The following is a 209,542-nucleotide window of genomic DNA, read 5'->3' as shown; positions in this document are numbered from 1 at the left end:
TACGACAGGCTTCTTGCAAGGCTATTGCATCAAAGTCCTTAAGCCAGCTGTATTTTCGGCTTCGCTTTGCAATAGCCAATAGTGGCTTAATATCCTTTGATGCGCGTAAAGAATCACCGTGAACTTTGTATCGGTGGCTGATTATGGCGAGTGCCTTGTTATAAACAAAACGCACAGCGCCAAACTGCCGATCCAATTCGGCTTTTGCCTGATCGTTCGGATACAGCCTGACTTTCATTGCGCGTAACATGAAGGAAAATATACTGTATGTATACCCAGCTATCAAGGTTTTCGCACGTATGAAGATGCGATCTTATTTTGCCTGCTCTGCCGGTGGAGCGCCTATAGAAGTGCTTCGGCAGTACATCGAGCAACAAGAAACCCCACCAGGCTAGCGCCTGGACGCCTTATATCCCCGCCCTAATAGGGGCGAGGGTTTACGGCGTAACTGCTAAACTCGTTATTTACGGTATAGCAGCCCGAATCAATTTCAGTATGTGTTCTTCAATTTAAGGAACAAGCAATGAGTAACATTTTAATCAGCAATATCGAAGTGATTCCCGGAAAACGTGTTAGCCAGCACCTTGGTCTCGTTATGGGTAGCACGGTACGCGCCAAACATGCAGGCAAAGACATTATGGCGGGCTTAAAAAATATCTTTGGCGGGGAGCTCGGCGGTTACACTGAGCTTTTATCCGAAGCCCGCCAAGAAGCCACTGACCGCATGATCGAACAAACCAAAGCCATTGGCGGCAACGCCGTGATCAATGTGCGCTTCTCAACGTCGTCGATCACCGCCGGTGCCTCAGAGATTCTCGCCTACGGCACCGCGGTTGTGCTCGAGGACAAATAATGGAAGCCCTATTTCAATTTGGCATCTTCGTTCTACTGCTCGGGCTCGGTTATTTCTTTGGCCGCCGCGCGGAAGCAAAACACTACAAGAGCATACTGGCCCGCGAAGACAGCCTGCGCAGCTTGGTGATTTCTACCGACCGCTTTCCACCGCCAGAATTTATGAGCCACCACAGCGGTTTAGTAAGCGGCAACGTGGTGATCTCGGTAGACTATTTCAAACAAGTTTCTGCAGGTCTGCGGAGCATTGTCGGTGGTCGTATTCGCGCTTACGAATCACTGCTAGACCGGGCCCGACGGGAAGCCTTATTACGCATGCAAGAGCAGGCACACGCCGCTGGCGCCGAGGCAATTATCAATACCAAACTGGAAACCAGCCGTATTTCCGGCAATGGCAACAAAGGCATTGGCTCTGTAGAAGTGCTCGCCTACGGCACGGCCTTAATTCCCCGACCTGTCAAAACAAGCTGACGCTGAAATGTCCTTTGCGAAGCAAAACCCGAAAATTCCCGAGGGCATTAACGCCTCTAGCGAAAATCCCTTAAAAGAGTTCGTTATTTTACTCTGCGGGATACTGCTGGCCATTTGCACGGTCATCGCCTTGCTTTTGATATTTTCTCAACAACTGGTACCGCTAATTCCCTTTCGTTACGAGCAAGCCTTAGCGAATAAATTTGATCAACTCGCAAGCAAAAACACCGGCGCCGAACAAGTAATGCTCGACGCCGAGACCGCCCTCCAAGAACTCGGCCAGCAGATTGCAGGTAAATCTGGACTCCAGCCAGACATCGAACTGCACTTCCATTTTTTAGACGAACCCGATGTACCCAACGCCTTTGCCACCCTCGGCGGCCACATTTTCGTCACCACCGGTTTGCTCCGCGAAGTGTCTTCAGAGAATGCACTGGCAATGGTGCTGGCCCATGAAATTGCCCACATCAAACTTCGTCACCCCGCCCAATCCATCAGCGGCGGCTTATTAGTGCAGTTATTTTTAAGCATGCTGACGGGTCAAAATGCGGTGGCGCTGCAAAGCACCGCTCAGCAAGCGGGTATCATGACCGTGCTTGGCTTTAGCCGAAAAATGGAAACCGCCGCTGACCAAGCTGCTCTCGACGCCCTAGAACAGCACTATGGCCATTTGGCAGGAGCAGAAGCTTTTTTTGAGAAAATACTCGCTCAGCACCGACAAGCCAGCTGGCAGGCCATATTTGCCAGCCACCCTGATATGCAACAACGCATTAAACAGATTAAAAGCCGGACTCAAAACAAAACAACAAGCACTAAAGCATTAGATCCAAGACTCAACTACCAAAACTTATAAGATTGCGGCGGCAGGCTGCTTTTTCCTTGTGATATACACCAAAAAAATCAAACCCAATAACCAAAAAATTGAAATACTAAACGCCGTTTTTAACACCCCTTCCCACTGATAATTAAACAGAATCCAGCCAGCAGAAAATGCCGCAATCGCCTGCGCGCTAATCACACTAAATTCGTTCACCGCTTGCGCCTTAAAGCGTTCATTGCCTTGATAGGTCTCGGGTAGTAAAGCCGTGGCGGTCATAAACAATAGATTCCAACCAAGGCCAAGAAGTACGAGCGCCCACCAGTAATGCATCACCTCATGACCACTAAAGGCCACCGCAATCACCGCCAAATAGCAGCTCAAACCCGCAAAAATAAGACTCACCCTCAGCCCTTTTTTGAGCAATTTACCGGTGAGTAGCGAAGGTAAAAACATCGCTACGATATGCGACTGAATAACAATCGTCGCGTGATTAAAACTGTGACCGCTCATCTCAACCATACTGAGCGGTGTTGCTGTCATCACCAGCGACATTACCGCATAGCCTGTAGCCGCCGTGCCCGCGGCCAGAATAAAGCTAGGCTGCTTAATAATACTCAGTAGTGAGCGCTCAGCTGCCCCCTTCTCCGCCTCAGCGACACCCCGCTCTTGATAAACACACATAATAGCGAAGGCAATCACTAGCAATATCGCCAACAACAAAAACGAACCTGCATAGCCCTGCGGCGAGGCAATAATATCCCGCCCCAAGGCGCCAAATTGTGGCCCAATGAAGCCCCCTAATAAACTCGCCAGTAGCGCTAAGGTAAGGCCATCGGCTTGTTGTTTTTGGCTCTCCGCGTTCTCAATAATGATAAACCGGCCCTGCTGGGTAAACGCCAAATTAAAACCAAAGCAAAGGGTAGCAAAAATAAACAACAAAAAATTCGCCTGCAGAGTTGCCACCAGCGCACAAAGCGCGCCGCACAAAGCGACGACGATACTGATTAAAAAACCATTTTTGCGGCCAACTTTACGCATAATCATAGCGGCGGGAACCGTCGACAGCGCCGTAGCAATAATAAAACTCGCCATCGGCAAGGTTGCCAAAGATGTGCTTGGCGCCAAACTACTACCCAGCAAACCACTGACCAGTACCATTAACGACGAGGTCGCCAGACACAGGGAACTCACAATCGCCATTAGATAAATGTTTTTGGGTAACTCAAACATGCCCCACACCTTGATCTAAATTATTAAGTGGGCGAATAGTATCGGCTGATACGCCCAGCCGTCTCTCGGTTTATCCGCTTTCTACTGCGATTTACCAAAAAAAACCCAGCAACTGTCTCTTCTTAATGAATTCTTAAGTTTTGCCTACTAGCCTTGCTAGTCACTACAGAATCTTACACCGCAAGCCTACGACGCCCTGGGACGCTAGGCTTAGAACAAGGCCCAATACATGAAAGTAATGATCAAACGACTATGCTCTGGCCTGCTATTTATCGCCAGCACCTGGGCACAAGCCGCGCCTGAGTTTGCAATTGATGACTACCGAGGCAAAGTCGTTTACGTCGACTTTTGGGCGTCCTGGTGCGGGCCCTGCCGCGCATCCTTCCCGTTTATGAACGACTTAGTTAAAGAATACGGTGACAGTCTGGCCGTGGTCACCATCAACCTCGACGAGAGCCGTGACGATGCTGATCAATTCTTAACTGAGTTCCCCGCCAATTTCGCGGTGATATACGACCCCGATGGCGGCCTTGCCAAGCAATATGGCGTACGCGGCATGCCCAATTCCTTTTTGTTTAATCAAAGTGGTCAACTAGTGCATCGCCACGACGGTTTTACCGCCAAAGACCCACAAACCATTCGCGAACAAATCAACAACACGCTGGGGAAAGCAAAATGATCATACACAAACTTGGGATTGCAATCGCGATTAGCGGGCTGCTCAGTGCTTGTAGCTCGATAGGCGTAGACCCTTGGCAACGCCAAAATTTAGCCAAACCAGAAATGGCCTTGGACAGCTCACCGCTCACCAGCGCACTCGATGATCATATTTACTTCAGCAAAGAGGCCTCTAGCGGTGGACGTAGTTTTGGTGGCGGCGGTTGCGGCTGCAACTAAGAGCCTAGAGCTAAAGGACAGAAGGAAAACACATGAAAAAGAATATACGTTTATCATTAGCTGCAGCTAGCTGCGCACTTCTAGGCAGTCAGGTCGCAATGGCCGAAGACAAGCACGATATTGGCGAATGGGATGTTAGCGCCGCTCTGCTGTTTTACAGCGAGTCGGATCGCGTCAACGCCACAGAGCCGGTTATTTCGGCCAAAAAGCAAATTGATTCCGATGAAACCCTCAGCCTTAAATTAACCCTAGACACCCTAACCGGCGCTTCGGCCAGTGGCGCTTTACCAAGCGATCAGCCGCAAACTTTTACCAGTCCCTCTGGTGGTTCAATTGGCACCACTAGCGCAGGCGACACGCCCTTAGATGATTCATTCAAAGACACTCGCGTAGCCGTTAACGCTGCTTGGGAAAAACCAATATCCAAAGACCTCACCATGGTGCTGGGCGGCAATTTCTCCACTGAATACGACTACACCTCTTTCGCGGTCAATTCCAGCTTTGCCAAAGACATTAACAAAGGCAATACGACCTTGATGGCGGGCTTATCGCTGGGCATGGATATGATAAAACCGGTCGACGGCAAACCTATCCCCTTTGCCACCATGCAAGCTGGCCGAGATTACGGCGGCGATAGTGATAGCGTTAAAGACGGCAGCGACGACACCAAGAGTTTGGTCGACGTCATTATTGGCGTCACCCAAGTGATTGACCAGAACAGTCTGTTCCAGCTGAACTACTCACTTAGCTCATCCAGCGGTTACTTAACCGACCCCTACAAAATCATCAGTGTAGTCGACCCTGTTACCGGCGCAACACTATTCCAAAACGGTGCGCAATCCGACCTACCCACCGCCGTGTACGAAAATCGGCCAGACAGCCGCTTAAAACACAGTATGTTTGGCCAGTACAAACGCTATATTGGCGGCGATGTGCTCGATACTTCCTACCGGTTCATGGTCGACGACTGGGGCCTTACCTCTCACACCGTAGACGTGCACTACCGCTGGAAATTTGCTGACACCCAATACCTCCAACCCCATGTGCGGGTCTATCAGCAAAGCGCCGCCGACTTTTACACACCGTTTTTTGTTGATGGTCAGCAGCCTCTTGCCGGTGACATGAGTAGCGAGGCCTCAGCAGATTATCGCCTCGGCGAATTCATGGCCTACACCTTTGGCCTGGAATACGGTCAGGACAATCCAAGCAATTCGTGGAGCATAGCACTGGAATACTATCTACAGACCGGCGACGAACCCGCGCAAGCCTTTGGCGAACTGAAAAACCTAGAGATCTACCCCGACGTTGACGCCATGATGTTACGAGTTGTTTACGACTTTTAAACATAGCCAGTAAGGCGTTAAACGATTGGGAGAAAGGCAGCAATGTTTTTCTCCCCTTTTTTAGAAAACGCAGGGAGTGTTTGCGTGAAAAATCTTATTGCTCAGCTAGCGCTCATCACAAGTTTAGTAATGACGAGCTTTGCCGCTCAGAGTGCTGACGTCAGTAGCACAGCAGAAAGCCAATTTTTACCCGTAGAACAAGCCTACCAACTCACCCTAAAAACTAACCAACAACAACTCAGTCTGCATTGGCAGATTCATGACGGTTATTATCTCTACCGCGAACGGATAGGCATTAAACAATTTAACAACGGCGAATTGCAAAAATTTGACCTCGCAATGCCCAAGGGCAAGTTAAAACACGATCCCAATATTGGTGATACTCAGGTTTTTTACCATCAGCTGATCGCCCAAACCACATTGAGCAATACCCAGCCGCTCACGGTAAAAGTAAGCTCACAAGGTTGTGCCGATGCTGGCCTGTGCTATCCGCCGCATCATCAGTGGTTTAGCATTGAACCAAGCACTGGACAGATCACTGCCATTGATAAGCCAAAACCAGAAGGCCAGGCCAGCCCAAACACATCAAGCAATGAAACAAAAGGAATGCTCACCCCACCAACATGGTCGGCGCTTAAATTACTGAGCATGGCGACATTTGCCTTTGTTGGCGGCCTGATCCTTAACCTAATGCCCTGCGTATTTCCTGTCTTAGCATTAAAAGGCCTGAGCTTGGTGGAGTCCGCCGACATCTCCGTTAAGCAGCGCCGAATCCACGGTCTTGTTTATACCGCTGGGGTTGTCACCAGCTTTGTCGCAGTCGCGGGTTTGCTACTCATCTTACGTGCCGCAGGTCAGCAATTAGGTTGGGGCTATCAACTGCAATCCCCGTGGTTTGTCGCGGCCATGGTCTATCTGTTTTTTGTGGTGGGCCTAAGCTTTTCTGGCGTCATTGAACTTGGCGCGCAGTTTGCCGGTGCTGGCCAATCTCTAACCGAAAAAAGCGGCATGACAGGTTCGTTTTTTACCGGCGTATTAGCGGTATTAGTCGCCAGCCCCTGCACTGCGCCGTTTATGGGCGCATCCTTGGGCTTCGCGCTAAGCCAGCCAATGATCGTGGCACTTACCGTGTTCGTCGCCCTCGGTCTTGGCATGGCCACACCGTTTTTACTCTTGTCTTGGCTACCCGGAATTGCCCGCTTATTACCCCGCCCCGGCCGTTGGATGGTAACCATGAAGGAGGTCTTGGCCTTTCCAATGTACCTCACCGCCATCTGGTTGCTATGGGTACTCGGCAGACAAAGCGGCGTAAACGCCGCGATGTTAGTGCTTATCGGCTGCTTACTTATTGTAATAGCCCTGTACTTCTGGCCCCGTGAGCGCTGGCAGCGCGGTATCTCGGTAATGTCGGCCCTTCTAGCAGCGGTCATTCTCAGCTCAGCCATGCTAAATGCCACGGCAAGCACAACTGTCGACACCAGTGACGTAACAACGTACCGACAAGGCTTGCTAGAAGAATTACAGCAAGATCAGCAACCCATATTCCTCAACGTAACAGCCGACTGGTGTATTACCTGCCTCGCAAATGAACGGGTAGCGCTGTCTAGCGCAACAGTAAAGCAGCGCTTCGACGAGCTTGGCGTGCGCTACGTAAAGGCCGACTGGACTAACCAAGACGATAAGATTACGCAACTGCTGGCGGACTATCAGCGCAGTGGCGTTCCGCTGTATGTTTACTTTCCCGGTGGCAGCGCCAAGCCAATCGTGTTGCCACAACTCTTAAGTGTCGACACCCTACTCGCCATTTTCAGCAAATCGTCGTAGGCTATTTTATCTCAACATCGAAAAGCAGCGCGTATGCCTGAGCCAAAACGAGAAGTCACATTTAAAAAGAGCGCCACCGGTTTGGTGGCGCATTTTCGCGCCATGGCCAGCCCCTGCGAGGTGCTCGTCGACAGCACCGACGAGCACCTCATCAAATCCTTGGCACAGCACGTTGCCGATGAAGCCTGGCGAATCGAAAGTAAATTTAGCCGTTACCGCACCGACAATATTGTTTTTCAAATTAATAATGCCCAAGGCAAACCCGTCATCGTCGATGAGGAAACCGCCGAACTTTTAGATTTTGCCGCTCAGGCCTACCAACTCAGCGACGGCATGTTCGATCTAACATCAGGGCTATTACGGCAACTCTGGCGCTTCGACGGCAGCGATCAAATACCCACGCCCGAAGCTGCTGCCGCGCTATGCCAGAACATTGGCTGGCACCACGTAAACTGGCAGCGTCCGCAACTGCGCCTGCACGCCGGAATGGAAATAGATTTTGGCGGCATCGGCAAGGAATACGCCGTCGATCGCGCTGCCGCCATCGTCCACCAGCAAAGCGACTGCGCAGTGCTAATTAACTTTGGCGGCGATCTCTACGCCACCGCCCCGCCCCGCCATTCCCCGCACTGGCTCGTAGGCATAGAACAAATCGGCGGCGGCAAATCTGCCCTTATTCAACTCAGCAAAGGCGGCCTCGCCACTAGCGGCGACGCAAACCGCTTTTTACTAAAAGATGGCGTACGCTACCCCCACGTAATCAACCCCAAAACCGGTTGGCCGATAATGGACGCACCGCGCTCGGTCACCGTCGCGGCACCAAGCTGCGTAGAAGCCGGGCTTATTGCCACCTTTGCGATGTTGGCGGGGTCAGGTGCTGACGACTTTTTAGCGGAACAAGCAATACTGCATTGGATTCAACATTAGTTGGCTTGTTAAATCTGCTGAGAAGCCACTTTTAGAACACCGCCATCCCGATCACTTTGGTGCTACTTTCACCACTCACGCTAAGCCCTATATAAATTGTATTAAGGCGCAGGCGCGGTGTAATTTTATCGCAATGCTGAAAAAAATTAAGCCAAGTATTAACTAACGCTCGCCAAGATACAGATTCACTTTGGAGAACTCGTCGGATTCCGCCAGATCCGGCACAGTGGTGGCGCGCTGATAAGCCAGCCAAGCGTAGCCCTCAAACTGAAAATTTCGTACCCGCGAGTCGGCGATAAGCACTTTCGGCGCCCGCGCTAAAAACGCAGATAATAGCGGGAAATTGCTCCTATCGTATAAAACGTCGGCCACCAAGATCAGATCGTATTGTTCATTGCTGGCGAAGAAATCGTCGCTGTATTCCAGCGTTACGCCATTCAAGTCGGCATTGGCGCGACTGGCCAAAATGGCATCGGGGTCGAGGTCACAGGCAATCACCGAGGCCGCACCAGCCAACTTTGCCGCAATACCTGCCACCCCCGAGCCGCTGCCAAAATCCAATATACGCTTACCCTGCACAAGGTGTGGATTATCAAAAATATAACGCGCCAACACTTGGCCGCTGGCCCAGCAAAAAACCCAATAGGCGGGATAATTCATAATGCGCTGGGTTTGCTCTGGACTAAGATCCTGCTGGGGATAATCGGCGCTGAGCAGCCACAACTTCATCTCCGGCACTTCGGGCAAGGAGGTTCTCGCCAGCTGCGCATTTGGGATGTATTCCTGTAATCGCAGGGTGAGGGGCTGGCAATCTGTTGCCAAAGAAGCTTGCCGCAAAGCGCATTTCCTTCTATGTTAGAGGTGTGTGTGATGGCGATATTTTAGCGGAGTGTGCTATGAGTGGCCTACCTTTAAAGCAATTAGTTCATGATGTTCTGCTGCAAGTTCACGAAGCGGATCAGCACCAACTTATTTATTGTCAGGACTGCCAGCGGCCAGTAACAGCCGAGAATTATCGGGTACAGGTCCAAGGCGAACATCGACATCACTTTGTAAATCCCGAAGGCGTGGTATTCGAACTAAGCTGTTTTCAGGCTGCGCCAGGCTTAATTATTGCCGGTAAAGCCACCGACCACTACTGCTGGTTTCAAGGTTTTGAATGGCAGTACGCCCACTGCGAGTACTGCACTACCCAGCTGGGCTGGTATTACGAAAATGCCTTGAACGAATCCTTTTTTGCATTGATATCGGGCTATTTACGCGCCGGAAAATAAGCGGCGTTTTCCGGTATACTGTCCGCCAATTCTCTGTAACTAGTTAGTCTGATGAGTGCCAGCCCGGAAAACCCCAATGCCGATTTTATTGTGCCCCATTGCGAAGAGGCCATCGGCTACCTGCATAGCGATGATGACTTGCTCATCATCAATAAACCCGCTGGTCTATTGTCGGTACCTGGCCGCCACCCTGATAACAAAGACTGTTTAATCAGGCGCGTTGCCGAGATCTACCCCAGTGCGACTATTGTTCACCGCTTAGATATGTCGACCTCGGGTTTAATGATTATTGCCCTGCACAAAGACAGTCACCGCGCCCTCAGCCGTTTATTCCAAGACCGTGAAATCGAGAAAGAATATCAAGCGGTGGTCTACGGCAAGCTTGCCAGCATTGAAGGTTTTATCGACCTGCCGCTGGCCTGCGACTGGCCCAATCGCCCCCGCCAAGAACTGAATTTTGATTACGGTAAAAAAGCCCAAACCCACTACCATCACCAAGGCATGACCGACGACGGCCACAGTAAAATATTACTAACGCCAATTACCGGCCGCTCCCATCAATTGCGGGTGCACACTGCCAGTATAGGCCACCCCATTTTAGGCTGTGAATTTTACGCCCACCCTGCTGCTAAGGCTGCCGCAGGTCGGCTGTTGTTACACGCATCTCGTCTGCGTTTTACTCACCCCTACACCGGCGAAATGCTGGACATTCAACATGACGCCGAGTTTGTCGATTAACCCATATAATTCTGATGAACGTCAGTAGCTTTATCTAAAGCCTCGACGCCGCGAGTATTCGCTGGCTAACCTAACAGGCCTTATTTATTTCCATGCTTCACTAAAGTATTCACTATACAAAGCGACAGCAACGGGCACCACTTCTCGCAGGTGATCTATCCATACTTTTTGCGAAGCTATGGAAAAACCAGACAATACGTTAGATCTCGCAGGGCAGCTTACTCGTTAGTTGAGTAAGACATGAGGGTGAAGTTTTGGTATATGCGGTTACTGCAGAGGAGGTCTTTTTTACCTACCCCGGTGCAGCGACAAGTCGCTGTACCGGGGTGAGTCAGGGTTACCAGCGATAGCTAGCTTGCAGCGCTAACGTACGCGGGTTATTAACCAAGCCGTGATGGGTCGTCGCCCCAGTAATGGTTTTCGCGGTCGGCGCATCAACGCCGTAGAGTATTACCAACTCATCGCTAAGATTTTTACCCAGTAATGCCACTTCCCACTCACCGTCTATTGACGACAGAGCAAGTCGACCATTAAAGGTTTGGTAGGCATCCTGCTTGATGCGATCATCCAAGTTTGGCGAGGGGTGGTAGTCGTCCGTAAAGATTACATCAATATTGGCGCGCAGCATTAGTGAGTCACCTAAGGGGCGCTCGTAGGCCAACATCAAATTACCTGAGTAATCAGCAACGTATTGATTCGTCTTGCCACTGTAGTCACAGTTAATGCCATTGGCATTATCTGGCACCTGATCCTGAATACAGGTACCAAACTGGTGGTCCTGAAACTCAAAATCGAGGAACGCCAAGCCGCCGGCCAATATCAGGTTTTCGGTCAGGGCCATCCGGCCGTCCAGCTCAATACCCTGAGAAACGGCACCTGCCGCATTACCCACATTAAAACCTAGGGTGCCGTCAAAGACACTGACCTGAAGGTTATCGAATTCGGTGCGGAACAGCGCTGCATTCAGTTCAGCAGCGCCTTCGAGAAGGCTAGTTTTCATACCCAACTCAAAGCTAAGCGCTTCTTCTTCCTCAAACTCAAAGCTACCAATCAACACTTGTTGATTAGTGCCTGCAGGCGCATTGGGGTTAATCGGCGTAGGGTCTGCGCTAGGCGACGCATTGGAGCGCGCGTCAAAACCGCCTGACTTGTAACCACGGCTTGCGGAGAAGTAGGCCATTAAGTCATCAGTGGCATCCCACTGTAAATTTACCAGCGGTGCGAACTGCACTTCTTCACGCTCACCTTTTAGGTCGTGACGCTCGGCGGCAAAACTGACCGCAGCGGCGGTATCGACTTCACCCAGCGGCTGAATTGTCCCGTCGTCGAAGCCAAATTCGAGTTTGCGCGCTCCTTCTTTATTTTCCCATGTTAGGCGACCACCGAGGGTCAGCCGGAAGGAATCCGCCATATTCCAGGTTGCTTGCATAAAGGTTGAGGCGATGCTTGATTCGCTGTTGAAGTAACGCGGTGTACGGATGCCACGAAGCGCGTTACCCGCGTCACCGAAGCCTAGCAGCTCAAAACCACTGGAGCCGTCTGCACCTGGATCAGCATCACCACGGGCGCCACCTTCGAGGAGGTCAGAAGCGTTAACCAGTTGCGGAATAATGTCGGAGGGCAGATATAGCGAGTCGAAAAAGTCCAGTTCGCTGTATTGGAAATAGGCGCCCGCAATATACTCAAAGTTTTCGCCGGCGGGGGAAATCCAGCGGAATTCTTGGCTGAACTGTTGATACTCTTCTTGGAATTCAACTTGAAACAGCGGTGCACCGGTGAAGTCGCAGTCACAGTCTTCGTCGTACTCATAACCCATAATGCCGGTGATCGAAGTAAATTGGTGATCGTCCCGATACCAGTCAACATTGGCTGTAAAGTTATAGGTGTCGTTATTGCTATAGTCGCCGTTACTGTGGCGCTTGCGATCAGCTGTATTGTTCAGCACACCCTCATCGGAGTCGATATCGATAATCGAACCATTGGGCTGAAGTTGTAGAAAATTTAACACCGGCGCCGGCAGCAAGCCAGTCAATGCTGCCAAGTCGCCAGTGTCTGGGAATACTGTGCGATCCATGATCTCGCCGTAGGTGCGACCTTGGAACAAGAATACATCGGAGTCAGACGCGTAATTGGTAATAATTTCAGAGTTGCGACCGACTACATCAAAGCTACCCGCCTCAATTTTAAACTTGGCCGAGACATTGTCACTGACATCCCAGCTGAGCTTAATGCGAAAGGTTTCTTCGCTGCGCTGAGCTTCGTCGCGATCCAACACTAGGTTTTCCATAAACCCGTCTAGCTCGCGCTTGCGCACCGCAAAACGATAGCCCAAGCGATCATTGATCGGCCCGCTGACCACCATATCGATAATACGCTCGTTCTGTTCAGGCTCATAGGTAACCTGTACGTTGCCTTCAGCGTATTCGCTTGGGTTAGCCGTTTGGATACTGATCGCGCCAGCAATACTATTTTTACCCAACAGGATGTTCTGCGGGCCGCGCAGTACCTCTACTCGAGACAAATCGAGGAAGGGCGCACGCGCCAACTGAGCGCGACCGTAAGCAATACCATCAACGTACATACCCACCGATTGCTCAAAGCCTTGGTTTTCACCTGAACCGATGCCGCGAATATAAATATCGGTGCCAATACCGGATTCCGACATGGTAAAGTTGGGTACATAGGCCTGCAGGTCTTCGATCTTGGCAATCCCCGCCTCCATCATTTTTTCCCCACCGATGGCGCTAACGGAAACTGGCACATCCTGCAGGCTTTGCGCTCGCAACTGCGCGGTAACGACAACTTCTTCCAGCATTGGAGCAGCATGTGCAAGGCTGCCAAGTAGGCTCAATGGCAGTAGGGAAGAAAAGACACTAAATCTCTTTTTCATTGTAATCCTCATTTATCTAGAAGTAAGAGCGTTACCCTAGGCATAACTTCGGGCAGATTTATTGTTATGTAAGTTAAGCCACTATTCACGGTGGCTACTCAGCTCTGGTGACAACGATATCTTTCTAAAAATTATTCATTGCATATTACTCACACCATATTATGTGAGCAATAGATTAATGAGACATTGGCCACGACGTACTTTTAGCAAGTTTTTCGGTCAATGAGACGACGTTCCCGGCAATTCATAGTCACAAGCCGCCGGCATCCGCCCCTAGCATCTGTGCTGCGAATGGTGACCGGGCAACTCTCAAATAGTAGAGGCATATGGCATATAATCAAATTTTTGACCGATATATGATTTTAATGCCTAGCAAGTTTATGGATTAATCAACAAAACTTGAGCTGCGTAATTGCCCAACAACGTAGGCTAAATCTTGACTCCCCACCCCCAGCGCGTATCCTTGGCGCCAAAGTTTCAGGTGCTTGCGTCGCATAATCACTGCGTGCAACTTAAACGGGAAACAGGTGCGTTGCGTTCAAATTTTAAACCAGCAATGCCTGTACTGCCCCCGCAACGGTAAACAGAGAACACTATTCCGTCAGGCCACCTAGGTCCTGACAGCCACTGCGTAAATCGTGGGAAGGCGAATAGTTGCTATAAATAGCTACTGCGTGAGTTTTATCGCGCACTCTGTGAGTCCGGAGACCGGCCAGAAACCCAAGAATAGAACGTGGCGGGGTGTCACACCGGATTCGCTTTTTGGTCCATAGCCATAGCTAAAACCATAGTCTGCCAAGCACCCTGTCCGCGTTTTATTCCCACCTTGTTCAACAGCCGTATGCGGGCGAGCTACGGCGGGAAAATACTATGTCTGGCCGTATTCAAAATCTAGTCCGAAATCTGTTTGCCTTGCTCCTACTGCTTAACGCCACCAGTGCAATCGCATTGAATATCACCGCCATTGTCTCTGACCGCTCAGCACCTACCCTGATAGCAGGTGCCCACCAGCTGCTAGAACAGCGCCAAGATTTAACGATTCAAATTCGCACCGTTCAGCAAATAAGCAAGCTAAGCGACAATGAGCTACAAGCTCTGATCAGCCATAGCGACCGGCTTTTATTAGTGGCTATATTTGGCGAAGACGTGCCGCGTTTATTGGCCATGAATTACCCCGACCAGCAGCTGCGTACGGTGTTGCACAGCGACCGCGCGCTCATGCCCCTGCAAAAAGGTCGCCACGGCGAGATATTTGGCAGAAGCCTGCCAGAGGATATTCTCGCTGACAAAGCAGGTGTACAGAACGCTGCTGCTTTGGCAAAAAGTCAAAAGCAAGCGCCGCGCTACGCTGACTGGTTACAAGCCCGCGCCTATTGGCTAAACCGCTCGGTGAACAATGCCGCCAGCCTCTTGCAAATGCTGACCAACAGCAGCGCAGAATACCCCCGCCTAGAAGAGGTCGCGCCCCTGCGCTTTGCCCTGCACCACGGCGGTGGCGCCGACTGGCTCAGTGCCGCCGAATTGAATGCCCATCTCAAGCCCGCACAGCGCACAATGTGGATTATCGACCACGATACCGCCGACTTAAGCGGCGACTGGACCTTGCACCAGCAGCTTTGCGCAGCGCAAACATGGCAGTGTATTTCGGTGTTGGCGGCTTGGGGCGAGCCCAGTGTCGCGGCGTTAGAAACCATTCAAACCGCCATGCGTGGCCCGCTTAAAAATAGCCCTGCGGCCATTATTGCCCTGCAAGATTTTGTGATTGGCGGCGGCGAGGGTCGCGAAGCGGTAACCACGATTTTAGAAGAACTCAAGCTGCCAATATTAAAAGGCATTCGCATCAGCGAGTGGTCTAGCGCCCAGTGGCAGCTCTCCGCCGAGGGTATTCCCCGTGACTCAGTACACTACCGCGTGGCCATGCCCGAGTTGCAAGGGGTGTCCCAACCCCAAGTGTTAGCACTGGCCGCCACCGCCAAAATCGACCCGCGCACCGGCGCCAGCGTTTACCGCAGCGAACCCCTTACCGATGAAATCCAGCGCCAAACACGGCGGCTAGCCCGCTGGCTAATCCTGCAAGAGAAACCCAATGCCGACAAACGCGTTGCGGTGGTGTATTACAACCACCCCCCGGGTCGTCACAATATTGGCGCCGACAATCTCAATGTGCCAGAGAGCCTGCTCGAAATACTCCGCGCCCTCCGCACGGCTGGCTATAACACTGGCGAACTGCCCGCCGATGCCGACGCGCTACTCGACCTACTCCAAGCCAAAGGCGTGAATTTACCCGAAGACGCTGCGGCGCTTGCAGCCATGTCTGGGCAAATCAATTCCGTCTCCAGCCACGCCTACCAGCAGTGGTTTAACACCCTGCCGCCAGCGATACGTGCAGAAATGGTCAACGGCCCGCTCGGGGAATTACAGCAAAGTTTACAGACCCAATTGGCCGCACTGGCCGAACTCAGTTCGGTTACTGAGCGCCAAGATCAGTTAGCGCTAATTCGCGCCCGCATGGAAAACACCCTCACGGATTTACACCACGCCTTAGATGGTGTGCGCCACTCCGGCCGCAGCCGCGCCTTAGATTTACTCGCCCAGCTGGGCGGCGAATATCAGAATTTATTAGTACAGGCGGCCAGCGGCCAAAGCCTAGACTGGCAAGCCAGCCAAGAACTCAACCGCGCCTTAATCGACATTGGTATTGAAGGTATTCGCGGCTGGGGCAAAGCGCCCGGCAAGGTGATGGTGTGGGACAACAAGGTACTTATTCCCGGCGTGCAGTTTGGCAATGTTTTTCTTGGCCCCCAGCCACCGCGCGGCTGGGAGTTAAACGAAGAACTGCTGCACGCCAATATGTCCTTCCCACCACCGCACCAATATTTGGCTTTTTACCATTATTTGCAGGACGTGTTTAAAGCCGACGCCCTTGTTCACCTTGGTCGTCACTCTACCTATGAATTTTTGCCCAAACGCAGCGTGGGGCTTTCATCCAGTGACTACCCCAGTATTGCGGCTGGCGACTTACCGGGTATCTACCCCTATATTGTCGATGGCGTTGGCGAGGGCATTCAGGCCAAGCGCCGGGGCTTGGCGGTGATGGTCGATCATCTCACGCCGCCACTTGCCGCCACCGAGCTATACGACAAACTGCTGGAACTGCGGCAGCTAATTGAAAGCGCAGAAGCCGCCAGCGATGGCAGCACCAAAGCCCGCGCCATAGAAACCCTTCGCCGCAAGGTGGATGAGTTCAATTTACGCGACGAGCTTATCGCCAGCATGGACGAAGAACTGCAAGTGCGCGGCGTCGGTTTTGACGAAATTGACGACGATTTCTTACTCCACGAAATTGGCCACTACCTTACCAAGCTCCAAGAGCAATTCATGCCCTTGGGCCTGCACGTGTTTGGCCGCGACTGGCAGCCCAAGGCCATCGACACCATGCTCAATTCCATGCTGCAGGGTGAAACCGCCGACAGCAGTAAGCGCAGCGACTGGCTGAGTAAACTCAGCGCCTCACCCGCCGCTGAAATGCGCGCCCTGCTCAACGGCCTTAACGGCCAGTTTGTGGCGCCAGGTAAAGGCAATGACCCCATTCGCACCCCAGAGGCCCTGCCCACCGGCCGCAATTTTTATGCACTGGACGGCAGCCTCTTACCCACCCGCGTTGGAGTCGAAGTAGGCACGGCACTGGCCGCCAAAGTACTGGCTGGCGAGTCTGGGGTCGCCCTTGCCAATACCGATATTGCGAATAATAAGCAGGGCATTATTTTATGGGCCTCCGACGCCGTGCGCGACGAGGGCGCGATGATTGCCTTTGGCATGAAGCTGCTCGGCGTGCGGCCCATTTGGAATAGTCGCGGCATTATTAAAGGATTAGAACGCCTGCCCCTTGGCCCCGAGCAGCCCCGCCGTTTCGATGTGGTCTTTACCACCTCGGGCTTGTTCCGCGATCTCTACGGCCAGCATTTATTGCTGCTTGACAAGGCCGGATTACTCGCACTGGATGCCAGCAGCGACTTAATTCGTCGCGACTACCCCGCATTGAGTTTGGCCCTAAACGCTGCGCTAACGCCCCTAGACGAACCTCACGAAAGCGGCAGCGAACCGCTGGACAAAAACCAAGTCGCCAATAACTGGGTGAACGAGGCGCGGGAATTACTCGCCGCCAGCCCCGCAATCTCGGCCGCCGACCTAGGCCGTCAAGCCAGTGTGCGGGTATTTGGCATTGCGCCAGGTGCCTACGGCGCAGGGGTTAATCGCATGGTTGAACGCAGCGGCTCGTGGCAGGACCGCAGCGAATTGGCCGAGGTCTTTGTTAAGCGCATGGGCCACGCCTACGGAGTGGGTTTACACGGCGAATCTGCGCAAACTTTATTCCGTCGCCAGCTTACGGGGGTATCGCAAACCTATCTGGGCCGCGCCAGCCATCTTTACGGTTTAATCGACAATAACGACGCCTTTGACTACCTCGGCGGTTTTAATTTGGCGGTGGAAACCGTGAGCGGCAAAGTACCTGCCAGCGCGGTGATCAACCATGCCGACAACCGCAATCTGCATATCGACGCCCTGCCCGAGGCCCTACTGTCGGAATTGCGCGGCCGCTTTTTTAATCCCCAATGGATTAAACCCCTTATGGCCGAAGGCTATTCCGGCGCCCGCACCATGGGTAGCGAATTTATTGAATACCTCTGGGGCTGGCAGGTGACTAGCCCCGACATAATCAATGACCGCGTATGGGAAGAAGTGAAAGCCATTTATGTGGACGATGCCATGCATCTCGGGCTGGCGGAATTTTTGGCCCAAGACAATAACCGCTATGTGCAGAGCAATATTCTGGCGGTGATGCTGGTCGCCATCGACAAAGGCTTTTGGCAAGCCGACGCTGCCACCGTTAAACAATTGGCCGCGCAATTTAGCGACAATATTATTGACCACGGCAACCCTGGCAGTGGCCACACCCACGCCAATCACCCCATGTATGCGCTGGTGAAAAAGCAGCTCAGCCCCGAGCGTGCGCAGCAACTAGAGGCGGTGTTGGCAAAAAGCCGACTGACACCGGAAGCGCAAGCAAGCAGCTCGCCAAGCCATATTCAGGAAGTGCAGCTAGACGCGAATACTACTGCGCAAATTAGCCAGCAGGCGACCGCGTCTAAGCAGCAGTCAGAAGCAGCGTCAGCTGAACAACAAACATCAGCCAGCGCCATTAGTCCCTATCTGCCATGGCTATTTGCAGCGGCAATATTACTGCTCGTCAGCGGCCTGTGGCGCGGTCGTCAGCTTAAATTCTAAATGGAGTTCACTATGGTTACTGGATTGTCTCAAGGGCTTATGCACCAGATCACTTCACTGCTCTTAGAGCCGGTGATTTGGGCATTATTATTTTTTGTCGCACTGGCCATTTACGAAGTGGGCATTAGCATTGGCGAGCGCTGGGGTGGCATTCGCAAACTCCGCGACGCTGGTAACCGCGATGCCCTAGTGCTCGCCGGTAAACGCCGCATTGAGCGCGCTGACTTTATTACCCGCCTCGCGCCCATGCTGGGTTTGATGGGTACCTTAATTCCGTTAGGACCAGGCCTAGCGGCGCTTGGCGAAGGTGAGTTGCGCATTCTCACCACTGCCATGACCGTGGCCTTCGACACCACCGTGATCGGCCTGTTTGCTGGTATGATCGGCTTTGTACTCGCCCGCCTGCGCCGCCGCTGGTACGACCAAGCCCTACATCAGCTTGCCGCCTCGGGAACTAAGCAACATGGATAAGTGGCGCGACAGTGAATTTCTCGACAATAACGACGATCCCCTCGGCCCCATGGCCAATCTGGTCGATATTATTTTGGTATTTGCCTGCGGCTTAATTGCCGCCTTAGTATCGATGAGCCCCGACCTACAGCAACATTTTAAGACCGAGCCACAACAGCAGGATATTTCCCTAGGCAAAGAACTGCCCAGTGTGCCAACGACTGTTCAACAGCAAATTCAAAATGGTGACGGCTACGAGGCGCTGGGGCAGGTCTACCGCGACCCCAAAACCGGAAAATTGATCTTGATTGGAAGCTAAGTTCACACCACCCAGCGGCCTATTGCCACGCAAATAGGCTGCTCAATAGAAGCTGTATTATTTGCCTTGATTAAAGAATGATTCGCCCCAATAATCCGCGAACTGCAGACACTGTATTTAAACACCATGCCCAGCCCATCACTTAGTACAAAACCAGACAAGCGCGCCGCACCGCCAATGCTTGCCTGGCTTTTTGCACTTATTGGGATGCTCGCCACTGGCGTCAACTTACAAGCCGCGGCGCTGGATACCGACAAAAATTTTAATAAGCATGACTCGGCTCAGGTTTTTGTTTTTTCCAATGGCAGCAATGCCCCGCTTTTACCTGGGCGTGATGACAATGATCATCACTTTCATACACCAAGCGCGAATATTTTTACTACTAGCCAACTAAATTGGCGCTTTATTGGCCTTGTACAATCAGCGGCTAACTGGGCTCCCGCCCTACAAGCGCTAGTTCATCTAAGACCGCCGCTGCGCGCACCCCCCGTTTAAATAATCCTCCTTAGCTTTTGTACTTCGATTTTTATTTCATTAAATTGAAAGGATTATTCATGCGATTCTTTAATACACGGGCGGTGATTTATTTACTGCTCATACTGCTTGGTTTGTGCAGCGCGGCTCCTAACTTTTTGAATGCCAAGGCGCAAGAAAACTTACCAGCGTGGTTCACGCACAACACCTTAAAACTGGGCTTAGACTTGCAGGGCGGCTCACACCTGCTTATGAGCGCTGATACCACCCCACTCATTAACGGCGCGGTAGAGCGCGCTGCGGAGCAGTTATTGGCGCAGCTGCGAGAGAACAAGATCGCCTACGCAAAGCCGCAGAGCGACGGCACACACTGGCAGCTAAGTTTGCGCAACGCTGCAAACTTAGAAAAAGCTAAGGCACTGGCCACTGAGCATAATAGAACCGCTGCCGGCGTGCGAATGTTTAAAGTCGCTGGCCAAGAAAACACCCTGAGCATCACACTGACGGAAGAATATATTGCGCAAATCAGAAAAGACGCCCTAGACCGCAGCCTAGAAGTAGTTCGACGGCGGCTCAATGAAACCGGCTTGGTTGAGCCAAGTATTAGCAAGCAAGGCGACGATGGCGTACTCATTCAAATGCCAGGCGTCAGCGACCCCGCTTATATTCGCCAACTATTGGGCACAACGGCGCAAATGTCTTTTCACTGGGTAGCGCGCCCGCAAAGCACAATACCGACAATGACGGTGCTAAGCAGTCAAGACCAGCAAACCTATACCTTAGAAAAACAGATTGCCATGAAAGGCGAGCATATTAGTGACGCAAATTTAGGCTTTCACCAAAATACCGGCGAACCGGTAGTCACCTTTGCACTCGACAATGTCGGCGCCAAACTCTTTGGCGACATGACCCGCAAAAATATTGGTAGAGCACTGGCAATCGTCCTTGATAATGAGGTGATTACGGCACCGATAATACAAGGTGTTATTGGCAGCGGTCGCGGTGAAATAACAGGCAATTTTACATCGAGTGAAGCGAGTGACCTCGCCCTGCTACTCCGCGCAGGCGCTTTACCTGCGCCCTTGGCGGTTGTTGAAGAGCGTACCGTTGGCCCAGACCTTGGCCGCGATGCCATTCAAATGGGTTTGCTTACCGGCGTGTTCGGTGCCGCTTTAGTCTTACTATTTATGACGGCCATCTATCGAGGCTGGGGCTTAATTGCCTGTTCGAGCCTGACCATTAATATTGGCCTGATCGTCGGCATATTAAGCCTGCTAAACGCCACGCTCACCCTGCCAGGCATTGCCGGTATTATTCTAACCATCGGCATGGCCGTTGATGCCAATATTCTGATCAACGAGCGCATCCGCGAGGAATCGGCACGCGGCAAGCGCGCAATGGCCGCCATCAACGCCGGTTTTGATAAAGCCTATGCAACGATTATCGACGCCAATGTCACCACCCTTATCGCGGTTAGCCTGTTATTTATGTTCGGCAATGGCCCTGTTCGCGGTTTTGCGGTGACAATTGCCATTGGCCTAGTCACATCGATGTTTACCTCTATTGCGGTGACTCGCGCATTGATTAAATGGCATATACGCAAGCGCCAAAGAGATGTGCTTACTTTCTCTGGCTTTGCCATGCTGGATCGGCTTAGCAAGCGCAATACAAACTTCCTCGGCGGGCGGTTTATGGGCTTGGCGCTGTCTACAATATTGTCGCTGGGCTCGGTGGCGCTATTTTTTGGCGCAGGCCTAAATTATGGCGTCGACTTCACCGGCGGAACCTTAGTGAATGTGAAAACTGAGCAGCTCTCGGTGCAGGGTTTGCGCAGTAATCTGCTGGCCCACGACTTTGATCGGGCAAGCATTCAGGAGTTTGGTGAGGACAAGCAGTTTCTGGTTCGGCTACCCGCACATAGCGGCGACAAGCAATTAAGCGCCAACGAAATTGACTCACTGAAAGCCGCCATCCTCAGTGAAGACCCTGGGGCAACCTTTCCCCGCGTTGATATGGTTGGCCCTAAAATCAGCGGCGGCTTTGCCGACGCCTCCATACTTGCCTTGTTATTGGCCGCCGCTGGCATGCTAGTGTATTTGTGGATTCGATACGAGTCGCATTTCGCCACCGCGGCCATCGCCACCATTGGGTTAGACATCACCAAAACCATTGGTTTTTTTGCCTTAACTGGGCTGGAGTTCAACTTAACCGCTGTCGCGGCGCTACTCGCACTTATTGGCTATTCCATTAACGACAAAGTGGTTGTATTTGACCGCGTGCGCGAGGGACTGCGTGCAGATCCTAATGCGCCGCTGCTACGCATACTAAACGAAAGTATCTCCTCAACATTGACGCGTACAATCTTCACATCGGCAACCACTATATTGGCGATACTGCCAATGGCCGTGGCCGGCGGCGATGCAGTGTCGAGCTTTGCCAAGCCCATGCTATTCGGCATTATTGTTGGCACTAGCTCGTCAATTTTCATTGCCTCGCCGATCCTATATTTTCTTGGCGTGTGGCGCGAGCAAAAAGGCCTTAAACAGCTCAGACCTAGCCCCGAGGAACTCCAAGAATCCTTAGCACTTATCCCTTAAAACTTTGTAAGCCGCGTGGCAAATTTCCGCGCGGCACCTTAATGCTTGTTAAGGTTTAGAATGAAAAAATACCGCTTGAATAAAGTTCACAATATAGGTGGATTTCAACTCAAGCGGCATGAGAAGCTGTCGGCACTTCTATGCAGACATTCTTAAGTTCACCCACTGCCACAATCACGCCAATTAAGCCAACCGTAATTCATCCTCAGGTAGTACGTAGACATGACTCTCGCATTAATCGCCATCCTCGGAGGATTCGCACTGCTAATTTGGAGCGCGGACCGTTTTGTTGACGGCGCCGCCGCTACCGCGAAACATCTGGGTATGCCAAGTTTACTGATTGGTATGGTGGTTGTCGGTTTTGGTACATCGGCTCCCGAGATGGTGGTCTCGGCAATGGCCTCGCTAGACGGCAACCCAGACCTCGCTCTAGGCAATGCGATTGGATCAAATATCGTGAACATCGGCTTGATCCTCGGCATTACCGCATTAATATCGCCGATCAGCGTTCATTCAAATATCGTGCGCAAGGAGCTGCCGCTACTCACACTGATTGGCGGATTAGTCGGTTTCATTTTGCTTGATGGCGCACTCACTCGGTTCGAATCTCTTTTGTTGCTGACAGGGTTTATTGGACTTGTCAGCTGGACCATATTTGTGGCGCTGCGCACGCGAGGTGATAACTTAGAAACCGAAACAGATCAATTGCTATTAGCGCAAGCGATGCCAATACAAAAAGCCCTTTTCTGGCTAGTGGTAGGCTTAGTCGCACTGATCATCAGTTCGCGAATATTGGTGTGGGGTGCGGTGACTGTCGCCCATTCTCTGGGGGTAAGTGATCTAATTATTGGCTTAACGATTGTTGCCTTTGGCACCTCCCTCCCCGAGCTAGCCGCCTCGGTTATCGCGGCGCGGCGCGGTGAGCACGATATCGCCATTGGCAATGTGGTGGGGTCGAATATGTTTAACCTGCTCGCGGTCATCGGCATTGCCGGTGTTATCAAACCAATGGGCTCATTTCCAGCCGACATTGTTCACCGCGACTGGGCAACGATGATGCTGATGACCGTCGGTTTGCTTGTGATGACCTTCGGTTTTCGTAAAACAGGACAACTAAACCGCATCAAAGGCTGCGTACTGCTCTTTTTCTTTGTCGCCTACAACACTTACTTACTGCTAGATGTCATGGCTAAGTGATCAACGCCAAAGGGCTATTCAATCGACATACCCACGCCCTTTGGCGGACACAGCGCCGCATTTCATATTCTCGCTATTAATAATCAAATATATGTTCAAGCTCTAACTGCGTATTAGCCTGATTGCCAGAAAGGTCCTCTAGGAAATGCGTTAAGTCTGCTACGCCAACTAGCACAAATATTCGCTCCCGCTCGTCATCTGAAACCAATGGGGATCTAAACAATTCGCTGCCGGCGAGCGCTGAAGTTTCTACGCCCGCTTGACCTAATAGCGAAACGACTATTTGGTGGTTGCCGGAAATATCCATAATGGCCCATTCGTCGCTGGCAAAGCGCGGCATGGTTTTGGTAAAGCCACCCCAGCGCGGCAGTGCCATCAAGAAATCGTCGCCACCCCCGGCGAGCATTTCGACGCCATCAGGCTCCTTCGGCAATCGAATGCTATTGCTCATCACTCGCTGAGCGGTGAGGTAAATTCGCTTATCAGTTTCGCCATAGGTCGATTCGGCAGCATATTTAATCGCTTTCGCGTAAAGCGACTTCAGTCCAAACTCAGCGCTAAAGAATAATTTACGCTCCCATTTGCGCAAGGGATGATCCCCCCACAAACTGGTTTCTGCCCAAATGCGATCACGCCAAGCGGCAAAGTCGAATTCATACCACGCTTCATCGAATATCAATTCACTGTATGCCCGGTGCGCCTGCTGAATAAATTTATCTTCTTCTGTGTCTTCGCCACTTGCCGTCCAGCGAGTAAATCGCCCTATGCTCGCCTCGTAAGCGCCCTTAGCCAAATACTCCAGGGTGGTGCTAATACCAATAACCTGCAACATCGTTTGATACTCGGCATTGGCTGGATAGTTCTGGCGGCTAATCGCGATGGCTCGGTCATAAAGCGCCCAATATTCATCGATGCTTTCGTAAAACGGGAAATTGCTCGGGTTGCGCCCTTCGGCTAAATAATCAGCGTACTCCTTGGGCTGAAACACCAAATACCATTCCGGAATGGTGAGAAAACTTTGCTCTTCACCCCGATAGTAGTTACCTAAGTTTGCTTTGGTTTCTGCTAATAAATCGCGATTTTGCGGATAGTATTTTTCCCAAAGTAAATTGGCAAAGCGGTTTTCTGGATCAAGACGGCGCTTAAGTGCGAAGTATTCTTGTGCCTTTGGATACGCTGCGGCGAACTGTTCGGAGCTCGCCTGTAGTTGGTAAGGCAGGTAATAGGCGCCGCCCATAGCAATAGCAGCGTCGATCATCTCACTGCTCCACACCTTCACCGCCGCTTTTGCCTCGGCATCGGTGCCCTGACGGTAGTAAACCACAAAGGCAAAAACTTCCGACTTCGCCCAATTAAGCAGCGTATTCGGGTCAGCCTTAGCGTGGCGTACGCTAACATTAATGATATTGGCCTTGTTGCGCTGAAAGATATCCCGCATCAAGACATGAAATTCATCAAAGCGCTCAACAGGTACAAAATACTCTCGCAATCCGTAGCTGTATTCCGAACGATCCGCTGGCTCTAACTCTGCTACGTCATAACTGGCCTCGTAATTACGCCACTCCACGCGCTCAGGAAAATACACTATCGGATCAATAAAGTACTCACGCGTCCACTTGCCAAAATTGGAGGCCGCAACAAATTCCGCCGCTTTTACCTGCCAGTAGTAATCTTTGTCTTCGGGAATCAATCGCTCAGTAACTGTTGGTGTTTTGTCGCTGGCAAACCAGCTAACGTCCCGCAAGCGATTGTAGTGGGGTGGATAAATATCCGCGTTGTGAAAAACCACATTTTGCTTATCGCGGACATTGCTCCGAAAATGTTGGGCGTATTCCTCAATTGGCATTACCTTTACGCGACGCTCTACAGCAATATTGTCTTCAAGCTGTAAACTGACCTCAACGATAACCCCCAAGCCACCGTAACCACCAATCGCGCCATAAAATATATCCGCATTCATATCGGGCGAGGCCACGATGACACTTCCGTCGGCAAGCATTAGTTTTAACGCCAAAACCGACCCCACCAACGGCCCCTCACCGATATAGCGGCCATGAACATTCACACTTAGGGAACCACCAACGGTGAAGTTAGCGTAGGTCTGCATTATTTTGATCGACAAATTATGCGGGTCGATGGCGGTTTGTAGATCACGCCAGCGAATACCGGGCTCCACCGTCACCGTTTTGTGGTCAACGTCGATCGCCAGTACCTTATTGAAGCTTCGCATGTCGATATGCAGGCTATCTGGGTAGGCCGTTTGACCACCCTGACTAAAGCGTCCGCCGCCAATAGAAACACGGCCTGCCGTCGAACTCAGCGCCGTTTGAACATCGGCAATGGACTCAGGCCGAACAACTTGCCCAACTCGTACCGCATTCAATTTGCTCACGTCATTTACGGTCAACGGCAACGCTGGTGGCTGGAAATCGGGGTCTCCACTGCCCAGCACAGTGACTGTTGTAGCAATAAGTAAAGCGACGGTAGCCACAATCAGAATACTTGCCAGAATACGAATTAAACGCCAAAGTACACGTGCGGGCTGAAAGCGGCTGGTATTATTCAGTTTGAACACGGTAGATCAAGTCCCATTTGGTTTGGGCCAAGCCCAAATTTGAATATGAGTTAAGCATCATGAACAATAAAAGCAAAACCACACTCTTATCACGACGCCAATTAATAAAATATATCGCCCTGCTCAGTGCATCGATAAGCGCCCCGACATTTGGCGAAATCGAAAGATTAACACCAGCACCTGCACTGCCCGGAGGCAAAGATCTTGGCACCGGTAATTTTGCATTTATCTACCGCAATCCTCAGCTTCGCGAGGAGTTCTTAAATTTCTTAATCAATGTATTTCATCTTTACCCTGAACAGCAACTGCAAACGCTAATACAGGAAGCCGCAGAGACTTATAATACTGACCAAAATATCTACCGACATGTGCAGACCAAGCTCGCTGATATTAAGCCCTTTCTGGCTGAATTAACATTTGCCCTACCCGCATTAAACAAACAAAAAAGCACAATGGCGACACAAACAGTGCAATTATTGGACCCTGATCGTCGTTATGAAGGGTATTTAGAACTTGGTTCAACTGGTCGTTATATTGACGCACTGGAAGAGGAATTCAATATTGTTGGCGAGCGCTATTTTATTGCCGAAAAAGCGCCGAGCTATTCATTAAGCGACATGATAGATCGCAATCAAATTTGGCAAGCTGGGCCCTTTATTCCGCTGGCAAACTACCGCCCAGCCATCGCTAAGACCATTGCAAATAATTCGCTGGATTTAGTTTCAATATTTATTGGCCTGCACCACTGCCCAATTCCATTGCGTGAGGAATTTCTGAGTTCAATTCGCGACACCATGAAACCCGGTGCCTATCTGCTAATAAGAGACCACGACGCAAAGAACACCAAGATGCGCGCGGTAGTCGGCCTCGCCCACGATGTGTTCAATATGGGCACGCAGGAAAGCTGGGACTATAACGAGCGGGAATTACGTCACTTCTACAGTTTGAGTTTTTTGGATAACTGGTTAAGTAACTCGGGGTTTGTCGGCGACGGCCGCAGATTGTTTCAAAGTGGCGACCCAACCCACAATGCGCTAATGGTGTATCGGAAAGCCTAGCGCCAGACTGCCGCGTAAAGCAGCTATTTTTTCGATATACGATTTCCCCAAATCTGCTGCTAGACTCAAGGTAGCACAAGGGAGACTTGGCTATGATTGATATTCGCAAGATAGAACAGCGTTCAGAAATTATCCTGCGGCCAAATTGCTCGGCAGACTGGCCTGAAAACCGTCGTATAATTCAAACCATTTCATTATTTCTCGGCGTGCTTGGCGTGTGCTTTGCTGCCAATGGCGCTTGGCTGGTACTGCCATTTATCGGTTTTGAGCTTAGCATGCTATGGCTGGTGTTGAGCGCAACCTTTCGCAAGCTGCAGGTGCAGCACACTGTCTGTATCGACCCGCAAAACCTCAGCATTGACCTTGGCCATCGCAACTGCGAACACCACTGGCAATGGCCAAAAAACACCAGCAACGTCTTAGTAACGGTTCTCCCCCACCCTTGGGACCCGTTGCAAATTAGCATTAGTCACTGCGGTGAATGCGTCATTGTTGGCGATTTTTTGAATAAAGACGATAGCCGTGAATTGCTTCGCGCACTGCGTAAGTGCGGGCTTGCGATCCGTCATTACTGCGGCTTAAGCACACTGGAGGTGTAGTAAAATCAGGGTAGAACATTTATCGCCAGCTCCCCTAAACCATCAACCTTCGCCTCGTAGCGTCCAGTGTCTAAGGGCAACATTTTGCCAATAGCGCCCGTTAACAACCACTGCTCTGGCTCAATAACCCAGCCGTGGGCAATCCGGTCATTAATTAGATTCATTAAATTCTGCCACTGACCACCGTGCATATCACCACTACTTGCAACAAGGACTAAGTCTCCATTGCTGTGCAGCTTAACCGCCATCTCGTCGATGTCGGCCATTGGCTTGCCGAGCAACTCGTTTAATGCAACGGCATCGCCCACCACAAAACTATGCGCCGCCACATTTGCCCGAACAATACCCAAAATGCCATCGCTTGGCTGAGTTAGCAATGCAAGGTCAGGAAATTCAAAAGCGGGCGCAATTTCAGCGACAACTGACTTCAGTGTAGCAATATCCGCGATGGCTTCCGTAACGCGACGCTTCAAGCGGAAGGCGACTTCCAGTTCGATCATACCGCGACCGAAGTGTGAAATTTGTACTGGATTGCCACTCGCCTGCTGTGAACCAGCAAGTAGGACGCCATACACCGCGCGATCGCTATTAAATTTCTGCTGTGCTGCACCAGAGGTTAAGCCCGCCTTAAATCCAGCAGGGGTTCTGCCGTTTAGGCGTTTAAGCAGTGTCTCGTGCTGATCGGAATAAGCTTGTTGCCACTGAGCTTCACTAAGCGACTGCGCTGCTTGTATTAGCGGCGACACGCCGAATACAGCAAGGAACAAGGCAAGCAATTGAAGAGACCGCAAGAGCGGCGCCACTAAAAAGCACGGGTACGGCATTGCACGACCTCATTATTGTTATCTGTCACGGTTTAGTCAGACAAATAATACTCCACCGTGGAGACGACCCGCACCTTTTTAACATGGGGATTGTTTTTATCGCGATCGCCAATGGTGAACTGCCCTTGCGAGGCCCGCTTAATTTTCCCTAATACGCTGTCTGAGTCTGCCGCAAATTTTTCAGCGACGGCCCGCGCTTCACGGGTCGCCTCCTCAATCATTGCCGGTTTTACCTCATTCAAGCGGGTAAACAAATACTCTGTTTGCGCCTGATAATTATTGCCGGTAAAGGCAATGCCCTGCTTACCCAATACCGATAACTGCCGGCTAACCTCCCTCACACGATCAATCTGCACCGAATAGACGGTTATGCTTTGCTCCGCGGTGTAGCGAAACTGAGCGCCATTATTACCGCCGTATTGTTGTGCCGATTTATCAGTAATAGCGGGCGCAGACACGGTAATTTCTTCGGTTTTAAAGCCTTTTTCCTCTAAAAAGCTTTGGATTGTGGCAATTCGCTGGTCCAGCAGGGTATACAGCTTGGGGAGGTCATTACTGGCCTCGGTAAAAAGAATTGGCCAAATCACCACATCCGCAGGGTATTCGCGTTCAGACAGGCCCTTAACCGCGACGCTGCGCTCAAATTGCCGGTAATCCACCCCAGCCTTGCCGATTAATAGACCTAATGCAGATAGGCCGATCACCAGCGCTAAGCCTAAAATCACTGCGCTCTTGTTGCTCAAAACAGGCTTATTCATAACTATCTCCTTATAAATACTGATCAATCCAACTGCGCTATCGGCGCCAAAAGCCCCGCAGTCAAATCCAATAGATTTTGCGCTGCCAACTCAATTTCCAAGCCCCTACGCCCCGCGCTAACAAATATCGTCGCAAATTCAGACGCCGATGCATCAACCACAGTAGGTAATAAGCGCTTCTGTCCCAGCGGGCTGACCCCGCCCAGCACGTAGCCACTAGAGCGCTCCACATCAGCAGGGGCCGCCATCGCAACCTTCTTCACTTTAAGCGCCTTGGCCATGGCTTTTAAATTTAACTGCCCCGCCACCGGCACCACGGCCACCGCTAAGCCCTTAGGCTCCTGGGCCACCACCAAGGTTTTAAACACCTGAGCAGAATTCAAGCCCAGCTTTTCAACCGCCTCAAGGCCGTAGGAGTGACTCGCCGGGTCATGGCTATACTCATGCACGGTATGCGCTATTTTATGTTTTTTGGCGAGATTAATGGCTGGTGTCATGTAACTGCTCCGTGCTGTGAGAAATTGACTGCTGCGCTATTACGGAGTTCCCATCAGACGTCTGACTCCTGACGTCTGATGACCTCCAACCATGATTCCGCGTCACTAATCACAGAAACATAGGCGCCAGCCCCCCATTCCGGTAAAATGCGCCGCTTAAAGCATTTCAGAGGTTTCTATGACCAATCCCAAAGTCGGTTTCGTGAGTTTAGGCTGCCCCAAGGCACTGGTAGACTCCGAACGTATTCTCACCCAACTGCGCATGGAGGGCTACGATATTGTGCCCAGCTATGACGACGCCGACGTGGTGGTGGTCAATACCTGTGGTTTTATCGACAGCGCCAAGCAAGAGTCGCTAGACGCCATTGGTGAAGCCCTAAAGGCAAACGGCAAGGTGATTGTTACCGGCTGCATGGGCGACGACGCCAAAATTCGCGCTGTGCACCCCAATGTATTGGCTGTGAGTGGCCCGGCCGCCTACGAAGAAGTGGTTGGCGCAGTGCACGAATGGGCGCCGGCAGTACAAAATCACGACCCCTTTGTCGACCTAGTTCCTCCGCAGGGCATTAAGCTCACCCCCCGTCACTATGCCTATTTGAAAATTTCCGAAGGCTGCAACCACCGTTGCAGTTTCTGCATTATCCCATCTATGCGCGGTGATCTCGTGAGCCGCCCCATTGGCAGCGTGTTGGAAGAAGCAAAGCGCTTGGTTGACGCCGGTGTGCGCGAGATTCTGGTGGTATCCCAAGACACCAGCGCCTATGGCCTAGACACCAAGTACAAGCTCGACTTCTGGAATGGCCAGCCCATTAAAACCCGCATGTTAGAGTTGTGCGAGGCCCTAGGCGAAATGGGCGTTTGGGTACGCTTACACTATGTTTACCCCTACCCTCACGTCGACAATGTCATTCCGCTAATGGCTGAAGGCAAAATATTGCCCTATTTAGACATTCCTTTTCAGCACGCCAGCCCAAAAGTGCTAAAGGCCATGAAACGCCCAGCGCATCAGGAAAAAACCCTCGACCGAATTAAAAAATGGCGTGAAATTTGTCCCGATTTAGTTATTCGCTCTACCTTTATTGTCGGTTTTCCCGGCGAGACCGAAGAAGACTTTCAGATTCTGCTCGATTGGCTACAAGAAGCGCAGCTCGACCGCGTCGGTTGCTTTGAGTATTCACCGGTCGAAGGCGCTACTGCCAATGACTTAGAAGACCACGTTCCCGACGACATTAAAAAAGACCGCTGGCAGCGCTTTATGGTGGTCGCGCAAGAAATCTCAGCAGAGCGCCTACGCGCCAAAATTGGCACGCAGCAAGAAATACTCATCGACACCGTAGATGAAGAAGGCGCAATTGGCCGCAGTGTGGCCGACGCCCCTGAGATTGATGGCAAGGTTTACCTCGATGGCTTTACCGACGTCAAACCCGGCGACGCACTGGTCGTGAATATCATCGACTCAGACGACTACGACTTGTGGGCTGAACCCGCTTAATGAATCTGCTGCTATTGCAGCCTGAAGACTTAGGCGCCAACACCACAACAAAGCAAATAACCCTCAATGACGAGCGCGCAAAACACATTCGCCATGTTTTGCGCGCATCGGCTGGCGACACCCTCAAGATCGGCTTACTAAATGGTCTTACTGGCAAGGCAATTATCACCGCCATAACAGGTACCGGCGTCAGCCTTGAATTTGAACTACGTAACCCGCCACCGGCAAAGCTACCACTAACACTAATCCTTGCCTTACCTCGGCCCAAAATGGCACGGCGAATCATTCGCGCGGCAACCGAACTCGGCGCGGCAGAAATCATTCTGCTTAATAGCTACCGCGTTGACAAAAGTTACTGGCAAAGCCCGCTTGTCAGTGACGCGGCATTGCACAAAGCGATGTTAGAAGGTTTAGAGCAAGCTGGTGACACGATGCTACCCACACTGCGTCGGGCAACTCGTTTCAAACCTTTTGTTGAAGATGAATTGCCGAGGCTCCTAGCAAATAAAATCGGGCTGCTCGCCCACCCCTACTCTGATCAAGGTCCACCTCAGGCTATTCAGCAAGAATGCGTACTCGCCATTGGTCCAGAAGGTGGGTTCATTCCCTATGAGTGCGAAAAACTTATCGCGACTGGAATGCAGAGTTTTAGCCTAGGCCCGCGGATTCTAAAAACAGAAACCGCTGTTTCTACCTTAATAGGCCGCTTATTTCTGTAAGCTATCGTCCACTGCAAATTACTGTAAAGCGCGCTCCAAATAGTCCAGGCGATCTTGGCCAAAAAACATCTCATCACCAACGAAGAACGTGGGTGCACCAAAAACATGGCGCTCAATCGCGTCGTTGGTAATGTCCTTCAGTCGAGTTTTGACTTCATCCCGCTCACACAGCGTTAGCACTTCAGCGGGGTCGAAACCGGCAGCGTTTAAAACCTCGCTCACGCCGTCTAGCGTTGTCATGTCTTTTGCATTTACCCACAGCGCTGTAAAAATAGCGTTTAAATAATCGTGAAATCGCGGGCTATCGATATAGGCAACGGCGCCCCGCATTAACATTAAGGTGTTGACTGGAAAATGCGGATTAAATTTGAAGGGCGTATTGTAATAATCTGCGGCGCGCTGCAGATCCACCATCATATAGCGCGCTTTAGTTGGAATCATTGCAGGTGATTGATTGCCTGTCGCTTTAAATACACCGCCTAGCAACATTGGCTTATAAATAATTTCGGCGCCACTGCGCTCAGCAAGGGCCGCCATTTGTGCCCACGCAACATAACTTGCCGGACTACCCACGTCAAAAAAGAACTCTACTGCTTTAGTCATGATTACCATTCCTGCTAAAAGGTTTCTTGCCACGGGCGCAGATCAAATTCATGCGTCCAACAATCTTTGGCTTGCCGATGTATTTGCCAATACTGCTCTGCAATATGCTCAGGATCAAGAATCCCAGCTTGTGCTTTGCTTGCATATTTATCGGGGAAATTGTCTTTAATAAACGCAGTATCAATTGCGCCATCAATAATAGAGTGTGCTACGTGGATACCCTGCGGGCCGAGCTCTCGAGCCATACTTTGCGCTAAAGCACGCAGCGCAAACTTGGCACTGGCAAAGGCGCTAAAACCACTAGCCCCACGCAAAGAAGCCGTGGCCCCAGTGAAAATGATCGTACCCTTGCTCCTTGGCAGCATCACTTTTGCCGCCTCGCGACCAGTGAGAAAACCCGCAAACGCCGCCATTTCCCACACTTTTTGATATACCCGCGCCGTAGTTTCCGTAATCGAAAACATAACATTCGCGCCAATATTGAACACCACTACCGCTACCGGGCCAATATCGCGTTCGATAAATTCAAACAGGCCCACCATCGCCCCTTCTTTTCGTGCGTCACAGCCTAGCGCATGCATAATACCGCCTTCCGCCTCGATCTCCGCTCGCAAGGGCTGCAAAGCCTCGGCATTTCGGCGTGTTGCCACAACCGCAAAGCCCTCACGCGCGAAACGCTTGGCGATAGCGCCGCCGGTCGCATCGCCCGCACCAATCACCACCGTCACTGGCCGCCTGTTCTCTTTCCTTGCCATATCTCACCTTAAGTTCTAAAAAGGAACCAATAAAATATAGGTTCCTTTTTAGAACTTGTCAATTTATTCTAGCGATACCCAACACAGAGGATTGCGCAATGCGCTGGGAAGACTTAGACCAACAACCATGTTCTCTCGCCCGCACACTCGCCGTTGTCGGCGACCGCTGGACCTTACTCATACTTCGCGACAGCTTCCTTGGAATAAGGCGATTCGACGTCTTCGAACAACGCCTAGGTATTACTCGCCATGTGCTCACTGATCGGCTTAAAAAGCTTGTTAGCTACGGCGTTCTCTATAAGTCGCCTTACCAAGAGCGTCCTTTACGTGAAGAATACCGACTGAGTGATAAAGGACTAGAACTCTATCCCGTGATACTTGGCTTAGTCAGCTGGGGCGACAAACACATGAGTGACGAACGCGGTGCGCCTATCGTGCACACCCACAAAACCTGCGGCCTGCATATGCACCCAAGCACCCACTGCTCCGAATGCGGCGACGCCATTACCGCCAAAGATGTAAAACTGAGTGTTGGGGTAAATTGGCAAGGTCATTTAGATGAATTTTTGCCCAAGAAACCTGCTACACAAACGTAAGCGATGACCTAAGGCACGTAAAATCGACGAAATTACTATTCCCCTGCTGCTCTGCTAAAATGCCCGGACGCCCAAGCCTTGAGCAGGATCACTACATGGCATTTACGGATAAAAACACAGAACCCTATAGCGGCGAAGACCTCAATCGCTACATTGATAAAGCGCTACAGGTTTCCCCTCCTGACTCAAAAATCAGGAATCTAAGCTATAAAATCATCAAGCGGATGTTCCAACCGCAATTGATTAATACAAACAAAATTCCGGCCAAGCCCTGCCTATTTGTAGCCAATCACGCCATGTATGCGGTAGACGGCCCAATTATTGGTTTACCGATGTTAGCCGAGCAGGGTCGGTTTTTACGGGCGCTAAGCGACAAGTTTATGTGGAATTCCATCAACGAATCCGCGCTCTTGAATCAGGGAGCGGTTATTGGCCACCCCGATGTTTGCTCGGCGCTAATGGAAAATGGCAGTGACCTGTTGGTTTTCCCCGGCGGCGCCCACGAAGCTACCAAATCAACGAAAGAGAAATACACGCTTCTTTGGAAGGAACGCTACGGTTTTGTGAAACTCGCCGCGAAGCACGGCTACACGATTGTTCCGACTGCTATTGTTGGTCCCGAAGACTTCTACCGGCATTTAGTAGAGGGCGCGGACCTACCCAACAGCCTGATTGGCCGTGCCCTGACCCGGGTCGGTCTTATCAATGAAAACACACGTAGTGACTTAATGGGCCCCATCCCAATCGGCTTATTTGGCACACTTATCCCCAAACCACAGAAATGTTATCTGCAATTTGGCGAGCCGCTGGACCTCAGTAAATATAAAGGTAAACGCCTTGCTAAAAAGACCATGGTGAACCTGCGTCAACAAGTCGCCGATGAAATTATCAGCATGATTCAGCCGCTGATTGACAAGCGCGACGCAGAGCAGTTACAAAGCGGACGCATTCGACGCTTCCTCACAAAGTAAAATACTTACGCGCGCTAGCAAACTCAGTTAAAAACTGACGTAGCTAGCGCCAACTCTCGTTTAGCTTATCCAATACGTTCTGCCCCGGACAAAGTTCGGCCGCCGCCAAATCACGCAAGGGCGTTTTACTGGTGCCAAGTATTTCATGCAGGTCTTGTGAGTCTTCGTCCATGTACAACAAGCCGGTAAGTATCTGATCCTTGGCCTTGTAATCTTTAATCAAGCGTAGTGCGGAACGGCGACTGGTAATATCCAATTGCGGGTCTGCTTTGTGCAAATGCACGACAGAGCCATCGTGCAGAGTGACCTCCTTCGACTGCCCCTGTTCATAGTCAGTGGAGATCTCGTCTTTAAAGGGCACAAAATCGACCGTTCCTGTCGCGGCCAAATGCTCTCGCACATGCTCATAGCCTTTGGTCGATTTAGGGTTATTATTAAAGGTGACGCAGGGTGAAATGACATCGATAAAAGCGAAACCCCGATGACTAATTGCCGCTTTAATCAGAGGCACCAATTGCGCGCGATCGCCCGAGAAGCTGCGCGCGACAAAGGTGGCACCGAGCTGCAAGGCCACACTGGCTAAGTCGATTGGCTCAAAGTGATTAGGCTCGCCCTTCTTGCTGGCCGAGCCGATGTCGGCGGTGGCGGAATCTTGTCCCTTGGTTAAACCATAACAGCCATTGTTCTCGACCACGTACATCATATTCAAATTGCGGCGTACCACGTGGGTGAATTGGCCCATACCAATAGACGCAGTATCGCCATCGCCGGACACACCAATATAAATCAATTCCCGGTTCGCTAAATTGGCGCCGGTAGCCACCGAGGGCATACGACCATGCACCGAATTAAAACCATGGGAGTTACCCAAAAAATAAGTCGGCGTTTTAGACGAGCAACCAATACCCGACAATTTGGCGACCTTATGTGGCGGAAGCGACAGCTCAAAACAGGCTTGCACAATGGCTGCACTAATCGAATCGTGGCCACAACCAGCACACAGCGTTGAGATCGCACCTTCATAATCTTTGCGGGTAAAACCCAGAGTATTGCGAGGTAAATCCGGGTGACGAAAAGCAGGACGAATATAAGTCATTACACAGACTCCTTAACTGGGTGCTGTTTACGCAGGGAACGAATATTATCGCCACGCACCACCTGCAAAATTGCTTCGCGAATTTGCTTCGCAGTAATAGGGGTTCCGTTGTAATTCAAAATTGGAATGAGTTGCCGAGGTGAAATCAGGCACTCATTAACAAGCAGCGTACGCATTTGGGCATCTCGGTTTTGCTCTACCAAGAACACCGTGTCGTGGTCTTCAATGAACGCGTCGACCGTTTTATTAAACGGAAAGCCTCGCAAGCGCAGGGTATCAATTGCCACACCCTCGGCTTTAAGACTATCAACCGCCTCGAGGGTAGCGTCCCGGCTGGTGCCAAAATGAATCACCCCGATGGCACTGCCTTTGCTGGCCTTAATCAGCTCCGGCGCGGGTACGCATTGTTTGGCGGTATCCCACTTTTTAAGCAGGCGCTGCATGTTCTTCTCATAGGCTTCACCGTCTTCAGTGTATACCGCGTATTCGTCACGGGAGGTTCCTCGGGTAAAAAACGCGCCTTTGCTGGGATGGGCACCAGGGTAGGTGCGGTAAGGAATTCCGTCGCCATCGATGTCCAAATAACGGCCGAAACGCCCATTCATTGCCTCTAATTGTGCTTCGTTAAACACCTTGCCACGCTGGTATTCACGCTTGTCGTCCCAAATCAGCGGCGACGACATGGTGTCGTTCATACCCAAATCTAAATCAGTGAGCATAATCACCGGGGTTTGCAGCGTCTCGGCCAGATCAAAGGCCTGCGCCGTCATTTCAAAACATTCACGGGGCGTCGATGGAAATAATAGTACGTGTTTGGTATCGCCGTGAGAGGCATAGGCACAAGCCAAAATATCCGATTGCTGAGTGCGAGTCGGCATACCGGTTGATGGCCCAGCACGCTGCACATCAATCAGCACGGTTGGAATCTCAGCAAAATACGCCAATCCCAAAAATTCGCTCATAAGCGAGATACCCGGACCACTGGTAGCGGTAAACGCGCGCGCACCATTCCAGCTCGCACCGATAACCATACCGATGGCAGCCAGCTCATCTTCGGCCTGCACAATGGCGTAATTTTTATTACCACTGCCAGGGTCGATACGCAGGCGTTTACAGTATTTATCAAAGCCATCAACCACCGAAGTTGATGGCGTGATGGGGTACCACGCCGCTACCGTAGCGCCGCCGTATATCGCGCCAAGACCCGCAGCAGTATTACCATCAATCAGAATTTGATCACCGACGGCATCACGGCGTTCTAGGCGAATACCCAGTGGGCAGGCATAGTGTTCGCTAGCGTAGTAATAACCCAGCTCCAAGGCCCGCACATTAGGAGTAATTAACTTTTCTTTGCCGCGAAACTGATCCGATACCAGCCCAGTGAGCACATCGAATTCAATATCTAATAATGCAGCCAATGCGCCGACATAAATCACATTGCGAAATAGTTGTTGCTGGCGGGCATCAGTGAATTCCCGCTGGCACAGGTCTTTTAGGGGCACGCCAATAAAGTGGATATCATTGCGTATCAAACGTAAATCGAGAGGTTTGCTTGAGTCATAAAAAAAATAGCCGCCGCTATCCACTTCCTGTATATCTTTGGCCATGCTTTGGGCATTCATGCCCACCATCATATCAATGCCACCACGGCGGCCAAGATAGCCCTTCTCGCTTACGCGCACCTCGTACCAGGTTGGCAGGCCTTGAATATTAGAAGGAAAAATATTCTTTGGGCTAACCGGTAGGCCCATGCGGAATACCGCCTTGGCAAACATATTGTTAGCGCTGGCGGAGCCGGTTCCGTTTACATTGGCGAATTTAATAACAAAGTCGTTTACTGCTTCGATTCGTTTCATCTCAGACGCCCTGCCCTGCTTTGCTCACCGTGTAGTAAAACTTTTGCATGTCCCAGGCCGCGGTCGGGCAGCGCTCGGCACACAGACCGCAGTGCAAACACATATCCTCATCTTTAATCATAGCGCGACCGGTGGCCAAATCTGCCGATACATAAATATCCTGTTCAGTATTTTTGGCCGGCATTTTTAGCTTGTTGCGCAGCTCCGCCTCGTCCACATCGTTAACGATAATACTGAGGCAATCAGTGGGGCAAATATCCACGCAGGCATCGCATTCTATGCAAAGTTTTTCAGTGAACACCGTTTGCGCATCGCAATTCAGGCAGCGCTGGGCCTCATGAAATGCCGTGGCAGCATCAAAGCCCAATTCAACTTCTAACTTGCGGTTACTAAGCGACTTTTCCAGTTCTGCTTGTGGTACGTGGTAGCGAACATCATTGGCCACTTCACTGTCGTAACTCCACTCGTGAATGCCCATTTTTTGGCTTACTAGCGTTACTCCAGGCGGCGGTCGCTTGGCCACGGATTCGCCCTGACAAAATAGATCTATCGATATCGCCGCCTGATGACCATGGGCCACGGCGGTGATAACATTTTGCGGACCGAACGCAGCATCGCCACCAAAAAACACCGTAGGATTAGTGGATTGAAAGGTGACGTCATCGACTACCGGCATATCCCATTTGCCGAAATCAATATCGATGGTGCGTTCAATCCAGGGAAAGGAATTCTCTTGGCCAATAGCAATAAGCACATCGTCGCAGGGCACAATCACCGGCTCCTCACCGGTGGACACCAAACTACGGCGGCCTTTGGCATCGTACACGGCTTTAACTTTATCAAAAGCCATTGCGGCCAAACGGCCATTATTAAGAATAAATTCCATGGGAACGTGATTATCTAAAATCGGAATACCTTCGTGTTGGGCATCTTCTTTCTCCCAGGGTGAGGCTTTCATTTCCGCAAAGGGACTCCGCACCACCACCTTAACTTCATCACCGCCCAAGCGTCTCGCGGTGCGGCAGCAGTCCATGGCAGTATTGCCGCCACCGAGAACAATAACTCGCTTACCTATCGCCTCGATATGTTCAAAGGCGACACTCGATAGCCAGTCAATGCCGATATAAATATTGGCCGCGGCCTCTTGCCGACCGGGAATTTCAAGATCCCGGCCACGAGGCGCACCACTACCAACAAAAACAGCGTCATAGTCTTTATCTAACACCGCTTTTAGACTGTCGACGTAGTGATTAAAGTGAGTCATCACGCCCATATCAAGAATACGATCGACTTCCTCGTTCAGCACTTCTTCCGGCAACCGAAATGCCGGAATTTGGCTGCGCATAAAGCCGCCGCCAGCGCGCTGATCATCGTATAAATCAATACTGTAGCCCAATGGCATTAAGTCTCTGGCCACCGTGAGCGCAGCCGGGCCAGCGCCAATCAGCGCAATGCGCCGACCATTCTTTTTCTTGGGAATGATCGGCATCAATGCGCTGATATCGCCCTTATTGTCGGCAGCGACACGCTTGAGCCGGCAGATAGCAACCGGCTCATCCTCGACTCTACCGCGCCGACACGCTGGCTCGCAGGGCCGGTCACAGGTCCGGCCAAGCACACCGGGAAAGACATTGGATTCCCAGTTAATCATATAAGCGTCGGTGTAGCGCTGGGCGGCAATTAAACGGATATATTCCGGCACTGGGGTATGGGCCGGGCAGGCATACTGACAATCGACAACCTTGTGAAAATACTCGGCGTCGCGGACATTAGTGACTTTCAATTCGCCCCCTTAATTTATATTTATTTGGGTAGCGAGGCGCCGGACGGCAAGGAGGCCGACACCCCTAATCGAATCCGATTACAGCACAGCGCAGACAATAATTCACCAGAAAAATAGCGCCATTTCAAAACTATCAACTAAGTCCCGCCGCAAGCGCCCCGCCACGAATACCAATTGCACCTTTTAGATGAGGAGAAACCTGCATTTCTTGCTGTCTGTGCTAGGGTAAGCGATGCACATACGACTACGGTCAAAGGAGTTTCACCATGCAGTCCACAAAACACCTGCTATCAGAGCTGATTTGCGGAGAGCAGAGCTATCAGTATTACGACTTACAAAAATTGGGCGATGAGCGTTTAGCGCAGTTACCCAAGTCACTTAAAATTTTGCTGGAAAACCAGCTGCGCCATTTCGACGGCGAAACGGTAAATGCCGACATTATTGTTGCGTTCTCGCGCTGGCTTGATCAACCCAGCGGTGGTGAAGATTTAAACTTCTCGCCAGCGCGGGTGCTGATGCAAGACTTCACTGGCGTACCGGCCATCGTAGATTTGGCGGCCATGCGCGACGCTGTTGCCAAACGCGGCGGTGACGTTTCCGCCATCAATCCGCAAATTCCAGTACACCTCATAATCGACCACTCGGTGACCGTCGACCAATATGGTTCGCCCCAAGCCTTTGGCGAGAATGTTGCCAAAGAAATGGAGCGAAATGCTGAGCGCTATCGTTTTTTAAAATGGGGCCAATCCGCCTTCCGCAACTTTAATGTTGTGCCGCCCGGCACCGGTATTTGCCACCAGGTAAATTTAGAGTACCTAGCGCAGGTCGTGTGGGTCAGTGAAGACGGCGCAATGGCCTACCCCGACACGGTATTGGGAACAGACAGTCACACCCCAATGGTGAATGGCTTGGGCGTACTCGGCTGGGGAGTTGGCGGCATAGAAGCCGAAGCAGCGCTGCTAGGCCAGCCCTACTCAATGATTCTTCCTGAAGTTGTCGGCTTTGAATTAAGCGGTAAACTAACCGAAGGGGTGACTGCGACCGATGTGGTATTAACCGTGGTCGAACTTCTGCGCCGCGAAGGCGTAGTTGGCAAATTCGTCGAATTTTTTGGCGACGGCCTCGCCGAGCTCAGCGTTGCGGATCGCGCAACCATCGCCAATATGGCCCCGGAATATGGCGCCACCTGTGGCTATTTCCCAGTAGACGACGCCACCCTCGCCTATTTAAAACTTACGGGTAGACCAAGCCAAACCATCGCGCTTACCGAGCAATATTGTAAAGCGCAGGGCCTATGGCGAAACCCCGGCGACACACCGCAGTTTAGCCATAGCGTGACACTGGATTTAAGCAAGGTTGAACCTTGTTTAGCCGGTCCTAGTCGCCCCCAAGATCGCGTTGCATTAGGCGATCTCGGCAATGCCATGCGTGACTATCTAAGCGACAATAATCGCGACCAAAATGAATTCGTCAAGATCGACGAAATGAACATCAAACTGCACCACGGCGATGTTGTGGTGGCTGCTATCACAAGCTGCACAAACACATCCAACCCCGATGTAATGATCGCTGCCGGCCTGCTTGCCCGCAAAGCGCGTGAGCGTGGCCTTAGGGTAAAACCCTGGGTCAAAACCTCGCTGGCACCCGGTTCAAAAGTCGTCAGCAAGTATTTAAATGACAGCGGCCTGCAAGACGACCTCAATTCACTGGGCTTTGACCTCGTTGGCTATGGCTGCACCACCTGTATTGGTAATTCCGGGCCGCTGCGGGAGCCTATTGCCCAAGCGATTGACAGCAAAGATATGGTCGTTGCCGCACTATTGTCTGGCAACCGTAATTTTGACGGCCGCATCCACCCTCAGGTTAAGGCCAGCTGGCTGGCATCGCCTCCGCTAGTGGTTGCCTTTGCACTGGCCGGCAGCACCCTGCGCGACCTGAATAAAGACCCCATTGCTACCGACAATAAAGGCGCCAAGGTTTACCTAAAGGATTTGTGGCCCAGCGCTGCCGAAATTCTTGAGGTGCGTAAAATTGTTAGCGGCGCCATGTACCGCGACGCCTATCAAGATCTCTATCTTGGCACCCCCGAATGGCAGGCAATCGAAGTCGAATTAAGCGATACCTACCCTTGGCAGGTCGATTCGAGCTATATCCGCTGCCCGAGCTTTTTCGACAACGCTAGCGTCGCCGACGAGTCATTCCCGACATTGCGCAGTGCACGCATACTCGGCGTTTTTGGCGATTTTATCACCACTGACCACATCTCACCGGCGGGTAAGATCGCGCCAGACAGTCCAGCCAGTCACTACCTGCAAAGCCTCGGCGTTGCCCCAGCAGACTTTAACTCCTACGGCTCGCGTCGCGGGAATCACGAAGTGATGAGCCGAGGCACCTTTGCCAATACCCGGCTTCAAAATAAACTGGTCGAGCGCGAAGGCGGTTACACCCTTTCCCCCGATGGTGCGTCGGTACTGCCCATTTACAAAGCAGCGATGAAATATATTGAAGCGGAGAAATCACTCGTTATTATTGCCGGCAAACAATATGGTACTGGCTCTAGTCGTGACTGGGCAGCTAAGGGGACCTTATTACTGGGCGTTAAAGCAGTTATCGCGGAGAGCTTTGAACGTATTCATCGCTCGAATCTTGTCGGTATGGGCGTCATGCCAATTGAATTCGACAAAGAAATTCCGAGAGAAATGCTCGACCTGCAAGGCGACGAAAACGTAGATATTGTCGCCTGCGAGAGCGAACTAAAACCCAAACAAATGGTAAGGGTAGTGTTGTCACGCAGCGACGGTAGCCGGCATGAAGTGCTTGGTAGATTACGCATTGATACCCAGGAGGAGCTAGCCTACTTCCGGCATGGCGGCATATTGCAGTACGTGCTCAGCCAATTAAATAGCTAAACTCAGCCATCCCCTATTTTTCGCTAATCATTGACGCGGCAACTGCGGATGGCATACTCAAGACTTGTCGTACGGGATAGAGGAATACCATGAAAATTCATCTCGAAGTTGAAATTAGTCCAGAAGAAGTGCGCCGACTTGTTGGCTTGCCAGACGCTCAACCACTTTGGGACGCGGTCTACAAACGAATTGGTGAAGGCGACACCGAAATGATTCAGCAAATGGCGAAAACCGCCTTTACGGAAGGAATGAAAACCCTCGATCTTTCCGCACGCGTGCTTAAATCACTCAGCGGCTTAGCCACGAACCGAAAAGCCAGCGACAAAGCCAGCGCCGATGCAAATAGTGATAAAAGTACCGCAAAAACTACTACCTCTAGGGCTACCTCAAGCAAAGCGGAAGGCGTAAAGTCCGCCACTGTTAGGCGCAGCGCCAGCAGTAAAAGTAAGGCCTAGATTTCCAGCCCCATTACGAGTTAATTATCATGGTTAGAAACACCACTGGTGGTAAAAAAATAGCGTCCACAGGTAAAGTCCTGCGGGTTAGAAACGCAATGATTAAAGATATTCCCGCCATTGCTGATTTATCCAAGCGTGTTTATGAGGGCACAGGAATCGACCCCTATACCCGCGCAGAACTGCGAGGCCAACTGAATAATTTTGGCGAGGGTAAATTCGTTGTCACCCTCGAAGACGATATTGTTGGCTATTGCGCCACATTTAGAATTAGTGGCGAGGTATGTTTAAAGCCCCATAGCTGGGCGGCAATAACAGCAAATGGCTACGGCACCCGCCATGATCCTGAAGGTGAATGGATGTATGGCATGGAGGTTTGCGTAGACAGCAGTGTGCGTGGTTATCGCATCGGACAGCGCCTGTATAATGCTCGTAAGAAACTCTGTGAATCACTAGGGCTAAAAGGCATCGTCTTTGTTGGCCGCCTGCCCAGCCTGTCTAAACGCATGAAAAAATATGGCAGCGCACAAAATTACTTAGATGCCGTGGTCAGCCAAAAAACCCGCGACCCAGTATTGTCATTCCAACTTCACAATGACTTTGAAGTGCTCGACTTAGTCCCTAATTACCTCAATGCCGACAAGGACTCTCTTGGCTACGGCGTTCATCTGGTTTGGCATAACCCCAAAGTTGAAACCGCCGCCGCTGCGGCCCACACCAAGCGCCATGGTGGCCGCCAGCCCGATACCGTTAGAGTTGGCACTGTGCAGTATATGCAGCGCCGAGTGCAGTCCTTCACTGAGTTCATGTCGTTTATTGAATACTTTGTTGACGTGGTTGCCGACTACAAAGGTGACTTTGTGGTTTTCCCTGAATTGATCACCTTGCAGCTTTTGTCGATTGAAGACCAAGAGTTAACACCGATTCAATCGATTGAAGCACTGACCAAGTACACACCACGCTATATTGAAGCCATGCAAGACTTAGCCGTACGCTATAACATCAATATTATTGGTGGCTCGCATCCAACCCGCGTAGCAAATGGTCGAGTTGAGAACATTTCTTATGTTTTCCATCGCGACGGCCGCGTTGATGAACAAGCAAAAATACACCCCACCCCCAACGAGGTGTATTGGTGGAATATTGAAGGTGGTAACGAACTACAAGTCATCGATACCGACTGCGGTCCCATCGGCGTGCTGATTTGCTACGACTCAGAATTTCCTGAGCTTGGTCGACACTTAGTCGATCAAGGCGCAGAAATTCTTTTTGTGCCCTTTTGTACCGACGAGCGCCAAAGCTATATGCGAGTGCGCTACAGCTGCCAAGCGCGGGCCGTTGAAAATCAAGTTTATGTGGTTATGTCTGGCAATGTCGGCAACCTACCTAACGTTGCCAATATGGATATTCAATACGCCCAGAGCTGTATTCTGACGCCTTGTGACTTCCACTTTGCAAGAGACGGTATCGCCGCCGACACCACACCAAACGTGGAAACCGTGGCCATTGCCGACTTACGCCCAGAAGCACTGAGGGTTGCCCGGAATAGCGGCACAGTGCAGAACTTGCGGGACCGTCGTCACGATCTGTATCAAATGAAATGGCGGGGTAACTGATCGTCCGACGTCCGGCGCCTGACGTCGGACAATTTTCCCTACAACGGGCAAGTCACTCCGGTACCACCCAAGCCGCAATAGCCTCCGGGATTTTTGTCCAAATACTGCTGGTGATAGCCTTCGGCATAGTAAAACTCACCGGCTATAACTATTTCAGTGCTTATTTCTGGCAAGCCCGCTTTGCATAAGGCCTGTTGATATTGCTCGGCGGAGACTTTTGCCAATGTCAGCTGTGCTTCGTCTGAACAGTAAATACCCGAACGGTATTGGGTGCCAATATCATTGCCTTGACGCATGCCTTGAGTCGGGTTGTGACTTTCCCAAAACAGCGCAAGCAGCTTTTGCGTATCAACTTGCTCCGGATCGAACACGACTAACACCACTTCATTGTGGCCGGTCATACCCGAGCACACTTCTTCGTATGTTGGATTTGGCGTATGGCCACCGCAATAGCCAACCGCCGTAGTGTAAACCCCGGCCTGTTGCCAAAATTTGCGTTCAGCGCCCCAAAAGCAACCCAGACCAAATATCAGCTGCTGCATATTTGCAGGAAACGGCCCCTCCATCGGCGTTTTTAATACAGTATGCGCCGGCGGGACCTGCATTTTCTCACTGCGGCCGGGCAACGCCTGGTCCGCACTTGGTATAACGGCTGGCTTACGGTAGCGGTCAAAAATACTCATGGCGGGCGCTCCTTATATACTTATTTAAACAAGCCACTACTATGCCCTGATTTGCCACCCCCAGGCCAGCGTCGCAAAGTCATAAAACCTTAAGTTCTTCAACGACTTTGGCATATCGCCAGCAAGGGGATTTTTACAGGATTTTTTATTGCTATTTGAGGGGAAACACGTTTAAATCGCCCGCTCTTTCACCTATGCGGGGGATTTATGCTAAATGAAAAGCCTAGATCATATGCCTTCTTTGGAGGCCGGCGCTGCCACGTGTAACCCGATTACACAATCCGACGAAAATCTCGACCACCTTATAATTCGTGACGGCGTTGCTTACGCTGGTACGCATTTAATTATCGATCTGTGGGGCGCATCCCACCTCGACGAACTCCCCCGCATGGAAAAAGCCTTTATTGACTGCGTCAATGAATGTGGTGCAACGCTGTTGCATATTCACATGCATCATTTCACCCCAAATGGTGGAATTTCAGGGGTTGCGGTATTAGCCGAGTCACACATCAGTGTGCACACTTGGCCAGAGCGCGATTACGCTGCATTTGATGTATTCATGTGTGGCGACGCAAAACCAGAATTGGCAGTCGAGATCCTGCAAAAGGCCTTTTCACCCTCTCGTATTGAGGTGGGAGAAAACCTGCGCGGGAGAATGGACGATGTCTGAGTGGTTCAACGAAACACTTCATGGCGACTACCACCAAGGTTTTAATGTTCGCGAGGTTTTGTTTGAGAGCAAGACCGACCATCAGCATTTAGTGATCTTTGAATCCGGCAGTTTTGGCCGCGTAATGGCGCTAGACGGTATTATTCAAACCACGGAGCGTGATGAATTTATTTATCACGAAATGCTGGCCCACACGCCACTATTCGCCCATGGCAATGCCAAAAATGTGCTTATCATTGGCGGCGGTGACGGCGGTCTGCTTCGCGAAGTGCTAAAACACCCCGAAGTAGAGAGCGCCGTACAGGTCGAAATTGACCAAGCTGTTATTGATATGTGCGTTAAGTACCTGCCTAATCACTCAGCCGGCGCCTATGAAAACCCCCGCGCTGAAATTGTGATTGGCGACGGCATCGATTTTGTTAAACAATGCGATCGCCAGTTTGATGTCATTTTATCTGACAGTACCGATCCTATTGGTCCCGGTGAAGTTTTGTTTACGTCACCATTTTACGAGGGCATCAAGCGCTGCTTAAAGCCCGGCGGTATTTTCGCTGCCCAGAATGGCGTGGCATTTATGCAGCCAGATGAAGTCAGTACCAGCCATAAGCGCCTGTCACCTCTATTTAGTGACACAGCTTTTTATGCTGCTGCAGTACCGACTTACATTGGTGGCATTATGACATTTGCTTGGGCCAGTAATGACCCCAGCGTTCGCGCCCTGGACTTAAGCACCCTGCAAGCTCGATTTACAGCCAGCGGCATCAAAACCCGCTACTACAATCCAGCACTGCATATCGGCGCTTTTGCTCTACCTCAGTACCTAGTAGACAGCCTAAACTGAGACATTGCCCGCAGCGATCGCGGCGGGCAAACTTTCGGCGTTTAGCCATAAACTCCAGCTATAATCTTTTCGTGCGTCTGTCCGTCTTATCCGGCAAAATAGCGCCAATTTGACTGACAGCCGTCATGGATTATTGTTAGGGTAGTATGCGGAAAGCTAATATTATTTGCTGCACCAAGCTAACACCAAAACCCGCGCTGTTGTCCTGAGTAATACATACCGCGCTAAAGGGCCTGGAGATATTCCGGGAAAAGCCAAAACCAACCATGGCCGTATAAATGAAATTTCGTTTCCCCGTCGTCATCATTGACGAAGACTTTCGCTCTGAAAACATCTCTGGCTCTGGCATTCGTGACCTCGCCGACGCCATTAGCAAAGAGGGCATGGAAGTCATCGGTTTAACCAGCTACGGCGACCTCACCGCCTTTGCACAGCAGGCGAGCCGGGCCTCCTGCTTTATATTGTCGATAGACGACGAAGAGTTTGGCGACGGCAGCGATGAGACCGTGAGCCAGGCCTTAGAGTCGATCGGGCAGTTCATGACGGCTGTGCGTCAGCGCAATACCGATATCCCGGTGTTTCTCTATGGCGAAACCCGCACCTCGCGCCATATTCCCAATGAAATACTGCGAGAATTGCACGGTTTCATTCACATGTTTGAAGACACACCGGATTTTGTGGCAAGACACATTATTCGCGAAGCCAATAAATATCTCTCAGCCTTGGCGCCGCCGTTCTTCCATGCGCTAATGAACTACGCTAGCGACAGCTCGTATTCTTGGCACTGCCCCGGTCACTCCGGCGGCGTAGCCTTTCTAAAAAGCCCAGTTGGCCAAATGTTTCACCAGTTCTTTGGCGAAAACTTACTCCGAGCCGACGTGTGCAACGCCGTAGAAGAACTAGGCCAACTGTTAGACCACACTGGCCCGGTCAGCGCCAGCGAGAACAACGCCGCACGTATATTCGGCTGCGACCACCTATTCTTTGTCACCAATGGCACGTCGACCTCCAATAAAGTCGTCTGGCACTCCACTGTCGCACCAGGTGATATCGTCGTCGTCGACCGCAACTGCCACAAGTCGATCTTACACAGCATTATAATGACCGGTGCGATTCCGGTGTTCCTAATGCCTACCCGTAACCACTACGGCATTATCGGGCCAATTCCAAAGAGTGAATTTGAGCCCGCGGCGATCCGCAAAAAAATTGAAGACCACCCCTTTGCACGCCACGCCGAAGACAAAAAGCCGCGCATTCTAACCATCACGCAGAGTACCTACGACGGCATTGTGTACAACGTCGAAGAAATCAAAGATATTCTGGACTCTACCATCGACACCCTGCATTTTGACGAAGCGTGGTTGCCACACGCTGCCTTCCACAGTTTCTACCACAATATGCACGCCATCGGCGCTGGTCGTCCGCGCTCAGATGACACCTTGGTATTTGCCACACAGTCTACCCACAAACTCTTGGCCGGCCTGTCGCAAGCTTCGCAGATTTTGGTTCAAGACGGCACCCAGAGAAAACTCGACACCCACCGCTTTAATGAGTCATATTTAATGCACTCGTCGACCAGTCCTCAGTACGCGATAATAGCGTCCTGCGACGTGGCGGCGGCAATGATGGAAGCGCCTGGCGGTACCGCATTAGTCGACGAGTCTATTATGGAAGCCCTCGATTTCCGCCGCGCTATGCGCAAAGTGGATGCAGATTACGGTGACGACTGGTGGTTCCGCGTTTGGGGACCCGAAGCGCTTGCCGAAGAAGGCATTGGTGATCGCGACGACTGGGTTATTCACTCCGACGACCGCTGGCACGGCTTTGGTAACATCGAGTCTGGCTTTAATATGCTAGACCCGATCAAGGCAACCATTATCACCCCCGGCCTGGACGTTGACGGCAACTTCGACGAGATTGGTATTCCAGCCTCGATCGTCAGCAAGTACTTAGCTGAACACGGTATTATCATCGAAAAAACCGGCATGTACTCTTTCTTCATTATGTTCACTATCGGCATCACTAAGGGCCGCTGGAACTCCATGGTGACCGAGCTACAGCAGTTTAAAGATGACTACGACCAGAACCTTCCCCTGTGGCGAGTAATGCCCCAGTTCGCTGCCAAATACCCAAAATACGAAAAAGTGGGTCTACGCGACCTGTGCAGCGATATTCACAACGTTTACAAAGAATACGACTTGGCCCGGATCACTACCGAGATGTACTTGTCCGAAATGGAAGCAGCCATGATTCCGGCAGACGCGTGGGCCAGAATGTCCCATCGCAAGGTCGAGCGCGTCCCTATCGATGAGTTAGAAGGCCGAATTACGGCCATGCTGGTAACCCCTTATCCACCAGGTATTCCGCTGCTGATTCCCGGCGAGCGCTTCAATAATATTATTGTGCGTTACCTGCAATTTGTCCGCGACTTTAATTCCCGCTTCCCTGGTTTTGAAACAGATTGCCACGGTTTGGTTAAAGAGAAGGTCAACGGCGTTGATCACTACTTTGTAGACGCGGTTATCGACGAGTAGGCAGCTCCCCCAAAGGGGTTCACAAATATGCGATTCACTAAGTGTATTGCCCTAGCCGGCCCGACAGCGCTCGGCTTACCGGCCCTACTACTGATCGCCTGCACCTCGCTTAGCGTCGCTCTCGATCCAGAGTTCAGCGACCACGCTGAGCTCTGTGCCGTAAGCGGAAAACAAGGTCTACTTCTGCGCCAACAACTCCGCTTTGGCCGCAATAGAAACAATCGGCCAGGGCAAGGTATGGTTGCGCAAAGGCATTAGCAAGCCCGAAGCCCAGCGCCTTGCGGCTACCGCCAGCGCCCTACTGCTTTACGAACCGCCGCAGAACGAGCTTTAACACCCGATAAATGGTGTCACCGAATCGCTTAAAGTGAAATATCGCATTAAAATAGTGCCTTAAATGGGTGCGAATGCCGCACTATTAACCTTTGCAACCAAGTAAACCCGTAACGCCTGCCCGCCCCGCGCCCTCCCGTTAACTCCGCGTTTTTTATACCTTTTACAGACAATATCTCGAAAAATGGGATTTTAACGCAGGGATGCAAACATATTATTTGCTTACTGGCGTGAACTTTGCTAGCTTCAAGGGGTCCGATCAATAGTTGAGATAAGTCGTATAGAATTAGCTTTTACCGCGTAGTAAACACCCACGTACGGAAAAGCAGTTAGCAGCCAAGCACTTGCTGCATACTGACACCATATCAATGACCAGCAACTTTTGGTCAAATCGGCAAAACCAAGCAAAATTCACGCGCAAATAATACGAAGTGTCATTTGCTGTCGCTGTAACACTTAAGCGGCACAATTTCACGACGACATAGATCGCAGAAAATTTTGTTTAAAACCAAATGCTGTCATACCGGTGTCACATCAAACAGAGATAGTGACCAACAGCAAAATAATAGATGAAACCATATTGGCAATGGAAGAAGGCGCAGAAGCGCAATGGAGAACGACAATGAATAAACAAAATCAGGAAGTGAACGTTAAAAACTTATGCAGCCGCAAATTGTGGGAGCTATTGAAAAACGCTGAATGGCACAATAAGTCAGAACGCTTTGCAATTGAGCGCGAACTGTCAGGTCGCCGCCACTATATTAAAGAACTGGAACAGCTTAGCGCCCGAGAAACAATGCATTAAGCACCACAATATAAGGCAGCAAACCTAGTAGTAACCAGGGCAGCCAGCCCGCCCAAAACACTAATTGTTCCTCACATGACCGATGAATCGCCAGGCCCAATAGGGCCGGCACTTGTTTTGCGTCACGCATTTCTGATGCCGGCGGCATAACAACCCCGTTCAGAATACCACTTCTCAGCAAAGCACTTGAAAAGCGTTCTCCTGACTCGACGTCACTTGCCAATTTATAATAACGGTTATTGACTGGCGCATCAGGTAAACGCCGTGCCGATTGTTTTAATGCTTGCGGCAATGAAAAATCCGCACTTATACAGTCGGCCAAGTGATTCATATAATGGTAGCTTTGGTACTGGGCCAACGCAGAGCCAAGCGCCGGCAAACGGTAAGCTACCGCAAGACAGCGACGCCGAAATCCAGAAGAATATTGCGCTACAAGCAACATCCCATAGACAACACCGAGCGGCAACAAGCCAGCTATAGCAAGCGTAATTGCCTGAGGCATTGTTGCGAAATCCCGACTCAGCAACAGCAGCGGCAAGCCCAGCGCGCATATTACTATTACTAGTACTGGTGCCCAAAGGTGGCGCCGCACACTGCGCCGAAACTCTGACTGCAAACGGTAGTGCTCGGCAAGGCGTAAATAAATTTTCGCCAAATTCCCCACCGCCAACCCCAACTGCATAAACTGCAGCTCCCAAGACGTGAACATGCCGCCTTCACGCAACTCATCAAGCACAATGCGCTGACCGCTGGCGAATTGTTCTGCGAGTTCATCCAACTGCGCGCGTTGGGCGGTGCGCTGTCCCTTGCTTAATAATGCCACGACCTGATCCCAATTGTTTTCACCAGACTGACTCGCCCGATATAAGGCTTGAAACAAAACAAAACGCTGCGCGGGGGAAGATCCTGAAGCCATGAACAAATCCATTGAATACATTTAGTGGGTCTAAGGCCCACAAGGCTTTATACTTTAGCACAGCTTAAATCGTGGGTAGTGATTGCACACGCAAATGCCCCCAGCAAGGACTTAGCATGATAATTAGAATTCTTTTTGCAGCGCTGATTCTCTACGGCCTGTACCGATTTGTAAAAACCGTACAAGCCAAACCCGCGGATGCGCGCCGCGGCTATTACATCAGCCTGATCATTGGTTTAGGCGCTGCAGCACTGGTATTACTGTCGGTAACCGGTCGAGTGCACTGGATCGCAGGCCTCATTGGCGGCGCCCTACCCTTTGTGCGCCAGTACGTTCTCAAGCATATTTATCATCGGATCAGCGGTTCAAGCAAAGGTAACGCTGAAAACGAGCAAGCCGCTCCCCAGCGGCCAAGCAGCAACATGAACCAACAGCAAGCCTTGTCGGTGCTCGGCCTCAAACCCGGCGCTAGCGACGACGAGATTATTGCCGCCCATCGTCAACTAATGCAAAGATTTCATCCAGACCGAGGTGGCAACGACTTTCTCGCCAGCCAAATTAATGATGCCAAAGATGTACTGCTGGGTAAGCGCGGCGGCTAGCCCACAGTTCACCTGCTTAGGCAAACGCGCTAAAATTTGCGCCGTCTCCATAACCGCTTATCCAGAAAAGGGATTCAATGGCTACTATTTTTGTCATCCAAAACCAACACGGCCACTACCTCGGTAAACAACAGCAATGGCTGGACGGCCGCGACAAACGACTGTTATTTCGCACCGCCCATAGCGACGAAGTGGCGAATATGATCTTTGAGCAAAGCAGCAAAGATATTCACCTGCGCGCACAAGCATTAGCTTGCGAGCTCGATGAAAGCAACCAACCCATCGTCAAAGCGGGACCGCCAATATTGAGTGCCGAGCAATCCCTGTTTGACGAAGAAACCGATGAACAGGCAACGTTGACAGACGACATCACAGCAAGCGAAGACGATATTTCTGCTCCATGACTTGAAACTCATGCATCTCGCCACCATCTAAGCAATGTCATATAACATCGGAAATCCTAAGTCATGATGCGAATTCTGTTATTTCTTGCCACTAATTTGGCTGTCGTTTTCGTTGCCAGCATTACCTTGAGCCTACTTGGCGTCGAAAGCATCATGGCCAACAATGGCGTCGATCTCAATTTATCCTCGCTTCTCATCTTTTGCGCTGTGTTCGGCATGAGTGGCTCACTTATCTCGCTACTTATTTCTAAATGGATGGCAAAGCGCGCTACCCGCGCACAGGTCATTACCCAAGCGAATACCAGCGAAGAGCGTTGGTTACTAGACACCGTTGCTGAACTCGCCCAGAAAGCCGGCATCGGCATGCCCGAGGTGGCAATATTCCCCTCGCCCTCGCCCAATGCCTTTGCCACCGGTTGGAACCGCAATGCCGCTTTAGTCGCGGTGTCCGAAGGTTTGCTACGCCAAATGCGCCGCAACGAAGTACGCGCAGTACTCGCCCACGAAATCGGTCATGTCGCCAATGGCGATATGATTACCCTGACGTTGATTCAAGGTGTGGTGAACACCTTTGTCATGTTCTTTGCCCGAATCATTGGTCACACTGTTGATCGTGCCGTATTTAAAACCGAGCGGGGCCATGGCATCGCGTTTTATATCACAACGTTTATCGCTGAAATGGTCTTGGGCATACTGGCATCGACTATCGTAATGTGGTTTTCACGGTGGCGAGAATTTCGCGCCGACGCCGCAGGCGCAAGTCTAGCTGGACGTGAGGATATGATCGCCGCCCTGCAGCGACTGCAAGCCCAGCAGGGGATACCCTCTGACCTCCCTGGTGAAATGAGCGCTTTTGGCATTAGCAGTCAGACCAAATCTGATTTAGCCGCCCTATTTAGTTCACACCCACCACTCGAAAAGCGGATTCAAGCCCTGCGGAATAGCCAGTAATGGCCTTCACCGTAGAACGCTCCCAGCTGGTTGCGGCCCTCCACGGCATGAGCAATAGCGGGCTTAGCCCCGGCGCCAGCGGCAATGTTTCCGTACGCACCGCCGATGGCGGCATGTTGATTTCAGCGAGCGGCCAGTCAGCTGGTGATATTCGGCCAGGCGACCTCGTTTACATCGACAGCGATGGCGATCTCAGCAAGGGCCAACGCAAGCCTTCTAGCGAATGGCGTATGCACTGGCAGGTGTATTGCGACCATCCAAACGCCGGTGGAATTGTGCACTGCCATTCGCGCTACGCGACAGTATTAGCTTGCCAGCGCAAAGCCATTCCCGCCTTTCACTATATGGTTGCCATTGCCGGAGGTGACTCTATTCCCTGCGCCGAATACGCAGGCTACGGCACCCAAGCATTGTCTGACTATGTCAGCGCCGCGCTGCAAGAGCGCCGCGCCTGCCTAATGGCCAACCACGGCCAAATTGCCTATGCCGCAGACCCATTGCGGGCTTTGGCCTTGGCAAAAGACATCGAAGAATTGGCAGCCAATTACTATTTAAGCCTTCAAGGTGGTAAGCCTATCATCCTAAGTCAGACCGAAATGGACGATGTTTTGAGCCGCTACGCAGGCTATGGCAATCAGGATTAATACAGTTCAGATGCATACTAGCTACTTAGAATAGCCGGTAGAATCCAATAGGTAAAATTCCCATTCCCTCGCGCATTTGTCTCCAAAATAGTGTGTTAAGCTCGAGTTGCCTGCGCACCATTTTGGCGCAATATATATTTGCGACAAAGTGATACGCAGTAGGCAATTAGAAACATCACATAATCATAATGATCTTGTCACACCCTCTAGATAGGGTAGTCGACAGTAAACAACGGGGATCCACACAATGAAAAGAACACTTTTAGCCAGTGCAATCGCGCTTATAGCAACGGGCCATGCCTACGCTGATTATCAATTCGAACTCGGCGCCGTATACACCCAAGGCGAAACAGCCAATACCGACTACGACGGTTTCGGCATCGGTGGCGAATTCCATTTTGATAAAGTAGATACCAGCAAGGGTCCGTTAGCTGAAGCAAGCTTCCTTGATAAGTCTTCTTTTGTTGACTTTGCCTTTCTCAGTGTTGAGCCAGACGTTGCTGGCGCAGACGATGTAGACACGACGAATATCGGTGGCCGGTTTGTTACTGCAACCAACCTCATCATCGAAGCCAATTGGTCTACAGTCGACACCGGTAACTCCGATTCAGACTCAATTCGCGTGGGCGTAGGTACTTATTTAAATGACAACACTGATGTCGTTGTAAGCTATACCAGTGAAGATGACAATAACGCCGATGTAGATTACCTCGACGTCGCTTTCCACGGCGTAAACCCGCTAAACCAAGGTACCTCCGTTGCCTATGACGTAGCAGTAGGTTACATAGACACCGATAACGATAGCGGCTACCAAATCGCTGTTGGCGGCACTTACTACTTCAATACCATGTTCGGTCTCGGCTTAAACGCTGGCATCGTCGATGTGGGTGACAGTTCTAGCGACACCATCAGTCTTGACGCTAGCTTCTTCCCCAACCCGCAAGTCGAAATATTCGCGTCGATTTTTGATTCAAGTATCGAGGTCAACAATAATGACGCTGATGCAGACGGCATTTTACTTGGCGCTGCTTTCCGCTTCTAATTTAACGTATTTCTGAGTGACTCATACAACCGCCGTTAACCCGGCGGTTTTTTTATTTCAGGTCCCTCGGGGTTTCAAACGCGCTGTTGGTAAACTTTCTAACGGGTTTTCCGGCCATGGGTGCTTTGGGTATCGCCCTTTCATCTCTTTTTTAACATCGTGATAACTGCCCTGCCAAAACCCTGCCAAATCTTGAGTGACTTGCAAAGGGCGCCGCGCTGGCGAAAGTAGGTGCAGTAGCAAAGGTTGACGGCCGTTGCCAACTGCAGGGTTCGTTGTACAACCAAACATCTCTTGAAGCTTTACTGCTAGCACCGGCACCGGTTGACAGTAATCAATTTTAATATATGAACCCGACGGCACTGTAAAGCGCTCAGGAAACAATGCATCCAAGGCTTGGCGCTGCGACCAATCAAGGCATGTAGCTAATATCTCAGCAATATTCAAACGCCTAAAATCATTCAAGGAATTAACGCCGGATAAATACGGCGTTAACCAATCAGATACATTGCTCAGTAGTGTGTCTTCACGCAAGTCCGGCCAAGCACTTGGCGCACAATTCAATTTAGCCGCCAACAATACTCGTGCTCGCCACTGCTGAGCGTGCTCGGGCCAATCAAATACCGCTAAACCCCGACGCTGCACAAAGGCCAATAAAGCCGATGATTTTTGCTCATCAGAAATTTCATTTAGCATTTTCCGCTGCCAAACCAAGCCACCAATCAAATGCGTACGCTCTGCAACAAAGCGCCCTTTTTCATCGTTCCAGTCGGCTAGATCAAGTACTTTTACCCGACTCGATAACAAACCCTCAAAATGCGCTGGGTTCAACTCCGCCGCTAATTGAATAAAGTCGTTACGGCTACCTGCTGTTCCACCCAAACTGGCTACCACCAACCACTGTGCACCATTTAAAGGGTCGGCGTCATTCAGGCTGGCCGCTCGGCCGTTACTTAAAACGTAATCGCGGCCACGCTCACGACGTTGTTTTGCTATGCGATCTGGGTAGGCATAAGCTAACAGTAACGCCGCATCGACTTCCTTTGCTCCACCCTCATCACGCCCGCTCTGACCCAAGATTCGGAGGTATTGCGCTAGCTGCTTTTTCAAGCGCGCGACCACCCCTTGTTGCTGGCGATCTACGTGCCGCTCGCCCTGCAATACTGCCAAGCGCATTTGAATATCTGCACTGTTACGAGAGCCAAAATCCCGTTCACTGAGCAATGCCGCAATTGCGCAGGCCAAAGGCGCAGCGGCCAATTCACGCCCCTTCAGTAGCATATGCGCTAAGCGTGGATGAACCGGCAGGGCCGCCATGGCTTCGCCGTGGGGCGTAATACTTAAGCGCGCATTATCGGAATCTTCATTTACATCAAGCGCCCTCAAATCCACCAATAGGTCTAGGGCCTGTTGAAATGCTGCTGCGGGCGGGGGATCCAACCAACTTAATTGGCCGGGATCAGTAATGCCCCAACGCACAAGTTGCAGGGCAAAAGCGCTTAGATCTGCCTGCAGAATTTCTGGCTCGTTATAGGCCGCCAACTCTTTTTGCTGCGACTCGCTCCACAAGCGATAACATGCCCCTTCGCTCAAGCGTCCCGCACGCCCAGCGCGCTGCTGAGAAGATGCCTTGGATAATCGCTTGGTACTGAGTCTCGTCATGCCGGTACGCGGATCGAAGGCCGGTAGCCGCGCCAGACCGCTATCAACCACTACACGAATACCATCGATGGTCAAACTGCTTTCCGCAATACTGGTGGCCAATACCACTTTACGTTGCCCTGCAGCTACCGGTGCTATGGCTAAGCGCTGCTCTGCCAAGCTAAGATCGCCGTAAAACGGCGCGATAATAATATCGCCGTCCACCCGCGCTGCCAAATTGCTCGCACAGCGGCGGATTTCGCCCTGTCCTGGCAGAAAAACCAAAATACTGCCCTGTTCATTCGCCAAGGCGTCGCGCACAGCAGTGCAGACGCGCTCCACGGTATTTTGATCGTGACGATAGGGCTCGCCGTAATGAAGACTGACTGGATACTGACGCCCCTCGCTACGCAGCACCTCGGCGCTATCGCTATCCTCATTATAGAAAAGATCAGCAATTCGCTGACCGTCCAAAGTCGCCGACATCAACAATACTTTTAACGGTCTATCCCGGAGATCTCCAAACAGACTGCGACCTTCCAAGGTCAGCGCCAAGCCCAAATCAGCATCGAGACTACGTTCGTGGAATTCGTCAAAGATAAGCAAACCGATGCCCGCAAGTGAAGGATCATCTTGAAGCATGCGGGTTAGGATGCCTTCAGTTACCACTTCGATTCGGGTCTGCTTGCTCACCGCGCTATCCATACGCATGCGGTAGCCAACCGTTTGGCCTACCCTTTCGCCTAGGACCTCTGCCATTCGTTCTGCGGCGGCCCGCGTCGCAATTCGCCGCGGTTCCAGCATTAAAATTCGCTGGCCGCTAAGCCACGATTCATCTAACAACGCCAATGGCACCCGCGTGGTTTTACCCGCACCTGGTGGCGCCTCGAGTACTAATTGATCAGCACTGGCCAGCACACGGCGAATATCGGGGATCAAGGATTCAATCGGTAAGTCAGCCATACACGGACTACACTCCAAGTGACAATTGCTGATTTTGAGGCCCGTAGTATAAAGTAATTTTTCGGACACTTGATGAGAGAAGGACGGTGTGCAAGTACGCTAACTCACGGCTAAAGCGGCAACTTCATCGCGCGTTAAATCTCGGCTCTCGCCTGGCGCTAAAGTCGCATCCAAATCGACGGCGCCAATTCGGTAACGATGCAGGGCCATAACCTCATTTTGAAAACGGCCAAACATGCGTTTTATTTGGTGGTAGCGACCTTCCTGAATGCTCACTTCCGCCACATAGTCAGACAGGATTTTCAATTGCGCTGGACGGGTGGTGATATTCTCGTATTCAAAATACATACCCGCCGCGAAAGCGTCGACATAGTCGTGAGTAAGCGGTTTTGCGACAGTAACGGTATACACTTTTTCAATTTTCCGGTCTGGCAAACTCAATTGCCGCGACCAATAACCATCGTTGGTAAGCAGTAACAAGCCAGTGGAATTAAAATCCAATCGACCGGAAATATGCAATTGATCGCGGTCATCACGATGGAGTAAGTCGATGACCGTCTTATGATCTTTGTCTTTAGTGGCACTCACCACACCCGCAGGCTTATTTAGCATCACATACAATGGTGTTTGCCCCTGCAGAACCACACCATCGAAGTAGACTTGGGAGAATTGATGAATTAGCTGGGCGATATCATTTGCGACTTGTCCGTCAACATATACCCGACCCTGAGCAAGAACCGCGCGTACGTCACCGCGTTTCATTCCAGTCTTGCGGCTGACAAAGCGGTCTAGCCGTGATCTAGAAGAGGACAAAATATTAAGCCATTCGCTGTTTGCATTCTAAGATCTTTGCTCTGCGTTATACGTCGTTAGTTTAATATTCAGAAATTGGCTTTGGGTGCTTCACATAGAGGAGGCTCCCAGTATCAAAACCTAATGATCTCGCCTTATTCACAAAGCGACTAATCAGCTCATCGCTAACCACAGGGGTCCGTGCCAATAACCAAAGATAGGATTTGTTATAACCACTGACAAAGGCGTACTGATACTTTTCCGGACTACCTTTCAGCTCATTGGATTTATCGGCGTCAAAACCGAGGCCGAACACTATGTAAGCCGAATAAAACGGGCCGAAAAATGACACTTTTAAGTGGGCCGTGGACTCATCGCCCATAAAATAGGCACGCCCTTCTTTTACCTGCCATTCACCGGCAGCAGCGGAATAGCCGCGATTCACAACCCGAATCCCACCGTCATCACGCAGACTGTATTCGGCGGTAACCTGGCTCAAGCCGGCTTCAAAGCGCTGATCTAGACGCGCAATCTCATACCATTTACCCAGGTATTTGTTTTTATCAAAGTCATCCACCGCCTGTACGCCGGTGGGCGCTTTCGTGCAGGACACCAGAAAAACGATCAACGCGAGGCCAAAAAGCTTGGGCATGTTCTTTCCTAGTAAACTTGTGTATTAGGAAAGAATACCACAGACAAAAAAATCGGGCTGCGCTTTAAGTAATGAGTCACCTAAAACGCAGCCCGGATTTAACGAAGCAATACCTTGCTCCGCGGTGTGAACCAATATTTTATTCAGTGCTATGGTCGTCTATTTCGTCTTTAACCTCTTCGACACCTTCCTGATAGGCATCCTTGGTATTTTCGACACCTTGGTCAATACGCTCACCTGCTTTCTCTGCGGGCCCTTTTTCGCACGCACTGACCGCAAAAACAGCACTGGCGACAATAAAAAACGCGACCAAAATTTTACTATTCTGGGTCGATTTTAGATTTTCAAATAATGATTTCATATTCAATACTCTCCATGCATAGATTCAGTTTTTAGGGATTTATACGCTGAAAAACTTACTTCCACTGAAATACAATTACAGAAAAAAATGTCATTTCAGTCTTGGCGTTCAACACACCAAGTCCCGATAAAGTAAGCTTGAAATACAAAGTGCGATATCATCAACGGCCGCATCTAAATGTTTGCATTCAGATGTTCTGACCTGTCGACCCACGCGGATGTTCCTGAGATAAGTTATATTCCTCGGTAATCTGCAATAGTACCAATTACCCCTACCTCAGAAACATCGAACTAATTTTTAGTTTTTATTCAAAACGTATCTGCAGTGCCAGCTCAATACCTCGGCCGGATTCAGGCGCGTAATCGCGAATAAATGAACTTGCACTTCTGATCTCTTCATCACCCAAATTGCGGCCTTTAAGCATCACTGAATACTCAACTTTGGCCAATTCAAATATTCGAGAAACAGTCATGTCAATCCGCTGATAACTTGCTGTAGGCAACTCGTTAGTGCCTGGTTGGTTTTGCGCTTTGCCATAAACCACGCTCAAATCGGCTCGCCAATCCTGTGCTTGCCAGTTTAAACGAACACCGTCATGACCAGGAGGAAGTCGCGGCGCATCGTCACCGTTATCAAGCTCACCACTTATGCGATCACCAAACACGCTCAAGCTATAGCGCTGATTGCCCGCACTATAAAATGGCCACTCCAGCTCATATTCCAGCCCCTGAAATGTTGCGTCTTGCTGCCGATAAGCCAACACTTCAACGTCATCAAGTTCAGCTCCCGTATTTTCAAGATAGATGAAATTCTGAAAATGATTCGAAAACGCCGTAATTTTCCCAATTAGCACGTCCATATCAGCGCGCAAGCTCAAATCAATATTCTGAGCTACTTCACTGTCCAAATTCTCATCGCCAAGTTCGATGGCACCGGTTGCACCGTGAACAACATAACTGCCAATGGTATTGCCAATATTAGAAAAACGTTCCTCCGCTGTCGGTGCACGCCGTGAACTAGAAAACGACAGTGACGTTGTCCAGTTATCGGTAAAATCATATATGGCAGCTATTGATGCACTCATGCTATCGGTATCGTAATCAGCAATACTTTCGTCTTTCGCCGAGAGACGGTCCAGATCAGCGCGCATGCCAGCCTCAATAGACCAGTTATTTGCATGGTAATCTTCAAGCCAAAACAGGCCGAACTGACGAGTAGTATTTGCCGGCACAAAGGACTCTTCACCTAATGCTGAAAAATCCGCGTCGGACCACTGCAGGCCCAACACGCCATGCCATTCACCACCCAGCTGGCTAAATGGCCGATGAGCTAGCTCTAAACGTCCGGTCCAAGCTTCCTTATTGAAAGTGGTACCAATTTCACCGCCGGCCTCGATTTCTTGATGTTGATAATCGCTATAAGCCAAACGCCAACGCAATAGTTCTAAGAAACCATCAAAATGTTGGTCACCGGCGAGATCCCAGCGTTTTTGGCTCACTGCCAGGCTAACACCTTCTTCAGCTTCCTCGTCCTCATGGTCCTCATGCTCAACCTCGTCTTCATCGTGGTGATGATGAACTCCCGCAGGAATGCCATAAACATTGTCTAGCTCGCTATAGCTTAAACCTACGTAGCCGCTGTCATAGTGGTAGGCACTACCAAAGGTGCTACGACGGGTGTGGCCATCCGCATTGGCAATATAACCATCACTGCTTTCATCGGTGTCATCAATATTGCGGGGATTGAGCGCTAAGCCCGGAATATCAGGATTGCCCCAGTCCCGATACAAACTATCAATATGCAGCGCCCAATTGCCATCACCGGCATCAATTCGAAACACGCCACTGCGGCCGTCATCGACACTGGTATGACGAATTTCACCAACACCGCTAATACCGTTTATTGCCTTGTTCGGCACCCGACTATCAATAACATTTATGACTCCGCCGATGGCGCCGCCACCATAAAGCAAGGTCGCCGGTCCGCGAAGAATTTCAATACTGTCAGCCAAGATCGGCTCCACCGAAACCGCGTGGTCAGCACTATTTGACGATACATCCAAGCTCGACAGACTATTTTGCAGAACTTGGACCCGTGGGCCCTGCTGGCCTCGGATTACCGCTTGGCCAACCCCTGGGCCAAAACTGGCATTGCTCAATCCGGGAGAATGATTGAGGGTTTCGCCAATCGTCGACGCCGCTTGCCGGCGTAATTCCTCACCACTTAAAACGGTTAAGGGCAAGGCGGTTTGCGCTTCATTTTTATGAATTGAGGTCGTCACTAAAACATGTTCCAAGTGCGAATTTTCTTCCGCCACAAGGTATAAAGGCTGAGCACAGCTGCCCGCCAGAACAAATAGGGTTTTCCAGTTCATTGCTTTTTTCCTGAGTATCAAATGTCACCCAACGCTGTGCTAATTCACGTCAGAACTGCGTGGGCTGTAAATTAATTTACAGATAACACCAAGCCTAGTGCCGTCCTTAAACGCAGGTACACATTACTAACTGGCACGCACGCGCAGGTCAGTTCAGCAAGCAGCTTAATGTTTCGCAAAATACGATTTAGACAAGAAATACCGGAGGTGCCCGTGCGGGCGGATGGAGCACATCACTAGCGCGCAAAACCTTGGGTAAGGCCAGTTCATGACGGCTAGGTAAAAATGCGGGAATATAAGGACTGAAGGAATCGCTGGTTACCGCTGGGCCACTGTAATGACAGACCGCACACTCACTAAGCGGCGTGTGCTCGGCAATGTGGATATGGTGACCCTGCAGCCATAGCGACCAACTGAGGCAAAGTAATAACAATGCCGCCAGCGAGAAGCGCTTATACAGTGGGCTAAAATTCATGAGAGTTCATGCGGTGCTGCGTTAACAAGCGAGTGGCTATGCTAACGCAGTGTAATGATATCCGGCAATAGTACTGCCGAATAGAATTTACGCGTCAAAGTCGATTCCTAAGCGGCGGCCAACGAGTTCGTATGACTCAACTACATTACCAAGCCCTTGACGAAAGCGGTCTTTATCGAGTTTCTCGCGGGTGTCTTTATCCCACAAACGGCAGCCATCTGGTGAAAATTCGTCGCCAAGATGGATTTCACCGTCGCTAAACACACCAAATTCCAATTTGTAATCCACCAGCAACATGCCGGCATCTGAAAACATCTTTTGCAGCACGTCGTTAACTTTGAAAGTCAGCACTTTCATACGATCAAGCTGTACATCGTTTGCCCAACCAAATGAGCGAATATGGTATTCGTTAATCATTGGGTCGTGCAGAGCGTCGTTTTTCAGGAACATTTCAAAGGTCGGTGGATTGAGCTCTAAGCCCTCTTCCACGCCTAAACGCTTCACAATAGATCCCGCGGCAATATTGCGAACTACACATTCAATTGGCAACATGTCCAATTTTTTAACAAGCGCGTCATTATCAGACAGCAGCTTTTCAAAATGCGTCGGAATACCAGCTGCCTGCAAGGCGTTCATAATGAAGGCATTGAACTTATTGTTCACCATGCCTTTGCGATCCAGCTGCTCTACCCGTAAACCATCAAAGGCCGAGGTATCATTTCTGAAATTGAGGATATAACGGTCTGGGTCATCAGTCTTGAATACTGACTTTGCCTTACCGGAATACAACTCTTCGCGTTTTTCCATGGTTTGCCTCATTAGCACAATAAGCTCACGCTATATCCAGCCAGTCGAAACCAGCCTCTTGGTCGGCAGACAGCAGCGCGTCACTGTTCACCAACATAGGTTCTATCGCCATTCTCGCCAGCGCGGGCGTGTTGTTCTTTTCACTCAGGTGGGCAATGACCACATGTTGAAGCCGGGCAACCTCGGCATCTTCCAGCAAGCTTGCCGCCTGCTGATTATTTAAGTGTCCCCAGTCCCCGCCAACTCGCTGTTTCAATGAGTAGGGATAGGGACCATTGGCTAGCATGGTCACGTCGTGATTACATTCCAGCAGTAAGGCATCACAGCACCGGTAGTGCTCCCGAACGACGGGCGTAATACTACCTAAATCCGTGAGCAGCCCAAACGTTTTTTTTTGGTAACTGAACACAAATTGGCAGGGTTCGCGGGCATCGTGAGGAACGGCGACTGGCATCACAGAAATTCCGCCAATATCGATGCTGACGCCCAGTTCCAAATGCCGCCAGTGATGGGATAGTCGCAACTGACCATGTTCCCCGGTACCGTAGCTGCAATAAACCGGCATCTTGTATTTCCGCGCCAGCGGCAACACACCTTTTATATGATCGCTGTGTTCGTGGGTAACAAGAATAGCCGTTAAATCACTCGGCGTCCGGCCAAGTCTTGCCATGCGCCGCTCAGTTTCCTTGATGCTGAAACCGCAGTCGATCAAAATACAGCTTTGCTCAGTTTCGAGCAGGGTAGCGTTTCCTTTACTGCCGCTACCCAAGGATGCAAAACGCACTAATACATATACCCCATAATGCGCTTAAGCAGGTTTTCGCGCTCAGTTTCTTCCAATCGGCGCCCTTTTTGATAATTAAGCAGAATCAGCGACTCTGCACCACTGTCACCCACAGGGCGCAATTCAACCACATACCGGCTCAGGTTCTGGCGGCGGGCACTAAAAAGCTTGGTGAACCAACCCATTTCGTCAGCTTCGGTATCCCGGTAGGTCAGCCAATATTTATTGACTTCGCGGCTGTCGTCTTCAATCTCAAAGCCAGCCTTGGTAAGCGCTAAACCCAGTGCAGCCCACGCGCGGTCTTCCTGTAACTGCAGGCGTAAATAGCGGCCATCGGCGCCGTCTTCAGTGCCTTCTAAGAAAATCTTGCCCTTGCCATCGCTGCGCTGCGCCAGCATTGAAACAGAAGCTTCGCCTTCACTATCTGCTAAATACTGTGCGACAACCCGGACCATCTGCGATTCACGCTCCAAGGAGTCCGACACCGCCGGCCATTCTTCACTGCCATTGATCTGGGTTAGCATATGAATTTCGCTGGTACCCTTCTGCACACCTTGGTCTAAACGGAAACGGAAACGCTCGCGCGTTGTACCTTCACCGTTCGGGTCCCGCCACTCGGTTTCAATAGTAGAGGTTGCGGCATTGGCAGAGGCAACTTTTAAACCGGCGCGTGCAAGAAAGACTCGCATCCGTGGCCAAACTTGGTTTGGATCACCATCAAGCAAAATCCAGCTTTTGCCTTCCAAGGTTTGAATCTTAACTTCCGCTGTACCCACATTTTTAGCCAATGGCTCGGGGCGCTGCAGCTCAAAAGTACCGGGCAGTACCGTGTGGGTCTGCAAACCAGGCACCACATATTTGTCATCCAGTGCCGCGGAACTCACGCCGGGTGGCAATTCCAGTGGCGCCGTTAATTTGGCTTTGCGGTAGTCGTCACCGCGATCCCGGAATGAACCAGTGTCACCAAACATACAGCCCGACAAAACCGCCAGCCCCAGACTCACTGTCATTAATCGAAATACGGTGCTGTGCATATTTTCGCTCATTTAGTCTAATAATCCCGTTTGCTTCAAGGCTTCGGTCACTTGCGGTTGCGCTGTATCGCTGAGCGGAGTTAGCGGCAATCGAATACCGTCTTCCATCAAGCCCATAGCAAACATTGCCCATTTCACCGGTATGGGGTTTGACTCCACAAACAGGCGTTCATGTAAAATACGCAGCGGCGCGTCAGCCAATTCAGTGGCGGCTCTATCGCCGGCCATAGCGGCAACACAAACTGCTTTCATCGCGGCTGGTGCAATATTTGCGGTAACCGAAATATTGCCTTTACCACCAAGCAGCATCAATTCCGCTGCAGTCGCGTCATCGCCAGACAAGACATCTAATTTGCCGCCAACGGCGTCAATAAGCTCTTTGCCTCTGGCCATGTCGCCGGTGGCATCTTTTATAGCAATAATATTCGGGTGTTCAGCTAAGCGAATAGTGGTGGCATTTAACATATCGCAGGCAGTGCGGCCCGGCACATTATATAAAATTTGCGGAATCGCCACGGCGTTAGCAATCGCCATATAATGTTGGTATAGGCCCTCTTGCGTGGGCTTATTGTAATAAGGTGTGACTAAGAGACAGGCATCTGCGCCAACTTCACGCGCAACCTCAGTCAACTCAATGGCCTCAGCGGTCGAGTTTGCACCAGTGCCGGCAATCACCTTCATTCGCCCCGCCACTTGATCCACACAGGCTTTGATCACCATTTTGTGCTCGTCCATGGCCAAGGTTGCGGACTCACCGGTGGTTCCCACCGCCACGATACCGTCAGTGCCTTGCTCGACATGCCAGTCGATTAAACGTGACAAAGCCTGCCAGTCAATACTGCCATCGCTGTGCATCGGTGTTACCAGGGCGACAATGCTACCCGAAATCATGCCTGTATCTCCAGAAATAGTGCAAGCCGCCAATGGTACTGGCCTGCGCCACGCAGCTCAAGGGACAAATCAAGCTAAAGCAACTCTAGACTCAGGAATATCGAAACGATTCACCCTATACGTGGTCAATAACTTATGTCTCGGCTGCGTTAAGACCTATAATGCACCACGTTTAGCCATTATGAGACAGGAGAAAACACAATGCGTTTCCTAGCGATAGTAATTCTGTTTGTTTTGGCGCCAATGAGTATTGCCGATACCTGGCGCACCGACCCAATAACGCCAATGGACGAGCGTTATATGGAGAATAGTCGCAAGGCCTTAAATGACCTCGCACGAATCGAACTGGGTCGCAGCTTTGGCGAGAGCCGTGAGAATGATCTGCGGCTTATTCAAACCCTGCTTGATCGCAAGCTCGTTAAAGGCAATGAAACCGCGCTCCTGCAGGGTATGGGAATTATCATTGGCGACCACCTGCGTAAAGACCATAATTTAAAATGGGTTATTTATATTGACCGCGTAGGCCGCAGCCGCGCTTTAGAGGTGCCCCTTAAAGACGAGGCAATCTTCCCGGTCACACAAATATCGAGCCGCGCAGCTGTAGGCGGCGAGATCGACGTCACCGCTATTTATACTCGCCTTGAAGCAGAAATAGCCCGCGCCAAGAAAAAGATCATTGTTCGTTAATTCGATCAGCGCACACCAAGAAAGTAGAGTAAGACGGGAATGCTGACAAAGCTGATGACAGTGGAGCTTACCACCATACCAGCCACCGCTTCCGGCGCCCGTCGATACTGTATAGCCAATAGGTAATTGAAAACCGCAGCGGGGGTAGCCGATTGCAGAAGTACCACGTTGCGGACCATGCCCTCGAGTTCCAAAACATAGACCGCCGCAAACCCACCACCTAAGCCGACGATCAGACGCAAACACCCTAAACCCAATGACTGCCCAACCCCACGCAGTTTCAAGCTACTTAGCGAAACGCCAAGGGTAATTAACATCAAGGGAATCGACATGCCGCCCAGCAAGCTTAAGGTGTTTTGCAGGGTCAACGGCAATTGCCATTCATTGAAAACGAGTAAACCAGCGCAAAGCCCCGCGTAAATGATCGGCGAGCTAAGTATGCCTTTTACCACCGCCTTGCCACTGAGCACCGCAATGCCAATGGAAAAATGCGAAACAGTCGTTATCAAAAAAATACCTAGGCCAATTGCCAAACCCTCTTCGCCAAAAGCAAACAAACACAGCGGCAGCCCCATATTGCCAAAATTGCCAAATATTAGTGGGTTTAAAAAGTCGCGTAAATTAAGGCGCAACAATAAACACGCCACTACCGCGAACGCGGCGGTAAAGCCCAACATGCATATACTGGCCAGCAATACGTGTTGGAGAAGCGCCGGCGAGATCACTGCTTTGCTTAAGGTGCCAACAATCAGCGCCGGAGCGCCAATCCAAAGTACTATTCGACGTACAAATTCATTGTCGAAGGGCTGCTTAAAACACACCCAAAACACGCCAATAGCGGCGCACAGTAGAACGGGGAGGATGACTGGCATGAGCGGGGTAATTAACGACATCGGGTTCCGACTAAAGAAGGAAGTTTATTGAGCTAGGAACAGCCATTATCAGGGCTGAACACCCAACTTCCAAGACGCGACATCGAATCTATTCGCTACATTTATACGTAAACAGCAATATCCCTCGCTCACCTAGGACAACAGGATGAATGCCGTTAACCCCAAAAAGCTACTCAACAGCAAATGGACCGCAATCAGTCCGCAAAATAAGGAAAAGCATTTTATTATCACCGAGGTCGAATTCGATGAATTCCAAACCCTATACCACTGCGTGATTGAGGCAGTGATGAGCAAGCGCAGCTTCACCCTGCAGTGGCGTGAATTGCGCGATGCCAACAAATGGACCAGTGGCTGGAAATAGAAGGCGAGTTAGCTCGTCAAAATTGATCTGGACGTAACATTGCGTCGTGACCACCGTCGACAAATACCAGTGAGCCTGCCATAAAGCTGGCTTTCTCACTTAGCAAAAAACACACTACCTCCGCTATTTGCTCCGGCTGGCCGATGGCCCCTAGCGGTACGCTATCGCCAAAATCCCGCATTACTTGGCCCAGGTCTTTATCGGCAAGCACCTTATCACTCAGCGGCGTATTGACGATTCCTGGTGCCACTGCATTAATCCGCACGCCCTGCCGCGCATAATCTGGGGCATTACGACGCAGCCAGCAGCTCAGCGCATGTTTGGCGCCCGCATAGGCAGTATGGGCGTCTTTAGTTTCAATGAGCTCGCATGCAGCAGTCTCATCATCTGCCAACAAAAGTTCCACATATTCGTCGTGGGCCGTCATGGCCGCAGAGTTTGATGAAATCATCACAATACTGCCTTTACGCCGCACCAGCAGATCAAGCACACCTTCCGTCACCGCCACCGCCGCAAAGTAGTTTACCCTCGTAATCAGCGACAGTGGTCGCACCGAGGGACCAAGGCCAGCACAGGGAATAAACCCATCCAAGCCGGCAGGGGCCAGTGCGCGAATTCCATCAATCGCCTTTTGCCGACCCGACGCATCGGCGAGGTCAGCGCACACATCGCCTTCACGCAGATCAACCACAATGACCTCGTGTCCCAATGCCCGCAATTGTGTTTTGATCGCGGCGCCAATACCTGTGGCGCCACCAGTTAGTGCATAGATACCCATTATTTTTATTATCCTTGTGTCGCTTATGTCGCTGAACTATTCAGCTTGGTATAAAAGCTCAGTTTGCCACTATCACGTCATCCACGTTAATTTGCTTACTGCGCTCATATTTATGTGCTGGGGTATTGATCACGTCAACAAGTGGCGCCGCGCTTCGCGAACGCTGATTTTGCAGCGGGTCAGCCGGGCCATACAAGGTATTCCGTTGAAAAGCCTGGCGACCAGCACGACGAATACGTGCTTCCATCAGTTCCGGCGCTGCCTCCTGACCGTGCACCGCACCGGCAGCCCTCGTGATGGTTTCATTCATCAGCGTGCCGCCGAGGTCATTCACCCCAGCATTGAGCAATGCTTCTACTCCTTGCTCACCCATTTTGACCCAAGACGCCTGAATATTGTCAATTAAACCATTTAAAACGAGGCGTGCTACCGCGTGCATTAATATAGCCTCACGGAAACTAGGACCACGTCGCGCACGACCTTTAAGATAAATCGGCGCTTCTGGCGGCACAAAAGGCAGCGGCACGAACTCAGTGAAACCGCCGCTTCCACTTTGTAGACTCGCAGCCTGCAGGCCGCGAACTCGCATTAAGTGTCTGGCCCACGATTGATAATTATCAACATGACCGTACATGATTGTCGCGGTGGAGCGCAGGCCAACTTTATGGGCCGCGGCCATTACTGCAAGCCACTGCTCGGTATTAATTTTATCGGGGCACAACACCGCCCTAACTTCATCATCCAAAACTTCAGCGGCTGTGCCCGGCAAGGTATGCAAGCCCGCTGCTTTAAGCTGGCCAAGATAGGTTTCTAGATCCAATCCCAAAGTTTCCGCGCCCTGCCAAACTTCTAGTGGCGAGAAGGCGTGGATATGCATATCGGGCGTTGCTCCGCGCAAGGTGGCAACAATATCTAAATAAGTTTGGCCGGTGTATTCAGGATGAATACCGCCCTGCATACACACCTCTGAGGCACCGCGTTCCCATGCTTCGGTGGCGCGTCGGGCGATTTCCTCTCCCGACAAATCATATGGGCGGCCACGCAAATTTTCACTTAGCTTGCCTTTAGAGAATGCGCAGAACTGGCACTTAAAATAACAGACATTGGTGTAATTAATATTGCGCGTAACGACATAGCTAACGCGGTCACCACAGCGCTGCTCACGTAGAGTATTGGCGGCGCGGCACACCGCGGCAAAGTCACTACCCCTCGCCGAAAAAAGGCGAGAAATTTCGCCTTCGGCCAAGCTCTCCGCGCGCATCGCCCGCGTAATTATCTGCTGGATATCCGCTGATATCGGCGCACTGCTGGTGCCACCATTCAATAAATCCAGCTCAGCGGTCGGCGCATCAAAATCCTGACCGGCCACCCAATTATCTTCCTTGGGCAAACCTTGGCCGTCGCTATAGTGCAAAACTTTTGTGTGCAGCGCGGCATCGAGCCAGCGTGGATAATCCAACACGTAGCGCGGGTATATGGTCAAACGCTCGTGCAGGTGCTTACCTGCCGCCGCCGTTTCTCGCGCCAAGGTTTCTAAGTGCGGCCACGGCGCCTCTGGGTTTACAAAGTCTGGTGTCAAGGGCGATACCCCACCCCAATCGTTTAAGCCAGCAGCCACCAATTGCGGCAACACCCCTGGGCTGAGATTAGGCGGCGCCTGAATACTCATCTGGGCGCCAAATATTAATCGGGCTACAGCAATAGTCCACAGCAACTCATTCAAATCAGGTTCTGGGGCAGTCGCCATTTTGGTATTGGGTTTAGCACGAAAGTTCTGAACGATAACTTCCTGCAAATGCCCGTAGCGCAGATGCAGAGCGCGCAACGCCAACAGTGATTCAATGCGTTCTAAACGTGTCTCCCCAATCCCGATAAGAATACCCGAGGTAAATGGCACCGACGCGTGCCCAGCCCGCTCAATTGTCGCCAAACGCAGTGCGGGATCTTTATCTGGCGAACCGTAGTGCGGCATGCCTTTTTCACACAACCGAGTAGATGCAGACTCCAGCATAATACCCATGGAGGCCGACACCGGGCGTAACATGGCTATTTCGTCATCAGTCATACAACCGGCATTAATGTGCGGTAGCACATTGGTTTCGGCAAGCACACGGCCGGCAACGTGGGCGAGGTATTCTAGCGTCGTCGCAAACCCCATCGCGGCCAGCGCATCACGCGCCGCGCGATAGCGCAGTTCAGGCTTTTCGCCCAAGGTAAACAAAGCCTCTTTACAACCCATGCTTTCTGCAACTTTAACCTGCGCCAGCACCTGATCCACCGGCAAGAAAGCTTGTTCAATTTTCTTCGGCGTTTTCGCAAAGGTACAGTAGTGGCAAACATCTCGACACAAATACGTTAATGGAATAAAGACCTTACGAGAATAACTAACGCCATTATGAAAACCGAGATCACGCAGCCGCGCCGCCGCGTCCATCAGCGCCGGACTATCGTCGATATCGGCTAGTGCCAGTGCATCAGCCTCATTTAAACCGGTCGTATCAACCGCTGTTAACAAGCGCGCCGCTGTTTTCATCATAGGGTATTCCACTCGGACATTGCCGATTCAGTATGGGCAATCAAAGCCTCAGCGTTGGCTTCGACTCCCATGGTTTGAAGGCGTGCAGCAATACCGGTTTCCCTCAAAAAGGTAAGCGTATTCGCCGCCGCAGCCGAAGCCGGTAGAGCTAATAAACGCAGCAGGTCTGTTCGCGTATCAATATCTTGAGCAATACCGGGAAGGTGCAATACTTGCGAGGGAATACCAATACGCCGCGCCTCTTCAGAATGCAGCGTGCAGCTATCTGGGCCGTAGGCCAGATTCAGCGGTCGCGCGGGATCGCAAACCAAGATATTACTGCCGCGCTCATGACGATCAGTCACAATGCTCACGCCAGAATTTCCCGCGCTAAGCAGCGCGCGATGCTGGGCAATCACAGAATCAAGTTCCTGTGCACAGAGCAGCGGGAGATCGCCGTGCACAACCATCGCCGTATTTTGCGTGGCGCCAGCAATAGACTGTATTTTCGCCAGTGCCGCGGTAACCACAGCATTTAAACCTTTAACCGCAAAACTGCGCTCTGACCAGCACTCTACTCGATAATGCTCGGCCAATAATTGCGCGGCTGGATCGTCAGAGACCAGCACAATACGCGTAAAACCAGGATGAACAGCCATAACAGTTAATACGTCTTCAACCATCGCGTGAAATAAGCCCCGCCGTTCAGATACGGTTAGGCTACCCGACAGTCGCTGCTTGGCCTGAACAAAGTCCTTTAACGGCAAGAGTGCCCACATACTATTTTTCACTTCAGTTATGATTTTGTTATTGTCGAGTCGTGATTCCGGCGGCAAAATCCAGCACGATCTCGGCCAATCGTACTTTACTATCTACGTCGGTCATCATCGTTGGTGCGATACAAACCTCAATACCCAATGCCGCCACATCGCTAGCATAGTCTGCGTCTAATTCGTCCAAAACATAACCGTCCAATAAATCACCGTAGTAGCTGGCAACCGCCAATGCCGACGCCGGCATCGCTAATTCGCGCATCATTTTAGCGGCCGGCCCCTTGACCGCGCGGCCAGCAATAATCGGTGAAACAGCAATGATTGGTGCCGTGGCCGCTTCAAGCAGCGCACGACAACCCTGCAGCGACAAAATCGGGTCAACACTAACAAAGGGATTAGACGGACAAATAATAATGGCGTCGAGATCGTCAGCCTCTAATATTTCGACAATCGCTGGATGCAAGTCAGCCGATTCTATTCCCTCAAAGGCCAAACCACGCACTTCCGGCTCGCATTGGTCGCGAACAAAATACTCTTGAAAGTCGAGCCAGCCTAGATCGGTATTGACCTTGGTGGCGACTTTATCTTCGCTCATTGGTACCAAGCTCGGCGCAATACCTAAACCAGCGCACAACTTTTCAGTCACGTCGAGCAAACTCGCGCCACGAGCAAGCATTTGGCTTCGAAATATATGCGTCGCTACGTCCTGATCACCTATTTGAAACCATTCATCGCCACCAAGGCGGCGCATAGCAATTCCAGCCCGCCAGCTTTCATCTTTTAAACCCCAGCCCCGCACATCATCATTGAGATCAGCCAAGGCATACATCACGGAGTCTAAATCTGGGCAAATGCGCAGCCCCCAATAATCGAAATCATCCGCGGTATTTGCTGCAATAGTAAGTTGACTACCCGACAGTACACCCGCCAAGCCCCGCGCCAACTTAGCCCCTCCAACACCGCCAGTTAAAGCCAAAACCCGCCCACCAGTATTTTTATTAGGCTCCACGACATCGCTCATTAGCGGAACATATCCTTTTCACGATCACGAATTAATGCGGCCGAGCCCGCATCAGATGGACGCAATTTTGCGCCACGGATCAATACCAGTGGAATTGCTTCGTTGCCCTGCCCCATTAAAAACGATGCCGCGGCGGCGAGCTCATCGGCAACTGCGACTTCCGTTACTTCAAGCGCTCGACCAAATAGATCTTGTTCGCCAATGCGATTCTCCACCGCTTCGAAACCCGCTGTGCCAATAGCAAAACCGAGGGTGCCATTGCGCCAAGCGCGGCCAGCACTGTCGTTGATAATAATGTTGAGCCGAGCGCCAGTCTTCTTCTGCAGTGCTTCACGCAAATTTTGAGCGCTGGCATCTGGGTCTTCTGGCAATAAAAGCAAGCGTGGATTATCGTCTGCACTGGCGATATTCGAGCGATCAATCCCCGCGTTAGCGTGAACATAGCCGAGCTTATGCTCAACAATCACCACTCCCGGTCGTTGACGCAAAACCGAGTGCGACTCACCTAACAAAACTTCCATATGGCGGGGGTCTTTGTCGCAGTTACGTGCTAGCTCAATTGCCTCTGGCCCCGGCTCTACCTCATTTAAATAAGCATAGCGACCCTCAGCCTTAGACACTATTTTTTGGGCCAAGACTAATACATCACCATCTTGCAGGCTGAGCTCAGCTTGGGCTAAGGCGTTCGTTAGTAAGGCGCAGAGATCATCGCCGGGCTCGACCATGGGAATGCCCGGCACTGCTTGTAATATTAAGGTTTCAGGCAGCATTACTATTAGTGATCCAAGCCTGTTAACTTAATTCCTGCATGGCATTTGTACTGCTTATTAATGAAAATCAGCAGCGAAGTCATCGCTTCAACCGCTGCGGCATTGGCGATGCTACCGGCGTGAAAACCACGCAACCCAGCCGCTTCAACCAATTCAATAACCTTACCGCGCGCCTCTTTATTGTCGCCACAGACCAATACATCGCACTCCATACCCTGGCCGTCTTGCAAATGCACCGCGGCGACATTTTGAAATGCCGATACGACGTTAACGCCCTCGCCGAGTATATTTTGCGCTATCTGACCCGCAGAACCCTCTTCCGGCAATTGCACCCGAGCAACCTTTGGCGGCACTAGTGGCACGGTCACATCAATGAGAATTTTGCCTTGCAGAGCGTCTTTAACACTCAACAAAGTACTCGCATGGTGAGCAAAAGGAACGGTAAGCGCGGCGATATCGGCAGTTTGAGCCGCAGCAATATTATCCATAGCCAAAACTTGGACAACACCCGCACCGCGCGCTTGCATAAGCGCCCGCAAGTCTGCCGCCGCTTCCTCTGCCTTATCCTGACTCCGAGAGCCAATAATAATCTGGTAGCCCGCCTCGGCCCATCGCCGCGCCAAACCTGTTCCTAAACCACCGGTTCCACCTAAAATTGCGACGACTGGTTTGCTCTCACTCATTATCGATACCTTTATCTGTTTTATTCGCGACTGAAATGTATTACCGAGTGGCTATGTCACTGCAACACAGGCTTAAACTAACAGCATATAAGTCAGGACAACAATACCGAAAGCGCTATCACTTTCTTACAATGCGTTAATGGCAAAATTTAATTCTACGTCACGCCGTTGCGCACTGCAGTGTATATCGCCTGTTTAGGTGCGAACATTGTCAAAACAGCCTATATTCTGACAAAAACGGTCACTGCCCAGCCACTGCAGTTGGCCGCCAACTAGTCAGTTTAGTGTATAAAAATATACAGCCAGGCACGCTACAATGCTCCCCTTGCTAATAATTAAACAATGTATTTATTGGAGTTTGAATGCAAACATCACTCGACTACAACGCGAAGATTGTCATCGTAACTGGTGGTGGCAAAGGCGTTGGCCGCGGTATAAGTGAGCGCTTTTTAAGTCGCGGCGCGACGGTTGTCATTTGTGGACGTAACCAGCCCGAACAACTGCCCCACGCAGGCGAAAATCAAGCCATTTTTCACAGCGTAGACGTGCGTGATGCCGATGCTATCTTTGCATTTGTCGACCATGTGGCAACAACCTACGGGCGCATCGATGTCTTGGTCAATAATGCAGGCGGCGCACCTGCGGCTGACGCAGCAACTGTATCGCCGCGTTTTTCGGAGTCTATTATTCGCCTAAACTTACTCGCGCCACTCAATTTTTCGCAGGCTTGCAACACAGTGATGCAAAAACAAGCCAGTGGCGGCGCCATCGTTAATATCGCCTCAGTCAGTGCAGTTCGCCCTTCACCGGGCACGGCGGCCTACGGCGCCGCCAAAGCAGGCCTCGTCAATCTCACTTCCTCTCTAGCAGTAGAATGGGCGCCCAAGGTCAGAACCAATGCCATCATTGCGGGTCTAATTCGCACCGAGCAAGCCCACTTACACTACGGCGATGAAGCCGGTATCCGGGCTGTAGCAGACACTATCCCGCTTGGCCGATTGGCACTACCCGAAGACATTGGCGATGCCTGCGTATTTCTGGCCAGCGACGCCGCCAGCTATATCAGCGGCTCGACCCTAACACTGCACGGCGGCGGCGAAAAACCCGCCTATTTATCCGCAGCAAATACCGAATAGAACGCATTATGCGCCTGAGTCGCTGAATCGACAGTGGGCGCTTCGCCACAAATTCAACTGCTTGCACGAATTGCGGTAACTAGCTATACCACCCTCGGTTAGCTCTAATAATCTTCCCGCACCAAATACTCTAGATTAAAACCTACGATGAAATACCGACCGATATTTCTCTCGTGCAAAGACATTTTTGGCATCGACACGCGACCGCGAGGCGCTGACCATGACACCACAACAAATTAGCTGCATTCAGACAAGTTTTCAGACCGCTGCCGCCATCAGCAGGCCATTTTCACAGATTTTCTACCTACGGTTAACGCAGCGATCACCGGAACTTACTTCACAGCTTAATTGCTCAGCTGATCACAAAGGCCGGAAACTTCTGGCCCTACTCGGCACCGCAGTTCGCTCACTTCACAACCTTGACGGCTTAGACGTAGTGATTAGTAGCCTAGGCCGTCGCTATACAAAGCAAGGCCTTAACCAGCAGCATTATACTGACATTAGCAGAGCACTACTGGATACACTGGAAGCCGCCTTGGGTGATGAGTTCACTGGCGATATTGCGGCGGCATGGACCGCATTAAGCGTGCGACTATTAGAAACCCTGCGCGACTCTGCCGCACAAAACCGCCTTGAACACTGCGCATGGGGAAAAGAAGTTCCCATGGCACTCGCGGTGACACACTAGTAAATTGGGTAAAGAAAAAGGCGCCGAAGCGACGCCCTCTTAAGGTCTTAGGCTACTCTAACGATCTTTAAGGTATTGGTATGTCCGTCTACCCCAACGGTATCACCGGTTGTACCCAGAATAAGATCACCGGAATCCACATAGCCTTGAGCCTGAATTTTCTCGACACAGCTACTAATTTCAATACCCTCCGCCGGGCTGGGAACCGCGTAAACACCGCGATACAAGCTAACCCGATTACATGTCTCCGGATTTCGACTGAAGGCAAAAATGGGAATACCCGAGGTTAATCGCGACATCAGTAGCACGGTGCGCCCGGTCTCCGTCATCGAAACAATCGCTTTTACCCCCAGCTGGTGATTCGCCGCATAGACAGCACTCATGGCGAGGGTTTCTTCCACTGACTCAAAGGTGCGCTCAATCCGGTAACTGGATTTTCGCGCTGAAGGGTATAACTCCGCCCCCTCGCAATTGCGCGCCATTGCCAACACTGTTTCTACTGGATACATACCCGACGCAGTCTCGGCCGACAACATCACCGCATCAGTGCCGTCCAATACCGCATTGGCAACGTCAAATACCTCGGCACGAGTCGGTACGGGACAGCTGATCATCGATTCCATCATCTGGGTAGCGGTAATAACTGGCCGGTTCAATACACGCGCACGTTTAATAATGTGCTTTTGCAAGCCGATCAAACTGGCGTCGCCAATCTCAACACCTAAATCGCCCCTTGCGACCATCACACCATCGCAAGCGCGAATCAGATTGTCCAAGTGCTCATCGTTCGCCACCGCTTCAGCACGCTCAATTTTACCGATAATGTGGGCAAAACAGCCCGCTGCCTCCAGCTTTTTACGCGCGTCAATAATATCTTCTGCACTGCTAGGAAAGGACACCGCAATAAAATCCAGACCGATATCAGCCGCAAGCTTAATATCGTCCATGTCTTTCTCGGTTAGCGCCGGCGCAGACAAACCACCGCCAAGGCGATTAATACCTTTCCGAGAATGCAACTTACCCACGCTCTCAGAATGGCAATATACTTTCTCGCCAACCACACGACCCACCTTCAAGCGCAATCGTCCATCATCTAGTAACAAGGTATCACCTGCACTTACCGAGCGTGCGAGTGGCTCGTAATCTACGCCAAGGTGATATTCACTACCCTCGCCATCGGCCAGCTCGGTATCCAGAATCACTTCGCTACCTTTTTTAAGCTCAACTGGATCGACTGCTAATTTGCGCAGGCGGATCTTGGGCCCCTGTAAATCACCCAGTATCCCTACGAAACAATTTGCCTCGGCAGCCAGCTCCCGAATAATCGTCGCTCGGGCACGATGCTCGTCGCCTGTACCATGAGAAAAATTCAATCGAAATACATTTACCCCGGCGCCAATCATTTCGGCGAGTACTTCGCGAGAATGACAGGCGGGTCCAACCGTGGCCACAATTTTAGTACGACGCATGAATACCGCTATCCTTTAAATAAATAGTGAGTTGTGGCCCTATCTTACACGCCTGATCACGGAACGGCGACACATCGCCGCTGAGTTTATGCTCACCGACTTCACTGCCACTATGCAGGTATAAAAAAACCCGGCAATGCCGGGTTTCCGAAATAAATCAGCACTGGGTCAAACGAAGAAATCACCATTATCCATGCCCAGGCCAACGCCGCCTAAATTGCGCGCAAAACTGGTTGGGTTATTCGCAACATGCGCTCTCGCAGTGTGTATATCCAAGAAACGCTGCTGAATTTCGCTGCCCAGAAAAACCGATTGGCCACCGGCCACTTCAAACAAGGAATCAACAATGGCAATACTTTTACTAATGACCAAGGATGCGTGATAACGATAGCGCACGCGATCTTCAACAGGGACTGGCTGCCCTGCCTCTACCAAGGCCATCATTGCATCGAAATTACGGAACAGCAGCGCCTCCATCTCGTCGATACCATTCACTGCCGCCGCTATGCGCTCCTGCACTTGGGTATCTCCGGCGAGCTTAGTCGGGTCGCCACTGGCCTTATTCAGTACAGCGTGTTTATACAGATCAACGGCCGCTTTACAGGCACCAATTGCCGGAGTACACACCACGCGGATAAAAGTTTGTGCCCAAGGAAGCTGATACAGCGGCGCGGTATTAACTGCCTGGCCGGGGTTTGTACATGCAAAGCCGTCAGTTTGTTTGTGGGTCATATAGTCAGGAACAAAAGCATCCTTAACCTCAATATCATTACTACCGGTGCCCTCCAATCCCATCGACTGCCATGTATCAATAATTTGGTAATCACCCTTGGGAACAAGGAAGGTGCGGTAACCGTCACCAGGAATAATTGCGCCGAGCAAAGCCCACGTACAATGATCGCTACCACTAGACCAACCCCAGCGGCCACTGAGTTTAAAGCCACCGTCTACAACAGTGACTTTACCCATTGGCGCATACGACGATGAAACTCGCGTGTGAATATTGTCGCCCCAAATTGCTTGCTGGGCTCGGTCGTCCATCACCGCTATTTGAAACGCATGCACTGCAATAATGCCACTTGCCCATGCGGTGGACATGCACCCTTCAGCCAAGGCAATTTGCATACGGAAAAAATCTTGAGGATTTAACTCCAAGCCACCGTAACGCTTTGGCTGTAAAGCCAAGAAAAAGCCAATATCCTGTAATTCGTCAATCGATGCTTGCGGCACCTTGCGCTGAGACTTAGTCTCTGCCGCACGCTCTCGCAGACGTGGCTGCATGGCGGTAATCGCCGCCATCATTTCAGTAACGGATGCAACCTTGGCCTCATTTTTGGCTTGCGCTACGCTCATCTTTACTCTCCTGTCATTATCATTATCGCACGCCAATTAGCGCCGCATTTATTGTGCATTAAGCCTAAAGCTCAAGCATCTGGCATGGCGAATTTGTGGCCCCACAAACTGGGTAAGCTCGTGACGGTGGGCGTAAAACCCTCCCAATTCATTTGCAAACCATCGGTGCCAAATTCCATAGCAAACCCTGTTGGGGTCGCCATGTAAAACGACAGCATATTGTCATTGGTATGCCGACCTAAGGTGGACACAATTGGAATTTCTGCCGCTTGGACGCGATCTAAACAATAGCCCACTTCATCAACATCAGTTACTTCCAACATTAAATGCACACAACCAACGGGGTTCGCCGCGTCTTCATACAGGGCCAAACTGTGATGCCGGGGATTATTTACATGCATGAAATTCAAACCCTGACCTGGGTCATCTGGGTCTGGAGAAAAATGGAAATGCATATAATCACTATCGCCAAAGCCCAACACATCTTTGTAAAAAGCATGGGTTTCCGCAAGTTTAGACGCAGGCAAAACCGCGTGACCAAAGCCCATATCGCCATTAAAGCCCGTTTCGAAACTAGAAATACCCAGTGGCGATATAAACTTGCCGTAGTCCAACTCACCGCCCCAGTACAATTCAAGCCCATTGCCGGAGGGGTCTTGCAGCTGAATTAAACCGCGCACGCGACGTGACTTAGCGTGCTCTGCAGATGCTTCGGTAAACTCGACCCCGGCCGCCCGTAATTCTTCTTTCGCTTGGTTAAAACCCGCCTCATCAGCCAACTCCCAACCGCAGCAACTCAGACGATTTTGCTCGCCTTTCACGATCGCAAAGCGGTAAGGCCGTTGATCCATCTTTAAATACACATCACCGTTATTTGACGCCGCGGGCACAAGCATCAAACCCAGTATATTTGTGCCGTAATCAGCCCACTCTGCGGGGTTTGTTGACTCAATGACGACATAACCCAAACTGCGAACATCCATTTTTTATTCCTTTATTATCATTAGCGGGGCAACTGCGCTCACTCAGGTATTGCGTAGCGCGTAATCCACCACATATTCACGGCGTTCAGCATAGACTGCTGGCACGTCCGCAGCATTGACGTAAAACTGTTGGTACCATTGGCGCAATCGGTTTATCGGGCCATCGCCATCACATAGCACGGGATTATCGACCCGCGTCTTAGTATGCCAAATATGCACGTCTTGAAAAAATGCCGCGCGATTCTGCTCAGTATACTGCCGCGCCATTTCGTTATTCTGCTCCTCAGTCATACCCGGAATTTTCCGAACAGCGACGCCGAAGCGCAAATCAAAGCTATTAACATCGATCGGCACGTGGGTCACTAGCAAGCGCGAAGCGACCTCCATACCCTCAACCTGACCGGTCATAAAGGTGTTCATGTACGCCGGACCGTAATAGGTAGCTTCCGATTTTAGCTCGCCATCTTCTGCCAGCAATTCCGAACCACCCGTTAACTCCTGGCGGTAGGTGTGCTTGTGCACAATATTTTTAAATTCTTTAATCGGCGCGCCATGAATAGGGCCAAAATGGGCAACATCAGCCATATTATCGATAAGCTCACGCGCATTGGTATTTATGCTCATCAGGTCCATTTGCCAAATAGTCCAGTCGTCGCTAAATACATCGTCGATGCGCGGTGGCCGCTGCTCGTCTATTGGCGGATTGCCTTCTGGATCAAACCACATGAACAACAAATGATTCTCTTCCAACGTAGGGTATGAGCGAATCACCGCCTTAGCCGGTATACGCTTAGCATAAGGAATATCGTCACACACACCATCGGCTCCCCAGCGCCAAGCGTGGAACGGACAGCGGATCGAATTTCCTTCGACACAGCCTTCGCTTAAGTCCGCACCCATATGTGGGCAGTAACCATCGAGCACATGAATTTCACCGTCTTCGCCACGATAAGCGACTAGGCGCGTGCCAAAGTAATTAAGCTTAACCGGCGCACTGGTATATTCGCTTGCCAGCCCCAGACAATACCAACCGCGCGCATAGCGATCAGGTAATTCCGCCGCTTCAATAATATGCGGCTGACGCGGCGCTGACGCTGGCTGACTCATGGGTATTCTCCTGATTAGATACGGATCGCAATGGACTTAGCATGGTGAAAAATTCTCACACATGGCCTAGCGGCGCACCATCCTCCGTTTAGACGACCTGAAAAATTGCTGTAATCGATTGTTTTTTATTATTATTTTTCATTTCTGACGATCAAAAAATATTACTACTTACCGCATAAGACTATAGCTTCGTGGCTATTTCCACGGCCTCGCATTGGAGCGCTGCGCTAGCGTATCTTGCACACATAAAAAAAGCCCTCCGAAGAGAGCCTTTTTATTCAGTAACAAATCGCCTCATTTCGAGGCGCCGATTGCTTATCTGATAAACAACATTTCTGAGTACTTAGGCAGCGCCCACAAATCGTCAGCGACTAAGCCTTCAAGCGCATCAGCGTGACCACGAACTTCAAGCATTAAGCTACGCAGCGTTCCAGCGGCATACTGCATGTGCTCTTCGGTCGAAGCAAAATCGTGAACGGCCAAGGCCTCGCTTAATTTCGCGACCGCGGCCATCATCGCGTTTGCTTCACTCGCCACAGCAGTAGCAACACTGCTATCAAGAGAAATACCCATTGCCGTCAATGAAGAGCTAGTGCTACCCAACTGCGACAAATATTCAACTGCCGCTGGGTAAATGCTCGTGCTAGCCATATCAACCACCAACTTGGCTTCAACCTCAATCGCCAGCAAATATTGCTCTGAATAGACCTCAAAGCGACTTTCAAGCTCAACCGGCGTCAATACACCCGTGCTAGAGAATAACTTAACGATCGCCTCGTCACGCAGGTATGGAAGTGCATCTGCCGTAGTTGGCAAGTTCTTCAAACCGCGATCTTCAACCGCTGCACGGTGCCACTCTTCAGAGTAACCGTCACCGCCAAACACCACATTACTGTGCTGCTCCATGAGTTTTTTCAGTACTTTAATCGCCGCCTCGGCCGCGTTGGCGCTAGAAGGCAACTCAACTTCCAACTGATCTGCAATCCAATTCAATGAATCAGCCAGCATGGTATTCATCGCAACCAAAGGACCAGAAACAGAGGCGGAAGAACCTACCGCACGAAACTCGAAACGGTTACCAGTGAAGGCAAAAGGCGAAGTCCGGTTGCGGTCGCCAGGATCGCGCTCGAACTTAAGAATCTGATTAAGACCCAAGTCCATCAAGCCACCCAGTTCAGACTTCAGCAACTTACCTTCTTTAATGTCATTAAAAACACCCTCAAGCTGGTCACCCAAGTAAACTGACAAGATTGCTGGAGGCGCTTCGTTCGCACCCAAACGATGGTCATTTGACGCCGAAGCAATAACTGCACGCAAAAGAGGCCCATAAAGGTGCACACCGCGAATTACTGCACCACAGAAGAGCAAAAAGTTAATATTGTCGTGTGGGGTACTACCCGGATCAAGCAAATTGCCCTGAGTACCGTTACCAACAGACCAGTTTACGTGTTTACCTGAGCCATTTACGCCAGCGAATGGCTTTTCATGCAACAAACACACGAAGCCATGACGCTTCGCAGTCAGCTTTAACAAGGTCATCATCATCTGCTGGTGGTCAGACGCGATATTCGCTGCTTCATAATAGGGCGCGATTTCAAACTGGCCTGGGGCCACTTCGTTATGGTGAGTTTTAGCAGGAATACCGAGCTTATAAAGCTTGTCTTCCAGGTCTTGCATAAAGACTTGGACCCGCTCAGGGATGGCAGCAAAATAATGGTCGTCAAACTGCTGACCTTTCGCTGGCGCGGCACCAAACAAAGTACGACCCGCCAGAGTAAGATCTGGTCGACTAGCAGCAAAGTTAGCGTCAACAAGGAAGTATTCCTGCTCAGCACCACAGCTAGAGTTCAACGTGGCAATTTCAGTCTCGCCCATCAGCGATAATACCCGCTGACCCGCCTTATCCATCGCTGAATTAGAACGCAACAGCGGGATTTTCTTATCCAGCGCCTCACCTGTCCAGCTCATAAAGACGCTTGGGATCATTAGCGTTGAGCCATTCTCGGTGTGCATAATATAGGCTGGGCTCGTTGGATCCCACGCCGTGTAACCACGTGCGGCATTGGTCATCCGCAGGCTGCCATTCGGGAAAGAAGAACCGTCTGGCTCACCTTTAATTAACAGACTGCCAGTGAATTCAGTAATCGCATGGCCGTCAGAATTGGTAATGATAAAACCATCATGCTTCTCTGCCGTGGCGTTAGTCATTGGGTAGAAAATATGCGAGAAAAACTTAACGCCTTTACTTGTGGCCCAGTCTTTCATTGCTGCGGCAACCACATCTGCGGTTGCTGCATCAAGCGGCGCGCCGGTTTGTACGGTCTTTTTCACTGCCTTAAAAGCATTTTTAGAGAGGCATTGCTCCATCTTGGCAATATTAAAAACATCGCTTGCCCAAATTTTACTGAGTGGCTCAGGCATCGTGACGGCCATGGGCGTACGATTAGTAATCCGGGAAATAGCTTGAACGCGCGCTTGATTGCGACTCATTAAGGTGACCTCGCCTTATAGAATGTTAGGTAATGGGTATCACTTGAGCTGACTGAAAGCCAGAAACTAAAATGACTACCGTAGTGCTAGCAATAATTGCACCAGCTTAGCGCAAACAACACTAAAACCAATGAAATTTTACTCAGCAGTAATGCAGCTGGCGCAGTATAGCGCTAGTTCGCGCAAATACTAGCGCATCATTCCCACCCCACTTAATGTGCTACAGGCCTTATTTGGCGGTATACTCCGCGCCAAATACCCTTAGTAAAAGTGACTATTCTACCGTGCAAGCCGCCCCAAACCACTTCGACGTGATCATTCTTGGTGCAGGCGCATCGGGCTTAATGTGTGCCCTGACTGCAGCTCAACGCGGACGGCGGGTCCTAGTTATAGAAAAAGCGAATAAGGTCGGCAAAAAAATATTGATGTCGGGCGGTGGGCGCTGCAATTTCACCAATCATTTTGTCGAAGCCGACAACTTCATCTCTGGCAACCCTCACTTCTGCAAAGCCGCACTAACCCGATATACCCAATGGGACTTTATTTCGCTGGTCGAGCGCTATGGCATTCCATATGAAGAGCGCAAGCACAGCCAGCTATTTTGCCTAGACTCCGCCAAAGACATACTCAATATGCTATTGGATGAGTGCGCACAGGCTGGCGCAGAAATTCGCACCCACTGCAGCATCGACAAAATTTCTACATTGCCTGAGCAACCCCACTCAGACAAACATCAAGACGACAACCAGCGCCAACGCTACCAAGTTACATTACGCCAAGGCCAAACACCGCTATCATTAGAGTGCCACTCGCTAATCGTTGCCACTGGCGCGCTATCTATCCCCAGCCTTGGTGGCAGCGGACTAGGCTACGATATTGCCGATCACTTCGGCATTGCCCTAACCGAGCGGCAGGCCGGCCTCGTACCTTTTATGTTTAGCGATGCAATGAAGCCGCTCTGTGAGCGACTAGCTGGCCTCGCCCTCGAAGTCGACGTCAGCTGCAATCGCCGCCAATTCACCGAGAATCTACTTTTCACTCATCGAGGCATCAGCGGCCCGGCGATACTACAAATATCCAATTACTGGAATCCCGGCGACGAGATCACTATCGACCTTCTGCCTAACCTCGACGGCCACAAATGGTTGCGCACCGCTAAACACCAGCAAAGCAAGAGCCTACTGCGCACGGTGCTAGCCCAGAAGCTATCAAAAGGGCTCGTCAATGAATTGCAAACACTGTGGTGGCAGAATAGCGCCGAGCAGCCGCTAGCGACCTACAGCGACAAACAACTGAGCGTAATTGCCGATAAACTGCACTGCTGGCGACTTAAACCGTCGGCAACAGAAGGCTATCGTACCGCCGAAGTGACTCGTGGCGGTGTCGACACCGCCGCCATCAGCTCCAAAACCATGGAAGTTAAGTCCCAGCCCGGCCTGTACTTTATTGGCGAGGTATTAGACGTAACCGGCCATTTAGGCGGCTTTAATTTTCAGTGGGCCTGGTCCTCTGGCTATAGCGCAGGCCTAGTCTGTTAATCACGTGTATTTGAAAGCCTCAACCACGACCACAAACATGATAAAATCCCCCGCCTAAGCGACGACTAACCGGAACCACATTGCCTTCATGCTCAGACTCAACGACATCAAGCTCCCCCTCAACCACAACGACCTTGATCTGCGCAGCGCCGTACTGAGTAAACTGGCCTTGGCGGAACATGAGCTACTGAACATAACGATTTTTAAACGCAGCTACGACGCACGGAAAAAGCACAACATCCTGCTTATCTATTTATTAGATCTAGAGCTTAGCAGCGACGCTGAACAGCGCGTTTTAGGGCAATTTTCTGGAAAATCATTCGTCGGCCCCAGCCCAAACACCCAATACAACTTTGTTGGCCATGCACCCGCCAACTTCCCGACAGGCAACCAGCAGCGGCCCATCGTCATTGGTTTTGGCCCCTGCGGTATATTAGCCGCTCTAGTATTAGCGCAAATGGGGCTAAAGCCGATTGTACTCGATCGCGGTCAGGACGTGCGCCAACGCACCAAAGACACCTGGGGCCTATGGCGCGAACGCAAACTCAACACCGAATCAAATGTGCAATACGGCGAAGGCGGCGCAGGCACCTTCTCAGACGGCAAGCTTTATAGCCAGGTCAAAGATCGGCGTTTTCTCGGCCGCAAAGTCATGACTGAATTTGTAAAGGCCGGCGCACCCGACGAAATCCTCATGGTGAGTAAACCCCATATAGGGACGTTCAAACTGGTTAAAATGGTTGAGAACATTCGCGCCGAAATAACCCGCCTCGGCGGCGAGATTCGCTTCAATAGCAAAGTGGAAACCTTACACCGCGAAGCGAGCGATGGTGAGAGCGGCCAAGTCACCGGCGTAAGCTTAAGCGATGGCAACCATCTCGCCAGCCGCCACATTATATTGGCGGTGGGCCACAGCGCTCGCGACACCTTTGCTATGCTTTTGGAGCAAGGCGTTTACCTTGAAGCCAAGCCATTTTCCATTGGCTTTCGTATTGAACACCCGCAATCCGTGATCGACGCCGCCCGATTTGGCGACAATGCAGGCAATCCCATCCTCGGCGCCGCCGACTACAAACTCGTTCATCACTGCAAAAATGGCCGCAGCGTCTACAGCTTCTGCATGTGCCCAGGCGGCACCGTAGTCGCCGCCACCTCTGAAGAAGGCCGCGTGGTCACCAATGGCATGTCGCAATACTCCCGCAACGAACGCAACGCCAATGCTGCCATCGTGGTTGGCATAGAACCTGAAAAAGATTATCCCGAGCATGTTCTGGCGGGGGTCGACTTACAGCGACAACTCGAAAGCCTCGCCTATCGACTAGGGGGCGAAAACTACAATGCGCCAGCACAGCTCGTTGGCGATTATTTGCGTAATAAGGCCTCTACCGAACTTGGCAGCGTCATCCCCTCATACAAACCCGGCGTTAGCCTAGGCGATCTAAGCTTAGCCCTGCCCGATTTTGCCAACGCGGCAATTCGCGAGGCCATCCCCGCATTTAATAAGCAAATTAAAGGCTTTTCGATGAACGATGCCATTCTCACTGGCATTGAAACTCGCACCTCGTCACCAATCTGCATCAAGCGTGGACGCGACTACCAAAATCTCAACACCAACGGGCTCTACCCGGCGGGAGAAGGCGCGGGCTATGCAGGCGGAATTCTATCTGCAGGTATCGACGGCATTAAAGTCGCCGAAGCCGTAGCGATTGACTTACTAGGCTTAGACGTAGCGATACCAGATGGGCGCTGACTTGAGTTTTTAGATCGGTACTGCTCGCGTCCAATAACGTAGGAAAGACGCTTTTTCGTATCAGTACCGCAGCTCGTCAACTATAGGTCAAGATTGCGAGTCAGCACTTCGGCTGATTTGATGATACGGCTCACACGATAAAGCTCGTCATGCTTTTCTTCTGCAGAGTAACCCGCTGGCTCACCGGTGCTAGCATTCACTAACCACGAGGTTTCAGGCCTACGTTTACCTAACATTTTTTTCAATTCAGGAGCGGTAATACCTAATGCTTTGGCTGCTGCATTATTGCTGCAGCGAGTCTGATTCTCGTTCAGGTAATCAAGTATTAGGGTGATTTTATCTTGCATTACTATAGGATCCTTACAAAGTTAAGCATGCGACTTAATTAACTCTGTTATCAATAAACCGGAGTTGGATCGACCATTATACCGTATTTATTAGGCAATTATCTTGTTTGCTCCGCCCAGTCCCTAATATCTATGGTGGCATGAAATTCGCGTCACATAGCAGCGCGATTTCTACCACTCAGATCGAGGCGCGAAAATACCCGAAAACTCCACTTTATGCCGCCTACAGCGCGCAATCCATCAAAAACAAATAATGGCATTCGCTATTTAATGGTCCAGCCGCCATCCAACACCAGCTCTTGCCCCGTCATGTTTCGCGCGGCGTCGCTTATCAAATAATTTACGGCACCGCTAAGCTCGTCCATTTCAATAAAGCTCTTTTTCGGCATGGGCTCAAGCATGATTTTATTAACCACATCTTCTTCCGAAATACCGTGGACCTTTGCCTGACTGGCAATTTGTTGCTCTACCAATGGCGTTTTCACGTAGGAAGGACAAATGGTATTAATCGTAATATTCTGCTCGGCTGTTTCCAGCGCCACGACCTTAGAAAAACCTAACAGGCCGTGTTTTGCAGCCACATAAGCGCTTTTATGTGGCGAGGCCACCAAGGAATGGATCGAGCCAATGTTAATTATGCGACCAAAATTATGGCGACGCATCATCGGCAGCAACGCACGACTCAGCATCGCAGGGCCAATCAACAATATTTCAGTGAGCAATCGCCAACGATCAACCGGAAAGTCTTCCAACTTAGCAACATGTTGAATTCCGGCATTATTTATCAGCACATCTGCGTAGCCACCCGCGGCCTCAAGGGTGGCAACGACATTATCAATATCGGTTTGGCTGCTCACGTCGAGTTTCACCGCATGCACATCGAAGCCCTGCTCACGTAAATTTAGCGCCGCACGCTCAGCGGATTCAAACTGACTATCACTAATCCAAACGGTATAATTCAGCCTCGCCAAGGCATCACCAATCGCTAATCCGATACCACTGGCCGCGCCAGTGACTAAGGCAGTTTTATTTCTCATTTCCTACACCTGTTTTAATTATTTTCTACTTTTCACATACAGCCCTAAATCCAGCGGCCATAAAAGGAATCATGCGCTGATAAGCAGCGTCAAAATCAGAAGAATGGCATTTGCCGCCAGACAAGCGATCAATACGACCAGTTTGCGCTAGGGTTAGCGCCAATGCGCCAGACACATAGTGATAACACCAATGCAGGTCTTCCTCTTTAGCCGTGGGAAAGATTATTTTCAGCGCCTCAATAAATTCACTGACATGTTTGTCAAAATTATTTTTCATTAAGGTCTTACTCCACACCGGTGAAGTCATGACATAGGCCAATAACGCCATGTAATTTTTCCAGCCGGGGTCGCCGCTTTCTTGCGCAAATTTTAAGGGCAGCAAAAAGGCCTCAATAATCTGTTCCAAGGTTTGCGGTTGACCACTCGCCACTTCCAAACTGTTACGTAATACTTCGCGACGGGTATTTCCTAGCAGCTCCGCACGGCGATGGAAAACCGCATAAAATAAATCGAGCTTCTTACCAAAATGGTAATTTGCCAAGGCCACATCGACCTGCGCGCCGGTCGATATCTGTCGCATGGTCACGCCGTCGTAGCCGTGCAGAGCAAACAGCTCCTCTGCAACATCCAAAATGCGCTCGCTTTTGAGCCCACTGTCTTTTTTATTCATTGTAATACTCCAAGCACCAGCAAACCCGTTCGTCCGTGAAAGCGGAACCGCCTTACACCGCTAGCTTGTCAATATGGTTGTTTTTAAAGCCTTACTTGTTTTTTCAACAAGCGTTGAATATAGTGGCTCACGAATAATTAAAATACAAGGCAGATAGTACATGATATCGGCAGAAGTCTTTAAATATGTGCTCACCGGCACATACGTAATATTGGTCTATGGGCTTTCTTGGGTGGGCATGCGTCGCACCAAAGACATTAGTGGCTTCGCTATTGGCAATAAGGACATGAGTCCCTACCTCATTGGCATTACGCTCGCAGCCTCTATCGCGTCAACCGCGACGTTTGTCATTAACCCCGGCTTTGTATACGTGCACGGTTTATCCGCCTACTTGCACTACGGTGTGGCTGGCTCGGCAGGTATTCTCACTGCGTTTCTGGTGCTGTCACGCGGTTTTTTACGACTAGGGGAAGAGAGCAAAGCACTGACCATCCCCCAGTGGATATACAACCGCTACCACCATCGGGGCTTTAGTCTATTCTTTGCGTTCATTAATTTGTTATCTATTAGTTTTGTGGTGCTGATACTGGTTGGCTGCAGCCTTTTGATGACCGGAATATTTCCTATCGACCAGAAGCCAGCGCTACTCGTCGTACTGGTATTTGTGTTTTCGTATGTACTCATGGGCGGCACCTATGCCCACGCTTATACTAATACCTTACAAGGTATTATGATGATCATCGTTACCCTGCTCTTATTTGTGCAGGGTTTTCATTATTTTGACGGCGACATCCTAGGATCGCTACGCAATATAAGCCCGGGTTATGGCGCAGCGCTAAACCCCGACAGCAATCTTTACTACGATTTTTTCTCTGTGTTTGGCGGCGGCTTTATTGTCACTTTTGCGCTGATGCTGCAACCGCATATTTTGACTAAAGTGTTGTATTTGCGCAGCGAAGCAGACATTGGAAAATTTATTGGCACCACCGTGGTTGTCGGCACTTTGTTCACTTTGATCTTGATGGTTGGCTTTTATGCCCGCCTCGCCGGATTAGAAATTGAGAGCCAAGACACCGTCGTGAGGGAATACTTACTTCATGAATTTAGCGGCAGCCCACTTGGCCAGCTAACCTTGACGTTTATTTTCATCACCTTACTCGCCGCAGGTATGAGCACCTTAGACGGCATACTTGTTTCGTTGTCGGCAATGGTGGTCAACGATATTGTTACACCACTCAGCAAAGGTAAAACCAAAGGCCTCGCGTGGTCACGCTGGACCTTAATCGCGGTAGGTATAATTGGCCTGCTGCTAGCTTGGAATCCACCACCGTTAATTGGTCTATTCGCGCAAAAAGGTGTCTATGGTTTGGCCGCTGCGTCTTTGGTGCCAATGTTATTCGGGGTCTTAGTACGCAAACCGCTACCCCTACCACTGATCGCCAGTGCCTCCTTGATCGCCTTATTCAGTCATTACTATTTTAATTTGTTTGGTGGTGTCGCGAATCCGGCCGTGTCCGCCAGCTACGCCATAATCGGCTCTTGTGCATACACCCTCGCCGGACTAGCCTTGATTCACTTCATTCAACGTAAAAAATAATTTCTCTTTAAGCATATTGACATTTCAACACTTGTTGAATAATCTCGAATACAAATTCAACATGTGTTGAATTTGTATTCGAGATAGCACTGACACATAAATCAATAAACTCAACGCAGGTGCCCCATGATAAATATAAAAGCAGACAAAAAACGATTTGCCATGTTACTCGCCGTCAGCAGCGCGACAGGCCTATGCCACAACCTTGCGTGGGCACAACAGGGTACCGCCGTGGCACTAGAAGAAGTTCTCGTTACCGCACAAAAACGTGAACAAAATTTGCAGGAAGTACCGGTATCCATCACAGCATTTACCGCAACAGAATTAGCGGACAAGGGAATTAGCACCATTACCGAACTGGAAAAAAGTGTACCCAACACCCAGTTCCGTGCCAGCCGCGCCACCAATTCCACGCTCACCGCGTATATCCGCGGTGTCGGTCAGCAAGACCCTCTTTGGGGCTTTGAACCTGGTGTTGGCGTTTATGTTGATGACGTTTACTACGCCCGCCCCCAGGCCGCGGTGATGGATGTATTTGATGTGGAACGCATCGAAGTTCTGCGTGGCCCACAAGGCACCCTCTACGGCAAAAATACCGTTGGCGGGGCCATTAAATACATTACTCGGAAAATGAGCGGCGAAGCCGAAGGCAAAATCAGTCTCGCCGCTGGTGCCTATGACCAGCAAGACGTCAACATCTCTGCGCAACTGCCAGTGATCGACAATGAACTGTATATTGGCGCCGCCATCGCTAGAATGCAGCGTGATGGTTTTGGCGACGTCGACACTGGCTACGACATCAATACCGGTACCTACAGCGCGACCGAAGACAACTACAACAAAGACGTGTTAGTCGCGCGGGTCAGTATTGAATACAGTCCAACGGATGAGCTTTTCATCCGCTTGGCTGGCGATCGGACCGACGACAACTCAAACCAACCCTGTGGCTCACAGTCTAGCCCTACCGCGCTAACTCATCCAGCCAATGGCCAAACCTTCGCCGCGTCAAACAATCCCTACGATGGCGCTTGCGGCACCAGTCATATTTCAAATGTCGAAAACAACGGCTACTCGCTAACCGCACAATACCAAGTCACCGACAGTACCACCGTTAAATATGTGTTCGCCAAACGCGAGGGTGAAACTCAGCAGTTTATTGATTTTGATGGCACGCCGCTGGACTCCTTTGACGTACCAGCCAAATACACGGACGACCAAACCTCCCACGAACTGCAATTAAACTTCAACATAGACCGCATGGCGATCGTTGCCGGCCTGTACTACTTTACGGGTAACTCTGCCGGCGCGTTTGACGTCGTGTTAAATGGCTTAGGTGGCACACCTTATATGGATGGCGAACATTATGACCTCGCTATTGGTGGCGACGTCGACACAGAGAGCAGCTCTGCGTATTTTAATATTAGCTACGATATTCTCGACGATCTCACCTTAACCGGGGGCATGCGCTTAACCAAGGACGACAAGAACTCCAATATCAAACGCTATGCCTACAACACCACCGACTCCTATCCCTATAGCCAAAGCCAAGGTACTGGATTCACCTTTGGTGACCCCAGTAACGACACCTTACTTGCCATAGCTACCGACATTAGCGACAGCGAAGCAGATAAGGACTGGAGCGAACTCAGCCCCTCAATCAAACTTGATTGGCGTATGAGCGACGACATTATGCTCTACATCAGCTATGCCGAAGGCTTTAAGTCTGGTGGTTTCGACATGCGCGGCAACGCTGCCACCAACCCCAACGTAGCCCAAGGTTATGACCCAGAAACCGTTGAAACGCTGGAAGCCGGAATAAAATCGCAACTGTGGAATGATCGCCTGCGTCTCAATTTCACGGTATTTAACATGGATTACACCGACATGCAGCTAACGGTGCAAACCGCACAGCCCGCACCGGTATTCTTTTCATCTGACGTGGTCAACGCGGGTACAGCTGAAATCCAGGGTGCGGAATTAGAAGCCCTGTTCCAGGTCACTAGCGACATCAGCACTTCGCTTTCTGTTGGCCATATGAATGCGGAACTAACCGAAGTTATCTCCGGCGGCGCTGATGTCTCCGCCAGCTGGGAAATGCTCAACGCGCCAGATTGGACAGGCCAATTCGCGATCAATTATCAGCGCGATTTAGGTAAAGCCGGCAACCTTGCGCTCAACACCGCAGCCTCCTATCGCGACGCATCCAGAAACTTTAATAATGTGATTTGCAGCTGCGATCAAGACGAGTCTTACACTTTGCTTGATGCCGGTGCCAACTGGTATTCCGCCGATGAGCACTGGACCGTCGGCCTGCATATCAAAAACATAGAAGACAAAGAATACAAAACAGGTGGTTACAACCTTGGCTCTGGTGAACTGGCCTTCTACGGTGCGCCAAGAACCTGGACTGCTAGTGTCGCTTACGCCTTTTAAAGGCAAGCTAATCGGGTCGTGACGCAAGCTCACCACGACCCGATACCTCGCAGCGTCCATTACACTCCCAACCACTACTCATGAGCCTACAGTCCATGCAAAACCACAGAGACTACTGGTATACAAGCAGCGACGGCCTGCGCCTATACGCCCGCCAATATGGGCCAAGTGACGCCGAACGCACCATTATCTGCATTCCAGGCCTAACTCGAAACTCCGCCGACTTCGCCCCCTTGTGTGAACACCTCGCCGGTGACTTTCGGATCTTTGCAGTCGACCTACGCGGACGCGGAAATTCCGACTACGACAGCAAACCTGAAAACTACCACCCCGGCACCTATGCCCTCGACATCATCGCCCTTCTTGACCAACTCGACTTGAACACCGCCATTCTCATTGGCACCTCCCTCGGCGGTTTAGTGTCTATTGTGTTGGCCGCTACCGCCGCCGATCGCGTCACCGCCGCCGTCATCAATGACATCGGGCCCGAGGCAAATCAAACTGGTCTCGAGCGCATTAAAGCCTATGTTTGCAATGCAAAACCAGTTGAGAGCTGGCCTGAAGCTATCGCCAAAACCAAATTAAGCCTCAGCCAGGAATACCCCGAATTTAGTTACGACGACTGGCTGCAATTCAGTAAAAATTTGTATCGCGAAAATTCCCAAGGCAAGCCTATATTAGCCTATGACCCAGAGATCGCCGTGCTGCTACAAACCCCGAGCACCCCCGAGGCAAGCGATCTTTGGCCGCTATTTAATCACATTAGCGACCTGCCGCTATTGCTGCTGCGCGGTGAACTCTCAGACATTTTAAGCCGCGAATGCGTTACCAAAATGCAGCAGCAAATGCCCACTATGCAGTTTATAGAGATCCCCAATTGCGGCCACGCGCCATTGCTTAGTGAAGCAAGCGCACTTGCCGCTATTGACCATTTTCTATCGGACCCTCGCTTGGCCAGACCACAGAAATTAAGTTGACGTTAACGTAAACTAGAAGTAAGGTATTCGCCACCCTGAATTTTAGGCAAGCAGCCCATGCCACAAGCAAGCTACAGCATCTCCGAGTTAGCATCGGACTTCGACGTAAGCACTCGCACTATTCGCTTCTATGAGGAAAAAGGCTTACTCGACCCCGAACGCAAAGGCCAAACCCGCATATACAGCGCCGCTGATCGCATAAAGCTCAAGCTGATCGTGCGTGGTAAGCGCCTGGGATTGTCGCTGGAAGAAAGCAAAGACATTATCGAAATGTACCAGCCGGAACACGACAACAGCCCTCAGTTGATCAAACTGATCGACAAAATTCGCGAGCGCCAGCGCCTACTTAAAGAGCAATTACGAGACATCAAGGCCATGCTCGGCGAGCTCGACGAAGCCGAAGCTCGTTGCGCACAAGCGCTGGCAGAAATGAAGGGCGAGTAAGCTATAGCCAGCTGAATGAGCTATAAATTAATCCTCTAGGCAAATACTTTTTACATCTATTAAGGCAACGTAACCATGAGCACAACTTACCCCACACTCAACTTTGGCCTTGGCGAAGACATCGACATGTTGCGCGACGCCACCTACCAATTTGCCCAGGCCGAAATCACCCCGCGCGCCGAAAGCATCGACAAAGACAACGCCTTTCCCATGGACTTGTGGCGCAAGATGGGCGACATGGGCTTACTCGGTATTACCGTGAGTGAAGAGTTTGGCGGCAGCGATATGGGCTACCTCGCCCATGTTATCGCCATGGAAGAAATCAGCCGGGCATCAGCCTCAGTGGGTCTGTCATATGGCGCCCACTCCAATCTCTGCGTAAATCAAATCTACAAAAATGGCAATCAAGCCCAAAAAGAAAAATACCTTCCCAAGCTCTGTTCGGGCGAACATGTCGGCGCCTTGGCAATGTCAGAACCCAATGCGGGTTCCGATGTGGTAAGTATGAAGCTCAAGGCAGAGAAACAAGGCGACCACTACGTACTCAATGGCAATAAAATGTGGATCACCAATGGCCCTGATGCAAACACCTATGTCATTTACGCCAAAACCGATATGGAAGCGGGCCCTCGCGGCATGACAGCCTTTATCGTCGAGCGCGACTATCCTGGTTTTAGTCGCTCGCCCAAACTCGACAAACTCGGCATGCGCGGTTCAAACACCTGCGAATTGGTCTTTGAAGACTGTAAAGTTCCCGCCGAAAATATCCTCGGCAAAGAAGGCGACGGCGTAAAAGTGCTAATGAGCGGCCTCGACTTTGAGCGCACTGTTTTATCTGGCGGCCCGACCGGCATCATGCAAGCCTGCATGGACGTCGTTGTTCCTTATTTGCACGACCGCAAGCAATTCGGCCAAAGCATTGGTGAGTTTCAGTTAATGCAGGGCAAGCTCGCCGATATGTATACCGAACTCAACGCCAGTCGCGCCTATTTATACGCAGTCGCCCGCGCCTGCGATCGCGGCGAATCCAGCCGCAAAGACGCCGCCGGCGTCATTCTTTACGCCGCCGAAAAAGCGACGCAAATGGCGCTGCAAGCGATTCAGACGTTAGGTGGAAACGGCTATACGAATGAATTCCCTACTGGCCGCCTGCTTCGCGACGCCAAGCTCTATGAAATTGGCGCAGGCACATCAGAAATTCGCCGCATGCTGATCGGCCGCGAGCTATTTAAAGAGACCATGTAATCGCGATTTAGAAACCAATACCAAGACAAACGCCCAGCGAACCAAAAGGCACAAGGGAAATGACAGTACTCAAATCCATTATTAATACTCGCGACCCAGGCTTTGCCGAGAATGTGGCGCATATGCAAGCACAGGTCGACGACCTGCATAAAATTGTTGCGGCCACAAGTTTAGGTGGCGGCGAAAAATCGCAACGCCGCCATACCGAGCGAGGCAAATTACTGCCCCGTGACCGCATTAGCGCGTTGATAGACGTCGGTGCGCCATTCTTAGAGTTATCGCAATTAGCCGCCTATAAAGTCTATGACGACGATATTGCGGCAGCAGGTATCATCACAGGTATTGGCCGCGTCTGCGGCCAAGAGTGCATGATTATTGCCAATGATGCGACGGTGAAAGGTGGCAGTTATTTCCCGCTGACGGTCAAAAAACATTTGCGCGCACAAACCATTGCCCAAGAAAACCATTTGCCCTGTATTTACCTGGTTGATTCCGGCGGCGCCAATTTGCCCCAGCAAGACGAGGTATTTCCAGATCGCGAGCACTTCGGGCGAATTTTTTTCAATCAAGCCAATATGTCTGCGATGGGCATACCGCAAATTGCAGTGGTCATGGGCAGCTGTACCGCCGGTGGTGCCTATGTGCCCGCAATGGCAGATGAATCCATCATCGTGCGCGAGCAAGGCACTATCTTTTTGGCGGGTCCACCACTTGTCAAAGCCGCAACCGGCGAAGTGGTCAGCGCCGAAGATCTCGGAGGCGCCGACGTTCACTGCCGCACATCCGGCGTCGCTGACCACTACGCGCAAAACGACCACCATGCACTGCAATTAGCGCGCAATGCGGTTAAGCGCTTGAACCGGCGCAAGCCAGTGGATTTAGACGTTTGCGCCAGCGAAGAACCCGCCTACCCCGCCGACGAAATTTACGGCATTGTGCCCAAAGACAGCCGCAAACCCTACGATGTACGCGAAGTCATTGCGCGTGTTGTCGACGCTTCCGACTTTGACGAATTCAAAGCCCTGTTTGGCACCACTTTAATCTGTGGCTTTGCCCGCATATTTGGTTACCCGGTCGGCATCGTCGCCAATAACGGCATCTTGTTTTCTGAGTCGGCGCAAAAAGGCGCGCACTTTGTTGAACTCTGCGCCCAGCGCAAAATTCCATTGATTTTTTTACAGAACATCACCGGTTTTATGGTTGGCCAGCAGTATGAGGCTGGCGGCATAGCCAAACACGGCGCAAAAATGGTGATGGCAGTAGCGTGCGCGCAAGTGCCCAAGCTCACCGTTTTGATTGGCGGGTCGTTTGGCGCAGGTAATTACGGTATGTGTGGCCGCGCCTATGATCCTCGCTTTTTGTTCATGTGGCCCAATGCCCGCATTTCGGTTATGGGCGGGGAACAAGCAGCTGGCGTCATGGCGCAAATAAAACGCGACCAATATGAACGCGAAAATAAAGAATGGCCAGCCGAGGAAGAAAAAGCATTTAAACAGCCAATTCTCGATACCTATGAACAACAAGGCCACCCTTATTTTGCCTCTGCGCGACTTTGGGATGACGGCGTTATCGATCCTGCGCATACCAGAATGGTGCTCGGTCTAAGCTTGTCAGCTAGTCTCAATAAGCCAATCGAGGAAACCAAGTTTGGCGTATTTAGAATGTAAACACCTAAAAAATTGCACAACTACACAACCGTATTTTCCGTATTCCAAAAAGTGGAAACGCAAACATGTTCGATAAAATATTAATAGCGAATCGCGGCGAAATCGCTTGCCGCGTCATTAAAACTGCTCGCCGCATGGGCGTGCGCACCGTTGCAGTATACAGCGACGCCGACCGCACGGCTCTGCACGTGAGCATGGCCGACGAAGCCATATACATCGGCGCCGCACCCGCACGAGAATCGTATCTCGACATAGAGAAGATCATCGCCGCGGCGCTGAAAACCGGCGCCCAAGCGATTCATCCAGGCTACGGTTTTTTGTCGGAAAACGCCGTATTCTGCCGTCGCTGCGCCGCAGAGAATATCGTTTTTATCGGGCCGCCAACCTCCGCAATTGAGGCAATGGGCTCGAAATCGGCAGCCAAACAGATTATGGAAAAAGCGGGCGTGCCACTGGTACCCGGTTACCACGGCGACGACCAAAACCCCGAGATCATTCGCGCAGCGGCCAATGAGATGGGCTACCCCGTGCTACTCAAGGCCACCGCCGGCGGTGGCGGCAAAGGTATGCGCCAAGTGTGGAGCGCAGAGGAATTTGACAGCGCACTGGAAGCCGCCAAGCGTGAAGCCATGAACGGTTTTGGCGACGAAACCATGTTAGTTGAAAAATACCTCACCCAACCGCGCCACATTGAAATCCAAGTATTTTGCGACAGTCATGGCAATGCGGTGTATTTGTTTGAGCGCGACTGTTCTATTCAACGTCGCCACCAAAAAGTAGTAGAAGAAGCCCCCGCGCCAGGAATGAGCGAAACGCTGCGTGCCGAAATGGGTAACGCAGCCGTGCGTGCGGCCCAGGCGATCGATTATGTCGGCGCAGGTACCGTTGAGTTTCTCCTCGACGCCGACGGCAGCTTTTACTTTATGGAAATGAATACCCGTTTGCAGGTCGAACACCCCGTAACCGAAATGATTACCGGACTAGACTTGGTGGAATGGCAGCTGCGCGTTGCGGCAGGCGACTTTCTGCCGCTAAAGCAAAACGAACTACAGATTAATGGCCACGCGATTGAAGTGCGGATTTACGCCGAAGACCCCGATAACGAGTTTTTGCCGCAAACAGGCACACTCCACCTTTTAGAGACACCAGCAGAATCGGCGCATGTGCGTATCGACACCGGCGTGATTGAAGGCGACGAAGTCAGCGTATTTTATGACCCCATGATCGCCAAACTTATTGTTTGGGACAGCAACCGCCAACAAGCTCTACGTCGCCTCAGTAGCGCGCTTAGCGAATATCGCCTAAATGGCGTAACAACCAATATCGACTTCCTCTACACCTTAACGCGGCACCCATCGTTTTGCAGTGCCGACTTCGACACTGGTTTTATCGGCAAGCACGAAGCCAGCTTATTTACTAAAACAGCGAGCCAACTCGGCGACAATATCGCGCTAGCCGCACTGTATTTAATACTGCGCCAAAAGCAGCTAATCGCAGGCCGCGCAGCGAATAATAACGATGCCAACTCACCGTGGAATAACGCCCATAGCTGGCGTATGAATCAGCCTGCGCAGCACAAGTTTGACCTGCAATTTGGCGAAAAACTCGTCGCTATTACCGCCATTGCCCAGTCATCATCCTCAGACGCCAGTTTTGTTATTCACAGCGACGACAGCGAGTTCACCGTGAGCGGGGAACTCAAGGACCGAGTTCTATTAGCTGACATTAACGGCCATCGTCAGAGCGCCAGCGTTGCCGAACACGGTGGCGGCTACAGCCTCTATAGTGCTGAACGAGCTGTTCACTTCAACATCAAATATCCAGATTTGGGAGACGCCAGTGACGATGCCGCCGACAACCAGCTTATCGCACCAATGAATGGCACCGTCGTAAGCCATTTAGTTGCAGCGGGAAGTTTGGTAAGCAAAGGCGACCCTCTGCTGATTATGGAAGCCATGAAAATGGAGCACACTATCCGCGCTCCCGCTGATGGCATTGTTAGCGCGTTTTTCTATCAGCCCGGCGAACTAGTCAGTGGCGGCGCTGAATTAATCCAACTAGAGAAAAGCGAATGATGAATACCCTGATTCCAAGCAGCGTCCGCATTGTTGAAGTTGGCCCACGTGACGGTCTGCAAAACGAAAAGCAAGCAATCGATATTGCCACTCGGGTGCAATTGGTGAATATGCTCGGCGCCGCAGGCCTAAAGTCAATTGAAGCAGGCAGCTTTGTGAACCCTGCTTGGGTGCCACAAATGGCTGGTAGCGAAGAGGTATTCACGCAGATTAAGCGCGACGACAAGGTACGTTATGTCGCGCTTGTCCCTAATTTAAAAGGCTTTGAACGCGCAATTAGCGTTACCGCCAATGAAGTAGCCATTTTTGGCGCGGCGTCTGAAGCCTTTAGTAAAAAGAATATTAACTGCAGTATTGAAGAGAGTCTTGACCGTTTTAAACCCGTTATGGACGCCGCTAAAGAACGCGGCATTCCGGTACGCGGTTATGTTTCTTGCGTCATCAGCTGTCCCTACGAGGGCGAGATCGCGCCGCAAAAAGTTGCACAGGTTAGCGAGCGCCTATTAGCGATGGGCTGCTATGAAGTATCTTTGGGCGATACCGTGGGCACCGGAACGCCTGCGGGCGTTAATCGAATGCTGGAAGCCGTATTAAGCGTCATCCCCGCAGAAAAGCTGGGCGTGCATTTTCACGACACCTACGGCCAAGCACTCGCCAATATTTACGCCTCACTGCAAATGGGTATCGCTGTCGTGGACAGTTCCATTGCCGGTCTTGGCGGTTGTCCGTACGCCAAAGGTGCGGCAGGGAACGTAGCAACCGAAGATCTCGTGTACATGCTCAACGGACTCGGTATTCAACACGGCGTCGACCTCAACAAGCTAATAGCAGCCGGTCAATTTATCAGCGACAAACTAGGGCGGCAAAGCGGATCGAAAGTCGCCATAGCCACAAATAATCAATAAGACAATCGCCACTACGCCGTTTATAACGGCACACCAAGGAGATACGTATGCCTGGATTTGACAAAGTTGTAAGCAGCTACGAAGAAGCACTGGACGGCCTCGAAGACGGCATGACTATTGTCGCCGGCGGCTTTGGCTTATGTGGCATTCCAGAAAACTTAATTAAAGAAATACAGCGCAAAGGCACTAAGGGCCTCACCGTCGCCTCAAACAACTGTGGTACCACCACCAAGGGCTTGGGGCTCCTACTTCCTAATCGCCAGATTAAAAAGATGATTGCATCTTACGTCGGTGAAAACGCCCACTTTGAAGCCCAAATGATGAGTGGCGAATTGGAAGTTGTACTCACACCACAAGGTACCTTAGCCGAAAAAATGCGCGCTGGTGGGGCCGGAATACCCGCATTCTTCACTGCTACCGGCTACGGAACGGCCGTGGGCGAAGGCAAAGAAGTAAGAGTTTTTAATGGCCGACACTACATTTTAGAAGAGGCTATTCAAGGCGACTTTTCTATCGCCAAGGCGTGGAAGGCCGACCGCTACGGTAATTTAGTTTTCCGCAAAGCGGCCCGTAATTTCAATCCCATGGCCGTCACAGCCGGAAAAATTGCCGTCGTTGAAGTAGAAGAAATAGTTGAAGTGGGCGAGCTAGATCCGGATGAAATTCATTTGCCAGGTATCTATGTTAACCGTCTGATTCAAGGCAACTTTGAAAAAGCAATCGAGCAACGTACCGTTCGCCAAGCATAATAGGAGAGATAATAATGGCTTTATCGCGTGAGCAATTGGCGCAGCGGGTTGCGCAAGAATTTAAAGACGGCTACTACATCAACTTAGGTATTGGCATTCCCACCTTAGCGGCCAATTATATTCCCGATGACATGGAGGTGATTCTGCAATCAGAGAACGGTATCCTTGGTTTAGGGCCATTCCCTCTTGAGGAAGAAGTGGACGCCGACTTGATTAATGCTGGCAAACAAACCGTTACCCTCGCCTCAGGTGCGGCCATATTTTCTTCGGCAGAGTCCTTTGCCATGATTCGTGGTGGCCATGTAGACCTCACGGTGCTCGGCGCTTTTGAAGTCGATTGTCAGGGCAACATCGCCTCCTACATGATTCCCGGAAAACTTATTAAGGGCATGGGTGGCGCGATGGACTTAGTGGCAGGCGCAGACAATATTATCGTCACGATGACTCACGCCTCCAAGCATGGCGAGTCTAAGTTACTCCCGGAATGCACCCTACCCCTTACCGGTAAAGGCTGTATCAAAAGGGTACTAACCGACCTCGCGCTGCTCGACATAGAAGACGGCTCCTTCATTCTGCGCGAGCGCGCCCCTGGTGTCAGTGTGGAAGAAATCAAAGCTAAAACAGCTGGCACCTTAATCGTTCCCGATCACGTACCAGAAATGCAGTTTTAAACTGAATCCTCGCCAGACATCCAACATCATGGACGTCTGGCTCAATAAACTGCATCGCTATGCATTGCCCACAAATGTGCCGCCACCAAAGCCCGCCACGGTGAAAATTCGGTCAACCACTGCTGGGCTTGCCGCTCAGAAATTTCCTCTTCCCTGCCCAGTAATATTTTAAGGCTGCGGCGCACTGCCACATCGCCGTGCAGCGAGCCATCTAAATAAGCAAACCCCCTGAGTAGTACGTAATTAACCGTCCACGGGCCAATTCCCCTAATGCTCAACAATTGCGCGCGCAATGCGTCGGCGCTTGCGTGGTTCAATGGTTGGTCGCTATTAGCTGGCAACGCCAGCTCACCTGATTCAATGGCCTGCGCCAGTAAAATAAGGGTCTGCGCCTTGGTTTTAGATAAACCAATACCCCGTAGTAGTGCCACTTCACACGCCGCTACTTGGGGTGGCGATGGATGGCAGCACAAACCACCGGAATGCACCGTGCCGAGCAGTTGAATAAATCGCCGCCGAATAGACACTGCAGCAGATACGCTAATTTGCTGGCCAGTCACCGCCCAACACAGTGCCTCAAAGGGACTAGCTGATAGCGGCACTCGCAGATTCGCGCGGCGTAGGATCAACGCACCTATGTCTGGGTGAGCCGAAAATAGCTGTAAAAATGCTGCTACATCCTGATTTAAGCCCAGCATTCGCTGGACGATTATTTGCAATTCATGCCGCCACGACTCAAATTTCTTGGCGCAAATATCCTCCTCAAGCGATACGTCCACGGCTAAAACCACTGCCGCAGTGTCGCCACTAAATTGAATCCCCAAGCAAGCCGGGTAGCCGCCCCAAAGCATGGCTTTCTCAAAGCTACTCTGCGACGTTTGGCTTGATTGAGCTTTCAGCTCAGAAGCCACAAATGCACAACGCTCAGAGACCTGTTCACTATCGCGGCCATGAAAGGCGAGGATATCCGCTACGCCGTAGTTTTCTGGCAGCGCTAATTCTAGTGGTATTCGCATTTATTGGAGAAACTCCCTAATAAGCTGTCCGGTCTTACACCCAATTAAATGGATAGGTTCCTTACCAGCGACGACGCGGAAATAGGTATAAAGCGACATGATTTGCAACGCCACAAGGATTTCCGCTCACCAATACGAAATAGACAAAACAACAACGAGATTTTAAGGAATACCGACGGGAAATACAGCCCGAATCTTGCGCAAGCAGGGACTCATATAAATTAGAGGGCCGGAGCCCCCTAAAAGGCAGAAAACTTAACGGTGTAATGAAGAAAGATATAATTCAGCAAATTTTGGTGGCTGCTGAATCGAAATATCCATTTTGAGTTTACGCGCTATATCACTCGCGGAGATTACACCGCGAATCTGATGAAACTCACGTTCAACCACTAAACAATGCTGATGGCCGTATTGTCGCAACACCTCAAGCACGTCAAACACAGTCATTATTTCCAACTCGTGAAAGTCAAAAACCTTAAGATCCTGACGTTTGCGCATTAAATCGACAACTTGCAGTTCTTCGCGATTGTAACCTTCGGCAACCTTTTTAATTATCTCACTATTGCTTAAGTCCTCTAGGGCAATGACGCCAAGAAAGCTACCGCGTTCATCGATGACTAATTTCAATCGAACATGCGAGCGCTTCATCATATTCTCAGCTTCGACTGCAGTCGTTATGCCATCAATTACCATCGGTTCATAGACTCGAAAATCCGTGAACACCGTCATTGCAGGCGAGTCACCACTGAGCTTTTCAAAATTTTCCGGGTGCACTAAATGATCGACGCGATCAGCATCGTATAAACTAAACTGTTTCATTTTTTTACTCTCATTGATTAAATGCCAAAAAAATATGACTAGATCAACGAGATCTTGGTGGCGCTCGAATGGGGGCAGAACGAAAATTGCGTTGCGGGCCATAGACATGCTGCTGATTAGCAATGGTCGTGGCAATAAAGTATGGCGGACTTATAAACGCAGACTTAGTGGCTAGACCTAGCGGCTTTTCCTTGTCGTCTGCAAAGTTATTAGGGCACTCTGCTGCGTCGCTGGCAGTCGTAGCTAGCCAACTTTTTTCCAGCTGATGTCGATCTGCGAGCACATCAGCGCACAGTAGAAAAACAACAATAGCAAACAGACTACGTAGCATTTCAATCCAGAAAATAAAAAGGATTCCGCATCATAGCACGACCGAAATTCCTGTCCATCAACGTCAATGTAATCTCCCGGCTATTATTAAATGCAACTTTGTGTGGCAAAACCGTGGCCAAACACATTTTATTTGCACCATTTTAGACCGAAAATACATAGTTATAGCTTAGTTTCACCTCATGGTCGCACATACATTCCAAAAGAAATCAGTCAGTTGTAGAATACAAAACGACTGTACAATAACTAGCCATAAACTGCCTGAATTCGTCTCTGTAATTCAGCTTTCGCTATACGACCGAGGAGTTCACCTATGATCAACGGCAGTATCGTCGATTTGATTACACCCATTTGTAAAGACGGCTCACCCGACTACGACGTTCTCGAAACACTGGTTGATTGGCACGTAGAAAACGGCAGTGCCGCACTCCTTATTGGTAGTGCGACAGGCCAGTCCACACAATTCGATATCGACGAACGCAGCGAACTTCTTAAACGCGCAATCTGGCAGTCGGACGGGCGAATCCCTATTATCGCGGACCTCAGTGCTGGCGACCCCGAACAGATCTTTGAATTCGCCCGTACCGCAGACGAATTCGGTAGCAGCGCTATGCTACTTACGCTCACTGGCGAGAATTATTCATCTCTAGCAGAACTCATCGACTACTTACGCGAACTAAGCGCACTGGTCAAATTGCCGCTAATTGCCCGCGATGATTTCGCAAACCCAGGCGTTCTGTCGCCGGCTACACTTACTAAACTCACCCAGATCGACGGGCTATTAGGCTTTGTAAATAATTCAAGCCTAGCAACAAGCGAACACGCCGTGCAGGTACAAGACCTTCCCGCAAACTTTGCACTTTATTCTGGTCACGATAGCGACGCCTGCCAACTATGCTTATCTGGATACCGAGGCGGTATTTCAATAGTCGCCAATATTGCGCCTAACCTTGTTCAAAATATGTTTACCAGTGCACTGATCGGTGATCGGGATAACGCAGAGTCAATCAATAATAATTTACAGCCACTCGCCGAGGGCCTGCTGGAGGATCCCAACTCCATCCCCGTAATGTGGGCCTTAGTGGAGATGGGTTGCATTCCTGAGGGTGAAGAACCGCCGACACTGCCGCAATCCAGCGACTATGCAAATTTACGTCGCGCGCTGCGCACCGCCAAAATCGCAATTTAAATTCATTGAGAGCACACTAACTTGGAATCGTTATTTCGACTTAGTGTGCTTTACTCTAAACATAGTTTATGCAATTATTATTTTATAATAGAAGTAAAGCTTTCGGCTAGTATTGATACCATCAGGAGAATTTACAATCCATCCTCAACCCACCAAAACCGTCAATAGCTTAATCTCAGCATCTAATATTTTTAACTCAAGCTTGCGGTTTTTTCGGATTTCGCTTCCAAAACCTCCTGTTTAGCTTGCGCACCGTTAAGACATTCCTATATTGAAGCAGCAACCTTTTACCAAGTAACCGTGCTGTGGATTTAGAGTAAAAAAGAAAATTAATTTCTGAAACGAATTTTCTTTTTAAAGACCGCTAAACAAAAAAACTATTCTCACAAACGAACGATCAGCCCAGCATCAGCTGCGATCTTTCCGTTGCACACATCGGCAAATATCTCCCGTAAGCCAGCTAGACCTTCAATGTTAGATATTTTCAACCATGAGCGACTTTTCGCGACAGTATCCTGCATATAGTCCGTGCTACGACGCTCAAATTCATCAACGCCAATATCTTTACTACGACCTTGAATATAACCCGGCGCAAAGAACATCTCGCTACGCTCTTCTATAAAGCCTGGAAGTTTTGCGCCCTGCTCCCAATGGGTAAAACCAACACTAATCGTCTGGCGCATATTGTCACCCAAGTGCCGGTGCAAAGCCGCCATTAGCTCGCCATTGCCTGACATATCGACAATAGCCGTAGCCTTACTGCTATCTATAGCGGTGATAGCATCATAGGTAAGCACGCCGTCATAGCAGCCTAGCGCCGTCACTAAGTCCTGATTGCGGGCTGAGGTAAGACCAATAAGCTCGGGTGCCGCTACATCGCCCCGTACGCCATAAGCCAAACCGATGCTAGTCTTGCTCGACGCGCTGACAATGATAATCTGCTCTGCCGAGAAATATTCTGCAGTCTGCAATCGATCAAAAAGACAGTATGAGGTGATATGCAAAGGAAATAAAAGCATACGTTCATCTTCGCTCCGCGGGTCGTTCACTACCGCGGCGTCAATACGACGATACTGGTTATAGCCAGCAGGCAAAGCCTGACGATGCACTACATTATCGACCCAACGCAACGCATTGATATGCGCCGGCGCCATAACGAGTTCTGTCGCAGGCGGGAAATAGCCAAAAATGCGTTCGCCGACTGCTACCTTGCTACAACGCGACTCAGTAACGCAAGCAAAGCCCCACACTGGCAATACGCCCCAGATATTGCCATCGGCACTGATTGGCGGAAAGAACTTCCAGTAACCGAACATATCGGCGACCAAGGCATAGGTTATATTGTTTGCTGTAAACGAGAAGGCCTCGACCTTTACTCTCACTTCGCCATCATCTAAGGGCGTAGACAGGCAATCAACGATTCGGGTCTTACTGAATTGATCTTTAGCGATTTGAAATTGCTGCATGAGAATCCTCCGTTACATTAAATACTAGTAGACGCGTTAATTTCTGCGAGGTAAGTCGTCAATTTTTCCATCGCGGGCATCGCATTTGATCTCAATCTCGCTAAGACCGCTTTCTTATCCGTTTCATTATCCTGAACATTCGCCATTAGGCTCGTAAAACCGTCGAGCCGATTTTCAAGCAACCACGCTCGAATCTCTGGGTTTTGGCCCCAAATATATTGGTTAGTCATAAACGCTACCATTAAACGGATCCAGTCGTCCGTGCTGTTGGGCAGCGGTACGACGCCGCACAAGGCATTCTTTTCGTCCTCGGGATATGTCGCCTCTACATGGGCAATAAATGCAGCACTAAACGCCGGCTGATACGAGCGCACCGTTTGCGGCGTTATAACATTACCGCTAAATACTGGTTTAATCTCTAGATTCGTCAAAGCACTCGCCGAGCAGTCTATATGCAAATAACCGCTACCTGTTGGAATGCTGCCCCGCTCCAACACAATCTGCTCTGGCTCTATACTTGTGACACGCCCCATGCGAATCACCTGTTTAATCCGCTGTAACTCTGCAAGCTCTAAATGGCTAATCGTTGCGCCATGAAACATTTCCGGCCAAACATTCTGGTCTAGTCTTAGAAAAACACCGGTATCTTCTAAGCGTTTAAACATATCGTCTTTTGAGGTCGATTTAGCAATAGACTCCATTTGATTCGCTTGGGCACCAACGGTCGCTTCAAAAAAATCCTCAGAGGGCTGGGTGTTTTTTCGGTCAAGGAACCATGCATCGCGCGGCATAATCCAGCAAATATTATCGGGATTGACATTATTCTCGAGCAACCACAAACAAGCATCTATGCCGGTTTTACCGCCGCCAATCACCACAAACCCTTTTGGTGGCGCAGCGACCTTAGGTAGGTCGTTCAAAGGCATAAAGCGGATGCCCTCGGCAATACTAAAATTAGGCGTATGGGTTGCAGGTACCGTGGTATTTAAATAAGTGGCGTCAACCATCTTGCGCGTCACCTCAACATGGTATTCCGCACCCGTCAACATCGAAGTAAAGTAGCCGTTGCCCATATACTCACACATTGGAAAATAGCGAACTCGGCCACTTGGCAAGAACTGTTCGCGCATCACCTTTTCAAAATACGCACTGACCTCTGCCCCGCTAGCCAGCTCGTTCAAGCCTTTATTCAGGCCTATCTCATCAATAGTACCTTTACTCAACTCCCGAGAACTAACCCCATAAAACGCCGAAGGCTGATGCAAAGTAACAAATGGATAGGCCACGTTCCAATGACCACCCGGCTTGGGATATTTATCAACAATAACGACATCGGCATCAGTTTCACTGAGAAGGACGTCTGCGAAAGCCATTCCCACCGCACCGCTGCCCACTACCAAATAATCCGTTTTAAGCGAGCCCAATACCATGAGTGTAGCCTCCAAATACTTTTCACAGGTTCAAAAGCCTAGGCACTAGCAATAAGCGCTTGAACATAACAGTGTTATATATCACCATAACACTGTTATTGCAGTCAAGCCGAATTTACCTTGAGCACCGCTACCCATGAGTACAGCCAAGCAGGATATTTTGGCCGCCGCATCCAAACTCTTCCTCGCTGGCGGTATTGCCGCACTGAGCGTACGAGCTATCGCCAAAGAAGCTGGCGTGTCGACCATCGGTATTTACAGCCACTTCAGCGGCAAACAAGGGATTCTCGATATGTTATACATCGAGGGTTTTGAGCTAGTCGCCGCCGCGATGAACGTTGATGCCAGCGACTTATCACCCCGCGATGCAGTAATCAAAGGCGTGGAAGGTTATTTACACATGGCAGTAACGCACGAGGCACACTACCGCCTAATTTTTGGCGAAAACGAAGAGCGCTACACACCCTCAGAAGACGCCAGTGCTGCTGCAAAAAGCACCTTCCAGCACCTAGTCGACAGGTGCTCCCGCCTCCTGCCGGCGAACGCCCGCGCAGAGCTTGCACAAAGTACTGCACTAGAAATTTGGGCCTTTGTACACGGCTATGTCAGCTTACGACATCACGCTATAGCCGCTACGATGAGCACGGAGAAGTGGAATGCCATGGCCACGAAAGCGCTCACGACCCACATAGATGCTATTATCGCCAGCCACTCAAAGTGACGAGTATAGGAATTTCAGGAACGAATACTGCAGGGAATTTCCGCTTTGAATATCGCTAGGAATACTTGCGCCCTCGGCGCGGGGATTCGCCAACTGCGCAATTGACCATCGCCACCGAGGTGTTTTGGCGATGTATAGTCCACGATTAAACCGGGGCCTTGATAGGCTAGCTGCGAATACGTACGGTGGTAGGGCAAATTTTTATACGCAGGCGGGGTATTATCTTCCGTCCATGAGACGTACTCGCAAAGCGCTACACTGTCTATATAATCAAAAGGCACGTAGACATTTGCCCTCGATGCATTATCGCGCATACACAACATGTATTTGCCGGCGCCATCAACGCTAATCCAACTCCGGATACCCATCGTGCCACGAGCTAGCATATACGCAACTAAACATAGCCCCGAAAACCAAAGCGGTAAAAAATCATGAGCAAAGGGAAATAACATCACCGAAAATGCGGAAACGAAAGTAGCAATAAGGAAGCTGAGCCATCGTGGACTTTGAGCTCGCTGTTTTTCTACCGTACGACTGCCGAACATCTCTATTCCCGCCATTCCAATCGCTTTCACTTTGCACAAAAAAACGACTAAATAAGCAAAGCGAAGCCCAGTAAAATTACTTATTATTGGGGAAGAACTTATCTGCGATTACTTTATTACTATGCGAGCGCGCACTCACCCGCTTTACTCAACCCCCTTTTTTAAGGCTTCTACACAGCCTTTTAAACCAGGCTGCTCCGCTAGCACAATGGCCAAGGGAATATTCTGGCAAATACCACTAAACCGCCCTTTACTATTGAACCGTTTTCGGAAAATGTCTTCATCCAACAAGTCTAATATGCGCGGCAAAATACCGCCAGAGAGATAAACCCCATCATTGGCGCCCGTCATTAAGGCAACGTCACCGGCAACCGAGCCTAATATGGCGCAAAAATCATTCACTGTACGTACGCAATATTCATCGCCCGCGCGTGCCCCAGCAGTAATATCCGGCGCAGTTAACTCACGTTCTACACCATCCAATTGGCAATTAGCCCAATACAAATTGGCCAACCCCATACCCGACAATATTCGTTCTACAGACACGCGTTCATAGCGTTGCCATAGTGTTTTTAATAAATTGAGTTCGTGGTTATTAACAGGTGCAAAGGCCACATGGCCGGCTTCAGAAGGCAAAATAAACCCCGAGGGCATCATTGCGGAGACACCCAAGCCGGTACCGGGGCCAAGTACCGCCATGACCTGCCCCCCTTTCGGCCTTGGGGCGCCCAGCCACTTTAACTCAGACTCACAAAGTTGGTTTATTGATAAAACCTGAGCGCCAAAATCATTGATAATTGACACCGACGCCGCCAACGACGTTTGCAGTTCAGTACGGCTAAAGGCCCAGTGGTTATTTGGGAGATCGATCCAATCAGACTCTACTGGCCCCGCCACAGCCAAACAAATTTTGTCGACAAACTCAAAATCACTTTGATCCGTATAAGCGCGAATGGCGTCAATAAATAAGGGAAAGTCAGCACAAGGAAAAATCTTAATCCCTAATAATTCGTCGCTACCAGGTATAACGTAGGCAAATCTAGCGTTAGTACCCCCAATGTCCGCAACTAGATGCACAGATTTATTCATAGTATTTACTGTCGTTATATTATTGTCGCAATATTTACCAATCACGCTCGCAGCGACGCCAATTCAAATGAAATTACGTCGGTACACAGCGATTGAAACTTATTAAAACTGCAATTTACTGGCTCTATTACGCAGGCCGATAAACATATCATATGAAAAGCCTAAATTCGCGCCTTTAGGCTTTTCATCAGTACACTTCCCCCAAACCACCTTATGGCTCTGGAGGATTTTTAAGCTTGGGAAAAAACTGAAAAGCTGATGAAGCGAACACCGGATTCTGTGCGAGCCGACACTTATGCCTAGCCCAAGAAAAAATGCCCTCCTATTACAGAAGGGCTTTCCGAAATTCCGGATAAATAGAGGACGACAGGGGAGTCCCCTAATACGCTTTGCCACTACCTAAATAAATACTCGTATTTAATTAAGTTACACCATTATCCATGACACGGGAGGTAATTCAAGGCTTTTTAGTAATTAAACTACAAGCAGTTACTTAACTACCCTTCCAACGCCGCAAGCACTAAATCACAGGCGCGAACAGCTATTCAGTAGCCGCAGTGCCCTGCCAACGACGACTAACACTCTGCACTGCCGGTTCAATTTGACGAAGGGGGAAAACTCGCGAAGCTATACAACACCGGCTGTGCTTTATCCGTGTTAATAAAGGTAGTGGCAATGACTTTTTTGCCCGCCACCGTCCAGTACATATGACCGTGGTTATTAATGGTGACACTGATTTGATTCACGCCATCGTTAAATAGCGTCGCCGGAAGGTGGACGTACTTACCATAAACCCGTTGAATTTTTTTACCATTAACATAAAGGTGAGCATGCCCTGTCAGCATGCCACTCGCCGAATCGATTTCAACACCCATTAACTCGGCCATGGTTGCCGAATCTGGCGGCGGCGACAGCAAATAGTTATCCAGCTGCACCGCTAAATTAAAACCGGACACCGCATCAACAGAAACACTTAAGGCCATCGCCGGCGCTGCCACATCATCAGGTACTTCAATAGGTATATGAGAATGATCCATTGCTGGCACAGCATTGATTGCGAACACATGCCCACTGGCAAAAACGAATGCGCAAATAACGATATTGAGGCTCATATTCATCTCGGTGCACACTCCCGTTTAACTGATACGCGGTAATGCGTGCGGAGTTTAGTGCCCGCTCGCAACAATGACATTACAGAAATGAAGGTGGTCCGCCAGCGCCCGGCGGTGGCCCCATTGTGCCCTCGCCGGTATCGCAGCTGCTTGCGGCATTCGCCGGCAATTCACCGTAGAACCGTGGCCCAATGGTATACGGAAACGATGGTGTCAGTTTTCCAGATACCTCTTGCAGGGTTATATGATAGTGATAGCCACGACCATCACTATTATCATGGCCATTGTATTGATCGAGCTGACTGCCAGAGGCGGCTATGCCGGCATAGTAATAATCTTGATAAAAGTAACCATCGCTTGCGAGCAGGGGATTTCCAGACATCGTGGTCACACTCTGATCGACATCCGGCCCAGCGCTAACCGTCGAGTCCACCCCTTGGCTGATATCGTATTCATCGATCAATACACAGCTGCGTTCACCTGGGGTGCCGCACCCACCCTCGCTAACTGTCGCACCATAATCTCGGGTTTTCCAGCCGCTAACTGCAAGCTCACCCGCGCCTTCATAAGGGCCGTAAATCGGGTAGCCATCTGCAGCGTAGCCATAGAGCGGTGAATGCGCACTGCCGTCATCACCCACAAAATCCGCTAAACAGCTAGTGTAAAAGTGGTGATGGTACTCATTGTTGGCCGCGTGGCCGCCGCAAAAATCAACGTCGTACTGTTCGGCAACAGGCGCGAGATTATACCAAACACCTTGGTTGTTATAGCTCATACCGTCACCCCAACCAAACACGCTGGTACCATTGACTAGCAAGCCGGTAATACCCAACCCGTTGTCACACTCACCACTATTTGGCTGCGGATTTTTTGTAATATACACCTGCTTAGCCGTATCAGTAGGACACACCGGCCCCGGCGGCCAGTAGCCGGCGCCACCGGTTGAATCGCAGTTGTCTGTACTGCTGATATAGCCGATGTCCTCGCCAAACTCGACCAACTGCCCAGCAGTCGCGGTGGTGGAACCGCTGTAAAAATCGCTACTAGCGCGGGGCCGACTATTTAATTCGTCAACCATATCCTGAGTCATGGTAATGTCGTACTTGGGAATACCGGTGGCCTGGACATAAACATAATCGCTACCGTCAACGGATTCGATCGACACCGACTGCACATCTTGCAAAACACCAAGGCTGCTCGAGGATTCAAATATTTGCGTTGAGCGCTCAGTCGTATTCACCATCCACTCGCTTAAATCGCCGGCATCGGTTTCTGTCTCCGTGTCAGTGCCTGCTATTAAGGAGCCGCTGGAGCTGGAACCACCACAAGCCGCTAGCTGAGCAATGCACAGTGTAAGCATACTAATCTTCACGAGTTTACGAGACATTTCTAGCACCTGTTTCAAATAATCACCGGGACATGCTAGTGATAAAATGTGCAGTAAATGTGCAAGAATCGCAGAAACACTAGGGTATTGAGCTGCAACGCTACCACCGCCCGTTAGAAAGCACTACATTACGGCTATGAACTTACGCATCTCCCAAAAACTCATGCTGGCATTTGTCGGCCTAACCGTCGTTGTCTTACTCGCAACATTAAGCCTTGCCCGCTGGAGTTTTGAACGTGGTTTTTACGACTACGTAAATGCAGTTGAGAAAGTGCGCTTAGAAACATTAGCCTTAGAGCTCGCCAAAATTTATCAGCAAGGTGACAATAGCTGGCGGACTTTATCGCAACGCCGCTTTGACAGTTTGATTCAAAGTTTCGCTCCACCTACTCGGCCGCGTCTACCACCGACTGAACACCCTATGGAGAACCATCGCCCACCGCCCTCACATCTAGGCGGACCACCCCCGCCGGGACTGCCAAGCCGAACGCTGCTGTTAGACAAGCAACAAAATCGTATTGTCGGCCAAGGACCATATGAGCGCGACAGCGAGCTAAGCGAGATGGTTGAACTCCCCATCCTTATCGACGGCGCAATTGTCGGCGTACTGTATAGCGACCCTCGGCGCGAGCTGAATGATGTGCCCGAAACCGCATTTTCAAGCCAGCAATGGCAGGCCGGTTTGCTTATCGGCAGCTTGGCACTGCTTATTGCCAGCGCAATGTCCTACCTATTAGCAAAGGCCTTGTCGCGACCCGTAAACACCATGCTCGCGACGGTTCACCAACTGGCGTCAGGTAATTACACTTTAGACTCAACTACGCCGACCGCCGATAAGCACAAGTCAATAAATAGCAATGACGAGCTCAGTTTGCTGAATGCCCGCCTACACCGACTCGCTCAAGTTTTGGCGGAAAGCCAAACCGCGCGCAAACGACTCATCGCCGAAATTTCCCATGAGCTAAGGACACCGTTAACCATTCTAAAGGGCGAAATTGAAGCTATTAAAGACGGTATTCGTCCCTTTGGTCCAGAGCAGCTCGCGTCCCTAGACGAGGAGACCGACCGCCTTCACCATTTAATTGAAGACCTATACGAAGTGTCGCTATCCGACGTTGGCGGCCTGCGCTACCAATTCGAGAATATCGATATCCGTGCCATACTCGACGCCACTGTGCACCGCGCGCAGGCTCGTGCCGCCAGTACTAATATCGCCATAAACCTGCAGGCGTCAAATGAGGCATTGCTGGTGTATGGCGATGAACAGCGTATCGATCAACTTTTCCGAAATTTACTGGAAAACGCACTCGCCTACACTGATGGCCCCGGAGAAATCCAAATCACAGCACATAACCGCAACGGCCATTGTATCATCACAATTGAAGACACCCCGCCGGGGGTAAGCCAGGAAGAATGCGCGCAGTTATTCGACGCATTGTATCGACCGGATGCCTCGCGCAGTCGCCGCCGTTCAGGCGCAGGCCTAGGGCTTACCATCTGCAGCAATATCGTCGGCGCTCATCGGGGCCGAATTACTGCTCAACCGTCGGCGCTTGGCGGTCTTTCCGTCACCGTTGAATTACCTGCACACGAAGGATAAACCCGTGCCAGAAAAACACATTTTTATTGTTGAAGACGAGGCAAAAATCGCTGAGCTACTTGCCGATTATTTTCGACAAGAAGGTTTTGCGGTTAGTATCCATCACGACGGCAATCAGGCAGTGGAGTTTATCCGAACAAACACGCTAAGCGGTGTGATTCTGGATCGCATGCTGCCGGGCGTCGACGGCCTTAGTATTTGTCAGGCCGTAAGGCAGTTTTCAACTGTGCCCATCATTATGGCAACCGCGCGCATTGATGAAATCGACCGCCTGATCGGTTTAGAATGCGGCGCCGACGATTATGTTTGCAAACCCTTCAGCCCCCGCGAAATCGTCGCGCGCATGAAAGGCATATTGCGCCGTGTCGACGCGATCGAAGCACAAGCAGTCTCCCCCAGTGCCAATAAATTGGTATACCGCAATATTAGCCTCGACAAAACTCGCTTTGAATGCATGGTCGACCAACAAGCCATCCCCCTCACTGCCGTCGAATTCCGCCTCTTAGAATGCCTGATTGGCCAAGCCGGCCGTGTCTTCTCCCGAGATGAATTGATGTCAGCAAGCTATTTAGACCAGCGTATTGTCAGCGACCGCACCGTCGACAGCCACGTTAAAAAACTGAGGAAAAAGTTGCAAAACGTAGCTTCCAAACCCGGTGCTAGCGGCGCGGAAGTCGTCTCGCTTTATGGCGTGGGCTATAAAATAGAGTAAAACCTCACATCTCCCCAAAACCATAGAAAACAGCCCCGCCACCCCAAATTTTGTGATTATGGCGCGCACTGCGCCATGGCTAAACACCCCCGTAAAAATTAAATACCGGCAATGTCAGCGCCAGCTATTGCACAATAAATACACTTAAGTGTAATAATAGACCCGCGTTTATAAATAATAAGAGGCTGCTGCGCCGCAGCCGACAGAAGGGGAATTACCACCGTGACTAGCCGACCAGTATTACCCGGCAAGGGGCTCACCGCATTCGTTTTGCTCAGCGCTTTAGCCTGTAACGACATACACGCCGCCAGCGGCACCCTAGAAGAAGTACTCGTTACAGCGCGTAAACGCAGTGAAAGCATGCAGGACATCCCCATTGCGGTAAGCGCGATCAGCGCTGACGACCTTCGCGACCGGGGTATTAGCAACACCAGCGAACTCACCAAATCTGTGCCTAGTTTAGAGATCCGTAAGGGCCAAGCGAATCAAATTTACATTCGTGGTATTGGCGAGCGTACCGGCTTTGCCAGGGTCGATCCCACCGTGGGCGTGTACCTCGACGACCTATTTTTACCGCGTTCCGACGGCCAGCTACTCGACACCGTCGATATCCGCAGCATTCAGGTACTACGTGGCCCACAGGGCACACTTTTCGGCAAAAATACCACTGGCGGCGCCATGGTGGTAAGCCTACTCAAACCCGATGACAGTGACGATGCCTATGTCGAACTCGGGCTGGGCAACTACGCCATGAACCGCCTAAAAGCAGGGATCAACATCCCGATCAGCGATCACTTTTATAGCCGCGCGGCAATCAATATCACCAAAGACGACGGCTATCTAGAAGACATCGGTCCGAGCGGCAATACCGCAAGTAACGATCGCCAGTCCTTACTACTGCAAACTCGTTGGGAACCCAGCGAAAACTTCACGCTCGACACCCAGGCATTTCTGGGCAAAATTCGCGAGATGATGACCGGCACCACGTGTACCGTACCCAATAAAAACGCACTTTATTATCAAGGCCTCTGGGTCGCTCATAGCGGCGATACTGATCCGTCGAATCCGCGAGCATTTCAAGAGAATTGCGACGCCAACTCCCGCGCGCGCCTTGGCGATTTAAAAACCAATCTTGGCGAAAAACCCCGACTAGGCAAAGATCTAGATACCCTATTACTTGCCGCAACCGCCGAATGGCAACTAAGCGAATCCCTAAATCTTAAAACGGTAATTGGACTGCGTGGTGAAAAAGAAGGCCCAATTCACGCCAGTGACCCCGACGGCGGTCCAGCACTTTGGACCAGTTACATCAATACCGAAGACAGCGATCGTCGCTCCTACAGTTTTGAAGTTCAGCTCAACGGCGACGCAATAGGTCAGCGACTGCGCTACACCGTCGGCTTCTTTGCGATGCAAGAAACCAATACCGAGAATTTCTCCACGTCCAATGCTTTCCGCGGTATCGACGCCCAAACCTTGGCTGAAATCGCCGCCAGCAGTAACCCAACACAACCATTACCGGGGGGCACCGTTCCGCTCGTTGGCTTTATCGGCGCGCCCTTGGTGGTATCTGACTTCGATTTAGAAAATAGCACTGGCGCACTATTCGCACAGGCCTCTTTCGACATTAGCGAGCAATTAGAACTCACCCTCGGCTACCGCATTACAGCCGAGCAGCGCCACTCAGAGCTCAGCACCACTGAAGCAGACATGGACGCCATAGGTCAGCAACTCACCCTCGGCGGCCTATTTGGACCCGGCGCATCAGGCTTCTATCCCTATCTCGGTCCCTTGCGTTGGCTTGACGATCCCGTTGGCCTCGCCAATCAGATTTTCACTGACGCAGATGGCGACGCACTGATCGACTACCCACTTGACCCCGACTCCACACGCAGCGAAATGCGCGAAGAAACCTTCCGGCAAAGCACGCCGATGGTGTCGCTGGCTTATAATTTGCCAGATCACTGGCTGGCCGACGCCCCGATCAACAGCGCGATGTTTTACGCCACCTGGAGTCGCGGCTTTAAATCCGGTTTCTTTGAACCTCGAGGTGTTGACGGTCTGCAGCGTATCGAGCCCGAAGTGGTGACCAATCACGAGTTAGGCTTCAAGATCGACGCCTTTGATCGCAGTGTCCGCCTGAATGGTGCCGTGTATGCCATGGATTTTGAAGATCAGCAGCTCATCTCTGTCGGCGCCGACTCCGCACAAAATGTAGTCGTGGTATTTGGCAATGCGGGCCAGTCAGAAATTCGCGGCAGCGAACTAGAATTACTTTGGTTACCCACCATTCAGCTACAAATTAATGCCAGTCTGAGCATTAACAACTATCGCTATACCGAATTCAGCGAACTGGATTTACAATCGGCAGTCCTCGGACGTGAAGAAATCGTTGATCGTAGTAAGGAGACCTTTCCAGTCTCTCCCGATAAATCGGCCGCCATTGGCGCACAATACACTTGGTCAGGTGATTATGGTCTGATCATCTCGCGCCTTGACCTCAGCTACAAAAGCGAAATCTTTTACGGCTTCGATCCCGGCTCATACGCCGCTTTCAAAAACGATCCAGCAATGGCCGGCCAACCCGCCTACCACCTGCTAGACGCCCGCCTGAGCTGGCAAAATTCAGAAGGTGACCTCAGCTTATCAGCCTGGGTAAAAAACCTTAGCGATGAGCGCTACCGTATTGGCGTCGTTGCTGTGGCGGACTCATCCGGGGTTTACAACGAGGGCTGGGGAGAGCCCCGAATGTTTGGTATTGATTTGCGGCAAGAATTCTAAAGCGGCAAAGATTAACACGAATGGGTCGCCCGCCATGGCGGCCCTCACCGCCCCCAGCAAAGCCCAATTTAAAATATTAAATGTTAACTCGGAAATTTTGCAAAACACGCGACATCGTGTAAACCGGCGTCCCAGTTTGCCTTGTTCGCCATAAAAATATGGCCTTGCGGAACTAGCCCAACGTCAGTATCTAAACTCCCCGCAGGTACAACAAATTGATCCCCCTCGTTTAAGACATAGGGCAAAGCTGATCCACATTGTTTGCAAAAACTGCGTTGATGTCGAGTGCGCGGCAGAGTGAAAACAGAGACCTTATCGCGGCCACGCAGCCATACCAGCTCCCCGCCCTTGCCAAACAAATTAGCTGTATGAGCAGACCCAGAATCTTTACGGCAATATTTGCAATGACAAAGGAAAAATTTTTCAAAACATCCGCTGTATTCATAAGCGACTTCGCCGCATAGGCAAGAACCTGTTGCTACCATAGTTTGCACTCTCCATTTTCACCTTAACCGACAGTACCGCGCGCACTTACTTTTTAAGGCCAAGCACGCCGTTCAACATCCATTCCATCTCTTTTGCATCAGTGTCTGCTCTAGGCAGGTGGCGTAGCATCGGCTCCGCTATACCAATTGCCATCATCAGCCTTCCACGGCGATAAGCCTCTTCATCACTAAAACCCAGAGTCTTAATATTATTTTTCAAAAAGCCGAGCAACAATTTATCAGCGCGGCATACCGCGTCATATACCCTCGCATCGTGCTGCGCCCAGTGGCGTATAACTTGGTCAAGTTTTGACATATTACTGCTGAGCCAATAATAACTAATTTCTTCAATAACCGTCCGTCCGTTATCCACCGTCTGCGCCTCAATCCCCGCGTGAATGGCAAGATGAAAATTCCCTGACCAAGCGTCTATCAAGGCATCAATTAACACGTCACGGCTTTTAAAATGCCAGTAGAAACTACCCTTGGACACACCTAATCGAACGCAAAGGCTATCTATGGTGAGTGCCTCAGCCGTTCCTGCGTCTGCGATAAGCTTAAAGGCCTCATCGATATAATCCTGTTTGGATTTCCGCCCGCTTGCCTGCCCAACACCAGCCACTGCCATACTCCCCAAAGATAACGTCAATAGTATTGACTATATTACATACCATACCGTATGGTATTGTCGTAAACATCGACGCACATTACCACAACAATAACAGCGATAAGAAAAAGGTCGTTTCAGTATGAGTATTGATGCACTCAGCCAATGGCTTAGTAGCCACTACCTGCAAATCAAATTTATCCATATCAGCTTTGCCACGCTCTGGCTATGGAGTACGTCGGTCGCCTATCTCAATTATTTAGTACCAGTATTTCGAGCGTGGCAGGCCAATCCCGACGATATTGAACAAATCAAAAAACGCAATTGGGTTATGGAGCGCTTTGACGAAGGGGTAATCCTTGAGCACATAGCCTTTCCCGCAGTCTTAATTTCTGGTTTAAGCCTACTGTTCATTACCGGCTGGGGTCCTCAATCCTATTGGCTGGCAATGAAGTTAACCATTGTCGTTCTGGTCTTTTTGCCAATCGAGTTTTGTGATTATTGGTTATCTCATTTTGGTGGTAACAAAGCCAAAATACGACGCGACATTCCCGGTGGCGACAGCTTCGCATCACCCCGCTATGAAAATGCCGTCCACCTCCACTGGTGGTTTTTAATTGTGACAACCCCAGTTATTGCCGCTGGCGGAATGACGGTGCTATACCTTGCCGTTGCTAAACCAATGTAAATGAGGAATTTCATGACAACCAACATCACATCGCGACGATTCTCTGCGAATCCGAGCAAAATACGCCTTATCGCCATCACCATGGGCTTGTATATTGTGCTTGTAATGTGGCCGGCCTTCGATTTGTGCCGCATGCTATTTGCTGCGGACCCCCTCGCATTTTCAATACAGCGTGGTACATATGCAGTCACCGTAGCACTTATTTTTTCGCTCTACTCTTACTGGCAAATGGCAAGGCTATGCCTGCAAAAGACTGAGTAAACTGATCGCGCAGAAATATTCTTAGAGATAATAATAATGAATAAAATTCTATTGCTAAGCATTCTTATCGCGTCTAACCATATCTGGGCGGCAGACGTGAAAGAAAAAAAACGTCGAGACTATATTGAAGAAGTGATTGTGACGGCGCAAAAACGCGCGGAATCCGCTCAAGACGTACCCCTGTCTGTCTCGGTTATGAGCGCAGATCGCATGCAGGCGTCGGCAATAAAATCCTTTGAAGATGTTGCACTGGCCAGCCCCAACACCGATATCAATATGACCCCCGGCTACGTTCAAGTGGGCATGCGTGGGCTAAATTCGCCAATCAACGATGGCATGGAACAATCGGTTGGCTTTTATGTGGACGGCATTTATTACGGCAAACTCGCCTTTCTACAAGATGCTTTTCTCGACCTATCTCGCGTTGAGCTATTAAAGGGACCGCAGGGAACCCTATTTGGCAAAAACACGGTGGCCGGCGCCATTAATGTCAGCAGTGTAAATCCAGTACATGAATGGCAGGCGGCAACTACCCTAACCACCGGAAACTTCAGTGACCAAGAAGTCAGCGCGACAGTAAATGCACCGCTAATCGACGATAAACTTGCCTTACGGATTGCCGCCACCGCACATACCAAGGACGGCTATGTATACAATTCCCAGCGTAGGGTCGACGAAAAGCAGGTTGATAAAAAAGGCATTCGCAGCAAATTGCTGCTCGACGCCAATGACGAACTGAATTTTGTATTAACCCTGTATCGCAGTGAAGCCAGAGACAATGGCCAAGGTTGGGAGCCTTTTGTATTGCAGGACGATGCCGCTACAGTACACAGTTTATTCGATGCCGATTTAGAGGACAGCTTCGACTATGTCGGGCACAGCAATAGCGACAATTACAGCGCGAGTGATTCTACTGTCGTCAACCTCGACACCAATTGGACCTTTGGCGAAAAACTACTCACCATTATTGCCAGTCACGCTGAAATGGATGAATCACTCTACCTCGACGCCGACACAGGACCTGCCCCCATCGCCGACTGGGACCGCCAAACGCAATACAATCAGCAGATGCTGGAAATTCGTTTCACCTCCGCGCCCGGCAAAATAGAATATATTCTCGGCGCCTTCGGCTTCCGTTCCGACAACCACCTCGACGGTGATCTGCGTATGCTACCCGAGCCAGCGGTGAGCGGCATGCTGCTAAATGCGCTTTCTTCAGCACTGGCGGAGCAATTAGGGCCGGTCACTGGCCCCCTGGGTAATATTATTGACCCATTGCTCTACAGCGCTACAACCGACTCGCTTCATCAAATATTTCAGCAGGACACCAGCACGCTTGCTGTGTTTTCCCAGCTAAGCTGGAATATAAGCGATCACCTTACCGCTATCGCCGGACTGCGCGCATCGACGGAATCAAAGAGCGTCAATTTAGTCCAAGACTACGAACAAACCGGCATTTTGTTACAAAGCGCTTTTGGCGTCACAGAATACAAACTGCGCGAGGAGCGCAAAGAATCCAATGTTGCGCCCAAACTCTCGTTAAAATACGGATGGGACGATAAAATGATTTACGCGTCCTACTCAGAAGGTTTTAAGGCCGGGGGCTATAACCCCTTAGCGCGCACGGCCGACGAGTCGGTCTTTGACCAAGAAACCGCCAAGGCTTACGAGCTAGGCTACAAACTCACCGCCTTTGATGGCGCGCTAACCGCCAATGCCGCCGCGTTTCACACCCAGTTCAGCGATATGCAAATTCAAGCCTTTATCGGTAATGGTTTTATTGTCAGCAACGCAGCCCAAGCCACTACAGAAGGCCTAGAATTCGACCTCAACTATCAACCTTGGCGTGGCACGATGATTTACGCCAGCGCCGGTTACACCAATCCCGTATTTGATGAATATCCCGATGGTCCCTGCCCCGCGGGCTCACAAACTGAAACCTGCGACCTCACGGGCAGACAATTACCGAGAGCACCAAAATACAGTGCAAATTTAGGCTTTCACACCGCGCTACCACTCATTGAAAATAAACTCGCGTTGGTGTTGGGCGCGGACTATAGCTGGCGCGACGACATTTACTTCGACTTGGACCTCGATCCCGTCGACAGCCAAACCGCGTATTCCTTGGTGAACTTACATCTCGGCTTAGTCGACCCCCAAGAGCGCTGGCACTTTATCGTTCACATCAAAAACCTAGAGGATAAACTCATACGGCAATTCACCGCTGACCTGCCGATCTTCGAAGGCTCGCACATGGGCTTTGTAATGCCGCCACGCATGATCAGTGCTGAATTTAATGTAAGCCTGTAGTGAGTTAGGAAAAAACAAATTAAAGCCCAACATAATCACCCCCGAGTACTCGTGAATGAACATAGCAATAGCCATATTTCAGATTGTATTCATCGTCTTTTTTAGTATCACCGGTGCATTTAAGCTGCTAGCGCACCATCACATGGTTGAAGAATTTGACAAATTTACCTACCCACACTGGCTAATGCGCCTTGCCGGTGCTTTAGAGCTAGTCGCCGCAGCATTTTTGATTTTAGGTTTTTGGAATCCAAGCTATGCGGCACTAGGCTCAAGCCTACTCACGACGGTAATGATTGGCGCATGCTACACCAACTTCGTAAAGCGCCCCGCCGCCTATGGCTGGGGGACAATGGTAATCCTGCTGCTCTGCGCCGCGCTCGCCGCGCACTTCAGTATGCTCATAGAATTTAATGAGCGCGTATTTCACTTAAACCCCTAAGCGGGGTAAAAAACCACCACGGGAATCTCGCGATCCGTTGCCGCTTTGTAACGGGCGTAGGGGGCAAAATAATTTTCCATCAGCGTCCACAGCCTCTCACGCTCGTCGCCGCTGGCAATCTTCGCAACGGCTTTGAACTCGTCATTGGCTACTTTCAAATGAATATCTTGATTCGCCTGCAGATTCAAGAACCAGGCGGGGTGCGCCGGCGCACCGCCTTTGGAGGCAATTACGCAGTATCCGCCATCACCGCTAGGCCGATATATTAATGGCAGTATTAGTGTCTTGCCCGATTTCCGACCTTTAGTGGTCAATAGCAACGTTGTTAACATCCCCTCTCCGCCACCCAAGGTGGCGTCCCAAAGATGACCGGCCTCACCATCGGCAAGATAGGTATTAACATGATCGCTCATCCACGCAGGAAGATAATCTGGGAGTTTTATACCGGTCATGTTTTCACCTCTATCAGTTTACACGTCGCAGTTTAATTTGTGCTACTAGCGGTACTGGGCGCAGTAGCCGTAAAGGACTGACTAGTGCCGCAAAAACAGCGATTCAAGCCTAAGTAAACCAGCGATGACTTATGTTAGTTGTTTAACGAGCGCTTCGCCAACCGCTTGGGCGCTTGCCGGATTTTGACCGGTAATTAAACGCTCATCTTCAATTACAAACACACCCCAAGGTTGCACTTTGCTGTAAAGCGCAGCGCTGCGTGCTAGCGACTCTTCCAACAAGAAAGGAACATGAGCAAGCGTTCCGTAATCGATTTCCTCTTCCCGAGTAAAACCGGTGACCGATTTAGTGGCGAGTAATTTTTCGCCAGTACTTAAGGTAATGGGCAGTAATGCACCGGGACCGTGGCACACCGCGGCCAAAATTCCACCGTTTTCATAAAGCGTGGCACTCAATTTAGCAAAGTCTTCATTCGTCGCTAAATCAGACAGCAGACCAAATCCACCCGGATAGAATACCGCAGCATAATCGTCGATGTTTATCTGCGAGACTGGCAGCGTATTGTTAATCCGATTTTGGAACTCATCGTTGTTCAAAATCGCCGCATTGACCGCATCGCCGTCAATGTCAGTGCCATACAACGGCGCCTTGCCACCTTTTATTGAGGCAATGTCATAGTCGAGTCCGGCGTCTAAAATCACATGCAGGGCGTGGGTAAGCTCTGGTGCGTAGGTCCCGTTCACTTGATCGGTCTCTCCTAAGTTCGCGTGGTTAGTTACCGGAATCAATATTTTCTTCATAGCAATGTACCTATCTTCAGAATGTTTTGTTCGCATTAATACAGCGTGACACCATCCTAGTAGACTGCAGTATTGACAACAATATGGTAATTTAGCAAACCACTATTGCTAATTAACAACAATTAGGTCGCAATGGATAATTTTGAAGGTATTATTGAATTTGTCGCGGTGGCAGAAAGCCACGGCTTCTCTGCTGCCGCGAAGCAAATGGCCTGCAGTACTAGCCATGTTAGCCGCCAAGTCTCACGTCTTGAGGCCCGGCTCGGTAGCGCCTTGCTCGCGCGCACCACTCGTAGCGTAAGCCTCACCGAGGCAGGACAAATATACTACCGCCAATGTCGAGACTTGGTTGACGGCCTGCAACAAGCCAATGAACAAATCAACGCCCAGCAAGTGCAACTCAATGGCACACTGCGCGTCAGCGCAGCGGGACCCTTTGCTGAACAGCAAGTCGTCCCCGCGCTGATCGCCTTCGCCAAAGGACACCCCGAGCTCACTGTTGATATTGACTTCAATAGCCACAAAGTCAATTTTGTTGAAGACGGAATCGATTTCGCGATCCGCTACGGAAAACTCGATGACTCCGGCCTCATCGCCCGCAAATTACTGCCCCGCCCACTAATGGCGGTTGCCAGCAAGAATTACCTTGCCCGCCACGGCACGCCAACACACCCCAGCCAACTGAAAAATCACAGCTGTATTGTGTCGAATAATAACCACTGGCAATTTGATGACGCCGGTACCGCACTTTACGTAAAGGTACACGGACGCTGGAAAAGTAATAATGCCTCCGCGGTGCTGAAAGCCTGCGAGCTAGATCTCGGGATTGCATATGCGCCAAAAATTAATTTCTCGCCGGCGGTTAACGCCGGTAGGCTGCGCCCGATACTTGAACCGTATTGGAGCCAAGGTGCAGGCAGTTGGATCGTGTATCAGAATCGACGTTTTCTGCCGATGCGAGCGCGGCTAGCGATCGACTATCTATTGCAGCACTTTAAAGATTGGGAGGAATAAGACATAGCTCAGCGGCTAAATGCCTGGAGCATTCAGCCATAGGGTTTTACCGGACCGGCTACTCTCTTCAGCCAGCTCCAGAATATGAATAACGTTGACCGCGTCAGCCGGATTTACAGGATTTTGACCACCAAGCCGAATAGCCGCCGCGATCTCTTCGTAATATTTTTGATAACATCCAATTTCGGTCTCAACAAGTTCGCTAGCAAACTCCGAATACACCCGCCCAAAGTCCGCTTTGTGTTCCACGCCGTACGCCAGTTCCTTAGGCGTCATTCCACTTTTTAACTGCTCTTCCTGCGGATCTAGGCCAAACTTGACATAACTGCCCGTGGTTCCTTCTAAACGAAATCGGTGACTCGGCGCCGCTGCAAAGGCACTTGCATGAAGAATGCATTCAAGATTGTCGTAATGCAGTAAGACGTGAAAATAGTCCGTAGTTTCAGAACCCTCGCGCAGTGGCAAGCAGCGCGCCGTTACCGCAGTTGGCAAACCAAACAGAGTAATGGCCTGATCAACTAAGTGTGAGCCCAAATCAAACCAAACCCCAGAGCCCGGGCCGGGTTGCTCCCGCCAGCGCTGTCGAACAGCCGGTCGAAAGCGGTCAAAATGCGACTCAAAGACCCGAACCTCACCGAGCGAATCATTGCCCAGGAGCTTTTTAAGGGTTAAAAAGTCGCCGTCCCAACGACGGTTATGGTAAACCGACAATAACAGTGAGCGCTCGTTCGCGAGCGTTAACAAAGCCTCCGCCTGCCAGCGTTTAGTTACCATGGGTTTTTCGAGAACAACATGGATACCGCGGTCCAAGCATTGTTTCGCCAATGAATAATGTGCCTCATTGGGCGCGGTAATAATTGCCAGCTCTACGCCGCTTTGCTCAATCAAATCCTGTGCTGTGTCGTAAATCGCCACCCCAGGATATTGCGTCGCAACCGATCCCCGCCGCGAGCTGCTTATTGCAGATAGCGTCAGTGAGTCTGACGCCGCAATCAAAGGAATATGAAATGTATTCGCTGAAAAGCCACAACCAATTACACCAAGCTTTATCATTTATGGACCGATTCTTAGGGTTTTAAAGGCTCTATTACACACCCCACGAAGCAACTATGCCAGCCACTAAAGAATTCCGAGTCGTATTAGCCCTCCGCTAGCGGTCATTCATATTTCCGTGAACCACTTCTGTTGACCCGATTGGCAGGCTTATGGTCAAGCCATCAACGCCCAGCAACACGCCATTCGCCCTTACTGCGTTTACACCACGCATAAAAACCCATTCTGCAATACGGTTAGGCGGTGTAGGCACAAGGTGATACAGCACCAATTCTTTCACATTGGCCTTGTTGGCAATTTCAGCCGCTTCAATTGGGGAGCTGTGGTAATCCTGAATATCAAACATGATTTTTTCTAGCTGACCATTTTTTGTTGCATGGGCAGTGGCTTCCATTTGCTTCACCATATGCGGCGCCAAGCTTTCATGAAACAGAACATCAGCATCTTTTGAAAATCTCATCACAGGGGCAGTCTTGATCGTATCACCACTCACCACTACCGATCGCCCCTTGTAGTCAAAACGATACCCTACTGCCGGCGATATCGGTGCGTGATCGACTGCAAACATAGTTATTTTCAGTGAGCCGTCGTCCAACACCGTTGCCGAACTGCCGTTCAAAGCAACTTCCTTGGCAATCATTCGCCCCTTGTCGGGGTTCAAATAAGCGTCACCGTGATGGGCTGTGCGGTAGCTACTATCCAGGGCGTAGGCTTTGCTAAAGCCGTCGACAACTTGCTGCACGCCTTTAGGGCCATACACCAGCAATGGACTAGGGCGACCTTGCGCCCAGGTCATCATATTAAACTCGCCTAAATCGCCAATATGATCGGAATGAAAATGCGTTAGTAACACCGCCCCCACATTTTTTGCAGGGATTCGCCACAGCGCAAGGTTATTGTTACTGCGATTGCCAGTATCAACGATATAAAACTTACCACCGGCAATAACCATGACACAGGCTGCCGCACGTCCCGCAACCGGCATAGGTGCCGCGCTACCGCACAACACCGCCCGCAAGGCATCATCAACGAATAAATCATTGGAAATACTCGACATGCGCCGAGCTATTTCCCGACTCGTCATCATATCCTGCACGGCAGGGACCCTAAGCAAAACACTAGTAGCAATGAGCAAAGTGATAATTACGACGCCTAAACGCAGAATTATTTTCATTTATTATCCCTGTACATTCAGCCTGGTGAATTAAGGTAGACGTATATAATCACGACGATGCACAGGCAATAGCCTGTGGCACTGCCACATTAGGCTTAACGATTTCGTTTATTCTTATGATTTTGTGAATCCAGCCTGAGTTTAAGCTTTGTTCCCGGTAAAACTCAATGGAATAGCGAGCGTATGAAGAGAATTTAACGCAGACACAAGTTGGCAAAAGATCTTAGCGAGATCATAGTTCAATGCGGGGCTTTATCTCGGTGCACTGTTTTTGGATAGCGCTATATTCGGGTAATCTGCAATAGCTTAACGGCGATTGAACGAACGAAATTTGAGCTAAGCAAAAACCTTATATCACGTTTAATAACGCCGGTTCGAGGCGTTCAAATTGAAAACTAAAACCCAGACTTTCTAGCTTCGCTGGCCGCACCTGCTTTCCCGCCAATAATAGCTCACTTCCCATTTCACCGAGCAACAGCTTTACAAGGAATGATGGCATCGGCAATCGGCTGGGCCGCTTTAGGCATTGCCCTAAAACGTGGGTAAATTCTCTGTTGGTCACCGGATTGGGTGCAGTGCAGTTAATTGGGCCTTGGAAGCACATATCCGTGATACAAAGATCAATAATTGAAATTAAATCGCGCAAATGAATCCATGACATCCACTGTTTCCCGCTGCCAATTCGACCTCCAAGGCCAAGTTTAAACGGCGGAATCATCTTAGCCAACGCACCCCCGCCTGGCCCAATAACAATGCCGATACGCAGAATGCAAGTCCGAATGCCTAAGCCCTCCGCTCGCATCGCGCACGCTTCCCATTGCGCACAAAGGCAACTGGAAAAACTCGCGTCGCCAGTACAAGATTCATCTATCGAATCATCTGTTACACCAACGCCGTAGACACCGATAGCCGAGGCGCTGATTAACACCGAGGGCTTGGATTCCAGACCCTCGAGAAAACGAATTAGCTCCTCTGTCGTCTTAATACGGCTCGCAACTATCTTCTGCTTTTGCGCGGCTGACCAACGCTTACCCGCAATCGACTCACCGGCCAGATTAATTACCGCATCAATCGAGTCCTTGGCGGGTAGCTCACTCAGGTCGCTAACTGCTGTCATTCTTGAATCGACTAATTCAGGATGCCGCGTTTTAACTATTAAGCGATGGCCTTCTTGATGCAAGTGATTACACAAAGCACTGCCAATAAAGCCTGTACCACCCGTGATTAGAACATTCATATGCAGCCCCCTAGCGATTCATGGCTATTTTACGGCGAACGAAATACGCGACCGTACTAAGCATACGAAACGTATCCCAAAATAGATGAAGGGATTTCCCTGATAACACTGAATCGCGATAACAATTGAATTATAGCGCGAGGGCCGCAGGCCAAAGGCTAAAGCGCCCCAAAAGCCGAGCGGCTGTTGGGGCTAGGATCAGCGCGCTATTAAGCTTTATCTAACGCTTGGCTGACGTCAGCAATAATATCGTCGATATGCTCGATACCTACCGATATTCTGATCAAATCAGCGCTAACACCCGCTGACGCCAACTCTTTTTCATTCAACTGGCGATGGGTAGTCGATGCCGGATGACAGGCCAGCGATTTGGCATCACCGATATTCACCAAACGTAAAATCATCTGCAGCGAGTCAATAAACCGAGTGCAAGCTTCTATGCCGCCAGCAACACCAAAACTTAATATACCGGAGGCTTTTGAATTGGTAATTTTCTGGCAGCTAGCGTAGTACGGGCTATCGGGCAATGCCGCGTAATTCACCCACTCAACTTTTTCATGCTGCTGCAAATAGGCGGCAAGTTTTTCGGCATTCTCGCAATGGCGTTCCATACGCAAACCCAGTGTTTCTAAGCCTTGTAAAAGCTGAAATGCATTCATTGGAGACAGCGCGGCACCGGTGTTTCTGAGCGGTACCACGCGGCAACGACCAATGTACGCGGCCGGCCCCAATGCCTCGGTATACACCACGCCGTGATATGAAGGATCAGGCTCATTCAAAATCGGAAAGCGCTTCCTATTCGCAACCCAATCAAACTTACCTGAATCGACTATCGCACCACCAATCGACGTACCATGGCCACCGATGTATTTGGTTAGCGAATGAACAACAATGTCGGCGCCCAACTCAAATGGCCGGCAGAGGTAGGGTGTTGCGACGGTGTTATCGACGATCAGCGGCACACCATGTTTGTGCGCGATTTCGGCCAAACGAACAATATCAACAACATTGCCCGCTGGATTACCAATTGATTCGCAAAAAACAGCCTTGGTCTTGTCGTCAATCGCGTTCTCAAAGCCCTCATAATCGTCATGTGAAATCATTCGCGCTTCAACACCTTGACGAGGTAATGAATGCGCAAAGAAGTTGTAGGTTCCACCGTATAACTGGCTGGTACTCACGATATTATCGCCAACCTCACAAATGCATTGAATTGCATAAGTAATGGCAGCCATACCTGAGGCGACGCACAAAGCGCCAACGCCACCTTCCATTGCAGCAATTCGCTGTTCCAAAACAGCGGTTGTCGGATTCATAATACGGGTATAAATGTTACCCGGTACTTTAAGATCGAATAAATCAGCGCCGTGCTGAGTATCATCGAAGGTATAAGACGTTGTTTGATAAATTGGCACTGCGGCGGCCTTGGTGGTCGCTTCAGAGTCATAACCTTCGTGCAGGGCAATAGATTCTAATTTCATATTATTTCTCTCCTTAGTAATAATTTTTATTAAATGACAAACATACTGCGCTAAGCAGTTTTCCTGATCATTATTGGATTTTGCGTTGCCACCCCAAGGCAGCAACGCCCCCCTAAACTTTAGGCGCCTTACTCAACACCATAAACACACCCAAAGCCATTAACAGTAAGCCTATACCGCGTTGCGTGCCAAAGGCATATTTCTGAACACCGAGTAGGCCAAAGTGATCGATAACACTCATGGCAAGGAGCTGTCCAAGCAACACAAAGGAAACTGCATTGGATACGCCAAAGCGCGGCGCAACCCAAGTTATACTCAGTATATAGAACACGACAAAAAAACCACCAAAGTATAAATACGGCGGAGCGCCTGTACTAAACAATGAGGAAGGCAAACCTTCAGTCGCAATCAAATAGGCCGTTGCTAAAACCAAACCTATAGAAAACAGTATGGCGGCGGCAAGCGCGGTACTCTGCAGCCTCGCACCCAGGCCGCCATTGAGCGCTGCCATAACGGGAATTCCAAGCCCAGCAACCAACATTAGCGATGAGTAAATCAGAGTGTTACTCATATACCTCCTATCACAGATGCCGTGTCATATTACGTTCTCAGTTCTTCGGCTTACCCTACTGCATCCCTATAAGACAACTAAATAACCGCCACTATCACGCCGTAAAACAACACAAGAAAACCGAGTACCTCTGCCGCGATAAGCATCCACATATGCACTGAAATAAGTTTTGAGGATATTTTAGTTTTTCCGACATGAAAAGGCGGCTTTAACTGATTATCAGTATCTTGTAGAAGTCCATGTATGAAGTAGGTGAATATAGCGCTGGCGAAATACAGCAATACCGCACTAACTGCCACAATCTCTACCGTACTGGGCAGCTGACTCGTTTCGACAAACTTAGCAAGCAGGATCGCAGCAAATGCATATAGCAATGACGAGCGATGACAGATATCGACATAGGGGTGCGCCTCACCATTTTCAGAGGCCATAATTTGCTGGTATTTCCAAATGCCGGATAATAAGCCAACTAGAAAAAACACCCCTGCGGCGATCACTGCCAAGCTTTCTGCTGTTTCCATAAACTCTATTCTCGATGTCGATATCAAATACTAACTAGGCGACTAGGCCTTACCCAAAGAGGCAAATATTCAGATAAGTGCAATAGCGATAAAGCGGTACCTAGTGTGAATAACTGCGCGGTACTGTAACAGATTGTTTTGAACTGGCGGTAAAAAGCATGTGAAGTTTTGGGCTTACTAACCCCCAAAAACAAATTCAAAAAGGATGATAAGGAAATCAGGAATCGTTCATACATCGATATTTTGAACACAACATGCCACGGAGATTAACGGGGCCGTCCTTGGCCAGACTACGCGTTTCGCCTATTGCGCTCAGGACTTACTTCTTTCGACCGGGCAAAATTCCCATTGTCTTACAAATAATGCTGAGCATAACTTCATCGGCGCCGCCACCAATTGAGGTTAGGCGGCTGTCACGATAGGCGCGGGCAACTGGGTTGTCCCACATATAGCCCATACCACCCCAGTATTGCATGCAACTGTCACTAACTTCGCGCAATAACCGACCGACCTTGAGCTTAGCCATAGAGGCTTTGCGGGTAACGTCTTCGCCATCGATATAGCCTTCCACCGCATTGTAAACCAAGGCCCGCAGCGCTTCGACTTCGGTTTGCAGTTCTGCCATACGGAAATGCACCACCTGATTATCTAACACCGACTGACCAAAGATTTGACGATCGCGGGTGTACTCAATGGTTTTGTTGATACAATCTTCCATGCCTTTTAAGCCACCAGCGGCGGCAAACAAACGCTCTTCCTGAAACTGCAGCATTTGGTAGATAAAGCCGTGGCCCTCCTCGCCAATTAAATTACGCTGCGGTACTCGCACGTCGTCGAAGAATACCTGTGCAGTATCTGAGGACCGCATACCCAGTTTATTTAGGCGCTCCGAAAAAGAAACACCCGGCGTATTGGTTGGCACGATGATCAGCGATTTATTCAGGTGCGGCTTACCTTCACTGGTATTTGCCAATAAGCATAAGTAGTCAGCCTGAGTGGAATTGGTGATCCACATTTTGGTCCCGTTAATAACGTAATCATCGCCATCTTTTTTCGCGGTAGTTTTTATCGCGGCCACATCGGATCCGGCGTGAGGCTCACTTACGGCGATCGAAAACACCGCGTCGCCGGCAATAGCCGGTGCCAAGAATTCCCGACGCAACTCGTCGCTACCAAAGCGGGCCAAAGCGGGTGTGGCCATATCGGTTTGCACACCAATGCCCATTGACACCCCGCCGCTAGCAATACGCCCCAATTCTTCTGAAAAAACGATTTGGTAGCTATAGTCCAAGCCCATGCCGCCGTACTCAACTGGTTTAGCGATGCCTAGCAAACCAAGATTACCCATTTTTTTAAACAACTCATGGGCTGGAAAAATTCCGTCGGCTTCCCATTGGTCAGCATAGGGATTAATTTCGGTATCAATAAATCGTGCAATGGTTTCACGAATAGCATTATGTTCTTCAGTAAATTTCATGTTTGCTCCGTACTTATCATTAAGGGCTGCGATCAACCAAACAAATTAGGGACGTTTTCAAATGGATACGGTGTGGGCGAAAACAAGGATGTGTCCTTGCCAATAGCCTCGGTTTTTTGAAAGGCTGGCCGCGCAGTCATACGCTTAAAATAGTCGAGTACTTGGGGCTCGTAAAACTGAGAAAGCCCCAGTCCGTCCCCGAGGTATAGCGCATAGGCCACCGCGATATCTGCCACGGTAAAACGCTCATCGCATAGAAACTCACGTCCAACAATATGACTATTCAGACGCTTAAGCCGCGCTAAAAACCATTTGTAGTAATCGTCAACCACTTGGGGCTGACGGCGCTCAGGTGGCTCTAACTGCGAATACCGCAAGACTAAGGTTTGTGGAAAGGTAAGCGTAGCATCGCTGTGAAACAACCAATTAAGGTAGTCACCATACTCGGCATGATCTGCTTTTAAACCAAAATCATAGCGCTGATATCGCTCTACCAAATACAAGCCGATAGCTGATGACTCCGTCATATGGGTATCACCGTCGACAAAATACGGTACCGTGCCCAAGGCATTAACCTCCAGGTAGTCGCGCTGAAACATACGGGGCGGGAACGGCATGACCTCTAAATCGTGATCAATACCCATTTCTTCCAGCGCCCACAATGCACGCAGGGAGCGCGAGGTATAGCAGTGCCACAGTTTTGGTTTAGCTAAGTTTGATGTGCTCAATTTGGTGTCCTCATAACTGGTATTGGCGCGCAGCGAGATCGCGCATAATTTCTTCAGAACCGCCGCCAATGGCGTTAACCCTAACTTCACGGTAAAAACGCTCTACCCGATTGCCGCGCAAATAACTCGCGCCACCTAATATCTGGCTAGCCTCTCGGGCGCAATATTCCATGGTTTCGCTCGCTTGCACCTTCGCCATGGCTAAATCACCGGGATCGCAGCGGCCTTCCATTGAGGCTTGCGTAAGGTATTGCAGATAGGTTTGCGTGGCATTGATTTTTTGCTTCATGGTCGCAATTTTATGACGAATCACTTGGTGGTCAGCAAGGCGCTTTCCAAAGGTTTTACGTTGCTGCGCCCAATTAACGGCGTCTTCTAAACAGGCGCGGGCGGCAGCCTCCATGGTCACCGCCAACGCGAGCCGCTCGGGATTAAAGTTGGTCATAATCACCCAAAAGCCCTGCCCCTCTTCGCCCAGCAAGTTTTCGGCGGGCACACACACATTATCAAAATAAATTGTACCTGTGTCCGCGCACCACCAGCCCTGCTTGCGATTTAGTGGCGTTCTTGCCACCCCTGGCAGATCAGTGGGGATCAACAACATCGACACACCGCGCCCCCCCTCGCCGCCGGTACGCACCGCCGTAGATACCCAATCAGCGCCCATTACCCCAGAGATAAACGTTTTACTGCCATTAACAATATAGTGATCGCCATCGCGCACGGCCGTTGTGGTGATATTAGCCACATCGGAGCCACCCGACGGTTCGGTAATACCCAGCGATATACGCTTTTCACCGGCCAATACTGGCGGTGCAACCAATTGTTTTAGTGCATCACTGCCGTAGTTCATAACCGGCGGTAGACCAATACCGTGAACAAGTAAATTACTGACTAGGCCACCCGCAGAGCCCGCGCGAGTGAACTCCTCATTGGTGATATTAACGTGCCATTGGTCGATACCTTCTGAAACTCCGCCAAAGGCTTCTGGGTAGCCCAGTTGTAACACACCAATATCCGCCGCTTTTTGCCAGAGACTGTCTGGCACCTTGCCGGCCTCTTCCCAATCGTCAAGATAAGGGACGACCTCTTTTTCTAACCACTTGCGGAGTTGGGTGCGCCACTCTTCATGCTCGGGGCGTAAATAAGGGTTGTACAGGCGTGCGCTGTCAAAATTCAGAGACATATTTGCTACTCACTGCTGTTATTAGTCTCTTAGTCTATAGCGTCATGGAATTTCGGCTTGAGGATAAGTGCCAGCACCCTAGGGAATTGGTGCCAGAGGGCAATTCAACACTTATAAAACTGGGCAGCGCTCGTGCCTCGCCTGTTAAGTCCGCTCCGTTAAGGAGCAATAGGATGTTGATTTTGTGTGAAAATTAACCAATGTGTTCATTGAGTACACTATTTAATGTCTCTAAAATTCCTTCCAGAAAATCAGATCATTTGGGAGGTAGCCGGCCCAGTTTAACCACATGGACGCGACCTATGCCCTTTTTCACTATTTTCGCATTCAAACTTGCAAGAGCGTCACTCGTTCTACCTTTTGTGGGTGGGTTTCTCACTGTAATAGCCGGAATAACGGCGGTAGCCGGAGCGATACAGGCTCCCACTACTTTACGCGTAGCGCAAAAGGTAATCCTATGTAATATCGCAAACCTACTACTGATGTCACCCTACTTATTTTCTATGGGTGCCAAGAGCGGTATCGGCCCTTTCCCATTGATAGTTACAATGCTGCTGGCGGTACAGCTAAGTTTGTTAGCGGGTCTCATCGCCATAGCGAAAACAACGCTATTTATAAATAAAATCAAACTGGAAGTGTTCCTAAATTTCAATGAGGCAACCCGACCCATTGCTCCCGCTGCCGTGGCTAACACATTGCAAAATAGCGCGTCACCAAGTATTGAGCCTCATGCGATACGAGCACCTCAACGACCCAAAGGCCGTAAGCCGATTTCACATCAACAGTGTATGCCAGTGCATAAAGCCGCATAGCAAGGGCCACACCGCCAGCGTCGTCAACACCTCAACGAATGCCAGTAACGACTCAGGCGCCCCTAATCGCCTATCGAAACTCTCTAGGCGACTTACCATGCCAGATGCGAAACGCCGAGGAAAATGAGCTGTGATCGCCATACCCCAACAAAAATGCGATATCCGTTATACTGAGGCGCTCATCACTCAAATATTGCAGCGCCAACTCAGCACGCAATTCCTGCAAAACCTGTAAAAACTGGGTGCCCTGTTCCGCCAAACGGCGTTGCAAGGTACGGCGGGATATATTCAGCGCCTCTGCAGCCTTATCGATATTCATGTCACCGCTAGGCAACAAGCGCAAAAGGGTTTTACGCACCGCAACGATAAAGTCACTACTGTTGTTATTGTCTTCAAACAAATAGCGTATTGGCTGTGCTAAGGCCTGCACCCAATTGGCATCCAGCCGTATCAAGGCATAGTCGAGACTCGCTCGGTCGAGGTACAAGCAACTTGTGGGCTGGTCAAACAGCAAATTGTCGCCAAAATGCTGCTGCAGCAAATTGAGGTCTGCTGGCTGACTATAGCTAAAATGCGCCGCCCGTACCGGTATCGGCCGCACACACACCGAATCCACAATAGCGGCCGCCACGGCGAGCGAAGAATCAGTTAAATAGCGCTGGCTTGCGCTGTCAGGGGCGAGGGGCTGCCAATCGAGTCGGATGAACTCGCCTTCGCGCCGCACCTTAACCTCGCCAATATCCCCCACAATTCGCAGTACACTCGGCATTACATTGAGGTATTCGCGAAAGGTAGTGCAGGCGGAGCAGGCATAAAGCTGTAAATTCAATCGGTTGATGTAATCGATGCGGCCAATATACAGGCCAATATCAGGTGTTGACGTTTTACCCTCTACCAGCTCATACAAAGCAAACAAGGCATCAACGGGGTAGCGGCGGTCAGCGTCTTCTATGTCACTCAGAGTAATACCCGCCTCCCTAAACAGCACGCCAAGATCCGCGCCCAATGATTCAGCGGCCTGAAACAGCGCTTTAAAAGCGGAGCTATTAACGGTTCGTTCTGGCAACAAGGCCGTTGTTGGCGGTAAATCGAGCACAGGCATTAGTATGAACACGGCTTAAATAAGCTAGTGTATGCGAGCCGAATGCCGCTGGGTAGGTTTAATCCGGCCATCGCGGCACCGCGATCTCGCCGCTCAGCACGTATTGGAAACATAGACCTGAACAGTCACTGGGCTATAATGTTTGTCTTGCTAACATTGCTGTTTACTACGCCGGAGGTTCCTTGCGTCGCTCACCCTCTTCCAACCCGACCCACACCGCCTTAGCTACCGCGAAATTACTGGGTTTAAGCTTACTGTTATTCAGTGTCGCTAGCAGTTTAAAGGCCGAAGTCAGTGTCTCTGCTCACCTCGCTACCGTTGGCCCAGGCATAGAGCTCGGCTATAAGTTCAAACCGTCCTTTGGCCTGCGCGCCGGCTGGCAGCAATTTGAAACCGACTTTGACTTTAAACCAGAGGATGAAAATGGTATTCCCGGCGACGAACTTAACTACGCTGGCGATTTAGACCTTGCCAATGGCAGCCTGCTGGTCGATTGGTATCCCAATCAAGCTACCTTTCGGCTCACTGCAGGTATATTACTCAATAATAGCAGCACCAAACTCACTACCAATTGCCAGACCAATACCGGCGGCCTTGCAGCCGCGAATAACTGTGAGATTGGCGGTGACAGCGCACCCGGCAGCGATATTGGCGAGCTACGTATCGCGATTAATTTCGAAGAGAATATTGCACCCTATGTCGGCATTGGCTGGGCGTTTCAGCCGGACAATAACTGGCATTTTAATGCCGATCTAGGCCTCGCGTATTTAGGCAGGGCCGATGTCGACATTCAGTCGTCGGGGTCTTGCAACGACTCCAGCGCCTGCAGAGCACAACTCGATGATGAAGAACGCGAACTGGAAAAAGACATGGAATCCCTTGAATTTTTCCCCGTTGCAAAACTGGGTATTGGCTATCGCTTCTAACCAACACGCACTGGCTTAATACCGCCATAGAATAAAAATGCATCACTCAGCAGGGAGTTTGGGCATGAGCACGTTTGAGTTCCACACGACGAAATCCATTGTAGTCGAACGTGGCGCCGCCGCGAATATCGCCACGCGCGTCGTCGACCTGCACTGCCGATCGGTATTGATTGTGACCGACCCCGGCGTGCTAGCCGCCAATTTACTGGACTCAGCGCTGACGAGTTTCAAAGAGCGCAATATCCCGGTTAACGTTTTTTCCGATGTACTGGCAGACCCGCCAGAGTCAGTCATTATTGCAGGTATTGCCGCCGCCCAAGCGGTAAGCGCTGATTGCATAATCGGCTTTGGCGGCGGCAGCTCCATGGACGTAGCCAAATTAATTGCCCTGCTGGCTACGGGGGGGCAAAACCTCGCTGACGTCTACGGCGTTAATCAAGCCAAAGGGCCACGCCTGCCGTTAATTCTGCTACCCACTACGGCGGGCACCGGCTCAGAAGTTACCGCCATTGCGATTGTCACCACCGGCGAAAATGAAAAGAAAGGGGTGGTATCACCACTGCTACTCCCAGACATCGCACTGCTCGACGCGTGCCTAACGTTGGACTTACCGTCAGCCGTTACCGCCGCCACTGGTATCGATGCCATGGTACATGCGATAGAGGCCTATACTAGTAAACGCCTTAAAAACCCGATCTCCGACGCCCTCGCCAAAGATGCATTGCGGTTGTTGTCGGCGAATATTCTCACTGCCTGCGAGCATGGCAAAAACATCCAGGCTCGAGAAAACATGTTGCTTGGTGCCTGCTTAGCAGGTATGGCATTTGCCAATGCGCCGGTCGGAGGCGTTCATGCCCTAGCGTACCCAGTGGGTGCGCGTTTTCACGTCCCTCATGGTTTGTCCAACTCCTTAATGCTGGGGTCTGTAATGCGCTTTAATATGGGCGAAGCCGAAGCGCTGTACGCTGAACTCGCCGACATTGTTTACCCCGCAGCCAGTGGCAGCAGCTTTCGCCGCGCCACTATGCTGATTGAATATTTACAAAACCTTCCCGCACAGCTGGGCATCGCCACTCGCCTGCGCGACGTAGGTATTAGCGAGCACGACATCAACGACCTCGCCGAAGACGCCATGAAGCAAACCCGCTTGCTTATTAACAACCCGCGGGAGATTGCCCTAGCTGACGCCATTACCCTGTACAAGGAGGCCTTGTGAGCGAAAAACAACCCGTTCCAAGCCGCGCAGATTACTCACATTTTTGTGATATTCAAACGCGCTGGCATGACAACGACGTATACCAACATGTAAATAATGTTATTTACTATTCCTTTTTCGACACCGCCGTCAACGAACATTTAATTAGTAGCGGCGTCCTAGACATCGCGAATAGCCAGGCTATTGGCCTCGTGATAGAAACCCAGTGCCAATACTTTTCTTCGGTGAGTTTTCCTGACAAAGTGAGTGTCGGCTTAAAAGTTGTGCATTTAGGCAACAGCAGTGTCCGTTATGAAACCGCCTTGTTTCGCAATGACGAAAAAAATGCCGCCGCACTGGGCCGCTTCGTTCATGTTTATGTGGATCGCCAAACCAATCGCCCAGTGCCAATACCCAAACCAGTACGCGCGGTTTTACAAAGTATATGCGCTAATTAAGGCCACTCAGGAGACCCCTTTAAATGTCAGACCCACTCCAGCAGCTTATCGCTCTCCTAAGCTTAGAAAAAATCGACGAGAACCTGTATCGCGGTCAATCTGAAGCCACCGACTGGGGTCGTGTGTACGGCGGCCAAGTCATTGCACAAGCACTATCTGCCGCCGCGCAGCAGGTTTCGCCCGACCGACATATCCACTCCTTTCACTCGTATTTTTTGCGACCAGGAAACCCCGATCACCCAATAATTTTTGAAGTCGAGAGCAACCTTGACGCCGGCACCATTTCCAACCGTCGAGTAAAAGCGGTACAGCGCGGAAAAACTATATTTTTTATGACCAGTTCTTTTCAGCTTAATATCGACAGCTATGATCATCAAAGCGATATGCCCGACGTACCGCCACCGGACTTCTTGCCCCAAGAATTAGAACTACGTGAAGAAGACCTTCGTTATGCACCAGAAGAATGGCTGCCAAAATTTAACGCGGTGCGGGCTATCGATTTTCGCTCAGTGAATTACTACGACTTAAAAAATCCTGGCCACGGCCAACCCACAAAACAAACCTGGATGCGTCCCAATGGCCGCCTGCCAGACAACCCCTGCATTCACAATTACTTACTCGCTTACGCCTCTGACTTCTTCTTTCTGGCAACAGCCAGTCAGCCCCACGCCGTGTCATTTTTAACAGAAGACATGCGCATGGCAACCATCGACCACAGTATGTGGTTTCACCGTCCCTTCGACTTTAACGACTGGTTACTCTACGACATGGAAAGCCCTAGTGCCTCTAACGGCAGAGGCTTTGTGCGTGGCAAGATTTATGATCGATCCGGCCGATTGGTCGCCAGCAGCACCCAAGAAGGCATAATGAGGAAAAAACGCGGGAGTTAAATCTGACAATTATGTTTTAGCCGCAGTTCTCCCCGAGTAAATATAAAATTTTATTTTGGCCAGGACATGAGCAATGAAATTCCCTATTTCCTAAACTGCTTAAAATCCGGTTTACGTTTTTCCAAAATGGCCATCACGGCTTCGATATTTTCCGGGCTGCCGGCAAGCCGTGCCATGCCTTCAGTTTCGCCACCCATGGCAGAATGAATAGCAGCGCGGTGAACATTGCGCATTAGTTTTTTAGTTTCCACAAGGGAGTTAACCGGCCACTGCGCAATTTCGCGCGCTTTTTCCATGGCCTTGGCCAATACCTCCTCGTCACTAAACTTGGCGGTCGCAATACCTAAATCAAGGGCACGCTCTGCGCTTATCCACTCCGAGGTATACATCAGTTCTGCCGCTTTACGGGCACCGATAATCGCCTGTAACTGATAGCTGCTGCCCCACTCCGGCACCAAACCCAGCGCCGTAAATGGAAACCGCAAACGCAAGCTCTCACCAACATAGACTACGTCGGTGTGCAGCAATAACGTTGCCCCCCCGCCGACAGCGACGCCACATGCCGCGCTAACCACCGGTTTGTCAAAATCGACCAGTGCTTTTGCCGATATCGCAAAAGGATGCTCTTCGCCAGAGTCGGCAAAGTCATTTAGATCAACCCCAGACGAAAAATCCGTTCCCGCACCGGTGATGACCACACAGGCCACGGCGGGATTGTCGCCAGCGGCGACGAGGGAATCGCGAAATGCCAGCCATTGTTCATTGCTAAAGGCGTTCTTTTTCTTGGGCCGATTCAGCGTCAACAGTAACACGCCATCATCGTCAAGTTGTTGTAGTACGGTGTCGCTCATGGCATTTCTCTAATCATGTAATATCGTCAATAACGGGAGACCTTACACGGAAGACAAGAAATGCAAAAATCTTTGCAATTTCCGTCTTCCGAATAGCATCTTACTTAATCATAAAACTGCACACAGTCGGCCAAAGCCGCCCGCTCAGTCCTGCTGTTATTCACCAAATCGGCGTTGTCTTCATAGCCAAATGAAATGCCAAATAGCAGCCTATTGCTGGGGTCAATGCCCAACTCTTCTCGCACTACATCACAGTTAAAGCTCAATGCCGTTTGTGGACAGCTGGCAAGACCATGGGCGGTAAGGCTAAGCATTAATGTTTGTGCATACATACCTAAATCGGCTGCTTCGCGCAGACCAAAGCCTTCAGGTAGAAATAGAAACGCGACGTGGGGTGCGCCAAAGAAAGTGAAGTTAGTTGAAAACTGTTCGCTGCGGGCCGTTTTGTCATCTCGACTGATCCCCATGGCACCATACAGTGCAGCAGCCGCAGCGTACTGGCGATCTTTATAAACACCGTGATATTTCCCGTCGTAGGGAAAATCCATGGTCCACTGCCCACTATTGAAGGCCTCTGGGATCTTGCCGCGCAGTTTCTCGATTCGTTCGCCGCTGACCACCGCAGTCTGCCAAGGCTGAGTATTGCAATTTGACGGCGCGCGTTGCGCCGTGGTGAAGACCGCCTCCAGTATCGCCCGTTCTACCGGCGTGGCCAAAAAGCGACGCACTGAGCGACGCTGGTTTACTATTTCTGAGAATACCGCTGCTGTACCTGTCATATTATTCTGCCTGTTTTACGGCGCCTGTTGCCAGTAGTACTGAAATTCCAGCGGCATCAAAACCAAGGCCTTCCAACAAGGCTCGTGAGTCTTCACCTTCAGCAATGGGGCCGTTGCTGAGTTCACCGGGTGTGCGAGAAAATCTTGGGGCTGGCGCCGATTGTAAAACACCGTCGCGGCGCACAAGATTCTGTCGATGCTGATTATGCGAATAGGTCTCTGCCTCGTCCAGATCTAAAACAGGTGCAAAGCAGGCATCGCTACCGGCAAAGACCTCACACCATTCTTCACGGGTTTTCTCTAAGAAGCGCGTTGCCATAGCGGCGCGGCGACGCGGCCACGCGCTTTTATCGAGCTGATTTAGGTAATCGGCGCCGCCAAAATCCAGATCGAGCTTTTCTAACAGTTGCGCATAAAAGTGTGGCTCTATTGCACCGACTGACACTGAACGTCCGTCTTTACATAGGTAGTTTCGATAGAACGGTGCACCGCCATCAAGTAAATTTTGTTCGCGCTGACCATCCCAAAAACCAATACCTTTGAGACCGTGAATGGTACTGAGCAATGAAATTGTACCGTCACAAATTGCCGCATCAACTACTTGGCCTCGACCAGACTGCTGCCTCTCTAAGAGTGCCGATAAAACACCCAACAATAAAAACATTGAGCCACCACCAAGATCACCAATAACATTCAGTGGCACTGGCGGCGCCTCGCCCCGATTGCCAAAGCTATCCAATACACCGGTAATAGCTATGTAATTAAGATCGTGCGCAGCGGTTTTTGCCAGCGGGCCATCTTGTCCCCAGCCGGTCATACGGCCATACACCAAACGCGAATTACGCTGAGTGCAAACTTCCGGCCCCAGACCAAGCTTTTCCATAACGCCAGGGCGAAAACACTCAATAAGTACATCGGCGTCATCTATCAAACGCAAAACAACGTCAACGGCCTCAGTTTTCTTTAGATCTAATGCGATGGATTTACGACCCCGTGCAGTCACGTCGCCAGGATTCGCCCCCATACCGCCGCCACTAGCACGATCGATACGAATAACCTCCGCACCAAGATCAGCCAATAACATGCAGGCATAAGGCGCGGGGCCGATGCCTGCCATTTCAAGAACACGAATGCCGTTTAAGGGGCCGGACATGAAAGGTCCTCAATAATTTTGGGGGACGCTAGATGGGAGATGTAGAACGCTAAAAAGAAGCGAGCAGCACTTGTAGCTCCCCACCCCCTATTAGCGCTAAGCTTTTTTATTCGCCGGTAAAGACCGCTGGGCGTTTTTCTTTGAATGCACGCATTCCTTCCTTCGCATCTTTTGACGCGAATACTGGACCCGCCAGTTCGTCGGATTTTTGCATGGCTTCGTCTTCGCTAAGGTGTTCGGTGTGCTCGCGCAGTGAGCGCACGACCGCTTTAACTGCCAACGGGCCATTGGCGCAAATTTTAGCGGCAAACTTCTTGGCTTCGTTGAGGGTTTCACCTTTAGGAACTACACGATTGATGAGACCAAAATCCAGTGCCTGTTGGGCGCTAACTCGGTCACCTGTCAGCAGTATTTCGGCCGCTATGCAGTAAGGAATTTGCTTGCGCAATCGAATTGTTGAGCCCGACATAGGGTAAAGCCCCCGCGCCACTTCAGTCACACCAAAAATCGCATCTTCGGCGGCGATGCGAATGTCAGTGCCTTGCAGTATTTCCGTGCCACCTGCTAGGGCAAAACCCTCTACAGCGAGAATCAAAGGCTTGCATGGCCGGTTTTCCCGCAGCAGTGCCTGCCAGTGAACATTTGGGACAGTGGCCATGATAGTCATAAATTCTTCAGCGGTTGCTTGATCGCCGTCGGGGCCAACTTTTAAATCCATACCAGCACTAAACGTATCGCCGTTCGCTGTTAAAATAGCGCAGTGTAAATTGTCGTCTTCGTCTAATAACCGCCAAGCCTTGTACATGCCAAGCAGCATTTCTGAGCTAAAGGCATTTTTTGCCTCTGGGCGGTTTAAGGTCACAATTAAGACATTGCCTTCTTGTTCAACGAGGCAGTGCTTGGTACTGATGTTTAATTCTGTTGGCATATTCGCTCCGTTTAAATTACTCGATGCCGGACGGGAGACGCAAAACCCAAGTAACATGTGGGCCTTTTTCTGAGCTTAGCGTCTTCCGTCTCCAGTCAAGCGTCTTCCCCTTAGGCCACTGCACCAGCGCCGCTTTCAGCAAAGGCTTTAGCAGTTTTGTAATCCGGTTTGCCACTTGGGGCACGAGGAAGCTCATCAATAAGATGAATTTCGCGGGGTACTTTGTAACCAGCAATGTGCTTACGGCAATGCTCTTGCACGTTATTTAGGTCGAGTTTTATGCCCTTGCGTGCCTGAATAATTGCGCTAACGCGGTTGCCCCAGCGGTCATCGGCCACGCCGACGACCAGTGCATCAAAAATACCCTCGTGCGCTTTGAGTGCGTCTTCCACTTCTTCTGGAAAGATTTTTTCACCACCGCTATTAATACAATTAGAGCCACGGCCAAATACAGTTATTGAGCCATCGTCCTCAATTTTCGCGGCGTCACCCGTCAACAGCCAGCGCTTGCCATCGACTTCGATAAAGGTCTTTGCAGTTTTTACCGGGTCGTTGTAATAGCCCATTGGGATGTAGCCAGAGCGTGCAAATATACCGGTTTCACCGATTTCTGCGTGGCGCCGAGGCTGACCTTCTTCGTCGATGATAACGTCCATTTCGTCATTTCGACTTACATTACCAAGACCCGATGCCGTCTTTTTACTGCCGTTGTCCATCCCCATTTGGCCACCTTCAGAAGAGCCAAAGCTATTGGTGATAAACACATTAGGAAAATATTTTTTAAAGGCTTCTTGCTTAGCATCAGAGAATATCGCGCCGCCAGAACCCACGTTGAATACGTTTGATAAATCCCAACGATCTGGATTTTCAGCCAGCGCATCCAGCAGTGGAATAGCCATCGCGTCGCCAACAATTTGTATGGCGTGGATTTTTTCGTCGGCAACAATTTGCCACACCGCAGCGCCGTCAAAGGAACGATGATGATTTAGAATCAAGGTGTTACCGGCCAACAATTGGATACAGGCATACCACCATGAGGCACCGTGCATGAGCGGTGCGAGTGCGATACCGCGCAGTGGATTCTCGGAAACGCGGCTAGCCATGTCTTCTGGTACAACACAGGCGCCCAGTGGCGAAAAATGGCCACCCCCGCCCATCGCAGCAAAAAATACATTTTCATGGGGCCACATTACGCCCTTGGGCATACCCGTGGTGCCACCGGTATAGAGAATAAAATAATCGCTGCCGCAGCGTTCAGTAAAATCGCGCGCTTTATTTTGACCTTCTTTCGCCGCGTGATAATCCACCGCGCCGACCGCGCTTAAATCTTCGTCGCTCTGATCCGGCACTGAAATAAACACCTTCAGCTTTTTAGCTGCTTCGCGCACCTCAGCAATAGCCGGTATAAATTCCCGGTGGTGAATACACGCCACCATATCCGCATTGTCGAAGATGTAGAGCAACTCGTCTTTAACATAGCGGTAATTGACGTTAATTGGCACGGCGCGAATTTTAAAACAGGCCAGCATTGCTTCTAGGTATTCGCTGCAGTTATACATATACAAGCCAACATGATCGCCAGCTTTTACACCCTGCGCTGCCAAATAGTGGGCCATTTGGTTGGCGCCAGCATCTAACTCGGCAAAACTACTCCGATTGCTACCGCAAACCAGCGCTTCGCGCTCGGGTACTTTGTCGGCAACAGCCTCGAATAAATCGGCAAGATTAAAGTGCATTCCCATAAGCCAGTCCTTTCTTATTTTGAAGGCGGTAATTAGCTTCGCCCTGCGGTGTTGTGTGATTGCTAGCGCGGTCACGGCTACACCCAATACGACAGATGTTGCGCAGCGACCACGTTAATTTGTACGATAAAGCCCAATGTAGCAATCGCAGCCCGCCGTGGCCATCCTCCCAAGAGACGATGCCACCGACGCCGCTGCTACTGCGTATATTTAAGGCTTGTCAGCACTCACTACCCACATTGAAAAGAACTGAGCACCACCACCGTAAGCATGGCCTAGGGCTGTTTTAGCACCCTCAACCTGATGTCCATGGGCTTCACCACGCACCTGTTGTGCCGCTTCAGCAAAACGAATCATACCGGAGGCGCCAATCGGGTTTGATGACAAAACACCACCAGAGCAGTTCCACGGGATGTCGCCACCCTCATCAAGCGAAGTAGCGCCGCTCATGGTTAACTCCCAGCCCTTGCCAACGTCAGCAAAGCCGAGGTTCTCGAGCCACATTGGCTCATACCATGAGAACGGTACATAGACTTCGGCACAATCAAGATCTTTACGGGGATTATGAATACCAGCCTGCGCGTAAACATCTTTGGCGCAGTCAATCCCTGCCTGAGGGTTTACTTGTTCGCGACCAGCATACATCGTTGGCTCAGAGCGCATAGCCGTTCCGCGAATCCAGGCTGGCTTGCGCGGAGATTTAGTCGCTAATTCCTCATTGGCGATAATCATGGCACAGGCGCCATCGGATGATGGGCAGGCTTCCAAAAAACGCAGCGGCTCCCACAGCATTGGACTGTCTTCCACTTCTTTCATGGTGATATTAGGCAGCTGCAAATGCGCCAGTGGGTTTCTTGCGCCGTGCAGGCGATCCTTAACGGCCACTTTGATACCGGCGTCGTAAGGTGCATTTGAGCGGCGCATATACTCACGAATAATCGGCGCAAAATAGCCGCCAGCGCCCGCATTCAAATGTGGAGAAAACGGCTGGGGATTGGAGAGCGCCCACATTGCGTTGGACTCCGACTGTTTCTCAAACGACACAGTTAAAATGCGTTTGAAAACACCGCTTTGAATATACGACGCCGCCACCACTGCGGTTGAGCCGCCCACGGAACCCGCCGTGTGAACTCGTAGCATAGGCTTACCGTTACAACCCAATGCATCCGTAAGATACAGCTCAGGCATGATGACACCTTCAAACATATCTGGGGCTTTACCGAGGATAACGGCGTCAATATCATTCCAATCTAGACCCGCGTCTTCTAGCGCGGCCACTGCCGCCTCGCGCACTAATCCAGCAATGGAAACGTCTTTGCGTTTAGTTTTATATTTGGTCTGGCCTACGCCAACAACCGCTGCTAACTGGGCCATTATTTCGCCTCCAATACGGTAACCAGATTTTGTTGCAGACACGGACCAGAGGTAGCGTGTGCAACACCGCGCTTGGCTTCACCACGAATAATACGCATCGCCACTTCGCCGATACGGGACAAGCCCGATGCCATCATTACATTGCCAGCCAAAACACCACCAGACGGATTAATGACAGTATCGTCGCTTAGTCCCAAGGCCCGCTTGAGAATAATTTCTTGGTGACTAAAGGGTGCGTATAACTCGGCGACATCAACAGCGCCGTTATTTACGCCAGCCGCTTCACCTGCAATTTCGGTAGAGACAGAACGGCTTAAATCTCGCGAGCCGATATGGTGAGTTTCAATACGGTGATCAATACCTTTGATTACGGCATAGGGCTTACCCCATTCCTCTGCTTTTTCTACCGTACAAATAATCATTGCACAGGCACCGTCGGAAATTGGGCAGCAATCGTGACGACGAAGTGGCGACATATACATTGGTTCAGCCAACAGGCTGGCAGCATCACCGTCGCCCTTGAGCTGGGCGTGGGGGTTACTCAAGGCATTATTACGCGAGCGCGAGACAACTTCCGCCATATCTAACTCACTGATGATGCCCGAGTCCAGCATCGTGCGAGCTTGCATCGCGGCAAAGGCGATCGTATCTACCCAAAGCGGTGCCAAATAGTAAGGATCAAGCTGCTGGGACAACACAATAGGTAATTCGCCGGGTGACGATTTACCAAAGCCATAGAGCAGTGCCGACTCCGCGTGGCCCATTTGTATTTTTAACCAGCCTTCATAAAGCGCCCAAGCTGCATCCATTTCAACGTGAGATTCTTTGATCGGCGGTACCGCACCAAGAGCGTCAACACCCGCAACAAAGGCAAACGCGGCGCCTTGCTGGTAATCGCAGCTGCCCGAGCAGGTAAAATCTACGTCTTGCGCATTTTTAATACCCGCCTGCTTATATACATCCTGCAATACTGGCATGATCAGTTCTACTTCGTTTTGCGCTCCAGCATCGCGCTGGCAATTCGATTGCGCAAAGGCAACTATCGCAACATCCCGCATCTTATTTGCCCTCATCGATTAGTTTTCCGATTTCATTGACCGCCATATCAGGCTCGTCGATCGGTTTGAAATATTGAATATTCTCCATGGCGTAGCCCCATTCAGCCTCGGGCTTCCAGACTGCTTCAACCCGCATACCAATGCGCACGTCTTCGTTTTTACATTCGCTGAGCAGGTGTAGAAAGCTTAGGTTCGCGCCATCTAAAACCAGATTGGCAATAACATAGGGCGGTTTAATGGGATTCCCGGGAATAGGAATATAGACAATAGTGAAGGACTCCACGGTGGCCTTATTGCCCAGCACCACTTCTTCGACCGTCGGCACACCGCATGCAGCACAAGAGCCCCGCGGCGGAATATAAACATTGCGGCAATTCGGGCAGCGCTGACCAACCAACTGGCCTTTTTTAACGGAGCGCAAGTACAGTGCTGTCGCTTTTCCCGCGGTGAAGTTATAGGTTAAATAAATCGGCGCTTCCATGCCCGTAATCGTTTCTGTTGCTTCATTGACCTTTAATTCGCCCAACAAGGCTACCGCTTCAGGGACAAAGCCGTTTACATCAGACATCAATCCCTTCGTTTCTTCGGCCCAGCGTACTTTTACGCGCATTCCGGTGCTCATTGCCGCCTCGTCACCGGCGTCGACCCAGTGCAACATAGGTGTGTCCGCGCCATCGAGCTGAATCATTGCCCACGCAAATGGCTTGTCGCTGGGGTGAGCCTTTCGAGGGTGACTGACCCAGCACCAAGTTTTAACGACACCACTGTCGGCTAGCTCGACAAATTCCGTTAGGGCCGCAGCGCTGACGGGATCAAATTCGACCGGCGGCATCAATACCTTGCCATCACTGGCTTTAATACCGACCATTTTACGGTCGCGCAATGAGGTCAGGAACTGACCGACAATCGGGCCTGTCGAACGGGTATAGGTATACCCGAGGGTAAAGGCCTGGCTTAGCACTTCAGCCGATGCAGCCATCTGTTTTCTCCTTCACAGTTAAGTACAGTAAATTCCAACGCGGCCTGTAATATTGATTTACAACTATTGGCACGACAGCTTCGCGTAGAATGAGATATTCTTGAATTGAGTATCTCTGGGCGACCAAAAACAGACAATGTCGCAGCTGATCAAGTCGCTGACAAAAACGATCATGTCTAGCCAACACGATGAATAGGATGAACAATGGTGGCGAAAACCCCATACCAACATCGCAACCCCATAATTCGCTATGCGCTATTCATATTAGGGTGGATTTCATTTGCGCTCGGGATGATCGGACTGCTTTTACCTGTGGTGCCGACATCGCCATTTTTGATACTCAGCGCAGCATGTTTCTTACGTAGCTCGCCACGCTTCTACACCTGGCTTACGGAGCACCGCTGGTGGGGACGTTATATTCGCTATTTTTTAGACGGCCAAGGCATTCCGCGCCGGATTAAGGCGCTCATTCTGGGAATGTTGTGGATTATGATTCTGAGCAGCGCACTGCTCATAGTAAAGATTATCTGGGTGTCCATAACAATGGTTATCATCGCGATGGCAGTTTCCATTTATATTATTAGGCTGCCGAATCCCGAGCAAACAAAACACGAAGAACGTTAAACTACTGAACGAGAATAATATCTAGGCAGGAAATCATACGTTCAATTGGTAACCAAGATCAGCTGCTTCGTCACCAGTAATCCCGCGAAAGCCCCAACAATGTGCTGGTTGCTCCTTGATCGTAATTTCGATGTCGGCATTAGCGATAAATAGCTCCGCAGATATCCGTTCATAGAGCGCTTTTATCAACGCTTTTTTGGTTTCCACTGTACGACCTAGCATCATATTAATTTCAATAACGGTATACGCCTCAGAACGATCAGTCGGATAGAAGAAGTTTTCCAATTCCAGCGGGATAAAACGATGAGCACGCTTGCCTTCAGGCATTCCAAGCACCGCGACTACGCAGCCATGAATCACTTCGGACAGTTTTGTTTTTATCGGGTTAAGCTGTTCCCTAACGCCATAGACTACAATCATATATATTCCCTTAAGTAGACTGCTCAGTCGTCGCTCCCTAGCAACGCCCTAATAATAGTATATTACTGAACCGCCGCAACTACCCTCACTCATCAACTCTCAATGATGTTGACATATTTCCCGCAATGGTTCTTGCAATACGTTTGGCACGCTCTGTTTTTGCACCACTAAAATGTTCGTCCGCCGTCTCGATAAAATAGGCTAACCAAAGCTTAAAATCACTAAGCTGTAGATTCTGCTTAGCGTGTAATTGACGATGAATATTCATGGTGTGACGCTGATAGCCACTATCGCCTAATAGCAGTTTTTGCCAGTAAGCTTGAATTCGAGGAAAGTGTTCACGAACGTCGATATTGGCAACATCGATAAAAATAGGCGCTAAATGGGGATCAGCGAGCAAGCGCTCATAAAAAGCCTCGACAAAAACCGCGATATTTTCTGGGCTGTCGAGGTCTGGCTTATTAGCTGTATTCATCATAATTAAGTTAAATTTTAGCGAGAGTTTGATGCAAGCAATTCAAACCCTCGTTGCAATGGTAAGCCAATGGCATGAAGACTTATTTTTTCTTCTTGCTGGATTTTTTTGCGGTAAATTTTTTCAAGCGCTGCTTGTGTTCAATCTGCCGTTTCGTCAGCACATTTTTTTTGCCTTCGAAGGGGTTTTCTGAAGTTTTAAATTCAATTTTAATCGGCGTACCCATCATTTTTAATTCACGACGGAATACTTTCTCAAGGTAACGGGTATAACTACCAGGGACTTTCTCAGTCTGGTTACCGTGTATAACGATGATCGGTGGATTCTGGCCACCAGGGTGCGCATAGCGCAATTTTATGCGGCGGCCATTTATCATAGGCGGCGAGTGATCGTGCACCGCGCCTTCAAGAATTGTCGTTAACATACGAGTCTGCAATTGACGGGTAGCCGACTCATAAGCCTTCTCAACCGACTCGTATAGGTGACCAACTCCCGTGCCATGCAGCGCCGAGATAAAGTGAATCTCTGCAAAATCAATAAACTGCAATCGGCGGTCTAATTCGCTTTTGATGTGATTTTTCTGATCCGCAGTCAGGCCATCCCATTTATTAATGGCGACCACCACTGCCCGGCCGGAATCCACTACTTGACCAAGAAGGTGTAAGTCTTGATCAACAATGCTCTCGCGGCCATCCATAACGAGGATAACAACGTTGGCATCATCAATTGCTTTCAGTGTTTTAACTATCGAGAATTTTTCAACGGCCTCAGAAATGTGTTTGCGCTTACGAATACCCGCGGTATCAATCAGAGTGTAATCTTCGCCTTCACGCTGATAGTTAATATACACGCTGTCACGGGTCGTGCCCGGTTGGTCGTACACCACTACACGATCTTCTCCGAGCATGCGGTTAACCAGGGTTGATTTACCGACATTCGGGCGCCCAACTATCGCAATTTTCTTACCTGTCGCTAGCGCAGCTTGTTTGTCCTCAGCCTCCTGGGGAAACTTGGCCAGCACATCGTCCATTAAGGCCCGTACGCCTTTGCCTTGGGTCGCAGTTAGCGGGTAAATATGTTCGGCGCCAGTTTTATAAAATTCCGCTTTGGCGACCTCAGCATCAACACCGTCGACTTTATTGGCAACAAAGAAAACCGGTTTAGAACAGCTGCGCAGATGTTTTATTAAGCCTTCATCAGCTGGCATTAACCCCGCGCGCGAGTCCAGCATTAGCAGCACGACATCGGCTTCATCAATAGCCTGCATCGACTGCTGAGCCATCGGCCCATCTATGCCTTCTTCGTCGCCATTAATGCCGCCAGTATCAATAACGATATAACGACGACTACCATGATTGGCCTCACCGTATTTGCGGTCTCGGGTGAGACCGGGAAAATTAGCCACCAATGCGTCACGGCTTTTAGTCAGCCTGTTAAACAGAGTTGATTTGCCAACATTGGGTCGGCCTACCAAGGCGATTACTGGAACCATAATATTTTTACAACTCTGCTCGGCGCAATGCCGGTATATAACGTTTTAAATCAATTAACGATCTTTCAGTTTATAGGCGACCAATTCGCCGCTATTACCGTAGACATATAATAAATCACCATCGGCCGTCATTGGCGCGCGCAGACCGTCACTGTCAACACGAGTACGCGCCAACAAACGTCCATCGACTTGGGCTAACATGTGCAAATAACCTTCAAAATCACCAACGCCAATTGCGCCTTCAAAGGCAACGGGCTCGGTTAATTCACGACGGGCTAACACGGTTTGCGTCCAGCGCGCACCCTGACCGTTACCGTCTAGGGCATTAACACTACCATCGGCAGCGACTACATAGATATTACCCAGCGCGCTGGTAGCACCCACATAGCTTGAGGTTTCTTTCGCCCAAAGGGGGCGACCACTGCCAATATCAATAGCCATTACTTGGCCCTGATACCCTGTGGCGATCACAGTTTGGCCATCTTCCATGACTAATAGACGACCGTCGACATCAACTAAACGCTCAATTTCGGTGCTGCCCTTAGGAACAGCAACACGTTGCTCCCAGCGCACTGCGCCATTTTCAATATCAAAAGCAACAACACGGCCATTGGCAAATCCAACCATCACCACGCCACTTACAATTTTGGGCGTACTCGTGCCACGCAAGGTTAAACGCGGTAATTGTGAGGTGTAGCGCCACAATTCTTTGCCGTCGGTAGCACTAAAGCCGTGAACCTCACCGCTATACGTTTGCGCAACAACCACATCGCCATCACTTTGCGGCGCGCTAAGCACTTCGCTATTGACTGGTGTAGTCCAAATAATTCCACCCGTTAGGCGATCTAGGCCCACGACTTCACCGTCGGAGGTACCAACAAACAGCATAGTGCCAGACACGCCAATGCCGCCAGAGATGCGCAAATCAAGGGATTTTTTCCAGATCGCTTTGCCACTGGACTTGTTCAGCGCAGCCATTTTCCCATTAGACGAGGCGACAAATATCTCGTCACCATCGATCACCGGAGTTAGGCGGTGGAAAGCTTCCGCCTGACCGTCTCCCAGCGAAAAGGACCAGGCTTCTTTTAATTTTTTCTCAGCATCAAAATCCGTGAGATTTGCAGGCTCGCGACTCGTCGGATCAGAGGCGCAGGCCACTACCATCAGCGTAGCCAGTACGAGACTGAGCTTGCGAAATAAAACCATTAGTTAGTTCCTTTTTCAGTAGTAACGGCAGCGTTGAGATCATTTATCTTCAGATCCAGCAAAGCGTTATTGCTCGGCACCTCCTGCTCACGCGCCAACACTTTTGCTTGCTGGTATGCGCTCAATGCAGCCGCGCTATCACCTTGGGAAAACAATATATCACCGCGCAACTCCGCCGCTTGCGCTGCATAACCGCTACTGGCAGCCGCATCTAATAAAGCCAGTGCCGCAGGAAAATCATCGAGTGCGAAACGCACTTGCGCGAGGCGAACTTGAGTTTGCGCCTTTATTACTGGATCTGGGCCTTGATCTAATACCCACTCCAGTTCACTGGCAGCTATATCGTATTCACCGTCTTGTACGGCGTATTTCGCTTTATACAAACCAGCAAACTGACCGTAACTCAAATTGGCGTACTGGTCTTTTAGGGTACTGGCCAAGTGCTCCGCCGTGCTGCGACTAGTGCCGTCACGCTGCACTGCGGCATCGGCAACCATTAAATTATCAAAAATAGCTGAGGCTTGGGCTGCTTGGTCTTTTGTGTGGCCCTGCCAACCTTTCCAACCAAAAACGATTGCCAGCGCGAGGCCAATGCCAAAAACCGTCGATTTACCGTTTTCCTGCCACCATCTTTTAATGGCTTCGACTTGTTCTTCTTCTGTACGAAACGTTTCCACTTAACTTCCTCTCCGACGTAGGCAGTGCCCTAAGATTGTGTAATAAAATGCGTTAATAACTCACCCTAAGGGTGCTTAAAAAAATGTTTTGCCAATATAGCCAGGTATTTCGACCAGCGCGATAAGCTGCTGTTCACTCTGGCTATCACGCAGCGACTTAACCGCTGCCACTGACCGCGCCAATTCATCTTCACCTAACACGATCGCAACCGTAGCGCCGCTTTTATCTGCTTTCTTAAACTGACTTTTAAAGCTTCCGCCACCGCAGTTGATAAGCACTCTCGCCCCCGGTATCGCGGTCCGCAGTGTTTCCGCTAAAGTAAGCGCGGCAATCTCGGCTTTTTCACCAAGCGATACTATAAACACATCTGCCAAAGCGGGCATTTTCGGCGCCACAGCGAGGGTTTCTAGCAATAGACATAGGCGCTCTATGCCCATCGCAAAGCCCACTGCCGGGGTTGGCTTGCCACCTAGCTGCTCTACTAATCCATCATAGCGTCCACCAGCACACACCGTCCCCTGGGCACCGAGTTTATCGGTTGTCCATTCAAACACTGTCAGGCCGTAATAATCCAGCCCGCGCACAAGCTGGGGATTGAGCTTATAGGGGATTCCAGCGGCGTCAAGCCGCGCGCACAATCCCTGAAAGTGAGCGCGCGAAACCTCGTCGAGATAATCCGCTAGTACCGGCGCAGCCAACAAAATTTCTCTGGTTTTGGGGTCTTTAGTATCAAGTATACGCAGCGGATTACTACCAAGCCGACGCAAGCTGTCTTCGTCTAGTTGATCTTTAAATTCAGACAAATAATCGACAAGAGCCTGGCGATATTTGGCGCGGGAATCCGCATTACCGATACTATTAAGCTCAAGTGTCAGTGCATCACTGATACCGAGTTCGCGCCACAAGCGCGCACTGAGCAAAATCAGTTCCGCATCGATATCTGGCCCAGTCATACCAAAGGTTTCTACCCCAACCTGATGAAACTGGCGCAAGCGCCCCTTCTGAGGACGCTCATGACGGAACATCGGACCGGTATACCAAAGACGTTGAATCTGATTGTGCAGCAATCCATTTTGATCGCAGGCCCGCACACAGCTAGCAGTACCTTCCGGGCGCAAAGTCAGACTATCGCCATTGCGATCTTCAAAGGTGTACATTTCTTTTTCAACAATATCGGTGACTTCACCAATAGAGCGTTTGAATAATTCAGTGTGCTCAACTATCGGGAAGCGTATTTCGCTATACCCATAACGGCTGAGTACGTCGCGAATTTTTGCTTCCAGATACTGCCAAAGTGGCGTTTCTGTGGGCAGAATATCGTTCATACCCCTGATTGATTGTATACGTGCCAAAACTGATTCCTGTCTGCCGCTAGTGCGGCACTACTTTATTTAAATGCAAAAAACCTTAACTGCGGGCAATAAGGTCTTTTTCCTGCTCGGCTTTAACCGCGATCTTTTCACGGATCAATTTTTCAAGATGATCAACCAAGCCTTCATTCTTCACTTTATGATCTGGTTTGCCCGCCACGTACACCAAATTATTGGGTGTGCCACCAGTCAATCCAATTTCAGCTTCTTTTGCTTCGCCAGGGCCATTCACAATACAGCCAATAACGGCCACGTCGAGTGGAATGGTGACATCGTCAAGACGCGCTTCGAGCTCGTTCATGGTGCTGATCACATCAAAGTTTTGACGCGAGCAGCTCGGACAAGCAATAAAATTTATCCCCTTAGTGCGCAGTTTAAGGCTTTTCAAAATTTCATAGCCAACTTTTACTTCTTCAACGGGGTCAGCCGCCAATGACACTCGAATCGTATCTCCAATGCCGTCCATCAGGAGCAGACCCAAGCCCACTGCTGATTTAACTGTACCACCGCGCAAACCACCCGCTTCAGTTATGCCCAAGTGCAGCGGCTGATCTATTTGGCTCGCAATCTGACGATAAGCGGCCACAGCCATAAATACATCCGAGGCTTTTACGCTGAGTTTAAAGTCTTGGAAATCCAATTTATCGAGAATGTCGATATGACGCATAGCGGATTCAACCAAGGCCTCTGGCGTTGGCTCACCGTATTTGCGCTGGAGTTCTTTTTCTAAAGAACCCGCATTTACCCCGATGCGAATCGGGATATTGTGATATTTGGCAGCGTCGATAACCGCGCGCACTCGGTCTTCACGACCAATATTACCGGGATTAATACGCAGGCAATCTACGCCGTATTCAGCAACCTTGATCGCAATTTTATGATCAAAGTGAATGTCGGCGACCAATGGAACCGAAACTTGCTTACGTATTTCGCGAAACGCTTCCGCAGCTTCCATACTAGGCACCGAAACCCGCACAATATCGGCACACGCCGCTTCTAAACGTTTTATTTGCGCTACCGTCGCCGCAACGTCACAAGTTTCAGTATTGGTCATGCTCTGCACTGAAATAGGCGCATCGCCACCCACTGCAACGCTACCAATATGAATCTGTCGCGATATTCGGCGCTTGATCGGAGAGGCCATTTTCATAATTCACCTACCTTCACACGTACTGCATTACTATTTACCAAGTTCTTCAACTCTATTTTTTGGCCGTTATATTGGCTAATCACTGCCGGCCAATAAGCCATGCTAATGGTAACAGGGCCCTGAATATCAAAACGCAATTTTTCGCCTTTGTCCTGCACACCGCTCATCACCACACTATTCTGAACGTCGCGCAACTCTATCCAAACTGGTTCCAAAAGCTCAAATTCCACTTCTGCGGCCTCAGCGGTCGCACTAGACGATTCTGCTTGTTTATCGAGTGTCGGCGAGTCGATACCCGTGGCCAATAAAACCTCACCCAAAGAAGGCGTAATATCAATTTCCGTAAGGGGTTCAAAACGTTCCGCCAAAACACTTACGACTAATTCTGGCTCTGGCTTACCACCATATACCCAGACCGCAATACACCACACTAATAAGGAAACAATTAAAGCGGATATCAACGGTGGGTTACCTGGTGCCTTAGCAATGCCTTGTGGCCGCGTTGGCTTCTGGCCTTTACTGTCTTCTTCGCGACGACAAATACGGTCGCAATCTTTTAGTAATGGTGTTTCATCTAGCCCTAAATACCGGGCATAGCTTTTAATATAGCCGCGAGCAAATAGCGGGGAGTTAAACCGCGAGTAATCGTTGTTTTCTAGCGCCTCAACATAGCTATTCAGCAAATTTAGTGCTTCGGCAGTTTCAAGTACGGTCTTACCGGCGCTAATACGCGCATCATATAAAACTGAACCCGGTGGTCCCGGGTAGTAATCGTCATTTCCCGGCATTTAGAGGTCCTTAACGGCTGCCACCGTTACCATTCTGAATATAGGCTTTATACAAAAGATACTCTTCAGACTTAGGGTATAAATTCTTAAGCGCCAGCGCAAAACTCGCATGGGTGTTCTTGTCATCAAATTTATCAGCTAAACGAATACCCAACCACAAGGCACTGGCCGACTGATTAGGGCTTTTACTACGAAAGGCATCGTAATAGCGCTGGGCTTCAGCAAAACGGCCCATCCGAAAATAAACTTCGGCTAGTGACATTAAGACATTCGCATCATCGCCCTGCATCAAAAATGCGCGTTTGAAGGCCTCTTCCGCCTTGGGCAGTTCATTTAACTGCATATAGCAACGACCGAGATTAACAAACGCCTCGACGCGTTTTTCATAAAGTAATTCCTGTACTACGATTTCGAGCTGACTTGCGGCCTCATCATAACGACCCCGTGCATACAAAAACGCCGCGTAATTATTACGTACCCTGGAAACTTTAGGCGCCGAAGCTATTGACCTCTGATAGTACTTTTCAGCCATTTCCAGCTCGCCGGTATTCTGAAATACCAAGGCTAGCGCTTCTAAGGTCTCGGGATTGTTCTTGTCTTTTTCCTCAACATACTGGAGGTGGCGCTTAGCCTGATTCCAATTACCTTGAGAAATATAGTTTCGTGCTAATTGCAAAGAAGTATCGAAGGCCTTTTGCTCATCCTTCTTCGAAGCGAAGCCACCGTCTTTAGTGGTAACACAGGCTTGCAGTAATACCAGTGTTAGCGTCGCCATGACAACTCGGGCTAATACGGTGATGCCTTTTTTTCTTAAGCACGACATGCAGTACGCTCCCTTTTAAAAATTATACTAGACGAATCGGCTGCGCTAGTTCTGCCTTTTGGCGATGACGCTCACTGCGCTTGGTGCGATCTTGAACCTGACCTGCTAGCTGCCCACAAGCAGCGTCAATATCATCCCCCCGCGGCGTGCGCACGGTCGTTACATACCCGGCCTCAGTCATAACCAGCCAAAAACGGTTAACCGCGTTATTACTGGGTCGCGTATAGTTCGACAAGGAAAACGGGTTAAACGGAATTAAATTCACCTTGCATGGTAAATCACGCAATACCTCAGCCAGCTCTTTGGCATGCTCAACACCATCGTTAACCCCAGCTATTAAGGTATATTCGATCGTGACAACGCGATGAGTATCCTCTTGCTTGGCAATATAGCGTTTACTCGCGGCCAGTAGTTCAGCAATAGGGTATTTTTTGTTGATAGGTACTAACTGACTGCGCAGCTCATCGTTTGGCGCATGCAAAGAAATCGCTAGCGACACGGTGGAAACATCGCCGAGCTTATCCAGCATCGGCACAACACCAGAAGTACTTAAAGTAACCCGACGCTTAGACAAGCCGTAACCGAAATCATCCAGCATCAAGCTCATGGCCTCAACCACATTATCGAAGTTCAATAACGGCTCACCCATGCCCATCATGACGACATTGGTCACGATGCGCTTGTTGCCATTATTAAAACCGTCGTAGGACTTTATCGCCAACCACACCTGACCGATAATTTCGGAAGCGGTAAGGTCCCGCATAAAGCCCTGCTTGCCTGTTGCGCAAAAGCTGCAATCAAGGCTGCAACCCACCTGCGAGGAGACGCACAATGTGCCGCGCTGGCCGTCTGGGATCAATACCGTTTCAACGAGGTTATTACCGCCAACCTCGACAGCCCACTTTCGTGTGCCATCGATAGAATCGAGCTGCTTAACCACATTTGGAGGACGAATCTCGGCAAGCTCCTGGAGCTTGGCCCGCAAGGGTTTGCCGAGATTGGTCATTTCATCAAAATTGTCGATCCCCGAGTGATGAATCCACTTGAGGATCTGCTGGGCACGAAATGGCTTTTCACCTATGGAGCTGAGGTACGCCTCCATATTTTTGCGCGACATGCCGAGCAAATTTACTCGGGGCTGCTGCACAAGCGCGGTGGGGTCGGTTTGATTTTCTGTTGCCATTATCGTGCCCTGCAATGAATGTGTTACCGCTTATACGCGGTCACACAGCTCACTGGTCGCGAAAAAGAACGCAATTTCGCGTGCTGCAGATTCTTCTGAATCTGAACCGTGTACCGCATTGGCATCGATTGATTCAGCGAAATCAGCACGAATAGTGCCCGCAGCGGCTTCTTTAGGGTTGGTGGCACCCATCAGGTCACGATTTTTAAGTACAGCGCCTTCACCTTCAAGAACCTGCACAGTAACAGGACCAGAGGTCATGAAGTCAATCAGCGCGGGGAAGAACGGACGGCCTTTGTGCTCAGCATAAAAGCCTTCAGCTTGATCGCGGCTCAAACGCAGCATCTTAGCCGCAACAATGCGCAAACCGGCTTTTTCAAAACGACTGTAAATTTCACCAATAACGTTTTTGCTAACAGCATCAGGCTTGGCTATGGAAAGGGTACGTTGAACGCCCATCGGTCTTTCTCCAAAAAAGTAAAACAATAACATCGGGTAATTTTACCCGGCGCGAAAAATCGTCGAATTATACGCGTATTAGCGTCAAATAGGTACGCGAGTGAGGCTCAGACAGCGGGATATAGCATGGGTTTCGGCCCAGAACGGTTTTTCTACCAGAAATAGCCCTGCGTTCTAGCCGAAGTATCAATCCTGCTCGTCGAGCCAAGCGGCCTGAATTGCCTCAAGAACCTTCTCACCGCTGCGCTTTGGATCGTCATCAAAATCCTCAAGCCCAATCACCCATTGGTGTAAATCGACGAAATTAACGTAAGTTGGATCGATATCAGGGAATTTCTCTGCCAACTCAATCCCGATGTCCAGCACATCTGTCCACTTCAAGCCCATTTAATCCGTCCTCTAAACTGCCCTAAGGGCCATTAATGTTGTTCAGACACCATATTGATGGTGTAACGGGGAATTTCGACCACTAAGTCGCGGTCAGTCACCGCAGCCTGACAGCTGAGCCGAGAGTCAGGCTCTAAACCCCAGGCCTTATCAAGCATATCCTCTTCCAGCTCATCCGCCTCATCGAGTGACTCAATGCCCTCGCGCACGATCACGTGACACGTGGTGCACGCACAGGATTTCTCGCAGGCGTGCTCGATATGAATGCCATTGGCAAGCATAACGTCGCAGATGGTTTCGCCGCTGGCGGCCTCAAGTACTTCGCCCTCTGGGCACAGCGCTTCGTTTGGCAATACTATGATGCGTGGCATCGTGGCTTCCTTACAATTCGTCTACCCGCCGGCCGGCGAGTGCTTGGTTAATACTGGCATCCATGCGCCGCTCGGCAAACAGTTCGCTGGCTTTGCCGACAATTTCAATATGCTTGGCGATACTGGCAACAGTACCCTGCTCACGCTCAGTGTGCAGCACTTCCATTTTAGCCAATAAATCCTGTTGTTCGGCCTCACTAAGCATGGCTTCGCCGTCTTGCAATAATGCAGCAGACAATGCCTGCAGCAGAGAATCAGCTTCAATTTGATGCTCACGCAGTGCGCGAGCATCTTTGTCTTCGACTGCAGCTTCCCAAGAGGATTTGAGCATGTCTGCAATATCGGTGTCATTCAAACCGTATGCCGGCTTAACAGCAATATGGCTCTCGACGCCTGTGCTCTCTTCCGTCGCAAATACCTGTAATAGGCCATCAGCATCAACTTGGAACTTCACCTTTATGCGCGCAGCACCCGCCACCATAGGCGGAATACCCTGCAACTCAAAGCGCGCGAGCGAGCGACAATCTTCAACCAGCTCACGCTCACCCTGCACCACGTGAATGGCCATGGCAGTTTGACCATCTTTAAAGGTGGTAAATTCCTGGGCCATTGCCACGGGAATGGTGGTATTGCGGTGAATCACCTTCTCAGTCAGGCCGCCCATGGTCTCGATACCCAGTGATAGCGGGATCACATCGAGCAGTAACATTTCGTCGCCGCTGCGATTACCCACTAGCTGATCTGCCTGCAGAGCAGCACCAAGAGCCACCACCCGATCAGGATCTAAATCGACCAAAGGCTCGCGACCAAACCACTGAGCCACACGCTCGCGCACCCGCGGCACCCGCGTGGAGCCGCCAACCATCACCACATTGGCGATGTCTTCGCTGCGTAATCTGGCATCGCGCAGGGCGCGCTTACACGCGCGAATTGCGGTGTCGATTAAGGGATCGACCAAAGCATTAAACTGCTCCCGACTCAGACTTTGGCTCAAATCAGCCAGCACTAAATCAACTGCGTCCTCGCCACTTAAGGCTTCTTTCGCCTTACGTGCAGCAGTCAGCAAGCTGCGTTGCTGAAACATATCCAGATCCTGCAAACCCGATGCCGCAACAAACCAGTCGGCAATAGCGTGATCGAAGTCATCACCACCCAAGGCAGAGTCGCCGCCGGTAGACAGCACTTCAAACACACCTTTGGTGAGCTGTAACACCGAAATATCAAAAGTGCCGCCGCCCAAATCGAAAACTGCAATAGCCATTTCATCGTGCTGATCTAGGCCGTAGGCCACTGCCGCAGCCGTGGGCTCATTGAGCAAGCGCAGCACATTTATACCAGCAATTTTGGCGGCGTCTTTGGTGGCTTGGCGCTGCGCGTCGTCAAAATAGGCAGGCACCGTAATCACCGCCCCCGTCAACTCGCCACCCAAGGTTTCTTCTGCGCGACTGGCTAGACTTCTTAAAATCTCAGCAGATACCTGCACTGGCGAAATATCGCCAACTCGAGTACGGATTTTGACCATATCTTGGCCCTGATCCAGCAATTCATAGGGCAACATTTTTGCCCCCGCAGCGGCAGTACAATCGGCAAAAGACCTCCCCATAAAGCGCTTAACAGATAACAATGTATTACGCGGATCGGAGCTGGCACCGGCTAATGCCGCCGCGCCCACCACAGTCTCGCCCGCTTCTGGGTAATACACCGCAGACGGCAGCAAATGCGCGCCATCGAGATCTGCCAAGGTATCAGCGTGCGCATTGCGCACACTGGCAACCAGTGAATTGGTGGTGCCCAGATCAATCCCCACCGCCAGCTTACGCTGGTGCGGCTCGGGGGTTTGTCCGGGTTCTGAAATTTGCATCAAGGCCATAAAAGGTTTCTGAACTCCCGGCGATTCACTCGCCTTTTATCAGTAGTCGAGCAATTCGCTCTCTTTCAGTTCGGCTTCACTACGCAGCTTTTCTAAAAACTGAAGCTTGGCGTAAGCAGCCAGCGCCGAATCAAACTGTTGTTGATTGTAGGCTTGAGAAAAAATATTCTTCTGACCGGTGGCCGCCCCCTCTAAATCGCGATAAAACACATCCAATGCCTGCTCGGGATCACTGGCATCCTGCAATTCAGACAACTCTTCGCGAAGTTGCATTTGCTGCATAAGAAACTCAGGGTCTTGGAAAGTGGTTGAGGACATATCGCTATCCACCCCCGCCAACTTCAATAAATAGGCAGCCCGCCGGGTTGGCGATACCAAAGTTTCATAGGCTTCATTAATAAACGAGGACTGCTGTACCGCCAAGCGCAAATCGCGCTCAGAGCCACTGGCAAAACGATCGGGATGCGCATCGCGCTGCAATGCACGATAGCTTTTAGTCAGGGCTGCTATATCAACTTCATAGCCCTGGGGCACTGCCAACAGTGCAAAGTAATTTTCCTGGGGATTGAATACAGACATAGTTTTGGGGCCAGCCAGCAGGGCCGCTAGACGGTAAAGCTCTCACCGCAGCCACACTCAGCCGACACATTGGGATTGTTAAATTTCAGGCCCTCATTGAGACCTTCCTTCACAAAGTCCAATTCGGTGCCGTCTAAATAAACCATGCTCTTAGGGTCGATATACACCGCTGCACCGTCTTTTTCAAAGACCTGATCCTCTGCTTGAGGCTCGTCTACGAATTCCAATACATAGGCCATACCTGAGCAGCCAGAAGTCCGCACACCAATGCGAATCCCCAAACCCCGGCCACGACCGAGCATTTGTTTCTTTATATGATTAGCTGCCGCGCTGCTTACTGAAACTGGCATGCACTCTCCCCTAATATCTAATGCTAGTCGCTAACCTAGGATACGGTACGCTTCTGACGATAGTCAGCTACCGCAGCCTTGATCGCATCCTCGGCCAAAACTGAACAGTGAATTTTCACTGGTGGCAAAGCTAACTCTTGCGCGATTTCGGTATTTTTAATTTGTGCCGCTTCGTCAAGCGTCTTGCCCTTAACCCACTCAGTTAGCAGAGAGCTAGACGCGATAGCAGAACCGCAACCGTAGGTTTTAAACTTGGCATCTTCAATAACACCCTGCTCATTCACCTTGATTTGCAGACGCATTACGTCACCGCAAGCAGGCGCACCGACCATACCGGTGCCGATTTCATCCGCGCTGTCGTCAAACTTACCGACATTGCGTGGATTCTCATAGTGATCGAGTACTTTTTCGCTATAGGCCATGATCTCGTCCTCTCAATCTGAACAGCTTAGTGAGCTGCCCATACAATACTGTCTAAATCGACGCCGTCTTGATACATATCCCACAAGGGCGACAATTCCCGTAATTTCTCAACTGCAGCACGCACCTGCTTAATGGCGTAATCCACTTCTTCAGCCGTAGTAAAACGACCAAAAGAAAAACGCAACGAGCTGTGCGCCAGCTCGTCATTCAAGCCCAGCGCCCGCAACACATAAGAAGGTTCCAAGCTTGCTGAAGTACACGCTGAACCCGACGACACCGCCAAATCTTTCAGAGACATAATCAGTGATTCGCCTTCAACAAAGGCCAAGCTAACGTTCAGATTACCGGGTAAACGCTGTTCAAAATCACCGTTTACAAAGACCTGTTCCATGTCTTTCAAACCATCCCAGAACTGGTTACGCAACGCCATAGCATGCTCTGCATCTTGGGCCATTTCTAAGCGGCCAAGTTCACAAGCAGCACCCATCCCCACGATTTGATGCGTAGGCAAGGTGCCAGAACGCATACCGCGCTCATGACCACCACCGTGCATTTGCGCTTCCAGACGAATACGCGGTTTGCGGCTAACATACAACGCACCAATACCTTTGGGGCCATACATTTTATGAGCCGACATCGACAATAAATCAATTTTCATGGTCGCCATATCAATGACGACTTTACCAGCGGTTTGCGCTGCATCAACATGAAAAACCACACCATTCGCACGGCATACTTCGCCAATGGCTGCCACGTCGTTGATGGTGCCAATTTCATTATTGGCGTGCATCACACTGACCAAAACGGTGTCTTCACGCAGCGCAGCGGCAATCGCTTCTGCGGTAATCAAACCTTTTTCGGTCGGGTCTAAATACGTAACCTCAAAACCTTCCCGCTCTAGCTGCCGGCAGGTATCAAGCACCGCTTTGTGCTCGATTTTAGAAGTAATAATGTGCTTGCCTTTTTTACTGTAAAAATGCGCTGCACCCTTTATTGCCAAGTTGTTTGACTCGGTAGCACCGGAAGTCCACACAATCTCCCGAGGGTCGGCATTCAGCAAATCAGCCACTTGACGACGGGCATTTTCGACGGCCTCTTCAGCCTTCCAGCCAAACATATGCGAGCGAGACGCAGGATTACCAAAGGTACCCGTGGTCGTCAAACAAGCCATCATCTTCTCGGCCACACGAGGATCAACCGGTGTGGTCGCAGAGTAATCCAAATAAATCGGCAGTTGCATATACTTCTCCAAAACCTTGGTACGACTACAGCGACACCAAGCGAATAACTAATCTACCGCAGTCAGAATAATTGACTGCGCATTGCGCGCCTTTTGTAGCTGGCGCGCTGAAACTGATTGCACATCTCGACGCTCAACCAAACTGGCCAAACTGATATCACTTAAAAAATGGTGAATCTGATCACTTAGATCAGTCCACAAATTATGAGTCAAGCAAGTGTGCCCATCTTGACAGTCACTGCTACCAGCACAGCCGGTCGCATCCACACGCTCATCGACCGCATCGATAATATCGGCAACGAAAATTTCTTGACTGGGGCGACTCAGACGATAACCTCCACCCGGGCCTCGGCTGCTAGACACCAGCTCCTTACGGCGCAACTTGGCAAACAATTGCTCCAGATAAGACAGGGAAATATCCTGCCGGCTAGACACATCAGCCAAACTTATGGGACCTCGGTCGCCGTACAGCGCCAAATCCAGCATCGCTGTTACGGCATAGCGTCCTTTTGTCGTCAATCGCATAGCCATACCCGTTTAATCTACGGTGCAATTATGCAATAACCAAGCAAATTGGTCAACTATATAACCAAGGCTTTTAGTAGGGTTTAAAATGCGGAAGAGCGGGGATTATAATCACTCTCCCCCGTCAGCACCACTCTTTGGTCCAGCGCCGCCAGCCTCATCGGTCTTTGCTTTACGCACCCAGTACTGAGTTGAGGTTAGAATGCCTCTCAATATATTGACTTCCATCTCATCGAGTCGCGTCCGTTGATAGAGACGACGCAAGCGAGTCATTAGCTTCTTTGGCGCTTCCGGGCGTAAAAAATGGATATCTCGCAGAGTTTCCTCAAGATGTACTAGGTAGCGTTCTAAATCCTGCGCCCCCGCTACCGGCACATCCCAATCAGCCATATCATTATTATTAAGCTCACCACTAAGGTGCTGCATGCGCACTTCATAAGCCAAGACCTGAACGGCCATAGCGATATTCAAGGAACTGTATTCCGGGTTGGCTGGAATATGAACGTGCAAATTGCAGCGCTGCAACTCTTCATTTGTTAAGCCACGGTCTTCACGCCCAAACACCAACGCAATTTTATGACCAGCTGCTGCCTCGGCATAACCACGTTCCATGCAATGCCGCGGATCCAGCAGTGGCCAAGGCACAGTGCGCTCTCTGGCACTGGTGCCGATCACTAGCTGACAATCGGCAATGGCCTCATCCAATGTCGCACACACTACAGCAGAATTCAGTACGTCGTCGGCGCTAGCCGCTCGCCACGTCGCTTCATCGTGCGGGTATTTACGGGGCTCAACCAAGTAAAGCTGGCTAAGACACATATTTTTCATCGCGCGAGCCACCGCACCGATATTACCGGGATGGGAGGTATTCACCAACACAATGCGGATATTGTCGAGGGGGTTACTCTTTGGATTGTTGGGCGATAGATCTTCAGTAGTCATGACTGGCGCTCTTTTTACGAGCCGCGCATTCTAGCAGACCTCAGCGACTAGGTCAGCGCCTCTGGTTCCCAGCGTATATTCCAACCGGACTCCCCCAGCTGGGCACGAAACCCCTCACAAATAGCTATGCCGGCAATCGCAGCCAATTCACCCTTGCAGTAAATCAACGGCAGCGCCTCGCGCTGCCATGGCGGTACCTGCCATTCCTGCAATAGTTTTTTTAATGATCTACTGTGAGATTCACCAGCTAGCTGACAGCGCTCGCCACCTTGCCGGAAGCGGATTTCAAGCGCGCCGCGCGGTACAAAATCGCCCTCAGGCTCAGCGGTTATACAACCCACACCAGGGATAATAAGTGGTCGACCAATATCCCACTCGCCATCTGGCGCCACAGCCACTTGTGAAGCCGGCCCGAAAAACAAACGCTGCCGATAGACCCGCAGCACACTCCCACCAGCCAAACGAAACTCCGGCTGGCTGTCACTGCGCGCTGCGCTAAATTGACTAACAATCGTATCAAGCTGAGCGGATGCCAGCGCTAGGCCACTGCGCTTAATAATGAATTGACGCAAGATCGCGCGCTGGCGTATTTCGGGTAGCCCAGCCAAGGATATCAAATCAAGTGACGCATCATCGGCGGTCATGGCACACAGGTCTGCGTCAATGTATTCATCTAACAGCTGCGCCGCTTCCGCTTGTAAACGAGCCGCCCGTCCAAAACCGACCCGATAATCCGGCCAATGCTCGGCCAACTGAGGCATCACTCGCTGACGCAGGAAATTCCGTCGATAGTGGGTGTCAGTATTGCTAGGATCTTCTATCCAACTCAACTGATATTCCTTAGCATAGGCTTCTATACTGGCGCGCGGAACATCTAATAACGGCCGAAAAAGCTCACCACTACCGAGCGTGCGACGAATTGGCATTGCCGCCAACCCGGATACGCCAGCACCACGTAGTAACCGTAATAATAGGGTCTCAGCCTGATCGTCGAGATGATGCGCCAACAGCAATACATCACCTTCGCGCAAAACATCTTCAAATTCTCGATACCGCGCATCTCGCGCCGACGCCTCAATTCCGCGACGCCGCCCAGAAACGTCAACTGCTCGCAAAGTAAAAGGTATATCGTAGTCTGCACACTGGCGTTGGCAATGCGCAGCCCAAGTACCGGCCGGCGATTGCAACTGATGATTTATATGAATTGCATTTAATATAGGAAAGGGAGTTTCTGCAATGCTCGCCTGCTCGCGTAGGCGCCAAAGCAAATGTAATAATACTTGTGAGTCTAAGCCGCCACTATAAGCGAGCCATAACTTTTCACGCGCAAAAAACGGCGTCAAGGCCTGATTAACGAGGGGTAATAGTTCCGTCAACGCAGCGCTACCTCCCTCATTATCTAAGACTCGGCTAGCTCGTTCCGTATGACATTAACCGCGCATAACGGGTATCTAACAGTTCTTTTTCAGGGAGCGCCTGCAAACGTTTAATTTGAGTGACTAGGTGTTCACGAACACGCTCGGCACTGCTGTCGATATCACGATGAGCGCCGCCCTGTGGTTCCGGAATCGTTGCATCAACAATTCCCAACTCTTCGAGAATCGTCGAGGTCAAACCCATTGCCTCGGCCGCATCGGGGGCAAACTCTGAACTCTTCCAAATAATATTCGCGCAACCTTCTGGCGAGATCACAAAATAGGTTGAGTATTGCAGCATCGCAATGTGGTCGCCGACACCAATACCCAAGGCGCCACCGGAGCTGCCCTCACCAATAACGATACAAACAATCGGGGTTTTAAGACGCGACATGACGGCCAAATTTTGGGCAATGGCCTCACTGATACCACGCTCTTCACTGTCAATACCGGGGTAGGCACCGGGCGTGTCAATTAGCGTTACGATCGGCAATTTATAGCGTTCGGCCAGCTCCATAAGGCGTAGGGCTTTGCGATAGCCTTCGGGCTTTGGCATACCGAAATTACGTTTTACCTTTTCAGTAACACCTCGGCCTTTCTCCTGACCGATGACCATTACCGGCATGCCATTGATTTTGCCGATACCGCCAACGATGGCGGTATCGTCGCCAAAATGACGATCGCCATGCAGTTCGTCAAAGTCAGTAAAAATTCGGCGAATATAATCCAAGGCATAAGGCCGCATTGGATGCCGCGCAATTTTAACAACATTCCAAGGCGTGAGACTCGAAAAAATCTTCTCGGTTAATTTACTGCTTTTTTCCCGAAGTTTAGTGATTTCTTCGTTGATATTAAGGTCGTTGTCACTTCCGACCAACTGAAGCTCTTCAATCTTGGCTTCCAGTTCCGCAATGGGTTGTTCAAAATCAAGATAATTGGGATTCATCGCTCACATATTCACTTGTTGTCGTCCGTGAAACCTACCACCATCGGAATGATAAATAGGCACATTCAATAGGATGATTATACGTTAATCGTAATTGATGACCACGTTATTTGCGCCACACTCTTCACCTAAACGCAGTAATAACTCATCATTTGGCAGGATTCGCCAATTATCCCCGAGGCGAATTTTGCCACTGCCTTCATGACGTTGATAATTTATCACCACAGGGCAACGACCGCCCTTAGCTACACTCAACGCGCCTTTTAAACGGGCAATCGTGTCATCGTCTATGTGTTCGGCGCTAACTGAAAGTTGCAATTCACGCGCGTGCTGATCCCGCGCCTCAGCAATGCTGCGCACCGCTTTCACTCGCATTTTCTTACCACCGCTATACTCGTCGTTACTGCATACCCCTTCAACAACGATTACGGTGTCTTTAATCAGTTTTTCTCGGCATTCATCATAGGCATCACTAAATAGTGCCACCTCGATCCGAGCACTGCGGTCATCGAGCAATACAAACGCCATAGTGTCGCCGCGTTTATTTTTCATCGTTCGGGTGCTCATCACCAACCCAGCAATGGTCTGAGGATGCTTCTCGGGATTTAGGTCAACAATTTTCCGAGGCACAAAACGTCGCAATTCGGTCTCGTAATCATCAATGGGGTGGCCGGTAACGTATAGGCCAAGGGTTTCTTTCTCGCCAAGCAAGCGCTCTTTCGTTGTCCAGCGTCTTACGCTTTTAAAGCTTGCATAAACATCGCCCGCCTCGTCTTCAACTGCAAGACTGCCGCCAAACAAATCCATCATTCCGCTTTCGACATTTTTAGCCGCTTGCTCAGCACCCTGCACAGCATCAGGCATCGCCGCCATAAGTACAGCGCGATCTTCGCCAAGGTCATCAAAGGCTCCAGAGCGTATCAACGCTTCTATCGCTCGCTTATTCACTTTGCGGGGATCGGTGCGCTCGCAGAATTCAAAAAGATTTTTAAAAGGGCCACCTTCGTTGCGAGCAGCAATAATATTTTCAACGGGGCCTTCGCCCAAGCCTTTTATGGCACCGAGACCATATACGATTTGGCCGCGATCATTGACCGTGAACATATACTCACCTTCGTTTACTGAAGGCAATTTATAGTCCAACTTCATTTCCCTACATTCTTCGATGAAGATAACGATTTTGTCGGTATTGTCCAATTCCGAACTCATTACCGCCGCCATAAAGGGCGCTGGGTAATGAGTCTTCAACCAGGCAGTTTGATAGGAAACTAAGGCGTAGGCTGCGGAGTGAGATTTATTAAAGCCGTATCCCGCAAACTTCTCCATCAAATCGAAAATATTCGATGCAAGCTCTTCAGAAAAGCCTTTCTCTACCGCACCGGTCTGAAACAAGCTCCGCTGCTTATCCATTTCTGCAGCGTTTTTCTTACCCATTGCCCGCCGTAATAAATCGGCGCCGCCGAGGCTCACACCACCCATTACCTGAGCGATCTGCATAACCTGTTCTTGATAAAGGATAATACCGTAAGTCGGCTCCAGAACAGGTTTTAGACATTCGTGCTGAAACTGTGGATGCGGATATGCCAACTCAGCGCGGCCGTGTTTACGGTTGATAAAGTCATCAACCATGCCCGACTGCAGCGGGCCAGGTCGAAACAAGGCCACCAGTGCGATAATATCTTCAAAGCAAGAAGGCAACAGCCGCTTTATTAAATCCTTCATACCACGGGATTCCAACTGGAATACCGCAGTTGTCTCTGCCCGCTTCAACATATCAAACGTAGGTCGATCCTGGAGCGGGATCGACATAATATCGAGCGCTTCTTCGCCTAACTTGGCGCGCTGAGCATTCACTATTTTTAAGGCCCAGTGAATTATGGTGAGTGTACGCAGCCCCAAAAAGTCGAACTTAACCAAGCCCGCTTCTTCGACATCACTTTTGTCAAACTGGGTAACCAAGCCTCCACCGGCATCATCACAGTACAGCGGCGCGAAATCGGTGAGCTTGGAGGGCGCGATAACCACACCCCCAGCGTGCTTACCCACACCGCGGACCACGCCCTCAAGCTGAATTGCCATGTCCCAGATTTCTTGGGCCTGCTCGTCTGCTTCAAGAAACTCGCGAAGTATCTCTTCTTGCTCATGGGCTTTACTAAGTGTGATGCCCACTTCGAAGGGAATCATTTTCGACAATTTGTCGGCTAAGCCATATGCCTTGCCCTGCACCCGAGCAACATCGCGCACAACCGCCTTTGCAGCCATGGTACCAAAGGTGATGATCTGGCTCACTGCGTCGCGGCCATAATTATCCGCCACGTAATTAATTACCCGATCGCGCCCTTCCATACAAAAATCGACGTCAAAGTCGGGCATTGATACCCGCTCGGGATTCAAAAATCGCTCGAACAGCAGGTCGTATTGGATTGGGTCAAGATCGGTAATTTTTAGCGCATAGGCTACTAGCGAACCCGCACCTGAGCCCCGGCCGGGACCAACCGGAATATCGTGGTCTTTAGCCCACTGAATAAAATCCATAACGATCAGGAAGTAGCCAGGGAAACCCATTTGCAGAATAACATTGAGTTCAAATTCTAGACGATCTCGATATTCAGTCTGATGGGCTTCAAACTCAGGCGAATTACGGTCGAATAGAAAATTCAGACGCTGATCCAGACCATCATGACAAAGCTGACGGAAAAACTGCTCCTGGGTCAATCCATCCGGAATTGGGTATTCTGGTAAGTAATACGTACCCAACTGAATTGTAAGATTACAGCGCTTGGCAATTTCCACACTGTTTTGCAACGCCTCTGGAATATCGGCAAATAGCTCAGCCATTTCTTCTGGGCTGCGCAAATACTGCTGGTCACTGTAATTACGCGGTCGACGCGGATCGTCCAAGACCCGACCATCGCGAATACAAACCCTAGCATCGTGCGCCTCGAACTCTTCGGCATCTAAAAAGCGCACATCATTCGTGGCAACCACGGGGCAGTCATTTGTCTCCGCCAAGTCTATTGCCGCATGCAGGTAATCATCTTCGTTATGGCGCCCAGTGCGCTGTAACTCCATATAAAAGCGGTCATGAAATACGCCCAGCCATCGCGATAAACTACGCTGCGCAATTTCGGTCTTACCACTAAGCAACGCCTGACCAATATCGCCCTCCCTTCCGCCGGACAAAGCGATGAGCCCCTCGCTAGCCTCTTCAATCCAGCTGCGATATGCATAGGCCTTCCCGAGGTATTGACCATCTTGATAGGCGCGGGATATCAGTTCGGTGAGGTTACGATAACCCTTCTCATTTTGCGCCAATAAACAGATGACGGTAGTTTGATCAGGATCATCGTCATCGCGCATCAGTAAATCACAGCCAAAGATGGGCTTAACACCTTCGCCCATCGCCGCTTTTTGGAATTTAATTAAGGCGTAAAAATTATTTAAGTCTGTGAGCGCGACCGCGGGCATGCCGAGCTTAGCAGCCCTTTTGGTCAGCTCTTTCACTCTAACCAAGCCATCAACCAATGAATATTCTGAATGCACTCGCAGATGCACAAAACTGTCATTCATCATTATTCAGACTCCAGCGCCGCACGTACTGGCGCATAACTACGCCGATGAATTGGGGTAACACCCAAGCGCTGCAAGGCTTCCATATGTACCTTAGTCGGGTAACCTTTGTGACCGGCAATTCCGTAGCCTGGATAAACACTATCCAACGCGACCATCTCTCGATCCCGAGTGACTTTCGCCAGTATCGATGCCGCCGCAATGGCCGGCACTCTGCTATCGCCCTTCACCACCGCCTCAGCTTTATACTGCCACTTAGGGACTTTATTGCCATCCACCAGAACATACTCTGGCTGTATCGACAAACCCGCAACCGCTCGGTGCATCGCTAACAGACTTGCCTGCAGGATATTAATATCGTCAATCTCAGCGACCGAGGCCCGGGCGACACAAAAACTTAAGGCCTTTTTTTGTATTTCATCAAATAGCGCTTCACGGCGTTTTTCTGTAAGTTTTTTAGAATCATTTAATCCAGCAATCGGGTTCTCAGGGTCGAGAATAACCGCAGCGGTTACAACATCGCCACACAGGGGACCGCGGCCGACCTCGTCGACCCCTGCGGTCAACTCCGGCACATTAAAATCAGCAAAAAAATCATCCATCGTGGACATTGCATACTCCGGCGCAGGCTAATACAACATCCGCAGCCCGATCACTAGCACCTAATGCCAACTGGCGATGAATGCCCTGAAACTCGGTAATCAAGGAATCGCGATGATTAGCGTCGTTAAGCTGTTCTAGCAGTAATGGCCCCATGACTTCAGCCCGCACTTCATCTTGCAGGACCTCGGGTACTAAAGCCCGCTGAGCTAATAAATTGGGCAAAGAAAAGAAAGGCGTTTTAACCAAGCGCGACAATAATTTAAACGACCATTTACCAAAGCGATAGGCTACAACCATTGGTCTTTGCAATAAAAGTGCTTCTAAGCTGGTCGTACCCGATGCCATTAACACTACATCCGCCGCAGCCATCACTGTGCGCGACTTACCGCTGAGCACACGAACCGGCAGGTCTTGCGAAAACGAGCCAATAGCCTGCAATATTTGAATTTTACGTTCGGCGTTGGCCGCAGGAATGAGAAACTCTATATTTGGCTGCGCCCGGCGCAGCCATTGCGCCGTTTCTAAAAACGGTTTAATCAGTTGTGCAACCTCACCAGCGCGACTCCCTGGCAAAATTGCTAAAACCGGGTGACCGCCATCTATATCCAGTTCCAACCTTGCCGCACTGCGGTGATCATCAAGTGATATTTGATCAGCCAGCGGATGACCAACACAGGTCACAGGTACACCGTGATCTTGATAAAAGCGCTCTTCAAAAGGGAACAACGTCAGCATATGGTCGACTGCCTTAGCGATGCCCTTGACCCGCCCCTGCCGCCAAGCCCATACCGAAGGACTAACATAATGCAGCGTTTTCACATTACGCTTTCGCAAAAACCGTTCAATATTCAGTGTGAAATCGGGCGAATCAATACCAATGACTATTGCGGGTTGCCAGCGCAAAAGATACCGTTTAAGCATCCGACGTAGGCGCAGTAATTCTGGTAGACGTTTGAGAGGCTCCACAACACCCATAACTGACAAACGATCCATATTACATAGACTGCGACACCCTTGTTCAATCATCAAAGGGCCACCTACACCCTCAAATTCAGCGTCTGGGTATCGCGACTTTATCGCTCGAATTAAATCAGCGCCTAAAATATCACCGGACGCTTCGCCAGCGATAATACCGATTCGTAAAGCTGTCATAGAATTGCCATTGTTACGCGGCGGGAAGACGCGATTTAACGCACAATGCCGCGCTGAGATTGAGTCAAGGAATCTGCCAATAATTGCACATCTGGAAATTCAGTAATTAAGGGCTGTAAGGCCGTTAAAGCTTCTTCCACCGTATTATTCTGGCGATAAATAATTTTGTAAGCACGACGAATTGCAGCAATACTTTCTGTGCTGAAGCCACGACGCTTGAGACCTTCGCTATTGATGGTCTTTGCTGCTGCAGGCGTACCACTCACGGTCACATAAGCCGGTACATCTTTACTGATACCACAACCAAAGCCGGCAAAACTATGCGCACCGATCAAACAAAATTGATGCACAAGCGTATAACCACTCAATATAGCCCAGTCGCCAACAACAACATGTCCAGCCAATGAGGCATTGTTTACCAGTATGCAATGGTTACCTATGACCGAATCATGACCGACATGAACATAGGCCATCAGTAAGTTATGGTCACCAATAATCGTCTTACCTTGGTCTTGAACAGTGCCCCGATGGATGGTTACACCTTCACGGATTACATTATTGTCCCCGATAATGAGTTCGGTCTTTTCCCCTTTATACTTAAGATCAGGGGTTGCGTCGCCTACTGTTGAAAATTGAAATATGCGGTTATTCTTGCCGATTTTGGTCGGCCCCATTAACACGACATGCGAGCGAATTTCGCAATTTTCGGCGATTTCAACATCAGCGCCAACCATGGTCCAAGGACCAATCGTTACCCCAGCGCCAATCACCGCGCTCGGATCAATGATCGCGCGCGGGTCGATGACCGCTGTAGGATGAATATTTTCAATCACAATTACTTACTCTTTCGGTCAATACACAATATGGTAGCGGACGCAGCCAATTTATCTTCGACATAGGCTTGGCATTCAAATTTCCACAAGCCGCTTTTATCCGATACGTACTGTGCCTTTAGAATCAATTGATCACCTGGCACAACTTGGCGCTTAAAGCGCGCCTTGTCGACACCAGCAAACATATAAATAGAACCTTCTGCCGGCTTTTTATCTAGGGTTTTAAATCCCAAAATACCTGCTGCTTGCGCCATTGCTTCTATTATCAATACACCCGGCATAATCGGCAATTCAGGAAAATGACCGTTAAAATGATTTTCATTGCCGGTGACATTTTTTAACGCAACAATCGATTCACCCAAATTGAGTTCGAGCACCCGATCTACTAATAAAAACGGGTAACGCTGCGGTAAGTATTCTTTAACTTCATTGATATCCATCAGCATGACTTAGCTTTCATCCTTTAGTTTGTTTTTTTACGTTTCTTTCCAAAACACTGCTCGCGAAAATAATTCGTCGAGCTCCGCAAATCACAAAGCGCATTTTCGCCATACACCAGCGCCCATCATTCCCGTAGCACTGAAATAAGAACAAAACTCTAAAATTGACTTAGTAACACCATACCGCGCGGCAACATGTACATGATTTGCAATTGTAATATAGCCACCCGCAATTAAGGCAGCACTATCGCCGACAATGACATTATCCTCGAGTACCGTAAAGTCATCACAGATAACATCATTGCCTAACAAAGTGCCTTCCAATGCGAAGCGCATTCACCCATGAATTTCGAGCTAATTACCAATATTTAACCTACCAAGGTGACATTCGTCTTGCCAGCCACCTTGGCGAGCCGTAAAACCAAAACCATTGCTACCGATAACAGCGCCAGAGTGAATTACAGCATCATCTCCGATACTCATATCGTGATATACCGAATCATTAGCGTGAATATAACAATTTTTACCAAGTCGCGTATTAGAAGCAATTACCGTACCCGGACCAATTACAGCATCCGCACCAAGAACACCGCGCTGTTCGATAATATAATTCGCGCCGATACTGGCTGACTCATAAACATCGGCGGCGGCTACGAGCGCACCAGGGTGCACCCCAGCCCGAGGCCTTTCCGGAGGATCAAACAGTGCGCTTAAGCTTGCATATATATAATAGGGGGCGGTTGCTACCAAGCAGTTACCTGGGTAACTGACAGCGAGTTCAGGGGGAAGAATAACCGCACTAGCAGTGCTGGTCTGCAGCGCGGCTTTAAACCTACTATTTGAGCAAAAACTAAGATGACCAGTTCCAGCGGTAGCAAGTGGCGCTATACCCACCAGACGGGTAGCGGCGTCACCCTGAAAGCTTACGTTCAGGATCGCCGCAAGTTCAGCTAGGCTGAATGATGTAACCGCGGACATTACTTGGCGTTATTCAACTTATCAGCAACTTTAGCAGTGATGTCGTAGCTGCTATCAGCATGAAGAACTGCTTTACGCGGTAGCAGCAATCCAATATTTTCATCTTTAACAAGCTGCGGAAGAATAGCCTGCAGTTTTGGTCCTAGCTCTTGCAGAATTGATTGTGCTTCTTGCTGATTCGCACTTTCGATTTTGCGAGCGATATGCTCACCGTCAGCGCGCGCTGCATCAATTTTGTTCTTAGTGGCCTGACGCTGTTCAGCGCTAAGAATATCGAAATCTTTCTGAAATTGTTCGACAACCTTGTCGTATTTTTTCTTTAATGACTCTAGCTCAGAAACATTCTTTTTGTATTCAGCCTGATTACGCATATCAGTTAAGCGCTTTTTGGCCATATCGGTATTTAATACCGCTGCTTCGACATCAAATACCGCGATCCGACCTTCAGCGGCTACACCGCAAGCCCACAACGCCATAACAGCAACGGCAACTACCTTATAAAACTTCATGAAAAGCTCCTATACTTATTTGAATAATATTTAAAAAGTACGTCCCAATGAGAACTGAAATATTTCAGTGTCATCAATTCTTTCTGGGTTCAGTGCTCGACCCAGACTAAAGGTCAAAGGCCCAAAACCTGTAATCCATGTTGCACCAAGCCCCACTGAGTATCGTAAATCTGACACGCTCGGCGTTGAACAATTCAACTGGGAAGTACCACAGTTGGTACTAAAAACGTTACCCGCATCAAAGAAAAAGCCGCTCCGCACTGAGCGCTGGTCTTTCACAAAAGGTAGCGGGAACAGTAATTCAGCGCTACCTTCGATCAGCACGTTGCCACCGAATGGATCTGGATCGCGATTGTAAGTATTCGCGCTATCGACCACAAGCATCCCAGTTGTCGGATCGACTACATATGCGCCCTGTGCAGATAAAGCTCGCGCATTGCCATCGGCATCGATCGCTGTTGCAGCCTGACTTATACGGTAAATATCGGCCGTCGTACTACGTGGGCCAAGGGTATTGCTCTTATAACCACGCACGGAGCCAAAACCACCGGCATAAAAGTTCTCGTAGAACGGCAAGCCGTTGAGCTCGCCATATCCATCGCCGTAACCAAGCTGAGTCCGGAAACGAAATGTAAAGCTACTGCTGATCGGCACATATAGCTGACCTTCATAGCCAATTTTAAAGTACTCCAGATCAGACCCCGGAACGGCAGCCTCAAGGGAAAGCGACTGCGACGCGCCACGTGTCGCTAATAGACCTCGGTTCAAGGTCGACTGGCGCCAAGACATTCCCGCAGTGAAGTTATTAAACTCCTCACCGTATTTATCCAAGAAGCCTTCTTCTTCACTGATAGTTAGCGCACTAGGATCAAGCTCATCAATATTTTTAAGCACCTCAGCAACAGTATACTCACCAGTGGTTGCATCCTGAGTGCTGACAAAATAGTTATCGATAATGTCTAAGATACGCGGGCTAGTTTTAATTTCTTTGACCGCACTCACACCTGCTTCGATAAGCGTACGACTAAAGCCCAAATTAAAGCCTAAACGCTCTGTTTCTGAAATTGGGTAACCAAAATTAACACTTGTGCCGTAGGTGTCTGTGGTATAGCTAGCAACGTTTATCTCTTCGTAGTCGGTAGTGCGATAATACATTGAGAAGCCGCGACTTACGCCATCTTCCGTAAAGTAAGGATCGGTGTAATTAAAATTCACACTAGTAGAGAAATCGTTACGGGAAACCCCGAAGCCAACCTGTTGACCAGTACCAAAGAAGTTATTTTGTTGAATATTCGCGGTCAGTAATAAGCCACTATCCTGGGAGAAGCCCAAACTCGCGCCGAGGCTACCAGAACTTTGCTCTTCGACTTTATAGCTAAGGTCAATCAAGTCATCGGTACCCGGCACTTCAAGCGTGTCGACTTTCGCCTCCTTGAAGAAACCTAGGCGCTCCAAACGAATCCGAGACATTTCAATTTTATCAGCTGAAGCTGGTGCGCCCTCAAATTGGCGCATTTCTCGACGCAGTACTTCATCTGATGTCCGCGAGTTGCCTTCAAACTCAATACGGCGAACATAGGTGCGTTTACCGGGATCAATAAAAAACTTAATCGCAACGGTATTCGCGTCTTCATCTTGCTCAGGAATACCACGCACCTTTGCGAAATTATAACCTTCGTTGCCAAGCCTCTTTGTCAAAAATTCTTCGGTACTGGTAACCAATGCCTGCGAGAAAACTTGACCTTCTTTAACCAGTACAAATCGCGACAAATCTTCCTCAGGCAATACCAAGTCACCAGACAGTTCAGCGCCACTCACCGTAAATTTCGCGCCTTCGATGACGTTAACCGTGATATACACCGACTGACGATTGGGGCTAATTGCAACTTGAACGGAGTCCGAGTTAAATAACAAATAACCGCGATCCAAATAATAGGAGTTAAGTTTTTCGAGGTCGCCTTTTAATTTTTCGCGGGAGTATTTGTCGGCACTGCTAAAAAAGGAAAATAGGCCGCCGGTTTTTAATTCGAAGAGATCAAGCAATGTTTCATCATCGTATACAGTATTACCAACAATATTGATATGTTCGATGGTTGCATTGCTGCCTTCATCAATATTGATACTGATCGACACCCTGTTACGCGGCTCTGCTACCACATCGGTTTCGATGCTAGCATCGTAACGGCCTTGCGAAACATACTGGCGGGTCAATTCCATACCCATACTTTCAAGAGTTGACCGCTTAAAAACCTGACCCTCGGCCAAGCCTGCGCCTTTAAGGCCGTCCATCAATGCATCGGTGGCAAGCGCCTTATTACCTTCTAAGTTGATAGCACTGATTGCCGGACGCTCGACAACTTTTACGACTAAGACATCGCCGTCAACACCAATTTGAATATCATCAAAGTTGCCGGTATTGAACAAAGCCCGCGAGGCATTGGCCAAAGATCGCGGCTCAAACTTTTCGCCAACGCTGATAGGGAGCGCCGAAAACACCGTTTCCGATGAAATTCGCTGCAAACCTTCAATGCGGATATCCGTCACTGTGAGTGAGTTTTGGGCCGCAGCGTAAAAGCTCGCCGACCACAGAAAAAAACTAAGTGCTAAAAGGCGTTTCATCAACAGCTAAAAACCAAGGCTCGGGGCGACTGCCAAAACATAACCAACAGCGCCAATATGTAAGATAAAAAGCATCGCATAGACTTGAAATTACAGCCGCAACACATCGTTATATAAAGCGAATACCATGACAAAAACTACCATCACCAAGCCCAGCTGATTCGCCCACACCTGAACTTGTTCAGCCACCGGTTTACCTGTCACCCATTCGAAAAAGGCGTAGACGATATGGCCGCCGTCTAATACTGGAATTGGCAGTAAATTCAATACGGCAAGACTAACACTCAATAGCGCCAAAAACGTAAGCCACGAATAAAAGCCGTACTGCACTGAGGAGCTCGCCACTTTAGCAATGGTTATAGGCCCACTCAAGTTTTTTGGTGATAACAGGCCAGTTAGCATCTTTTTAATTGATGTCAATGTAAAAGCGCTCATCTGCCAAGTTTTATCAACTGCCGCCACGGCTGCGCCAAAAACACCGTATTCAACCGAACGTTGCATACTTTTCGGCCATTCAGGCATGGCAACGCTGACACCAACATAACCATAGGCCGTTGCCGATTCATCCAATTTCCGTTCAGGGGTTATCTGCAGCTCACGCTGCTGGCCATCGCGATCGATAAGTAGCGTAACACTCTGTTCAGGAACATCCCGAATATAGTCGACCCACTCAGACCAATTGGCAACTTCATTACCGTCCACCGCCAGGACAAGGTCTCCCGACTGTAAACCTGCGCGCTCTGCGGGGCTGTCAGGCATGACTTGATCCAATTTTGCGAGTAACGCAGGCATATAGAGTGTTACGCCTAGCTCCCGCACAGGGTTTGGCTCTTCAATACCTTGCATCCAGCCATTCAATGGCACGGTGCTTTCGTATATAAGGTCGGAATCGGGGTATTTGAGAGACAAGTGAAGATCACCATCTTCACCAATACGCTCGAGCAACTGCATTTGCAGCGTTTCCCAGGTCGGCGTTGACTTACCATCTACAGCTATAAATTCTTGGCCAGCAACAATACCGGCTCTCGCTGCCAGTGAATCAGCTGCAACTTCTGCCACTACCGGCGCAACCCCAGTCACACCGTTTAAAAAAATAAGCCAATAGACAAAAATAGCCAACACGATGTTTGCCAAAGGACCGGCTGCAGCAATCGCAATTCTGGACTTCGGAGTAGCGCGGTTAAAGGCCTGGCTCAGAAACTCATCCGCGACAGGCGCCTCGCGCTCGTCAAGCATTTTCACGTAGCCACCAAGAGGGATACCGGCAACAACAAATTCAGTGCCGCTGCGATCAGTCCACTTCAACAACGGCCGACCAAAGCCGACTGAAAATCGCAAAACTTTAACGCCACAACGCCTTGCCATCCAAAAATGGCCAAACTCATGCACAGCAACCAAAATGGCCAAGGTCGCAATCGTTATTAACACTGTCTGCAAAATATCTAGCACGCTAGTGGTCCCTTATCGAAGCCTTTACGTAACTTACTACTACTAAAAAGCGTTTCATTATAGTACTTACTAGAGCTGAGTTTTAGCGCTAATAATCTGGGCAGCCAACTGCCTAGCCGCGAAGTCCGCAGATTGGACATCAAGTAAAGACTGGGGTTCACCAATATTTGTTTGAGCCATCACTTCGGCAATCACATACGCAATGTCAACAAAGGCCAGCTTGCCTTCTAGAAAAGCAGCAACGGCGATCTCGTTCGCCGCGTTCAACACAGCAGGCGCCGTGCCGCCGCGTATCGCCGCATCGCGGGCCAGTCGCAAGCAGGGGAAGCGCTGCTCATCCGGCGCCTCAAAGTCTAGGCGCGCCTGACTGATTATATCCAGACTCGACACCCCAGAGTGAATTCTCTCAGGCCAAGCAAGTGCGTGAGCGATCGGCGTTCGCATATCTGGATTACCCAACTGCGCAAGCACCGAACCGTCGACGTATTCGACCATCGAGTGAATAACACTCTGTGGATGAATAATGATATCGATATTGCTAGGATCAGTTTGAAATAACCAGCAGGCTTCTATCAGCTCCAACCCTTTGTTCATCATCGTGGCCGAATCAACCGATATCTTCCGCCCCATAGACCAATTAGGGTGCGCGCAGGCTTGATCTGGCGTAACTGAGTCTAATTCTGCTAGCGGCGTGCTACGAAAAGGCCCGCCAGAGCCAGTTAATAATATCCGCTGAACGCCTTGCGCCTTAATCCCGGCGTCGACAGCCAAAGGCAGACATTGGAAAATAGCATTATGCTCGCTATCAATCGGCAGTAAGGTAGCCCCACTCCGAGTAACAGCATCCATAAACAGGCGACCCGCCATCACCAGTGACTCTTTATTGGCAAGCAATACCTTTTTACCGGCTTCGACTGCAGCCAAGGTTGGCAGCAGTCCCGCCGTGCCAACTATCGCCGCCAACGTTATATCTGCTGCTGCCGCCACACGACACAAGCCCGCTTCGCCACTCAACACTTCAGTCTCACTACCCGCGGCGCGAATGCGATTAGCAAACTCCATCGCCAAGGTTTCATCACGTAAAACGGCATACCGAGGAGTGAAAGTAATAATTTGCGCGAACAGCTCATCTACACTGGTGTTTGCTGTTAACGCATATACCGAATAGCGATCCGGGTGCCGAGCAAGCACATCCAGCGTGCTAAGGCCAACCGACCCAGTGGAACCAAGTACTGTTACCGACTGCATTACACCCAACCTGTAGCAAATAAGCCAAGTGCAAATACCGGCGCAGCGGCGGTAATACTATCAATCCGATCCATAATCCCACCATGACCAGGCAAGATATTGCCGCTGTCTTTAATGCCACGATGACGTTTTACCATGCTCTCTAGCAAATCACCCAGCACTGAAGCCAGACCAGTGACCACTGCGAGCATCAGCGCAGCCACCAAACTGATTGGCATAGCGCCAGGCCATACCTGCCACAAGATAGCCATCAGCGATACACAGCTCGCCAAGCCTCCCCAAAATCCTGCCCAAGATTTACCTGGACTGACCGCGGCCGCCAACTTGGCTTTGCCAAGGGCGCGCCCCGTAAAATAGGCGCCAACATCAGCGGCCACCACTAAACCAATCACGACCAAAATCAAATAAACACCATCGGGAAGATAGCGCAAATAACTCAGCGCCAACCAAGCTGGCACCAGAACCAACAGCCCCATCACACTGCGAGCCGCTTTCGAGCCCCACAGCACAGCACTTGTCGGGTAGGTTTTGACCCACAACAAGGCAATAGTCCACCAGAGGCAAGCTGCGACAAATATATCTCTAAGCACTGCGGTATTTTGCTCAGCCATCAATGCCGACTGCCACGCCACCATCGCCATTACTAATGCGCTACCGAACACATACAACCCGCGCCCTGGCTGGCTTTCAAAGCCACTCAAATTAGCCCACTCCCATGCAGCCAGCAAAAATGCACCTGCAATCAAACCGGTTAACGCTGGCATAGATAAATACGCCAAGGCTGCAAATATCGCCAATACAAGCAACACGCCAGTGATGATTCGCTGCTTTAGCATAAAGTACGTCTCCTATTCTGCTGTGGGCGAATCGTTATCATTATCTCGCCCCCCAAAGCGTCGATCCCGCTGGGCATAGGCTTGCAAGGCTCGATCCAACTCCACATCGTCGAAATCAGGCCAAAAACAATCGGTGAAATACAGCTCGCTATAAGCCAGCTGCCACAGTAAAAAATTACTAATGCGCTGCTCGCCAGCCGTGCGAATACACAAATCTGGCTTAGGAACATCGGACAACGACATATGCTGGTCAAATAACTCAACACTGAAGTCGGCAGGCTCAATCTCTCCAGCCTTAACCCGCTCAGCCAAGACTTTAGCGGCGTTAACAATATCACCTTGGCCACCGTAATCGACAGCAATCACCAACTGTGTATCACGATTAAACCGTGTCAGTTGTTCACTGTAGTCCATTTGTTTACGTAGGCTTGCTGAAAACTGCCCTCGCTCACCAATAAACCGCATACGAACACCGTCGGCGTGTAGCTGCTTGGTTTCCGAATCCAAATAACTCGAAAACAGCCGCATTAAGGCCTGCACTTCCAAACTGGGTCGCTGCCAATTCTCACTAGAGAAAGCAAACAAAGTCACCACTTCAACGCCCCGCTCCCGCGTCAACTTAAGCAGAGGTCGAATAACTTCAACACCAGCTCGGTGACCGGACGAAGATTTGAGGCCCTGGCGCTTGGCCCAACGATTGTTGCCATCCATAATGATGGCAACATGACGAGGAATACTGGGGGATGCGGCTGGCCGCGTAACTACTGCCATGACAAGGTCATTCGCCGCCTAGATGACCATCAGGTCAGTTTCTTTAGCCGCAAGAGCTTTGTCGACTTCCGCGATAAATTGGTCAGTAATTTTTTGAACCTCGTCCTGGGCACGACGCTCATCGTCTTCACTGATTTCTTTTTCTTTAAGTAGCTCTTTAATGTCAGACAGCACGTCGCGACGAGCATTCCGAATCGACACGCGAGCACTCTCGGCCTCGTGACGCGCAGTTTTGATATAGCCTTTACGCGTCTCCTCAGTCAACATCGCCATCGGAATACGAATAACACTGCCAGCCGTGCTGGGGTTTAAGCCCAGATCCGACTTCATCAAGGCCTTTTCCACATCGGGAACAATATTCTTTTCCCACGGTGTAACTGTGAGAGTACGCGCATCCTCAATACCAATATTCGCAACCTGCGACAAAGGCGTATCGGTGCCGTAATAAGAAACTCGAACGCCGTCTAGCAGACTCGGGTGAGCGCGACCGGTACGAATTTTATTAAAGTTACCACCCAAAGCATCAATGGCTTTAGCCATACGTACTTTGGCATCTTCTTTCAGTTCATCTATCACGATTTTTTCTCCTCGCGGCGTGAAGTGGCCACCAGCGTTCCCTCTTCGCCACCTACAACAATATTCAAAAGTGCGCCTTGTTGCTCCATCGCAAATACGCGCAAGGGCATATTGTGATCACGGCACAAACAAATCGCAGTAAGATCCATGACCTCAAGCTTTTTGTCTAGTACTTCATCATAACTAAGGTAATCGTATTTTTCTGCGTCTGGATCAAGCATTGGGTCGGCACTATAAACTCCGTCGACCTTGGTTGCCTTAAGCACTAAATCAGCGTCGACCTCGATACCGCGCAGAACTGCAGCTGAATCGGTGGTAAAGAACGGATTACCGGTACCGGCGGCAAAAATTACCACTTCACCACGGGTCAGGGCGCGAATAGCCTTGCGACGATCGTAATGATCAACAACACCACTCATCGGTATGGCCGACATAACTGAAGATTTTATATTGCTACGCTCAAGCGCGTCACGAAGCGCCAGTGCGTTCATAACTGTTGCTAGCATGCCCATGTGGTCGCCGGTGACTCTATCGAGTCCCGCCGTCTGTAATGCTGCGCCACGGAACAAATTACCGCCGCCCACCACCAGACCAACCTGCACGCCAATACCAACGAGTTGCCCTACTTCCAGCGCCATTCGATCCAAGACCTTGGGGTCAATACCAAACCCCAGACTCCCCATTAGAGCCTCGCCACTTAACTTTAAAAGTATGCGCTTGTATTTCTTATCCCGACTTACGCTAGACATTATCTACCTCACCACATTGCACGATATTTATATCACATTTGTATATCGCCTATAGTAAATCGGGGCCCGAAGGCCCCGATTTACTAAGTGGCTTAGCCTTTCAGCTGAGCAGCCACCTCGGCGGCAAAATCCACTTCCTCAACTTCAATACCTTCACCCACTTCAAAGCGAACGAATTCTTGTATATCAGCGCTGCTGTTTTTCAGCAGTTTGCCAACGGTCAATTCAGGCTCTTTAACAAACGCCTGATCAACCAATGAGCTTTCTGACAGGAACTTACGGATACGGCCGTCGATCATTTTTTCAATGATCTCAGCAGGCTTACCGCTTTCCGCCGCTTGAGCAGTGAAAATTTCACGCTCTTTGGCAATTTCTTCCGCAGGCATGTCTTCGGCTTTAGCAACACGCGGATTAACCGCAGCTACGTGCATTGCCACGTCGCGAGCCAATTCAGCGTCGCCGCCTTTTAGTGCAACCAACACCGCAATGCGGTTGTTTGAGTGAACATAGCTATCAACTACGCCATCTGCAGCAGTGACAACCAATGCGCGACGCACACTGATGTTCTCGCCGATTTTTTGAACCAATGCTTCACGCGCAGATTCCAAATCACCAGCCATCAGCGCAGCAATGTCAGTTTCTTTAGTGGCAAACACTTTTTCGGTAACCAATGCAGCAAAAGCCTGAAAGCCTGGCTCACGCGCAGCGAAATCAGTTTCGCTATTCACTTCAACAACCACGCCGTAGCTACCGTCTTCAGCTACCTTAGTTGTTACAACGCCATCAGCCGCAGTACGACCGGCTTTTTTAGCCGCTTTCATGCCACTTGATTTACGCAGCTCTTCAATTGCCAGATCGATATCACCATTGGCTTCATTGAGTGCTTTTTTACACTCCATCATGCCAAGGCCAGTGCGATCGCGTAGTTCTTTAACCATTGATGCTGATACAGCCATCCTAAAATCCTCGTATTTGAGCTTGAGTACCGCTTTTATAACTAGCCCTACTCAATAGATATCCAAAAAAAGGGGGCCGCGCCCCCTTTCGCAGACTGCTTGGCGGCGAGTATTACTCGGCAGCGCTCTCGCCTTCTGGGCTTGCAGCAACTTCAACAAACTCATCTTTTGCCACAGCATCGTTGGCGGCGGCACTAATAGCGACATCGGCAACAGCAGTAACATAAAGTTTGATGGCGCGAATCGCGTCGTCGTTACCAGGAATTACAAAATCAACACCGTCGGGGTTGCTATTCGTATCCACGATACCAAATACTGGGATACCCAGTTTATTGGCTTCTTGGATCGCGATCCGCTCGTGATCAACGTCAATAACAAACAGTGCATCTGGCAGACCTGCCATATCCTTGATACCACCAATGGAGCGCTCTAGCTTCTCCATATCACGGCGACGCATCAGGGCCTCTTTTTTGGTCAATTTGTCAAAAGTACCGTCTAATTCCTGAGCTTCAAGCTCACGAAGGCGACGCACTGACTGACGAATGGTTTTGTAGTTGGTCAGCATGCCACCCAACCAGCGGTGACTAACAAAAGGCATACCTGCACGGGCAGCCTGCTCACCAATAATCTTGCTTGCAGCACGCTTAGTGCCAACAAACAGGATTTTGTTCTTATTTGCAGCCATCTTAGCAATTGCATCCAGCGCGCTATTCATCGCCGGTACAGTGTGCTCAAGATTGATTATGTGGATCTTGTTACGAGCACCAAAAATATACGGTGCCATTTTTGGATTCCAGTAACGAGTCTGGTGACCAAAGTGAACGCCGGCTTGCAGCATTTCACGCATGCTTATATGTGACATGATTTTTCCTTAATTAACATCGGGTTACAAACTTGCAGAGACCCCGTAAGCCAACCCCAGCATTACTGGAGCACCCGGGATTACGTGTCGGTTTCTGCGCGTCATTTAACCAATTACAGCCGGAGCCATAATTGGGGCGCGTATTTATACCACAGAGGCCCCACCACATAAAGTCAAAACCGCATTTGCCGCTAAAATTCCCCGCCACCTTCGCCACACTATAAGCGATGGTTTACAATAGCCTGCTTTGATCGCCTGACACTTCCGTATATCGGTACCTTATTTATGAATGTAAGCATAAAAACTCCTGAGCAAATCGCCGCCATGCGCATTGCAGGCCGCCTAGCCGCAGACGTCCTTGAAATGATTACGCCTTACGTCAAACCCGGTATTAGCACCGGCGAGCTAGACCAAATCTGCCACGACTACATAGTCAACGTTCAAGACGCCATTCCTGCGCCACTCAACTACAACGGCTTCCCCAAGTCTGTGTGCACGTCGCTAAACGAAGTCATATGTCATGGCATCCCATCTGACACCAAAATTATCAAAGACGGCGACATTCTTAACATCGACGTCACTGTCATCAAAGACGGCTGGCATGGCGATACCAACCGTATGTTTTATGTTGGTGACGTCCCTGAGCACGCCAAGCGTCTCTGTGTCGTTGCGCAAGAGTGCCTATATCAGGCCATTGAAATTGTCCGCCCCGGCTGCAAACTGAGCGACATTGGCACTATTATCGCCAAGCACGCCCGCGGTAAGCACTACAGCGTCGTTGAAGAATACTGCGGCCACGGCATTGGTCTCGTCTTTCACGAAGACCCACAGGTTCTGCACTACGGCGAGGGCTATAACCGCCGCAACGATTTAGTATTAAAGGAAGGCATGACCTTTACCATTGAACCGATGATCAATGCTGGCAAGAAACAAACTAAGCTCAATATGAAAGACGGCTGGACGGTTACCACCAAAGATCGTCGCCTTTCGGCGCAATGGGAACACACCATGGTCGTTACCGCCGACGGCGTTGAAGTATTGACCGCAAGGCCCGATGAGCCTTTTTACCAGGAGCTAAAATGAGTTTATCGGCGCTACCGGACGCTCAACTGCTCAGCCAAGAAAAGCCATCAACGAGCAGGCCTATAAAGGTATACAAAGCCTACCTCAAGGATTTGGCCAAGGACTTAAAAACCCGCTTTGAAGCCAAAGAGAACATTCGCGACCTTGTCGCACTGCGTTCTGCACGCATCGATGCCTTACTGCAAAACATCTGGGCAAGTTACCAATGGCAAGATGACATCAGCCTGATCGCTGTTGGTGGCTACGGTAGGGGCGAACTACACCCCTACTCAGACATCGACCTGCTAATTTTGACCAAAGACAACGCTGGCGACTACCGCGACAACATCGAGAGCCTCATCACCCTGCTCTGGGACATCAATCTCGAAATTGGCCACAGCGTCAGAAGCATTAGCCAGTGCTGCCAGACGGCCGCTGAAGATATTAGCGTCGCCACAAATTTGATGGAATCCCGCCCCCTCGCTGGCACCGACAGCTTGCACAGCGAATTGATGGATCTGGTGGGTCCAGATCAAATCTGGCCAAGTAGTGAGTTCTTTCGCGCCAAATGGGACGAACAAATTCACCGCCACCGCAAATTCGCCAACTCAGAATACAATTTAGAACCCAATGTAAAAAGCTCGCCAGGTGGTTTGCGGGATATTCAAATGATCGGCTGGGTGGTAAAGCGTCACTTTGGCGCCCAGTCCATCGACGAGCTTTTGGAGCGCCAATTTCTCACCCAAGACGAACTCGACACCTTAAAAGAAGGCCAAGATTACTTATGGCGCGTGCGCTTTGCCCTGCATCTGCTTGCCGGTCGAGAAGAGGACAGGCTGCTATTTGACCACCAGCGCACCCTAGCGGAATCATTCGGCTTTACCGATGGCAATGGCAAGCTCGCGGTAGAGCAATTTATGCAGCAATACTATCGCTGGGCCATGCACCTTGGTGAGCTCAATGATTTGCTCATGCAGCACTTTGACGAAACCATATTGCGGGCCTGCGAAGCGGAAACCGTGCTCGAGATCAACCCTCGCTTCCGCATCCGCAACGGCCACATTGAAGCGGCCAATGACAAAGTGTTTGCCCGAACGCCCTCCGCGCTCATGGAAATTTTCGTGTTGATGGCCAGCCACGAAGGTATTGACGGGGTACGCGCCAGCACCATTCGACTAATCCGCAATTCTCGCCACTTAATCAATGACCGTTTTCGCGCCGACCCCAAGAATAAGCGTTACTTCCTAGAATTACTGCGCTCACCCAACCGCGTCGCTCTGAATTTACGGCGCATGAAGCGCTTCCGCATTCTGGGTAAATTTATTCCTGCCTTTGCCCACATCGTGGGCCAAATGCAGCATGACTTGTTTCACATTTATTCCGTGGACGCTCACACCCTTGAACTGATCAAAAACATCAGCCGCTTCCGCTACCCCAGCATGGTCGCGCAATACCCCATGGCCTGCCGAATTATGCAGCGCCTGCCCAAGCACGAGCTGCTGTATTTAGCCGGCTTATTTCACGATATTGCCAAGGGCCGCGGCGGCGATCACTCCAGCCTTGGCGCCGTCGATGCTCGTGAGTTTTGTGATTATATTGGCCTGAATAAACGCGATGGCAATTTGGTGGCCTGGCTGGTCGAAAAACACCTTGAAATGTCGTCGGTCTCCCAGCGCAAGGATATTCAGGACCCCGAGGTCATTCGCGATTTCGCCCTGACCGTGGGCGACATTCAGCACCTCGATTATTTATTCTGCCTTACCGTCGCCGACATCAACGCCACCAATCCAACCTTGTGGACATCCTGGCGCGCATCACTAATGCGCCAGCTCTACGCGGAAACCCGGCGAGCATTGCGTCGAGGCCTAGAAACCCCGATCGACAAACAAGAGTGGATTGACGAGACCCAAGCTGGCGCGATCGAAAAACTCGAAGACTACGGTTTCACCGAAGCCGAAATCCGCAATCTATGGGCTGATACCGGCGAAGACTATTTTATTCGCGAGCAGATTGACGACATCGTCTGGCATACCCGCGCAATTGCTCAGCGCACCAGCGCAAATGCGAGCGTGGTACTAGTCAAGGAAGGCGGCTTGCTCGACCACGAGGGCGCCACCCAGATTTTTGTGCACACCAAAGCCAAACTCGGCCTATTCGCCCTGCTCGCTGAAGCACTAGAGCAGCTCGACCTAAGTATCCAAGACGCTCGGATCTATAATAGTGGCACCGGCTTTACCCTCGACACCTTTTACGTCCTCGATGCGGAAGGTGAGTCTATCGGCGACAACGCCAGCCGGATTGCCCATATCATTGAGTTTATGCAAGAACATTTAGAGCATCCGGAGCGCTTCCCCGCGACCTCTGAGCGCCGCACACCACGACAGATGCGGCTATTTTCCATTCCGACTCGCACCAGCATGGCCACCGACATAAACAAGGGCTACACCGTACTCGAAGTAATCACCCCCGACCGGCCAGGCTTACTGGCCCGTTTAGCGCGAATTTTTAACCAATATGAAATTCGCCTGCAAAACGCCAAAATTGCCACCCTCGGCGAGCGAGTTGAGGATGTGTTCTTTCTTACTGACGAGAGCCAACGGCCTATAGACGACCCAAAGCTCTGTGAAGAAATTCAACAAGCGATATGCCGCGAACTGGACGAAAAAGCGAGTAGCAAGCCCCTATGAACCCCAATCTATCCGCACTGCAAGCGTATCCCTTTGAGAAATTACGCGCCTTATTTGACGGCATTGCTAGTCCGACGCAAGCCCATATACCACTCTCAATCGGCGAACCCAAGCACGCGTCGCCAGACTTTGTTGCCCGCGCCATCAAGGACAATATCGACAAGCTCAGCAATTATCCCACTACCAAGGGCATTCCCGAATTGCGAGAAGCGATCGCCCGCTGGGCTACTCAGCGCTTTAACTTGAACAAACTCGACCCCGAAACTGAAATACTGCCGGTTAACGGCACGCGCGAAGCGCTGTTTGCCTTTGCACAAACCGTGGTGGCCGCAGGGCCGGAAGCAGTCGTGTGCAGTCCCAACCCCTTTTATCAAATCTATGAAGGCGCCGCGCTGCTCGCCGGCGCCCAACCCGAATTTTTAGCCTGCCGCGCAGAAAATGGCTTTATTCCTGATTTCGCGGGAGTCAACCCCGATGTTTGGCAGCGCTGCCAACTACTATTCATCTGCACGCCGGGCAACCCTAGCGGCGCCGTAATGAACAGCGCTCAACTAAAAGAGCTCATCGCCTTGGCCGATCAATATGACTTTGTCATCGCCAGTGATGAATGCTACTCAGAACTGTATTTCGACGAAGCCAATCCGCCCGCCGGATTATTACAAGCCTGCGCTGAACTTGGCCGCGACAATTATCAGCGCTGTGTGGTTTTTCACAGCCTGTCTAAACGTTCAAACCTACCGGGTTTACGCTCTGGTTTTGTAGCCGGTGACGCTGATATTCTCAAAGAATTTTTGCTCTATCGCACCTACCATGGCTGCGCCATGCCTGTTCAGCACCAACTCGCCAGTGTCGCTGCATGGAATGATGAAGCTCACGTTAAAGCCAATCGCGACCTCTACCGCCGCAAATTCGCCGAAGTACTGGAAATACTCGACGGCTGCTTAGACGTTAGCAGACCCGACGCGTCATTCTATTTGTGGGCAAAAACCCCCATCAGTGACACGGAATTCGCCAAAGGCTTATTCGCTCAACAACATGTTACCGTATTGCCCGGTAGTTATTTATCCCGCAAAGTCGAGGGTTATAACCCCGGCGCTAACTATGTACGTATGGCGCTAGTAGCCGACGCGCAGCAATGTGCCGACGCCGCTCATCGTATAAAAGCCTATGTGCAAAGTCTGAACGAGCGTGCTGCATGCTAAAGAAGGAACGCGCCGCGTATATAGAACATCGCTTACAAGAGCTGTATCCTGAGCAACTAATTCCACTGGATCACAAAGACCCATACACCCTCTTAGTTGCGGTGCTCTTGTCTGCGCAATGCACCGATGAGCGGGTAAACCAGATCACCCCAGCGCTATTCGAGCTTGCCGACAACCCCTTCGATATGGCCAAGCAGAATGTCGAAGTTATTCGCCAAATAATTCGCCCCTGCGGGCTGTCGCCACAAAAATCTAGCGCTATTAAACGCCTGTCAGAAATTCTCGTTGATAAATTCCAAGGCGTCGTACCCCAAGATATGGCCGCGCTAGAAACCCTCCCAGGCGTCGGTCACAAAACCGCAAGTGTCGTTATGTCTCAAGCATTTGGCGTACCCGCCTTCGCGGTAGACACTCATATTCACCGTCTGGCTCAGCGCTGGGGGCTCACTAACGGCAAAAATGTAGTACAAACCGAAAAAGACCTCAAATCCCTCTTCCCCAAGGAAAAATGGAACCCACTGCATCTTCAAATTATTTTTTATGGCCGAGAATACTGCAGCGCTAGAGGCTGTGACGGCACTGTGTGTGAAATCTGCACCACCTTATACCCTACGCGAAAAAAGCCGCCAAAAGTTTACAAGCCCTAGTAATGTGATCCGCGTGACGAATTTTGTTATCCTTAGCGGCTGATTTTCTCGCCCACATGCAACAAGAGCAGAACCATGAGCACCAAACTCTACGGCATTAAAAATTGCGATACCGTGCGTTCAGCCCGCCGTTGGCTAGAAGAGCACAATGTCGACTTTAGTTTTTACGATGTACGCGACACGCCACTTACTGCGCCGCAACTCGCTACTTGGCTGCAAGAACTAGGCTTAAACGCCCTAGTTAATAAACGTAGCACCACTTGGAAGCAGCTTAGCCCAGCGCAGCGCGACGACCTGAGCATCGAAACAGCCATCCCCTTGTTATTGGAACATCCGACCTTAATGAAACGCCCTCTGCTGGATACAGGTAGCGCGTTGCACCTTGGCTTTAAAGCCGATCATTACCAGTCGCTGTTCACTCATCACACCCTTTAAGCTATTTAAGAGACCACACAATGACCCAAACCTACTTCGCACTCGGCCTCGGCCTCGGCACCCAAAATCGCAAAGGCGAGTGGTTAGACACCTTCTACGCCAAGCCGGTACTTGCCCCCGCAAGCAAAACTGTAGACGCCATCCTCAGCGTCCTTGAGCCCGTACAGGGCAATACCGCCAGCGCTGTAACTAAAGATCAAATGGCACAAATCGCCGAAGCACTCAAAGCCGCAGGCGATAAAGACCAAGCAGAACTCGCTGTACAATTGGCCAGCGGTAGCCAACCTTTGGTCGTGACTATTCTCAGCACCGACGATGCCCCCAGTTCCGTACCCGAAGGCTACCTAAAGCTTCACCTGCTGTCACACCGCTTGGTAAAGCCACACAGCATTAATTTAACCGGCCTATTCGGCGCACTACCCAATGTTGCATGGACAAATAAAGGCGCAGTCGATATCGGCGAACTTAAAGGTCGCCAGCTTGAGGCTCGCCTTAAGGGTGAAATGCTCGAAGTCATGTCCGTCGACAAATTCCCCAAAATGACAAACTACGTCGTTCCAGCGGGCGTGCGTATTGCACACACCGCACGGGTTCGCCTCGGCGCCTACCTTGGCGAAGGCACAACCATCATGCACGAAGGCTTTGTTAACTTTAATGCCGGCACCGAAGGACCAGGCATGATCGAAGGCCGTATATCTGCGGGCGTTATGGTTGGCGCGGGCTCCGATCTTGGTGGCGGTTGCTCTACTATGGGCACCTTGTCAGGTGGCAACAATATTATTATTTCAGTGGGCAAAGAGTGCTTAATTGGTGCCAATGCCGGTGTCGGCATTCCACTGGGTGATCGCTGCACTATTGAAGCCGGTCTTTACATTACTGGCGGCTCTGTCATCACCATGATCGACGCCGACGGCGCCGTTGCGGGCACCACTAAGGCACGCGACCTGTCTGGTCAGTCTGACTTACTGTTCCGTCGCAACTCTAAAAATGGCGCGATAGAAGTACTAACCAATAAATCGGCCATCGCACTAAACGAAATGCTCCACGCACACAACTAAGCGTTGTTCTGCGCTAGCGCCATGCAACGGCGCTAGCGCTATTCACACCAAAATCCCCCACTCCGCAGCACACCTACTCTTCCCAAACGCCTTTTTCTAAGAAAACGCCCCCAGTAATACAGCATAGCTTTATATTCAGCGCGAAGATCAACATCTGACACAAACCCTGACATTACTTTACTTATTACACCAATATGGTAGTTTGTTACCTAGACCTGCCCGGTCAATATAAAAACTATAAGTCCGACGCGCCTAAGAGCGCATGTTCTGGAATTCAATATGTATAAAAATAACGCCTGTGTTCAATCATCAGTAGCAAAACTGGTATTCGGCATTTCCGCTGCAATACTTAGCAATAGCACGATCTCCAATGCCGCCCAGCTAGAAGAAGTCATCGTTACGGCCCAGAAGCGCGCCGAAGACATGCAAACGGTGCCCGTATCGGTATCGGCATTAACAGCCGATCAACTTGCTGACATTGGTTTTAATGACATAAGCGATATCGCCGCGCAGGTACCCTCGCTGATCGTACTAACCAATATCAGCCCCCTAGCGACCACCTTTCGAATTCGCAATATTGGCAATGCGGGCAATATTCCTAACTTTGAACCGGCAACCGGCCTCTTTATCGATGGCGCCTTTCGGTCGCGCTCAGGCATAGGTATGGGCGACTTAGTGGATGTTAGCTCTGTCGAAGTACTAAAAGGTCCACAAAGTACCCTGCACGGCAAGAACGTGACCGCCGGGGTAATCAGTGTTGCAACCCAAGGCCCAACGCAAAATTTTGAAGCCATGGCCGAAGTCAGTTTCGGCAGCGACAACCTAAAGCAAATCAAAGCCTATGTTAGCGGCCCGTTTAGCGACTCAATCGCTGGGCGACTCAGCATCGTTGATACTGGCCGTAGCGAGTTGATCGACAATGTCGCCGGTCCCAATAGCGAAGGACTCAACGGCTACGCTATTCGCGGGCAGTTACGAATGGATATCAGCGATGCACTCTACGCACGCCTCATTGTGGGTTACTCAGAAAAAGACATGAACACCACCACCGGCGACGTATTTTTGAGTGACGCCAGCCAGCGAATTTTAAGCAATGCGGGCGCGACTTTAAGCATCCCCAATGATCCCACCGACCGGCTGATCGAATACAGTGAAGGCAGCGGGTATATCGGCGATTCCAACGACATTATTTTCACGATGGAATACAGCGGCGATGGCTACACCTTCACATCAATAAGCAGCTATGACGACTACGACGGTTTAGCCTACCTCGACGATGTCGAGCAGACGAGTTTACTGCTGGCCGATTTCAAAGATCGTCAAGCGGGCGAGTCGCTGTCTCAAGAGTTCCGTATAGCCTCCGACAACGAAAGTCAGTTCAGCTGGCTAGCAGGGACATTTGTTTACACCAATGAATTTCGACGTGGTGACAAAGATCTTCCCGAGTTTCTCGCCCAAAGCGACATTGAAGAGTATGGCGCTGCTGTCGCAGGTGAACTGATAAGCAGAGGCGTCTTACCGATTAATCTTGCGCCGCTCGGCACGCCAATACTTGGTGTTGAAGGTGATCGCGGCGATTACGACATTACCCAAGACACCGACAGCTTCGGCGTATTCACCAAGTTCGACTACGAGTTCAATGATGCTTGGAAGGCCGCTTTTGGTCTGCGTTATTCCTATGAGAAAAAAGCGGGCGTGGTGATTCAAACCACAGAGTTGTCGGCACTCGGCTGTATTCCGCCCTTAAATACCAACCTCATGTGTCTCGTCACCCCCGACGGGAATAATTTCGACGATTCAGAAAGCTTTGACGCAATCACTGGCGCAATCTCCAGCAGCTATTTCTTAAATGAAGACACCATGTTTTACGGCGTCGTTTCAACAGGCTTCAAAGCAGGCGGTTTCAGCTTACAAAACGGCACAGCAAGCGATGAGATGCGGCCCTTTGGCGAAGAAGAAGTCATCAACTTTGAGCTAGGTGCCAAAACTGAATTTTTAGATCACCGGGCGCGTGTCAACGCCTCGGTATTTCACACCGAGTATAAAAACTTTCAGAACGCCAGTTTTGCCGGTTTGGTCTTTATTATTAATAATGCCGAACTCGTCACCGTCGACGGCATTGAAGTGGATTCAACAGTTATTCTGACGGAGAACATGTCTACAACGATAAACTTCGCTTACATAGACACCATTTTCGACAGCTACGACGGCGGCCAATGCTATTACGGACGTGAACCAGACAACGACCTAGGGCAATGTATTTTAGATGGGGAGGCGCTGGCTTCCGCAACCAAGCTAAAGGGAAACCTAGCACTTAACTGGCGCTACCCGCTGAGCAGTGGCGATATTTATACACGACTAGATTACGCCTATTCTGGCGAGGCCAATGCGAGTTCGGCATTAGATCCTCGCTTTGACCAACCGGCATCGAACACCCTGAACATTCGCCTCGGCTGGCGCAATGCAAATGTCGACATCGCTTTCTGGGGACGAAATATTACCGACGAAGTACATATCGACCAAGTCGCCCCCGCCAATATCTTTACAACTATCGACACAAGAGTGGGATCGCCAGTCGGCTCATACCAAGCCTTCACCAGCCAACCACTATCACTTGGCTTAACAGCCCGCTACACCTACTAACACGCACTTCCCATGCAATACAGGCAGCCAAAACGCTGCCTGTATTCAGACACACTCCATAATTAAGCCTTTTAACCAGCTGTGACCTTTGTCTTGGCTCATCGCCCGATGCCAAATCAAGTAGATTGGCAGCGACGGTAGACCGAGCGGCAGCTTGAATATTTTCAGCCGGTCTTTATACAAGAAGAACTCAGCCATTGGCCTAGGCACAATAGCAATGCCGTCAGACTGCATTACCACCGTTGGCACGGCAATATACTGATTCACTTCAGTGAGTATCTTACGAATGCCACCCTGCTCTTCCATAAACTGCTGCAGTAATTCACGCCGGTCACTGCCAAAACTCATCACGATGTGCTTTTCATCAAAAAACTGCTTTGTACTGATAGACGATTTTGTCCCTAGACGAGGGTGATCACGGCGGGCAATCACCACTATTTCTTCGGGCTTAAATTCGCAATAGTCCAAGCGCTTGTCTTGCGGGGAAACAAAGTCAAAACAGAAATCTATCTTGCCCTCTTTGAGTGACTCCAATCCCGTTTCCTGATCGTCCAAATGGGAATAGATACTGATATCCGTTTGCACCTGATTCACCTTTTCCAAAATTCGCGGCAATAAATTCAGCTCACCATAGCGGCCAAAGGCAATTCTAAAGGCCCGATCCGACTCGGTTGGCTCAAAATGCTTATTAGAGTCCAGCGTGTCGCGTATTTTGAGCAAAACTTCCTGGATCGGCCCCGCTATCTCAATGGCTCTGGCTGTGGGCTTCATGCCATTACGAGTACGGATAAAGAGTTCATCGTCAAAGGTCTGCCGCAGCCGTTTAAGGGCATGACTGGTGGCTGGCTGAGTCATGTGCAGCTGCGCCGCCGCCTTCGACATTTGGCCATGGTTCATTATCGCGTCAAAGATAGTCAGCAAATTAAGATCAACTGAGCGTAAATTAAGTTTCATGCATATCACTTATGCTTTAATTGAATTGTACTAATATTATCAAATTGATTAAGGTCTAACCATAACAACATAGTTTGAGACAAGGCCGAGGCCCCAAATGGAAAATGTGGAAAATGGCTATACCAATTGGTCGCTCGGGGTTATTGCCTTTTTTATCTTGTATGAAGTGGCGAAAGGCGCTACGAGGAATGGCAAGAAGATCAGTAAAGACTGGCAAATGCTCGGCATTGCCGTTACCTGGCTGCACTTTATTGAGCGACCTCTACTGATCTTATGTAGCTTTGGCCTCTATACAGTCGTCATGCCCGAGCATGCTGGCGCCTTGGCTTGGCTGGAAGACCAGCACCTCATTGCCTGTATTATTGGCTTTGTGATGATCGACGAACTTTTGCATGGCTGGGTACATAATTTCTCCCATGCGCGCACGCCAAACAATCCGCTGTTAGCAAAATTGCAGCGCTGGTATAAGGTCACCCATAGAACCCATCATTTACACGGCGGTGCCGACAATCGCGGCGAGCTTGGTGTTAGCCAAACCATTGTCGTCGGCTGGGGCTGGGCCTTCACCTTACCCAATTACTGGTTCGGCTATCTGTGCCTTTACCTTGGCTTATTCCAAGCGTGGGCGATTGGCACTGCCATTAAAAGCATATGGGGGATCCACACTCACGCCAACCTAGATTACGATTTAAAACTGCTGAACCACCCGAACCCCCTCATTTCCAAAACCATGTACGCGCTGTGTCATGTTCTAACGTTCCCGACCCAGCATCATCACCATCACAGCCGCAGCCGAACCTCCGGCTGCAATCTGCAGAATATGCTCGCGCTCTACGACTGGCTTTTGTGGAAAAAACTGGCTATCGAATTTGAACGTCCAGCCGTCTACGGTTGGCGCAAAAATGAAAGAGAAGAAAACAGTGTGCTCTACCGCTATTTCTATCGCCCGCTCAAAAAGAACTAACAAACTCATTTTAAGATAGCGCCCCGAAAGCGTGACTCACGCGGGCCTAAATTGGAAAAAAACAATGAATAGCACTACAAATACCAGCGCTACTGAAAATCACATTGCCTTTCATGAAACGATTGTCATTGGCGCTGGGGTTTCTGGCATTTGCGCAGCGATAAAACTTAGCAAAGCCAAGGTCGATTATATCGTGCTGGAAAAAGCCAATGAAGTCGGTGGTGTTTGGCGCGAGAACGTCTACCCAGACTGCGCTTGCGATGTGCCGTCGGCACTGTATTCCTATTCCTTTGCACTTAACCCCAACTGGGACCGCGTGTTTGCTAGCCAATCAGAAATAAAAGCCTACACCCACGACACCGTGAATCGTTTTGGCGTTACTGCGCATATTCACTTCAATCGCCAACTCACAAAATGCGAGTGGTTAGAAACTGAAAAATGTTGGCAGCTTGAAACCAACAACGGCGTCTATCGCGCGCGCTTTGTGATTATGGCCTGCGGACCAATGCACATACCGCTAATACCCCACATCAAGGGCATAGAAACCTTCAAGGGAAAATCATTTCACTCAGCAACGTGGGACCCAGCCTATGATCTTAGCGGAAAGCGCGTAGCTGTAATTGGTTCCGGCGGTTCAGCTATCCAATTTTTACCTGCTATTCAACGCCAAACAGCGCAGATCACGCTATTTCAACGCACCCCACCGTGGGTACTACCAAAAGTAGATACTAAAATCTCAGATCGCTGGCGAACTATCTTTAAGCGTTTCCCCTTCACCCAATCGCTCTTTAGAAAGCTGCTTTTTTTCCAGTTTGAATTCCTCAACCACAACTTAAAAAACAAGTGGTTCTCGCAACGTCTCGAAACAGCGGCAGTCAAACACATCGCGCGCGGTGTAAAAGACGAAGCCCTGCGAAAAAAACTAAAGCCCGACTACTCCCTAGGCTGCAAACGCATTCTGCTATCAAACAACTGGTATAAAGCGTTAGGTAAAGACAACGTTGATGTATTTCCCGGTATTACCGAAATCCAAGGCAACAAACTGATTGCCAGCGACGGCGCGAGCTGCGAGGTAGACGTAATTATTTACGGCACGGGCTTTGAAGTATCTGACCCGCCAATTGGCAAACTCATCTATGGTCGCAACGGCCGCAGCTTGTCAGATCAATGGGCGGGATCACCCACTGCCTACCTCGGCACCATGGCCGAAGACTGCCCTAATTTATTCATGACTTTAGGGCCGAACCTGTACACCTACACATCGGCCTTTGTGATCATTGAAGCCCAGGTTAAATATATACTGAGTGCAATCACCAAAGCCCGCAAAAAGAATATTGCGACAATTTCCGTCGATGGCGAAAAAAGTGCAAAACTGAATAAGAATCTGCAAAGCGCCCTGCAAGGCACGGTTTGGAACAGTGGTTGCGCCAGTTACTTTATTGATAAAACCGGTCGTAATAGTGTGAATTGGCCGTGGACAACCATGAAAATGCAACGCCGTTTGAGCAAGATAAATCTCAAGGAATTTCAAATTGAGAGGCATTCATGAGTAAGGTCCGTGGGTCAGTAACGAGCGTTTTTTTAGCCTGCATTGCACTAAGCAGCGCAGCCGTTCATGCCAGCCAAGTTGCTAACGACAGTCGGCCACCCGCAGCCAAGGCGCCAAATATTGTACTCATCCTCGCCGACGACCTAGGATTTAGTGACACAAGCCCCTACGGTAGCGAAATTCAAACCCCGCACATCGCCTCGCTCGCAGATATGGGTATGCAGTTTACCAATTACCACACAGCCGCAAATTGCGCTCCGGCACGGGCAATGTTGCTAACCGGCGTCGATAGTCATCGCAATGGCGTTCCTAATATTCCAGAAACCATTCCGCCAGAACAAAAGCGCTTCCCTCATTACCAAGGCACCCTGGACCCAAAGCTGAATACGGTTGCAGACGTCTTGCAGTCTGCTGGCTACCACACTTACATCGCCGGTAAATGGCATTTGGGCAATAGCCCAGCGCAATTACCGAGCAGCCGAGGCTTTGAACGCAGCTTTGCCCTCGGTGCAACTGGCGCAGACAACTGGGAAGATAAACCCTACCTCCCTATATATGATCGCGCCGATTGGTATGCCGATGGCAAACCCGCATCGCTGCCAGAAAAATTTTACTCATCAGAATTTTTGGTTGATAAGACCATTGAGTTTATCGACTCGAACAGACAAGATCGGCAGCCGTTCTTCGCCTATATTCCCTTTCAGGCGGTGCACATACCCGTGCAAGCTCCCCAAGAATTCACCGATAAATATGCCGACACATACCTCAATGGTTGGCAGGCGTTGCGGGAGGCTCGGCAGGCAAAACTCAAAGACTTAGGCCTAATCCCCCGCGACAGCGCAATGGTAACAATGGCTACCATGGGCGATTGGGACTCACAGACGGACGTACAAAAACGCTATCAGGCAAAACGCATGGCTGTGTACGCGGGCATGGTCGACGCTATGGACTTTCATATCGGCCGCCTCATTGCGCATTTAAAATCGATTGATGAATTCGACAATACCGTGTTTATCTTCACCTCCGACAACGGCAGCGAAGCTACCGGTCACAACAATTCCCGCGATCTTTATGGCCGCGCCATCGTTAAATTTCTGGGCTACCGCAACGACTATGAAACCCTAGGCCTTAAAGGCAGCATGAACAACATCGGCCCGAGCTTTGCGAGTGCCGCAGCCTCGCCGCTTGCCTTCTATAAATTTTATGCCGGCGAGGGTGGCATGCGCGTACCACTCATTGTTGCCGGTAAACCGCTGCAATTTAATGAGAAACGACTAAGTAAAAGCTTTAGCTTTGTAACAGACATTAGCCCGACAATTATCGACATTGCCGGTGCAGCATACCCCGACGATGCCAGGAAACTCGTCATAGGCCGCAGCTTATTGCCACTCGTCAAAGGCGAAGTACAAGCTACCTACGGTCCCGATGATGCCGTAGGCTATGAGCTAGGCGGCAACGCCGCGCTGTTTCGTGGCGACTATAAGCTAGTCAAAATCACCGGCAAAATTGCCGACGGCCAATGGCATCTCTACAACATTGCAAAAGATCCCGGAGAAACCCAGGATCTAAGCGCGACTATGCCGGCCCTACACGCCGAAATGCTCGCCCAATATGCCCAATATGCCCAAGACAATCATGTGCTTGAGATGCCAGACAATTACAATCATGAGCGCCAGGGCATCATTAATGGTCTCAATGCGAGGTTACCCAATCTTCGTCTATACGGATTGCTAATAGGCGCCGCACTATTTCTTATCGCGTTTGCCAAAATTATTCGCTCCCGGCGCAAACATTGATACGCCATTGCTAAATATACTGATTTTAGAGGATTCAATATGAGCTGGCAGAATTTTATTCTCAGCGCCGTCATCCGACGTCAGCAAAACGCAACGATGAAGCTAACGCCCGAGCACAGATTCAAACGCCAAAGAAAATTCATGGCAATGGATATCGGCAAGCCAAACAAAACTGTCACTTGCACAACCGATGAACTGGCGGGCGTAAAGGTTGAATGGCTTGCGGCTAAGGGTATAAATATCAGCCCAAGCACACCGGTGTGTGTTTACTGCCACGGTGGCGCCTTCATTATGGGCGGCATGAATAGTCATCGCCAAATGTGCAGCGAACTCGCAGCACAAGCAAACATCAGCGTGCTCATGGTGGACTATCGCCTCGCCCCCGAGCACCCATTTCCCGCCGCACCCGAGGATGCCATGAGTGTCTATCTGGCGTTAATTGAAATGGGCTACGAGTCCCGCAACATTATTATTGCGGGTGATAGCGCCGGTGGTAACCTCGCACTGACTACGCTGCAAAAACTGCGCGACGACAACAAACCAACGCCAGCCGCTGCCATACTCTTTTCGCCTTGGCTGGATTTAAGCCACAACAGCCAGTCCTTCACCGACAACAAACAAAAGGATGTACTACTCAACAAAACGCTACTTGAGGAAGCCGTGGCGATGTACGCCCCCAAGCTCCCACGCAACGATCCCCGTATTTCACCGCTAAATGCCAATATGGCAAACCTTCCACCGCTATTAATTATAGCCAGTCGCGCCGAGGTTCTACTCGATGACGCCACGGCGCTACACCATAAAATTCAAGAACTGCACGGCGACAGCACCTACCTCGAATGGACGAATCCTCCCCATGCATTCCCGGTAATGAGCCGTTTTTTACCCGAGGCACGCGACGCACTAAAACAGTCTGCAGCCTTCATCACCGAGCATATCGCTTAATCCGATCGCTACCGAAAAGTGGAGACTGTCCCGTGCCGGTCTCGCCTTTTGTGGCCGGAGGGAGCTTGACCACATTGTTTGGCTTTCGCTCAATACCGCACAAATCATTTAGCAGCCGTAGTGATCTACTTTTACCGCATTAAGCTGAACGCCAGCCCCGCCACTAGATAGGCAAATAGTGAACTCCTACCCCCAAAAACACTCCAAATTAGCCATGTAGCTGCCAGTTACCCCGAATTTTCTCGCTGCGCTGTCACAATCTCAAGGGAGAATAATATGCAGATTTATATTACTAGCCTACTGGGATTCGTAATATTCATTGCCGACATTTGGGCCATCTTTACGATTGCGCAGAGCAAAGAAAGTGTTATTTCCAAGCTACTATGGATTGTGCTGATTTTATTTCTACCCTTAATTGGTCTAGTAATCTGGTGGATTTTCGGCCCAAGAAAATAACACTCGTCGTATTAACAAGAACAAACTCAACTAACGACATCTAGCTAGGAACTATGCCTAATAAAACGGCCGACTGGCCGCTAAAAATCATCGCCGTACTCGCCATTCTGTATACCCTACAAGTGGCTCGAGACGTGATGTTGCCAATTACCTTGGCGCTCATTTTCTCCTTACTATTGAGCCCGGTAGTCAGCCGCCTGCAGGCCATACACGTACCTCGCAGTCTTGCGGCCCTCACGGTGATGAGTATTTGCCTCAGCATTGCCGGTAGCGGCGTTTACGCCCTCGCCAAACCCGCGAGCGAGTGGCTACAGCGCGTACCAGAAGCCGTTGAGGTCGTGAGAGAGCAACTTAGTAGTGTTAACAACAGCAGCCCAGATGTAGACGCCGCTACCCGCAGCATTGACTCTTTAGCCCAAGAATTCAGCGCCAGCGCTAACCCCCGCAATCCGGAACTCACTAGAGTCGTTATTACCGAGGCGGGTTGGCGTTCGGAATTGGGCGAAACAGCAAAAAATTTCGGGGTTTACGGCACACTCAGTATTATTCTTTTATTCTTCCTGCTAACGTCAGGCGAAGCATTAATGAGGCGCTTCATCCACAGCCTGCCGACCCAGAGAGACAAAGCCGTGGTCACTCAAATAGCCCATCGCGCCCAAACCCAAATGTCCCGCTACCTCATGACGATAACTGCAGTTAATATCGCCATCGGTTGTATTACGGCACTCGCCTTATATCTATTTGATTTCCCAGACCCTGCACTGTGGGGCGCAGTTGCCGCGCTAATGCGCTACATACCCTATCTCGGTGTGAGTATCACTTTAATACTTTTAAGCATTGTCAGCGCGGTAAGCTACCCAACCGCCACCGCGATCATTGCCGTACCCGCAGCCTACGCACTGTTTAGCGCCGCTGTTGGTCAATTTATCGACCCATTGGTGCACGGCTTCCGGTTTAGCCTAAACCCCATTGTGGTGTTTTTGTGGATCTTTTTTTGGGGCTGGTTATGGGGTGCGCCCGGCGTATTATTAGCGGTGCCACTACTGACCCTATTCCAAGTAGTTTGCCAGCACACCGAACGCCTACTCCCACTTGCTCACATCATAGGAAGTACCAATGAATAAACCATTAGCAGCCTATCGTAAGCAACTTTGGCCACTGCCCTTGCAATTGCATACCAACACGGGTGCGGTGCGTCGCCTTGGGGTAGAAATTGAGTTTACCGGCATGGAAGTGGACAGCATTGTCGACACTATTATTACGCAGTTCGGCGGCCGCGCCGACACGCTGTCGGACTACGAAGTAAATGTCATCGACACCAGCCTCGGACAATTTGGAGTCGAGCTGGACTTCTCGTACATCAAGCGCATTAGCCGTGAACGCCATGAATCTGCCGACACCAATGATTTAGAAGAATTGGCTGAGGCCATTGTTGGCGCCATCGCAAAACAACTCGTACCCTTTGAAGTCGTGGCACCACCCATCGCCATGACCGATCTTTGGCAGCTAGAAGATCTTTTTGTAAGCCTGCGCAATAGCGACGCACAAGGCACCCACGCCTCCGCCAAAAATGCCTTTGGTTTACAGCTAAACCCAGAAATGCCTGATTGCGAGGCCGCGACAATTCTCAACTACATGCGCGCGTTTTTATGCCTATACGAATGGCTAAAAATGCGTTGCGACGTTGACTTCAGCAGGCGCCTAACGTCCTACGTCGACCCGTTTGGCAAAGACTATGTGCGCAAAATCCTTAAACCAAGTTACCAACCCACAATCGACCAGCTCATAGACGATTACCTGGAATTCAATCCCACGCGAAATCGAGCCTTGGATATGTTGCCGCTATTCGCCCATATCGACGAACCTCGGCTGCGCGCCAAGATCGACGACGATCGCGTCAAGGCAAGACCCACCCTGCACTATCGATTACCCAACAGCTTGATTGACGACCCCCAGTGGGGCCTGATCCACCCCTACCGAGATTGGCTGCAGGTCGATAATTTGGCCATGGACAAAGCCAGACTAGAGAAAGTTTGTCAGGCATACCGTAATTATTTAGATAACCCAACCGCCAATTTATTTACAAATTGGTCACACAGTGTCAGCGAATGGCTAATACCGGAGCTACTGTGAACAAGCCGCTAATAGGGGTAACCGGCGACGACACCCGCTGGCCACTGGCTTGGTGGTTTATTCGCGTTGCACTGCAGCGCTGCGGCGCTGAAGCCTATCGGCTCACGCCTAAACTCAGCGCAATTCCCGCCAACCTAAATGGCATTATTATTAGCGGTGGCGACGATATTGATCAACGTCTTTATCTGCCCGACGAACCCGAAGTTGCGCCTATCAACCGCGAGCGAGATCGATTTGAAATGATTGCATTGGAGCTTAGTCTCAGCCGCAACTTACCCATATTAGGTATTTGCCGGGGAGCGCAATTACTGAACGTGGTGCTAGGTGGCACGCTTCATAGTGACCTAAGTGATATGCGGCGGCTTACGTCGAATAAGCGCATGCTGTTGCCACGTAAAACCTTGCACTTAGAAACCTACAGCAAACTTCTACAAATACTTGGTCAGGAACAATGTAAAATAAACAGTCTTCACCATCAGGCGATTAAAGACCTTGGCGAGGGTATGCAAATTGCCGGGCGCGACGCTGACTTTATTATTCAAGCAGTCGAAGACCCCCAGCACCGCTGCCGCATTGGTGTGCAATGGCACCCCGAATACCTGCCATTTCAATTTCGTCAGTTGCGTTTATTTCAACATTTAGTCGCGAGTGCCCGCCTGTGATCTCGGCCTATCTTCTCCTCTTTGCCGTCGCCTTTGGCGCCGCCACACTGCTGCCTTTTTACTCAGAGATTTTACTGGTAGCGCAATTGCGCGAAGGCCTGCATCCCGGCTGGTTATGGTTGGCGGCCACCAGCGGGAATACCCTCGGTGCCGGAGTGAATTGGTGGATGGGCTCAAAGTTTGTCCAATACGCCGATCGTCGCTGGTTTCCAGCTCGCAAGGTTGACCTCCAGCGCGCCCAGAATTGGTTTGGTCGTTACGGAAAATGGACACTGCTGATGTCGTGGATGCCAATTGGCGGCGACGCCTTAACGGTGGTCGGCGGTATGATGAAAGTGCCTGCCCCCGCCTTTTTTATCTTGGTTGGCGTCGGTAAAGGCCTGCGTTATGCAGTGGTTATTATTGGTTTAAGCGCCTTTTAAACGCAAAATCAGCGTAGAATAGCGCTTCTTTAAATACCGTGAGCAAGACCATGGCCTTAAATGCCACTCTGTTTAAAACCACACTCGATATCAGCGATATTCGTCGTCACTATTATCAGACCCACCAGTTCACTGTTGCTCGCCACCCCTCCGAAACTGACGAACGCATGATGCTGCGAATTCTCGCCTTTGCCCTTTTTGCCGAGGAGCATTTGGAATTCACCAAGGGCCTGAGTACCGATGACGAACCCGATTTGTGGCTCAAATCGCTCACAGGCGAAATCGACTTATGGATTGAACTCGGCCTTCCCAGCGAAAAGCGCATGCGCAAAGCCAGGGGTATTGCCAAACAAGTATTATTGCTCATCTACGGCGGCCGCACCGCACAAATGTGGTGGGACGAACACGGCGGCAAGATTAGCCGTTACGGCAATGTGCGGGTCATTGAAGTGAATACTGAAGATTCGGCCGTACTCACCGCCATGGCGCAGCGCACCATGAAATTACAATGTACCATTGACGAAGGTTCGCTGTGGTTTTCTGACGCCACCAGCAACGTCGACATCCAATTAATCACGCGCTGCTAAATCCGCAGCGCAAAATAATAAAAAGCACCAAAACCCTATCCGCGACGTATAAAACCCGTATTCACGCTCTACAGATTGCGCGAATTTAAAGCCAGCCAAGGAGATTTTCATGCGTACACTTCTCATTCTATTCACTGCCACTGTAATTAGCGCCTGTAGCAATACGCCGACGCAAACCGGCAGCAACAGCACATTAGCGCCCTGCCCCAACGCGCCGCACTGCGTTTCCAGCGTAGAGGCCGGCAGTAAACACATCACCGCCATTACCGTGACTTCAGCCGAACAATGGCAACTGCTGCAAGAAACACTGTTAGCGATGCCGCGCACCAACGTCGCCGAACGCAGGCCAAACTATCTCCATGCGGTAAGCCACAGTGCAATTATGCGCTACCGTGACGATGTCGAATTGCGCTATACACCTGCGAACAATCGAGTCGATGTGCGCAGCGCTTCGCGCCTTGGCTACTATGATTTCGAGGTAAACCGCGAACGCATTGAAACCCTGCGCAATCAATTCAATACAACAAAACACGACTAAAAACGGGCGACCTCTTGCTGCTGGTAACGGCGAGGCGACAAACCGGTTTCTCGCTTAAACGCACGATTAAAGGCGCTTTGTTCAGAGTAGCCTAACAGTAGCGCGATTTCACTCAAGGTCAGCCGTTTATCCCGCAGGTATTCCTGCGCCAATTGGGTACGGGTTTGCGCCAAAATTACTTTAAAACTTAAGCCCTGCTCACTAAGCCGACGAAACAAAGTGCGTTCCGACATATTCAGCGTTGCCGCAATATGGGCAGAATTGGCACGACCGCTTTGCATGGCCCGCAGCAGCGCACTGCGCAGCCCCTGCATAAAACCCTCACTGTGGGGCAGTACCGACAAGGCAGCCTGAGCCTGCCGCTCTAACAAGAGTTTTAAACCAGGGTCGCTATTGGTTACCGGCAAGTCCAAATACGCGGTGGGAAACTGCAGGGCTGTACAACGTTGTGCAAACCGGACCGGCGCGCCAAAATTCGCCACGTAAGCTTGGGTGTCCTTCGGTTCCGCAAAGGTAAAATCCACCGCCAGCGGCAACAAATCAGCACGGCCCGTCATTAAACGCACAAAGCGTAAAAGACCGCCGACCAGAACCTCGTCCGACAAACTGGTCGAAGGGCCATAGTTCGCGCTCCAGCTCAAAATCATGCGCTCGTCCAACACCTCAATGCTGGCGCGGTCGCCATCGTGGAGTAAACCTTGATAGCGCTGAAATTCCAATAAGGCCTCAGCCACCGTGTCGCTGGCGAGGGTCAAATAGCCGAGCATACCTAAATGCGCAGGCCGCACACGCTGGCCAAGCTCTAAGCCAATATGGCGCGGTGAAAATCGCTGCTGCAGGCGATCAAGTAAGGCCCACCACTGACCAAAACTAATTCGGCTACTTGGACTAAAGCCCTGCAATTGGGTATACAGTTCGCAGTGAACATCGCCTTCACTTTCGAGAAAATCACGAAGCAAACCGGCTAAATCGCCACTAACCTGTAATTGCGCTAGCTGCATCATCGCTCCCGTCATTCACCTAAATAGGCAAACATCATTGACAATATGGCAGGAAATGTCAAAAAGATGTCTGTTTTAGTCAATCTCTACCGACTAACACCGCTTATCCTCTACACTCCAAAGATCACGTATATGCGACTATTGATTACAATAACGAGGATTTCCCGTGCAAGACGTTCTCCACGCCCTGTTTTTTGTCACTGCCTTCGGCGCCCTCTTTCTCGCCGTTATCGGCGCAGAATACCTTTATACGCGTAAAACCGGTCAAACAGGGGTTTACCACCCCCGCGAAACTCTCGCCAATTTAGCCGCGGGATTTTCCTATAAAGTGGTCGACGGCATCGCGATCGCACTTTTTATTCAGGCATTTTACTTAAGTGTTTATGAGTGGGGCCTACAGTGGCGGCCAGAGGCGTCAGTACTCAGCATTCTGGCCCTTATCGTGTTTATTGATTTTTGCTTTTTTGTGAATCACGTGATGATGCACAAAGTGCGTTGGTTCTGGAGTGGCCATATCACCCACCACTCGTCAGAACACATGAACTTCTCGACCGCGCTGCGCCAAAACTTTACCTTTGCCCTGTCTGGCAGCTGGGTACTATGGTGGCTGCCTGCCGCACTGATTGGTTTTGACAAGGATTGGGTCTTAATGGCCATCGAGGGCAACTTACTTTACCAATTCTTTTTACATACTGAACAAGTTGGCCGCCTCGGCTTCTTAGAGAAGTTCATGAATACGCCGTCGCACCATCGCGTACACCACGGCAGCAACCCCGAGCAGATCGACCGCAATTTTGGTGGCATCTTTATTTTTTGGGACAAAATCTATGGCAGTTTTCGCGACGAGGCTGATGCCGGTACAATCAAATACGGCGTAACCCATATGCCGGCAAAGCCCTACAATCCATTTTACTTACAAGTTCATGGCTGGGTAGAAATGGCCCAAGACGTTTGGCGCCATAAAGATTTACGCATTCTTTACAAGCACCCGGAGTGGGTAGACGAAGTCTACCCCGGCGAAGTTGGCAAAACTGTGTGGCAAGGAGAAAAAGGCCTAGCTGAGTAGCCAAGGCATTAAACAAAAGTGGGTATTTATCCGCTAGTCACATTAGCAGACATTGGAAATGCTCTAATACATATACAAAGCTGGCACTCCCTGGCGTCTCGGTCGTACGAGGAACGATAGGTCGGATTGACACTACGTACGTAACGGCGTACGCTTCGATCATATGGAGGAACCTAT

The 209,542-nt window shown here is 50.4% G+C and carries 198 protein-coding genes and 1 riboswitch (1 of these 199 only partly in view); of the genes, 86 read left to right on the top strand and 112 right to left on the bottom strand.

The window, feature by feature from the left end; translation table 11 throughout:
* The coding region (locus ABD836_RS11385; RefSeq protein ID WP_344935909.1) for a helix-turn-helix domain-containing protein at window positions 1–238 on the bottom strand (238 nt) is incomplete at its 3' end.
* Between the two features lie 285 nt (window positions 239–523).
* Between ABD836_RS11385 and ABD836_RS11380 the strand changes: the two genes are divergently transcribed.
* From ABD836_RS11380 to ABD836_RS11370, 3 genes are read left to right on the top strand one after another with little or no spacing between them, the layout of a single operon-like run.
* Window positions 524–853 carry a YbjQ family protein gene (locus tag ABD836_RS11380; protein WP_344935907.1) on the top strand — a complete coding sequence of 110 codons (330 nt, stop codon included), beginning with the start codon at window positions 524–526 and terminating at the stop codon, window positions 851–853.
* Window positions 853–1,323, top strand: coding sequence for a YbjQ family protein (locus tag ABD836_RS11375; RefSeq protein WP_344935905.1), 471 nt, complete (start codon window positions 853–855; stop codon window positions 1,321–1,323). The genes ABD836_RS11380 and ABD836_RS11375 overlap by 1 nt, the downstream gene beginning before the upstream one ends.
* A 7-nt stretch (window positions 1,324–1,330) precedes the next feature.
* Window positions 1,331–2,176 (top strand): M48 family metallopeptidase, encoded by an 846-nt coding sequence (locus ABD836_RS11370; RefSeq protein ID WP_344935902.1) that lies wholly within the window; start codon window positions 1,331–1,333, stop codon window positions 2,174–2,176.
* Here the strand turns inward: ABD836_RS11370 and ABD836_RS11365 are convergent.
* On the bottom strand, window positions 2,171–3,373 hold the full coding sequence (locus ABD836_RS11365; RefSeq protein WP_344935899.1) for an MFS transporter: 1,203 nt from the start codon (window positions 3,371–3,373) through the stop codon (window positions 2,171–2,173). The two genes, ABD836_RS11370 and ABD836_RS11365, sit on opposite strands and share 6 nt — an antisense overlap.
* 229 nt (window positions 3,374–3,602) lie before the next feature.
* On the opposite strand from ABD836_RS11365, the gene ABD836_RS11360 reads away from it, so the two are divergent.
* The 5 genes from ABD836_RS11360 (at window position 3,603) to ABD836_RS11340 (ending at window position 8,364) form a co-directional block, all read left to right on the top strand.
* Entirely contained in the window at window positions 3,603–4,052 is a 450-nt protein-coding gene (locus ABD836_RS11360) for a TlpA family protein disulfide reductase (RefSeq protein ID WP_344935896.1), read from the top strand.
* Entirely contained in the window at window positions 4,049–4,270 is a 222-nt protein-coding gene (locus ABD836_RS11355; RefSeq protein ID WP_344935893.1) for a DUF4266 domain-containing protein, read from the top strand. Before ABD836_RS11360 ends, ABD836_RS11355 begins: the two co-directional genes overlap by 4 nt.
* A gap of 32 nt (window positions 4,271–4,302) precedes the next feature.
* Complete coding sequence (locus ABD836_RS11350; protein ID WP_344935891.1) at window positions 4,303–5,613, top strand: DUF3570 domain-containing protein; 1,311 nt, start codon at window positions 4,303–4,305, stop codon at window positions 5,611–5,613.
* Between the two features lie 84 nt (window positions 5,614–5,697).
* Window positions 5,698–7,437, top strand: coding sequence for a protein-disulfide reductase DsbD family protein (locus ABD836_RS11345; RefSeq protein WP_344935889.1), 1,740 nt, complete (start codon window positions 5,698–5,700; stop codon window positions 7,435–7,437).
* Window positions 7,438–7,470: 33 nt separating this feature from the next.
* Window positions 7,471–8,364, top strand: a complete 894-nt coding sequence (locus tag ABD836_RS11340; RefSeq protein ID WP_344935886.1) for an FAD:protein FMN transferase — start codon at window positions 7,471–7,473, stop codon at window positions 8,362–8,364.
* Window positions 8,365–8,526: 162 nt separating this feature from the next.
* Here the strand turns inward: ABD836_RS11340 and ABD836_RS11335 are convergent, their stop codons facing one another.
* Window positions 8,527–9,201, bottom strand: coding sequence for a class I SAM-dependent methyltransferase (locus ABD836_RS11335; RefSeq protein WP_344935884.1), 675 nt, complete (start codon window positions 9,199–9,201; stop codon window positions 8,527–8,529).
* A gap of 59 nt (window positions 9,202–9,260) precedes the next feature.
* Here ABD836_RS11335 and ABD836_RS11330 point away from each other — a divergent pair, with 59 nt between their 5' ends.
* Both ABD836_RS11330 and ABD836_RS11325 read left to right on the top strand, forming a co-directional pair.
* On the top strand, window positions 9,261–9,638 hold the full coding sequence (locus tag ABD836_RS11330) for a cereblon family protein (RefSeq protein ID WP_344935882.1): 378 nt from the start codon (window positions 9,261–9,263) through the stop codon (window positions 9,636–9,638).
* Between the two features lie 51 nt (window positions 9,639–9,689).
* The gene (locus ABD836_RS11325; protein WP_344935880.1) at window positions 9,690–10,376 is read left to right on the top strand and encodes a pseudouridine synthase; all 687 of its coding nucleotides are present in this window, start codon (window positions 9,690–9,692) and stop codon (window positions 10,374–10,376) included.
* 337 nt (window positions 10,377–10,713) lie between these two features.
* Here ABD836_RS11325 and ABD836_RS11320 read toward each other — a convergent pair whose 3' ends face one another.
* Entirely contained in the window at window positions 10,714–13,266 is a 2,553-nt protein-coding gene (locus tag ABD836_RS11320; protein ID WP_344935877.1) for a TonB-dependent receptor, read from the bottom strand.
* Between the two features lie 462 nt (window positions 13,267–13,728).
* A riboswitch (cobalamin riboswitch) is annotated at window positions 13,729–13,997 on the top strand.
* Window positions 13,998–14,136: 139 nt separating this feature from the next.
* Between ABD836_RS11320 and ABD836_RS11315 the strand changes: the two genes are divergently transcribed.
* The 6 genes from ABD836_RS11315 to ABD836_RS11290 all read left to right on the top strand — a co-directional run bounded on the left by ABD836_RS11315 (window position 14,137) and on the right by ABD836_RS11290 (window position 23,589).
* Entirely contained in the window at window positions 14,137–18,552 is a 4,416-nt protein-coding gene (locus ABD836_RS11315) for a cobaltochelatase subunit CobN (RefSeq protein ID WP_344935875.1), read from the top strand.
* 12 nt (window positions 18,553–18,564) lie between these two features.
* Complete coding sequence (locus tag ABD836_RS11310) at window positions 18,565–19,023, top strand: MotA/TolQ/ExbB proton channel family protein (protein ID WP_344935873.1); 459 nt, start codon at window positions 18,565–18,567, stop codon at window positions 19,021–19,023.
* Window positions 19,016–19,321, top strand: a complete 306-nt coding sequence (locus tag ABD836_RS11305; protein ID WP_344935871.1) for a DUF2149 domain-containing protein — start codon at window positions 19,016–19,018, stop codon at window positions 19,319–19,321. The genes ABD836_RS11310 and ABD836_RS11305 overlap by 8 nt, the downstream gene beginning before the upstream one ends.
* 126 nt (window positions 19,322–19,447) lie before the next feature.
* Window positions 19,448–19,816, top strand: coding sequence for a hypothetical protein (locus ABD836_RS11300; RefSeq protein WP_344935868.1), 369 nt, complete (start codon window positions 19,448–19,450; stop codon window positions 19,814–19,816).
* Between the two features lie 59 nt (window positions 19,817–19,875).
* On the top strand, window positions 19,876–22,392 hold the full coding sequence (secD, locus tag ABD836_RS11295) for a protein translocase subunit SecD (protein WP_344935866.1): 2,517 nt from the start codon (window positions 19,876–19,878) through the stop codon (window positions 22,390–22,392).
* Window positions 22,393–22,614: 222 nt separating this feature from the next.
* Window positions 22,615–23,589: a calcium/sodium antiporter gene (locus ABD836_RS11290; protein WP_344935863.1), complete on the top strand. Its 975-nt coding sequence runs from the start codon at window positions 22,615–22,617 to the stop codon at window positions 23,587–23,589.
* A gap of 76 nt (window positions 23,590–23,665) precedes the next feature.
* Here ABD836_RS11290 and ABD836_RS11285 read toward each other — a convergent pair whose 3' ends face one another.
* Complete coding sequence (locus tag ABD836_RS11285; RefSeq protein WP_344935860.1) at window positions 23,666–26,164, bottom strand: FAD-binding oxidoreductase; 2,499 nt, start codon at window positions 26,162–26,164, stop codon at window positions 23,666–23,668.
* A 59-nt stretch (window positions 26,165–26,223) separates the two neighbouring features.
* Here ABD836_RS11285 and ABD836_RS11280 point away from each other — a divergent pair, with 59 nt between their 5' ends.
* Window positions 26,224–27,222, top strand: a complete 999-nt coding sequence (locus ABD836_RS11280; protein WP_344935857.1) for a class I SAM-dependent methyltransferase — start codon at window positions 26,224–26,226, stop codon at window positions 27,220–27,222.
* Window positions 27,223–27,314: 92 nt separating this feature from the next.
* Window positions 27,315–27,821: a DUF2244 domain-containing protein gene (locus ABD836_RS11275; protein ID WP_344935855.1), complete on the top strand. Its 507-nt coding sequence runs from the start codon at window positions 27,315–27,317 to the stop codon at window positions 27,819–27,821.
* A 5-nt stretch (window positions 27,822–27,826) separates the two neighbouring features.
* On the opposite strand, the gene ABD836_RS11270 is transcribed toward ABD836_RS11275, so the two are convergent.
* The 3 genes from ABD836_RS11270 to ybaK are packed head-to-tail and all read right to left on the bottom strand — an operon-like array spanning window position 27,827 to window position 29,900.
* Window positions 27,827–28,645 carry a 2-keto-4-pentenoate hydratase gene (locus tag ABD836_RS11270; RefSeq protein ID WP_344935853.1) on the bottom strand — a complete coding sequence of 273 codons (819 nt, stop codon included), beginning with the start codon at window positions 28,643–28,645 and terminating at the stop codon, window positions 27,827–27,829.
* Between the two features lie 32 nt (window positions 28,646–28,677).
* The gene (locus tag ABD836_RS11265) at window positions 28,678–29,403 is read right to left on the bottom strand and encodes an SIMPL domain-containing protein (RefSeq protein ID WP_344935850.1); all 726 of its coding nucleotides are present in this window, start codon (window positions 29,401–29,403) and stop codon (window positions 28,678–28,680) included.
* A 23-nt stretch (window positions 29,404–29,426) separates the two neighbouring features.
* Window positions 29,427–29,900 carry a Cys-tRNA(Pro) deacylase gene (gene ybaK / locus ABD836_RS11260; protein WP_344935847.1) on the bottom strand — a complete coding sequence of 158 codons (474 nt, stop codon included), beginning with the start codon at window positions 29,898–29,900 and terminating at the stop codon, window positions 29,427–29,429.
* 178 nt (window positions 29,901–30,078) lie between these two features.
* Here ybaK and rimO point away from each other — a divergent pair, with 178 nt between their 5' ends.
* Together rimO and ABD836_RS11250 are read left to right on the top strand one after the other, a co-directional pair.
* On the top strand, window positions 30,079–31,392 hold the full coding sequence (gene rimO, locus ABD836_RS11255) for a 30S ribosomal protein S12 methylthiotransferase RimO (RefSeq protein ID WP_344935844.1): 1,314 nt from the start codon (window positions 30,079–30,081) through the stop codon (window positions 31,390–31,392).
* On the top strand, window positions 31,392–32,111 hold the full coding sequence (locus ABD836_RS11250) for a 16S rRNA (uracil(1498)-N(3))-methyltransferase (protein ID WP_344935842.1): 720 nt from the start codon (window positions 31,392–31,394) through the stop codon (window positions 32,109–32,111). The genes rimO and ABD836_RS11250 overlap by 1 nt, the downstream gene beginning before the upstream one ends.
* 18 nt (window positions 32,112–32,129) lie before the next feature.
* Here the strand turns inward: ABD836_RS11250 and ABD836_RS11245 are convergent, their stop codons facing one another.
* Window positions 32,130–32,714: a 2-hydroxychromene-2-carboxylate isomerase gene (locus ABD836_RS11245; RefSeq protein ID WP_344935839.1), complete on the bottom strand. Its 585-nt coding sequence runs from the start codon at window positions 32,712–32,714 to the stop codon at window positions 32,130–32,132.
* A 14-nt stretch (window positions 32,715–32,728) separates the two neighbouring features.
* A complete protein-coding gene (locus ABD836_RS11240) occupies window positions 32,729–33,469 on the bottom strand; it encodes an SDR family oxidoreductase (protein WP_344935836.1) in 741 nt (246 codons plus the stop codon).
* 98 nt (window positions 33,470–33,567) lie between these two features.
* On the opposite strand from ABD836_RS11240, the gene ABD836_RS11235 reads away from it, so the two are divergent.
* Window positions 33,568–34,065, top strand: a complete 498-nt coding sequence (locus ABD836_RS11235; RefSeq protein WP_344935834.1) for a winged helix-turn-helix transcriptional regulator — start codon at window positions 33,568–33,570, stop codon at window positions 34,063–34,065.
* 95 nt (window positions 34,066–34,160) lie between these two features.
* The gene (locus tag ABD836_RS11230; protein ID WP_344935832.1) at window positions 34,161–35,036 is read left to right on the top strand and encodes a lysophospholipid acyltransferase family protein; all 876 of its coding nucleotides are present in this window, start codon (window positions 34,161–34,163) and stop codon (window positions 35,034–35,036) included.
* Between the two features lie 43 nt (window positions 35,037–35,079).
* On the opposite strand, the gene ABD836_RS11225 is transcribed toward ABD836_RS11230, so the two are convergent.
* Genes ABD836_RS11225 through ABD836_RS11215 form a run of 3 tightly spaced genes read right to left on the bottom strand, consistent with a single transcriptional unit; the run spans window position 35,080 to window position 39,771 of the window.
* On the bottom strand, window positions 35,080–36,132 hold the full coding sequence (locus tag ABD836_RS11225) for a 2-oxoacid:ferredoxin oxidoreductase subunit beta (protein ID WP_344935829.1): 1,053 nt from the start codon (window positions 36,130–36,132) through the stop codon (window positions 35,080–35,082).
* Window positions 36,132–37,988, bottom strand: a complete 1,857-nt coding sequence (locus ABD836_RS11220) for a 2-oxoacid:acceptor oxidoreductase subunit alpha (protein ID WP_344935827.1) — start codon at window positions 37,986–37,988, stop codon at window positions 36,132–36,134. Before ABD836_RS11220 ends, ABD836_RS11225 begins: the two co-directional genes overlap by 1 nt.
* Before the next feature lies 1 nt (window position 37,989).
* Window positions 37,990–39,771 (bottom strand): FAD-dependent oxidoreductase, encoded by a 1,782-nt coding sequence (locus ABD836_RS11215; RefSeq protein ID WP_344935825.1) that lies wholly within the window; start codon window positions 39,769–39,771, stop codon window positions 37,990–37,992.
* A gap of 266 nt (window positions 39,772–40,037) precedes the next feature.
* On the opposite strand from ABD836_RS11215, the gene acnA reads away from it, so the two are divergent.
* The 3 genes from acnA (at window position 40,038) to ABD836_RS11200 (ending at window position 44,751) form a co-directional block, all read left to right on the top strand.
* Complete coding sequence (gene acnA, locus ABD836_RS11210; RefSeq protein WP_344935823.1) at window positions 40,038–42,680, top strand: aconitate hydratase AcnA; 2,643 nt, start codon at window positions 40,038–40,040, stop codon at window positions 42,678–42,680.
* A gap of 89 nt (window positions 42,681–42,769) precedes the next feature.
* A complete protein-coding gene (locus tag ABD836_RS11205; RefSeq protein ID WP_344935821.1) occupies window positions 42,770–43,135 on the top strand; it encodes a DUF6489 family protein in 366 nt (121 codons plus the stop codon).
* A gap of 29 nt (window positions 43,136–43,164) precedes the next feature.
* Window positions 43,165–44,751 carry a nitrilase-related carbon-nitrogen hydrolase gene (locus tag ABD836_RS11200; RefSeq protein ID WP_344935819.1) on the top strand — a complete coding sequence of 529 codons (1,587 nt, stop codon included), beginning with the start codon at window positions 43,165–43,167 and terminating at the stop codon, window positions 44,749–44,751.
* 38 nt (window positions 44,752–44,789) lie between these two features.
* Here the strand turns inward: ABD836_RS11200 and msrA are convergent, their stop codons facing one another.
* Window positions 44,790–45,434, bottom strand: a complete 645-nt coding sequence (gene msrA / locus ABD836_RS11195) for a peptide-methionine (S)-S-oxide reductase MsrA (RefSeq protein ID WP_344935817.1) — start codon at window positions 45,432–45,434, stop codon at window positions 44,790–44,792.
* Between the two features lie 214 nt (window positions 45,435–45,648).
* Between msrA and speD the strand changes: the two genes are divergently transcribed.
* The 5 genes from speD to ABD836_RS11170 all read left to right on the top strand — a co-directional run bounded on the left by speD (window position 45,649) and on the right by ABD836_RS11170 (window position 50,617).
* Window positions 45,649–46,104 carry an adenosylmethionine decarboxylase gene (gene speD, locus ABD836_RS11190; RefSeq protein ID WP_344935815.1) on the top strand — a complete coding sequence of 152 codons (456 nt, stop codon included), beginning with the start codon at window positions 45,649–45,651 and terminating at the stop codon, window positions 46,102–46,104.
* On the top strand, window positions 46,097–46,945 hold the full coding sequence (speE, locus tag ABD836_RS11185; RefSeq protein ID WP_344935813.1) for a polyamine aminopropyltransferase: 849 nt from the start codon (window positions 46,097–46,099) through the stop codon (window positions 46,943–46,945). The genes speD and speE overlap by 8 nt, the downstream gene beginning before the upstream one ends.
* A 278-nt stretch (window positions 46,946–47,223) precedes the next feature.
* Window positions 47,224–49,479, top strand: a complete 2,256-nt coding sequence (locus tag ABD836_RS11180; protein ID WP_344935810.1) for an Orn/Lys/Arg family decarboxylase — start codon at window positions 47,224–47,226, stop codon at window positions 49,477–49,479.
* A 27-nt stretch (window positions 49,480–49,506) separates the two neighbouring features.
* On the top strand, window positions 49,507–49,737 hold the full coding sequence (locus ABD836_RS11175) for a hypothetical protein (RefSeq protein WP_344935807.1): 231 nt from the start codon (window positions 49,507–49,509) through the stop codon (window positions 49,735–49,737).
* Between the two features lie 697 nt (window positions 49,738–50,434).
* Entirely contained in the window at window positions 50,435–50,617 is a 183-nt protein-coding gene (locus ABD836_RS11170; RefSeq protein ID WP_344935804.1) for a hypothetical protein, read from the top strand.
* On the opposite strand, the gene ABD836_RS11165 is transcribed toward ABD836_RS11170, so the two are convergent.
* Window positions 50,592–51,533: a type II secretion system F family protein gene (locus tag ABD836_RS11165; protein WP_344935801.1), complete on the bottom strand. Its 942-nt coding sequence runs from the start codon at window positions 51,531–51,533 to the stop codon at window positions 50,592–50,594. The genes ABD836_RS11170 and ABD836_RS11165 overlap by 26 nt on opposite strands.
* 116 nt (window positions 51,534–51,649) lie before the next feature.
* Here ABD836_RS11165 and ABD836_RS11160 point away from each other — a divergent pair, with 116 nt between their 5' ends.
* The 5 genes from ABD836_RS11160 to ABD836_RS11140 all read left to right on the top strand — a co-directional run bounded on the left by ABD836_RS11160 (window position 51,650) and on the right by ABD836_RS11140 (window position 55,176).
* Window positions 51,650–52,135 carry a DnaJ domain-containing protein gene (locus tag ABD836_RS11160; protein ID WP_344935798.1) on the top strand — a complete coding sequence of 162 codons (486 nt, stop codon included), beginning with the start codon at window positions 51,650–51,652 and terminating at the stop codon, window positions 52,133–52,135.
* A 77-nt stretch (window positions 52,136–52,212) separates the two neighbouring features.
* The gene (locus tag ABD836_RS11155; RefSeq protein WP_344935795.1) at window positions 52,213–52,539 is read left to right on the top strand and encodes a hypothetical protein; all 327 of its coding nucleotides are present in this window, start codon (window positions 52,213–52,215) and stop codon (window positions 52,537–52,539) included.
* Window positions 52,540–52,602: 63 nt separating this feature from the next.
* The gene (gene htpX, locus ABD836_RS11150) at window positions 52,603–53,490 is read left to right on the top strand and encodes a protease HtpX (RefSeq protein ID WP_344935793.1); all 888 of its coding nucleotides are present in this window, start codon (window positions 52,603–52,605) and stop codon (window positions 53,488–53,490) included.
* Window positions 53,490–54,134 carry a class II aldolase/adducin family protein gene (locus tag ABD836_RS11145; protein WP_344935791.1) on the top strand — a complete coding sequence of 215 codons (645 nt, stop codon included), beginning with the start codon at window positions 53,490–53,492 and terminating at the stop codon, window positions 54,132–54,134. Before htpX ends, ABD836_RS11145 begins: the two co-directional genes overlap by 1 nt.
* 247 nt (window positions 54,135–54,381) lie before the next feature.
* Complete coding sequence (locus ABD836_RS11140; RefSeq protein WP_344935789.1) at window positions 54,382–55,176, top strand: putative porin; 795 nt, start codon at window positions 54,382–54,384, stop codon at window positions 55,174–55,176.
* Between the two features lie 57 nt (window positions 55,177–55,233).
* Here ABD836_RS11140 and hrpB read toward each other — a convergent pair whose 3' ends face one another.
* The 10 genes from hrpB to dapA all read right to left on the bottom strand — a co-directional run bounded on the left by hrpB (window position 55,234) and on the right by dapA (window position 65,950).
* Entirely contained in the window at window positions 55,234–57,780 is a 2,547-nt protein-coding gene (gene hrpB / locus ABD836_RS11135; RefSeq protein WP_344935787.1) for an ATP-dependent helicase HrpB, read from the bottom strand.
* 99 nt (window positions 57,781–57,879) lie between these two features.
* Window positions 57,880–58,593 carry a pseudouridine synthase gene (locus ABD836_RS11130; RefSeq protein WP_344935785.1) on the bottom strand — a complete coding sequence of 238 codons (714 nt, stop codon included), beginning with the start codon at window positions 58,591–58,593 and terminating at the stop codon, window positions 57,880–57,882.
* A gap of 61 nt (window positions 58,594–58,654) precedes the next feature.
* Entirely contained in the window at window positions 58,655–59,224 is a 570-nt protein-coding gene (locus ABD836_RS11125; RefSeq protein ID WP_344935783.1) for a lipocalin family protein, read from the bottom strand.
* Between the two features lie 139 nt (window positions 59,225–59,363).
* Window positions 59,364–59,585, bottom strand: coding sequence for a hypothetical protein (locus ABD836_RS11120; protein ID WP_344935781.1), 222 nt, complete (start codon window positions 59,583–59,585; stop codon window positions 59,364–59,366).
* Between the two features lie 304 nt (window positions 59,586–59,889).
* Window positions 59,890–61,959 (bottom strand): TonB-dependent receptor, encoded by a 2,070-nt coding sequence (locus tag ABD836_RS11115; protein WP_344935779.1) that lies wholly within the window; start codon window positions 61,957–61,959, stop codon window positions 59,890–59,892.
* A gap of 187 nt (window positions 61,960–62,146) precedes the next feature.
* The gene (locus ABD836_RS11110) at window positions 62,147–62,434 is read right to left on the bottom strand and encodes a hypothetical protein (RefSeq protein ID WP_344935777.1); all 288 of its coding nucleotides are present in this window, start codon (window positions 62,432–62,434) and stop codon (window positions 62,147–62,149) included.
* A gap of 87 nt (window positions 62,435–62,521) precedes the next feature.
* Window positions 62,522–63,241 (bottom strand): phosphoribosylaminoimidazolesuccinocarboxamide synthase, encoded by a 720-nt coding sequence (gene purC, locus ABD836_RS11105; RefSeq protein ID WP_344935775.1) that lies wholly within the window; start codon window positions 63,239–63,241, stop codon window positions 62,522–62,524.
* A 25-nt stretch (window positions 63,242–63,266) separates the two neighbouring features.
* Complete coding sequence (locus ABD836_RS11100; RefSeq protein WP_344935772.1) at window positions 63,267–64,025, bottom strand: MBL fold metallo-hydrolase; 759 nt, start codon at window positions 64,023–64,025, stop codon at window positions 63,267–63,269.
* Window positions 64,025–65,071 carry an NlpB/DapX family lipoprotein gene (gene bamC / locus ABD836_RS11095; protein ID WP_344935770.1) on the bottom strand — a complete coding sequence of 349 codons (1,047 nt, stop codon included), beginning with the start codon at window positions 65,069–65,071 and terminating at the stop codon, window positions 64,025–64,027. The genes ABD836_RS11100 and bamC overlap by 1 nt, the downstream gene beginning before the upstream one ends.
* Complete coding sequence (dapA, locus tag ABD836_RS11090) at window positions 65,072–65,950, bottom strand: 4-hydroxy-tetrahydrodipicolinate synthase (protein WP_344935767.1); 879 nt, start codon at window positions 65,948–65,950, stop codon at window positions 65,072–65,074.
* Window positions 65,951–66,151: 201 nt separating this feature from the next.
* Between dapA and ABD836_RS11085 the strand changes: the two genes are divergently transcribed.
* The gene (locus tag ABD836_RS11085; RefSeq protein WP_344935765.1) at window positions 66,152–66,637 is read left to right on the top strand and encodes a DUF3806 domain-containing protein; all 486 of its coding nucleotides are present in this window, start codon (window positions 66,152–66,154) and stop codon (window positions 66,635–66,637) included.
* 5 nt (window positions 66,638–66,642) lie between these two features.
* Here ABD836_RS11085 and ABD836_RS11080 read toward each other — a convergent pair whose 3' ends face one another.
* A complete protein-coding gene (locus ABD836_RS11080; RefSeq protein WP_344935762.1) occupies window positions 66,643–67,530 on the bottom strand; it encodes an AEC family transporter in 888 nt (295 codons plus the stop codon).
* 145 nt (window positions 67,531–67,675) lie between these two features.
* On the opposite strand from ABD836_RS11080, the gene ABD836_RS11075 reads away from it, so the two are divergent.
* A complete protein-coding gene (locus ABD836_RS11075) occupies window positions 67,676–67,891 on the top strand; it encodes a TIGR02450 family Trp-rich protein (protein ID WP_344935759.1) in 216 nt (71 codons plus the stop codon).
* Between the two features lie 16 nt (window positions 67,892–67,907).
* Here ABD836_RS11075 and ABD836_RS11070 read toward each other — a convergent pair whose 3' ends face one another.
* The 6 genes from ABD836_RS11070 to npdG are packed head-to-tail and all read right to left on the bottom strand — an operon-like array spanning window position 67,908 to window position 74,431.
* Window positions 67,908–68,669 carry an SDR family oxidoreductase gene (locus ABD836_RS11070; RefSeq protein WP_344935757.1) on the bottom strand — a complete coding sequence of 254 codons (762 nt, stop codon included), beginning with the start codon at window positions 68,667–68,669 and terminating at the stop codon, window positions 67,908–67,910.
* 58 nt (window positions 68,670–68,727) lie between these two features.
* Window positions 68,728–71,205: a 5-amino-6-(D-ribitylamino)uracil--L-tyrosine 4-hydroxyphenyl transferase CofH gene (cofH, locus tag ABD836_RS11065; RefSeq protein ID WP_344935754.1), complete on the bottom strand. Its 2,478-nt coding sequence runs from the start codon at window positions 71,203–71,205 to the stop codon at window positions 68,728–68,730.
* A complete protein-coding gene (gene cofC / locus ABD836_RS11060) occupies window positions 71,202–71,963 on the bottom strand; it encodes a 2-phospho-L-lactate guanylyltransferase (protein WP_344935752.1) in 762 nt (253 codons plus the stop codon). The genes cofH and cofC overlap by 4 nt, the downstream gene beginning before the upstream one ends.
* A 28-nt stretch (window positions 71,964–71,991) precedes the next feature.
* Window positions 71,992–72,978, bottom strand: coding sequence for a 2-phospho-L-lactate transferase (cofD, locus tag ABD836_RS11055; RefSeq protein ID WP_344935749.1), 987 nt, complete (start codon window positions 72,976–72,978; stop codon window positions 71,992–71,994).
* Window positions 72,978–73,748, bottom strand: coding sequence for a coenzyme F420-0:L-glutamate ligase (gene cofE / locus ABD836_RS11050; RefSeq protein ID WP_344935747.1), 771 nt, complete (start codon window positions 73,746–73,748; stop codon window positions 72,978–72,980). The genes cofD and cofE overlap by 1 nt, the downstream gene beginning before the upstream one ends.
* 5 nt (window positions 73,749–73,753) lie before the next feature.
* Window positions 73,754–74,431 (bottom strand): NADPH-dependent F420 reductase, encoded by a 678-nt coding sequence (npdG, locus tag ABD836_RS11045; protein WP_344935745.1) that lies wholly within the window; start codon window positions 74,429–74,431, stop codon window positions 73,754–73,756.
* 362 nt (window positions 74,432–74,793) lie between these two features.
* Between npdG and ABD836_RS11040 the strand changes: the two genes are divergently transcribed.
* Both ABD836_RS11040 and ABD836_RS11035 read left to right on the top strand, forming a co-directional pair.
* The gene (locus ABD836_RS11040) at window positions 74,794–75,567 is read left to right on the top strand and encodes an SDR family oxidoreductase (RefSeq protein WP_344935743.1); all 774 of its coding nucleotides are present in this window, start codon (window positions 74,794–74,796) and stop codon (window positions 75,565–75,567) included.
* Window positions 75,568–75,787: 220 nt separating this feature from the next.
* Complete coding sequence (locus tag ABD836_RS11035) at window positions 75,788–76,255, top strand: globin domain-containing protein (protein WP_344935742.1); 468 nt, start codon at window positions 75,788–75,790, stop codon at window positions 76,253–76,255.
* Window positions 76,256–76,302: 47 nt separating this feature from the next.
* Here ABD836_RS11035 and pyk read toward each other — a convergent pair whose 3' ends face one another.
* The 5 genes from pyk to ABD836_RS11010 form a co-directional block, all read right to left on the bottom strand.
* Window positions 76,303–77,724 carry a pyruvate kinase gene (gene pyk / locus ABD836_RS11030; RefSeq protein WP_344935739.1) on the bottom strand — a complete coding sequence of 474 codons (1,422 nt, stop codon included), beginning with the start codon at window positions 77,722–77,724 and terminating at the stop codon, window positions 76,303–76,305.
* A gap of 168 nt (window positions 77,725–77,892) precedes the next feature.
* Complete coding sequence (locus ABD836_RS11025) at window positions 77,893–79,077, bottom strand: acyl-CoA dehydrogenase family protein (RefSeq protein ID WP_344935738.1); 1,185 nt, start codon at window positions 79,075–79,077, stop codon at window positions 77,893–77,895.
* Window positions 79,078–79,148: 71 nt separating this feature from the next.
* Window positions 79,149–80,060 carry a VOC family protein gene (locus ABD836_RS11020; protein ID WP_344935736.1) on the bottom strand — a complete coding sequence of 304 codons (912 nt, stop codon included), beginning with the start codon at window positions 80,058–80,060 and terminating at the stop codon, window positions 79,149–79,151.
* Window positions 80,061–80,102: 42 nt separating this feature from the next.
* Window positions 80,103–81,167: a 3-ketosteroid-9-alpha-monooxygenase, oxygenase component gene (locus ABD836_RS11015; RefSeq protein WP_344935735.1), complete on the bottom strand. Its 1,065-nt coding sequence runs from the start codon at window positions 81,165–81,167 to the stop codon at window positions 80,103–80,105.
* A gap of 315 nt (window positions 81,168–81,482) precedes the next feature.
* The gene (locus ABD836_RS11010) at window positions 81,483–83,657 is read right to left on the bottom strand and encodes a glutamine synthetase III family protein (protein WP_344935733.1); all 2,175 of its coding nucleotides are present in this window, start codon (window positions 83,655–83,657) and stop codon (window positions 81,483–81,485) included.
* Between the two features lie 284 nt (window positions 83,658–83,941).
* On the opposite strand from ABD836_RS11010, the gene ABD836_RS11005 reads away from it, so the two are divergent.
* Window positions 83,942–85,195, top strand: a complete 1,254-nt coding sequence (locus tag ABD836_RS11005) for a BaiN/RdsA family NAD(P)/FAD-dependent oxidoreductase (protein ID WP_344935732.1) — start codon at window positions 83,942–83,944, stop codon at window positions 85,193–85,195.
* A gap of 88 nt (window positions 85,196–85,283) precedes the next feature.
* A complete protein-coding gene (locus ABD836_RS11000) occupies window positions 85,284–86,945 on the top strand; it encodes an NAD(P)/FAD-dependent oxidoreductase (protein WP_344935730.1) in 1,662 nt (553 codons plus the stop codon).
* 80 nt (window positions 86,946–87,025) lie between these two features.
* Here ABD836_RS11000 and ABD836_RS10995 read toward each other — a convergent pair whose 3' ends face one another.
* The 3 genes from ABD836_RS10995 to ABD836_RS10985 form a co-directional block, all read right to left on the bottom strand.
* A complete protein-coding gene (locus tag ABD836_RS10995; protein WP_344935728.1) occupies window positions 87,026–87,292 on the bottom strand; it encodes a hypothetical protein in 267 nt (88 codons plus the stop codon).
* Window positions 87,293–87,555: 263 nt separating this feature from the next.
* Window positions 87,556–88,329 (bottom strand): 3-hydroxybutyrate dehydrogenase, encoded by a 774-nt coding sequence (locus ABD836_RS10990; RefSeq protein ID WP_344935726.1) that lies wholly within the window; start codon window positions 88,327–88,329, stop codon window positions 87,556–87,558.
* A 25-nt stretch (window positions 88,330–88,354) separates the two neighbouring features.
* The gene (locus tag ABD836_RS10985) at window positions 88,355–88,999 is read right to left on the bottom strand and encodes a TetR/AcrR family transcriptional regulator (protein WP_344935723.1); all 645 of its coding nucleotides are present in this window, start codon (window positions 88,997–88,999) and stop codon (window positions 88,355–88,357) included.
* 160 nt (window positions 89,000–89,159) lie between these two features.
* Here ABD836_RS10985 and ABD836_RS10980 point away from each other — a divergent pair, with 160 nt between their 5' ends.
* The 10 genes from ABD836_RS10980 (at window position 89,160) to ABD836_RS10935 (ending at window position 101,762) form a co-directional block, all read left to right on the top strand.
* Entirely contained in the window at window positions 89,160–90,596 is a 1,437-nt protein-coding gene (locus ABD836_RS10980) for a sodium:solute symporter family transporter (protein ID WP_344935721.1), read from the top strand.
* A gap of 126 nt (window positions 90,597–90,722) precedes the next feature.
* Entirely contained in the window at window positions 90,723–93,029 is a 2,307-nt protein-coding gene (locus tag ABD836_RS10975) for a TonB-dependent receptor (protein WP_344935719.1), read from the top strand.
* Between the two features lie 95 nt (window positions 93,030–93,124).
* The gene (locus tag ABD836_RS10970) at window positions 93,125–94,006 is read left to right on the top strand and encodes an alpha/beta fold hydrolase (RefSeq protein ID WP_344935716.1); all 882 of its coding nucleotides are present in this window, start codon (window positions 93,125–93,127) and stop codon (window positions 94,004–94,006) included.
* 57 nt (window positions 94,007–94,063) lie between these two features.
* Window positions 94,064–94,450 (top strand): MerR family transcriptional regulator, encoded by a 387-nt coding sequence (locus ABD836_RS10965; protein ID WP_344935714.1) that lies wholly within the window; start codon window positions 94,064–94,066, stop codon window positions 94,448–94,450.
* A gap of 75 nt (window positions 94,451–94,525) precedes the next feature.
* Entirely contained in the window at window positions 94,526–95,695 is a 1,170-nt protein-coding gene (locus ABD836_RS10960) for an isovaleryl-CoA dehydrogenase (RefSeq protein ID WP_344935712.1), read from the top strand.
* A 59-nt stretch (window positions 95,696–95,754) separates the two neighbouring features.
* Window positions 95,755–97,362, top strand: a complete 1,608-nt coding sequence (locus tag ABD836_RS10955; RefSeq protein ID WP_344935710.1) for a carboxyl transferase domain-containing protein — start codon at window positions 95,755–95,757, stop codon at window positions 97,360–97,362.
* Window positions 97,363–97,427: 65 nt separating this feature from the next.
* Complete coding sequence (locus ABD836_RS10950) at window positions 97,428–99,437, top strand: acetyl-CoA carboxylase biotin carboxylase subunit (RefSeq protein WP_344935709.1); 2,010 nt, start codon at window positions 97,428–97,430, stop codon at window positions 99,435–99,437.
* Window positions 99,437–100,342: a hydroxymethylglutaryl-CoA lyase gene (locus tag ABD836_RS10945; RefSeq protein WP_344935923.1), complete on the top strand. Its 906-nt coding sequence runs from the start codon at window positions 99,437–99,439 to the stop codon at window positions 100,340–100,342. The genes ABD836_RS10950 and ABD836_RS10945 overlap by 1 nt, the downstream gene beginning before the upstream one ends.
* Before the next feature lie 47 nt (window positions 100,343–100,389).
* Window positions 100,390–101,091 (top strand): CoA transferase subunit A, encoded by a 702-nt coding sequence (locus ABD836_RS10940; protein ID WP_344935707.1) that lies wholly within the window; start codon window positions 100,390–100,392, stop codon window positions 101,089–101,091.
* A 14-nt stretch (window positions 101,092–101,105) separates the two neighbouring features.
* Window positions 101,106–101,762, top strand: a complete 657-nt coding sequence (locus ABD836_RS10935) for a CoA transferase subunit B (RefSeq protein ID WP_344935705.1) — start codon at window positions 101,106–101,108, stop codon at window positions 101,760–101,762.
* A 41-nt stretch (window positions 101,763–101,803) separates the two neighbouring features.
* Here the strand turns inward: ABD836_RS10935 and ABD836_RS10930 are convergent, their stop codons facing one another.
* From ABD836_RS10930 to ABD836_RS10920, 3 genes are all read right to left on the bottom strand, one after another.
* Window positions 101,804–102,778 (bottom strand): DNA-3-methyladenine glycosylase 2, encoded by a 975-nt coding sequence (locus ABD836_RS10930; RefSeq protein WP_344935703.1) that lies wholly within the window; start codon window positions 102,776–102,778, stop codon window positions 101,804–101,806.
* A gap of 255 nt (window positions 102,779–103,033) precedes the next feature.
* Window positions 103,034–103,597 carry a CBS domain-containing protein gene (locus ABD836_RS10925; RefSeq protein WP_344935701.1) on the bottom strand — a complete coding sequence of 188 codons (564 nt, stop codon included), beginning with the start codon at window positions 103,595–103,597 and terminating at the stop codon, window positions 103,034–103,036.
* A gap of 43 nt (window positions 103,598–103,640) precedes the next feature.
* Window positions 103,641–103,928 carry a hypothetical protein gene (locus ABD836_RS10920; RefSeq protein WP_344935699.1) on the bottom strand — a complete coding sequence of 96 codons (288 nt, stop codon included), beginning with the start codon at window positions 103,926–103,928 and terminating at the stop codon, window positions 103,641–103,643.
* 312 nt (window positions 103,929–104,240) lie between these two features.
* Here ABD836_RS10920 and ABD836_RS10915 point away from each other — a divergent pair, with 312 nt between their 5' ends.
* The gene (locus tag ABD836_RS10915) at window positions 104,241–105,116 is read left to right on the top strand and encodes a dihydrodipicolinate synthase family protein (protein ID WP_344935697.1); all 876 of its coding nucleotides are present in this window, start codon (window positions 104,241–104,243) and stop codon (window positions 105,114–105,116) included.
* A 383-nt stretch (window positions 105,117–105,499) separates the two neighbouring features.
* Here the strand turns inward: ABD836_RS10915 and ABD836_RS10910 are convergent, their stop codons facing one another.
* Window positions 105,500–106,582, bottom strand: coding sequence for a DUF2855 family protein (locus ABD836_RS10910; protein WP_344935694.1), 1,083 nt, complete (start codon window positions 106,580–106,582; stop codon window positions 105,500–105,502).
* Between the two features lie 17 nt (window positions 106,583–106,599).
* Entirely contained in the window at window positions 106,600–108,012 is a 1,413-nt protein-coding gene (locus tag ABD836_RS10905; RefSeq protein ID WP_344935692.1) for an NAD(P)-binding protein, read from the bottom strand.
* 136 nt (window positions 108,013–108,148) lie between these two features.
* Between ABD836_RS10905 and ABD836_RS10900 the strand changes: the two genes are divergently transcribed.
* Window positions 108,149–108,733, top strand: a complete 585-nt coding sequence (locus tag ABD836_RS10900) for a TetR/AcrR family transcriptional regulator (RefSeq protein WP_344935689.1) — start codon at window positions 108,149–108,151, stop codon at window positions 108,731–108,733.
* 14 nt (window positions 108,734–108,747) lie between these two features.
* Here ABD836_RS10900 and ABD836_RS10895 read toward each other — a convergent pair whose 3' ends face one another.
* The 4 genes from ABD836_RS10895 to ABD836_RS10880 form a co-directional block, all read right to left on the bottom strand.
* Window positions 108,748–109,293, bottom strand: coding sequence for a hypothetical protein (locus tag ABD836_RS10895; RefSeq protein WP_344935687.1), 546 nt, complete (start codon window positions 109,291–109,293; stop codon window positions 108,748–108,750).
* Between the two features lie 129 nt (window positions 109,294–109,422).
* A complete protein-coding gene (gene glk, locus ABD836_RS10890; protein ID WP_344935685.1) occupies window positions 109,423–110,367 on the bottom strand; it encodes a glucokinase in 945 nt (314 codons plus the stop codon).
* A gap of 596 nt (window positions 110,368–110,963) precedes the next feature.
* Window positions 110,964–111,485, bottom strand: a complete 522-nt coding sequence (locus ABD836_RS10885) for a hypothetical protein (protein WP_344935682.1) — start codon at window positions 111,483–111,485, stop codon at window positions 110,964–110,966.
* A 73-nt stretch (window positions 111,486–111,558) separates the two neighbouring features.
* The gene (locus tag ABD836_RS10880; RefSeq protein WP_344935680.1) at window positions 111,559–112,866 is read right to left on the bottom strand and encodes a YHYH protein; all 1,308 of its coding nucleotides are present in this window, start codon (window positions 112,864–112,866) and stop codon (window positions 111,559–111,561) included.
* A gap of 136 nt (window positions 112,867–113,002) precedes the next feature.
* Here ABD836_RS10880 and ABD836_RS10875 point away from each other — a divergent pair, with 136 nt between their 5' ends.
* The 3 genes from ABD836_RS10875 to ABD836_RS10865 all read left to right on the top strand — a co-directional run bounded on the left by ABD836_RS10875 (window position 113,003) and on the right by ABD836_RS10865 (window position 117,959).
* Window positions 113,003–114,466, top strand: coding sequence for an ATP-binding protein (locus ABD836_RS10875; protein WP_344935678.1), 1,464 nt, complete (start codon window positions 113,003–113,005; stop codon window positions 114,464–114,466).
* Between the two features lie 4 nt (window positions 114,467–114,470).
* Window positions 114,471–115,178: a response regulator gene (locus ABD836_RS10870; protein WP_344935676.1), complete on the top strand. Its 708-nt coding sequence runs from the start codon at window positions 114,471–114,473 to the stop codon at window positions 115,176–115,178.
* A gap of 222 nt (window positions 115,179–115,400) precedes the next feature.
* Window positions 115,401–117,959 carry a TonB-dependent receptor gene (locus ABD836_RS10865; RefSeq protein WP_344935674.1) on the top strand — a complete coding sequence of 853 codons (2,559 nt, stop codon included), beginning with the start codon at window positions 115,401–115,403 and terminating at the stop codon, window positions 117,957–117,959.
* Window positions 117,960–118,042: 83 nt separating this feature from the next.
* Here the strand turns inward: ABD836_RS10865 and ABD836_RS10860 are convergent, their stop codons facing one another.
* On the bottom strand, window positions 118,043–118,444 hold the full coding sequence (locus ABD836_RS10860; protein WP_344935672.1) for a GFA family protein: 402 nt from the start codon (window positions 118,442–118,444) through the stop codon (window positions 118,043–118,045).
* A 46-nt stretch (window positions 118,445–118,490) separates the two neighbouring features.
* Window positions 118,491–119,066, bottom strand: a complete 576-nt coding sequence (locus ABD836_RS10855; RefSeq protein ID WP_344935670.1) for a TetR/AcrR family transcriptional regulator — start codon at window positions 119,064–119,066, stop codon at window positions 118,491–118,493.
* Window positions 119,067–119,193: 127 nt separating this feature from the next.
* Between ABD836_RS10855 and ABD836_RS10850 the strand changes: the two genes are divergently transcribed.
* Genes ABD836_RS10850 through ABD836_RS10835 form a run of 4 tightly spaced genes read left to right on the top strand, consistent with a single transcriptional unit; the run spans window position 119,194 to window position 122,749 of the window.
* Window positions 119,194–119,739 (top strand): hypothetical protein, encoded by a 546-nt coding sequence (locus tag ABD836_RS10850; RefSeq protein ID WP_344935668.1) that lies wholly within the window; start codon window positions 119,194–119,196, stop codon window positions 119,737–119,739.
* A gap of 12 nt (window positions 119,740–119,751) precedes the next feature.
* Window positions 119,752–120,000: a hypothetical protein gene (locus ABD836_RS10845; RefSeq protein WP_344935665.1), complete on the top strand. Its 249-nt coding sequence runs from the start codon at window positions 119,752–119,754 to the stop codon at window positions 119,998–120,000.
* A gap of 36 nt (window positions 120,001–120,036) precedes the next feature.
* On the top strand, window positions 120,037–122,310 hold the full coding sequence (locus ABD836_RS10840; RefSeq protein WP_344935662.1) for a TonB-dependent receptor: 2,274 nt from the start codon (window positions 120,037–120,039) through the stop codon (window positions 122,308–122,310).
* A 55-nt stretch (window positions 122,311–122,365) separates the two neighbouring features.
* Complete coding sequence (locus ABD836_RS10835) at window positions 122,366–122,749, top strand: DoxX family protein (protein ID WP_344935659.1); 384 nt, start codon at window positions 122,366–122,368, stop codon at window positions 122,747–122,749.
* On the opposite strand, the gene ABD836_RS10830 is transcribed toward ABD836_RS10835, so the two are convergent.
* Window positions 122,746–123,201, bottom strand: coding sequence for a nitroreductase/quinone reductase family protein (locus ABD836_RS10830; RefSeq protein WP_344935656.1), 456 nt, complete (start codon window positions 123,199–123,201; stop codon window positions 122,746–122,748). The genes ABD836_RS10835 and ABD836_RS10830 overlap by 4 nt on opposite strands.
* Before the next feature lie 129 nt (window positions 123,202–123,330).
* A complete protein-coding gene (locus ABD836_RS10825) occupies window positions 123,331–124,002 on the bottom strand; it encodes a type 1 glutamine amidotransferase domain-containing protein (protein WP_344935653.1) in 672 nt (223 codons plus the stop codon).
* A gap of 132 nt (window positions 124,003–124,134) precedes the next feature.
* On the opposite strand from ABD836_RS10825, the gene ABD836_RS10820 reads away from it, so the two are divergent.
* Complete coding sequence (locus ABD836_RS10820) at window positions 124,135–125,016, top strand: LysR family transcriptional regulator (RefSeq protein WP_344935651.1); 882 nt, start codon at window positions 124,135–124,137, stop codon at window positions 125,014–125,016.
* 15 nt (window positions 125,017–125,031) lie between these two features.
* Here ABD836_RS10820 and ABD836_RS10815 read toward each other — a convergent pair whose 3' ends face one another.
* The 10 genes from ABD836_RS10815 to ABD836_RS10770 all read right to left on the bottom strand — a co-directional run bounded on the left by ABD836_RS10815 (window position 125,032) and on the right by ABD836_RS10770 (window position 136,358).
* On the bottom strand, window positions 125,032–126,069 hold the full coding sequence (locus tag ABD836_RS10815) for an oxidoreductase (protein WP_344935648.1): 1,038 nt from the start codon (window positions 126,067–126,069) through the stop codon (window positions 125,032–125,034).
* A 97-nt stretch (window positions 126,070–126,166) separates the two neighbouring features.
* Complete coding sequence (locus tag ABD836_RS10810) at window positions 126,167–127,243, bottom strand: MBL fold metallo-hydrolase (RefSeq protein WP_344935646.1); 1,077 nt, start codon at window positions 127,241–127,243, stop codon at window positions 126,167–126,169.
* A gap of 349 nt (window positions 127,244–127,592) precedes the next feature.
* Window positions 127,593–128,480 (bottom strand): TIGR01777 family oxidoreductase, encoded by an 888-nt coding sequence (locus tag ABD836_RS10805; protein WP_344935644.1) that lies wholly within the window; start codon window positions 128,478–128,480, stop codon window positions 127,593–127,595.
* 209 nt (window positions 128,481–128,689) lie between these two features.
* Window positions 128,690–129,961, bottom strand: a complete 1,272-nt coding sequence (locus ABD836_RS10800) for an O-acetylhomoserine aminocarboxypropyltransferase/cysteine synthase family protein (protein ID WP_344935641.1) — start codon at window positions 129,959–129,961, stop codon at window positions 128,690–128,692.
* 112 nt (window positions 129,962–130,073) lie between these two features.
* Window positions 130,074–130,532: a DMT family transporter gene (locus ABD836_RS10795; RefSeq protein ID WP_344935638.1), complete on the bottom strand. Its 459-nt coding sequence runs from the start codon at window positions 130,530–130,532 to the stop codon at window positions 130,074–130,076.
* A gap of 77 nt (window positions 130,533–130,609) precedes the next feature.
* Window positions 130,610–131,053 (bottom strand): hypothetical protein, encoded by a 444-nt coding sequence (locus ABD836_RS10790; protein WP_344935636.1) that lies wholly within the window; start codon window positions 131,051–131,053, stop codon window positions 130,610–130,612.
* A 319-nt stretch (window positions 131,054–131,372) separates the two neighbouring features.
* The gene (locus ABD836_RS10785) at window positions 131,373–132,530 is read right to left on the bottom strand and encodes an acyl-CoA dehydrogenase family protein (RefSeq protein WP_344935634.1); all 1,158 of its coding nucleotides are present in this window, start codon (window positions 132,528–132,530) and stop codon (window positions 131,373–131,375) included.
* Between the two features lie 32 nt (window positions 132,531–132,562).
* The gene (locus tag ABD836_RS10780; RefSeq protein WP_344935632.1) at window positions 132,563–133,258 is read right to left on the bottom strand and encodes a glutathione S-transferase family protein; all 696 of its coding nucleotides are present in this window, start codon (window positions 133,256–133,258) and stop codon (window positions 132,563–132,565) included.
* A gap of 10 nt (window positions 133,259–133,268) precedes the next feature.
* Entirely contained in the window at window positions 133,269–134,444 is a 1,176-nt protein-coding gene (locus ABD836_RS10775; RefSeq protein ID WP_344935630.1) for an acyl-CoA dehydrogenase family protein, read from the bottom strand.
* An 882-nt stretch (window positions 134,445–135,326) separates the two neighbouring features.
* Complete coding sequence (locus tag ABD836_RS10770) at window positions 135,327–136,358, bottom strand: AraC family transcriptional regulator (protein ID WP_344935628.1); 1,032 nt, start codon at window positions 136,356–136,358, stop codon at window positions 135,327–135,329.
* A gap of 182 nt (window positions 136,359–136,540) precedes the next feature.
* Between ABD836_RS10770 and ABD836_RS10765 the strand changes: the two genes are divergently transcribed.
* The 4 genes from ABD836_RS10765 to ABD836_RS10750 all read left to right on the top strand — a co-directional run bounded on the left by ABD836_RS10765 (window position 136,541) and on the right by ABD836_RS10750 (window position 139,827).
* Window positions 136,541–137,284, top strand: coding sequence for a hypothetical protein (locus ABD836_RS10765; RefSeq protein WP_344935626.1), 744 nt, complete (start codon window positions 136,541–136,543; stop codon window positions 137,282–137,284).
* A gap of 64 nt (window positions 137,285–137,348) precedes the next feature.
* A complete protein-coding gene (locus tag ABD836_RS10760) occupies window positions 137,349–138,500 on the top strand; it encodes an iron-containing alcohol dehydrogenase (protein ID WP_344935624.1) in 1,152 nt (383 codons plus the stop codon).
* A complete protein-coding gene (locus ABD836_RS10755) occupies window positions 138,497–138,937 on the top strand; it encodes an acyl-CoA thioesterase (protein WP_344935621.1) in 441 nt (146 codons plus the stop codon). Before ABD836_RS10760 ends, ABD836_RS10755 begins: the two co-directional genes overlap by 4 nt.
* A gap of 23 nt (window positions 138,938–138,960) precedes the next feature.
* The gene (locus ABD836_RS10750; RefSeq protein ID WP_344935618.1) at window positions 138,961–139,827 is read left to right on the top strand and encodes an acyl-CoA thioesterase domain-containing protein; all 867 of its coding nucleotides are present in this window, start codon (window positions 138,961–138,963) and stop codon (window positions 139,825–139,827) included.
* A gap of 83 nt (window positions 139,828–139,910) precedes the next feature.
* On the opposite strand, the gene ABD836_RS10745 is transcribed toward ABD836_RS10750, so the two are convergent.
* The 8 genes from ABD836_RS10745 to ABD836_RS10710 form a co-directional block, all read right to left on the bottom strand.
* Window positions 139,911–140,678, bottom strand: coding sequence for an enoyl-CoA hydratase-related protein (locus ABD836_RS10745; protein WP_344935616.1), 768 nt, complete (start codon window positions 140,676–140,678; stop codon window positions 139,911–139,913).
* Window positions 140,679–140,782: 104 nt separating this feature from the next.
* Window positions 140,783–141,457 (bottom strand): nitroreductase, encoded by a 675-nt coding sequence (locus ABD836_RS10740; protein ID WP_344935614.1) that lies wholly within the window; start codon window positions 141,455–141,457, stop codon window positions 140,783–140,785.
* Window position 141,458: 1 nt separating this feature from the next.
* A complete protein-coding gene (locus ABD836_RS10735; RefSeq protein WP_344935612.1) occupies window positions 141,459–142,610 on the bottom strand; it encodes a CaiB/BaiF CoA transferase family protein in 1,152 nt (383 codons plus the stop codon).
* Between the two features lie 106 nt (window positions 142,611–142,716).
* On the bottom strand, window positions 142,717–143,538 hold the full coding sequence (locus ABD836_RS10730; protein WP_344935610.1) for a crotonase/enoyl-CoA hydratase family protein: 822 nt from the start codon (window positions 143,536–143,538) through the stop codon (window positions 142,717–142,719).
* Between the two features lie 110 nt (window positions 143,539–143,648).
* Entirely contained in the window at window positions 143,649–145,280 is a 1,632-nt protein-coding gene (locus tag ABD836_RS10725) for an acyl-CoA synthetase (RefSeq protein ID WP_344935608.1), read from the bottom strand.
* Between the two features lie 210 nt (window positions 145,281–145,490).
* Window positions 145,491–146,654: a thiolase domain-containing protein gene (locus ABD836_RS10720; RefSeq protein WP_344935606.1), complete on the bottom strand. Its 1,164-nt coding sequence runs from the start codon at window positions 146,652–146,654 to the stop codon at window positions 145,491–145,493.
* Entirely contained in the window at window positions 146,654–147,727 is a 1,074-nt protein-coding gene (locus ABD836_RS10715; RefSeq protein WP_344935604.1) for a thiolase domain-containing protein, read from the bottom strand. Before ABD836_RS10715 ends, ABD836_RS10720 begins: the two co-directional genes overlap by 1 nt.
* Window positions 147,714–148,691, bottom strand: coding sequence for a Zn-ribbon domain-containing OB-fold protein (locus ABD836_RS10710; RefSeq protein ID WP_344935602.1), 978 nt, complete (start codon window positions 148,689–148,691; stop codon window positions 147,714–147,716). Before ABD836_RS10710 ends, ABD836_RS10715 begins: the two co-directional genes overlap by 14 nt.
* Window positions 148,692–148,895: 204 nt before the next feature.
* On the opposite strand from ABD836_RS10710, the gene ABD836_RS10705 reads away from it, so the two are divergent.
* Entirely contained in the window at window positions 148,896–149,315 is a 420-nt protein-coding gene (locus ABD836_RS10705; protein ID WP_344935600.1) for a YbaN family protein, read from the top strand.
* Window positions 149,316–149,348: 33 nt separating this feature from the next.
* On the opposite strand, the gene ABD836_RS10700 is transcribed toward ABD836_RS10705, so the two are convergent.
* The 39 genes from ABD836_RS10700 to rpsB form a co-directional block, all read right to left on the bottom strand.
* Window positions 149,349–149,735, bottom strand: coding sequence for a tautomerase family protein (locus ABD836_RS10700; RefSeq protein WP_344935597.1), 387 nt, complete (start codon window positions 149,733–149,735; stop codon window positions 149,349–149,351).
* 85 nt (window positions 149,736–149,820) lie between these two features.
* Window positions 149,821–150,213 carry a group III truncated hemoglobin gene (locus tag ABD836_RS10695; protein ID WP_344935594.1) on the bottom strand — a complete coding sequence of 131 codons (393 nt, stop codon included), beginning with the start codon at window positions 150,211–150,213 and terminating at the stop codon, window positions 149,821–149,823.
* 79 nt (window positions 150,214–150,292) lie between these two features.
* The gene (gene der / locus ABD836_RS10690; protein ID WP_344935592.1) at window positions 150,293–151,702 is read right to left on the bottom strand and encodes a ribosome biogenesis GTPase Der; all 1,410 of its coding nucleotides are present in this window, start codon (window positions 151,700–151,702) and stop codon (window positions 150,293–150,295) included.
* 54 nt (window positions 151,703–151,756) lie between these two features.
* Complete coding sequence (gene bamB / locus ABD836_RS10685; protein WP_344935590.1) at window positions 151,757–152,908, bottom strand: outer membrane protein assembly factor BamB; 1,152 nt, start codon at window positions 152,906–152,908, stop codon at window positions 151,757–151,759.
* Window positions 152,908–153,585, bottom strand: coding sequence for a YfgM family protein (locus ABD836_RS10680; protein ID WP_344935587.1), 678 nt, complete (start codon window positions 153,583–153,585; stop codon window positions 152,908–152,910). Before ABD836_RS10680 ends, bamB begins: the two co-directional genes overlap by 1 nt.
* 75 nt (window positions 153,586–153,660) lie before the next feature.
* Window positions 153,661–154,938: a histidine--tRNA ligase gene (gene hisS, locus ABD836_RS10675; protein ID WP_344935584.1), complete on the bottom strand. Its 1,278-nt coding sequence runs from the start codon at window positions 154,936–154,938 to the stop codon at window positions 153,661–153,663.
* Between the two features lie 55 nt (window positions 154,939–154,993).
* Window positions 154,994–156,106, bottom strand: coding sequence for a flavodoxin-dependent (E)-4-hydroxy-3-methylbut-2-enyl-diphosphate synthase (gene ispG, locus ABD836_RS10670; RefSeq protein ID WP_344935582.1), 1,113 nt, complete (start codon window positions 156,104–156,106; stop codon window positions 154,994–154,996).
* Complete coding sequence (locus ABD836_RS10665; RefSeq protein WP_344935580.1) at window positions 156,103–156,894, bottom strand: helix-turn-helix domain-containing protein; 792 nt, start codon at window positions 156,892–156,894, stop codon at window positions 156,103–156,105. Before ABD836_RS10665 ends, ispG begins: the two co-directional genes overlap by 4 nt.
* Window positions 156,895–156,904: 10 nt before the next feature.
* Window positions 156,905–157,717, bottom strand: coding sequence for a type IV pilus biogenesis/stability protein PilW (gene pilW / locus ABD836_RS10660; protein WP_344935578.1), 813 nt, complete (start codon window positions 157,715–157,717; stop codon window positions 156,905–156,907).
* 22 nt (window positions 157,718–157,739) lie between these two features.
* Window positions 157,740–158,900, bottom strand: coding sequence for a dual-specificity RNA methyltransferase RlmN (gene rlmN, locus ABD836_RS10655; protein WP_344935575.1), 1,161 nt, complete (start codon window positions 158,898–158,900; stop codon window positions 157,740–157,742).
* A gap of 30 nt (window positions 158,901–158,930) precedes the next feature.
* A complete protein-coding gene (ndk, locus tag ABD836_RS10650) occupies window positions 158,931–159,359 on the bottom strand; it encodes a nucleoside-diphosphate kinase (RefSeq protein ID WP_008248907.1) in 429 nt (142 codons plus the stop codon).
* A gap of 186 nt (window positions 159,360–159,545) precedes the next feature.
* The gene (iscX, locus tag ABD836_RS10645; RefSeq protein ID WP_344935570.1) at window positions 159,546–159,746 is read right to left on the bottom strand and encodes a Fe-S cluster assembly protein IscX; all 201 of its coding nucleotides are present in this window, start codon (window positions 159,744–159,746) and stop codon (window positions 159,546–159,548) included.
* Between the two features lie 32 nt (window positions 159,747–159,778).
* The gene (gene fdx, locus ABD836_RS10640; protein WP_344935568.1) at window positions 159,779–160,117 is read right to left on the bottom strand and encodes an ISC system 2Fe-2S type ferredoxin; all 339 of its coding nucleotides are present in this window, start codon (window positions 160,115–160,117) and stop codon (window positions 159,779–159,781) included.
* 10 nt (window positions 160,118–160,127) lie between these two features.
* Window positions 160,128–161,987 (bottom strand): Fe-S protein assembly chaperone HscA, encoded by a 1,860-nt coding sequence (gene hscA / locus ABD836_RS10635; protein WP_344935566.1) that lies wholly within the window; start codon window positions 161,985–161,987, stop codon window positions 160,128–160,130.
* A gap of 39 nt (window positions 161,988–162,026) precedes the next feature.
* The gene (hscB, locus tag ABD836_RS10630; protein WP_344935564.1) at window positions 162,027–162,566 is read right to left on the bottom strand and encodes a Fe-S protein assembly co-chaperone HscB; all 540 of its coding nucleotides are present in this window, start codon (window positions 162,564–162,566) and stop codon (window positions 162,027–162,029) included.
* Window positions 162,567–162,592: 26 nt separating this feature from the next.
* Window positions 162,593–162,916 carry an iron-sulfur cluster assembly protein IscA gene (iscA, locus tag ABD836_RS10625; protein ID WP_344935562.1) on the bottom strand — a complete coding sequence of 108 codons (324 nt, stop codon included), beginning with the start codon at window positions 162,914–162,916 and terminating at the stop codon, window positions 162,593–162,595.
* Window positions 162,917–162,951: 35 nt separating this feature from the next.
* On the bottom strand, window positions 162,952–163,338 hold the full coding sequence (iscU, locus tag ABD836_RS10620) for a Fe-S cluster assembly scaffold IscU (protein WP_344935558.1): 387 nt from the start codon (window positions 163,336–163,338) through the stop codon (window positions 162,952–162,954).
* 26 nt (window positions 163,339–163,364) lie between these two features.
* Window positions 163,365–164,579 carry an IscS subfamily cysteine desulfurase gene (locus tag ABD836_RS10615; protein ID WP_344935556.1) on the bottom strand — a complete coding sequence of 405 codons (1,215 nt, stop codon included), beginning with the start codon at window positions 164,577–164,579 and terminating at the stop codon, window positions 163,365–163,367.
* Between the two features lie 48 nt (window positions 164,580–164,627).
* Window positions 164,628–165,104 (bottom strand): Rrf2 family transcriptional regulator, encoded by a 477-nt coding sequence (locus tag ABD836_RS10610; RefSeq protein ID WP_344935554.1) that lies wholly within the window; start codon window positions 165,102–165,104, stop codon window positions 164,628–164,630.
* A gap of 111 nt (window positions 165,105–165,215) precedes the next feature.
* On the bottom strand, window positions 165,216–166,046 hold the full coding sequence (gene trmJ, locus ABD836_RS10605) for a tRNA (cytosine(32)/uridine(32)-2'-O)-methyltransferase TrmJ (protein WP_344935552.1): 831 nt from the start codon (window positions 166,044–166,046) through the stop codon (window positions 165,216–165,218).
* Window positions 166,047–166,093: 47 nt separating this feature from the next.
* The gene (gene tilS / locus ABD836_RS10600; protein ID WP_344935550.1) at window positions 166,094–167,422 is read right to left on the bottom strand and encodes a tRNA lysidine(34) synthetase TilS; all 1,329 of its coding nucleotides are present in this window, start codon (window positions 167,420–167,422) and stop codon (window positions 166,094–166,096) included.
* Between the two features lie 34 nt (window positions 167,423–167,456).
* Window positions 167,457–168,407: an acetyl-CoA carboxylase carboxyltransferase subunit alpha gene (locus tag ABD836_RS10595; protein WP_344935547.1), complete on the bottom strand. Its 951-nt coding sequence runs from the start codon at window positions 168,405–168,407 to the stop codon at window positions 167,457–167,459.
* Window positions 168,408–168,491: 84 nt separating this feature from the next.
* The gene (dnaE, locus tag ABD836_RS10590) at window positions 168,492–171,977 is read right to left on the bottom strand and encodes a DNA polymerase III subunit alpha (RefSeq protein ID WP_344935920.1); all 3,486 of its coding nucleotides are present in this window, start codon (window positions 171,975–171,977) and stop codon (window positions 168,492–168,494) included.
* A gap of 2 nt (window positions 171,978–171,979) precedes the next feature.
* Window positions 171,980–172,588: a ribonuclease HII gene (gene rnhB / locus ABD836_RS10585; protein WP_344935545.1), complete on the bottom strand. Its 609-nt coding sequence runs from the start codon at window positions 172,586–172,588 to the stop codon at window positions 171,980–171,982.
* On the bottom strand, window positions 172,572–173,732 hold the full coding sequence (gene lpxB, locus ABD836_RS10580; protein ID WP_344935543.1) for a lipid-A-disaccharide synthase: 1,161 nt from the start codon (window positions 173,730–173,732) through the stop codon (window positions 172,572–172,574). Before lpxB ends, rnhB begins: the two co-directional genes overlap by 17 nt.
* Window positions 173,733–173,767: 35 nt before the next feature.
* Window positions 173,768–174,565, bottom strand: a complete 798-nt coding sequence (lpxA, locus tag ABD836_RS10575; RefSeq protein ID WP_425583031.1) for an acyl-ACP--UDP-N-acetylglucosamine O-acyltransferase — start codon at window positions 174,563–174,565, stop codon at window positions 173,768–173,770.
* Window positions 174,566–174,567: 2 nt separating this feature from the next.
* Window positions 174,568–175,008, bottom strand: a complete 441-nt coding sequence (gene fabZ / locus ABD836_RS10570) for a 3-hydroxyacyl-ACP dehydratase FabZ (protein ID WP_344935915.1) — start codon at window positions 175,006–175,008, stop codon at window positions 174,568–174,570.
* An 87-nt stretch (window positions 175,009–175,095) separates the two neighbouring features.
* Window positions 175,096–175,341 carry a hypothetical protein gene (locus ABD836_RS10565; RefSeq protein WP_344935540.1) on the bottom strand — a complete coding sequence of 82 codons (246 nt, stop codon included), beginning with the start codon at window positions 175,339–175,341 and terminating at the stop codon, window positions 175,096–175,098.
* Window positions 175,342–175,359: 18 nt separating this feature from the next.
* A complete protein-coding gene (locus tag ABD836_RS10560) occupies window positions 175,360–175,983 on the bottom strand; it encodes an LpxD N-terminal domain-containing protein (protein WP_344935537.1) in 624 nt (207 codons plus the stop codon).
* Window positions 175,983–176,492: an OmpH/Skp family outer membrane protein gene (locus ABD836_RS10555; RefSeq protein ID WP_344935535.1), complete on the bottom strand. Its 510-nt coding sequence runs from the start codon at window positions 176,490–176,492 to the stop codon at window positions 175,983–175,985. Before ABD836_RS10555 ends, ABD836_RS10560 begins: the two co-directional genes overlap by 1 nt.
* Window positions 176,493–176,522: 30 nt before the next feature.
* Window positions 176,523–179,111: an outer membrane protein assembly factor BamA gene (gene bamA, locus ABD836_RS10550; protein WP_344935531.1), complete on the bottom strand. Its 2,589-nt coding sequence runs from the start codon at window positions 179,109–179,111 to the stop codon at window positions 176,523–176,525.
* Window positions 179,112–179,201: 90 nt separating this feature from the next.
* Window positions 179,202–180,560 carry an RIP metalloprotease RseP gene (rseP, locus tag ABD836_RS10545; RefSeq protein WP_344935529.1) on the bottom strand — a complete coding sequence of 453 codons (1,359 nt, stop codon included), beginning with the start codon at window positions 180,558–180,560 and terminating at the stop codon, window positions 179,202–179,204.
* Between the two features lie 69 nt (window positions 180,561–180,629).
* Window positions 180,630–181,808, bottom strand: a complete 1,179-nt coding sequence (gene ispC, locus ABD836_RS10540; protein ID WP_344935526.1) for a 1-deoxy-D-xylulose-5-phosphate reductoisomerase — start codon at window positions 181,806–181,808, stop codon at window positions 180,630–180,632.
* On the bottom strand, window positions 181,808–182,644 hold the full coding sequence (locus ABD836_RS10535) for a phosphatidate cytidylyltransferase (RefSeq protein ID WP_344935524.1): 837 nt from the start codon (window positions 182,642–182,644) through the stop codon (window positions 181,808–181,810). The genes ispC and ABD836_RS10535 overlap by 1 nt, the downstream gene beginning before the upstream one ends.
* Window positions 182,645–182,656: 12 nt before the next feature.
* A complete protein-coding gene (uppS, locus tag ABD836_RS10530; RefSeq protein WP_344935522.1) occupies window positions 182,657–183,415 on the bottom strand; it encodes a polyprenyl diphosphate synthase in 759 nt (252 codons plus the stop codon).
* Between the two features lie 18 nt (window positions 183,416–183,433).
* On the bottom strand, window positions 183,434–183,955 hold the full coding sequence (gene frr, locus ABD836_RS10525) for a ribosome recycling factor (protein WP_425583033.1): 522 nt from the start codon (window positions 183,953–183,955) through the stop codon (window positions 183,434–183,436).
* A 32-nt stretch (window positions 183,956–183,987) separates the two neighbouring features.
* Window positions 183,988–184,740: a UMP kinase gene (gene pyrH, locus ABD836_RS10520; protein WP_344935518.1), complete on the bottom strand. Its 753-nt coding sequence runs from the start codon at window positions 184,738–184,740 to the stop codon at window positions 183,988–183,990.
* Between the two features lie 92 nt (window positions 184,741–184,832).
* Window positions 184,833–185,696, bottom strand: coding sequence for a translation elongation factor Ts (gene tsf / locus ABD836_RS10515; RefSeq protein ID WP_344935516.1), 864 nt, complete (start codon window positions 185,694–185,696; stop codon window positions 184,833–184,835).
* Window positions 185,697–185,808: 112 nt separating this feature from the next.
* On the bottom strand, window positions 185,809–186,558 hold the full coding sequence (gene rpsB / locus ABD836_RS10510; RefSeq protein ID WP_344935514.1) for a 30S ribosomal protein S2: 750 nt from the start codon (window positions 186,556–186,558) through the stop codon (window positions 185,809–185,811).
* A gap of 285 nt (window positions 186,559–186,843) precedes the next feature.
* Here rpsB and map point away from each other — a divergent pair, with 285 nt between their 5' ends.
* The 7 genes from map (at window position 186,844) to ABD836_RS10475 (ending at window position 196,292) form a co-directional block, all read left to right on the top strand.
* On the top strand, window positions 186,844–187,641 hold the full coding sequence (gene map, locus ABD836_RS10505) for a type I methionyl aminopeptidase (RefSeq protein WP_344935512.1): 798 nt from the start codon (window positions 186,844–186,846) through the stop codon (window positions 187,639–187,641).
* Window positions 187,638–190,307, top strand: coding sequence for a [protein-PII] uridylyltransferase (locus tag ABD836_RS10500; RefSeq protein ID WP_344935510.1), 2,670 nt, complete (start codon window positions 187,638–187,640; stop codon window positions 190,305–190,307). The genes map and ABD836_RS10500 overlap by 4 nt, the downstream gene beginning before the upstream one ends.
* Window positions 190,304–191,509, top strand: a complete 1,206-nt coding sequence (gene dapC, locus ABD836_RS10495; protein ID WP_344935508.1) for a succinyldiaminopimelate transaminase — start codon at window positions 190,304–190,306, stop codon at window positions 191,507–191,509. Before ABD836_RS10500 ends, dapC begins: the two co-directional genes overlap by 4 nt.
* Window positions 191,503–192,156, top strand: a complete 654-nt coding sequence (gene nth, locus ABD836_RS10490) for an endonuclease III (RefSeq protein WP_344935506.1) — start codon at window positions 191,503–191,505, stop codon at window positions 192,154–192,156. Before dapC ends, nth begins: the two co-directional genes overlap by 7 nt.
* Window positions 192,157–192,231: 75 nt before the next feature.
* Window positions 192,232–192,591: an arsenate reductase gene (locus tag ABD836_RS10485; protein WP_344935503.1), complete on the top strand. Its 360-nt coding sequence runs from the start codon at window positions 192,232–192,234 to the stop codon at window positions 192,589–192,591.
* A gap of 20 nt (window positions 192,592–192,611) precedes the next feature.
* Window positions 192,612–193,649 (top strand): 2,3,4,5-tetrahydropyridine-2,6-dicarboxylate N-succinyltransferase, encoded by a 1,038-nt coding sequence (dapD, locus tag ABD836_RS10480; protein ID WP_344935500.1) that lies wholly within the window; start codon window positions 192,612–192,614, stop codon window positions 193,647–193,649.
* Between the two features lie 279 nt (window positions 193,650–193,928).
* Window positions 193,929–196,292, top strand: a complete 2,364-nt coding sequence (locus ABD836_RS10475; RefSeq protein ID WP_344935498.1) for a TonB-dependent receptor — start codon at window positions 193,929–193,931, stop codon at window positions 196,290–196,292.
* 45 nt (window positions 196,293–196,337) lie between these two features.
* Here the strand turns inward: ABD836_RS10475 and ABD836_RS10470 are convergent, their stop codons facing one another.
* Complete coding sequence (locus ABD836_RS10470) at window positions 196,338–197,246, bottom strand: LysR substrate-binding domain-containing protein (RefSeq protein WP_344935496.1); 909 nt, start codon at window positions 197,244–197,246, stop codon at window positions 196,338–196,340.
* Between the two features lie 97 nt (window positions 197,247–197,343).
* Here ABD836_RS10470 and ABD836_RS10465 point away from each other — a divergent pair, with 97 nt between their 5' ends.
* The 11 genes from ABD836_RS10465 to ABD836_RS10415 all read left to right on the top strand — a co-directional run bounded on the left by ABD836_RS10465 (window position 197,344) and on the right by ABD836_RS10415 (window position 207,298).
* A complete protein-coding gene (locus ABD836_RS10465; protein WP_344935494.1) occupies window positions 197,344–198,210 on the top strand; it encodes a sterol desaturase in 867 nt (288 codons plus the stop codon).
* Between the two features lie 64 nt (window positions 198,211–198,274).
* Window positions 198,275–199,759, top strand: a complete 1,485-nt coding sequence (locus tag ABD836_RS10460) for a flavin-containing monooxygenase (RefSeq protein ID WP_344935492.1) — start codon at window positions 198,275–198,277, stop codon at window positions 199,757–199,759.
* Window positions 199,756–201,555, top strand: a complete 1,800-nt coding sequence (locus tag ABD836_RS10455) for an arylsulfatase (protein ID WP_344935490.1) — start codon at window positions 199,756–199,758, stop codon at window positions 201,553–201,555. The genes ABD836_RS10460 and ABD836_RS10455 overlap by 4 nt, the downstream gene beginning before the upstream one ends.
* Before the next feature lie 39 nt (window positions 201,556–201,594).
* Window positions 201,595–202,500 carry an alpha/beta hydrolase gene (locus tag ABD836_RS10450; RefSeq protein WP_344935488.1) on the top strand — a complete coding sequence of 302 codons (906 nt, stop codon included), beginning with the start codon at window positions 201,595–201,597 and terminating at the stop codon, window positions 202,498–202,500.
* 276 nt (window positions 202,501–202,776) lie between these two features.
* Window positions 202,777–202,956, top strand: coding sequence for a PLDc N-terminal domain-containing protein (locus ABD836_RS10445; RefSeq protein ID WP_344935487.1), 180 nt, complete (start codon window positions 202,777–202,779; stop codon window positions 202,954–202,956).
* 53 nt (window positions 202,957–203,009) lie between these two features.
* Window positions 203,010–204,080, top strand: coding sequence for an AI-2E family transporter (locus ABD836_RS10440; protein ID WP_344935485.1), 1,071 nt, complete (start codon window positions 203,010–203,012; stop codon window positions 204,078–204,080).
* Entirely contained in the window at window positions 204,073–205,089 is a 1,017-nt protein-coding gene (locus ABD836_RS10435; protein ID WP_344935482.1) for an amidoligase family protein, read from the top strand. The genes ABD836_RS10440 and ABD836_RS10435 overlap by 8 nt, the downstream gene beginning before the upstream one ends.
* Window positions 205,086–205,751: a gamma-glutamyl-gamma-aminobutyrate hydrolase family protein gene (locus ABD836_RS10430; RefSeq protein ID WP_344935480.1), complete on the top strand. Its 666-nt coding sequence runs from the start codon at window positions 205,086–205,088 to the stop codon at window positions 205,749–205,751. The genes ABD836_RS10435 and ABD836_RS10430 overlap by 4 nt, the downstream gene beginning before the upstream one ends.
* Window positions 205,748–206,173 (top strand): YqaA family protein, encoded by a 426-nt coding sequence (locus ABD836_RS10425; RefSeq protein WP_344935477.1) that lies wholly within the window; start codon window positions 205,748–205,750, stop codon window positions 206,171–206,173. Before ABD836_RS10430 ends, ABD836_RS10425 begins: the two co-directional genes overlap by 4 nt.
* 50 nt (window positions 206,174–206,223) lie before the next feature.
* Window positions 206,224–206,760 (top strand): YaeQ family protein, encoded by a 537-nt coding sequence (locus ABD836_RS10420; RefSeq protein ID WP_344935475.1) that lies wholly within the window; start codon window positions 206,224–206,226, stop codon window positions 206,758–206,760.
* 109 nt (window positions 206,761–206,869) lie between these two features.
* Window positions 206,870–207,298, top strand: a complete 429-nt coding sequence (locus ABD836_RS10415) for a DUF1499 domain-containing protein (RefSeq protein WP_344935474.1) — start codon at window positions 206,870–206,872, stop codon at window positions 207,296–207,298.
* Here the strand turns inward: ABD836_RS10415 and ABD836_RS10410 are convergent.
* On the bottom strand, window positions 207,295–208,302 hold the full coding sequence (locus ABD836_RS10410) for an AraC family transcriptional regulator (RefSeq protein ID WP_344935472.1): 1,008 nt from the start codon (window positions 208,300–208,302) through the stop codon (window positions 207,295–207,297). The two genes, ABD836_RS10415 and ABD836_RS10410, sit on opposite strands and share 4 nt — an antisense overlap.
* A 163-nt stretch (window positions 208,303–208,465) precedes the next feature.
* Here ABD836_RS10410 and ABD836_RS10405 point away from each other — a divergent pair, with 163 nt between their 5' ends.
* Window positions 208,466–209,365 (top strand): sterol desaturase family protein, encoded by a 900-nt coding sequence (locus ABD836_RS10405; RefSeq protein ID WP_344935470.1) that lies wholly within the window; start codon window positions 208,466–208,468, stop codon window positions 209,363–209,365.
* 175 nt (window positions 209,366–209,540) lie between these two features.
* On the top strand, window positions 209,541–209,542 hold a 2-nt sliver of the coding sequence (locus ABD836_RS10400) for a type II toxin-antitoxin system Phd/YefM family antitoxin (RefSeq protein WP_344935467.1). Its footprint extends 241 nt past the window's final position; a 2-nt sliver of its 243-nt coding sequence is all that appears in the window; only part of the start codon is in view: it crosses the right edge, with 2 bases visible at window positions 209,541–209,542; its stop codon lies off the right edge, out of view.

It is taken from the genome of Zhongshania borealis (assembly GCF_039539625.1).
Taxonomy (GTDB): Bacteria; Pseudomonadota; Gammaproteobacteria; order Pseudomonadales; family Spongiibacteraceae; genus Spongiibacter; species Spongiibacter borealis.
Note: the sequence above shows the minus strand (reverse complement) of the source record. Positions and strands in the feature narration are given on the sequence as shown.

Excerpts from the sequence above, each read along its gene's own strand:
- ABD836_RS11380 (WP_344935907.1), top strand. The coding sequence starts at position 524 with ATGAGTAACATTTTAATCAGCAATATCGAAGTGATTCCCGGAAAACGT.
- ABD836_RS11375 (WP_344935905.1), top strand. The coding sequence starts at position 853 with ATGGAAGCCCTATTTCAATTTGGCATCTTCGTTCTACTGCTCGGGCTC.
- ABD836_RS11370 (WP_344935902.1), top strand. The coding sequence starts at position 1,331 with ATGTCCTTTGCGAAGCAAAACCCGAAAATTCCCGAGGGCATTAACGCC.
- ABD836_RS11365 (WP_344935899.1), bottom strand. The coding sequence starts at position 3,373 with ATGTTTGAGTTACCCAAAAACATTTATCTAATGGCGATTGTGAGTTCC.
- ABD836_RS11360 (WP_344935896.1), top strand. The coding sequence starts at position 3,603 with ATGAAAGTAATGATCAAACGACTATGCTCTGGCCTGCTATTTATCGCC.
- ABD836_RS11355 (WP_344935893.1), top strand. The coding sequence starts at position 4,049 with ATGATCATACACAAACTTGGGATTGCAATCGCGATTAGCGGGCTGCTC.
- ABD836_RS11350 (WP_344935891.1), top strand. The coding sequence starts at position 4,303 with ATGAAAAAGAATATACGTTTATCATTAGCTGCAGCTAGCTGCGCACTT.
- ABD836_RS11340 (WP_344935886.1), top strand. The coding sequence starts at position 7,471 with ATGCCTGAGCCAAAACGAGAAGTCACATTTAAAAAGAGCGCCACCGGT.
- ABD836_RS11330 (WP_344935882.1), top strand. The coding sequence starts at position 9,261 with ATGAGTGGCCTACCTTTAAAGCAATTAGTTCATGATGTTCTGCTGCAA.
- ABD836_RS11325 (WP_344935880.1), top strand. The coding sequence starts at position 9,690 with ATGAGTGCCAGCCCGGAAAACCCCAATGCCGATTTTATTGTGCCCCAT.
- ABD836_RS11320 (WP_344935877.1), bottom strand. The coding sequence starts at position 13,266 with ATGAAAAAGAGATTTAGTGTCTTTTCTTCCCTACTGCCATTGAGCCTA.
- ABD836_RS11315 (WP_344935875.1), top strand. The coding sequence starts at position 14,137 with ATGTCTGGCCGTATTCAAAATCTAGTCCGAAATCTGTTTGCCTTGCTC.
- ABD836_RS11310 (WP_344935873.1), top strand. The coding sequence starts at position 18,565 with ATGGTTACTGGATTGTCTCAAGGGCTTATGCACCAGATCACTTCACTG.
- ABD836_RS11305 (WP_344935871.1), top strand. The coding sequence starts at position 19,016 with ATGGATAAGTGGCGCGACAGTGAATTTCTCGACAATAACGACGATCCC.
- ABD836_RS11300 (WP_344935868.1), top strand. The coding sequence starts at position 19,448 with ATGCCCAGCCCATCACTTAGTACAAAACCAGACAAGCGCGCCGCACCG.
- secD (WP_344935866.1), top strand. The coding sequence starts at position 19,876 with ATGCGATTCTTTAATACACGGGCGGTGATTTATTTACTGCTCATACTG.
- ABD836_RS11290 (WP_344935863.1), top strand. The coding sequence starts at position 22,615 with ATGACTCTCGCATTAATCGCCATCCTCGGAGGATTCGCACTGCTAATT.
- ABD836_RS11280 (WP_344935857.1), top strand. The coding sequence starts at position 26,224 with ATGAACAATAAAAGCAAAACCACACTCTTATCACGACGCCAATTAATA.
- ABD836_RS11275 (WP_344935855.1), top strand. The coding sequence starts at position 27,315 with ATGATTGATATTCGCAAGATAGAACAGCGTTCAGAAATTATCCTGCGG.
- ABD836_RS11270 (WP_344935853.1), bottom strand. The coding sequence starts at position 28,645 with ATGCCGTACCCGTGCTTTTTAGTGGCGCCGCTCTTGCGGTCTCTTCAA.
- ABD836_RS11265 (WP_344935850.1), bottom strand. The coding sequence starts at position 29,403 with ATGAATAAGCCTGTTTTGAGCAACAAGAGCGCAGTGATTTTAGGCTTA.
- ybaK (WP_344935847.1), bottom strand. The coding sequence starts at position 29,900 with ATGACACCAGCCATTAATCTCGCCAAAAAACATAAAATAGCGCATACC.
- rimO (WP_344935844.1), top strand. The coding sequence starts at position 30,079 with ATGACCAATCCCAAAGTCGGTTTCGTGAGTTTAGGCTGCCCCAAGGCA.
- ABD836_RS11250 (WP_344935842.1), top strand. The coding sequence starts at position 31,392 with ATGAATCTGCTGCTATTGCAGCCTGAAGACTTAGGCGCCAACACCACA.
- ABD836_RS11245 (WP_344935839.1), bottom strand. The coding sequence starts at position 32,714 with ATGACTAAAGCAGTAGAGTTCTTTTTTGACGTGGGTAGTCCGGCAAGT.
- ABD836_RS11240 (WP_344935836.1), bottom strand. The coding sequence starts at position 33,469 with ATGGCAAGGAAAGAGAACAGGCGGCCAGTGACGGTGGTGATTGGTGCG.
- ABD836_RS11235 (WP_344935834.1), top strand. The coding sequence starts at position 33,568 with ATGCGCTGGGAAGACTTAGACCAACAACCATGTTCTCTCGCCCGCACA.
- ABD836_RS11230 (WP_344935832.1), top strand. The coding sequence starts at position 34,161 with ATGGCATTTACGGATAAAAACACAGAACCCTATAGCGGCGAAGACCTC.
- ABD836_RS11225 (WP_344935829.1), bottom strand. The coding sequence starts at position 36,132 with ATGACTTATATTCGTCCTGCTTTTCGTCACCCGGATTTACCTCGCAAT.
- ABD836_RS11220 (WP_344935827.1), bottom strand. The coding sequence starts at position 37,988 with ATGAAACGAATCGAAGCAGTAAACGACTTTGTTATTAAATTCGCCAAT.
- acnA (WP_344935823.1), top strand. The coding sequence starts at position 40,038 with ATGCAGTCCACAAAACACCTGCTATCAGAGCTGATTTGCGGAGAGCAG.
- ABD836_RS11205 (WP_344935821.1), top strand. The coding sequence starts at position 42,770 with ATGAAAATTCATCTCGAAGTTGAAATTAGTCCAGAAGAAGTGCGCCGA.
- ABD836_RS11200 (WP_344935819.1), top strand. The coding sequence starts at position 43,165 with ATGGTTAGAAACACCACTGGTGGTAAAAAAATAGCGTCCACAGGTAAA.
- msrA (WP_344935817.1), bottom strand. The coding sequence starts at position 45,434 with ATGAGTATTTTTGACCGCTACCGTAAGCCAGCCGTTATACCAAGTGCG.
- speD (WP_344935815.1), top strand. The coding sequence starts at position 45,649 with ATGAAAAGCCTAGATCATATGCCTTCTTTGGAGGCCGGCGCTGCCACG.
- speE (WP_344935813.1), top strand. The coding sequence starts at position 46,097 with ATGTCTGAGTGGTTCAACGAAACACTTCATGGCGACTACCACCAAGGT.
- ABD836_RS11180 (WP_344935810.1), top strand. The coding sequence starts at position 47,224 with ATGAAATTTCGTTTCCCCGTCGTCATCATTGACGAAGACTTTCGCTCT.
- ABD836_RS11175 (WP_344935807.1), top strand. The coding sequence starts at position 49,507 with ATGCGATTCACTAAGTGTATTGCCCTAGCCGGCCCGACAGCGCTCGGC.
- ABD836_RS11170 (WP_344935804.1), top strand. The coding sequence starts at position 50,435 with ATGAATAAACAAAATCAGGAAGTGAACGTTAAAAACTTATGCAGCCGC.
- ABD836_RS11165 (WP_344935801.1), bottom strand. The coding sequence starts at position 51,533 with ATGGCTTCAGGATCTTCCCCCGCGCAGCGTTTTGTTTTGTTTCAAGCC.
- ABD836_RS11160 (WP_344935798.1), top strand. The coding sequence starts at position 51,650 with ATGATAATTAGAATTCTTTTTGCAGCGCTGATTCTCTACGGCCTGTAC.
- ABD836_RS11155 (WP_344935795.1), top strand. The coding sequence starts at position 52,213 with ATGGCTACTATTTTTGTCATCCAAAACCAACACGGCCACTACCTCGGT.
- htpX (WP_344935793.1), top strand. The coding sequence starts at position 52,603 with ATGATGCGAATTCTGTTATTTCTTGCCACTAATTTGGCTGTCGTTTTC.
- ABD836_RS11145 (WP_344935791.1), top strand. The coding sequence starts at position 53,490 with ATGGCCTTCACCGTAGAACGCTCCCAGCTGGTTGCGGCCCTCCACGGC.
- ABD836_RS11140 (WP_344935789.1), top strand. The coding sequence starts at position 54,382 with ATGAAAAGAACACTTTTAGCCAGTGCAATCGCGCTTATAGCAACGGGC.
- hrpB (WP_344935787.1), bottom strand. The coding sequence starts at position 57,780 with ATGGCTGACTTACCGATTGAATCCTTGATCCCCGATATTCGCCGTGTG.
- ABD836_RS11125 (WP_344935783.1), bottom strand. The coding sequence starts at position 59,224 with ATGCCCAAGCTTTTTGGCCTCGCGTTGATCGTTTTTCTGGTGTCCTGC.
- ABD836_RS11120 (WP_344935781.1), bottom strand. The coding sequence starts at position 59,585 with ATGAAATCATTATTTGAAAATCTAAAATCGACCCAGAATAGTAAAATT.
- ABD836_RS11115 (WP_344935779.1), bottom strand. The coding sequence starts at position 61,959 with ATGAACTGGAAAACCCTATTTGTTCTGGCGGGCAGCTGTGCTCAGCCT.
- ABD836_RS11110 (WP_344935777.1), bottom strand. The coding sequence starts at position 62,434 with ATGAATTTTAGCCCACTGTATAAGCGCTTCTCGCTGGCGGCATTGTTA.
- purC (WP_344935775.1), bottom strand. The coding sequence starts at position 63,241 with ATGGAAAAACGCGAAGAGTTGTATTCCGGTAAGGCAAAGTCAGTATTC.
- bamC (WP_344935770.1), bottom strand. The coding sequence starts at position 65,071 with ATGAGCGAAAATATGCACAGCACCGTATTTCGATTAATGACAGTGAGT.
- dapA (WP_344935767.1), bottom strand. The coding sequence starts at position 65,950 with ATGATTTCGGGTAGCATTGTCGCCCTGGTAACACCGATGCACAGCGAT.
- ABD836_RS11085 (WP_344935765.1), top strand. The coding sequence starts at position 66,152 with ATGCGTTTCCTAGCGATAGTAATTCTGTTTGTTTTGGCGCCAATGAGT.
- ABD836_RS11080 (WP_344935762.1), bottom strand. The coding sequence starts at position 67,530 with ATGTCGTTAATTACCCCGCTCATGCCAGTCATCCTCCCCGTTCTACTG.
- ABD836_RS11075 (WP_344935759.1), top strand. The coding sequence starts at position 67,676 with ATGAATGCCGTTAACCCCAAAAAGCTACTCAACAGCAAATGGACCGCA.
- ABD836_RS11070 (WP_344935757.1), bottom strand. The coding sequence starts at position 68,669 with ATGGGTATCTATGCACTAACTGGTGGCGCCACAGGTATTGGCGCCGCG.
- cofH (WP_344935754.1), bottom strand. The coding sequence starts at position 71,205 with ATGATGAAAACAGCGGCGCGCTTGTTAACAGCGGTTGATACGACCGGT.
- cofC (WP_344935752.1), bottom strand. The coding sequence starts at position 71,963 with ATGTGGGCACTCTTGCCGTTAAAGGACTTTGTTCAGGCCAAGCAGCGA.
- cofD (WP_344935749.1), bottom strand. The coding sequence starts at position 72,978 with ATGAGCGATGTCGTGGAGCCTAATAAAAATACTGGTGGGCGGGTTTTG.
- cofE (WP_344935747.1), bottom strand. The coding sequence starts at position 73,748 with ATGCTGCCTGAAACCTTAATATTACAAGCAGTGCCGGGCATTCCCATG.
- npdG (WP_344935745.1), bottom strand. The coding sequence starts at position 74,431 with ATGAGTGAGAGCAAACCAGTCGTCGCAATTTTAGGTGGAACCGGTGGT.
- ABD836_RS11040 (WP_344935743.1), top strand. The coding sequence starts at position 74,794 with ATGCAAACATCACTCGACTACAACGCGAAGATTGTCATCGTAACTGGT.
- ABD836_RS11035 (WP_344935742.1), top strand. The coding sequence starts at position 75,788 with ATGACACCACAACAAATTAGCTGCATTCAGACAAGTTTTCAGACCGCT.
- pyk (WP_344935739.1), bottom strand. The coding sequence starts at position 77,724 with ATGCGTCGTACTAAAATTGTGGCCACGGTTGGACCCGCCTGTCATTCT.
- ABD836_RS11025 (WP_344935738.1), bottom strand. The coding sequence starts at position 79,077 with ATGAGCGTAGCGCAAGCCAAAAATGAGGCCAAGGTTGCATCCGTTACT.
- ABD836_RS11020 (WP_344935736.1), bottom strand. The coding sequence starts at position 80,060 with ATGGATGTTCGCAGTTTGGGTTATGTCGTCATTGAGTCAACAAACCCC.
- ABD836_RS11015 (WP_344935735.1), bottom strand. The coding sequence starts at position 81,167 with ATGAGTCAGCCAGCGTCAGCGCCGCGTCAGCCGCATATTATTGAAGCG.
- ABD836_RS11010 (WP_344935733.1), bottom strand. The coding sequence starts at position 83,657 with ATGAGTCGCAATCAAGCGCGCGTTCAAGCTATTTCCCGGATTACTAAT.
- ABD836_RS11000 (WP_344935730.1), top strand. The coding sequence starts at position 85,284 with ATGCTCAGACTCAACGACATCAAGCTCCCCCTCAACCACAACGACCTT.
- ABD836_RS10995 (WP_344935728.1), bottom strand. The coding sequence starts at position 87,292 with ATGCAAGATAAAATCACCCTAATACTTGATTACCTGAACGAGAATCAG.
- ABD836_RS10990 (WP_344935726.1), bottom strand. The coding sequence starts at position 88,329 with ATGAGAAATAAAACTGCCTTAGTCACTGGCGCGGCCAGTGGTATCGGA.
- ABD836_RS10985 (WP_344935723.1), bottom strand. The coding sequence starts at position 88,999 with ATGAATAAAAAAGACAGTGGGCTCAAAAGCGAGCGCATTTTGGATGTT.
- ABD836_RS10980 (WP_344935721.1), top strand. The coding sequence starts at position 89,160 with ATGATATCGGCAGAAGTCTTTAAATATGTGCTCACCGGCACATACGTA.
- ABD836_RS10975 (WP_344935719.1), top strand. The coding sequence starts at position 90,723 with ATGATAAATATAAAAGCAGACAAAAAACGATTTGCCATGTTACTCGCC.
- ABD836_RS10970 (WP_344935716.1), top strand. The coding sequence starts at position 93,125 with ATGCAAAACCACAGAGACTACTGGTATACAAGCAGCGACGGCCTGCGC.
- ABD836_RS10965 (WP_344935714.1), top strand. The coding sequence starts at position 94,064 with ATGCCACAAGCAAGCTACAGCATCTCCGAGTTAGCATCGGACTTCGAC.
- ABD836_RS10960 (WP_344935712.1), top strand. The coding sequence starts at position 94,526 with ATGAGCACAACTTACCCCACACTCAACTTTGGCCTTGGCGAAGACATC.
- ABD836_RS10955 (WP_344935710.1), top strand. The coding sequence starts at position 95,755 with ATGACAGTACTCAAATCCATTATTAATACTCGCGACCCAGGCTTTGCC.
- ABD836_RS10950 (WP_344935709.1), top strand. The coding sequence starts at position 97,428 with ATGTTCGATAAAATATTAATAGCGAATCGCGGCGAAATCGCTTGCCGC.
- ABD836_RS10945 (WP_344935923.1), top strand. The coding sequence starts at position 99,437 with ATGAATACCCTGATTCCAAGCAGCGTCCGCATTGTTGAAGTTGGCCCA.
- ABD836_RS10940 (WP_344935707.1), top strand. The coding sequence starts at position 100,390 with ATGCCTGGATTTGACAAAGTTGTAAGCAGCTACGAAGAAGCACTGGAC.
- ABD836_RS10935 (WP_344935705.1), top strand. The coding sequence starts at position 101,106 with ATGGCTTTATCGCGTGAGCAATTGGCGCAGCGGGTTGCGCAAGAATTT.
- ABD836_RS10930 (WP_344935703.1), bottom strand. The coding sequence starts at position 102,778 with ATGCGAATACCACTAGAATTAGCGCTGCCAGAAAACTACGGCGTAGCG.
- ABD836_RS10925 (WP_344935701.1), bottom strand. The coding sequence starts at position 103,597 with ATGAAACAGTTTAGTTTATACGATGCTGATCGCGTCGATCATTTAGTG.
- ABD836_RS10920 (WP_344935699.1), bottom strand. The coding sequence starts at position 103,928 with ATGCTACGTAGTCTGTTTGCTATTGTTGTTTTTCTACTGTGCGCTGAT.
- ABD836_RS10915 (WP_344935697.1), top strand. The coding sequence starts at position 104,241 with ATGATCAACGGCAGTATCGTCGATTTGATTACACCCATTTGTAAAGAC.
- ABD836_RS10910 (WP_344935694.1), bottom strand. The coding sequence starts at position 106,582 with ATGCAGCAATTTCAAATCGCTAAAGATCAATTCAGTAAGACCCGAATC.
- ABD836_RS10905 (WP_344935692.1), bottom strand. The coding sequence starts at position 108,012 with ATGGTATTGGGCTCGCTTAAAACGGATTATTTGGTAGTGGGCAGCGGT.
- ABD836_RS10900 (WP_344935689.1), top strand. The coding sequence starts at position 108,149 with ATGAGTACAGCCAAGCAGGATATTTTGGCCGCCGCATCCAAACTCTTC.
- ABD836_RS10895 (WP_344935687.1), bottom strand. The coding sequence starts at position 109,293 with ATGGCGGGAATAGAGATGTTCGGCAGTCGTACGGTAGAAAAACAGCGA.
- glk (WP_344935685.1), bottom strand. The coding sequence starts at position 110,367 with ATGAATAAATCTGTGCATCTAGTTGCGGACATTGGGGGTACTAACGCT.
- ABD836_RS10885 (WP_344935682.1), bottom strand. The coding sequence starts at position 111,485 with ATGAATATGAGCCTCAATATCGTTATTTGCGCATTCGTTTTTGCCAGT.
- ABD836_RS10880 (WP_344935680.1), bottom strand. The coding sequence starts at position 112,866 with ATGTCTCGTAAACTCGTGAAGATTAGTATGCTTACACTGTGCATTGCT.
- ABD836_RS10875 (WP_344935678.1), top strand. The coding sequence starts at position 113,003 with ATGAACTTACGCATCTCCCAAAAACTCATGCTGGCATTTGTCGGCCTA.
- ABD836_RS10860 (WP_344935672.1), bottom strand. The coding sequence starts at position 118,444 with ATGGTAGCAACAGGTTCTTGCCTATGCGGCGAAGTCGCTTATGAATAC.
- ABD836_RS10850 (WP_344935668.1), top strand. The coding sequence starts at position 119,194 with ATGAGTATTGATGCACTCAGCCAATGGCTTAGTAGCCACTACCTGCAA.
- ABD836_RS10845 (WP_344935665.1), top strand. The coding sequence starts at position 119,752 with ATGACAACCAACATCACATCGCGACGATTCTCTGCGAATCCGAGCAAA.
- ABD836_RS10840 (WP_344935662.1), top strand. The coding sequence starts at position 120,037 with ATGAATAAAATTCTATTGCTAAGCATTCTTATCGCGTCTAACCATATC.
- ABD836_RS10835 (WP_344935659.1), top strand. The coding sequence starts at position 122,366 with ATGAACATAGCAATAGCCATATTTCAGATTGTATTCATCGTCTTTTTT.
- ABD836_RS10830 (WP_344935656.1), bottom strand. The coding sequence starts at position 123,201 with ATGACCGGTATAAAACTCCCAGATTATCTTCCTGCGTGGATGAGCGAT.
- ABD836_RS10825 (WP_344935653.1), bottom strand. The coding sequence starts at position 124,002 with ATGAAGAAAATATTGATTCCGGTAACTAACCACGCGAACTTAGGAGAG.
- ABD836_RS10820 (WP_344935651.1), top strand. The coding sequence starts at position 124,135 with ATGGATAATTTTGAAGGTATTATTGAATTTGTCGCGGTGGCAGAAAGC.
- ABD836_RS10815 (WP_344935648.1), bottom strand. The coding sequence starts at position 126,069 with ATGATAAAGCTTGGTGTAATTGGTTGTGGCTTTTCAGCGAATACATTT.
- ABD836_RS10810 (WP_344935646.1), bottom strand. The coding sequence starts at position 127,243 with ATGAAAATAATTCTGCGTTTAGGCGTCGTAATTATCACTTTGCTCATT.
- ABD836_RS10805 (WP_344935644.1), bottom strand. The coding sequence starts at position 128,480 with ATGAATGTTCTAATCACGGGTGGTACAGGCTTTATTGGCAGTGCTTTG.
- ABD836_RS10800 (WP_344935641.1), bottom strand. The coding sequence starts at position 129,961 with ATGAAATTAGAATCTATTGCCCTGCACGAAGGTTATGACTCTGAAGCG.
- ABD836_RS10795 (WP_344935638.1), bottom strand. The coding sequence starts at position 130,532 with ATGAGTAACACTCTGATTTACTCATCGCTAATGTTGGTTGCTGGGCTT.
- ABD836_RS10790 (WP_344935636.1), bottom strand. The coding sequence starts at position 131,053 with ATGGAAACAGCAGAAAGCTTGGCAGTGATCGCCGCAGGGGTGTTTTTT.
- ABD836_RS10785 (WP_344935634.1), bottom strand. The coding sequence starts at position 132,530 with ATGAAATTTACTGAAGAACATAATGCTATTCGTGAAACCATTGCACGA.
- ABD836_RS10775 (WP_344935630.1), bottom strand. The coding sequence starts at position 134,444 with ATGTCTCTGAATTTTGACAGCGCACGCCTGTACAACCCTTATTTACGC.
- ABD836_RS10770 (WP_344935628.1), bottom strand. The coding sequence starts at position 136,358 with ATGCCTGTGCTCGATTTACCGCCAACAACGGCCTTGTTGCCAGAACGA.
- ABD836_RS10760 (WP_344935624.1), top strand. The coding sequence starts at position 137,349 with ATGAGCACGTTTGAGTTCCACACGACGAAATCCATTGTAGTCGAACGT.
- ABD836_RS10750 (WP_344935618.1), top strand. The coding sequence starts at position 138,961 with ATGTCAGACCCACTCCAGCAGCTTATCGCTCTCCTAAGCTTAGAAAAA.
- ABD836_RS10745 (WP_344935616.1), bottom strand. The coding sequence starts at position 140,678 with ATGAGCGACACCGTACTACAACAACTTGACGATGATGGCGTGTTACTG.
- ABD836_RS10740 (WP_344935614.1), bottom strand. The coding sequence starts at position 141,457 with ATGACAGGTACAGCAGCGGTATTCTCAGAAATAGTAAACCAGCGTCGC.
- ABD836_RS10735 (WP_344935612.1), bottom strand. The coding sequence starts at position 142,610 with ATGTCCGGCCCCTTAAACGGCATTCGTGTTCTTGAAATGGCAGGCATC.
- ABD836_RS10730 (WP_344935610.1), bottom strand. The coding sequence starts at position 143,538 with ATGCCAACAGAATTAAACATCAGTACCAAGCACTGCCTCGTTGAACAA.
- ABD836_RS10725 (WP_344935608.1), bottom strand. The coding sequence starts at position 145,280 with ATGGGAATGCACTTTAATCTTGCCGATTTATTCGAGGCTGTTGCCGAC.
- ABD836_RS10720 (WP_344935606.1), bottom strand. The coding sequence starts at position 146,654 with ATGGCCCAGTTAGCAGCGGTTGTTGGCGTAGGCCAGACCAAATATAAA.
- ABD836_RS10715 (WP_344935604.1), bottom strand. The coding sequence starts at position 147,727 with ATGAGGGCAAATAAGATGCGGGATGTTGCGATAGTTGCCTTTGCGCAA.
- ABD836_RS10710 (WP_344935602.1), bottom strand. The coding sequence starts at position 148,691 with ATGGCTGCATCGGCTGAAGTGCTAAGCCAGGCCTTTACCCTCGGGTAT.
- ABD836_RS10705 (WP_344935600.1), top strand. The coding sequence starts at position 148,896 with ATGGTGGCGAAAACCCCATACCAACATCGCAACCCCATAATTCGCTAT.
- ABD836_RS10700 (WP_344935597.1), bottom strand. The coding sequence starts at position 149,735 with ATGATTGTAGTCTATGGCGTTAGGGAACAGCTTAACCCGATAAAAACA.
- ABD836_RS10695 (WP_344935594.1), bottom strand. The coding sequence starts at position 150,213 with ATGATGAATACAGCTAATAAGCCAGACCTCGACAGCCCAGAAAATATC.
- der (WP_344935592.1), bottom strand. The coding sequence starts at position 151,702 with ATGGTTCCAGTAATCGCCTTGGTAGGCCGACCCAATGTTGGCAAATCA.
- bamB (WP_344935590.1), bottom strand. The coding sequence starts at position 152,908 with ATGGTTTTATTTCGCAAGCTCAGTCTCGTACTGGCTACGCTGATGGTA.
- ispG (WP_344935582.1), bottom strand. The coding sequence starts at position 156,106 with ATGAAAATGGCCTCTCCGATCAAGCGCCGAATATCGCGACAGATTCAT.
- ABD836_RS10665 (WP_344935580.1), bottom strand. The coding sequence starts at position 156,894 with ATGCCGGGAAATGACGATTACTACCCGGGACCACCGGGTTCAGTTTTA.
- pilW (WP_344935578.1), bottom strand. The coding sequence starts at position 157,717 with ATGTCGTGCTTAAGAAAAAAAGGCATCACCGTATTAGCCCGAGTTGTC.
- rlmN (WP_344935575.1), bottom strand. The coding sequence starts at position 158,900 with ATGGCAACAGAAAATCAAACCGACCCCACCGCGCTTGTGCAGCAGCCC.
- ndk (WP_008248907.1), bottom strand. The coding sequence starts at position 159,359 with ATGGGCGTTCAACGTACCCTTTCCATAGCCAAGCCTGATGCTGTTAGC.
- iscX (WP_344935570.1), bottom strand. The coding sequence starts at position 159,746 with ATGGGCTTGAAGTGGACAGATGTGCTGGACATCGGGATTGAGTTGGCA.
- fdx (WP_344935568.1), bottom strand. The coding sequence starts at position 160,117 with ATGCCACGCATCATAGTATTGCCAAACGAAGCGCTGTGCCCAGAGGGC.
- hscA (WP_344935566.1), bottom strand. The coding sequence starts at position 161,987 with ATGGCCTTGATGCAAATTTCAGAACCCGGACAAACCCCCGAGCCGCAC.
- hscB (WP_344935564.1), bottom strand. The coding sequence starts at position 162,566 with ATGTCTGTATTCAATCCCCAGGAAAATTACTTTGCACTGTTGGCAGTG.
- iscA (WP_344935562.1), bottom strand. The coding sequence starts at position 162,916 with ATGCCAGTTTCAGTAAGCAGCGCGGCAGCTAATCATATAAAGAAACAA.
- iscU (WP_344935558.1), bottom strand. The coding sequence starts at position 163,338 with ATGGCCTATAGCGAAAAAGTACTCGATCACTATGAGAATCCACGCAAT.
- ABD836_RS10615 (WP_344935556.1), bottom strand. The coding sequence starts at position 164,579 with ATGCAACTGCCGATTTATTTGGATTACTCTGCGACCACACCGGTTGAT.
- ABD836_RS10610 (WP_344935554.1), bottom strand. The coding sequence starts at position 165,104 with ATGCGATTGACGACAAAAGGACGCTATGCCGTAACAGCGATGCTGGAT.
- trmJ (WP_344935552.1), bottom strand. The coding sequence starts at position 166,046 with ATGACTACTGAAGATCTATCGCCCAACAATCCAAAGAGTAACCCCCTC.
- ABD836_RS10595 (WP_344935547.1), bottom strand. The coding sequence starts at position 168,407 with ATGAATCCCAATTATCTTGATTTTGAACAACCCATTGCGGAACTGGAA.
- dnaE (WP_344935920.1), bottom strand. The coding sequence starts at position 171,977 with ATGAATGACAGTTTTGTGCATCTGCGAGTGCATTCAGAATATTCATTG.
- rnhB (WP_344935545.1), bottom strand. The coding sequence starts at position 172,588 with ATGTCCACGATGGATGATTTTTTTGCTGATTTTAATGTGCCGGAGTTG.
- lpxB (WP_344935543.1), bottom strand. The coding sequence starts at position 173,732 with ATGACAGCTTTACGAATCGGTATTATCGCTGGCGAAGCGTCCGGTGAT.
- ABD836_RS10565 (WP_344935540.1), bottom strand. The coding sequence starts at position 175,341 with ATGCGCTTCGCATTGGAAGGCACTTTGTTAGGCAATGATGTTATCTGT.
- ABD836_RS10560 (WP_344935537.1), bottom strand. The coding sequence starts at position 175,983 with ATGTCCGCGGTTACATCATTCAGCCTAGCTGAACTTGCGGCGATCCTG.
- ABD836_RS10555 (WP_344935535.1), bottom strand. The coding sequence starts at position 176,492 with ATGAAGTTTTATAAGGTAGTTGCCGTTGCTGTTATGGCGTTGTGGGCT.
- bamA (WP_344935531.1), bottom strand. The coding sequence starts at position 179,111 with ATGAAACGCCTTTTAGCACTTAGTTTTTTTCTGTGGTCGGCGAGCTTT.
- ispC (WP_344935526.1), bottom strand. The coding sequence starts at position 181,808 with ATGCAGTCGGTAACAGTACTTGGTTCCACTGGGTCGGTTGGCCTTAGC.
- ABD836_RS10535 (WP_344935524.1), bottom strand. The coding sequence starts at position 182,644 with ATGCTAAAGCAGCGAATCATCACTGGCGTGTTGCTTGTATTGGCGATA.
- uppS (WP_344935522.1), bottom strand. The coding sequence starts at position 183,415 with ATGGCAGTAGTTACGCGGCCAGCCGCATCCCCCAGTATTCCTCGTCAT.
- frr (WP_425583033.1), bottom strand. The coding sequence starts at position 183,955 with ATGGCTAAAGCCATTGATGCTTTGGGTGGTAACTTTAATAAAATTCGT.
- pyrH (WP_344935518.1), bottom strand. The coding sequence starts at position 184,740 with ATGTCTAGCGTAAGTCGGGATAAGAAATACAAGCGCATACTTTTAAAG.
- tsf (WP_344935516.1), bottom strand. The coding sequence starts at position 185,696 with ATGGCTGTATCAGCATCAATGGTTAAAGAACTACGCGATCGCACTGGC.
- rpsB (WP_344935514.1), bottom strand. The coding sequence starts at position 186,558 with ATGTCACATATAAGCATGCGTGAAATGCTGCAAGCCGGCGTTCACTTT.
- map (WP_344935512.1), top strand. The coding sequence starts at position 186,844 with ATGAATGTAAGCATAAAAACTCCTGAGCAAATCGCCGCCATGCGCATT.
- ABD836_RS10500 (WP_344935510.1), top strand. The coding sequence starts at position 187,638 with ATGAGTTTATCGGCGCTACCGGACGCTCAACTGCTCAGCCAAGAAAAG.
- dapC (WP_344935508.1), top strand. The coding sequence starts at position 190,304 with ATGAACCCCAATCTATCCGCACTGCAAGCGTATCCCTTTGAGAAATTA.
- nth (WP_344935506.1), top strand. The coding sequence starts at position 191,503 with ATGCTAAAGAAGGAACGCGCCGCGTATATAGAACATCGCTTACAAGAG.
- ABD836_RS10485 (WP_344935503.1), top strand. The coding sequence starts at position 192,232 with ATGAGCACCAAACTCTACGGCATTAAAAATTGCGATACCGTGCGTTCA.
- dapD (WP_344935500.1), top strand. The coding sequence starts at position 192,612 with ATGACCCAAACCTACTTCGCACTCGGCCTCGGCCTCGGCACCCAAAAT.
- ABD836_RS10475 (WP_344935498.1), top strand. The coding sequence starts at position 193,929 with ATGTATAAAAATAACGCCTGTGTTCAATCATCAGTAGCAAAACTGGTA.
- ABD836_RS10470 (WP_344935496.1), bottom strand. The coding sequence starts at position 197,246 with ATGAAACTTAATTTACGCTCAGTTGATCTTAATTTGCTGACTATCTTT.
- ABD836_RS10465 (WP_344935494.1), top strand. The coding sequence starts at position 197,344 with ATGGAAAATGTGGAAAATGGCTATACCAATTGGTCGCTCGGGGTTATT.
- ABD836_RS10460 (WP_344935492.1), top strand. The coding sequence starts at position 198,275 with ATGAATAGCACTACAAATACCAGCGCTACTGAAAATCACATTGCCTTT.
- ABD836_RS10455 (WP_344935490.1), top strand. The coding sequence starts at position 199,756 with ATGAGTAAGGTCCGTGGGTCAGTAACGAGCGTTTTTTTAGCCTGCATT.
- ABD836_RS10450 (WP_344935488.1), top strand. The coding sequence starts at position 201,595 with ATGAGCTGGCAGAATTTTATTCTCAGCGCCGTCATCCGACGTCAGCAA.
- ABD836_RS10445 (WP_344935487.1), top strand. The coding sequence starts at position 202,777 with ATGCAGATTTATATTACTAGCCTACTGGGATTCGTAATATTCATTGCC.
- ABD836_RS10440 (WP_344935485.1), top strand. The coding sequence starts at position 203,010 with ATGCCTAATAAAACGGCCGACTGGCCGCTAAAAATCATCGCCGTACTC.
- ABD836_RS10435 (WP_344935482.1), top strand. The coding sequence starts at position 204,073 with ATGAATAAACCATTAGCAGCCTATCGTAAGCAACTTTGGCCACTGCCC.
- ABD836_RS10420 (WP_344935475.1), top strand. The coding sequence starts at position 206,224 with ATGGCCTTAAATGCCACTCTGTTTAAAACCACACTCGATATCAGCGAT.
- ABD836_RS10415 (WP_344935474.1), top strand. The coding sequence starts at position 206,870 with ATGCGTACACTTCTCATTCTATTCACTGCCACTGTAATTAGCGCCTGT.
- ABD836_RS10410 (WP_344935472.1), bottom strand. The coding sequence starts at position 208,302 with ATGATGCAGCTAGCGCAATTACAGGTTAGTGGCGATTTAGCCGGTTTG.